Source organism: Paenibacillus sp. FSL R7-0297 (assembly GCF_038009025.1).
Lineage (GTDB): Bacteria > Bacillota > Bacilli > Paenibacillales > Paenibacillaceae > Paenibacillus_AQ.
In genome coordinates this window covers 173,014-403,699 of record NZ_JBBPAQ010000001.1, presented here as the reverse complement: position 1 = coordinate 403,699, position 230,686 = coordinate 173,014, and the positions used below count along the sequence as shown (strand labels likewise).

Below are 230,686 nucleotides of genomic sequence, written 5' to 3'. Positions count from 1 at the left end.
GGGCCGTGGCAACAATGGAGCCGCCCCAGGCCAAGGCGACGGAAGCCGGGAGCCGGCTGCCGGACAGGATGGCGGAATGCAGGGACAAGGTGGCGGAAGAGGGTTTGAAGGAGGCGGTCCCGGGTTTGACGGCGGTGCCGGCGGTCAAGGCGGCCCAGGCGGCCCAGGCGGAATGAATGGCGGAGGCGGGATGTTCAACACAGGTACAGCCGGCCCGCTTCGGTTGTTCCAATCCGAATTATCCGGTCAAGCCAGCTGGCTGCTGCCGTTCGTGTTGTTTGGCTGCATCGGAATTTTTGCCAGCCTTCGCCGCAAGAACTTCACCCGGAAGCATAAGGAGGCCTTGTTCTGGCTCGCCTGGCTGGTGCCGGTGATGGGATTCTTCAGTATCGCAGGATTCTTCCACCAATACTATCTGATCATGATGGCTCCGCCGGTTGCGGCGCTGGCAGGTGCAGGCTGGTCGCAGCTCTGGAGCTATTACAAGGAACGTGCGACCTGGCTGTCCTGGCTGCTTCCCGCAGCGGTACTTGCTACCACGGTACTTGAGGTGTATATCATACATCCTTATGACGATACCATCGGCAGCGGCTGGTCTACCGGTGTTCTGGCAGCGGGCGTTGCAGTATCGGTACTGCTGGTGATCCTGCGGATGCTGAAAGGCACCATAGTTAAGCAGTCTCTGGTGCATGCCGCGGCTGTAACAGGACTTCTCGTGCTGCTGATTGGCCCGCTCTACTGGGCGTTTACACCGATCATATACGGCAATAACAGCATGACTCCGGCAGCCGGCCCGGACAGCAGCGGCTTTGGCGGTATGGGCGGCAGGAATAGTGCTACAGGAATTAATGAGAATCTGCTGGCTTATCTCAAGGAACATAACACCGGTGAGAAATACCTGTTCGCAGCGATGGATTATGGAACAGCTGGTGCTTATATTATCGACGAAGGCGAGTCAGTGGTTATCCTTAACGGATTCAACGCCTCGGATGTACCGTATACAACAGATTCACTGAAGGCATTGGTGGAGAGCGGTCAAGTGAAGTACTTCCTGGTATCCAGCGGCGGTATGGGCGGAGGACGCGGAGGCGGCAGCTCTGAAATTACTTCCTGGATCACTGATAACGGGACTGAGGTTCCTTCCGCAGACTGGCAGGGAACACAGACTGGCGGCAATGGCGGAACATTATACGAAGTAACCCTTAATTAAGATACTACATCATTTGAGGAGGAGCTACCCATGAGCACCAAAGTACGCTATTCCATAATTATACCGATGTTCAATGAAGAGGAAGTGATTCAGGAGACGTACCGGCGGATCAAGAAAGTGATGGGAGCTACTGGTGAGTCCTATGAGCTGCTCTTCGTCAATGACGGAAGTACAGACAACTGTGCGCAGATGATCGAGGAGTACAGCTATTGGGATGAAAGTGTCAAGCTGATTGACTTGTCCCGTAATTTCGGCCACCAGATCGCCATCACTGCAGGTATGGATTACTCCCTGGGCGATGCCGTTGTCATTATTGATGCGGATCTACAGGACCCGCCCGAACTGATCCTCGATATGATTGCCGAATGGAAAAAAGGCTATGAGGTCGTATACGCCAAACGCATCAAACGAAACGGGGAATCGCTGTTCAAAAAGTGGACAGCAGCCCTCTTTTACCGGGTGCTCCGTTATTCAACAGATATCTCTATCCCGGTAGATACCGGCGATTTCCGCCTCATTGACCGCAAGGTCTGCGATGAGCTGAAGCGTCTGCCGGAGAAAAACCGTTTTGTCCGCGGACTGGTAAGCTGGGTGGGCTTTCGCCAGAAGGCGCTCGAATACGAGCGGGATGAACGTTTGGCCGGAGAAACCAAATATCCGCTGAAGCGCATGATTAAGCTGTCGCTAGACGGTATTACATCCTTCTCGTATAAACCGCTGAAGCTGGCGGGCTATCTCGGAGCCCTGCTGTCCGCATCCGGCTTTTTGTACCTTATGTATGTGCTCTACCTGGCGCTCTTTACGGACGCGGCCGTTAAAGGGTGGGCGTCGATGATCGGCATTACACTAACCTTTAACGGCTTTGTGCTAATTATGCTGGGCGTGCTGGGCGAGTATGTCGGCCGGATCTATGATGAATCCAAGGGACGTCCGCTTTACATTGTACAGGAGTTCTACGGCGGCAGACCGCAGCAAAATACGCAGAAGCACAGAGTAGCCCATCTTGACAAATAATTGAAGGCTGCTCGGGCCGATCACGGCAAGCGAGCCGTGATCGGCCCGAGCAGCTTTTTGCTGCGGCTGAACTCTGGAGCATTCTCGTTAACCCCCAAGCCTCTAAGGCTCAACGCCCCGTTATGGCACCCGGCTCAAGAATCCGACCCGCCCCTCATCCATGGATGAAAGGCGGGTCGTTTAGGCATTGTTTAATGGGATTCTTATTAGTCTGCGTGAATTAAGCCTTTAGCAAGTCATGATCAACATACCGCGCGCCGTTCAGCTCACTGATAATATTAACCGCAACCTTGGCCCCGTCTCCGGCAGTAATAATTGCGTGCACACTTACACCGGCAACTGTTCCTGCTGCCCAGATGCCGTCAATGTTCGTTTTGCCTTCTGCAGTAGCTGCAATAACCGTCTTGATTCTTGGCTCCGTGCCATCCTTGGTTTCCACTCCGGCCTTGGCAGCCAGATCAGTCAGAACCCCTGTAGCCAGAATAACATGCTTGGCCTCATAGGTAGCGCCGCTCTCGGTCTCGATTACGAAGCCTTCTCCGCTTGCGCTCAGTCCGGTTGCCTGCTCGGCTACGAGTTCAGCTCCGAATTTCACGGCCTGATTATGTCCGGTCTCCACAAGGTCGGGTCCGCCGATTTCGTTGATTCCGTAAAAGTTCTCATACCAGCCTCTGCGGGTCATGCCTTTGTCATTGTCGATCAACAGTGTTTTTTTGCCCGCCTTGGCGGCGAACAATGCGGCACTTGCCCCGGCAGGACCGGCGCCGATAATAGCGATTTCGTACATGATGTAACCTCCTAAAAGTTTTGTTAGTAGCTTAGCTTCAGTGAAATCCTTCCGACAAAACTCACTTCGGAAGCTTAAGCTTAAGTTTGCTAGCCTAGCCTCTATGAATGATCTTGATGAAGCATTATATGAGGGCGGCCCTTTCTTCTGCTAACTATTATATCGTTAATTACAGGTCATTAGCTAATCCGGCAGGCAGGGGAGAGAGACTTGGAAGATTGTGAATTCACCAGGAGTGCTGGTTACAGTAATCTCTCCTTGATGCGCCTCCACGATAGACTTGGTAATGGATAATCCGAGCCCCGAGCCGCCGTATTTTCTGGTGCGGGAAGAATCACTGCGGTAGAACCGGTCGAAGACATGCGGGAGATGTCCGGCAGCGATACCGGAGCCGTTGTCCTTCACAGTCAGAACAGCCACTGTTCCTCTGGCATGCAGCGAGACTTGTATCGCTCCGGATTCCGCATCCGTATGCTGCACGGCGTTATGGAATAGATTAAGAATAACCTGCTTTATTTTGTCAGCATCAACAGGGCCGCTCACGCCATAGGAAATATCGAAGTTCACCTCGCGCTTACCGGCCAGTACCCGCAGCTGCGGCTGCATCTCGTCAATCATCTCACCGAGCAGCAGATTCTTGACCCGCAGCTGCGGAGCACCATCCATACGGGCAAGCAGCAGCAGATCCTCCACCAGTTTGTTGATGCGTTTGGCCTCTCCATGCATGCTGTTGAGTGCGCTATAGAGCTGATCCCGGTTATCGGCCGCTCCCCGGAGCAGTACCTCCAGGAACCCGTATATTGAGGTCAGCGGAGTTCTTAGCTCGTGGGAGGCATCTGCCGCGAACCGGCGCATCTGTTCTTTGGCCTCACGTTCATTGTGAAAAGAAATTTCCAGGCGCTCCAGCATTCCGTTGAAGGACTGGGAGAGCTTGTCGACCTCAAGCTGACCCTGCTCTACAGGGAAGCGCACATCGAGATTGCCGGCGTCGATGCTTTGGGCGGATTCCCCCATATTGGACAAGGGAATCAGCGTTTTGCGCAGTGCGGGCAGGTACAGGAACAGTCCGGCCAGCAGTGCGACTACCGATAACGCGCCAAAAATAAGCAGCTGCTGCATAATTACATCTCTCAGCGGCCCGGTTTCCACGCTCATTTGCAGCAGCATTTTAGTAGTACCCGGTCTGCCGAGGTTCATGAAGACAGCCAGATGCTCGTTGCCGTCTGCTGCCGTAATCAGCCTGTATTTCCCGGTAGCCTTATCGGATGCCTGCTTCAGCAGGCTGTTATATTCCCCGTTGCTCATTCTTGGTGCTGCTGAAGCAGACAGGGTTTCTTCCTGCAGATCCTTGAAGGTGCCGTCTGAGCTGTATATGGCTATCGTAGTATGGGCATCAAGCAGCAGCGGGCGGCGGTCTGCGTAGAACCGCTTGTTGCCAGGGCCCATGTTGGCGTTATTCCCGGCGCTGTCAGCCCCGCCAGGATTCCCGCTTTGGAGAGGGTTACCCGGGCTTATTGTTCCGCTTACAGCTCCGCCAGGAAAATTGCCCCCCGCACTGTCGTTTAGATCTGCTGCATTTCCCGCAGGATTATTAAGATTAATGTAATAGAATTCGCGCGGCACGGAGCGCATCTGGGTTTCCATAGCTTCCGCGCGGTTGCTGTAAATGAAATTCCGCATCAGAGCATACTGGAGTACCCCGATCAGAATCAGCAATACGGACAGGATTAACAGCGAGGTGGCCAGCAGCTGTTTGCGGAGGGATCGCGGTGCCTGCAGTTTGCTGAAGAAGCCCCGGGTCCGGGCAATCATACAAGGTCCACCCGGTATCCCGCGCCGCGCAAGGTGCGGATAATCCGGTGATCCTTGTCACCAAGCTTCTCCCGGAGGGAACGGATGTAGACCTCAACGATGTTTTCCTCACCGCCGAAATCATATCCCCACACCTTGTCCAGAATCATGGGTTTACTCAGCACCAGCCCGTGGTTAATAACCAGATATTGCAGCAGCTCATATTCTGTGGGCGAGAGCTCCAGCACCTCCTCCTTGTGGCGGATTTCCTTGCGCCGGCCGTCAATCCGGAAGGGGCCGCAGCGCACCTCGCCGAGCAGTCCCGGGAACTGGTTGCGCAGGCGGGCCTGAATCCTGGCCAGCAGCTCGTCGAAGCTGAAGGGCTTGACCATATAATCATCCGCACCGATAGACAGGCCTTTAACCCGGTCATCCACTTCATCCTTGGCGGTAAGCATGATCACAGCCACCTCCGTTTCCTCTGAACGGAGATAGCGGACGACCTCGAAGCCGTCCATGCTGGGCATCATGACATCGAGAATCACGACATGCGGCTTGAACTCTGCGGCTGCAGCGATTGCACCTGCACCATCCGGCGCAGTCTGTACTTCAAATCCTTCGTTCATTAATCCCAGTTCAAGAAACTGGAGGATATGAGGCTCATCATCCACCAGGAGCAATCGGACGCCTTGCGCTGCTTTCATTAGCATTTCCTCCATATTCAGTGATTATAGTGTCCATAGTATGACGCTATCCGTTGAACGTTTGCTGAAAATAGGTCATTGGAGCCAAAGATTGGATTCAGAATTGTCGTTCATGGTTAATCATAATGGTTAAACTAATTATACGGAAATATTAATGTTATTAATAAGGATTATAGTTAGAAATTAAAAGTTTTTGAAGCGGACAATAAAGGGTTTTGACGGCGGGTAGAGAACACTTTACAATAAGGATACAATCCCGGTTTTGAGCGTTTTTTTCTGCTAAACCGGTAGCTTGTCCCGATTCTCTGTTTCCTCCCCCGTTTTAAATCTTATTCATTCCTGTCACACGCATTTCTTATGGTTTGCTTCTTTCCGCTTCAATTCTTTTTGGGTTTCAAGGTGGGATCTACACTACACCGCACCAATCATTCAACCTATTTATTACATGCTTCATTACCCATAAGTCAAGGAGGCTCTTCCATGAAGAAAAAAGAGATGGTAGCCATGCTATTGGCGGGAGGCCAAGGAAAAAGATTGAAGGGATTAACCAAATCGATTGCCAAACCGGCTGTTTATTTCGGAGGAACCTACCGCATTATCGACTTTCCTTTAAGTAATTGCTCGAATTCAGGTATCGACACAGTGGGTGTACTGACACAGTATGAACCGCTGGTGCTGCATTCGTATATTGGAGTCGGCAGTGACTGGGATTTGAACCGCAAGGACGGCGGGGTGTTTGTATTGCCGCCGCATGAACGGGAGAATGGAAGCAGCTGGTACCGGGGCACGGCTGATGCGATTTACCGCAATCTTAAGTTTGTTGATCAATTTGATCCGGAGCATGTACTGATTCTGTCCGGTGACCATATTTACAAGATGGATTATCATGCTATGCTGCAGTACCACAAATCTAAGAACGCCGACTGCACCATCTCGGTCATTGACGTGCCCTTGGAGGAAGCGAGCCGCTTCGGCATACTGAATACGGAAGACGATCTCAAGATTTACGAGTTTGATGAGAAGCCTGCCAAACCTAAGAGCACACTTGCTTCTATGGGTGTATATATTTTTAAATGGGATGTTCTTCGCAAGCATCTGCTTGAGGACGGGGAGAACGCCGGCTCGTCCCATGACTTCGGGAAGGACATCATTCCGCTGATGCTGAATGACGGAGAGTCCCTGTATGCTTATCCTTTCGAAGGCTACTGGAGAGATGTCGGTACTGTAGACAGCCTGTGGGAAGCGAATATGGATCTCCTTAGTGACACTCCTCCGCTGAACCTGAATGATACCAGCTGGAGAATCTTCACCCGTAATCCGAATCAGCCGGCACAATATGTTGCACCGGGAGCCAAGGTGTCCAGCTGCATTATTAACGAAGGCTGCATTGTATACGGCGAGGTTAAGCATTCGGTACTGTTCTATGGGGTAGAAGTGGGCGAAGGCAGCGTGATTACGGATTCTGTAATTATGCCTAAGGTGAAGATCGGCAAGAATGTAAGAATCCACAAAGCCATCATCAGTGAGAGCACAGTCATTGAGGATTATATGGAAATCGGCGTCAACCGGGAGAATGAGGACGAAATTCTGCTGATTGACAAACGCAGCAAAAAAAACAAATCCGTAGCAGCCAAAACCATATAACCACAGAGGGCGGGGGATACCGATGAAAGAGCTTATGGGCGTAATCAATCTGGACCATGAACTGGATAATTTAAATGAACTGACCTATTTCCGCTGCGGGGCAGCGGTCCCGTTCGCCAGCCGCTACCGACTGATCGATTTCGTCTTGTCCAACATGATGCGTGCGGAGCTGGAGAGCGTGGGACTGTTTGTCCGCCGCAAGTACCGCTCGCTGATGGACCATCTCGGCGACGGGAAATCTTGGGACATGAACCGTAAGCACGGCGGCTTGTTCATTCTGCCTCCGGACTGGAATGATCCCACGGACACGTCCCTTGGCGACCTGCAGCATTATCATAACAATCTGGATTTCTTCAAACGGGCTTCTGCGAAGTATATTGTGTTCTCCGGCAGCCAGCATATTAACACAGTTGATCTGCAGGAGGTATACCAATTCCATCTGGAGCAAGGCGCTGATGTGACTATGGTCTATAAACAGATTGATGAGCTCCAGCCGGAGCATGATCCCTGCCTGCGGGTTGAGGTAAATGAAGACCATACAGTAACGAATATTCACCATGAGAAGCATCATCCCAATGTATATCTGGATATTTTTATTATGGAGAAGAAGCTGTTCCTGGAGCAGGTGGAGCATTGCATCGCCCATGGCGAGAGCTATTTCTTCCGCGATGCCATTCAGAAGAACCGCCACAAGTTCAAGATTGCCGCATATGAATACACGGGTTATCATTCCGTTATCAATTCGCTGGAGAGCTACTACAAGAACAGCCTGGAGCTGCTGAAGCAGGAGAACTATTTCGGCCTGTTCAAAGAGAGTCCGGTCCAGACCAAGATTAAATATGAAGCCCCTACCCGTTATCTGGATAGCGCTTCAGTCAGCAATTCACTTATAGCTAACGGCTGTATTATTGCCGGAACTGTAGAGAACAGCGTGATCTTCCGCGGTGTGCAGGTCCGCAAGGGAGCCAAAATCATCAATTCAGTAATCATGCAGAAATGTGTAATTGAAGAAAATGCCGTAATTGAGAATGTCATTATGGACAAAGACGTGCATCTGAGCAAGGAACGGATACTTGTCGGAGACAGCAGACGTCCGTTTGTCATTGCCAAGAGCAGCAAGATATAATATCTGGATCAGGGGAACTGTGCAGTGTGGCAGTTCTTCTGATCCAGTGTTGTAATAGGCAATATTTTCCCACAAATACAAGCATCTGTTAGGAGGAACCTGCTGTTGTTCAACGATAAAGAGACTTTCAAACAAGTGTTCCGCGAGAAACTCATCGGGAAATTAGGCAAACCGCTGGAGGAAGCTTCAAACGCCGATATTTACAATATCCTCGGGAATATGATCCGCGAGAATGCCGGCAAGAACTGGGCGGACACCAATCAGAAGTTCAAGATCGATCAGGATAAGCAGGTCTATTATTTCTCCATGGAGTTTCTGATCGGCAGGCTTCTGGGCAATAACCTGCTGAATATGGGTGTGCTGGAGGTTGTCCGTGAAGGTCTCTCGGAGCTGGGCTTCTGCCTGCAGGATATCGAGGAGGTTGAAGCGGATGCAGGGCTGGGCAATGGCGGTCTGGGCCGTCTGGCCGCATGTTTCCTCGATTCGCTCGCCTCACTGCAATATGCAGGGCATGGCTGCGGCATCCGCTATAAATACGGCCTGTTCGAGCAGAAGATTGTAGACGGATATCAGGTAGAGCTGCCGGACTACTGGCTGCAGAATGATAATGTGTGGGAAGTCCGCCGTGAAGACAAACAGGTGGAAGTGCATTTCTGGGGACATGTGGATACCCGCTGGGAGAACGATGAGCTGTTCTTTGAGCATAAGGACTATGAAGCCGTGAGAGCCGTTCCGTATGACATTCCTGTTATCGGGGCAGACCGCAGGCATGTGAATACACTGCGCAACTGGAGTGCAGAGTCGATCACGCAGCCTTCGAGAGTATTCGGTGCGCTAGGGGGGACAGATTATCACAAGTTCCTGGAGTACAAGCGCTCCGTAGAATCAATCTCTGAATTCCTGTATCCGGACGATTCACAATACGAAGGCAAGCTTCTCCGCCTGAAACAGCAATATTTCCTGTGTAGTGCAGGACTACAGAGTATTCTCCGTACCTTCGCCAAGACAGGTGCTCCGATCGACAGCCTGCCTGATAAGGTAGCCTTGCACATTAATGACACGCACCCAACACTGGTTATCCCCGAGCTGATGCGTATCCTGATGGACGTACACGGTCTTGGCTGGGATCAGGCCTGGAGCATGACCACACGCATGGTATCTTATACGAACCATACCATTCTGAGCGAGGCGTTGGAGAAATGGCCGCTTGGCATGGTTAAGGAGCTGCTTCCGCGCATCTTCCTTATCATTGATGAGATCAATGCCCGTTTCTGCGGCGAACTGATGAGCAAATATCCAGGCGATCAGGACCGGATCAATCAGATGGCGATCATTCATGATGATCAGGTCCGGATGGCGCATCTCGCCATTGTGGCCAGCCACAGCGTAAACGGCGTAGCGGCATTGCATACGGAAATTCTGCAAAAGCGTGAGATGCGCCTGTTCAATGAGATGTATCCGCACCGCTTCAATAATAAGACCAACGGCATCACACACCGCCGGTGGCTGCAGCATGCCAATCCTGAGTTGGCCGGACTGATCAGCGAATCGATCGGCACCCGCTGGATTCATCAGCCGCAGGAGATGATCGGACTCATCAAATACAGTGAGGATACCTCCTTCCAGGAGCAGGTGGCTGCAATCAAACGCCGTAACAAACTGCATCTGGCTGACTACATCTACGGGAAGCACGGTGTCCGGGTGGACCCCGACTCTATCTTCGATGTGCAGGTGAAGCGGCTGCATGCGTATAAGCGCCAGCTGTTGAATGTATTGCACATTATGCATTTGTATAATCAGATCAAAGACAACCCTTCGCTGAACATCGTACCGCGTACGTTCATCTTTGGTGCCAAGGCGGCTCCGAGTTATCATCTGGCTAAGCGGATCATTAAGCTGATAAATACGGTGGCTGATGTAGTGAATAAGGACCCGGACATTAACGGGAAGATCCGCATCTTCTTCCTGGAGAATTATTCGGTATCACTGGCGGAGAAGATTATTCCGGCAGCTGATGTGAGTGAGCAGATCTCTACAGCGAGCAAGGAAGCCTCCGGTACCGGGAACATGAAATTTATGATGAACGGTGCGCTGACCGTCGGGACAATGGACGGAGCCAACGTAGAGATGCATGAAATGGTGGGAGATAATAACATGTTCCTGTTCGGTCTCCGGGCAGAGCAGGTCATGGACTACTACCAGTACGGCGGTTACCACGCCCGCGATATCTATAATGGCGACGGCCGGGTGAAGGAAGTATTGGATCAGCTGATTGTGCCTGGACCGTTCTGCGCTCATGCCCAGGAATTCGATACGCTCTACCAGTCGCTGCTTGATAATAATGATGAGTTCTTCGTCCTCAAGGATTTCGCCAGTTATGTGGAGACCCATGTCAAGATTGACCTGGCCTACCGCAACCAGAAGGAATGGCTTAAGAAGTCAATTATCAACATCGGCCATTCCGGCAAATTCTCCAGTGATAATACGATCGCCCGCTATGCCTCCGAGATCTGGCATATCCATCCGGTCCAGGTATAACGCTGCAGCTACAGGTTGAATCTCCGCGAGTAGGAGCTTCAGCCTGTACTAATTCTCCACATGGAAGAAGCCGCTCCATCAGCAGGACATTCCTGCAGTGGAGCGGCTTCTTCATGCTCAGGCTTAAGGAGCGGAAGAGAATTACAGCACCTCGGATACCATGGCTGCGAACCGTTCAAGGAAACGGCGTTCCTCATCGTCGAAGCGGTGTTTGAGCGGGCTGTCGATATCCAGTACGCCGTACAGGGTATCCTCCTTAACCAGCGGAACTACGATTTCGCTGTTCGAGGCAGCATCACAGGCGATATGCCCCGGAAAGGCATGGACATCGCCTACGACAAGGGTACGGCGTTCCGCAGCCGCTGTTCCGCATACGCCACGGCCAAGTGGAATACGGATGCATGCCGGAAGTCCCTGGAACGGGCCCAGAACCAGCTCTTTGCCGTCAAATAAATAGAAACCGGTCCAATTCGTGTCCGGTAGAGAGAGCTTTAACAGAGCCGAAGCATTGGATAAGTTGGCGATAGCATTGGGCTCGCCCTCCATAAGTGCCCCGAGCTGGCTTAGAACGGCTTCAAACCGTTCGCTGCGGGTGCCATCATAAGGCATGGCTTGAAACATGAAGCATCACCTTCCTGTACCTTGAGTCAGTATGAATCCATAACTGTTAACTAACAAGATAGTACAGCGGAGCGCAATACGTCAAGCAATAACGGATTTATCCGGTTAGTGGAAAATCAGGAAGATGTATGAATTATCTCCGGTCGGATGTTTCCGGCAACCCCGGGCAGGGTAATGCTTTTATAAATATACCGAAGGCTTATAGCCGGAAGGAGTGGAATATGCGCGCCGACGTACAGAACTTGTTTATTGGAATCCATATGCTATATTTCGCACATGAGAGGAATCTGACACTGACGGAGATGCAGCCGGAGCTGGAGGATCTGGGGTACCGGGTAGCGGAACGCGAAGTGAAACAGGAACTGGAACGGCTGACCCAGGAGAACTTTCTCACGGCTCATGGTGAGGCATACAGCATTACCGGAACGGGGATAGAGGAATTCAAAGCGATTCAGGCCAAGCTGGGAGTGCTATGTACCGAAGTGCTCAAGCCGGTTAAGGCTGCGGGTACATCGGGTTAATTCTACATCAAGTAACCATTCATGTTCAGGAAACGTACAGCGTCTGATCGCGCGGGAGCAAGCCGCGTGGAGCAGGCGCTATTTGTGTGGAATTCGGATTCATGTTAGATTTCGCTTAAGGGAATGCTTACACCCTGATGTATACTTATTAGGATGAAAGGGGGCGGGAAGATGTATACATGTGGCGGAGTCATTCCGGAATTAACCGGCCGGAGAGTGCGGCTCCGGGCTATGGCTGCCGGAGATGCAGGAGCGCTGTTTAAGATCTGGTGCCATCCCCAGGTTGCGCCCTGGCTGGACGCCCCTTTCTTGTCCTCTGCAGAAGAAGCGGGAGCACTGATTGCTCTGCTGGCACAGATGGCCCTGGAAGAAGAAAGCATACGATGGAGTATTCTGGGGCCGGATGGGGAGGTTATCGGAAGCTGCGGCTATAATCACTGGCAGCTTGAGGGTGCTTACCGGGGGGAGATCGGTTTCGAGCTGTCACCTGCCGCCATGGGTCAGGGGTATATGCGGGAAGCGCTGGAGCTTATGCTGGACTTCGGCTTCGGCAGCATGGGGCTGAACCGGATTGAAGCCTTATGCCATCCTGACAACATCCGGGCTGAGAAGCTGATTACAAGGCTCGGCTTCCGGCAGGAGGGGCTGCTTCGGCAGTACCGGCATACGGCTTCCGGCTATCAGGATGTAAGGATGTATTCCTTACTGCAAGGAGAGAAAGTGCGGGCCCTGAGAACATAGAGAGAGGATTTGGATTCATTGAAGTCACCTGGTGAAACTGAACGCAAGTTAATTTTAATTGGAGTACTGCTGGCCACTTTTCTGGCTGCAATCGAAGGGACGGTCACGGGACCGGCGGGACCGGCCATTGTCGGCGATTTTCAGGGAATGCAGTGGCTCAGCTGGATATTCACCGCTTATCTGCTGGCGATGGCCGTTACGACACCTATTTTTGGCAAGTTAAGTGATCTGATTGGCCGCAAGCCTGTGTTCATTGGCGGGGCTGTGGTCTTTCTGGCAGGCTCGCTGTTATGCGGGATTTCACAGAGTATGCAGCAGCTGATTATTTTCCGGGGGATACAGGGGATCGGGGCGGGTGCGCTCATTCCTATGACTTTTACGATTATCGGGGATATCTACAGCATTAAGGAACGGGCGAAGACTCAGGGGCTGCTCAGCTCGGTATGGGGGATTTCCTCCCTCGTAGGACCGCTGCTTGGCGGCTACGTGGTTGATTATTTGAGCTGGCGCTGGGTGTTTGTCTTTAATCTGCCTTTTGGGCTGCTATCTATTATATTCATCTCGCGGTATCTCAAGGAAGAGAAGGTCCGGCGCAAGACGAGAATTGATGTGGCTGGAGTGCTGCTGTTCGCGGCAGGAATGGGAGCACTGCTCTTTGGTCTTACGGCGGGAGGGCAGAGTCTGGCTTGGAACTCTCCGCTGCTGCTGGCTATCTTAGCGGGGGCTGCTGTGCTGCTGGCCGTGTTCCTGTTCGTGGAGCGCCGTGCTCCCGAGCCAATGCTGCCGCTGGAGCTCTTCTCTATCCGCAATATCGCTGTCTCTACAGGAGCTAACCTGCTGGTCAGCACCTTAATTATTGGGCTGTCTACGTACGTACCGCTGTGGGTGCAGGGCGTCTTCGGCAAAAGCGCGGCCCTCTCGGGCCTGCTTCTCGCCCCGATGTCGGTGGGCTGGATGCTCGGCTCTATCGCTGGCGGAAGAATGATTCTGCGCGCGGGTACCCGCCGTACAGGGATGCTAGGGCTGTCGCTGATTGTTGTTGCAGCGGTAGGGCTGACTCTGATGAACGGGGATTCGTCCCAGCTGCTGCTATTGATTCTGATGCTGTTCTGCGGCGTAGGTTTTGGTTATGCTTCTACAGTCTTTACGATTATCGCGCAATCCTCTGTACAGCATGAGCAGCGCGGTGCGTCAACGGCCCTGAATACCTTCACCCGTTCACTCGGACAGACGGTGGGGGTGGCGATCTTCGGGTCGTGGCTGAACTACAATATCGACAGGAAGCTGGCGGAACAGTCTGGGGCTGCTGCTACAGGGGCTGATATCAACCAACTGCTTAACCCGCATAGCGGGAGTACCCTGTCTGCTGAGGCCTGGGGCAGTCTGCACGGCGCGCTGGAGAGCGGCCTGCACTCGCTCTTCATTGTGATGGCGGTCTTTGCTGTGGCCTCCCTGGTTATTTCTGCAGGGCTTAATAAAGGGCTGCCAACCATTCAAGAGGGAAGTACCGTGTCCAAGCCGTAATCTTCAATCCTGCTTGTTCATAACAAAGCGGCAGCGCCATCCATCCGGATTACGCTGCCGCTTTGTTATCTTTATATCATGCAGGTTAGTGAATAGATTCACAACCATATCTGCCTTAACTGCGCTTATTTGCGTGGAAGCGGGGAGAGCTTCTCAGCCTGCAGGCCCATCTTCTTCAGAAGAATAATCATTTGTTCCTTTTCTTCATCGCTCAGTCCGCTGAAAGCCAGATGCAGGCGTTCCGAATACTTCGGGTACATCTCGTTCATCAGGCGTTCGCCTTCTACAGTCAACTCGGCAAAAATCACACGTCGGTCACTCGGGCAGGGCTTGCGCTGCAGGTAGCCGCGTTCTTCCAGCTTGTCGATTACGTAAGTAACGTTGCCGCTCTGCAGCAGAAGCTTGGCGCCGATCTGCTGGATAGGCTGTGCCCCCTTATAATAGAGGACCTCCATAACGGCGAAGGCTGTAGGATTGAAACCTTCAATCTTGCTGCCGGTAACGGCGTGTTCGTTAATGCTCTTGAAAGACTTGGCAAAAACCCTGTACAAATGCAGTGTCAATTGAGTATCGCGTTCATAAGATTGTATCATGCTTCTCCACCTCTATTGTTAATCGTACGGGCTTCCCCGCACGGTTTGGAATACTGCTTTTCTTGATCTAGCTCTACATTACTTCAAACAAAGAATGAAGAACATGTCATTTGTCACAATAAGCACACTTTTAATTATTAAAAATCAAACAATTTTTTGAAGGTGCATAGCTGCTGCGGATTTGACACGATTTTCACATGGTGATCGTACCAAAGCTGTAGCACAGGGTTGGAAATAGCGGTATCCGGCGCGGATTTGAGGTCTGTCCCCGGTAATTCGTATAATGGGGATAGAGACCAGGCCGCTGACAGATAGCGGTGGTGAAATTTTTTGCAGCATAGACCCGTCTATGGTGTTATGATCGCATTACTATGAACGATTGCCTAGGAGATGGAGAGTCATATGAACCAGATTACGAATTATTACGAAGAGCGTGAAGACGATGAGGATGTCGTACTTGATGTTGTGATTGAGGAAGCCGGTTATGAAGCAGGAGATATACGGATATCAGGGATTTCCTTTCAGGTGCGTAAGGGCGAGCTGCTTGGATTAATCGGACCGAACGGCGCCGGCAAAAGCACCACGATCAAGACTCTGCTCGGTCTGCTGAAGCATGCCAAGGCCAAGGTGAAGCTGGGCGGCGAGAACAAATCCTACGCCTATGTACCGGAGCAGCCGGTATTCTATGAGGATCTTACGCTGTGGGAGCATCTTGATCTTGCGGCTGCAGCCTATGGTTTAAGCTATGAAACCTTTGAAACTACAGCGGAGCGGCTGCTGATCCAGTTCGGCATGGAAGGCGTACGCAATGATCTGCCTGCCGGCTTCTCCAAAGGCATGAAGCAGAAGATGATGCTGATGCTGGGCTTTCTGGTCCAGCCCGATGTCTATATCGTGGACGAGCCGTTCATCGGGCTTGATCCCCGGGCAACCAAGGATTTCCTGCGCCTGCTTGAGGCGGAGCGCGAACGTGGAGCCGGTGTGCTGATGTCTACGCATGTTCTGGATACAGCGGAGAAAATCTGTGACAGCTTCATACTGATCTCCGGCGGCAGAATTGCTGCCGAGGGCACATTGGAAGGTATACGCGGAGATGCAGGGCTGCCGGAGGGGTCGTTGTTTGATTGCTTCGACGAATTAACATGAGCAGGAATTCATTTGCGTTTCCTACAGCTGCGGCTCTTTTCCGGCGCCGGCTGGCTTCCCACTTCCGTGAGCAGTCTACTATTATCCGTACAGCTGTGGACTGGACCGTCCTGCTGTATATTATTATCCCGGGAGGCTTGCTAGGCGGACGCTTCTACTATGGTTACTGGAACGGGGAGCAGCCAGCATGGATCAGCTCTGTCCCCTATTTGCTCGTACCTGCGCTGCTGGCCATTCTGCTGGCTACTGGAGGAATCGTATTGCTGCTGCAGGAAGGTGACTCGCTGTTTCTTAGACAGCGGCAGAACTGGATCAGCACCATTATCCTGCGGGGAATGGTCTACAGCCTTGCGGTAACCACGCTGAAGATGGGGGCGGCTGTTGCCGTTCTGCTGCCGTTTCTAATCAAAGGGTTCGGAGTCAGTGCGGCAGGGGCCTACGGGCTGCTCGCGCTGACGGTAACCTGCAGCTGGTCCGTTAAGCTGCTGGGCCATATCGTTAAGGTACAGCGGCAGGGCTTCCGCCGCTGGCTGTGGCTGATTCCGGCTGTCACGGTGCCCTGCGGAGTCTATCTGCGTCTGGCAATCCTCTGGAAGGATAGCCCCGTCCTGCTGTTCATTGCTGCTGGCGGATTCGCCGTGATGGCAGCCATAGTGTTCAGGGCCCGTCTGCGGCTGCGCGGCACCTTCATGAACGATGTGCGCGAAGACTACAAGCAGCGGATGAAGATAGCGGCCATTCTGCTGCGCGGTGTACTGGATAAGCCGCGGCCTACAAGGTATAAACCGTGGATCTTCCGCAAATCGCAGCCGCTGCTGGCCTCCAAGGAACCAGAGAGCCGCTTCTCGGCGGCAGCGGTCAAAGCGATGCTGCGCAATCCGGCCCATTTCAAGCTGTATTTGTCGTTTACCGGCGTGGCGCTTGTGGCCATCTTTATTGTGCCGGTGGTTCTGAAGTGGCTGCTGTTTGCCATCCTGACTACACTGATGGCGTATTGGCTGTCTTCCTTCTGGCTGCTGTTCTCCGGCGATGACTACATCGGTATTCTGCCGTTCACCAAAGCACAGAAGGCGGATGCCGGTTCCAAGGCTATGCCGATTCTATTAATGCCGTTTGCAGTCCTCAGTGCAGCCGTTGTCTGCATCCCCGTGTATGGCTGGTGGGGGCTCCTGCTCTTTATACCGGTAGGCGCTGCGGCAGCCATCTGGATCGCCCGTATATTCAGTGTCATGCGGTTTGCCAGATAACATACAATAAGCCTTCCTCCGTAACCTGGAGGAAGGCTTATTTATTTACAGGAATGAGCCCGGGAACCGCAGCGGCTGCTTATCCGCGCGGCTGCGCGGCCGCATGTTTGCCGGCTGTGTATCCGGTCGAGAAGGCTGCAGTAATGTTATAGCCCCCGGTATATCCGTGAATATCCAGAATCTCGCCGCAGAAATACAGCCCCTGCGTTAGTTTTGATTCCATTGTTCTCGGATCAATCTCCTTCAGATTCACCCCTCCGCCAGTCACAAAAGCTTCCGCCAGGGAACGCGTTCCGTAGACCAGTACCGGCATCCGCTTCAGCAAGGCAGCCAGTGCCTGAAGACCGGTCCGCGGCAGGTGATGCCCTGTAACCTCACCGTCCAGTCCGCTTTTGGCCAGCAGCAGCGGAATCAGGCGCTCAGGCAGCAGGCCCTTCAGTGAATTGCGGATGGCCTTCTTGGGCTCCAGCTCCAGCTTATTCAGCAGCAGGTTCTCTGCCTCTTGCAGAGTCAGGTCGGGGAAGAGGTCGATAGACAACTCTACGGTATCTATACCTGATTTCTTCTGAACCTGGCGCAGGAACTGGCTGCAGCGCAAGGCGATCGGGCCGGACAGCCCGAAATGAGTGAAGATCATATCTCCGCGGTGGGAGATCACCTTCTTGCCCTTGGGATTCCAGACCGTAAGACTCACGTCACGCAGGGATAAGCCCTGCAGCTCACCGGATTTAATCCATTCCTCCCTTGAAAGGATTGGGACCTCCGTCGGGAATAGCTCCGTGATCGTATGTCCTGCAGCAGCGGCCCACGGATAGCCGTCACCCGTAGAGCCCGTCTGCGGCACGGATTTGCCGCCGGTAGCGATAATAACGGCCCCGGCACTGAAGGCTTTTCCTGATTCCAGACGTACGCCCGTGACCGCACCGTCCTCATAGATAACCTCGCGCACCGGACTGTCTGTCATAATCTGCACCCCAAGACTGCGCACTTTGCCAACCAGCGCGGAGACAACACTTGCAGCCTTGTCCGATACAGGGAACATCCGCCCGTTGTCCTCTTCCTTCAGGGCGATACCGAGGGCTTCGAAGAACTCAATAATATCCCGGTTGTTGAAATGATCGAACGAGCTGTATAAAAATCGGCCGTTGCCCGGAATATGGGCGATCAGCTCTTCAGTTTCCTTAATGTTAGTAACATTGCAGCGCCCGCCGCCTGAGATGCCCAGCTTCCGCCCCAGCTTGGCACCTTTATCAACCAATAATACAGCCGCCCCGTGTCCGGCTGCGGCTACGCTGGCCATTAACCCGGACGGTCCGCCTCCAATGACGATTACATCATAATTACTCATAACTCTGCTCCTTTACATGTTGCAACACTCTTCTAACGGCATCATACCATTCCAGCCGGAGTGTAGCCAGGCCCGGAGAAATCTGATGTGTTTGTCGTTGTCAGGAGTGCGCGGTTGTGCTTTAATCTAAGGGGATAGGGTATATTGTCCAAATTGGGGAGTGATTGCAATTACTCATGCGGTTAAGGATATTTTATTGCAAATATCGGCTGCGTGCACCTTCCTGTTTCTGTTTCAGTGGCGTTTAGATCAGGGCCATTTCACACGCAGAAACCGCAGATTTCCGGATGACCAGACTTTTCTGATAATATGCTGTGCACTCGGGGTTACATTGTGTATGGCCTTGTCGACTACAATGTTCGGAGTAGTGTATCTGAATCTGGCTATCCTTCCGGCGTATATAGGGATCTTGTACGGGACTTTTCGTTCAGGAGCTTACCTGGCAATGTATTTCATATTTTGCACTGCACTATTCTCGGTTCCTTCAGGATTTGAACATCTCATATTAAATACGGGAGGCCTGCTCTATCCACTGTTGTTTGGGATGGCCAAGCCCTTTAAGCATGCCACCCTAATCCATAAAGTCGGCATGCTGTGGGGCGCCTTATTTCCCAGTATGCTGTTCATTGTAATTGCACCTAGGATGCAAGGGCATATTATTCTTAACACACCCCCCACTGAAGCGATTCTGTTAGGGGTGTATTTATTAACGGCTGTTATTTTGGGCGGACTGTTTATTGTATATATTGAAACGGCCTGGGATAGGCTGCAGGTCAAGGAACGGATGAAAGGAATCTCCGAGAAATTCCAGTGGGAATCGGAGAAGCTGCAGCAGATTACCAATGTGGTGCCGCTGAATATTATGTCGTTTGATGACAACGGATATGTGACAGAGCTGAATGAATATATGCTCAGCCTGATACAGCGCCATTACCCCCATTTAACCAGAGAGATTATATTATCCCAGCCGGCAGACCAGGTCTTCGGTAAAAGCATGGATCGGGAAATCTATGAACGCTTACGGGGAATTCTGCTGAACAAGCAGCGCTCCAATGCCAAGATCAATTATGATTCCATGACCTATCATATATTTACTGCGCCACTAAAGCATGAGTCCGGTGTTCCGGGCGGCATTGTCATGATTATACAGGATCTTACGGAAGAGGAGAAAATCCGCAGCGAGCTTGATAATGTTGAACGTCTGACACTGGTCGGGCAGATGGCTGCCGGGATTACCCACGAGATCCGCAACCCCATGGCGGTAGTGCGCGGATTTCTGCAGCTGATGCGGGAGAAGAGTCCGGAGGACCTGCACTCCTACTATCATATTGTTATGGAAGAGCTGGACCGGGCCAACAGTATCATCAATGACTTTCTGTCACTGGCCCAGAGCCGGGTATCGGAAAAGGAGATGGTCCAGCTGGAGCTGATTTTGGAAGAGCTTACCCCCTTAATCTGGGCAGATGCCAATCTTCGCGGCCAGAGTGTTGAGCTGAAGCTTAGCCCGTCACTGCCGCCCCTGCGGCTGAATGTCAGGGAGATCAAGCAGCTGATTCTTAATTTGGCCCGCAACGCCATGGAGGCGATGGACGCCAAGGGTGTGCTGACGCTGGAAACCTGTGAGCAGGAAGATACCGCGCAGCTGATCATCACGGATACGGGAAGCGGTATTCCGCAGAGCCAGCTGAAGCAATTATTCACCCCGTTCTACACAACCAAAAGTCAGGGTACAGGACTTGGGCTCCCGCTGTGCTTAAGTATCGCCGAACGGCATAACGGAACCATTCATGTGGAATCCGAAGTGGGAAAAGGAACCTCGGTCATCGTTACGATCCCCTTTGAGCCCGAGAAGGAACCCGCTGAGATTGAAGTCTATTCTTAGGGATTCAAGGCTCGAACTATGCCATATAGCGCTGCCGGATAACGGCTTGGAGGCAGGCTGCTTCTCTTGCTTTCACTGAGTATGTATGTATAATAAAGTTAGCAAGTAGTACAGTAACGCGGCGATGTTATCCGGGTTCTGACAACTATTCAAAGGGTAAAGGAGAGTGCAGAGAAATGTCCATGTCTTTTAATCAATATATGAAGGATTCCATTCAGCCTATGCGCGATGATCTGACGAGTATCGGATTTCAGGAGCTGCTGACTCCGGATGAAGTTGAAGCAACTCTTCCAGCCATTAAGGGAACTTCACTTGTGGTCGTTAACTCCGTTTGCGGTTGTGCCGCCGGCCAATGCCGTCCAGGTGTAGCTCAGGCGCTGCAGAACGAAATTCTCCCCGACCACCTGTTCACGGTATTTGCCGGCCAGGAGAAGGAAGCTACAGCCAAGGCGCGTGAGTATTTTGCTCCGTACCCGCCATCTTCACCATCCATTGCATTGATGAAGGACGGCGAGCTTGTTCATTTCATCGAACGTCACGGCGTTGAAGACCGTTCGGCTGCTGAAATTGCTGCTGAGCTGAAGGAAGTTTTCAATCGTCTGTGCCAGTAAGCTCATTTTCTGTTAGGGATATTCCCGCATCAGCCGGAGGCTAGGCTCATGCGGGATTTTTTCTGAACATATAGGCACCTGAGTCCCTTCGGACAGATCAAGATATGAGAAAAGGGGTGTGTGAAGTGGGAATCCAGGAAGAGATTATTAAGGCCTTGAGAGTTAAGCCGGTGATTGATACCGGAGCGGAAGTGCGCAAACGTGTGGATTTCCTGAAAGCATATACGCTGCAGGCGGGTGCCAGGGGGCTGCTGATTGCAATCAGCGGAGGAGTGGACAGTGCAGTGGCTGCGGGTCTATGCAAACAGGCTACGGACGAGCTGACGGCAGAGGAAGGCAAAGAGTATATTACACTCGGTGTATTCCAGCCTTACGGCGAGCAGGAGGATATTGAGCACAGTTACGCGGTGGCCAAGGCGTTTGAGCTGACGCATACGGTAGAGACTAATATTGAAGAAGCTGTAAACGAGATCGCGCTGGAGGTAGAGCATAGCCTGAAGGCGCTGGGACAGCACCGCCACATCACCCATCAGGGTAAAGGAAATGTGAAGGCGAGAACACGGATGGTTATGCAGTATGCACTAGCCTTCGAGAACAATCTGCTGGTAGTAGGAACAGACCATGCCTCTGAAGCCATCACCGGCTTCTATACCAAATGGGGCGATGGTGCGGTTGATATTACACCGCTGTCTTCACTGAATAAACGGCAGGTGCGGCAGTTGGCTGCGGCGATTGGAGTACCGGCCGATATCGTGACCAAAGCACCGACAGCCGGCCTCTGGCCGGGCCAGACGGATGAAACCGAGCTGGGGATCACCTATGATGACAACAGTGACTATCTGGAGGGCAAAGCGGTATCTCCCGAGGTCGCCGGGAAGCTTGAAGCCTACTACCGCAGAACGGGGCATAAACGGGATGCAATCCCTGGAATATAAGAAGTCAGAAGTATAAAAGAACCGCCGGAGAAGCTGCATTCATTTCGCAGAATTCCCGGCGGTTCTGGCTTTCATAAGTAATAGCTGGAGAGGCGCTGCCTAACTTGTAAGCTTAGCCGGCAAGGATCTGGTTAATAAACTCCAGGGAGGCGGATATTGCCTCCTCCAGCTGCGGGGTAGCTCCTTCGAACGGGTGCACGGTTCCGAAGGTGTGATTGCCGCCGGGAATCTGCACCCAGCGGATATCCGGGCGGAGCTCCGTTAATTGCTCTGATCCCCGGCGCAGCCGTTCACTGTCCTGGCTTCCCTGAATAAGAACCGCCGGGAAGCTGGCCGTTGTCATCCGTTCCAGCAGGTTGTAGCGCACGGCATGCTGTTCCAGGTCTTCCAGCAATACGGCATCCAGCGGCATTTGCTGGCCGGTCCGGCCATTAAGCACATGGGTCCGGCCGCTGCGCCTCATCTCAATCTTCTGTTCCTCCGTGAACAAGTCGAGGTCGGTAATGCCGTTCCAGGAGATCACTCCGGTGATCTCTCCCGGATGGTCCAGCGCATACAGCAGGCTGTCTCCGCCGCCACGGCTGTGGCCCAGCAGGAATAACGGCAGGCTGCCGAATTTGTGGTGCTGGCTGAGATAAGAGAGCAGGATCTCCATATCCTTGATCTCACGGGTATAGGTATTGCGGGCGAACTTCTCAAGCTCCGTGAAATTCTGCAGATCTTCGCCGATTCCGGCATGTGAGAAGTTGAAGGTTATGACCTCATGCTCCTGGCTGAGGGCTGCCGCAGCATAAGGAAACATCCCCCAATCCTTAAACCCCTTGTAACCGTGGGCGATAACAATCAGGCTCTTAGCCTTATCCCGGGCGGGGAAATGCGAGCAGCGGAGTACAGCATCTTCTCCTGCGGGCAATTGGAAATTACGGGTCATCGGGTAAATCCCCTCTCTATATAATCTGAAACGGATTTGAAGGTTGTATTATTTATAATGTTTATGAATAATGTTTATGAAGATCATACCATTATTAAAGCAGGTAAGGATAGGGCGGTTTTTTACAGTAATTGCATATTGCCCTGTCCAGCTAAGGAGTGGATATAGTGATTTATGGAATCGGAAATGATGTGCTGGAAATCCGCCGGATTACGGCTCTGCTGGCAAGCGGACAAGCAAACGGATTTCTGCAGCGCATTCTTACAGCGCGTGAGCTTGAGCTGGCCGCAGGGCGGAAGGGTAAGGCAGCGGAATTCGCTGCGGGGCGTTTTGCCGCCAAGGAGGCAGTAGTGAAGGCACTGGGCTGCGGAATCGGCGCGAAGGTGGGATTTCAGGATATAGAAATTCTGCCGGACAGCCAGGGCAAACCGGTCGTTTCACTGTCGGAGGCGGCCTGGGACCGGCTGATTCTGCCGGGCGGCCGCCCTATCATCCATCTGGCCATTACACACAGCGGGGATCTGGCTTCAGCTTTTGCCGTAGTGGAGCAGGTAAACTAAGCTGCTGCGGAGTGCCGAATCCTGCCCTGCCGCTTCGCAGAGCGGTATTTATACGGGGAAACCATACGCAATAAGGGGACGAGCCTGCTTATCGCGGAATATAGATACATTCAATATAGAAGCAAGGAGATTAATGATGACTACAAATGAGCAGCAGGAAGCCAAGTCCTATTTCAGCCGTAATTTGCTGGAGTGGTACCATGGGCAGAAGCGGGATCTGCCGTGGCGGCGCCACCGCAATCCTTATTACATCTGGATTTCGGAGATTATGCTTCAGCAGACAAGAGTCGATACGGTCATTCCTTATTTCAACCGGTTCATCGAGCGTTTCCCCACGGTGGAGTCACTGGCCGATGCGCCGGAGGAGGATGTCCTGAAGTGCTGGGAGGGGCTTGGTTACTATTCACGCGCCCGGAATCTGCAGCATGCCGCGAAGCAGGTGAAGGAAGAGTATGGCGGGCAGGTTCCCAATGACCGCGATGCCGTATTCGGGCTTAAGGGAGTAGGGCCTTATACGGCTGGAGCTATTCTCAGCATTGCCTTCAACCGGCCGGAGCCCGCTGTGGACGGCAATGTTATGCGGGTGCTGTCCCGATACTTCCTGCTTGAGGATGATATCGCCAAAGGCCCCACCCGCGTCAAAATGGAGCGCCTGGCGGCAGAGCTGATTCCCGAAGGGGAAGCCTCGCACTTCAATCAGGCGCTGATGGAGCTTGGCGCGCTGATCTGCACGCCGAAATCACCGCGCTGTCTGCCGTGCCCGGTGATGGAGCACTGCTCAGCGCGCCTCGCGGGCTGCGAGACCTCGCTGCCCGTTAAGACCAAGGCCAAGCCGCCGCGCCCGGAAGAGCGGCTGGCAGCCCTGATAGAGGGCCGCGGCGAGCACGCGGGCCGGGTCCTCATCCGGCAGCGGCCATCCAGCGGGCTCCTGGCCCGCATGTGGGAGCTGCCGCACTGGCCGGCGCCGCCTGCGGAGGGCGGCGCTTCCGCTGCGCTGCTGCCGGAGACGGCAGCGCAGGACCGGCTGCGCCGGTCCCTGCTTCAGGCCGGGATCTTCGCCCGGCCTGAGGGGCACTGGATGGCTGCGGAGCATACATTCAGCCATATTGTCTGGACCCTGCAGGTGTACCGCTGCAGGGAAGAAGCGGCCCTGCCGCTGGCTGCGGAAGGGCGGGCCCCGTACGGCGCAGCCAGCACAGCTGAGTCCACGGGTGCAGCCGCTTCTGGCGCTGCCGAAGCTGCGGCCGGCGTTTACAGTACCGGCACGGTGCCGCCCGAACCGTCCTCCTCTGCAGGATTGTTCGCGGAAGAGCCCGTCCCGGCGGAGCGGTTCGCGGACGGAAGCGGCCATCCCGAGGACGCAGGTGCAGTACGCTGGATCAGCCGCAGCGATATGGCGAATTACGCCTTTCCCAATGTGTTCCTCAAGCTGCTCAACGCTTATTTCGATGAGCAGGTGGGGAAGTCCGGTAACTGAGGCCCTCATCTGCTGAACCGTACCACAAGTAACGGTAATTGAATTTCCCAGAAGCCCCTTCCGTAGTAACAGGAAGGGGCTTCTAACCTTTTTCACTCTGTTGTTTGCTTATCAGATCCCTCTTGCCATTCGTGCAGAATGAGGATGCCTTCCTGCACGGTCCTTATTCCGTTCTTCGTTCCAAAATAGGTGCCAAACTGGCCCCTACAACCTCTAAAACCTCTTTTACCATTGTTTCCGCCTTGCGACCTTGGGGGTTCCGGCTCCACTGCAAGGCCGACCCGAATATGCCCCAGCTTATGACTAGAGATGTAGCCTCCAGTTTCTCTTGCGAAACCCCGGTAACGGCATCCTCCCTTAACCATTTGAGCAGGAGCTGATGAACTTCCTTTTGCATTGCGATCTCAAACATCGGTTCAAACTGCTTGTCTCCTGGAGTTATATGCTGTCTAAATCCGGTAAGAAATTCGAATACGATTTGGATGAGGGTTGGCAGACAGTCGAAAGTAAATTTTGATTCGTGGGGTAATCTTTTCTTCAAGATGATTTGGGATTTGTCCAGCATCCAGTTCTCGAGAAAAGCAAACTTATCTTCGAAATGGGCATAAAAGGTAGCGCGGTTAACTGTCGCTCTGGTCGTAATATCGTGCACAGAAATAGAGTAGATATTCCTCTTTTGATCGAGTAGTTCCGTGAAGGCCTGCATTAATAATTGACGCGTTCGTTTTACTCGAGGATCGTTAAGGTTCACAATCATACTCTACCTCCCTTATTCATGAACTTAAAACCAACAAAATTACATGAAATATTGCTAAGGCAACGAAAAGGCCTTTTTGCTGGTAGTCCAAAATGCACAGTTTTCTTATACTTTTTTTATAAAGTGTATTTTACACGCCCTTATATGTGTAGACAACACTGCATTATTATCATCAGTTTGATGGACCCATTCGTGTGAGTAAAGAAAGGATGAGTGTTGTCATGATCATTGTTACAGGAGCCAACGGAAAATTGGGCAGGGCGGTGGTAGAGCAGCTGCTTAAGCGTGCTCCGGCCGAGCAGATTGCTGTGAGTGTCCGGGATCTGAATAAGGCACAGGATCTTAAGGATCGTGGAGTTCGCGTCCGTCAGGGTGATTTCGACGATGCCGATAGTCTTCTCCACGCCTTCGAAGGAGCATCACAGGTTCTCATCGTATCGTCCGGCATCATGGGAGAGGGAGGGATTCGTCAACATCAAACAGCGATTGAAACGGCAAAGAAGGCTGGTGCCGGTCGGGTGCTGTACACAAGTCACATAGGTTCTTCCCCGAACTCGTACTTTCCCCCTATGCTCAACCATGCTGCAACAGAAGAATTACTGAAAGCTTCAGGTATGGCCTACACGTCGCTACGTAACGGCTTTTACGCAACATTAGCGGGGATGTTGATCGGAAGAGCAATCCAGACAGGGGAATTGATTACTCCTGAGGACGGTCCGGTTGCCTGGACATCTCACCCCGATTTGGCCGAAGCTGCGGCGGCTATCCTAATGGAGCAGAAATTCGACGGCCTAACTCCTAATCTTACGGCCTGCGAGGCGATGGATATGGATGGACTCGCGACTATTGCCTCGGAGATTACCGGCCGCCCACTACGCCGAATTGTTGTGTCGGATGAAGAATATCAGGACCATTTAAAATCCCAAGGTCAACCTGAGGATAGGGCTAACATGCTCATGGGGATGTTTCTTGCGAGCCGGAATGGAGAATTCGCGCAAGCGAGTACCACACTGTCTAACCTGATCGGACGACCCCCGATGAATATTAGAGAGCTCTTGAAAGAGTCAATTTCTCATCAACACGGTTGATTTGCTGATGTGGAAATCTATAATTAGGGTCAGAGGACGGTCTGGAAACCTTGCAAGATACTTCCTGCTTCATCCCCCAAAACACAAAAAACCGGGAGCCACCCACAAGGGTGCTCCCGGTTTTTCTTTATACCATGATGCTGCGGCATCAAAGCCGCAATTCGTTATTTTGCGCTTTCGTAACGTTTGCCGACTTCTTCCCAGTTCACTACGTTCCAGAACGCCTTGATGTAGTCAGGACGTTTGTTCTGGTAGTTCAGGTAGTAAGCATGCTCCCATACATCGAGGCCGAGGATTGGAGTTGCGCCTTCGCTGACCGGGTTGTCCTGGTTAGGAGTGCTGGTTACAGCAAGCTTGCCGTCTTTCACGACGAGCCAGGCCCAGCCGCTGCCGAAGCGTGTAGTAGCTGCAGTAGCGAAGTCTTCCTTGAACTTATCGAATCCGCCCAGTTCGCTGTCGATTGCAGCAGCCAGAGCGCCAGTGGGTGCGCCTCCGCCGTTCGGTCCGATAACTTCCCAGAACAAGGTGTGGTTGGCATGTCCGCCGCCGTTGTTGCGAACAGCAGTGCGGATAGCTTCAGGTACAGCGTTCAGGTCAGTCAGCAGCTCATCAATGCTCTTGTCTTGCAGTTCAGGTGCTTTTTCCAGTGCGGCGTTCAGGTTCGTCACATAAGTGTTATGGTGCCTGTCGTGATGAATCTCCATCGTCAAAGCGTCGATGTGTGGTTCAAGAGCGTTGTTTGGATAAGGAAGTGCCGGTAATTGAAATGCCATGGAAAAATCCCTCCTGAGTATATTAGAATTTGTATAGATAAAGAATTTTGGCGGTCTTGACGTCAAAACCCCTTATTTCCGATGTGGCTTATAGGTTATATATCCGTTGAGATACTTATTATTAAACCGTATCTGGAACAATAATGCAACATTAAACAAACATTATTGTTTATAAAGTGTTTTTTCATCTATAGTTCACTACAAATGTTATGAGTGTGTTAAAGTTATAAAACTTCTTAAGAGAGTGCGATAATTTCCTTAATCATGAAAAAATGAACTTTTATTCAATGAAAACGCTTCATATCAAGCGCTTTCAAAAGAAAATTGATGATATCGGGAGAAAAGTGTGTTTTAATAGATTTAAAAGCAGGTATTCCTCGGTTTTTGATGCTTTTTTCCTCTTTACACTGTTATGGAAACTCCTTCTTTTTGTAAAATTCTAAGCCATAGAAAAGGGAGACTTTTAAGTATGCACGTTCGTTCCTTTCAATTAAGCGACGTTACTCCAGTGACTGAATTGCTGCAGACCGCATTATCGGAAGAATGTTTCGAGAGCACGATCGAGCCCTTCTCCAGGCAGCTTTCATGGGATTCAGATCTCATTGTAGTTGCAGAGGATGAAGGAGAAATCATCGGCGCACTGATTGGTACGATTGAGAAGAACCACGGCTGTTATTTCCGCATTGCCGTACATCCTGAATACCGCCGCAGAGGAGTCGGCAAGAGTCTCGTATCGGCGATGGAACACAGATTCCAGGCACGCAAGGTCAGCGGTATTTATGTAGCCGTTGATGAGCATAATTCCTTCGCACTGCCGCTGTATGAGGCCATGGGTTATGGTGAGGACCAGATCTTCAAATCTGTACGCAAGCTGAGCATTGTCGGGTAATTATTTTTTGAAACGGTGCTGTAAGCGGAAACAATTGGTAGAGTAGAGAACTATTGCAGCCTGTACTTTAGAATAAGGTCACACCTGCATAGTCTGTTTCATTATACTAAAGCATATCTTCCCAGTGTCCATTGCATTGCAAATGGGCGGAAGATATGCTTTTCTATTGTTATGGACTTATAAACCCAATCGAAGCAAGTAGGTGGCCTATGAACCGGGAGCTTGAAGAAGAATTCATGCGGAGCCGCAAACAACGATACAGATCCGTCACCCATAACAAATCCAAGCGGGAATCGAGAAGAATTTGGCTTAAGGATATGCGGGAGTGGATCATCACTGCGGGGATTGTATTCGCGATCATGTCACTGCTTAATATATTTGTGTTCAATGTGTCTACTGTGATTGGCCAATCCATGCAGCCAACCCTCTATGAAGGGGAGAAGCTGATTATTAATAAGATTGCACTGAGCTTCGGGAATCCGGGCCGGGGCGATATTGTTGTTCTGCATGACCCCAGTACAGGTCCGGACCGTAAGGAGTACCTGGTTAAGCGGATTATTGGTATCCCCGGGGATATCGTGGAAGTTCAGGACCAGCAGCTTTACGTTAATGGTAAAGTAGTGGATGAGCCTTATATCGATACGGCCATTCAAGACCCGGATTTCAGTCAGCTGACTGTCCAGGAAGGTACCTACTTTGTGATGGGGGATAACCGCCATGCCGGGGCCAGCAAGGACAGCCGTTATTTCGGCGCCGTTGCACAGGAGAGTATCGTGGGGAAGGCATCCCTGATCTGGTGGCCTGTAGCTAAGATGAGAATCCTGTAAGGGATTTGTATAGACCTAATAATAAAGGAGAGGCGGAAATGAATTCTAACTTCCAGTCACCTTATGCTCCGCCGCCTTCCAAGTGGGAGGATCTCAAGGCTGCAATCAAGGCTGCTGCGCCGGCGCTCGGTATTGACGATATCGGGTTCACCACCGCAGAGCCGTTTTTATATTTAAAAAATATACTTCAGGAACATAGGGACAACGGGTACGACTCTGGCTTTGAGGAGCCGGATCTGGATAAGCGGACGGTTCCGGCGCTGCAGTCGGGAGAGCAGCCGCTCTCTATTATTGCAATTGCTGTAGCCTATCCCTCCAAAATGGAGGAACCGCCCAAGTCCGAACCCGGAGCACGCAGAGGTATACTGGCCAGGGCATCGTGGGGGCAGGACTATCATCATGTACTGCGTGAAGCGCTGGCGAAGCTGGAGAACTTCATCCGCGAGCGTGTTCCGGATGCCGTATTGGAGAGTATGGTGGATACGGGCGCTCTTGTTGACCGGGCGGTTGCAGAGCGGGCGGGCATCGGGTTCAGCGGCAAAAACTGCGCGATTATCTCCCCCAAATGGGGATCGTGGATCTATCTCGGGGAAATGGTGACGAATATACCGCTGCCTCCGGATCAGCCGGTGCAGGAAGGCTGCGGGGACTGTACGAAATGCATCGACGCCTGTCCTACCGGCGCACTGGTCGGTCCGGGACAACTCAACGCCCAGGCTTGCATATCCTACCTGACACAGACCAAAGGGTTCCTCAGTGAGGACTATATGACCAAGATCGGGAACCGGCTGTACGGCTGCGATACCTGCCAGATTGTCTGTCCCCATAACCGCGGCAAGAACTGGAATCACCGCCCGCAGCTGCTGCCTGATCCGGAGATCGTGAAGCCGCTGCTGATGCCGATCCTGGATCTGAGCAATCGTGAGTTCAAGGAGAAATTCGGCAGCAGCTCAGCTGCATGGCGGGGCAAAAAGCCTATCCAACGCAATGCGGTAATCGCGCTTGGCAATTTCAAGGAAGCTTCTGCCGTACCGAAGCTGACCGAGATTCTGCTGCAGGAGCCGCGGCCGGAGATGCGCGGGACTGCCGCCTGGGCCCTAAGCCGCATCGGCGGCAGTGAAGCCCTCACAGCCGTGGAACAGGCACTGCAGATGGAAGAGGACGTTACGGTGCGCGGAATGCTAAGCCGGGCACAGGACAAGCTGCTGGGGCAGAAGGAGGCGGAAGGAGAATGAATCACCGTCTAGAGAGCAGCGAAGGGGCGGAAGCTTCGCTCTATTATAAGGAGATCGATTCAATCATTGGCCCTTTGACGCTATGCGCTACAGCTTCCGGACTATGCATGATCAAGTTCGGCACCTATGATGCGAACTCGGACACTATCGCAGGCTGGGTGAAGGCGCAGCTGGGACCCGCTGCACGGATTTATGCGGATGCCAGGAGCTTATCCGAGGCGGAGCGGCAGCTTGCAGCGTATTTCGCCGGGGAGCTGCAGAGCTTCAGTCTGCCGCTGGATACGCGCGGAACGGATTTTCAGCGCCAGGTATGGGAAGCTCTCCTCAGCGTGCCTTACGGGGAGTCCGCCTCTTATAAGGATATTGCGGTCAGGATTGGCAATCCGCAGGCAGTACGCGCTGTTGGCGGGGCCAATAACCGCAACCCGGTTCCGGTCATTGTACCCTGCCACCGGATTATAGGTGCCGGAGGCTCGCTCGTCGGCTACGCCGGAGGCCTGGGAATCAAAAGCCGGCTGCTGCAGCTGGAAGCGGAGCAGGCGGGGCCCGGCTTAAGCGGTACCTATCTCTTCTGATCACGGGATTTGCCAATTGCTGTCCAGTTGTTGAAATGCTATGATAGATTCGCGTGCCTTAAGGGCATTGCCAGACAATAGAGTACAAAGGTGGATTACAGATGAATATTGCATTGCCTATTATTACGCTTGTTGTAGGTCTGATCGGCGGATTCTTTATCGGTGTGTATTATCTGCGCAGACAAATGACAACGATGCAGAATGATCCCGAAATGCTGCAGAAGGTTGCTAAGCAAATGGGATATAACCTGAACGGAAAGCAAATGCAGCGTGCCCAGCAGATGATGAAGAACGGCAATCAGCCGGGGCGTGCGCCTGCGGCAGCCAAAGGACAGGCCCGCAAGAAGAAATAATCAGGATAGAGAAATAGATAAGAGTCAGCTGGTGGTGCGGAAGGGGGAGATTTCATGGGGAGCATCAAGGAGTACATGAACGGGAAGGTTTCTGTAAACCGTGAGCAAATCGAGTATCATGTTGAGAAAATATTAGAACTGATTGGTGAAGATACCAGCCGCGAAGGCTTGCTGGAAACACCGGCTAGAGTCACGCGGATGTATGAAGAGATATTTGGCGGCTATTCGATTGATCCGCGCGAAGCGCTAGGCGTTACTTTTGACGAGTCTCATGAAGAGCTTGTCATTGTGAAGGATATCGTCTATTACAGCCAGTGCGAGCATCACATGGCTCCTTTCTTCGGCAAAGTGCATATTGGCTATGTCCCCAGCGGGCGGATTGCCGGACTGAGCAAGCTGGCCCGGCTCGTGGAAGCGGTCAGCCGCCGCCTGCAGGTGCAGGAGCGCATTACTGCCCAGATCGCCGACATCATGACCGAGGTGCTGAATCCGCACGGTGTTATGGTGGTTGTCGAAGGAGAGCATCTGTGTATGTGTGCCCGGGGTGTGAAGAAGCCCGGGAGCAAGACAGTAACCATGGCAACCCGGGGCACTTTCCGAGAGGATGCTGCTGCCCGGGCTGAGTTTCTTGCTCTGATCAAAGAATAGTACGCGGGACTAATATTCCCTGACTTGTGCAAGGCAAAGCCCGGCGGCCACTTTCGAGTGGCCGCCGGGCTTTTTTGGGGAAAGACCTCAAAAAGGCTGCCATACCAGCTTACGGGCGGCGCTGTACCGCTCGGCTACGTAAGGCCAATTCACGACTTTCCACCAGTCCTGGATATAATCCGCGCGCTTGTTCTGATGCTTGAGATAATAGGCATGCTCCCATACATCCAGCGCCAGTAGCGGAACAACATCCCATTGGGACAGATTCTGATGCTTCTCAGCAGTCAGAATCTCCAGCCTGCGGCTGCGCGGGCTCCAGACCAGGATAGCCCATCCGCCGCCCTCCACTTTATTGGCCGCTTCAGTGAACTGGGCCTTGAAGGCATCGTAGCTTCCGAAGCTGCGTATAATGGCATCCAGCAGTGCTCCGGATGGCCGGCCTCCGCCCTGCGGGGACATGACGTTCCAGAAGATCGTGTGCAGATAATGGCCCGCCCCATTAAAGGCAAGCTCCCGCTCCCAGTGTTTAACGAGATCATAATCGTTGTTCTTCCGGGCTTCCGCCAATTTAATCTCTGCTTTATTGAGTCCGTCTACATAGCTCTGGTGGTGCTTGTCGTGATGAATAATCATCGTCTTCTCGTCAATGTACGGCTCCAGCGCATTATAAGCATAAGGGAGCGGGGGCAGTGTGTGCCCGCCGATCGGGACCGGCCCTAATTCCCGGGCTTCCCACAGAGGAGCCGTTTCCTGGGGAGGATCTTCACTTAGGGACACCGCAGGCACAGCAGCCGGTTCATCCTGCTCTAGAGGGCTCTGCCGCATCATCCCGGCGCCGGCGCCATATCCCGGGGCGGTGAGCGCCGTAAGCACGGCAAGGAAATACTCCGATTCGCAGATAAAATGTTTCACTACAACACCGGCCAGAGGGGAGACACTCATGGCCTGGCTAGCCTCGACCATAGCCTTCAGCTGGCGGATGAACTCACTGGATTGGCTGCAGGCTGTATGAAGCAGCAGCTCTGTTTCGGCGGTAAGGCTTCCCGGACCGCCGTAGGCCGGAGCCTGTGGGCTACGGAGCAGGTGACACGCCGCCTGCTCCGTAGCCAGGAAGACAACTGTCCATTCCTGGAGCAGCTTGACATAAGGCTCCTCCAGGTTTGGAGTAAGCTGGATAAGAACCTCGGCATGTTCCTTCTCTTGTTTTTTCCAGAAAGCGATTTCCCCTAGAATGTGCACTGGCAGCGGCGCACCGGATACATATTGCATAGCATGCAGTCCTCCCCGTCCTGAATTTTCAACGCTTCATTATATGACCGGGAGAGTGCGCTTATGTAACGGTATTCGTTGCGGCCTAAGGCACAATGGTGAGCAAACCCCAAAAAAGCATGCACAGCATGTATAAGGAAATACAGCTGCGCATGCTTATTCAATCCAATATAGGTATAGAACGTTTCTGTTTCTACTTGTGGTTACTTGCTGGCCTGACTTCCGTTGTCCCCGCTGATGCGGGCCAGCTGGACATTTCCGAGAAATGCTGAGACACGGCGCAGGTACTCGCGCGGATGCTCACGGAACAGCAGCTCATGATGACTGTCCTCCACAATCCATGAGTCGGAGTAAGGGTTGGTCTGGTTCGCGGCCAGTTCTTCGGCAATCGGATAAGGGGCCTTCTCGTCCATAGTACCGTGCATGAAGAGTACCGGGAACGGATAGTCCTCGGATTTCACCTTGGAATAGGGAATCTGATTCAGCCCTGTACCGTTCAATACCGGGAACAACAGCTCCATAATCTCCAGTGAAGGCTGGCGGGGAAGATCTATATTCTGCTTGATATTGTGATAGAGTGTATCCGGCTCCAGCAGGAAGGTGCTGTCCAGAATCATTGCATCCACGTCTTTGGTTACGAGACCCGCCTGCAGCGCGGTACCAGCGCCCATGGAGAAGCCCCAGACTACAATTTCGTTTGCCCCCTTGTCCTTGGCATATTCAATCGCCCCAAGGAGCTGCTGGGATTCTTTTTTGCCGCCGGTAGCGATATCCTTATTGATCTTGGAAGCAAAGCCGTAATCAAACATGACCACATTAAATTTCAGGCTGTGCGCATAATGGGCCAGGTCGTACATGGGAACCCAGCTTTCCTCGCGGTTAGCACCGTAGCCATGGCTGAAGACAATGGTCTTCTTGGCTCCCTCTGAAGGAATATACCAGCCCTGCATGATACGGCTGCCGTCCTTTGCCGGAAAGGTGATCTCCTCATACGCCAGCCCTTTGGCAAGATAAGGGTTAGAGTAGAGGGGGGCTACAGTAGGATTCGAGAGCACCCAAGCTATATAGCCGTGCAGGGCGATGAAGCAGAATAATAAGAAGAAGAACACAGATAACAGCAGAGCTACGACAATATGCTTAACGCGTATCATCCGCAGTGAAATAATAGGTATGGAATTAGGCTTATCCTCGTTAGGCATACGGGAGACCGGCGAGCCGGGGTGACTTGTTACAAGATCCATAAGGTCCCCTCCTAAAAGTTTTGTGGAACATCCGCTTCCTATGAGACTACTTTGCAGTGTAACTGCTTGGGAAGCATAAGCTTAAGTTTGAATAGCATAAATACTTCATATATTTAATCGTATGGTTATGCCCTTACAAAGTCAATGAATTGAGCGGTTTTGTAATGTAACTGTAAACTGCGGCCCATTCTTTACCGTACAGTGAATATGCTGGACTTTTTTCGGACTTTTGCACTAAGATAGAATGGATCTGAAGAATAATGTAACCGGGTTTCAAGAGGTGAAACACGTGAGGGGGAGATCAGGGTGGAAGACCGGAAACTGACTGTACGCGCCGTAGAACGTGCGCTGGATATATTGCTGTGCTTCACTCAGGATAATGATTATGACCTCAGTCTGACGGAGATTTCCGCCAAGATTGGCCTGCATAAAAGTACGGTACACCGCTTGCTGACTACGCTTGAAGAGAAGGGCTTCCTGCAGCGTGATGAGGGCACGGAGAAATACCGGCTGGGGATTCGCATCTGGGAGCTGTCAACGCATTTGCCGACGCTGAATGAACCAGCGGTACTGCTGCTGCCGGCGATGGAACGGCTGCGTGACCGTCTGGGAGAGACGGTCAGCCTCTATTTGCGCGACAATCTGGAGCGCGTGCGTATCCAGGCTGTGCAGAGCCGGCAGGCAATCCGCCGGGTGGCACAGATCGGCGCAAGGCTGCCCCTCTCTGTAGGCGCATCGAGCAAGGTGCTGGCCGCTTACGCGCCTCCGGAAGTGCAGGTCCGGCTGCTGGCCGACCCGGCCTGGCCTGAAGCTGTAGACCGGAGCCTATATCTGGAGCAGCTCAAGGAAATCACCCGCAGCGGGTATGCCACCAGCTTCGAGGAACGCGAGCCGGGTGCGGCTGCAGTGGCGGTGCCTATTACCGGGCGTGCCGGGGGAGTGGTTGCAGCACTCTCCCTGTCCGGTCCGGTCAGCCGGCTTTCGCGGGAGACGCTGGAGGATTATGCAGTGATACTGGGTGAGGCTGCAGCTGAAATGGGTCTGATGATGGGCTGAAACGGCGCTTCCCGTTAAATGCCGGGCAAGGGGGTAATTATAGTAAATAGAGGCTAACCAGGCCTGCCAGTTCCATTGTGTATCTAGTTAAAATGAACTATTATTAAAAAATATTAGTTACAATTATTAAAAGTTATGAAATGTAATCCAGAGCATGAGGTGATGGGATGAAAGCTGTAATACCCGATTCACTGATGGGAGAAATTCAAGAGCTCCAGGATACGTTCGGTTCTGTCACGAGTCAGGCTATTGTGCTTACGGATCAGGCAGGGAATGTAATAACCCGTCCAACGCTTTACGGAATATTCTATCAGAAAATGTTCAGTTCTTTGCAGGAGACGCAGCGCCCTTTCGAGCCGGCTTTGCTCAGACTGGGTCCCTTATCGCATCCTGCTGTATTGGAAGAATGGGTTCCCGGGCTAAAGTATGTGGTCAGTCCGCTGGTTCCCGAGTATGGACAGACTTATTATTTGTGGTCGGGCCTATACATGGAAGAAGGGACCCGGGAGCTTGTACTGCAGGCGTTTGAGGCCAAAATGAGGATTCACCCCCACTATGAGGAGTTACGGACTGAACTGCTTGCCATGCCTGAGCTTAGCCGGGAGCATATCGGTAAGATCAGGGGCAAACTGGCCGTTCTTGGAAACATAATGTCTAAATTACTGGCGGGCTGTGTGCTCAAACCCCTGGCGCAGAGAAGCGGCATGGTGGTTTCACAGCTGCTCTCCAATCTGGAAACAGACTTTCTGAAGATTGAGGATGTTTTGCAGCAAATGGCAGGAAGGCTCTCGGATGCCGATTTATATGCTTTTGCCAAAGAGGAAGAGGCAGGCAGGTATAAGGTGAAATATTCCGCCGGCAAAGAAGCGAATCTGTTGATGAATGCCGAGTTCCAGCAGGGGGACGGGTTTCTGGGACAAGCTGTTCTCGGCAGGGAGCCCCGGCACTGGCAGGGCGTTGCCAAAGATCCGAGATCGTTATTCTTCACCCAGCGCGGAATTACGCAGCCGGAGTATTTGTCATGTTATCCGGTTCAGATTCACAGCGGCAAAAAAGCGCTGCTGCTGGCTGTGGGCTTTGGTGAAATCCGCCAGTTGCAGGACCACGCCCAGCAGGACCAGATGGTTGCTTCTCTGCTTGGGCTATCCTCACGCGGGGAGAAGCTCAGGCAGCGCGAAACCCTGCGTAATGATGCTACACTGAGACTTAAAGAGGCCGCGTGCCTGCTGCCGCAGACCACATCATCACAGGAGCTGGGTATTCAACTGCTCGAGATCATTATGGGGATGCCGTTCTATCCTTCATCTGTACTCGTCTACTTTGAGGAGGCAGCAGGAAGCAGCCATCATGCCAAGGGCTGGAGCCCGGAGGCTGCTGCCCAGTATGTCCAGGAGATTGGGGACCGGTATTCGCCGCAAGCCTTTCTCTCCTCCGCTATTATTAACGAGGATGCCGAGGAGCAGGTGCTGCTGGAATGTCCGCTGATTGCCGAGAAGGTATTCAAAGGAATTCTGGCGGTAGGCTTCAGACGCCGCAGTGAAGCAGAGGAATGGCTGACATTCGCGAGCTGTCTAGCCAGTCTGGCCAGCACGGCAATCCGGCTCATCGAGAAGGATAGCAGGCTTGTGAAGCAGGCGGGGGTATTCCTCCAGCATACCCGGGATTATCTGGGGAGCACCAATCCTGAGCTGGAGAGTATGTCGCTGGATGCCTCTTCAATGGCGCATGAGCTTGCCCGCTACACCGGTCTGCCGGAACGGGAAGCGGAACGGATGAGAAACGCCTGTCTGCTGGCTCCGTTCAAACTTGAATTTCTGCAGGGATACGGCTTCTATCAGGAAGAGATAGCTCTGCTGAAGCAGGTGGATCAATTGGCATCCTTCTATTTCAAGATGGATAAGCCGTCGGTTTCTTTGCCCGCACAGCTGCTGGCACTTGTGCTTCATCATACCGCCAAACATGCGGATAGGGATAAGCTTGCGGAACCGGAGCTGGAATGGCTGGAGCCCTCCCGCTACAGTCTGGATGAGTACATTGTCGGGGAGATTGACAGTGAGCCGCAATCAGCCCTTCAATCGTTTCTGCGCAGCCGCTCGGATGCTCAACCAATGAGGAGAAAGGTATCGGCGGTCAAGCTGCTGAACAACGCTGCACTGAAGACACCTAAGGAAGAATGGGGAATCTCGCCGCGTGAAGAGGAAGTGCTTGAATTGATTATTCTGGGCAAGACGAATAAGGAAATTGCCAGTGCCTTATTTATCAGCGAGCATACCGTTAAGAATCATCTAAGCCGTATTTTCACCAAAATGAATGTAACGGACCGTTCACAGATCATTGCTCTGGTCTATAAAAGAATACTCGACTCTGAGCGCATCGAGATCTGATCATTAGCCGGTTTAACTGCTTTGCTCCATATGGATATCCATCCCCTTTCGGCTGAAAGGGGATTTTTGCATTCATATGCTGCAGGAAGGCAGGTGGACTATTTAAAATTTAATAAAATGAAGTTGTCAGAGAGAAAACGCTGTGCTATATTATAATTGATAATGATTATCAATATCACATACATAGGGGGATCATTTTGCGACATTCTAATAAAAGTCTGGTACTCATCATCCTCACCTTAGCCCTGGCTCTGCTGCTGGCAGCTTGTGGCCAGTCCGCTAATAACTCTGCAAACCACTCCGCTGCTTCTCCTGAGACGTCTTCTACGGCGACTCCTGCTGCAACAGCCCGCACTGCAGATTCAACCGCTGATGTAGAAATGGTCACTTTCCAAGACAGTGCAGGAGAAGTTCAAGTACCCAAGAATCCGCAGCGAATCGTTGATACTACCGCGTTCTACACAGGATATCTCCTGGCGCTTGGCGTAAAGCCGGTAGGGGTTATGGAAGGGGCCAAGGCTAGTCCGTATCTTGCAGAAATGCTTGAGGGTGCAGAACCACTTGGTGATGATGTCACCCCGGAGAATATCCTGTCCTTGGACCCTGACCTGATAATTGTGTACACCGGCACGGAAGGCATCGATAAGCTGAAGGAGATTGCACCTGTAGTGCAGATTCAGTATGGCGCAAAGAATTTTAAGGATCAGATGTTGGACTACGGCAAGCTTGTGAATAAGAATGATGAAGCGAAGGCCTGGATCACACAGTGGGAGGCCCGGATTGCTGATTTGAAGCCGCAGGTGCAGGCCGCTGTGGGCAACAAAACCGTATCTATCCTGAACCCGTATGCCAAGGGTCTGTATGTATTTGGACATAATTATGGACGGGGCGGCGAAATTCTATACGGGGAATTTGGTTTGAAGGCACCTGCAGAAGCGCAGAAAGAGGCGATTGACAGCGGGACAGGCTGGGCCTCCATCTCTCTGGAGAAGCTTCCGGACTTCGCCGGTGATATTATCTTCACTTGTCCATGGTCAGGGGATACAACAGATCCTAAGATTGTATATGATAATCCGATCTGGGCAGGCTTGCCAGCAGTTAAAGCAGGAAACGTCTTCCAGCTCAATCCTGATGCAGATACTTACAATGACCCGATCTCACTGGAGAAGCAGTTGGATTTCATCACAACAAGCCTACTGTCCGTGAAATAATCCATTATTGAAATAAGGAAGCTATCTGCAAATCTGCATATAAAAAGCTGCGCCGGTGTCAGATCAATATCTGATACCAGCGCAGCTTTTGTAATATTTAAGCTTGTGTGTATAAGGTTATTCTACCGGCAGAGCCGTTTCCGAAGCTGTGGCATCAGCCAGCATCTGGCGGAGCACCGTCTGCAGGATACCGCCGTTACGGTAGTAGTCGATGTCAACAGTGCTGTCGAGCCGGGCAATGACCGGGAAGTCGAACTGGGTTCCGTCTTCGCGTGTGGCGGTGACGGTCAGCTCCTGACCGGGTAGTACATAGTTGTCGAGACCGGTAATGTCGAAGGTCTCACGTCCGGTCAGGCCCATGCTGCTCCAGCCATGGCCTTCCTGGAACTGCAGCGGCAGTACGCCCATGCCGACGAGATTGCTGCGGTGAATCCGCTCGAAGCTCTCGGCGATGACGGCCTTGACTCCCAGCAGCAACGTGCCCTTGGCGGCCCAGTCACGCGAGCTGCCGGTGCCGTATTCCTTGCCGGCAATGACGATCAGGTTCTGGCCGGCGGACTGGTACAGCATGGATGCGTCATAGATTGACATCACTTCGTCGCTCGGCAGGAAGGTGGTTACCCCGCCTTCGGTTCCCGGAGCAACGGCGTTGCGGATCCGGATGTTGGCGAAGGTACCGCGCATCATCACTTCATGGTTCCCGCGGCGCGAGCCGTAGGAGTTGAAGTCCGCACGTTCTACGCCATGATTACGCAGATATTCTCCGGCCGGACCGGAGGTGGAGATATTCCCGGCTGGTGAGATATGGTCGGTAGTGACGGAATCAGCCAGCAGCGCCAGAACACGCGAGCTGCGGATATCCTTGATGTCGCCGATACCGTCTGCCAGATGCTCGAAGAATGGCGGATTCTGAATATAAGTGGAATTATCGTCCCATTCATACAATTCGCCTTCCGGTACCGGAATGGAATTCCAGCGCTCATTGGCCGTGAAGACATTCTCATATTTGCTGCGGAACATTTCCGGACTGAGCGAGAGTGCTACAGCTTCACGGATCTCGGCAGTAGTAGGCCAGATATCGGCCAGGAAGACAGGCTCGCCCTGCGGATCGTAACCCAGCGGCTCGGTCTTCAGGTCAATATTAACGGTACCAGCGAGCGCATAGGCTACCACAAGCGGCGGTGAAGCCAAATAGTTGGCTTTGACCTGGGCATGTACGCGGCCCTCGAAATTACGGTTGCCGGATATAACAGCGGCAACGGTCATATCATGTTCTGTAATGGCCTGGCTGACTTCATCCGGCAGCGGACCGGAGTTGCCGATACAGGTGGCGCATCCGTATCCGGCCAGATAGAAGCCCAGCGCTTCCAGCGGCTTCAGCAAATTGGCCTTTTGCAGATATTCCGTAACGACCAGCGATCCGGGCGTCAGGCTGCTTTTGACATAACCTGGTTTGGTCAATCCGCGTTCGACAGCCTTCTTGGCGAGCAGTCCTGCTCCAAGCATAACGCTTGGGTTGGAGGTATTCGTACAGCTGGTAATGGCGGCAATGACAACGGCTCCTGTGCTGAGCTTGCTGGTGCTGCCGTTCTTGTGCTGTATTTCCACGACTTCGGCAATCTTCTCATCACTGAGGCCATAGCCGCCCTTGTCAACAGGTGTGCGGATGATGCCTTCAAAGGTTTCTTTCATATGGGTTAGCTCGACCCGGTCCTGCGGACGTTTCGGTCCGGCCAGGCTGGGCACTACAGAGGCAAGATCCAGTTCGATGATATCGCTGAACTGAGGGTCCGGCGTACTTGCGGTGCGGAACATCCCCTGCGCTTTGTAGTAATCGCCTACCAGCTCAACCAGCTCATCCGGGCGTCCGGTGCTGCGCAGATAGGCCAGCGTCTCGTCGTCTACCGGGAAGAAGCCGATGGTTGCTCCATATTCAGGTGCCATATTGGCTACGGTCGCGCGGTCCGCCAGACTGATATTAGCCAGACCAGGACCGTAGAATTCGACAAATTTGCCGACTACGCCTTTCTTGCGCAGCATTTGGGTAACGGTCAGGGCCAGGTCGGTAGCGGTGGCGCCTTCCATCAGACTGCCGGTCAGCTTGAAGCCCACGACATCCGGTGTCACGAAATAGAGCGGCTGGCCGAGCATGCCTGCTTCCGCTTCAATCCCGCCTACACCCCAGCCGACCACGCCAAGACCGTTGATCATTGTGGTGTGGGAGTCCGTTCCAACTAGGGAATCCGGGTATACGACCGTTTCGCCGTCAATAGTTTTGGTAGTGGCTACAGAAGCCAGATACTCCAGGTTAACCTGATGCACAATCCCGGTTGCCGGGGGAACTGCGCGGAAGTTGTTAAAGGCAGTCTGCGCCCAGCGCAGGAAGCGGTAACGTTCCTCGTTGCGCTCGAATTCAACGTTCATATTATATTCCAGTGCGTCGGCAGTTCCGAAGGCATCGACCATAACCGAGTGGTCAATAACCAGGTCAACCGGCACAAGCGGATTAATCTTCTTAGGGTCGCCGCCGGCTTTCTTGACGGTGTCGCGCATTGCGGCAAGATCAACGACTACCGGTACGCCGGTGAAGTCCTGCAATACAATCCGGGCCGGGATGAAAGGGATTTCTTTATTTCGGTCAATGCCGCCGGACCAGCCGGCCAGCTGCTTCACATGCTCTTCTGTAATTGCCCGTCCGTCATACTGGCGGACAGCAGCTTCAAGTAATACCTTAATGGAGAATGGCAGGGATGAAATGTCGCCCACGCCTTGTTCTTCCAGCGAGTTCAAATGATAGTAGCGATAAGTTTTGCCGCCTGATTCCAGGTTCTTAGCCAGTGAGAAATGGTCCTTGCTTGGCATATATGCGCCTCCTCGTTTCATCTGGTGAAACTACATTTCATATTCCTATATTTTAAGTATAACGGTTGCAAAGAGGGGAGTAAAGTTTTTTTTCCTTCTTCATGGAAGGTTTGTAGAGGGTGAAACTGCGCTAAATTAAGCGAAAAAGCCGTTCATTCAGAAAATTTATATGCTTCATGCTGCAAAGCCGTTTCCGCCTATTTCCAGCCATGCCTGGAGCGGATGGTTTCCCGGATTCAATTGTAGTTAAATCGTTCCCGTCCTGTATAGCGGCAGGCAATCCTTCATATATATAGGACTACATAGGACAGCAGCCAACACGGCAAAGGGAAACGGCTATGCCGCCCTTAAAAAGGACGGCACAGTTTCAGCGTGAAATAGAAGGATTATTTATAGTGCCGGAGCCTATAAATTCTTATATTTGAACGAAAGGGCGGAGAATGAATGGAGCAGCAGTGGAAGAAAAGTCTCTATGTCTATGTGGATCAGCTGAACAAGGGGCGGGTTGCACCTGGAATTGAACCGCGCCAAACCACAATCAAGGATCCGCGGTTCCTGGACGAACAGCGTACACGCTTCCGCCGTATTGCGCAGTGGTACAGCATGCGGGGAATCACTCCGCTGCGCGGGGAAACAGGCGTCAGGACACTGCGTACCGTGCGGCAGAATCCCGCCGAGGTGGTCGCCGATGTGGCGTTGCACAGCGCATTCTATTATGAGAAGGGCGGAATGACGCACCGCGAGGATGTGATTGAGTCCGAGCGGCTGACCTTTGTGCGGAAAGATGGAGACTGGGAGATAATCAACGCGGAGCGAAGTGTTCCCGAGCGGAATGCTGTGCGCAAAGTGGTGGAGACTGAGCCTGCCTTGCGGCTGTCGCAGTGGGGGGAGGTGCTGCCTGCACCGCGGCCATCCCAGCCGCTGCTGAACCGCAGGGTCCTGCGCGGAGTAAGCAGCGCAAGAGAGGTGCGTTACCGCCGCGAAGAGGCGGCGGCGTATGCCGACCGCTGGTGGAAGGACGGCAATCCGGAGTTCGAGATTTTCGAGGTGGACTGCACGAATTATGTCTCCCAATGTCTCTTTGCAGGGGGAGCATCTATCAACTATACTGGTAAAAGAGAAACGGGCTGGTGGTACAAGGGCTACAATGGGGCACAGGAATGGTGGAGCTTCAGCTGGGCGGTTTCAGACAGCCTGCAGCGTTATTTGAGCGGCAGCCGGAGCAGTGGTCTGCGCGCTGAAGTTGTCGAGCAGCCGGAGCAGCTGATGTTAGGCGATGTGATCCAATACGACTGGGACGGCAACGGACATTACCAGCACAGCACGATTGTTACCGCCTTTGATGCGGGAGGCATGCCGCTGGTGAACGCCCGGACGGTCAGCAGCCGCCACCGCTTCTGGGATTACAAGGATTCCTACGCCTGGACGGACCGCACGGCCTACCGTTTTTTTCATATTAATGACTACTTATAATTCAGAAAGAGGTTAGGGCATGGGGAACGTTAAATTGACCGTAGGACTGGTGTACGGCGGCAAATCCGGAGAGCATGAGGTATCGCTCCAGACGGCTTATGCGGTTATGAACGCTTTTGACTACGATAAATATGAAATTATTCCGTTCTACATTTCCAAACAGGGAGTGTGGAAGGTAGGAGCAGCCCTGGAGGCTCCATTCAGCGGAATTGAAGAGCTTAAGCTGTCCGGAGCTTCCGGTGATATGGGGATGGCCCTGAATGCGTTGTTCAGCGGACTAAGCGGCGGAGATTCCATTGTGGATGTGATGTTCCCGCTGCTGCATGGCACGAACGGGGAAGACGGCACCATCCAGGGGCTGTTCGAAATGGCGAATATTCCGTACATTGGCGCAGGCGTGCTGGCTTCATCGGCGGGTATGGATAAGGTTGTCATGAAGAAGCTGTTCGGCGAGGCAGGGCTTGATCAATGTGAATATTGTTATTTCAATGCTGCGAACTGGAACAGCAAAAGCCATGAGCTGATCGTTGGTGTAGAGGATAAGCTGGGGTATCCGGTATTCGTGAAACCGGCCAACCTTGGCTCCAGTGTAGGCATCTCCAAAGCAGCCGACAAAGAAAGTCTGATCAAGGCTGTTGATTACGCGTTCCGTTATGATACCAAGGTCATCATCGAGGAATTCATCGATGCCCGTGAGGTAGAAGTTGCCGTACTTGGCAATGAAGAGCCAGAAGCCTCAGTTCCGGGTGAAATCGTCTCTTCCGGCGAATATTATGATTATGCCGCCAAATACACAGACGGTAAATCGCAGATGCTGATCCCGGCACCTGTCGATCCCGAGGTGGCAGACCGCCTGCGCGAATCGGCATTGCTGGCTTTCAAGGCCATTGAGGGCAGCGGGATTACCCGGGCCGATTTCTTCCTGCGGAAGTCTGACGGCAAAATTCTCATTAATGAAGTGAATACAATGCCCGGCTTCACCCCGTTCAGCATGTATCCTCTGCTGTGGCGTGAGACCGGCGTATCCTATCAGGCGCTGCTGGACCGGATGATCGGGCTCGCGCTGGAGCGGTACCAGTTCAGACAAGGGCTTAAGTACGATAACGAATAACATAGGTGATCGGCGGGAGCATTCCGGCCGGGAAGGAGAGAGAAGCATGGGGTTTCTATCAGAATTCAATTCAGTGTGCAAATTCAAGAATGAACAGGAGCTATATGAGCTGCTGGAGTACGGACGAACCAAAATGGTGAAGCAGGGCTTCCGTGTATACCCGACCGGTCAGAAGGTCATCGCCTACAACCCGGAGAATGTTGCTGTAGCGATCGTCAAGATATCGGCTTCCATAGCTGAAATTAACTTCCAGGGCAATGAGGTTACAGCTGTGGAGATGGATCTGGTACGCAAGCTGAATGAGGAAGAGTCGCGTGTACAGACGGCACTTGCCTACGAAATGTTCTTTGGAGAAGAAGGATGATTGTCCGCTTCGGCTATGTCGCCATGTCTACCGTCATCCCGGACTGCTCACCCTCTAAGACAATGACTATGGCAAGCTTTAACAAGCTGGGCGACCGGGAAGCCGGACTGCGTAAGCTGGAATCAATCGCACGGATTAATCTGCATAATACACTCCGCCTGCTGAAGCATAATGCAGGCTCGGATATTAGGGTCTACCGCCTGACCTCCAAGCTGATTCCGCTGGCTACCCATCCTGATCTGGCGGATTGGCATCCGCTGTCAGCACTGGCGGAGGAGTTCGCTGAGGTGGGCACTTATGTGAAGAAGCACGGCATGCGGGTCAGCTTTCATCCGGACCATTTCACGGTCCTTAGTACTCCGCGTCCAGAGGTCCTCGCAAGCTCGATCCGCGACCTGCAGCATCATACCGATATGCTTGAGGCCATGGGGTTACCGGCAACCGCCAAGAGCAATATTCACATAGGCGGTGCTTATGGGGACAAGCCTCTGTCTGCGGCGCGTTTCTGTGAGCAATGCTCCGCGCTGCCGCTTGCACTCCGGGAACGGATGACGCTGGAGAATGACGACAAGACGTTCAATGCGGTGGAGACACTGGAAGTTAGCCGCAGCCTGGGGCTGCCGATGGTGCTCGATATCCATCATCAATGGGTCAACAACGAAGGCGAGCTCCCCTGGGAGCTGTGGCCGGAGATCCAGAAGACATGGACAAGCAGTCTTGCCCTGAAGGATGTCCTGCCCGGGGAAGTACTGCCTCCGAAGATTCATGTCTCCAGCCCGCGCAGCCCGTCCGATCCGCGGAGCCATGCCGACGGCGTGGAGCCGGCTCCGATATTTGCTTTTCTGAAGCGAATCGCCGAAGGTACTCCGGCAGTGGATGTCATGATCGAAGCGAAGCTCAAGGACGGAGCCTTGTTTGGTCTGATGGAGGCCATGAAGGAGCTTGCACAGGGCGGGAACGGAATTACGGTACTAAACGGAGCCAGCGTGAATATACAAGCATAACAGCCAACAAACAAGGGGATTAGGCCTTATTACGGTGCCAATATTGACTTGATAAGTGGGCTGAAATAGGGTACGTTGAATGAAAGTTGAGCAGCAATTTGACGTCCTGCGCGTAACAGCGTTCCATGGGAGAACGATCATGCTCAAAGAAAGCGGAGTGAAGAGATGAGTCCTGTAAGTCCTGATAACCGAAATGAACGGGAACCCTATGTAGTTACAAGCAAGGGACATACGGCGGCGGCAATTAATGCTGCAGCCAAAGCGGGGGAATGGATCAAGAGCAGACAAGGCCAGGTGAAGGAGCTGGGCAGCAAGACATCCGCCCAGGATCTGGTTACGGAGGTCGATAAAGGTGTGGAGCAAATGATCCGCCGGCTGATCCTGACCCATTATCCCGACCATGCCATCCTTGGGGAGGAAGGCGTTCAGCCGGGAGCGGACGCGCTGACTGCTGCCCTGGATGAAGCGCGGGAGCATGAGTATTTGTGGATCGTTGATCCCATTGACGGCACTACCAATTTCGTACACGGATTTCCTTTCTATTGTGTATCTATTGCCCTCGTCGTCAAGGGAGAGCTGACAGTGGGAGTCATTTATGACCCGATCCGTGACGAAATGTTCGTAGCCGAGAAGGGCAAAGGTGCGTATATGCACGGGATTCCTACCGCCGTGTCAGCGGAGGCGGAGCCTGGAAGCAGCCTGATTGCCATGGGCTTCCCGCCGGACCGGGTATTCGCCCAGCCTGCCAATATGGCTGGACTGCAGCAAATTCTGCCTCAGGTGCGCGGCGTTCGCGCCGGCGGTTCGGCAGCGCTGCACCTGGCATATGTTGCGGCAGGCCGGGTGGACGGCTACTGGGAAGTGGGCCTGAGTCCGTGGGACTGTGCGGCAGGTGTGCTGCTGGTACTGGAATCCGGCGGGAAAGTCACTGATACCCAGGGCAATCCCTACGATATCAGTACACGCCATGTAGTGGCGAGCAATGGACGGATACATGATTATCTGGTGAACTCCCTGCAAGCAGCTGACGCCACGGGATTCAGGAAGCAGTAAGGAGGCGGCATTGCCATGAGTGACAATGATGATCTGGAGCGCAGACTGAGTGAGCTTCTGCAGGATGGCGAGATGGAGCAAGACGACAGGCAGGCCAAGGAAATACGCCAGATTTCGCCCAAGTATGAGATCCGGATACAGACTACGCTCGATCCTATAGTCGAAGAAACGCGCCGATACCGCAAAATCGCTTACGAATTGGACAGCCGGTATGATAAATATGTGCAGCGTTCTGATCAAATCAGCGACCCGTCTAGCGCGGGCGGCCATAAGAATTCTACAGAATCCGGCAGCGGAGAGCAGTAAGCCGCAGCGGACCTCAGGAGCGGTTTTCCGATTTATCGGGAAACCGCTCTTTTGCGTAGCGTGGCTGGGTGTTAGAATGGAATTATACTAATGTAGGGGGAATACGATGCTGAAGACATGGAGAAGATTCATATCAGCCGGAACTAGCGGGCTGCTGCTGTTCGCCGTATTGATTAATGTGCATGCAGGCCCTGCCGGTGCCGCTGCAGCAGCCGTTACGCAGGGCTCGGAGCAGGATGTCTTTCGCATCGTGGCACTTGGAGATTCTATTACTGCCGGGTATGAGCCGGGTATGACCGATCCCAATGTGAAGCCGTACGGATACGCCGAGAGATTACTGGAGCAAGGCTGGTATCACGGCAGAAGCACGCTAAGCAATTACGGTATATTAGGCCTGAAGACATCAGGATTGCTTCAGTATACCGCTGCCATCAAAGAGGGTACGGCAACTACTCCTGAGAGTATTCAGCCGGGGTTGCCTGATCCGCGGATTGCCCAGTTTGCCGCTATGACGCCGCAGATTAGAACGGAGCTTGCTGCAGCGGATTTGATTACGATTACTATAGGCGGCAATGATGTCAGCAGTCTGTTTCTGAATGTTAAGACGCTTACGGAGGCTGACTTCACCGCCCAGCTTGCGGAGCGCCTCGCGGCGTACAGCAGCAATGTGAAATCGGCGCTGGATAACATCCGGGCCGTGAATCCCCTGGCAACGATTCTGCTGGCCGATCAATATCAGCCTGCTCCAAGAATTGCCCTGGGCGCTTCATATGACAAGCTGATGAGTGCAGCTGCACAGTTCACAGTAGCGGCTGAGAATATCGCAGCTACCTTGAACCAGGCAGGAGCGCCCGTAAAGGTAGCCCATGTTGCCGCAAAGTTTGCGGGTGTAGAGGGATCGCTCACCCACATTATCGGGGCTGGAGCGGCGGACTTCCATCCGACGCAGCTGGGCTATGAACGGATTGCCACAGTGTTCGCAGAGCTGCAGTGGGGAGGATACCTTACTCCGGCAGCTGCAGTGATGATTTCAGCCGCCGCACCGATGTCAATTGTAGTGAAGGGAACCACACTTAATACGCCCAATAAGCCCATTCTGAAGAATGGACAGAATTTCCTGGCGCTGAAGGACATTCTGAATGCGGTAGGCGCAACCGGTAAATGGGATAACAAAACCTCCAGCGCGACGATTATTTACGGCGGAAGAACCGTGGTGATTACGATTGGCTCGAAGACGATTAAGGTGAACGGAACGGATGTGGCGATTGATACCCCGGCTTTCCTGCAAAAGGTCGGCAAAGAGGATAAAACGTACCTGCCGCTCGCCGCACTCGCTACCGGACTTGGCTTCGATGTGAATTACAGCAGCAAGCTGCGGACAGCTTTCATTAATCCTTAATCCAGCATAATATATCAATATTGCATAATAAAATCAGGCCCGTAAGGCAAAGGTGGATGAACGCAGTTGTCTATTACAAAATATAATGCCGAATATATAATCACGATGGATGATATCGTGCGTGAAGGGGATCCCGTACTCCGTGCGGTAGCAGAACCCGTACAGCTGCCGCTGCAGGAGGAAGACCGCGAAGCGCTGAAGTGTATGATGCAGTTTCTGAAGAACAGCCAGGATGCCGAGATGTCTGCCAAGCATAAGCTCCGTTCAGGGGTAGGCTTATCCGCCAATCAGGTGGGGCTGAAGAAGCGGATGTTCGTGATGTGCCTGAAGGACGATAACGGCAAAAATGTAGAGTATACCTGGGTGAATCCCAAGATCATCAGCCATTCTCTGGCGATGGTATATTTACCGGAGAGCGAAGGCTGCCTGTCCGTGGACCGGCCTGTACACGGCTTTGTGCCACGGTATGAGACCGTGAAGGTTCGGGGGTTTGATCTGAACGGTCAGGTGATTACCCAGAAATTCAAGGGTTATCAGGCGATCGTGATTCAGCATGAGATGGATCATCTGGACGGGATCATGTTCTATGACCGGATTAATCAGCAGAATCCGTTTAAGCTTCCGCAGGATGTGGAAATCCGCAGCCTGTATGAACAGAAGAGCAAGGGGTAATGATGGATATTCAAGGATTGCCGCTAACCCTTCTATATACAGGATTGGCACTAGTCATTGCGCTGGTTTTTGTCTACAGGATTAGAAAAGGTACATTCCACAAGCACATCATGGCGGAAGCGGCCATCGTTGTAAGTTATGTGGTTGTCGCTATTGCGGGAGGCAGTATGCCGCTCGCTGTAAGGCTGGTGACCCCGCTCGCGGTTGCTGCGCTGTTCATGTATGGACAGCGCAAGAGCGGCGGGAGCTGATCATTTCAACCCTGAAATCGGGAGTGAAGCGGTTTGGAGTGGAACAGAATGGCCATAAGAGGGTTGCAGCATGTATACAACGATGAAGCGAAGAAGATTGATGAGCAGATTCTAAGATTAGTACAACAGAGGAAGTCGGTCGCGGAAGGGAAACAGCTGTTTCCGGATCCGGAGATGATACAGCAATGGTCCGATGAACTGGGGCTGGAGCTTTCGGAAATATCGCTTGTACTGGGCAGCTTGAATGAATCTGTGCCCAGACGCCACTTTTGGGAAGAGCCGGGTGAATTGCGCGGAGTGCTTCCGATCATGAAGACAACACGGGATGGGGATTTCGAATATGCGCTCACTCATTCCATGCAATATGAGAACCTGAGTATTCTTTCGGTCGAGATCAAGTGTCTGAAGGAAACTGCAGAACGCATCAGCATTGAAGCTCTGCTTACGCTTGTGATTCGGGGCAAAACAGAATACGAGGTGAACATTCATGGCGGCCGGGGCGGCGGTGCACAGGTTCAGCTGCATTTCATGGTCTCGCCTCCGCTTCCGGAGAAGCTGGATGACATCGAATTCTCTCTGGTGCCTGCCTTCGGAGGACTTGCCCGCCCACGCTACAAGGAAGTCACACTGGATAAGCAGATCGATTTCACTTGAATGGACCGGACATGATATAGGCAAAAACACCCCGCTGCGTAATGAAGGCAGTGGGGTGTTTGGCATTACTGCGGCTTATGCAAGCGTGGTGTATACTTCCGTTAGGCTGCGCACAAGCCGCGGTTTTGAATTCTTGCCGCCCGTACGGATTATTGCTCCGCCGCCATAGCCGAGAACGAGGCCTCTGCTGCCTCCAGCGTAATATCGATGTCGGCGTCCGTATGGGCAGTGGTCAGGAACCACGCTTCATATTTGGAAGGCGCCAGATTAATGCCGCGGTTCAGCATATGGCGGAAGAAGCTGGCGAACATTTCACCGTCGGTATCCTGCGCTTCATCATAATTGGTAATCGGATGGCTACAGAAATGCGTAGAGAATGCACCGCGTATCCGGTTGATGGTCAATGGAATACCGTGCCGTCCGGCAGATTCCTGCAGCCCTTCGGTCAGGCGGATAGCGAGCCGTTCCATCTCATTATAGACACCCTCGGCACTCAGCACCTCAAGGCAGGCAATCCCAGCCGAGATCGAGGCTGGGTTACCAGCCATCGTTCCGGCCTGATATGCCGGACCCAGCGGAGCGACCTGCTCCATGACATGCTTACGTCCGCCGTAAGCGCCGATAGGCAGCCCGCCGCCGATGATTTTGCCCAGTGCGGTCAGATCGGGAATGATATCCTCATGGCCCTCAAGACCTGCATAAGTCTGGGTGGAGCCGTAATGGAAACGGAAAGCGGTGATGACCTCATCGTAAATGACAAGCGAGCCGTTCTCATGCGTCAGCTTGCACAGGCCTTCGAGGAAACCAGGATGCGGCATGACCATGCCGAAGTTACCGACAATCGGCTCGACCATAACGGCAGCCACATCTTCACCCCACTGCTCAAGCGCCTCGCGTAGCCCGTCCAGATCATTGAAGGGTACAGTGATGACTTCCTGGGCGATGCTGGCCGGAACGCCTGCACTGTCAGGGATGCCAAGCGTAGAAGGTCCTGATCCAGCTGCTACAAGCACAAGATCAGAGTGGCCGTGGTAGCAGCCTGCGAACTTGATAATCTTGCTGCGCTTCGTGTAGGCGCGGGCTACTCGGATCGTTGTCATGACGGCTTCTGTACCGGAGTTGACGAAGCGTACCTTGTCCATGGAGGGGATAGCTTCCTTCAGCATTTTGGCCAGCCTGATTTCAAGCTGGGTCGGCGTGCCATAGAGCAGTCCGTTCTGTGCAGCCTCTGTAATGGCAGCGGTGATATGCGGGTGGGCATGTCCGGTAATGATCGGGCCATAGGCGGCCAGATAATCAATATATTCATTGCCGTCCTCGTCCCAGAAGCGGGCGCCTCTTGCGCGTTTCATGAATACGGGGGCACCACCGCCTACGGCCTTGAAGGAACGGGAGGGGCTGTTGACGCCTCCAACGATATGCTGCAGAGCTTCCTGGTATAAATGTTCTGATGTGCTGCGGTTCATGGAATAACATCCTTTCGTATGTCGGAGGCGCAAGGGAACGGGCGAACAGGCGGTGTATCCCGCTGTCCGCCCGCCCCTGTGTGCCAAGCATGGTTATATTGTATTCTAGTTAGATCCAGGTGTAGCGGAAGGGCTGCTGCCCGGGGAAGCCTCTGCTTCAGGAGTCGGAGTAGGATCCGGCGCAGTGACTGTATCCTGCACGAACTGCTGCAGATCTTCATCACTGGTGAAGCCGATGACCTGGGAGCCATCCTTGGTGGTTTTCTCTCGGATCAGCTCCATCGGCGGGATTTGCGCACTGCCTCCCATGGAGCTGTCATAGCCAACGCTACCCAGCTTCCACATATCACTTAACGTAAGGTTGGTATCAATATAAGGCGTAACCTCTGACAGAATCGTGGGCAGCTTAATAATAGAAGTGGTACTGATCACCTTGTCCGCCACGGCCTTGAGGAATCCGCGCTGGCGTTCCGTCCGGGTGAAATCGGAAGTGGCGTCATGGCGGAAGCGCACGTACTGCAGCGCCATATTGCCATCCAGGTGCTGGAAGCCTTTTTTGAGATCGATATCGAACTCCGGCCCGTCCGCTTTGGAAGTATAGTGCATGTCTTTCTCAACCTCATAGTCGACACCGCCAACGGCATCTACAAGCTTCATGAAGCCCTGGAAATCGGTATACACATAATATTGAATCGGGATGCCGAGCAGGTCGCTTACCGTCTGCATCGCCGTATTGGGTCCATAGGTAATTGCAGCATTGATCCGCTGTGTCCCGTGGTCAGGGATAGGGATATAAGTATCGCGAAGAATAGAGAACACATAGAATTTTTTCTTGACCGGGTCTAGTGAGGCAACCAGCATGGTATCCGAACGTGGAACCTCGCCTTTCTTCACCCCGCGCGCATCGACACCCATAAGCAGGATGTTCACAGGCTCTGTACCTTCCCATTCAGGGGGCTGAACAGTTTCCGCCGAGGCTGTTGGCACATTGACAAACGGAGAATCTTCACCTGTCTTGTGCAGGTTGTCCAGCTGGTTGTAGATCGCGGTGAAATAATAAACCAGACCTCCGATAATTAGAAGGAGTATGATTGCCAGAGTCCAGAGCAACGTCTTCTTTTTTGATTTGCCGGCTTTTGCGTGCCGGTTCTTTCTTGGCGGCATTTCGTTCTTCCTTTCCGGTTCACATTCTCTACATTATAATTTCTTTTGGGAATACACGCAATTTCCGAATCATCAGCCATATCCATAAGGAGTGAACATTAAATGAATATCAAGCTTGGACAAGCGGTCCCGGACTTCAAGCTCCCCGCTTCCACAGGGCAGGAAATTAGCTTAAGCCAGTATCGCGGCAGGAAAGTCCTGCTCTACTTCTATCCCAAGAATATGACACCCGCCTGCACGCAGGAAGCCTGCGACTTCCGTGATGCCCATGACAGGGTTACAGCCCATGGAGCGGTCCTGCTGGGAATCAGCTCCGATAATCTCGCCTCACACGGCAAATTTATCGCGAAGAACGGTTTGCCATTTCCGCTGCTCTCCGATGAGGAGCATAAGGTCAGCGAATTATTCGGAGTATGGCAGCTGAAGAAGCTCTACGGCAAAGAATTTATGGGCATTGTGCGCTCCACCTTCCTGATTGACGAAGAAGGAATTCTGCGTGCGGAATGGAGAAAAGTCCGGGTCAAGGGCCATGTGGAGGCAGCATTAGAACAAATCGTGAAATAATTAAGTATGCTGGGAGTTAATTGTATTTGTCTGTTACTTTTTTAACAGCTTTGGTCAGCCTCTCTCATGATATAGTTGCCTCATATTACTTCAAATTTGGAGCAAGGCATGGGGGATGGCATGAAAATACTGCGTATTGGGCTTGACGTCGGATCAACTACGGCCAAATTGGTTGTTATGCAGCGGGATACAATTATTTATCAAGATTATGTGCGTCATTTCAGCGATATAAAAAAAGCAGCGCTATCGCTCCTGTCCGATGTACAGGACCGGTTCCCGGATAGCGAAGCGGCACTCACTGTAAGCGGCTCCTCCGGTTTATCACTATCTAAACTGGGGGAGATTCCTTTTGTCCAGGAGGTCATTGCCTGTACCAAGGCGATCAGCGAACGGATTCCGCAGTGCGATACAGCGATTGAGCTTGGCGGTGAAGATGCCAAGATTATCTATCTAAGCGGCGGCATAGAGCAGCGGATGAATACCGCCTGCGCAGGCGGTACCGGAGCCTTTATCGATCAGATGGCCTCGCTGCTGCAGACAGATCCCGGCGGGCTCAATGAGCTTGCAGTGAAGCATGAGCGGATCTATCCAATCGCTTCACGCTGCGGGGTATTTGCCAAGAGTGATGTGCAGCCGCTGCTTAATGAAGGAGCACGCCGCGAGGATGTGGCAGCCTCCATCTTCCAGAGCATTGTGAACCAGACGATCAGCGGACTTGCCTGCGGCCGGCCGATCCGCGGCCGTGTGGCTTTTCTGGGCGGACCGCTGACGTTCTTGTCTGCACTCCGCGACCGTTTTGCGGATACGCTGGGACTTAAGGAAGGCGATATACTGTTCCCGGAGCATTCACAATATTTTGTAGCGATCGGTTCGGCGCTTGCGCAGTCTGACCCCCTATTCCTGCCGCTATCCGGCTGGATCTCGCGGATTGCTTCCGTGGACTTCTCGCTGGACCGTGCGGAGGATGCTGAGCTGGCACCGCTGTTTGAGACTCCGGATGATCTGGCGCAGTTCAGACTCCGCCACGGCCAAGCGACGGCACCGCGTTCGGAGCTGTCCGCCTATCGCGGACCTGTTTATCTCGGCATTGATGCCGGCTCTACAACGACAAAGCTGGTGGTTACCGGCTCGGCGGATGAGATTCTATACACCTCGTACGGAAGCAATAAAGGCAACCCGCTGCAGTCTGTCACGGATGCGCTGAAGGCAATCTACCGGATTCTTCCGGAGAGCTGCTACATCGCCGGAGCTTATGCTACCGGTTACGGCGAGGGATTGGTCAAGGCCGCGCTGCGGACAGACGGCGGCGAAGTGGAGACGGTAGCGCATTATAAAGCGGCCTCCAAATTCATGCCGGAAGTAGACTTTATCCTCGATATCGGCGGCCAGGATATGAAATGCATCAAGATCCGCGGCGGCGCTATCGACAGCCTGATGCTTAATGAAGCCTGCTCGGCAGGCTGCGGCTCCTTCCTGGAGAGCTTCGCTTCTGCGCTGGAGCTCGGCATTGAGGAGTTCGCCCAATCGGCGCTCCAATCCGTCAAGCCGGTGAACCTCGGTTCCCGCTGCACAGTGTTCATGAATTCCAAGGTGAAGCAGGTACAGAAGGAAGGCGCGTCCCTGGCGGATCTCTCGGCCGGACTTGCCTATTCAGTTATCAAGAATGCCCTGCAAAAGGTAATCAAAATCCGCAATCCGGAGGATTTGGGCCGCAACATCATTGTTCAGGGCGGTACTTTCTACAATGAAGCTGTACTGCGGGCCTTCGAGCAGCTGACCGGGAGAACCGTGGTCAGACCTGATATTGCCGGCGTTATGGGCGCCTACGGCTGTGCGCTGATTGCCAAAGAACAGGCTCGCCCAGAAGGGATTAGCACTATTCTGGGACCCGAAGAGCTGGAGACATTCCAATACTCAGTCTCTCCCGGCCGCTGCAGCCGCTGCGCCAATAACTGCGCGCTCACAATCAGCCGCTTCCCGGACAAGAGCTTTCACGTGACCGGGAACCGCTGCGAGCGCGGGGCAGGCGGCAAGAAAGAGAAGAATACGCTGCCGAATCTGATGCAGTATAAATATGAACGATTCTTCGATTATGAGGGATTGCCTGAAGAAGCGGCGGTACGGGGCACGGTTGGAATTCCGCGGACGATGAATATGTTCGAGAATTATCCGTTCTGGCATACCTTCTTCACCTCTCTGCGCTACCGGACCGTACTGTCTCCGAAATCCAGCAAGAAGCTGTATGAGAGCGGGATGGATACCATCCCTTCGGAATCGATCTGTTATCCGGCGAAGATGGCTCACGGACATGTCCAGAGTCTGATTGGGAAAGGCGTTGATTTCATCTTCTATCCTGCGGTAGTCTTTGAGAAGAAGGAAGATGAAGCGGCCCAGAATCATTTCAATTGCCCGGTAGTTGCCTCCTATCCGGAGGTTATCCGCAACAATATGGATGGTCTGAAGGAGCAGGGGGTTCCTCTTGTCAGTCCATTTCTGACCTTTGATGATATTCCGGCGCTGACGCGGGTGCTGGTGAAGACCTTTGCCGATGTTCCCAAGGAGGAGATCGCTGCAGCTGTACAGGCGGGACTTGCTGAAGCTGATCGGGCGAAGAATGATGTGCGTACGAAGGGTGAAGAAACGCTGGTCTTCCTCACGGAGACGGGGACGAAGGGGATTCTGCTCTGCGGTCATCCCTACCATGCTGATCCGGAGATCAATCACGGCATAGCCGATATGATCACCGGCATGGGTCTTGCTGTGCTGACCGAGGATTCGGTCTGCCATCTGGACCACAGTGAAGGAGACGTAGGCGTAGTCAACCAATGGACCTACCATGCGCGGATGTACCGTGCGGCCCGGCTGGCTGCGGGAAGAAACGATCTGGAGCTTGTCCAGCTGACTTCTTTTGGCTGCGGTATTGATGCGATCACCTGCGATGCCGTTCAGGAGATTATGGAACGTCACAACAAGGTCTATACGCTGATTAAGATTGATGAGATCAGCAATCTGGGGGCAGCGCGTATACGTCTTCGTTCCTTGCAGGCAGCTATGCGTGAGCGGGAGAAGGGGGATGTGCAGCCTCAGCTGCTATACAAGACGCAGGCAAATATGCCGTTCACGAAGGAAATGAAGGAAACCTATACCATTCTGGCTCCGCAGATGTCACCGATCCATTTCGAGTTGTTTGAACGGGTGTTCCAGGATGCAGGTTATCGTCTGAAAATTCTGGAATCAACCGGACCGCAGGAGACCGAGGAAGGCCTAAGGTACGTGAACAACGATGCCTGTTATCCGGCGATTGTAACCATTGGGCAGATGCTGTCTGCGCTGAAGAGCGGGGAATACGATCCGGACCGGACTGCCGTGATCATGTCACAGACCGGCGGCGGCTGCCGGGCGACCAATTATATCTCCCTGCTGCGCAAGGCACTGAAGGATTCGAATCTGGGGCAGATTCCGGTCATTTCGCTGAATGCATCCGGAATGGAGAATCAGCCGGGCTTCCGGATCAGCCTGAAGCTGGCGAACCGCCTGATTGCTGCGGCCTGCTACGGTGATCTGATGATGCGTCTCCTGCACCGCTTCAGACCGTATGAGACCGTTCCGGGAAGCGCCGGAGCCTTATTCCGCAGAGGAATGGAGCGCTGCAAGAAAAGCCTCTCAAACTTCTCGTTCCGTGAGTACAAGCGGCTGTGCCGTGAGATCGTTGCTGAGTTCTCCCGGCTCGCGGTCAACCCGGCAGTGAAGCCGAAGGTGGGCATTGTCGGTGAAATACTGATCAAGTTCCATCCCGATGCCAATAACCACATTATCGAGATGATTGAGGCAGAAGGCGGAGAGGCTGTAATGCCGGATTTCCTGGACTTCATTTTCTATTGTGTCTATAATCCGATCTACAAAGCCGAGCAATTCGGCAAAAGCAAACGGCTGGGATATATTAATCCCATGCTGATCTCGTATCTGGAGATTTACCGCAAGCCGGTCAAAGTGGCACTGGAGCAAGCCGGACTGGCCAAAGGCCGGGAGAATATTTATGGGCTGGCCGAGAAAGCAGGCCGCCTGGTCTCTGTAGGCAACCAGATGGGCGAAGGCTGGTTCCTGACAGCGGAGATGATGGATCTGCTGGATAATGGCGTGAACAATATCGCCTGTATTCAGCCATTTGCCTGCCTGCCGAATCATATTACCGGCCGGGGCATGATTAAAGGTCTGAAGGAGCTGTATCCGGGCGCGAATATCGTTGCTATCGACTATGATGCCGGGGTCAGCGTCGTGAATCAGGCTAACCGGATCAAGCTGATGATGTCAATTGCCAGCGGGCTAGAGAGCGGTAAACAACCGTCAGCAGAGGAAGTCGCACGGCTGCAGCCTACTTTAACTGGCACTGTGGGCTGCGGGGTATAAGCTCAGTTATGGTGACAACCCTGCATATGCCAAAGAGCGGACCGGATTAACCTCCGGCCCGCTCTTTTGCGATTCATCCGCTTTCTGTGGCGAAGATCACGTAACTCGTCATAAATTCCTGCCCATTGCTAAAGAAGCAAGTGTAAGGCCTCCGCCAATCCCGCAGCGAATGACCGTAATATGAAGGGTTGTTCTCTTAAGGCGGTTTATATAGTTTACCTCTGCAGCTTCTGCTTCACGCGCATCGCTTTGTTAAGATGGACGAAATTATGCCGTGTGGCAGGCATCAGCACCAGTCCGGCAAGGGTCTTGCCGCTCCAGTAATCGAGCAGCCATTGCTCGGTTTCCAGGACGGCTTTTTCCTTCAGCACCCTGCTGAACTGCGCCGGAGTGGCTTTGCGTCCGAATTGCCCCGGCTGCACAGCGGAAAGGATGGAGCGTGTTCTGATTGCTACAGCACGCCGGTATGCCGCTAATGCCCCGATATTCACCTCGGCACTGAATGCAGCCACTTCCTGATCATTCATTCCATTACCGGAGTGGATGAACGGGGTCTGCAGGCTTTCTGCATAGTGCTCTGAATGAAGCACCTGCGCATGGTCTGCACCAAGGATGTTCATGGTGATGTCCTCGATCCGCGCGCTGTGCCATATATGCCAGACTATAGAGTTACGGCTGCCGGGTGTATGTACAGGATAGCTGCGCAAAGTTGGCTCTAACAGATTATTCCATAAAGAATCCTCGAGACTAGGCTGTTCCCCGCTGCTTATGTCTGCAGTATACAGGGCTGAATGCAGCTTCAGGAATAAAGCAACAGCTTCAGCATGCGCTTCAGGCTTTACGATGATCCCCGACAAAAGCTTATGGTCCCCGCTCCAGCTCTTACGTTGTTGCTCCAGACTCATTTGATTTCCCCGCTTTCTGTGTGGTTTATATTTTGGACCCGGGAAGTCCACAATAAACGCAAACTTTTGCCGGCGGCATCCCGGAAGGAGTGAAAGAATAATTACTTTTTCAGAAAATTTCTGCAAGTTATTGACGAATAAATAGGTAAATAGTAAAATAGTTCGTATACGAAGTATTATTTTATATTGGGTAATTGGAGGGATTGAGGTTGGAGGAAAAGGAAAAGCAGTTGGACGATATTCTGTCCTCTTTCCGCTGTATCAACCATAATTTCCAGCAGCTTTTGTGGAAGGACGCAGAAGAGCTGAAGATTACATCCACCCAGCTAATGGTATTGCGTAAGTTGTCGGCACATCCCGATATCGGTATCACTGAGCTTGCAGACCTGCTGCATCTTGGCAACAGCGCGGCAAGCGGAGTGGTGGACCGGATGGTGAAGGCTGGACTGATTACCAGAGAACGCTCGCAGAGCGACAGACGTATATTTAAGCTGGCGATGACCGATAAGGGCAAGGAGATCCGGGAGTTAAGCAAACAGTCTCTGCGCAGGTACCTGCAGCCCTTGGCTAATATACCTGCTGAGGATGCCGGAGAACTGCTGCGGTTGCATGGTGAAATCATCAAGATTCTAGAACAAGGGAGAGACAAAAAGAAGCTATGAGTACAATTACTGCTGACGCTGCATCGTCCAAGACGATCCGCAGAGGTCCGATTATCGCAGCGCTTCTGATCGGCGCCTTCGTGGCGTTATTGAATCAGACACTGATGAATGTGGCGCTGCCCAAAATGATGGAGGACCTGAAGATCGCCGCCAATACGGCACAATGGCTGACTACAGGGTTCATGCTGGTTAATGGTGTACTGGTGCCGATCAGCGCTTATCTGGTAGAGAAATTTACGACCCGCCAGCTCTTTACGACGGCGATGATGCTATTTTCCATAGGTACACTGGTTTGTGCAATAGGATCGGGCTTTGAAATGATTATGGTAGGCAGAGTTATTCAGGCGGTAGGTGCCGGGATTCTGATGCCGCTGATGAACATTGTGTTCCTGCGCATATTCCCGATTGAAGAACGCGGCAAGGCTATGGGACTTATGGCGGTTGCGATGATTTTTGCTCCGGCAGTCGGACCTACCTTATCCGGATGGGTGGTTCAGAACTACTCCTGGCGCGTGCTGTTCTACATTGTGCTTCCGCTGGCTATCTTCTCGATGCTGCTTGGCATGAAGACGATGCAGAATGTAGGCAAGCTGACTTCTCCAAAACTGGATAAGCCCGGTGTAGTCTTATCTACTCTGGGGTTTGGCGGACTGCTGTACGGCTTCAGTGATGCCGGAACAGACGGCTGGGGGAGTACAACCGTTATCCTCTGTCTGATTCTGGGTATTGTCTCCCTGGGGCTGTTCGTATGGCGTGAGCTTACAGCGGATAAGCCGCTGCTTGAATTCCGGATTTTCCGCTACAACATGTATTCACTTACTACTGTAATTAACATTATCGTGACCATGGCTATGTACGCCGGTATGATTCTGCTGCCGATCTATCTGCAGACGATCCGCGGCTTTACACCGATGGAGTCCGGACTGATGCTGCTGCCGGGTGCGATTCTGATGGGTATTATGTCTCCAATTACCGGAATTATATTTGATAAAATCGGTGCAAGATGGCTGGCAGTTATCGGTCTTGCCATCACGGCTATTACGACTTGGGAGTTCAGCCAGATCAGCAACAGCACAACGTATACACATCTGATTCTGACGTATACTGCACGGATGTTCGGGATGTCCATGCTGATGATGCCCATTGTAACTGCCGGTCTGAATCAGCTTCCGCAGCGTTTGGCTTCGCACGGTACGGCAATGTCCAACACCCTGCGGACCGTAGGCGGTGCACTGGGTATGGCGCTGTTCGTCAGCCTGATGACCAACCGTACGAAGAGCAACATTACCGATGCACTGACAAGCGGTGCGGTATCGCAGACCGATAAGGCGGCGATGCTTAAGCTTACGCAGGAAGCAACGATTAACGGGATTACTCATGCGTTCACTGTAGCTACCTGGGTGACAGTGCTTGCCCTGGTGCTGGCGTTGTTCATCAGAAAGACTTCTCCGCAGCCGGATTTCCTGAAGACGGAAGAAGAGGATGCAGTACAGCCACAGCCTAACAAGGTGAAATCGCAAAGAGCTTAAATGTATGCGCAGGCTATAATTTCATCAAAAGGACTATCCGCAAAGCCGTAAAGGTTTTGCCGGGTAGTCCTTTTGTTGTCCGTTTACAGCCTCAGCTAACCCCGGCTCCCGTGCTCCAGCGCTTCAGCTGAGGCAGGGAATCCCCCAGCATCTGTCGGGCGGCAGCTTCATCCATTCCTTCCTCCACCAAGTACCCGGCACAGAGATCGGTCATCTCCTGCAGAGTGATGTCCGGCTGCTTGAATTCACCGTTCTCATAACAGTAGATACAATACTCCTCCGTTTTGTTGCCTTCCTTGTCGCTGCCCTGCAGCTCTGTTTCGTTAACCGGCATTCCGCAGCTTTGGCAGAACAAGCTCTCCGTTTGTTTCGTTGACGCCGTTTCCATATTGCACACTCCTCAGGGTTCTGGTTCAGGCGGTGTTTGCCGCCTCTTCCTGTCCAGTATAAGCCGGCAAACCTGACAGCATAGTTTCAGGTTCATGTGCGGGTTATGGAAAAAAGATACTATTCCGTTCTTTAATCAGCAGGGTGTGTCGGCTGCGGCTGAGGGAGGCTGGAGGCGTATTTGGCAGCAACGCCTCCGGCCAGCTCGCCTATTCTCCGGCGGATATGTTCCGGCCCAAGCACCTCCAGCACGGTTCCGAAGCTTAGCAGGAAACCGAACAGCCAATCATTCTCAGGATAATGGACCGTGAGGGTGTACCCGCCGCGATCATCCTGCTGCAGTTCCTCGGAGTCGAAATACTCTTCCGCAAGATGCCTGCCTTCCGGTGCAAATTGCAGCCGGATCGGCTGGATATTCTGCGGTTCTTTCCAGCCGTCCGTCCAGGGCAGCTCCTTCAGCGGAATATCCTGGCGGGTATAGTTCCGCTTCTCCTTCACCAGCGCTTTCATCCGCAGCAGCTTGAAGAGCCGGAAATCCCGGCGTTCTGTGCAGAAACCGTATAAGTACCAGCTTTGTCCTTTGAGTACAAGGGTGTAGGGTTCAACGGTACGCGTACTTGCCCGGCCTTCGGCCGAGATATATTCGAAGGAGATGACGGTATTTTCCTCCAGCGCCTCTTTAAGAAGGCTGATCCGCTCTTCCAAAGGGCCCATCAGTCCCCAAGGAGAGAGATCTACGATCATCTGAGTGGTCTTGCTGCGGAAGGCAGCAGTCTGGGAAGGCGGGATCACACTGCTGATTTTCTCCATTAACAGCTGGTGCCCTTCACCGCCATAAGAGGAGACGCTTTGCAGTGCACCGAAGATATCGGCCAGCTCACGCTCGGACAGCACATTACGGTCCAGCCGGTAGCCTTGCATGAGGCCGATACCGCCCCCGGCCCCTTGATACGTGACAACAGGAATACCTGCGGTGTTAATGCTGTCTATATCGCGGTAGATGGTGCGTACGGAGACTTCGAACATATCGGCCAGCTCCTTGGCCTGAATCAGCGGCCGGTTCAGCAGCAGAATGACAATGGAGAGGAGACGGTCTATTTTCACAGAAATGCACCTGCTTTCATTCGGGTTAATGATCTAAGCTTAGCAAATTGTCTGAAATAAAGCATTGCTCCAAATTTCATATTATATTATCATCTAATTAGATATTTATATAATTTAATGAGGGGCTAAAGTTATGAGTACAAATGCAGGATCACTTGCCGGACGCAATAAAGGCTATCAAAGGCTGTTTGCAGCCGGGTTAATCAATGGTATCGGCGACCGTTTCAGCAGTATTGCCATGCTGGCTCTGGTTCTTCATTTGACCGGGTCGGGAATGGCCGTAGGGATATCGCTTGGCGTGCGGGTGCTGCCTTATCTGTTCATGGCACCGCTTGGAGGATTCCTGGCTGGCAGACTGCCGCGCAAAACGATCATGATGGCTGTGGATTTCCTGCGTATCCCGGTAGCCTTGTCTTTGCTCTGGGTGGACGGGAACCATAGGCTGTGGCTGGTGTATGCCGGCAGCTTTGTGATGGCAGCGGGTGAAGCCATCTATAGTCCGGTGCGCAAATCATCCATCCCGCTGCTGGCAGCGCCGGAGGATTTGCTGCGGATCAACGGCCTGGAACAGCTTTTGAACGGCTGCGTGCTGATTCTTGGCGCCTTTACGGGAGGGATTGTCTCGCTTTATTTCGGTCCGGATATGGCCTTTGTTATGAATGCTGTGTCGTTTCTGGCGGCAGGACTTTTGATAAGGGGGATTCATTATCCCAAGCAGGCCCTTGACGGAGACGCCCGCCGGGAGTCTGCACTGCATACTGAAGGCGGAAATCCTAACATAGGCTTGTCTGCCAAAGGGACACGGCGGCGGGCGTTGCGTACAGTTCTTGGAGGCAGCCTGGCACTGCAGATTGTGCTCTGTTATGAATTGCTGGTGCCGGTGATCAATGGCTGGGATAATGTGCTGATCAGCGTATATGCTGTGCAGGTATTTCATGCGGGTGACAGCGGGGTGGGGGCGTTCTACGCAGCGCTTGGCATCGGGCTCAGCCTGAGTTTCTTTGCCGGACGTTTATTCCGCAAAAGGCTTTTAGCGGTAGCACTGGGCGGTCTGCTGCTCGAGGGCATTCTGCTCATGATGATTAGCAGCAGCGGTCATTTCGCTGCAGCATTTCTGCTGTACATTCTGTTATCTTTGGCCGGAGGAACCGGCAATGCCTGTCTGGATACGCTGGTGATGAGAGAAACGCCGCCTGCGCTGCAGCCGGCTGTATTCGGCCTGCTGGCGGCAGTAAGCGGAACCCTGCTGGGTCTGTCCATGTTAGGGGCCGGCTGGCTGCTTGATGAGGTGGAGCCCAGAATGCTGGGATTCGCGGGCGGGGCGGGTTTTACTGTGATTGCGCTGCTATTGGGAGGTTATTACCTGCTGCGCAGCAAATGGAATAAGCGGTACAGGGAGTCCCAGCCTTAATGGTCTGAAAAAATCAGCGGGTTTTGGAGGTTTCTTTGACCTTGACCTTTACTTTGACCTTCGTCTCCAGCGGAGCAGCGGATTTGCGCCGGGACAGCCGGAGAAGGATGGCATTCCGGTAACGGTACATCACAATCAGCGCAGCAATGGCTCCGGCAAAGAGGGCAATCCAGAGGGCATAGGTTTCGATTACGTGGAAAATGCCCATCCACTGCGGTCCGAAGATTTTGCCGATACCGAGGAATAGCAGTACCCAGAACAAGGCGCCGCCATAGGCGTACATTGCAAATTTGCGGAAAGGCAGTGCGATAATACCGGCGAAGTAGCCGGTGAAATGGCGGACGCCCGGAACGAAGTAGCCGATTGAAATCAGCACGCTGCCGTACCGCTCGAACCAGCGCTGGGTCTTTTCCAGCTTGGCCGGAGAGAACATGAACCATTTGCCGTAACGCTGGATGAAGGGCAGCCCGGCCCTAAGCCCAATGAAATAAGTAATGGTCATGCCAACTGTGGTCCCTGCAAAAGCTACGATAACCAGCGTGAAGAAATCCAGCCTCCCGGTATAGGACAGAAACCCGGCGAAGGCCATGGTAGTCTCCCCGGGAAAAGGTAGAGCAATGAATTCCAGCAAAAGCCCAAAGAACAATACGCTATATCCATAGCTGGCGAACAATTCCTGTATCCATTTCAGCATTTCCATACATCCATCACTCTCCGAAGGCTGCGCGCCTGATTCTATTTTGGAGCTTGTCTTCATACAATCTACCAAATGGCGTGAAGGCGCCAATAGAATGCTGGAGGTAGAGAAGATGAAGGAAAGCCGGGAAAATCGTATCCGCCGGTATATGATCCGCGGGTTGCTTGTTATGGCAGTGCTTCTAAGTATGTCAGCCCTTGGGGACAAGGGGCAATCCCCGGCTTCATGGAGGACATTCTCCCTGCAGGCTGAAGCAGGCAGTGCAGCATCTTTACTCTCTAAGAATAATCCTCTGGAAGTCCCGGTGCAAGATTTGCCGCCGGCTGCAGTCAAGAATGCGGAAGCAGAGCCTCTGCTGCCTCCTGTTTCAGGGGGGGCAACTTATGCATCCGCCACCAATCAGCAGGCTTCTACCCTACAGAAAGTGTCCGCCGCTGCGGGCAAATCTAATCAGGATGCTAAGCGCAGCAAGGCAACAAGGGTCGTCTATCTTACATTCGATGACGGGCCAAGTGCAGTTACTCCCCGGGTCCTCAAGATATTGCAGGAGCAGGGAGTGAAGGCTACCTTCTTCGTGCTGGGGGAGCAAGCTGCCAGCCGCCCTGAGCTGGTCAATGCCATTTGGGAGCAGGGGCATGCCATCGGCAATCATTCCTATAACCATAATTATCATGATCTCTATAGCGGATTCACGGAGTTCTGGCGTCAGATCAAACAGACAGAGGAAACCGTCAGAGGCATTACAGGGGTTCGTCCGCAGCTGGTCCGTGCACCGGGAGGCACCTTTGGCCATTTTGACAGTACTTATTTTTATCTGCTGAAGCAGGCGGGCTATGAGGTGATGGACTGGACCGTAGACAGCGGAGACTCCAGCCGCCGGGGAGTACCTGCCGCAGAGATCCTGCAGCATTCGGTTGCTGATCTGGATTCCCGGAGTGTCATCCTGCTGCTGCATGACGGGTCGGGTCATGAGCAGAGTGCCAAGGCGCTGCCGGCTATTATTGAACGCTACAAAGCCGCCGGTTATGAATTCGGCTTACTTAATGCGCAGAGTGAGCCGGTACAGTTCAGAGTGTCGGCTAAGGCAGCGGCACTGCAGCGGGTGAAGCCGTCCAAAGCCTGGATCTCGGCGAATATTGTTCCGAATGCTGAACTGTTTGCACCCGGCAAACCGCTTGCTCTGGAGGTAGGAAGGCTGGAAACCATCCTGAAGCCTGGAGAGTACAACGTTAGAAACGGGCAATATTTCGTACCTCTCCGTACCGCCGTGGAACGGCTGGGCGGGCAAGTTGGCTGGGATGCGGCTGCCCGCAGCGGACAGGTGAAATGGAATGGACGAACAGTGACTGTGAATTCAAAGAAACAGCAGATAGAAGTCATCCAGCCGGACGGAGCAGTGGAGCTCAAGACAGCAGAGATACAGCTCATTGGTTCTTCCCTTTGGGTACCCCTGCGGGATTTGCTCGAAGCCACAGGGCATCCACCGCTTACGGCCAGTGTAAATGCAGAAGAGCGCAGAGTGAAGGCTTATTGAACCAGTGCTAAAAAGAATTCCCTGGATGTCTGGGTACCCTTTTTGATGGGAAGAATAGATAGTAATAGGCTCCCGGAAGCCGAATAGCCAGCGAAATTGCGGGCAGGCGGGGAGCTAGTCTATGACCGAAGAAAGGGTGTCATCCTTGTCCTCTTCATCATTGATAGATCAGATCAAATATGAGCATGGAAAGCGGGAGAGTTCAGGGAAATCTGCGGCTGCGTTCCTGTCCCGCCGGCGTGTCCGCAGCACTGTACAGGAGTGGGCACGGATGCTGCTTTTAACCGCAGCGACCTTGGGATTATATCTGTGGCGGGGCGGGGAATCACTCTTGCTGCTCCTGACGGCTGGCGTAATTGTAATGTCCGGCGGGCTGCTCCTGCATCTCTGCGGTCCACGGAGGGTAGCGGTTCTCCGCACAATAACACCCGCACGTCCTTCGGCCGGGGATACCGTTACCGTTAAGGTACAGATCAGCTTTGTCTCCAAGATCCCGCTTCCCTGGATAGTTGTTGCCGATTACTGGAGTGAAGGCAGCCATCAGGAGCTGCTGTTCCCCGGATTCCGGCGCTCCTTCACCTATTCGTATGAACTGAAGTCTGTTCCCAGAGGGATCCACCAGCTTTACGGCTGCGGTGTCACCTGGGGGGATCTGCCTGGTTTGTTCACAGGCGGCTGTCAGCCGGGAGGCAAGGAGAGCTTCAAGGTGCTCCCGAAGGCGCTGTATCTGGCCGGCAGCTTGCCGGATAACCGTGCAATGCCGGGAGACCGGATGCTTCCCGGACGGGGGAAGCAGGGCAGTGCAGAAGCAGCTGATATCCGTGACTATGCTCCCGGTGATCCGCTCAGCCGGATTCACTGGAAGAACAGCGCCCGTAAGGGAACGCTGCAGAGCAGAGTACCTGAACGGGAAGCCGGGCAAATGACCTGTATCGTGCTTGCCAACTGTCCGGAGGATTATGAGGTTCCTTACGGTGCCCTGGTACCGCGCGGGCAGCGGGGATCGGTTATGCCTGCTTTTGAACGGGCGGTGTCGGCGGCAATGGGCCTGATGCTCTCTGCCGAACGTTCCAGCAGTTACCTGCAGCTCTTCAGCGGCGGTTGGCCGGAAGGAATGGCCAGACATGAAGGCCTGGGTCAGATCCCCGGCAGGGTACAAGACCTGCTTACGGAAATATCCCCATCCGGCTCACAGAGTCTCACCCGGCTGCTGGAGGATGCTTCGCGGGGCTGGATTCCCGGCATGACGGTGTCTGTCATTACCGGCCGGCTTGAAGAAGATTCTGCCCGGACGCTTGCCCGTTTTTTGGTCCAGGGAATTAAGGTTGAGCTGTACTATGTCTGGGATCAGCCCTCTCCGGCCGGAGGAGCGGCGGACGATCCGGTACGGAGTTCAACCGGAACCAAGGAGGCCAGGGAAGGATTCCCTGAACCTGTAGAGAGTTATCCGGCCGATAACTATAGCCCGGGTTCCGGCGGTAAGCAGCGTACATCGGGCACTATAGCCGGAAGTCTGATGCGGCTGGGCGCGCGGATCCATTGTCTGAACGATGTCTCTCCTGCACAAGTGTACAAGGGGGCGGAGTATTATGGATATCCGGGCCAACCGACATCCCATTAGGGTTACGCCAGCAGACTTAGGCGGCCCTATAATTTCATCAGGGGGCAGCAGGTTGCCGGAAACGGAAAGTACGGAGAACAGCTTCGCCGATAAAAGGGAGAGCAGTCCCCTGTATTATCGCGGGCTGTTCTCTTTGGCTATTATGGGAATGTTCACCCTGTGGCTGCTGCCGCTCAAGCGGCTGGCGGCATCGGCGGAGACCGCCGAGCTTCTGAAGCTCCTGATGCTCTCGGCTGCCGGACTGCTGTTATGGGGATGCATTCAGCTTCCTCGCCTTCTGCAGGCCTGCGGGCAGTTCCTCCTGATCTTCCTGACCTGGTTCTACCAGTGCGCGGCACAGGAGGGAACTGCCTGGCTGCGGCTCTATACAGCAGATATCCGTGAGGATGCCCTCCTGCTCCTGTCAGGCCGGATTTCTGCCTTAAGTGAGGACAGCCGGCTGCTGATTCTGGTGCTTGGCTGGGGCCTGTTAGTATCATCTGTCCAGCAACTGGCTCTGTACAGGGGAAGTATCACCTTATTTACAGGTGTAACCCTGGTATATCTGCTGGCGCTCGATATGGTCTATGCTGTCGATACGTCCGGTGATGTACTGGTCTCAGCAGGTCTGATTCTCTGGATGCGGTCATTAAGCGGACTGCTCCGTCTGCAGGAACGGACAGGAAGCCACGCTCTTCCTTACGCCCGCTGGGGAATATGGGCGCTCTCTACAGCGGTGGCCGTGACGGTGGCAGCCTGGATAGGCGGGCAGGGAATTGGTGCCCGGCCGGTGGTCCCCATTACACTGCAGCCGGTTCTTAATAAGCTGGAGAATTGGGCGGAAACGCAAAGGCCCGGAGAATCTGCCGGACCTCAGGCTGCCAGCACCGGTTACAGTGCGGGAGACGGGGAGCTGGGAATGCCCTTGTCGCCAAGCAGAGAGGCCGTCTTTAGCGTAACCGCTGCACGTGCGTCCTACTGGCGGGGAGAAAGCGTGGCTTATTATGACGGCCGCCGCTGGATTAGAAGCGTGGCTTCCTATGAACCGCTTAATTTAACGAGCCTCCCGGTTGCGGAGCCGGAAGCGGCCGGGCCAGCGCCGCTCATTCAGCGGATTCAGTTCGCGAAGCCTTCATCCGGCGGGCTTCCTATCTTCAGCGCCGGCACGGCAGTCGATGTACAGAATATCCGGCTGGCCGATGGGAGCCAGCTTGGTTATGTGCTTGCGAACGGCGAGAAGAGCAGCTTCCGGCTACCGGAGATTTCCGGCTCTGCCAAGTTAACGGAATATACGGTGAAGTCCGTGCTTCCGGAAAGTGATCCGGCTGTGCTGCGCAAGCTGCAGGGGATTGATCCTGAGCGGGTGAGCAATCTGTATTTGCAGCTCCCCGCAGCCGTGCCGGAGCGGGTGAAGCTTCTGGCAGAGCAGCTTACCGCTGCTGCGGCTAACCGTTATGATGCCGCTGCTGCGGTTGCAGATTATTTGCAAACCGGCTACACCTACACCCTGCAGACCCGAGTGCCGCCGTCCGGTGCGGATTTCGCCGACGATTTCCTCTTCGGGACCCGGCAGGGCTACTGCGTGCATTTCGCCACGGCAATGACAATCCTGCTGCGCAGCAGCGGCATTCCGGCCCGTTACGTCCAGGGCTACGGCCCGGGGACGCTTGTGGCCGGCTCCATGCCGCAGCGCTACAATGTGACCGGAGGCGATGCCCACGCCTGGGTCGAGGTCTATTTCCCCGGCGCCGGCTGGGTTCCCTTCGACCCCACGCCTGCTGCCTCCGCCGCTGCCGCAGGCGCGGTGGAGACGAATCTGGCGGCTGCCTCCGCGCCGCCGGGAGCCCGCATGTCCGCGGCGCAGCTCGCGGACGCTCTGTCCGCCGCCCTGCCGCAGGCGGGCGGCACAGCTCCGGCGCCGCTTGCCGCTGCGGCGCTGGGGCTGGCCGCCGCCATCCGCTGGCGGCGTTGCCTGGCCCTGCTGCCGGCGGTGCGCCGCGCCGGCAGATTAAGCCGTGAGCGGCAGCTTCGCGCCGCCGCTCTGGCCTGGCACGGGCTGGCGGCGCGGTATGGGCCGCCGCTGCCCGGGGTTACCGCCAGGGAGTACGCAGACTCCCTGGCCATTGAGGACGGGCGGCTTCGCGCCGCCGTCCGGGACTTCGTACGCCAGTGGGAAATCCTGGCGTACAGCGGATGCGCGGGCGGGCTTGCCGCGCGCGCGCATCCACCGCGCCGGGGCGCAGCCGTATCGCTCCCGCAATCGCCGCGTCCTGGGGCAGCCGTCGCGGTCCCGCAGCCCCCGCGTCCTGGGGCAGCCGTCGCGGTCCCGCAGCCCCCGCGTCCTGAGGCAGCCGGCGCGGTTCTGCAATCGCCGTGCCCCGGCGCCTCGGAGGCGCACGCGCAGTCTCCGCGCTCCATTCCCACCTTGCGCTCCAGTGCTCCTGCCAAGGATGCGGAAGCCATTGACGCAGCCGCGTTCATTGCCAGATGTATGACGATTACATTCCGTCTGACCCGATAAGATAAGAGGCGTTCACTGCTAATGCAGCGGGCGCCTTTTCATCATTTACATCAATATTTAAGTTGAACTTAGATGCCGACTGAATGCCTGCACGAAATACAACAATCTCCTCATAAAAACGAGCCAAATCAAAAACTGTTGCATAAAAAGCAGCATTTCCCCCGTAATCAGGCGGCTAAGCGCGTCAATTCCTGCATTTCATACAACAATTGTTACGAATCCCCCAGCATTCATGAATCCATGTTGTAATACTTACAACATTTAGCCCTTTCTTTGCAGGTGAAAATTAAGTGAGCTCACTTTGCGGCCGGGCGGTGCCCCGGAGAGTACAGCGTGACCCTTGGAGGGCTGCAAAAGTATAGCTCTGGCGTATTAGTTGGTTTTCCGGCGAATTAGTTAGTTCATAGTCATTTTCCCGATGTACGCCCGCCGGCCAGCCCTCTGTTCTGTCCAGCATATGACGGCATTCCTGAAAGAGGAAATCACTTTTTGGCAACTATAACAGCAGACCTATCCTCACTCGGCTAAGGTGGAAGCGGATACGCATTCCAAGATCTGGATACTGCCTTTACAGGCACGCCTAAATCGCTCCAGACCCCGTCACATATGGGAGAAATCCCCGAAGACAAGACGTCTCCTTTCCTTGACGCTGAGAATTAACCATGAGTATAATGAATCCAATAATCAAGGGAGGCAAGTAATGAACAAGCCAAATGAAATTATCGTTGTTCTGGATTTCGGGGGACAGTATAACCAGCTTATCGCGCGCAGAATTCGGGACCTGGGGGTATACAGCGAGCTTCTGCCGTACAATACACCAATGGAGAAGATTAAGGCACTGTCGCCCAAAGGGATTATTTTCTCAGGCGGGCCAAGCAGTGTGTACGCTGAGGATGCACCACATGTAGATCCGGCGATTTATGAACTCGGACTTCCGATCTTCGGAATCTGTTACGGGATGCAACTGATGGCCCAGCAGCAGGGCGGCAAGGTAGAACGCGCATCCAAGCGTGAATACGGCAAAGCGGATGTGGAATTCTCGCCAGGGTCCGTGCTTGCAGCAGGTCTTGAGAGCAATCAGACCGTATGGATGAGCCACGGCGACCATGTTGTGGAGCTTCCGGAAGGCTTTAAGCTGGATGCCGGGACAGAGAGTGCTCCAATCGCAGCTATGAGCAATGATGCACGCAAATTCTTCGCCGTACAGTTCCACCCTGAGGTGCGTCACTCTGTGAACGGGAATGAGATGATTTCGAACTTCCTGTATGAGGTCTGCGGATGCGAGGGCAAATGGACGATGGAGTCGTTTATTGATGATGCCATTAAGGATATCCGCGACAAAGTCGGCGACAAAAAAGTGCTCTGCGCGCTCAGCGGCGGTGTAGATTCCTCTGTTGTGGCTATGCTGATTCACCGGGCCATCGGCGATCAGCTGACTTGTATGTTCATTGACCACGGCCTTCTGCGCAAAGGTGAAGCGGAGAGCGTTATGGAGACTTTTGTCGGCAAATTCGATATCCATGTGGTCAAAATCGACGCTCGTGACCGCTTCCTCGGCAAGCTGGCCGGTGTTTCCGATCCCGAACAGAAACGTAAGATCATCGGCAATGAATTCATTTATTGCTTCGACGAAGAATCGGCCAAGCTGGGTGATTTCGCATTCCTGGCGCAAGGCACACTGTATACAGATATCGTGGAGAGCGGTACAGCAACGGCTCAGACAATCAAGTCCCACCATAATGTAGGCGGGCTGCCTGAAGATATGAAATTCAGTCTGATCGAGCCGCTGAACACCCTGTTCAAGGATGAGGTCCGTAAACTGGGTGAAGAGCTCGGAATGCCGCATGCCATCGTTTGGCGTCAGCCTTTCCCGGGTCCGGGTCTGGCCATCCGTGTTCTGGGTGAAGTAACCGAAGAGAAGCTGACTATTGTCCGTGATTCGGACTTTATCCTGCGTGAAGAGATTGCCAAAGCCGGTCTCGACCGCGAAATCTGGCAGTATTTCACCGCATTGCCTAACATGAAGAGTGTTGGTGTGATGGGCGACGAGCGTACGTATTCCTATACCGTAGGTATTCGTGCTGTAACTTCCATCGACGGAATGACGGCCGACTGGGCGCGTATTCCGTGGGATATTCTGGAGAAAATCTCCGTGCGCATCGTCAACGAGGTCGATAACGTCAACCGCATCGTGTACGATATTACTTCGAAGCCGCCTGCAACGATCGAGTGGGAATAGTCTCAGCAGCAGCTGACTATAGAATTCCGGAGCCGGAACGCCTTCATTGGCGTTTTCGGTTTTTTTTGCTGATATAAGAGCAAGCCACCCGGCTATCCCGCTTAGCGCTCCATCATACGTGTTGTAACCTGCTTAAGTACAGTGCCGTCCGCGTTTATGCCGAGATGTTTGGCAGATCATCTCTGTACCAAGCGGAATTTGTCATGAAAATGTTCGATTTACGAACAATTGCATAAACCTTACGCTTAATGTTCGTATTTACCATTGACAACCCATGTCATATACACCTAAAATGATAAAGCGCTACAGCAAATATATATTCGTATAATTCCGGGGATTGGCCCGGAAGTCTCTACGAGGTCACCGTAATGACCTGGCTACGATTAAGAAGAGCAGCTTACCTGGAATTCCGGTTAACACCGGATATGCCGGACAAGAACCTCTTTTTTCGGGCCGGTGTCTTCCCAGATGCCGGCTTTTCTGTTGCTGTGATGGCATAACATACACCTTAGGGGGAGAACAATTTGAATCGCTTTTTCAAGTTGAAAGAGAACGGCACCACAGTACGCACAGAGATTATGGCCGGTTTGACCACGTTTATGGCAATGGCTTATATCCTATCGGTGAATCCCAGCACGTTGACTGCCTTCGGCCGGATTGATATGGGCTGGTATTCCGTATTCCTCGCTACGGCGCTGGCAGCTGGTATTTTCACAATTGCCATGGGATTATTCATTAACTTCCCGGTAGCTTTGGCACCAGGTATGGGCCTTAACGCATATTTTGCATCCGTAGTATTGTCTTCAGCCACTACTGACCATGAGTTCACTTGGCAAATGGGGTTAACCGCTGTATTTATCTCCGGTATCATCTTCATTCTGCTGACCGTTACGCGGGTCCGGCAAATATTGCTCACTGCAATTCCTGACAGCCTGAAGCATGCCATCACGGTCGGTATCGGGATGTTCATCACCATTATCGGACTGAAGAACAGCGGATTGATGACGATCGGCGTTGAAGCCGGAAGCGACATTGCTGCTAATAAATTCACGGATGTCCTTTCCTTCGAAACTGTAATTCATATGGGCAGCCTGGAGAACACGAATGTTCAGCTCGTAATTATCGGACTGCTGCTGATCTCCATCCTGATGGTGCTGCGCGTCCGCGGCGCAATCCTGTTCGGTATTCTGGGTACCACGCTGGCTGCAATCCTGATGGGCGCTGTAGATTTCAGTTCGCTGAGTAATCCGCAGACACCTTGGGTTCCTGACTTCACGCAACTCAACTTCTGGGAATTCGACTGGGAAGGCATTATGCACACCGGTATCGTTTCCGCAATTGCTACCTTCACCTTTGTAGAATTGTTTGATACCTTCGGTACACTTGTAGGTACTGCTGAACGTGCAGGAATCATGAAGGATGCTGAAGAAGGCAAAAGACGTGTTGGTAACGCCATGTTTGTAGATGCAGTAGCCGTTGCCGGTGGTGCGATGCTGGGTACTTCCACAACCACTGCTTATGTTGAGAGTGCTGCCGGTGTAGCTGAAGGCGGACGTACGGGTCTGACTGCAGTAACTACAGGCGTATGCTTCCTGCTTGCCTTGTTCCTGGCTCCGGTTGTAGCGCTTATTCCCGGCCCTGCAACAGCCGCTGCACTGATTATTGTCGGTGTCCTGATGGCCCAGTCCATCCGCGACATTGATTTCCAGGATATGGTCCTGGCGATCCCGGCCTTCCTGACCTTTGTTATTATGCCTTTTACTTACAACATCGCTAACGGTATTTCGTTCGGGATTGTCACTTATGTTATTCTGGCTTGCGTAGCGAATCTGGCCGGCAAGAAGAAATATGATATCCACTGGATGATGTGGGTACTGGCTGTTCTGATTATTCTGCGTTATGTTCTGATCGGCAGCCAAGGCTAAGAGAGAACGACATCCGTCTTTAACTTACACGGTTCCTTCATTAATATGAAGGGGCCGTTTTTTTATAAAAATGTAAGAATTTATTTGCTTCACGCTATCAATTATCCTTCTATTTCTCGCTGAAACGGTACCGTCCTTATAAAAGGACGGCAAAGCCGTTTCTACTTGTTATAGAAATGTATAGGTTTCTCTGGAGAATCCCTCATATGGAGGCTGCAGCTAGGGTTAACCTCTGCTTTACCCTTTTCTTCATCCAGTATTTAGATTATATTGTTGAAGAGGTGATAAACGTTGTCCGGCTTACTTACGAGAGCTTACAAGTCCTGCATGAACAATCCCTGGCCGTACCTATTGTTTCTGCTGGGGGCAATCGTTCGTATCATATACATAAACTCTATTCCTCCGGGACTGAACCAGGACGAAGCATCTATCGGCTATGATGCTTACGCCATTCTTCACTACGGGATGGACCGCAATGGTGTACATCTGCCCGTTCATCTTATCGCCTGGGGCAGCGGACAGAATGCGCTGTATGCCTACTTGTCCATGCCGTTTATTCTGCTGTTCGGCCTGACGCCGCTGTCTGTGCGGGCACTCAGTCTGGTCATGGGCTTGCTGGCCATGATTTTCTTCTACCTGATTATGAAACGGCTGTCCGCCTCATCCGGAGCAGGAATCGCAGCCATGTTCTTTATTGCGATTAATCCCTGGCATATTATGATGTCAAGGTGGGCGCTGGAATCGAATCTGTTTCCTACGATGATTTTGATAGCTGTGTACCTTCTGCTAAGATCCTTCGACAATCCGAGATGGTTTTATGCGTTTGCCGGCATGCTGGCCCTCTCGCTGTATGCCTATGGAACAGCTTACTTTTTTGTCCCGTTATTTGCACTTGGTACGGCAATTCTTCTATTGTATAGCAAGATGCTTAAGCTCCGGACTCTTGTGTGGAACAGCCTGCTGTTTGCAGCAATGGCCCTACCTATACTATTATTTATTGTTATTAACCGTTACGCTATGCCGGACATAGCCACTCCATTGTTCACTATTCCCAGGCTTACGATGCCGCGTGTGGAGGAGATCTCATCCGTGTTCAGCGGACAGCTGGGGAGGGCAGCTGCGGATAACTTCAGTGCATTCAGCAAGCTTATGCTTAGCGGGACTGACGGCTTGCCATGGAATTCAATTTCTCCTTATGGCTATGCGTACCCGATCGCGCTGCCCTTTGCGTTGCTGGGACTGGTTGTCCTTATACATTCATGGTGGACCAGGCGGCGGGAGAACGCAGGGTATGGAATCTTGCTGCTCTGGTTCCTGATTGCCGTGCTGATGGCGTTTATTACAAGTGTAAATATCAACCGGATCAATATTATTTTCTATCCGTTCATCATGCTGGTAAGCGCCGGATTTGTGTGGCTTGCGGGGAGAGTCAAGGGGGCTGCTGTACTGGCCGCTGCAGTGTTTACAATATTTTTTGTCCTGTTCTCCAATGATTATTTCCGTGAGTTCCCCGGCCGGATCGGGCCGGCTTTTTATGATTCTTTCGGCGAGGCGGTGCAGTATGCTTCCGAACACAGCCCGGGAGAAATCTATATTACCAATAATGTGAATATGCCATACATTTATGTGCTGTTCTATGAGCGGATCAATCCGCAGGACTTCCAGAATTCCGTCGTTTACGCCAATCCGGGAGAAGCTTTCCAGCGTGTATCCTCCTTTGGGAGATACAGATTTGACGATTTGAACATGGTGCCTGCCAATGCCGCATATATCTTTGGGAATAGCTCTCCGCTTCCTGCGGCAAGTGCAGCATATACAGTTAAGCGTTTCGCCAACTACAGTGTAATGCTTACTAATGACAAAGCGGACAGGCTTCCGGTAGCTCCGGAGAATCCCGCTGCTGAATTTAGGAATGGGGGGTTTGAAGAAGGAACTTCGGGCTGGACATTCACTGCGGGAACGGGAGTGGCTGATAATAAGCCTTACGCCGGAACTAGGCTGGCTTATCTTGATGCGGGAGCTGACAAAAGCGTGTCGCAGGTTTTTGCCGCGGCAGCCGGTGACTACAAGCTGTCCGCCATGGTTAGTGCAGGCGGCAGCGGCGGCGGGAAGATCGGAATCCGTGCAGCCGGCACTTTGCTGGCAGAAGCCGAACTGCAGGCAGGGGAAGATTATCATCAGGTTACACTTCCTGTGGTCGCGCTGGAGCAGGGGATGCAGGCAGAAGTTTACATAACCGGCGGTAACGGCTGGATTAACATTGACGAGGTGAGGGTGGAACGATGACCAAGAATACACGTGCGGCGGCAACCGTTATACTGATGCTCTTATTATTTATTCTTCCTGTAACAAACGTTTATGCTGAGGGGAATTTACTGCAGAATCCGGGTTTTGAGGATGGGGAGGACGGTGCTCCAGCCGGCTGGAGCAAAGATATGTGGATCCCGGGCGATGCCTCCGGTCTGCTGTCCGTTCAGTCCGAGGATGTTCACTCCGGCAGCAAAGCGGCAGTCATTGAGAACCTTGAACCCAATCACCTGAAGTGGGTACAGACGGTTGCCGTCTCGCCGGACAGCTACTATAAGATCTCGGGTTATGTCAAAATAGTCAGTACAGCAGGCGGGGGAATGGGTGCTAATATATTCCCAGTCGGGATTGGCGGCGGTTATCCCGCCACCCAGGATACAGCTGGCGATTGGCAGTATCTCGAGTTCATCGGCCAGACCGGCAAAGAGCAGACCGAGATCGGGATAGGTGCTGCCCTGGGCGGATATGCCAACCTGATTCAGGGCAAGGCCTATTTCGATGATCTGTCCGTAGAACAGCTGGATACAGCCCCGGAAGGCGTGAGCATTGTATCGCTGGACAGCGGTGCACCGGCGGCCGGGGCGGATGCGGGCGGCGGGAGCCAGCCGGCAGAAACACCGCATAAGGTGTCACCTGCCAAGCTGCTGCTGATATCGGCAGTGTTCAGTGTGTTCTTTGCTCTTTTATATCACAGAGCCTTCAGCAGTAAACGCCTGCTGAACCAGCAGGACGTGATCTATACACGCTGGCTGTATGTCTTGTTTGGTGTAGCGTTTATTCTGCGGATCTGGATTGGCCTGACTGCGCAGGGCTATCAGAATGATATGAATACATTCATGGCTTGGAGCCATCGTCTGACTGATCTTGGTCCGGGCAAATTCTATGAAGAAGGCTATTTCGCGGATTACCCCCCAGGCTACTTGTATGTGCTGTACCTGCTGAGTCTGCTCCGAGGATTGTTTAGCTTTGCGGGCGGATCAGGCGCAGAGACTGTGCTGTATAAGCTGCCGGCCATCATCTCCGACCTCGTGCTTGGCTGGATCATCTACAAAGGCGCGCGCACCAAGATCGGACCCGGACTTGCGATCGGGCTGATGATGCTGTTCCTGTTTAACCCGGCAGTGCTGATGGACTCTGCAGCGTGGGGACAAGCAGACTCCTTCTTCCTTATCTTCCTGCTGCTCAGCATAATGGGAGTAGTGGATAGAACCTTTGTACGCGCAGCAATCTTTTTCGCCATTGCCACACTGATCAAACCGCAGGCGCTGATTTTCACACCGGTCCTGCTCTTTGCCTTCTATCATCACCGTGCCTGGAAGCAGCTTGCTCTGGGCGCTGTCTATGGACTGGGAATATTTGCTCTGCTCGCAGCCCCATTCTTCTGGAATAACGGTGGTTTTGCCGGAGTGATTGAATTATATAAGAGCACTTTATCTTCTTATCCGTATTCTACGGTTAATGCATTCAATCTTTATGCTTTGACGGATCCGATGTGGTCAGCGCTTGATGTCACCTGGCTCGGCATACCTTACCGCATATGGGGCTTTATCTTCATACTTGTAGCAGTAGCTCTTGCTGCTTATTATTCCTTCAATACCAAGGACCGTAAGGATCTATCTAAATCGTATTTCCTCGGCATGGTGCTGATCACGGTTGTCTTTGTATTTGGTACCAAAATGCATGAACGCTACCTGTATCCTGTTCTGCTACTGTCTCTATTCACCTTCATTGAGAGCAAGGACCGGCGTTTCCTGACGCTGTTTCTCGGATTCTCACTGACTCAATATATTAATGTAGGCTATACGCTGGCCTATCTCAATACCGGCAGCAATCCGCCGACAGACGGAATTGTCCTGGTTACAGCGATTACGACCGTAGTTCTGGCATTATATCTGCTGTATGTTGGGTACGATGTATATATCCGCAAAGCAACAAAGCTCCTGCCAGAGCCTGTTACTACGCAGGCTGAATTTGAAGCAGATGTGCGGCTTGCAGAGGGGATTCAGCCCCTTGCCAAGCAAGAACGGCGTTCCCCGCTGAAGCTGCAGCGCAGAGACTGGATCTGGATGATCGCCATAACGGTGCTCTATGGAGCGCTTGCGCTTTATCATCTGGGGGACAATAAGTCGCCTGAAACCCTGTGGGAGCCTGCCGCCAGCGGCGAGAGCTTCTATGTGGATCTGGGGCAGGCCCACCAGCTGGAGCGGGTAAATATCTTCGGCGGTGTCGGCACGGGCAAGTTTCAGCTGGAGTTCAGCCAGACTCCGGATAATTGGAGCAGCCCGCTGGATGTGAGCGAGGATGTCGGCAATGTCTTCATATGGAAAAGCCAGCCGCTGAACGTATCGGCAAGATACGTCAAGCTGACAGTCACCTCTCCGGGCTTCACCCTGAATGAAGTGGCGTTCTATGGCCAGGAGGCACCGAAGACGCCTCTGCCGATTGCCGGAGTTACACCGGATGCCGCTGCTGCCGCCAAAAGAGGGGAACCAGCCCATCTGTTCGATGAGCAGTCCTTGATCCCGGAAAATTCGAATTTCATGAACAGTACGTATTTTGATGAAATCTATCATGCGCGGACGGCTTATGAACATTATCATGATATTGTCCCTTATGAGAATACGCACCCGCCGCTTGGCAAGCTGCTGATCGGTGCCGGCATGGAGCTGTTTGGCGTTAATCCGTTTGGCTGGCGTATCATCGGCACGCTGTTTGGAATTGCTATGCTACCGCTGATCTATATTATGGCGATGCGGCTGTTCCGGAAGACTACGTATGCTGCATTAGCAGCCGGACTGTTCGCCCTGGACTTCATGCATTTCACCCAGACGCGCATCTCGACGATTGATGTATACGGCGTATTCTTCATTATGCTGATGTTCTATTTCATGCAGCGGTATTATACGATGAACTTCTACCGTATGCCGCTGCGCACAACGCTGGTTCCGCTGTTCTGGTCCGGACTGTTCTTCGGAATCGGAGTGGCCTCCAAGTGGATTGTCCTGTACGGAGGGGCAGGACTTGCGGTGATGCTGGCACTGGCGCTGTTTGAGCGGTATAGGGAGTATAAGGCTGCAGGCCGTCTGCTGGCTGAAGGCAAGCTGACCGGTCAGGGGCTCAAAGCGGCCTGCCGGACAGCGGACCAGTCCTTCTGGAAGAACACCATCATCACTTTGGCCAGCTGCATCCTATTCTTTATTGCTATCCCGGTTATCATCTATAGCCTGTCCTTTGTACCGGCGCTCTCTGCTTCGGCGGAAGGCTTCACCATTAAGGGACTGATTGATGCCCAGAAAAATATGTACAACTATCACAGCCAGCTTGTAGCAACGCATCCGTTCGCCTCCTCCTGGTGGGAGTGGCCGTTCATGAAACGTCCGGTCTGGTTCTTCAGCGGCGGTGAAGGATTGCCGGAAGGCAAGGCCAGCAGCATCGTGACCATGGGGAATCCGCTCATCTGGTGGACAGGAATCTTCGCTATGCTGGCAGCCGTGTGGTTTACCGTGAAACGCCGGGACAAGAATCTGTACATGATCTGGATCGGGTTCTTCTCACAGTATGTTCCGTGGATGCTTGTGCCGCGTGAGACGTTCCTGTACCATTATTTTGCGATGGTGCCGTTTATGATTCTGTCGGTTGTCTATATCCTGAAGCTGCTTGACAGCAGATTCGGCGATGCTAAATACCTGCGGTATGCCTATGTGGCTGCAGCAGCCATCCTGTTTGTAATGTTCTATCCGGTATTATCCGGAATGCAGGTTAATAGCAGTTATATAAATACGGTACTGCGGTGGTTCCCTTCCTGGGTATTCTAGGGGGCACTATTTAATGAGGCACAGATGCTTAAAAAGTCAGTTTTATTGCGGGGGATCTCGTAGAAACTTATAGGAGGAACTAAGGTGAAAGCCAGATACAGTGTGATTGTCCCCATGTTCAATGAGGAGGAAGTCATTCAGGTAACCTATGAGCGGCTCAAAAAAGTAATGGATGGTTGCGGCGATTCCTATGAACTGGTTTTCGTCAATGACGGCAGCCGGGACCGTACGGCGGAGATCATGCGCGAGATCAGCAGCCGGGATGAGCATGTCAAGCTGATCGACTTCTCCCGTAATTTCGGCCACCAGGTGGCGATTACGGCTGGTATGGATTATGCCGAAGGCCAGGCAGTCGTGGTGATTGACGCAGACCTCCAAGATCCTCCTGAGGTTATTCTGCAGATGATTGCGAAGTGGAAAGAGGGCTACGAAGTTGTGTATGCCAAGCGGTTGAAGCGTCACGGGGAGACTTTATTCAAGAAAGTCACCGCTAAGATCTTTTACCGCCTGCTCAGCAGTATGACCAGTGTTGAAATCCCTACCGATACCGGGGACTTCCGGCTGATCGACCGTAAAGTCTGTGATGTGCTGCGCGGTCTGAAGGAGAAGAACCGGTACGTCCGGGGTCTGGTGAGCTGGGTAGGCTTCCGGCAGACCATGGTAGAATATGTGCGGGAGGAGCGCTTTGCCGGGGAAACGAAGTATCCGCTCAAGAAAATGATCCGGTTTGCGCTCGACGGCATCACCTCCTTTTCCCACAAACCGCTCAAAATCGCATCCTATATCGGATTCTTTCTGTCCTTTTCCAGCTTCATCTATCTGTTCCTGGTATTGTTCCAAAAAATCTTTACCTCCTGGACCGTACCCGGATGGGCATCTATAGTTGGCGTGAACCTGCTCTTCAATGGGATTGTGCTGATGCTGCTGGGGGTAATTGGAGAGTATATCGGACGGATCTATGATGAGTCGAAGGACAGACCGCTCTATATTGTGCGTGAGACCAAAGGCTATCCGGATGCGGAAATAGAAGACACGCGGAAGGAAAGCGATTATGCCAGATAAGAGATGGAGTGCGGGGTTCATCCAGTTCCTGAAATTCAATGCGGTAGGCCTGCTGAATACATTGGTTGACTTTGCTGTATTCACACTGCTGCATTCCCTTGGGATGATCAATACCCCTGCGCAGATTATTTCCTATAGCGCCGGTACGGCCAACAGCTTCTTCTGGAACAAAAAGGTAACCTTCCGTGACAGGGACATCGGCAATAAAGAGGGCTTCGACCGGATGCAGCTGGTCAGGTTTATCGTGCTGAACCTGTTGGTGCTGGTTATATCGGTGCTGCTGATTCATATATTGACCGATTCTCTCGGTATTCAAGTGCTGATCGCCAAAGTGCTGGTCACATTTGTTACGGTAATCATTAATTTCTTCGGAAGCCGGAAGTGGGTATTCTGAAAATATATGAATTTATATGCTTGCTGCTATAAATTACCTTCTATTTCTCGCTGAAACGGTACCGTCCTTAAAAAGGACGGTAAAGTCGTTTCTACTTGTTATATAGAAGCATTGCTTCTTAATTATTCCGGAAGGGTATCATCTATTCTATATTACGGAGGCGATTGTCATGCGGAAATTATCCTATTTGATTATACTTGCCGGGGTGCTAATTATGCTCTATCCCAAAGGAAGCGAATGGTACAATGACCGTCAGCAGCAAAAGCTGCTGGAAGAGGCTGAACAGGCCTACAGTGAAATCGTTCCGTCTGCCTCAGCTCCGGCCAGTGCTGATCTAAGTAAGCCTTACGCGGAAGTAACCCAGCTGCTGGCAGATGAGTCGGCTGCGGAAGAGCCTGAACCCTCTGCAGCGCCTGAGATTGAAGTCGGAGGCAAGGTGATGGCGATTATCAAAATCGACAAAATAGATCTGAAGCTGCCTGTACTGGAAGGCGCCACCAAGGCGAATATGAAGCATGCAGCTGCGCATATGAAGGAGACGGCTCCGCTCGGCGCTACTGGCAATGCTGCGATTGCAGCGCATAGATCAAGAACTACGGGAAGGCTGTTCAATAGATTGAATGAAGTCGGAGTGGGGGACGCTATTTCCGTTACAACCGGTAAGCAGGAATACAATTATGTAGTTTATGATGTAACTATTGTGGAACCGACCGATGTATCCGTATTGAAAGGGAATGAGGATGACAAGATTCTTACACTCATTACTTGTGATCCGCTGGTGAATCCAACGCATAGACTTATCATTCACGCAAAGTTATCCTGATGTTTGTAGAATGATGACGGAAAAATTTAAAATACTTAAAATTTTTATTTGTTTTCGCAGAAATCTAGTGATTTAGGTCTTGATAATAGAAATAGATATGGTAAGATATAACTATATAAAGCTAATACACGATAAACGGCAAACCTATCGAAAGGTAGGGACGCAAAGCTAAAGGGCCTTCCCGTAAGGATGGCAGCCAGCTACCGAATGAAGAGGCTTTTTTTGTTTGTTCTTATTGTATATCTAGCATTTTATGGTAGAAGCAAGGACAGATAAAGCTTATACGATAACGGCAAACCTATCGAAAGGTAGGGACGCAAAGCTAAAGGGCCTTCCCGTAAGGATGGCAGCCAGCTACCGAAAGGGGTTTTATCCAATGAAGAAGTTCTATCTAATGTTGGTTACACTATTCGTAGTGGTTACGTCGATGCAGACAGGTACAGCTCAAGCTGCTAATGCAGATGCAGGCTGGTTGAACATAGGTCAACTGGATCAGGGTGTTATCGGAGTATCTTATAATGTTCCTAAGGATAAGAAGATTAAGCTGATGATCACCAAAGACAATAACAGCTACACTTACAACTTGTACACCTCCAAACCAACTGAAACATTCCCGCTGCAACAAGGTAACGGTTCATACAAGGTTTCCGTACTTGAGAACACTACCGGCAACAAATACAAAGTAATTTCTTCCGAGACGGTAGATCTTAGCCTGAGCAACGCCAACGCAGTATATCTGAGCTCCGTACAGAATGTTAAATGGAGTTCTTCCGATAAAGCAGTTCTGAAAGCAGCACAACTTACACAAGGTTTGACATCAGATGAAGACAAAGTGAAGGCTATCTATAATTATATCGTTGCCAATGTGAAGTATGATTATTCCCTGGCTTCCAGTGTAACTACAGATTACATCCCTAACAACGACAGTACTCTTGTTTCCAAGAAAGGAATCTGCTACGACTACGCTTCCTTATTCGCTACTATGCTTCGCAGTGAAGGTATTCCTACCAAACTGGTTATGGGTAACACAAGCTATGTGACGTCTTACCACGCTTGGAATGAAGTGTTCCTTAATGGCAAATGGGTAACTATTGATACTACAGTTGATGCTGGACTTGCCAAGAACAGCAAAACAGCAGATCTGGTTAAAGTAGCAAGTAAATATACTGCAGCTAAGTTCTACTAAGAGCAGATGCATTTATAGTTTCATTGAGGATAACCCGCTTAATTATTAAGCGGGTTATTTTTATTTAGGAAAGGGTTGCTTTTTAGTAGAGAGATAGGGTATTATAAGTAAGCGTTGTTGGAGCGGCAAACTTAATGAGAAATGACTTAAATAAGTGAATTCAAAATAAAGCTTGCATTACTCGGATGAACGTGATATATTATAAGAGTTGCTGGTGACGCGGTAGTCGTCGTTGACAACAAGCTTGATCTTTGAAAACTGAACAACGAGTGAGTGGGAGATCGCTTCGGCGAGATCCAAAAATGATGAGTTTCACAGCGTCTTGTACGCTTTAGAAACTTCATCGTGAGAATGAAAATTCTCGTCAGATGTTTCAAAATGAGCAATCGCTCTTTCTAAATACAATTTGGAGAGTTTGATCCTGGCTCAGGACGAACGCTGGCGGCATGCCTAATACATGCAAGTCGAGCGGAGTTCATTTGAAAGCTTGCTTTCAAATGAACTTAGCGGCGGACGGGTGAGTAACACGTAGGCAACCTGCCCTCAAGACTGGGATAACTATCGGAAACGGTAGCTAATACCGGATAATTTCTTTCCTCTCCTGAAGAGAGAATGAAAGGCGGAGCAATCTGCCACTTGGGGATGGGCCTGCGGCGCATTAGCTAGTTGGTGGGGTAACGGCTCACCAAGGCGACGATGCGTAGCCGACCTGAGAGGGTGAACGGCCACACTGGGACTGAGACACGGCCCAGACTCCTACGGGAGGCAGCAGTAGGGAATCTTCCGCAATGGGCGAAAGCCTGACGGAGCAATGCCGCGTGAGTGATGAAGGTTTTCGGATCGTAAAGCTCTGTTGCCAGGGAAGAACGTCCGGTAGAGTAACTGCTACCGGAGTGACGGTACCTGAGAAGAAAGCCCCGGCTAACTACGTGCCAGCAGCCGCGGTAATACGTAGGGGGCAAGCGTTGTCCGGAATTATTGGGCGTAAAGCGCGCGCAGGCGGTCATTTAAGTCTGGTGTTTAAACCTTGGGCTCAACCTGGGGTCGCACTGGAAACTGGGTGACTTGAGTACAGAAGAGGAAAGTGGAATTCCACGTGTAGCGGTGAAATGCGTAGATATGTGGAGGAACACCAGTGGCGAAGGCGACTTTCTGGGCTGTAACTGACGCTGAGGCGCGAAAGCGTGGGGAGCAAACAGGATTAGATACCCTGGTAGTCCACGCCGTAAACGATGAGTGCTAGGTGTTAGGGGTTTCGATACCCTTGGTGCCGAAGTTAACACAGTAAGCACTCCGCCTGGGGAGTACGGTCGCAAGACTGAAACTCAAAGGAATTGACGGGGACCCGCACAAGCAGTGGAGTATGTGGTTTAATTCGAAGCAACGCGAAGAACCTTACCAGGTCTTGACATCCCGATGAAAGCATTAGAGATAGTGCCCCTCTTCGGAGCATCGGAGACAGGTGGTGCATGGTTGTCGTCAGCTCGTGTCGTGAGATGTTGGGTTAAGTCCCGCAACGAGCGCAACCCTTGACTTTAGTTGCCAGCAGGTAAGGCTGGGCACTCTAGAGTGACTGCCGGTGACAAACCGGAGGAAGGTGGGGATGACGTCAAATCATCATGCCCCTTATGACCTGGGCTACACACGTACTACAATGGCCGGTACAACGGGAAGCGAAACCGCGAGGTGGAGCCAATCCCAGCAAAGCCGGTCTCAGTTCGGATTGCAGGCTGCAACTCGCCTGCATGAAGTCGGAATTGCTAGTAATCGCGGATCAGCATGCCGCGGTGAATACGTTCCCGGGTCTTGTACACACCGCCCGTCACACCACGAGAGTTTACAACACCCGAAGTCGGTGGGGTAACCCGCAAGGGAGCCAGCCGCCGAAGGTGGGGTAGATGATTGGGGTGAAGTCGTAACAAGGTAGCCGTATCGGAAGGTGCGGCTGGATCACCTCCTTTCTATGGAGAATCGTTTCCTGCAACGGAAACATTCAAATCGGAAGCTAAAGCTTCCACAACGAACCTTAGGGTTCAAACACTCACTCGTTGGTCAGTTTTGAGAGTTTAAGCTCTCATCTTTAAACGGTCTGAATTTTCGAACATCACAGTCGTGATTGTCCCGAAATTTCAGCACCTTGATCCTTGAAAACTGGATACCGAAACGAATTTGCGTTTTAGAACATCTTTTAGCTGAAACTTGTGTAAGCAAGTTGAAATAGTTATTAGTGCAGAACGAAGGTTTTCGATTGTGCAGCGACCTTTGGCTTTGAATGTGTTGGTGAATGGAGTAATCCATGAGCAGCATTCAAAACAAGAGGAGCAAGCAAGCGAAACACCGGAGTGACGGTTAAGCTAATAAGAGCACACGGAGGATGCCTAGGCGCCAGGAGCCGACGAAGGACGTGGCGAACAACGAAACTGCCTCGGGGAGCTGTAAGCAAGCTTTGATCCGGGGGTGTCCGAATGGGGAAACCCAGCTGTGGTAATTCGCAGTTACTCGTATCTGAATACATAGGATACGCAGAGGCAGACCAGGGGAACTGAAACATCTAAGTACCCTGAGGAAGAGAAAACAATAGTGATTCCGTCAGTAGCGGCGAGCGAACGCGGAACAGCCTAAACCAAGGGGCTTGCCCCTTGGGGTTGTGGGACGTCTCACATGGAGTTACAAAGGAATATGGTAGGTGAAGAGGTCTGGAAAGGCCCGCGATAGAGGTAAAAGCCCTGTAGCCTAAACTGTGTTCTCTCCGAGACGGATCCCGAGTAGTGCGGGGCACGTGAAACCCCGTATGAATCCAGCAGGACCATCTGCTAAGGCTAAATACTACCTGGCGACCGATAGTGAAACAGTACCGTGAGGGAAAGGTGAAAAGCACCCCGGAAGGGGAGTGAAATAGAACCTGAAACCGTGTGCTTACAAAAAGTCAGAGCCCTATTACTGGGTGATGGCGTGCCTTTTGTAGAATGAACCGGCGAGTTACGTTTAACATGCAAGGTTAAGTCGAGAAGACGGAGCCGCAGCGAAAGCGAGTCTGAATAGGGCGAATGAGTATGTGGACGTAGACCCGAAACCGTGTGATCTACCCCTGTCCAGGGTGAAGGTGCGGTAACACGCACTGGAGGCCCGAACCCACGCATGTTGAAAAATGCGGGGATGAGGTGGGGGTAGCGGAGAAATTCCAATCGAACTCGGAGATAGCTGGTTCTCCCCGAAATAGCTTTAGGGCTAGCCTCGGTGAATGGAGTGGTGGAGGTAGAGCACTGATTGGGTGCGGGGCCCGCAAGGGTTACCAAGCTCAGTCAAACTCCGAATGCCATTAACTTCTTGCCGGGAGTCAGACAGTGAGTGCTAAGATCCATTGTCAAAAGGGAAACAGCCCAGACCATCAGCTAAGGTCCCCAAGTGTGTGTTAAGTGGGAAAGGATGTGGAGTTGCACAGACAACCAGGATGTTGGCTTAGAAGCAGCCACCATTGAAAGAGTGCGTAATAGCTCACTGGTCGAGTGACTCTGCGCCGAAAATGTAACGGGGCTAAACACACCACCGAAGCTATGGCTAGATACTTTGTATCTGGGGTAGGGGAGCGTTGTATGTAGGTTGAAGGTGTACCGTAAGGAGCGCTGGACAGCATACAAGTGAGAATGCCGGTATGAGTAACGAAAAGATCAGTGAGAATCTGATCCGCCGAAAGCCCAAGGTTTCCTGAGGAAGGCTCGTCCGCTCAGGGTAAGTCGGGACCTAAGGCGAGGCCGAAAGGCGTAGTCGAAGGACAACAGTTTGAAATTACTGTACCACCGTAATCCGCTATGAGCGATGGGGTGACGCAGGAGGGTAGTGACGCGGACTGATGGATATGTCCGTCTAAGCAGTGAGGCTGATGTGTAGGCAAATCCGCACATCAATAAGGCTGGGCTGTGATGGGGAGCGAAAATTGTAGTAGCGAAGGTCATGATCTCACACTGCCAAGAAAAGCCTCTAGCCAGGAGAAGGTGCCCGTACCGCAAACCGACACAGGTAGGCGAGAAGAGAATTCTAAGGCGCGCGGAAGAACTCTCGTTAAGGAACTCGGCAAAATGACCTCGTAACTTCGGGAGAAGAGGTGCCTCGGTAGGGTGAATAGCCCGAGGGGGCCGCAGTGAAAAGGCCCAAGCGACTGTTTAGCAAAAACACAGGTCTGTGCGAAGCCGCAAGGCGAAGTATACGGGCTGACGCCTGCCCGGTGCTGGAAGGTTAAGGGGAGTGGTTAGGGGCAACCCGAAGCTGTGAACCGAAGCCCCAGTAAACGGCGGCCGTAACTATAACGGTCCTAAGGTAGCGAAATTCCTTGTCAGGTAAATTCTGACCCGCACGAATGGCGTAACGACTTGGGCGCTGTCTCAACGAGAGATCCGGTGAAATTTTAATACCTGTGAAGATGCAGGTTACCCGCGACAAGACGGAAAGACCCCATGGAGCTTTACTGCAGCTTGATATTGAATTTGGGTACGATCTGTACAGGATAGGTGGGAGCCGTAGAGGCAGGAGCGCAAGCTTCTGCGGAGGCGCCGTTGGGATACCACCCTGATCGTATCTAGGTTCTAACCTAGTACCCTAAGCGGGTACGGGGACCGTGTCAGGCGGGCAGTTTGACTGGGGCGGTCGCCTCCTAAAGAGTAACGGAGGCGTTCAAAGGTTCCCTCAGAATGGTTGGAAATCATTCGCAGAGTGCAAAGGCATAAGGGAGCTTGACTGCGAGACCTACAAGTCGAGCAGGGACGAAAGTCGGACTTAGTGATCCGGTGGTACCGCATGGAAGGGCCATCGCTCAACGGATAAAAGCTACCCTGGGGATAACAGGCTTATCTCCCCCAAGAGTCCACATCGACGGGGAGGTTTGGCACCTCGATGTCGGCTCATCGCATCCTGGGGCTGAAGTAGGTCCCAAGGGTTGGGCTGTTCGCCCATTAAAGCGGTACGCGAGCTGGGTTCAGAACGTCGTGAGACAGTTCGGTCCCTATCTGTCGTGGGCGCAGGAAATTTGAGAGGAGCTGTCCTTAGTACGAGAGGACCGGGATGGACGTACCGCTGGTGCATCAGTTGTTCCGCCAGGAGCATGGCTGAGTAGCTACGTACGGACGGGATAAGCGCTGAAAGCATCTAAGCGTGAAGCCCCCCTCAAGATGAGATTTCCCAACTAGTAAGACCCCTTGAAGACGACGAGGTAGATAGGTTGGAGGTGGAAGTGCAGCAATGCATGGAGCTGACCAATACTAATCGGTCGAGGGCTTATCCAAATTTCTTAGAGCGCAGATTCGTTTCGGATTCAGTTTTCAGGCGATCAAGCCTGTACGCCATGAAATTCATTCACACATCCGTGATGAACCGAATTTCAAGCGGCAGCGTCTGTTTCACAGACGCATGTTTGGTGGCGATAGCGGAGGGGTTCCACGCGTACCCATCCCGAACACGACCGTTAAGCCCTCCAGCGCCGATGGTACTTGGACCGAAGGGTCCTGGGAGAGTAGGACGCCGCCAAGCACATGAAGCCATTGTTGAGCAATCGACAATGGCTTTTTTGTGTCCTATAGAGAATAGTATTACAATTACTTAGGGCCCTATTTCTGGTGCTGCTTGTGAATTTTGTGCATAGCTTGTGTATAATTCGGCGGTAAATAGAAAGAAATGAAAACTTATACACATGTGGATATCGTGTTAGATAATGTGGATACACAGAGGGAATTGTGGATGGATGCGTAAAGGAGCGTAAAGTTATGGACAAGCACGGCAACCTTTTGTGGACAGAGGAATTTATGGTTCATGCAAGTGACACTGATTTTCGGTCAAGGGGCAAGCTCTCCTTTCTTCTTGATATTATGCAGCGTGCTGCGGATTCGGCTGTAAGCAGTCTGGGTTTAAGTATTGATACAATGCTTAATGCAAGAATGGGCTGGATGGTTATCACACTCGATCTAGAACTTCGACATTTACCGTCGCCTAACGAGCTTCTTAATGTGCGTACCTGGAGTAAAGGAAACAAAGGAGCGCTCTGGCAGCGGGATTATCGGATTTTTGATAGTAATGCTGTAGAATTGGCAGCGGCACGCTCGATCTGGGCGCTTGTGGATATGGATAAGCGGAAGATCCTTCGACCTTCAGCCCTTCCCATTGCTGTAGAGCCTTATCTGGAGGATTCGGTAGGAAGTCTCCCGGACAAAGTAATGATTCCCGCTGATCTTTCTCTGCAGGAAGCCTATTGCTATCAAGTAAGATATAGCGGGCTCGATAACAACGGGCATCTGAACAATGCAAGGTATGTAGATTTATGCTGCGATGCGCTGACCTTGGAGGAATGGGGGGAACTGGAGCTCAGCGGTCTTCACATAACCTATGCGCAGGAAGCCCAGTATGGGGAGGAAATTAGTATTTTACGGTCCTCCCGGACTGAAGAAGGAGTATATGTACGCGGGCAAGGCGGGGACAAGGTGTTTTTTGAAGCTTGTCTTAGACTGGCGCGATAGTCCTTTAACAACTAAAGTATTATAAATAGCATTAACTAACGGTAGCTACCCGGTGTTCAAAGGACTGCCGTTTTTTCGTATATAAAGCTAATTCCCGGGATGTCACAAATCCGCACCTGGCATTCGTTATATAGAGGTAAGAGGTAAACGGAGGTGATTCTTTTGGAGCAAGGCAATCCTGGGGGCCAAGTGAATCCAAATCGAATTGAAGAAGCGATTGATAAGGTACGTGCAGGTGAAAAGCATGCTTTTACTTCAGTGATAACTGCATATGAACGGCAAATATATACGTATTGCTATTATATTTTGAGGAGCCGTGAAGAAGCAGAGGATGCTGTACAGGATATATTTGTGAAGGTGTATCAGGAGCTTGGGCGTTATGAGAAGCGTGTCTCTTTTTCAGCTTGGTTATATAAGGTAGCTTATCATCATTGCCTGGACCAGCTTCGCAGGAATAAGCGCCGCAACCGGTTAATGTCACTATATAAATTGCAGCTGGTACGGGAAGCTCCTGAGTCTCCAGATGATTCACCTGTGGACAAAATGTTCGGAGACCTAACTTCGGAGGAGCGCAGTTTGTTGATCCTGCGTGTCATCGAACAATACAGCTTCGAAGAAATTGCGCAAATTACCGGGAGGAGTTCAGCGGCGCTCCGCAAGAAGTATGAAAGGCTCCGGAGAAAACTGATCTTGCAAAAAGCGAACGAAGGAGGCTGCACTCGTGGAGAAGTGGCAGAATCAAACTGAGAAGCAAACGGTGGATTACATTCGCAGCAGCATCGGAAAGATTCAACTCCCTGTAGACACCTATAATGAGCAAATTATGAACCGTATTGAGCATATGGAGATAAAAAGAGGCAGTAAATTGTTTAAAAAGACGTTAGCAGCCGCATGTGTGGCCGTAATGATCGGGTTAGGTACAGTAACAGCAGGATTCATCTCCCCTGTATGGGCCGATACATTGAGTCAATTCCCCGTATTTAGCAGTATATTCAAGCACATGGAGGACCCTGGTTTGAAATTGGCGGCGGAGAAGGGCCTGACTACTTCACCTAACATGAGCGTTACAAAGGATGGAGTTACTTTAAGTGTTACAGAAGTATTTTATGACGGTGCCCGGTTAGCCATTGGATTTGAGAGAGCGGGAATCATGGATGAACGGGTTCTGGCGGAGATTACTGATTTTAAAACCCATGACTTTGATCAATCGACCAAAGGGCTACTGGGGCTGCCTGTAGTTACTCAGGTGTCCGGTGAGCCCATTAACTTCGGCTCCTCTTCTACAGGTGACGTACATGGACAACCGCATACCCTGTTATTAGAGCTGAATAATCTGCGGAACACTGCAGCCTTAGGAGACGAATTCAAGGTGGATATCCAGGTGCCTGTTGCTCAGATCGCAGAGCCGTTTGAGTTCCAGGTAACGGTGAAAAAAGTAACGGAGGGGGTCATTAATCTTACTCCAGGTCAGGGGGCAAGCAAAGGCTCCTTCCAGTACACAGTGAAGAGTCTGGACATTACGCCTGCTACCCTAAGATTGATCGTAACCAGTGAAGGGGAAGTGCCTGCCTCGGCGGAGCAGACAGGAGAATATGCGCCTACCGAAGTATTCTATGAGCTTGTGGATGATGTCGGCAATGTGATCAATCCCCGGCAAATGGGATATGGGATGGGTAAAGCACTTCGCCATCCTATTCTGGATAATATATACGATGTCTTCCCGCAAAAACCAAAGACGGTTACGGTTAGACCGTATACTTGTACTTTTGATAGTGAATTGAATCTCTTGCTGGATGGTAATGGTGAGAGGTTAAAAACTTATTATAAAGAACTTGAGACCACAATAGTGATTCCTTAAATCAGAGAATTAGTTATGCGTAAAATGAACTGGATTCTTGTCCGCGTCTGCTCTGCAGAGGCGGACTTGTTTGTATTCAAAGCAAAGTTAACGGAATGTAGATCTCACTTACTGAATCCGGATTATCCGGGCCAAGATAGCCTGCACCATAATATTCAAATTCATAAGTGAGGTTTAGGCGATAATCGGTTCCGGGCAGAAATACGCCATATATATATTTGTATGTAGCCGAGACTTCTGCTGAGGGACCTTTATGCAGAAACTTGAGATAACGCGCTGGTGGCAGGATGTGAACGGGAAGATCACTATCTGCTTGTCCTCTGTTTGCCCGAAGTGTAGTGCCGGATGGTAAAGGCGGTGATGCGTTCAACTCACAGCCACAGAGAAAAGAGATGCCGCTATCCTCATAATTATCCGGCCAATAGCCAAGCTGATAATACCGCTCTGGAAGCTTACGGCAGGGAATGGAAGAAATACCGCTAAATAGCTTTTCCCAAGCGGCACCTATAATAGAAGGATCGTTGTTAACTGTAATAAACGGTCCCTGAAGTCTGATTTCCCCGAGCTCAATGATTTCCGGAGATCCGGTGTTGTGGACGGTCCAGTGCGGCAGATCCATTCCCCGTATAGGATGCAGCAGCAGAGGGATATCCGGATTTGATTTTTGGCGGATACGGGTGGGGGTGGTATGGAGCAATCTTTTGAAGGCACGGGTGAAGGTCTCATAATCGTTAAAGGAATAATCCAGGGAAATATCCTGGAAGCTGCGGTCAGGCGTTCTCAGAATCTCACGGGCAGCCTCGGAAATTCGACGTCTTGCGATGTAGTCGCCGGGTGTTAGCCCGGTAACCCCCTGGAACAGCCGGATAAAATGATACAACGAATAACCGCTCACTCTGGAGAGGTTCAGGACAGACAATGGTTGCTTCAGATTGGATTCAATGTACTCAATCGCTTGCAGAATAAGCTTGCAGTTAGTCATGAGCTCTCTCCTCGTACTAGTTTTACTCTAGAGCCCACTCTCCCCAAGAGGACGCCCATTCAGGGACTCTGACATGACGGACACGGTCGGTAGCAGGAAAATAGGCTTTGATATCGAGCACAGGCGTTCCTGGATAGGCATCCAGTCCGGTAACCTCAACCATTCCCTGTCCAACATCAACGGACACAATTTCGGCCACAGAAAGGCCAATGGGATTAGGGCGTACGGGAGAACGTGTGGCAAATACACCCGTTACCGGAGCCTCATATGGAGGCTCAATCTGCGTAGTACGCCGGAAGGCATCGTCTGCAAATTCATGAATCCACCAGAGAATCTGGCAGTGGCTGAAATCAGCCAGCCCCTTCAAGGCAGGTCTGTATTGAGGTTTAATCTCGAGACGCAGGTTGTGCTGTGATCCGGATACGGATACTACACCTACTGATATAACATTATACGGTTCTGATGTGAGCATTGGCTGTGACTCCTTTCGGCTGGGGAATAATTCTAGTTTAGCTGAAATGAAATGAAATCAGCCTGATGATATTTGCGGTCTTTTATCCCGTGGTATAATAGGTTGTTGATATGGAGGGGAGAGAATTATGAAGGTACTGGTACTGGCGGAGAAGCCATCGGTTGCCCGGGAGATTGCCCGGGTGCTGGGCTGCGGAAATAAGCAAAAGAGCTATATGGAGGGGCCGAAATATGTGGTTACCTGGGCTCTGGGGCATCTGGTTGGCCTGGCTGAGCCTGAGGACTATAACAATAAATATGCTACCTGGGCATTGGAGGATTTGCCGATTCTTCCGGAGAAGGCCAAGCTGAAGGTGCTGCGGGAGACCAGCCAGCAATACAAAGCGGTACAGCAGCTGATGAAACGGCAGGATATTGAGGAGCTGATCGTTGCGACGGATGCTGCGCGTGAGGGAGAGCTGCTGGCACGCTGGATCATGAATATGGCTGGGTGGAAGAAGCCATTCAAGCGGCTATGGATTTCCTCGCAGACGGATAAGGCGATTAAGGAAGGCTTCGCCGCGCTTCGTCCAGGCAAGGACTTCGACCGGTTGTATGAGTCTGCCCGCTGCCGTGCAGAGGCGGATTGGATGATCGGGCTGAACATTACGCGCGCCTTAACCTGTAAGTTCGGTGCGCCGCTCTCGGCAGGACGTGTACAGACACCAACGCTTGGCATGATTATGGACCGGGAGAATGAAATCACGGGCTTCCGTTCCCAGGAATACGATCAGCTGACTGCCGATTTCGGCAATTTCCAGGCGGGATGGCGTGCGCAGGGCGGGGACGGCCGGATTTTTGACAGAGACAAGACGGGTATTCTGAAGGAGAAGCTGACTGGCCGCAGCGGACGGATCACTAAGGTGCACAAAAGCGAGAAAAGCGAACCCCATCCGCTGGCCTATGACCTGACGGAGCTGCAGCGGGATGCAAACCGTAAATTTGGCTTCTCGGCCAAACAAACCTCAAGCCTGCTGCAAAAGCTGTATGAACAGCATAAGCTGGTTACTTATCCGCGTACGGACAGCCGCTACCTGACTGCCGATATGACGGGTACGCTAAAGGAAAGATTGGACAGCGTAGCAGTCGGACCGTATGCGGCCCTCGCTAGACCGCTACTGCGCAAACCGCTGCCGGTTACGAAACGGATTGTTGACGACAGTAAGGTCAGTGACCATCACGCAATTATTCCAACAGAGCAGACGGTATTGCTTAATCTATTAAGTGCGGAAGAACGGAAGCTGTATGATCTGATTGTACGGCGGTTCATCAGCCTGTTCTATCCTCCGGCACGTTATGATGCAGTGGCTGTGACGGTGAGCGTGGAGGGAGAAACGTTCCAGGTTAAAGGCACTACGGTTAAGGACGCGGGCTGGCGCGAAGTCTATGGCGGGGATATGAGTTCGGATGAGGAGGATGAGAATGCGGGCGACGAGCCTGCAGCGGGCAGTGTGAAGCTGCCGGAGCTGCGGGAGGGCGACAGCGTAAAAATTGAGCGCTGCATCATCAAGCCCGGCCGGACGCAGCCGCCTAAGCGTTATAATGAAGCTTCGCTGCTGACGCAGATGGAGAAGTACGGGCTGGGAACACCGGCAACCCGTGCCGATATTATCGAGAAGCTGGTCAGTTCGGATACGATTGAGCGGCAGGGTAATCTGCTGCATCCGACGGGCAAAGGGAAACAGCTGATCGGACTGGTCTCCGGACAGCTGCGCACGCCGGAGCTGACGGCACGCTGGGAAGCGGAGCTGGAGAAAATCGCGCGCGGGCAAGGTCGTCCGGAGCCTTTTCTGCAGAGCATCCGCAGTATGGCCCAGGAGCTGGTGTCCGGGGTCAAGAATAGCGGGGCGGAATACAAGCCGCATAATGTCTCTAACAGCCATTGTCCGGAATGCGGGACAAGAATGCTGGAGAAGAAGACCAAACGCGGCAAGCTGCTGGTCTGCCCCAAAGAGGACTGCGGCTATACCCGCGCAGGGGAGAAGCAGCTGTCAAACCGCCGCTGTCCGCAGTGCCATAAGAAGATGGAGCTTAAGGAAGGCAAGGCAGGGATGTATGTGCAATGCCTCGGCTGCGGGATTACGGAGACGATGGATAAGGACCACAAGCATATTAACAAACGTGAACAGCAGAAGCTGGTCCAGCAGTACAGCAAGCCGGAAAGCGCCGGCGGCTCTAACCTTGGTGAATTGCTGAAGGCAGCGATGGAAGCCAAGCAGAAGGGGAAATAAGATAGCCTACTGTGTATAGGCAAAAGTGCATTAAATGAAGTGAGCGACTTAAATGAAGTGAGCAACAAACGATGAGCCAAGATACAAACGAAGATACAAACGAAGATAGAAGCCAAGATACAAATAAAGATACAAGCCAAGGCAAGCGTAAGACTAGTTAACGTAAGAGCAGCATGTTTATTCTAAGCTCTGTTATATAGAAGTTAGTTTTCCTTCCAGAGAGGGAAGGCTTCGAGAACAACAAGACTGCCGGAGCATCCGGTAGTTTTGTTGTGTTTATGGAAAAGCGGATACGGCTGGTGTGAAACTGCAGATTAATGCGTAATGTACTTTACGGGGGCTGTCCAAGGGGCGGCAGATATGTTTTACTTAGGAGATTGAGGCTGGAGAGGACTGTTAGGATTCCGGCAAATATAGTGGAGCGGGTGATGAAGTGGCGGCGGCTAAGCAACAAGAGGATCAAATTCAATCGGTACAAGTCTCGGGCAGCCGGGGAGGCAGCCGGTTTTTCTTTCTAGTGATTGTCTTTATGTTCTGGTTCTCTTCTTATATCTATGTGCCTATGCTGTCTCCGTATGTGGAGCATCTAGGAGCTTCATATATCATGGTTGGAGCGGTGCTGGGCGTATACGGCCTGATGCAGATCTTGTTCCGTCTGCCGATTGGCATCGGTTCGGATTATCTTAACCGGAGGCGGCCGTTTATTTATCTGGGACTGATCGCAAGCGGCTTGAGCTGTCTGCTGTTCCTGGCTGGTGCACATCCGGGCTGGGCGCTGGCTGCACGTGCCGTCTCAGGGATTGCGGCCTCCGCTTGGGTCGTGTACTCGGTGATGTTCGCGGGGTATTTTCCGAAAGAAGAGGCTGGTAAAGCCATGGGCATGCTGCAGTTCACAACGGTTATTGCCCAATTGACCAGTATGATGATCAGCGGCTATATGGTCGATCACTGGGGCTGGAACACTCCGTTTATTATCGGCGGGATTGTGGCGGCGGCTGCGCTGCTGCTTGCACTACGTCTGCCTGAACAGAAGCAGGAGAAGCGGAATGCGATTCAGATTAAAGATCTTGCCGGAGTAGTCCGGGAACCGCTGCTGGTCAAGGTCTCGCTTTTGTCCGTGCTGGCACATTGTGTACTGTTCATTACGATGTTCGGCTATACGCCGAATCAGGCGCTGGATATCGGTGCGAGCAAAGAGAGTCTTGGCTGGCTGACGCTGGCTTTCATGCTGCCGCATGCGATTGCCACATTGTACGGCTCACGTCTGTTCGGCAAATGGCTTGGGGACCGGGGAACGTTAATGCTGGGTTTTGCCGGGAGTGCGGTATTCACGCTGCTGATTCCCTCTATGCCTACTCTGGCCGCTCTCTGTGCAACGCAGGTTGGGAACGGCTTCATGCAGGGGCTTATTTTCCCGCTGCTGCTGGGTAAATCGGTGTCGGGAGTCGCTCCATTCAAGCGGGCAACGGCTATGGGCTTCTATCAGGCAGTGTATGCTATAGGCATGTCCGGGGGGCCTTTTGTAGCGGGCTGGATGAGTGCGGCGTATGGACTGACCGGAGGGTTCTGGCTTGGCGGAATTGCAGCGCTGCTTGCTGCAGTGTTGTCCTGGGTCTGGATCAGAGAGGCCGGGGAACCGGGCACAGGGAGCAGACAAGAGCGGCGGATACTTGGCAGGCAGGGTTAGGTTTATTGTAATAGAAGGGGTCCCCGCAAAGTACCTGAGTGATCACCTGCGCCAAAACCTCACTTTGTGGGGGAACTTATTGGTTTTTTGCCCGAAAGGGTAATATAATAGAGAGTAGATAGGATGCAAGGAGGAGGGGCCGGAAGGATGGTCAAGGTTGTATTGCTGTGGTTCGCACTGATCAATATTATCGGGTATGTAGTGATGTCGGAAGACAAGAACAAGGCCCGCAAAAGACGGGATCGGGTGCCGGAGAAAACACTGTTTCTGCTCGCGTTCATGGGCGGCGCGCTGGGTGTGCTGATTGCCATGTACCGCAAGCGCCACAAGACGAGGCATACTTCCTTCAGGATCGGAATTCCGCTGCTGCTGCTGCTGAATATCCTGCTGTATGGATATTTTTTGAGTTAAGTTTCTTGTAGTTTGGCTAAGGCTGTACACAATAGAAAGAGGTGGCGTATATGTTATTCTCTAAAATTTTGCTAGCCTATGACGGTTCGAAGGCTTCCAATCAGGCACTCGAGCGTGCGATTGAACTGGCTAAGGTAACTCCAGGGTCCTCCCTGTACGTCGTACACGCATTTGAATTCCCGCGGTTCTTCATCGGGGAAGCACTCGCGCCTCTGCCGGCTTCAGTGAATAAGGACTACTATGACCTCGCCGTACAGACTACCGAAGAAGTGAAAAGCCGGCTGGAAGCCGAAGGCCTGAACGCTACTGTAGAATTGCTGCAGGGATCGCCTGCCGAAGTGATTCTGAGTTATGCCAAAGAGCACACGGTGGATGTCATCGTTATCGGCAGCCGCGGGCTTGGCGGAATCCGGGAGTTCGTTCTGGGCAGCGTCAGCCACAATGTAGTGCAAAGTGCCCGCATTCCGGTGCTGGTTGTTAAATAATAGAGATACTTGCAGAGGAGCGCTTAGGCGTTCCCCTTTTTTTCTGTGGAGATGGCCGGAATAGGCAGAATAAGAAAATTAAATGTGCCCAAAAGCGAACATTTGGGAGACATGATATGACAATGTTCGTGTTTAAGTTGACACGAAGTGTAGGGCATTGTTAAACTGAACCTATGAAGAGCTCGTATAAAACCGGGGATAAGGCCCGGAAGTTTCTACCCGGTAACCGTAAATTGCCGGACTACGAGGAAATAGGATAACTGAAACGGCCAGCCGCCGCCGCGTATACCGGGGGTGTGCTCTGCGCCGGCTCTCTTAAAGGCCGGGTATCTGCAGATGCCGGGGCAGTACTCTCCTAATTCCTTAGTAGTCCGGGTCCACCCGCAGCAAAATGCGTCTGGAATCCGGGCTATTTTTTTCGGATTTATGGGAAACTAGAGGGAAATGGGACACACTTAAATCCAAGGAATATCTATAACGGGAAACGGAAGGCTGGGTGAACAATGTCTGTGCAAGTAGGTGTCATTATGGGCAGCAAATCGGACTATGAAACTATGGAGCATGCATGTGCTGTGCTTGAGGAGCTGGGTGTGCCTTATGAGAAAAAGGTCATCTCTGCGCATCGCACACCGGATCTGATGTTCCGTTATGCCGAGGAAGCGGCGGAGCGCGGCTTGAAGGTGATTATCGCCGGAGCGGGCGGTGCGGCGCATCTGCCGGGTATGGTGGCAGCCAAAACGACGTTGCCGGTCATCGGTGTGCCTGTGCAGTCCAAGGCGTTGAACGGCCTGGACTCGCTGCTGTCGATTGTGCAGATGCCGGCTGGCATCCCGGTAGCCACGGTAGCCATTGGCCGTGCCGGAGCTACCAATGCAGGGCTGCTGGCTGCGCAGATCATCGGTGCATTCGAGCCGGAGGTGGCGAGAAAGGTGCAGCTGCGGCGCGAGGCAACCCAGCGCGAAGTGCTGGAAAGCAGCGAGACGCTATGAGGCCGGAGGAATCGACGGCCGGAGGCTCGGAGAGCGTGGCGCAGCAAAGAGCAGAGCGGGATCAAGCCGGAGCTGAGAGAATGGAGCGCCGGGATGAGGCAGCCGCTGGTGCTGTTGAAGCATCAGGGGCGGGAACGTCCCGGACGCTGCTGCCCGGCGCGACGATCGGCGTGCTCGGCGGCGGGCAGCTCGGGCGTATGATGGCGCTCTCCGGCAGCGCCATGGGGTACCGCTTCGTGGCGCTGGACCCCGCGCCGGATGCGCCCTGCGGGCAGGTTACGCCGCAGATTATTGCGGCGTACAACGACCGGGACGCGGCGCGTGAGCTGGCGCAGCGCGCGGACGTGATCACGTACGAGTTCGAGAACGTCGACGCGGGCGTAGCCGCGCTGCTGACGGAGGAATCGTACGTGCCGCAGGGCAGCGCGCTGCTGTATACGACGCAGCACCGGCTGCGCGAGAAGGCGGCGATCATCGCTGCAGGCGTGCCCGTTGCCCCGTACCGCAAGGTCGGCAGCCTGGCGGAGCTTGAGGCCGCGGCTGCCGACCTGGGCCTGCCCTGTGTGCTGAAGACAGCCACAGGGGGGTATGACGGCAAGGGACAAGCCGTCATCCGCCGGCCGGAAGAGCTTGCAGCAGCGTTCCGGCAGGTAGCGCCGGGAGCGGCGGCTCCAGCACCGCAAGCAAGCGGGGCAGCGGCTTCGCCCGACTCGCCGGGAGCGGCTGAAGCGGAAGACGCTGCCGAGGCCACGGCACACGCACCCGAGCTGGTGCTGGAGAAATTTATCGCCTTCAAATGCGAAATTTCGGTCATTGCCGCCCGGAGCCCAGCGGGTGAAGTTAAGAGCTTCCCGCCCGCAGAGAACATCCACGTGGACAATATCCTGCATCTCTCGATTGTGCCCGCAAGGGTGCCGGAGGAGATTCAGCGCCGGGCCTGCGAGCTGGCCGAGCAGATTGTCTCCGGCATGGATGCCGTCGGACTGCTGGCTGTGGAGATGTTCGTGACGGAGGACGGAGAGCTGTTCGTCAACGAGCTGGCTCCGCGCCCGCATAATTCCGGGCATTATACAATGGATGCCTGCGTAACCTCACAGTTCGAGCAGCATGTGCGGGCGATCTGCAATCTGCCGCTGGGTGACACTACGCTGCTTACGCCTGTAGTTATGGTGAATGTGCTCGGCCAGCATCTGGAGGGTGCCATTCAGGCGGCCTGCACTGCGGATGAAGGAACAAACCGGCTTGGGGTATCCCCTAAGCTTCATATATATGGCAAGACTGAGAGCAAGACTGGCCGCAAAATGGGCCATATCAACCTGCTCTGTAAGGACACCGGAGACGGCCTGTCCTGGGTAGAGCAAACTAACCTTTGGAGGAACTGACAAGCTATGATCGAACGTTACAGCAGACCTGAGATGCGGGCCATTTGGACCGAGGAAAATAAATTTAACGCGTGGCTGGAAGTTGAGATTTGCGCCTGTGAGGCTTGGGCCGAGCTGGGAGTGATCCCGCATGAGGATGCCGCGAAGCTGCGCAAGGACGCCAAATTCGACATCGCGCGGATCGACGAAATTGAACAGGAAACGCGTCATGATGTAATTGCTTTTACCCGTGCAGTATCCGAGAGCCTGGGTGCAGAACGCAAATGGGTGCATTACGGACTGACCTCCACGGACGTTGTCGATACGGCGCTTGGCTACCTGCTGCGTCAGGCCAACGAAATTCTGGAGCAGGATATCATCCGGTTCATTGAGATTCTTAAAGATAAGGCAGTAGCTTACAAGGATACCCCGATGATGGGCCGTACACACGGCGTACACGCTGAGCCAACGACTTTTGGACTCAAGATGGCGCTCTGGTATGAGGAAATGAAGCGTAATCTGGAGCGTTTCCGTCATGCGGCGAATGGCGTCCAATTCGGTAAAATCTCCGGGGCTGTCGGCACCTATGCCAACATCGACCCATTCGTTGAAGAATTTGTCTGCCGCAAGCTGGGCACCAGCCCGGCACCGATCTCCACACAGACGCTGCAGCGTGACCGTCACGCGGAGTACATGGCTGCGCTGGCACTGGTCGCCACTTCTCTGGACAAGTTCGCTACTGAAATCCGCGCTTTGCAGAAGAGTGAGATCCGCGAGGTGGAGGAAGCTTTTGCCAAAGGTCAAAAGGGATCATCCGCTATGCCACATAAGCGCAACCCGATCGGCAGCGAGAACATCTCCGGCCTGTCCCGCGTGATCCGCGGGCACATGGTTACAGCATACGAGAACGTGCCGCTGTGGCATGAACGCGATATCTCGCATTCCTCGGTAGAGCGGATCATTCTGCCGGATGCGACCATGCTGCTGAACTATATGCTGAACCGCTTCGGCAACATCGTGAAGAACCTGACTGTATTCCCGGACAACATGAAGCGCAACATGAACCGCACCTTCGGTGTTCCGTTCTCCGGCCGCATCCTGACGAAGCTGATCGACAAAGGCTTCAGCCGCGAGCAGGCATACGACACTGTACAGCCGCGTGCGATGCAGGCTTGGGAAGAACAAACACAGTTCCGTGACATCGTTGAAGCTACACCGGAAATCACTGCTGTGCTTAGTCCGGAAGAGATCGAGGATGCTTTCAATCCTTCTTGGCACCTCAAGCATGTGGATACCATTTTCCACAAGCTGGAGCTAATCTAAAAAAAAGGTGAGTCAGTGGTGAACTGATGAGCTGGAGAAGATACGGGCGGAGGGATGGGGAGTTGTTGTTCTGGAGCGATAAGCGACAGAATTGAAGCTGTGAGATTAGTTAATAAGGAACGGAGAGGAATTTTGGAACTGGAAGAAGCGTCAGCGTTCGCCTTTATGGTCAGATTTCTACCACAGCCTGTGGTTCAATCAGAGAAATATGACCATAACAGCGTTCGGAAGTCCAAAATTTTTTGTAGGGGCCGATTAACTAGCCGTTCAGTTCAATTCTCCCGCGTAGCGGGGAATGACAGCGTCCCAGGCGCTTTTAGCCCAAATATAAGCAAGATCATTTGTTCAAGGGAGGAAAGGTCATGACATCAACGGCCGTATCCACAGCCGTGGAACTCGTAAATGCGCCGCTGCTCTACAAAGGTAAGGTTCGTGAACTGTACGATTTGGGGGATGAGATACTGATCGTCGTTACCGACCGGATTTCCGCATTCGATTATGTGCTGGACCCGGCGGTGCCGGACAAAGGCAATGTGCTGAACCGGCTTAGCGCCTTCTGGTTCGGCCAGACCAAAGAACTCATCGAGAATCATGTAGTCCATATCGATGTGGACCGGCTCGGGGAGGTTGCGCGGGACCGCGAAGCGCTCAAGAACCGTATCATGGTGGTCCGTAAAGCGGAGCGGATTGATATTGAATGTGTCGTGCGCGGCTGCATTACTGGCGGCGGCTGGCGGCAGTATCAGGAGACCGGCAAAGTGAATGGCATCGAGCTTCCCAAGGGACTGCGGAAGAATGCCGTGCTGGCCCAGCCGATTTTCACACCGGCAGCGAAAAATGATGTCGGCCACGACGAGGATATTCCTTTTGAACAGATGCAGGAGCAGATTGGTGCCGAGCTTGCGCTTACGCTTAAGGAGCAGAGCCTGAAGCTGTTCGCTTTTGCCAGAGAATACTGTGAAGAGCGGGGGATTATCCTCGCAGACTGCAAGTTCGAGTTCGGGCTGCTGGACGGCAAGGTCATCCTGATCGATGAGATTTTCACACCGGATGCTTCCCGTTTCTGGGCCAAGGACAAATACGCGCTGGATATCGAGATCGACAGCATGGATAAAGAGCCTGTACGGACGTACCTTTCGGCATCCTCCTGGGACAAGAATAGTACACCGGACCCGCTGCCGGCAGAAGTCGTTGAAGAGACCTCACGCCGTTACCTGGATATTTATCACCGCCTTACCGGGAAGTCGTTATAGATTGTTTTTGACGGAATGCTCTTATAGAAGTTAGCTCAATAAATTTTAGGAGGAACTACAAGCGTATGTTAAAAGCGACAGTCTACGTCACCATCAAAAAAAGCGTGCTCGATCCCCAAGGTGTAGCCGTGCAAGGGGCGCTGCATTCTGTAGGTTTCCAGGAAGTTGAAAGTCTGCGCATCGGCAAGTATATGGAGCTGACCCTCGATACCGATAACCGCGCAGAAGCGGAAGGACGCCTCAAGGAAATGTGCGAGAAGCTGCTGGCCAACACGGTGATCGAGGATTACCGCTACGAATTGGAGGACTAAAAGTCATGAAATTTGCTGTACTTGTCTTTCCAGGCTCCAATTGCGACATTGACTGCTACAAAGCAGTAGAAGACAGCCTCGGTGAACCAGTAGATTATGTGTGGCATACGGCGACGGATCTGTCGGCTTATGACTGCATTCTCGTGCCGGGCGGTTTCTCTTATGGTGACTATCTGCGCTGCGGCGCAATTTCCCGGTTCGCTCCGGTCATGGCTGAAGTGGCCAAGGCTGCGGAGCAGGGTAAATTCGTGCTCGGCATCTGCAACGGGTTCCAAATCCTGACCGAAGCGGGCCTCTTGCCAGGCGCTCTGCGCCGCAACATGTCGATGAAGTTCCGCTGTCATGACACGGTGCTTAAGGTCGTGAATAACACAACCCCGTTTACTATTGACTATGCGAAGGATGAAGAGATCGTCATTCCGATCGCGCATGGTGAAGGCAATTACTACTGCGATGAAGAGACTTTGGCTGAGCTTAAGGCTAATAACCAGATCGTGTTCACATACAGCGACAATCCGAACGGTTCAGTCGCTGATATTGCCGGAGTCAGCAATGTGGCGGGTAATGTGGTTGGTATGATGCCTCACCCGGAACGCGCAGCGAACAGCCTGCTTGGTTCGGAAGACGGCAAACGGATGTTCACATCCATTCTTACAACATGGAGGGATCGTTATGACGCAGCAAGTATCCGCTAAGGAGCCGACCGCAGAGCAAATCGCGGAGCAGAAAATCTACAGTCAGTTCGGTGTATCGGACAGCGAATATGAGCTCATTACCTCCTTCATGGGACGTAAGCCTAACTATACGGAGATCGGCGTGTTCAGTGTGATGTGGTCCGAGCACTGTGCCTATAAGAACTCGAAGCCGCTGCTGGGCCGTTTCCCGACAAGTGGACCGAAGGTACTGATGGGGCCGGGCGAAGGCGCGGGGATCGTCGATATCGGAGACAACCAGGCGGTGGTCTTCAAAATCGAAAGCCACAACCATCCATCAGCAGTTGAGCCTTATCAGGGCGCGGCGACCGGGGTGGGCGGGATTATCCGCGATATTTTCTCCATGGGCGCAAGACCGGTGGCGCTGCTGAATTCCCTGCGTTTCGGGAAGCTTGAGAGCGACCGGGTAAAGTATCTGTTCGAGCATGTTGTATCCGGGATCGCAGGCTACGGCAACTGTATCGGCATCCCTACCGTCGGCGGGGAAATTATGTTTGATGACAGCTATGACGGCAACCCGCTCGTCAACGCGATGTGTGTAGGACTGATTGATCATGATAAAATCCAGCGCGGTGTCGCCAAAGGTGTAGGCAACCCTGTGTTCTACGTGGGTCCTCCTACCGGCCGTGACGGGATTCACGGTGCGACCTTCGCCTCGGTTGAGCTCAGTGAAGAGTCCGAAGCGAAACGTACGGCGGTACAGGTCGGTGATCCATTCATGGAGAAGCTGGTTATGGAATCTTGCCTGGAGCTGATCGACAGCGGGATCGTACTCGGAATTCAGGATATGGGCGCAGCCGGTCTTACCTGCTCCAGTGCGGAAATGGCGAGCAAAGCGGGCAACGGTCTGGAGCTGTATCTGGATCAGGTGCCGCAGCGCGAAGATGGCATGACCCCTTATGAAATGATGCTCTCGGAATCCCAGGAGCGGATGCTGTTCGTGGTTGAGCCTAAGGATGAAGCTCAGGCGCAGGAAATCTTCGACCGCTGGGGCGTGATTTGCCGCAAAGTGGGTAAGGTTACTGACGATGGCCGCCTGAAGCTGTTCCATCACGGTGAAGTGGTCGGCGACATGCCGGTAACAGCTCTGGTCGATGAATGTCCGATTTATAACAAACCATCGGCAGTTCCTGCTTACTATGAGGAGAATGCTGCGGTGGATACGCTTCGCTATGATGAAGTCACCGATCTGGGCGGAGCCCTGCGCACCGTACTGGGATCACCTACAGTAGCCAGCAAAGCATGGGTATACAACCAATATGATTATATGGTGCGGACCAGCACGGCCGTTCGTCCGGGTTCCGATGCAGCGGTGGTAACGATCCACGGCACACGCAAAGCTCTGGCGATGACTACGGACTGTAACGGACGTTATGTCTATCTCGATCCTGAAGTGGGCGGGCGTATTGCTGTCAGCGAAGCCGCACGTAATATTGTCTGCTCCGGTGCCCAGCCGCTAGCGATTACGGACAACCTGAATTTCGGCAGTCCGGAGAAGCCGGAAATCTTCTGGCAGATGGAACGTGCGGTAGACGGTATGGCTGAAGCCTGCCGTGTGCTTGATACCCCTGTAATTGGCGGTAACGTCAGTCTCTACAATGAAAATGCTTCAGGAGCTATCTATCCGACACCGGTTGTCGGCATGGTGGGATTAGTTGAAGATACCGATCATATTACCACTCAGGCCTTCAAGCAGGAAGGCGATTCGATTCTGTTGCTTGGTGTTACGAAGGCAGAGCTAGGCGGCAGTGAATTTCAGTATGCTGTTCACGGCCTGACCGAAGGACGTCCGCCAGAACTCGATCTGGCAACGGAACGCAAACTGCTGGATGCCGTACTTGCTGCGATCCGCAGCGGGCTTGTCCGCTCGGCGCATGACCTGTCCGAAGGCGGCCTGGCCGGAGCACTGGCAGAGAGCTGCATCAGCGGCACCATTGGAGCGAATATTGAGCTGTCCGCCAGCGGATTGCGCCGTGATGTGGCGCTGTTCAGCGAGAGCCAATCCCGGATTATTCTGACTTCTGCACCTAGCCGTGCGGAAGAATTACAAGCAGCGGTTGCCGCCTACGGCGTACCGGTCGAAATCATTGGAACTGTTGGCGGAGACCGCCTGCGTATTGCATTGGACGGAGCGGCAGCACTGGATGAAGCCGTTACTGAACTCAAGACCATTTGGGAGGATGCTATTCCATGTCTTATGAAATAAAGACCGGGAACAAGCAGGAAGCCCCTATCCTGTGGACCGGCGACTTTTACAACGAAGGAACGGGCTCGGGAGATATTTTTGACACGTTAAAAGAAGAATGCGGCGTCTTCGGGGTCTTCGGACACCCGGAAGCCGCTTCCATGTCCTATTACGGCCTGCACGCCCTGCAACACCGGGGAGAAGAAAGCGCGGGCATCTGTGTGGCGGATGGACGCGACTTCAACTATCACCGCGGCATGGGCCTGGTGAAGGAAGTATTCGACAAAGATAAGATCGCTTCGCTGATCGGGGACATGTCTATCGGGCATGTGCGTTATTCGACCAGCGGAGACAGCCGGCTGACCAATGCGCAGCCGCTGGTCTTCAAATACCGTGACGGTGATCTCGCGATTGCCACGAACGGCAATATCGTGAATGAACCTCTAATCCGTAAGCAGCTGGAGCAGGGAGGCTCGATCTTCCAGACCACCAGCGACACCGAGGTGCTGGCGCATCTGATCGCGCGTTCGCAGAAGGATTTTGTCGAAGCCACGAAGGATGCCCTGGCCCAGCTGGTTGGTGGTTTCGCCTTCCTGCTGATGACCAACGACAAGCTGATTGTTGCTTCTGACCCGCATGGCTTGCGTCCCTTAGTGATGGGCCGGCTGGGTACGGCGTATGTCTTCGCTTCCGAATCCTGTGCACTCGAAGTCATTGGCGCCCAGCTGGTGCGTGATATTGAGCCGGGTGAGCTGCTCGTGCTGGATAAGGACGGTTTCCGCGAGGACCGCTTCGCGGAACCTAAACGCAAAGCACTGTGCGCGATGGAATATATCTATTTCGCCCGTCCGGACAGCGATCTGAACGGCTCCAACCTGCACTCCGCCCGCAAGCGGATGGGTAGCCGGATGGCGCTTGAAGCCTTTGTGGACGCAGATATCGTAACCGGCGTGCCGGATTCCAGTATCTCCGCAGCTATCGGCTACGCTGAGCAGACAGGCATCCCGTACGAGCTTGGACTGATCAAGAACAAGTATACCGGCCGGACCTTCATCCAGCCGAGCCAGGAGCTGCGTGAGCAGGGCGTGAAGATGAAGCTCAGCGCGGTGCGACGTGTCGTGGAAGGCCAGCGTGTAGTCATGATCGACGATTCCATCGTGCGCGGCACGACCTCGCGCCGGATTGTTAATCTGCTGCGCGAGGCCGGAGCGGCTGAGGTTCACGTGCGGATCACCTCGCCGCCGTTCAAGAATCCCTGCTTCTATGGCATCGATACCCCGGACCGCCGCGAGCTGATCGCCTCTTATAAGACAATCGCCGAGATGTGCGAGGAGATCAATGCGGATTCGCTTGCGTTCCTTTCACCGGATGGACTGATCCAGTCCATCGGCGGCTATAATAGTGACGATTACAAAGGCGGATTATGCCTGTCCTGCTTCGATAATGATTACCCCACGCAGGTGGATTTCGGTGGGGAAGAGAAGGACGGATGCTCGTGTTAGGTGGGACATCCCCCTAAATCCCCCTTGCGAAGGGGGACCCCGGAGGGCGCTACCCTCCGGCCACCCGGAAGTTTGGTGGAAGGAGTTTGCTCTAAACTTGCTAAGAGGGCGTGGGTGCGGGTGCCCGCTTTGTCCCTGTGTGCTGCGCACGGCCGGGACACGCTTCACGGCGCTCCGCGCCCTGGCGGCATGCTTCCCGCCGGGCCTTAGCTCCAGAACCTGCCCTGTTTGCTAACGCAAATCCGGAGGTTCTGTCGCCTTAGGGATCGCACGGCTTCGCCCCGTGCGGGAAGAGCCCCAGAACCTGCCCTGTTTGCTAACGCAAATCCGGAGGTTCTGTCGCCTTAGGGTTCGCACGGCTTCGCCCCGTGCGGGAAGTGCTCCAGAACCTGCCCTGTTTGCTGTCGCAAAATCGGAGGTTCTGTCGCTTTAGGGATCGCACGGCTTCGCCCCGTGCGCTTGGAGGCGCTGGGCTTCGCCCACAGCGCCGAAACATTGCTGCTGTGCAAGGCGCGTAATTCGGCTTGCGGCACGGGTTTGAACCCCGGTGGTTGGAGTCATGGAGAGGAATTTTGGAACTGTAGGAGCGGTAGCGTCCGCCTGAAAGCTTTCCGTAGGAAAGCTCGCTTCGGAAGCATACGCTATTTGGATTTCTACCGCGGCCAGCGGTTCAAATCAAGGAAATCCAAATATAACAGCGGCCGGAAGTCCAAATATTCTTCGTAATGACGACTATAACCACCAATCCGGCCAAACCCAGGCCGCCCCGAACCGCGCTCTAAACTAATTTAAATGAGGTGTCCAAAAGTGTCGGAAGCTTATAAAAACGCCGGAGTGGATATTGCGGCTGGCAATGAAGCGGTAGAACGCATGAAGAAGCATGTGAAGCGCACCTACCGTCCTGAAGTGATGACGGAGCTGGGCGGATTCGGCGCATTGTTTGGCCTGAATAAGGACAAATACGAAGAGCCGGTCCTCGTATCGGGAACGGACGGCGTGGGCACGAAGCTCAAAATCGCGTTCGCAGCGGACCGCCACGACACAATTGGCATCGATGCTGTAGCCATGTGTGTAAATGATATCGTAGTCCAGGGCGCAGAGCCGCTGTTCTTCCTCGACTATCTGGCCTGCGACAAGGTAGTGCCGGAGAAGATCGAGGCGATCGTTGCCGGAATCGCCGAAGGCTGCCATCAGGCAGGCTGCGCCTTGATTGGCGGAGAGACTGCGGAGATGCCGGGCATGTACTCGGCCGGTGAGTATGATATCGCCGGATTTACCGTAGGGGTTGCTGACAAAGCGAAGCTGGTAACGGGAGCAGACATTGCAGCTGGAGACACTGTAATTGGTCTGGCATCAAGCGGCATTCACAGCAACGGATTCTCGCTGGTGCGCAAGCTTTTGCTGGAGGAGGGCGGCTACGGATTGAACGATGTAGTGCCTGAACTCGGCGCTCCACTCGTGGACGTTCTGCTGGCTCCAACCAAAATCTATGTGAAGCCGCTGCTGGCCCTGCTGGAACAGCTTCCGGTTAAAGGTATGGCCCACATTACCGGAGGCGGGTTCATCGAGAATATCCCGCGTGTACTGCCTGAGAATGTAAATGTAGAGATTAACTACGGCTCTTGGCCGATTCAGCCAGTCTTTGCTTTGATGCAGAGCAAAGGCAAGGTAAGCAACCGCGATATGTTTACCACTTTCAATATGGGCATCGGCCTTGTACTGGTGGTAGCTGAAGCGGACGGAGCGCGCGCGCTCGAGCTGCTGAAGGCCAGCGGGGAAGAAGCTTATCGTATCGGCACTGTAACAGAAGGTGAATGCAAGGTTACCTTCACGGGGGTTGAAGTCTGATGGAGTGGAGCCGGATCGCTGTATTTGCTTCGGGGCAGGGCAGCAATTTCGCCGCACTGGTCCAGGCGCAGCAGGAGGGGAAGCTCGGCGGAGGCAGCATAGAGCTGCTGGTCTCAGACAAGCCGGAAGCGCCTGTGGCACAGCGGGCGGAGGAAGCGGAAATTCCCACCCTCCTGCTGCGGCCGAAGGACTTCGCGGGCCGCGAGCTGTACGAGGCAGCGATTGTTGCGGAGCTTCAGCGCCGGGACATCGGACTGATCGTGTTGGCCGGATACATGCGTCTGATCTCACCGGTGCTGCTTGAGCCTTACGCCGGACGGATCATCAACATCCATCCGTCGCTTTTGCCGGCCTTTGCAGGTAAGGATGCGATTGGCCAGGCGCTGGATTATGGCGTGAAGCTGACGGGAGTGACGGTGCATTTTGTCGACGGAGGCATGGATACCGGACCGGTTATTGCCCAGCGCAGCGTTGAGGTGAAGCCGGGAGACACAGCCGATTCACTTGCAGAACGTATCCACCAGGTAGAGTACGGGCTGTATCCCGAAGTGGTGGCAGCTTTGGCAGCCGGCAGAGTGGATCTGAACGGAAGAATAACGACAATCAGCGAACAATAGCAGAAGCCATACCAGCCGGATCTGACACACGAATAAATGTATTTCAGGCAGGTGCGGCTGATTCTGATATTTCTCGGGAAATATTGCACAAAGTCTGCAAGATGTCGGATGGGCTGACTGAGCAGTTTGAAATTGCCGGAATTACGGGTTTGCTGAGATGCCGGTTGCTGTCGATATAGCAATTGGATTCACTCCAATTAATTTGTCTGAATACCAGCGATCGTAGAACGTAATTGGATACAGTACAACTAATTCTGGCGCTCGTAGGCTCTAAGGCGCATATGGCATCATTTAGATGGACAATATCCAACTAATTTATCCGGCTGATAACAAGCCGAAATTAAATGACGTAAATCCACTTATTATATAAACACTACAAACTCAAGTATAAGCACGGGCTAACCGGCGACAATGATCCTGCGATCATAGGCCACAACCTAATCTAGCGTGAATCCAGAGGAGGACTATTCAAAGTGAGTATCAAAAGAGCGCTGGTCAGCGTATCCGACAAACAGGGCATCGTGGATTTTTGCCGCGAGTTGTCTGCACTAGGCGTAGAAATTATCTCCACAGGCGGCACCAGCACACTTCTGGCTAAAGAAGGCGTTCCGGTCATCGGTATTTCCGAAGTAACGGGCTTCCCCGAAATTATGGACGGTCGTGTCAAAACGCTGCATCCCGCTGTACATAGCGGCCTTCTTGCGGTTCGTGATAACGAGGAGCACACTCGGCAGATGAACGAGCTTGGACTCGACTACATCGACCTTGTAGTGGTGAATCTGTATCCGTTCGCGGAGACCATTGCCAAGCCGGATGTGTCGTATGAGGAAGCTATCGAGAACATCGATATCGGCGGACCTACGATGCTGCGTTCGGCGTCGAAGAACCATGCTTTTGTCAGTGTGGTAGTGGATGCGGCTGATTATGCTACAGTGCTTGAGGAGGTTCGCGCCAGCGGAGATACCACCCTTGCAACCCGCAAACGTCTTGCGGCCAAAGTCTTCCGCCACACGGCGGCTTACGATGCCCTGATTGCCGATTATCTGGCGAATGTAACCGGTGAACCGCTGCCGGAGCGCTATACGGTCACTTATGAGAAAATCCAGGATCTGCGTTACGGGGAGAACCCGCATCAGAAGGCTGCCTTCTACCGCAAGCCGCTGGCTGCGCAGGATACACTCACCGCTGCCGAGCAATTGCACGGCAAGGAGCTGTCCTACAACAACATCAACGATGCGAATGCCGCGCTCCAGATTGTCAAAGAGTTCGAAGAACCGGCTGTTGTAGCTGTTAAGCATATGAATCCTTGCGGCGTAGGCGTGGGGGCGAGTGTATATGAGGCTTATCAAAAAGCGTACAATGCTGATCCAACCTCCATCTTCGGCGGAATTGTAGCAGCGAACCGGATCATTGATGAGGATACGGCTAATATGCTGAAGGATATTTTCCTTGAGATCGTGCTGGCTCCGGGCTTCACGGATGAAGCGCTGGAAATCCTGACGAAGAAAAAGAATATCCGCCTGCTCAAGCTGGGCAACCTCAGCACGGCGGCTTCCCGCAAAACCAGCTTTGTCGTAACCTCCATTGAAGGGGGAATGGTTGTGCAGGAAAGTGACGTCCATTCCGTGAATCCGGAGGAGCTGCAGGTCGTAACCGACCGCAAACCAACGGAAGAAGAGCTGAAGCAGCTGCTCTTCAGCTGGAAGGTTGTTAAGCATGTGAAGTCGAACGCGATCGTGCTGGCGGCTGATAATATGACCGTAGGCGTAGGTGCAGGACAGATGAACCGTGTCGGCGCGGCTAAGATTGCGATCGAGCAGGCTGGAGAGAAATCCAAAGGCTCCGTGCTGGCTTCAGATGCCTTCTTCCCGATGGGAGATACCCTTGAGATGGCTGCCAAGGCTGGTATTACGGCAGTTATTCAGCCGGGCGGCTCGATTAAGGACGAGGAATCCATTAAGGTTGCTAATGAATACGGCATTGCCATGGTCTTCACCGGCGTTCGCCACTTCAAACACTAGAACGCTGGGAGGGTAACATACTTATGGATATTTTAGTGGTCGGCGGCGGCGGCCGGGAGCATGCGATCATCTGGAGCTTAATCCGCAGCCCCAAGGCCGGTAAAATCTACTGCGCACCCGGCAACGCCGGGATTGCGCAGCTTGCGGAATGTGTGCCGATCGGTGTATTTGAGTTCGATAAGCTGACCGCGTTCGCCAAGGAACGGGAGATCGGGCTGGTCGTGATCGGACCGGATGATCCGCTGGCAGCAGGGATCGTCGATGCATTCGAAGCACAGGACATTCCTGTATTCGGCCCGCGGAAGAATGCGGCGGAAATCGAGGGCAGCAAGACCTTCATGAAGGATCTGCTGCATAAGTACAGCATTCCGACAGCGGCGTATGAGAAGTTCAGCGATTACGGGACTGCACTTGCCTATCTGCGGACTCAGGAGCTGCCGATTGTAATCAAGGCGGACGGATTGGCCGCAGGCAAAGGGGTGACCGTGGCGTATTCCCGTGAGGAAGCGGAGGCGGCCCTGGAGGATATTATGGTGGCCAAGGTCTTTGGTGAAGCCGGCGCACAGGTCGTGATCGAGGAGTATCTAGCGGGGCAGGAAATGTCGATTCTGGCCTTTGTGGATGGCGAAACAGTGCGTCCGATGGCAGCTGCACAGGACCATAAGCCGGTATTCGACGGCGATAAAGGACCTAATACGGGAGGTATGGGGACATACTCCCCGCTTCCGCATATCGATGAGGCTATTATCCGCGAAGCGGTGGAGACCATCATCGAGCCGACGGCCAGAGCCATGGTGGCTGAGGGGCGCCCCTTCAGCGGCGTGCTGTTCGCAGGGCTTATGATCTCGCCGGACGGCAGACCGAAGACGATAGAATTCAATGCCCGCTTCGGTGATCCCGAGACGCAGGTTGTTCTTCCCCGGCTGCAAAGCGACTTGCTGGAGATCTTTCTGGCTGTTACAGAAGGCAGGCTGGCGGATATCCAGATTGAGTGGAGCGAGGAGGCCGCAGTCTGCGTGGTCCTGGCTTCGGAAGGTTATCCCGGTCCGTATCCGAAGGGTGTGCCGATCAGCGGACTTGAAGCGGACACGGACGGACTGGTCTTCCATGCGGGAACCGCGCGCGGTGAGGATGGCAGCTGGGTAACCAGCGGCGGCCGGGTGCTTGGAGTTGTAGGCATGGGGCCTACGATTGCCGAAGCACGTGCAGCCGCATATGCCAGCGCAGCGAAGATTACATTCCCGGGCAAACAAAACCGCAGTGACATCGCTATGAAGGCTCTGATCTGAGGATAAAGCACTGTATTTCAGCCAGATAAGAGTGCCTATGCTTTGGGGCCAATGCAAATTACCCGTATAGTCATCGAAGCTAAAGCCCCACTTTGCGGGGTTAGTTTATGCTATTAGACCCAAAAAAAGGACTGACAAGTAGTAGGAGAAGTGCTATAATACAACTCGTACGGGGGAAAATGTGCGGATATATACAGATAAAGGGTCTTTCCTTTCATGGAAAGGCCTTTTTTAAAATTTCAATTGACGTAAAAGTTGTTTCCACTTGCTGATTTTCAGGAGATATAGAAAACCCCGTGCCGGGAAATGATACTTAAGTACAATAACAGCGATGCGGTTTATGCGGATGTTTAGTTACAGATTTAAGGGGGAATTAGTTTTGAGTAAGGTCGGAAGAAATGACTTATGCCCATGCGGAAGCGGGAAAAAATATAAGAAGTGCTGCTTGGATAAAGAAACGTCAGCAGTCGAATCCATACTGCGGCTGGTAACGACGGAGGATGCGGCAGCACAAGAGGTTGTATTCAGCGAATCCGTACAGGAACAGTCAGCAGTGGAGGCCGCTGTACGTACCGAGAGTAAGCTTACACTGCCCAAGCTGAAAAAGATGGTCGCACGCGAACTGAAATGGGAGCATCCGGCCCATGAACAGCTGGCGCTGCAGCTCATTGAGAGCATGAGAAATCAATACGACCGCGAACTGATTCTGGAAGCCCTGGTGCTGTGGAATGGCTTCTCCCGGCAGACCAAACCTGCGGTGAAGAAAGCCGGCTCGTTCTGCGCGGCTATCGAATATCTGCTGTCAGAGGAATACGGCTTCATGCTGTCGCAGACGGAGCTTGCTGATAAATACGAAGTTACGGCGGCCACCATCTCCCGTAAAGTCAAAGAAATATATAATTATGTCGAAGAACACGGAATGGGCGGAGAAGCTGATGAGCTGATCGCGCTGAATGGTCCGGGCACTCCCCAGGAGAAGGCGCAAGCCCTTCTGTACAAAGCGGTGGAGGCCACTTCTGCGAAACGCCGTGTTCAGCTGGCGGAGACGGCACTGGAGATTTATCCGGACAGTCCGGATGCCTATCTTATTCTGGCCGAGGAATCGGAGAATGAGCATGAGGCGCGTAAATTCCTCAAAGCGGGAATCGCTGCAGGCAGACGTGAACTGGGCGAGCTTTATTTTACCAAGAACAAAGGGTATTTCTGGGGGCTTACGGAGACCCGCCCTTATATCCGTATCTGCCAAAGCTATGCGGAATCCTGCTGGTTCGGCGGAAAGGCAGAGGAAGCAGCGGAGATTCTGGAGCATATTCTCGAGCTTAATCCGGGTGACAATACCGGCGCCCGCTATCTTTTGGCCGCTGTCTACTTGTACAGCAACCAGTTGAAGGAAGCGGAGCGGGTGATCAAGAACTACGGGGAAGACGATGCCGCAGCGGCTTTTGCCTATGACCGGATTGTACTGGAGTTCAAGAAGAACGGAATTACCTCGCAGCTCAAAATGTTGTACCGTGTAGCGCGCGGAGTGAACAAGCATGTGCCTGATTATCTGCTGGGTGTGAAGCGGCTGCCGCATAATCTCCCGGATTTTGTCGGAATGGGCGATTCCAATGAAGCCATTGAATATGTCATTATGCATTCGCGTTTGTGGGCAAGCATGCCGGATCTGCTCAAATGGATGCTGAAACAATAGAACGTATACACGGGAATATCCAACACAGTCCTCCGGGGCTGTATTTTTTTTGTAGATAACCTGACATGGATTAACCCTCCGACCTACATTATCCGATAAAAATAGTAAAAGAAGCCTATTTTTAAATGAAAATGTTTGTTTAATGCTGTGTTTTTCTGAAAATACCTGACATGGTCACACTTATTTCACAGCTCGAAGTAAAACGTTAAAGGGATAAAGAGCTTTTTTGCAGAAATAAGTCGAAAAGACAGGGAGCATTCGAGTGAGAGTATTGCCTGAGCCTATTTACATTTGAAGGTGGGGAGTCCTATGGCACTGAGGAAGAGCAAGAAAGATAAGGCGCTGCTGACATCATTTTTAAGCAATATGGGGATTCGCGCCAAGCTGTTTTTGTCGGTGATTATCTCTGTAGTTGCTATTTTCGTTATTGTATCCGTAGTGATTTACAGCAATGCCAAGCAAATTATAGTCAATGATTTGAACAATTCGCTGACCTATGAGAAAGGAGAGATCAGCGTTAAGGTCAATGAGCTGCTGCAGCCCGCTTCGGACAGTGTAGAGCTTCTGAATGCCAACGCCTATATCCGTGACTATATTGCCAGTGTAGATGATCCGGAAACAGCGAAGACCACCAGCGGGTACAGTGAACTGATCCGCACCCTCAATCTTGTCAAGAGCAACAATAAGAACCTGTTGAATGTGTACATAGGTCTGGATGCTGCGAACAAGGTGATTACGCAGGATGAGTTCGAGCCGCCGGCGGACTTCGTGCTGAAGGAACGGGGCTGGTATGCCAACACAGCCAAGAATAAGCGTGTTACGGTTACGGACCCCTATATTGATGCCGGCTCAGGCAAAATGGTCGTGAGTGTCAGCGCACCTATTCTCGACGATACCGGTAAGCTGATTGGTGTGGCGGGTGCGGATATCTCCACGGAGCAGATTACCCAGGCGCTGAGCGCTTTTAATTACAATGGCAGCGGGTATGCGGTACTGATTGATAAGACTGGAACCTTCATCTACCATCCGGATACAGACAATATTCTGCTGAAGAAAATGTCCGATCTCGGTGAAGACTGGAAAGCAGTCGGGGATAAGATGGTACAGTGGGGCTCGAATGTGATGAAGACGGATATTGACGGAGAGACCAGTTATGTGTCGTATTCGCCGGCAGTAGAGAACCAGTGGTCCGTGGCGCTGATTGTGCCGGAGAAACATGCGGAGAGGGAGCTGCAGAAATTCCAGCTGATTTTTATCCTGTCGATTATTGCTTCAATTGTAGTGATGTCTGTGTTGTTGTATTTTGTCTCGGGCAGTATTCTGAAGCAGATTCCTATCCTGATGGCTGCCTTCCGGAAGGCGATGTCCGGCGACCTGTCGGTAAGAGCGAAGGTTACCGCCAAAGGGGAAATCGGCGTACTGGCAGAGGGCTTCAACGATATGATCTCCTCACAGCAGTCGCTGATTCAGGAAATCATGCGCAGCTCGCAGAGCATCTCTGGCGCTGTGGAGAATACGGAGAAGAATGTATTCGTACTCGACGGCAGCATCACCGATGTGTCGGGGATTACCGAAGAGCTGTCAGCGGGCATGCAGCAGACGGCGGCTTCGATGGAAGAAATGAACGCCAGCACGATTGAATTCGAGCATGCCATTAACGGTATCGCCCGCAAAGCCCAAGAGGGTGCGGAAGCGGCCAGGGAAATCAATGTGCGGGCGGATAAGCTGAAAGAGGGAGCCGCCCAGTCGCGCAGGCAGGCGGATCATATCTACGGAGAGAGTGAAGAGAAGCTGCGCATGGCGATTGAGCAGTCGAAGTCGATCTCACAGATAGACGCGCTCACGGGAGCAATTCTGGAAATTGCCGCCCAGACCAATCTGCTGTCGCTGAATGCTTCCATCGAGGCCGCTAGGGCCGGGGATGCGGGCAGAGGCTTCGCCGTTGTGGCGGAGGAGATCCGCAAGCTGGCTGATAACTCGCGGGAGACAGTGACCGAAATCCAGGGAGTGACTGAAGCGGTTGTCCAGGCGGTATCCAATCTGGTCGAGGGCGCGGAGAGCATGCTGCGCTTCATGGACCGGCAGGTGCTGAAGGATTATGATGCGATGCAGGAGACGGGTGAGCGGTACAGCGAAGATGCCAAGTATATTGATGAGCTGGTTACGGACTTCAGTGCCACCTCTGAAGAGCTGCTGGCCTCCATTCAGAGCATGCTGACCGCGATCAGCGAGACGGGCAGTGCAACGAATGAAGGCGCAGAAGGGGCCGGGGTCATCGCTGTCCAGGCCGAGCAGATCATCGGCAAGTCCGGCAGCATCGTTGCCGAGATGGAGGAGATCAAGATGAGCTCGGCGCAGCTGCTGCAGACGGTCTCGCGGTTTAAGGTCTAGTTATAGTGAAGGATGGACGGTCCTGCCGGTTTGCGGCAGGGCCGTTTTGCTTGTTGCGCTCCCTTTTCACTGTTTTTAATTGTACATTATACAACTATATAAGATGAACTTAAGAATGGAGGAGTGGAGTAGCGGGATTCCACCGCTAGTGGATGCTGTGTTGTGTGACGAGGACAAGGGTTGAAAAAATGTCCATGGAAGAGTATGTTACAAGAAGCGAAACGATAAGAAAGAGACAGTGAGGCGAGGAAAAGATGAGAGAAGGCGAAAACCGGATCGTAGGAATGGAAGATATTGTACGCGCACATCATGTGCTGCGGGAGGTTATCGTCCGTACGCCGCTGCAGCTGGATGCGGTACTGTCAGCTAAATACGGCTGTAATGTGTATTTGAAACGTGAAGATTTGCAGATTGTACGCTCCTTCAAGATCCGCGGGGCCTACAATATGATCCGCAGTCTGTCCGACGAGGACAGAGCCAAGGGGATTGTCTGTGCAAGCGCGGGGAACCACGCCCAGGGTGTGGCGTATTCCTGTAAGGCACTGGGAATCAAAGGGAAGATCTTTATGCCGAGCACTACACCTAATCAGAAGATTAAGCAGGTCCGGCGTTTTGGCGGCGAATTCGTGGAAGTGATTCTGAAGGGGGATACCTTCGACGATGCTTACGATGAAGCGCTGCAGGCTTGTATAGACTATAGCATGACGCTGATTCACCCGTTTGATGAGCCGCGCATTATCGCTGGCAATGGTACGATTGCGATGGAGATTATGGAGAGCCTGGACAAGCCGGCTGACTTTGTCTTTGTTACGATTGGCGGAGGCGGCCTGGCGGCAGGTGTAGCCACCTATGTGAAGACCGTGAGCCCGGCGACCAAGGTGATCGGTGTGGAGCCTACCGGAGCAGCTTCCATGAGCGAGGCGATGGAGTGCGGTGAGGTGATCACCCTGAAGGAAATCAATAAGTTTGTGGACGGTGCGGCAGTGAAACGTGTCGGTGGCTTGACCTTCGACATCTGCTCGAAACTCCTGGATGATGTAGTCAAAGTGCCGGAAGGCAAGGCTTGTACAACCATTCTGGAGCTGTATAACGAGAATGCGATTGTTGTGGAGCCTGCAGGCTCGCTTCCGATTGCTGCGCTGGACATGTACCGGGATCAAATCCGCGGCAAAAGCGTGGTCTGCATCGTCAGCGGCGGCAATAATGATATCGACCGGATGCAGGAGATCAAGGAGCGTTCACTGATCTATGAAGGCCTGAAGCATTATTTTATGGTTAATTTTCCGCAGCGTGCGGGTGCCCTGCGTGAATTCCTGACTGAGGTAGTCGGACCCGACGATGACATTACCCGGTTCGAATACACGAAGAAGAACGAGAAGGAGAACGGCCCGGCCCTGGTAGGCATTGAGCTGATGTCTACAGATGCATACGCCCCACTGATTGAGCGGATGAAGCAGAAGGGTGTGGATTACGTAGAGATCAACAAGGATGTCAATTTATTCAGCATGCTGATTTAATATAATCGTTATCGGCGGCAATAGCCGTTTATATGGACATGAAGAAGACCCGCTCCGGGTTCAAACCGGGCGGGTCTTCTTCATGATGATAAGAGTAGGATGCTGCGCGCATCACGTGCTGCTGATGTATTCGCTTATCAGGACTGAGGCACCTCTGTCTTCAGATACTGCTCGGCGTCATCATCCAAGAGATAACCGTTGCTCTTCATCAGCTTCATGAAGCCATCGAGCTTCTGCAGGAAAGGGCTGGTGCTGCTGTTTTTGGCCAGGATGCTGCTGTAGGCTTTCTGTGCCTCCAGATCCATTTCCAGATTATCGTAATGGAAGAGCGGCGTGTTGTTCTGACCATAGAATGTATTCACTGCGTACATGTTATAAAGTGTCTTGACTGCTGATAGGCGGTTGGATTTGGGATAGGTCTGAATGAACTGCTCCTGGGTTAGTGCACGGGAAGCGACATCCCCCCAGGCGATCACAAGCCCGTTATCCTTGGAAGGGGGCAGATCCGACTCGGTCGCCATTATTGAAATATAATCACGGATATCCTCTGTCACGTACAGTTTATATTTGCGGTAAGCTGCATAATCAATCACCGGGAAAAAGGTGCCTTCGGCCGTCTCCAGCTTATAGCCGCTCTCTCCCGCGCTTTTCAGCAGCGCACGCAGTGAAGCATTCTCCGTACTCTCGGTCAGCTTCACCATGCTGACTCCCGCCTTATAGACGGAGATGAGCTTCCGTTGTACCTCACTGCTGCTGAATTTCTTCTCCCAGGAAGGCAGGAGCGATTTGTGCAGGTTCTCGAGCTTCAATGTCAGAACAGTCGCCTGATAAGGAGTGACAGCATACAGATTGGTATTCATATAAGTAATAGCGCCCGGAAGGTTGCCTGAGGAGAACAGCGGCAGCGCAGCCCTGTAGACAGCCTCAGCATGGCTGAGGACGGCCGTACCGGTAACACCCGCCTTAGCGCTGGTAGCCGAATCAGAGGTGCCTGTGCTGCGGCCCGCGCTGCTCTCAGCACGGGCAGGAGCGGAGCTTGCTGCCTCCAGCCCCATGAGCAGAGCAATAGCGGCGGTTAGAACGACGTGCTTCTTCATACAAGTCTCCTCCTGTGTGGAATAAAAGTTGAATATATTCTCTATGATTTGAAAAATATTAATTTCAGTCCAAGACCACCGGCTGCGGCAAGAACCAGACTGACCCAAGGTGCAATCCGGATGACCGGGAACAGATTATCGAGGAACATTCCGGCAAAAACGGCCGCAATCGCAATTCCGACATAGAGTCCCAGGCCTTTGATATCAAAAGCCTTGGGCTTCGGGCTATCGTCCTCAGACAACGAGGCCATCCATTTCATAATAAGCTCAATCAGAACAATCGAGCCGATACCTACTATGATAAGGGTGAAAATACTGATCTGGCCGAAGATTTCATCCGGCCCGCCGCTCCACTGCATGATCAGTCCGGCAGCGCCCATCACTCCGAACAGAATGGTCAGGGCGGACAAAGAGATCATCAGGGAGTTCTTCAGCTTGCCGCGCGGAGAGCGCGGGGGGCTGCTGTTCATCACATCTTTGAAATAATCTCCGGGGTTCTCGCCGAAGATTTGCTTGGCATTCCTGCCTTTGGCCTGTCCCTTCAGCAGCAGTTCAGCCGCCTCCAGCAGCAGCTCCTCCGCACGGACAGAGTCTACCGAGCTGGCCCGCATGGCCAGAATCATATCTTCAAAAAAAGAGCGGTTAAATGGCGTCATCTGCTCACGCAGCAGGTTGTTTTGCTTAATCATAGCTTTGACTTTCATAGTATGGACGTATACCTCCAAGGTGGATTGATCAGGTTAGCCTTTAACCTAGAGTATACGTTTGTGCAGCAGTGGTGTGCAAGGACAACCCTTGCAGGCGGATAAGAAGATTCCGCTTCTGCGTAACTTTTCTTTCGTTTATCCCTGAATAATCCGTTTGGAAGAGAGAACACTGAAGAGGTGGTTGCTTCACCAAATATAGCTAGAGGAAGGCAGGGAGCGTTATGAAACAGGAGAACAAACAGGAACCCGGCAAATTTGTGGGCGACGGCTTCGCGCCTGCACCTGTTAATGAAGTGGGGGATTGGGGCAACTCTGACGGCTTCAGTCTTTGGGATGCTGCGGGTGTGGCGCCGGAGAACGGGCTTGATGACTGGGAAGGCCGGCGGGAGACCCACGATATGTTTCACGACAGCTATGACTGAGTGAAGCTCAAGCTTGACCCACGGCCTCTTTTGCTCCTGCGGGAGCGGAAGGGGCTCTTTTCTGGAAGGAGGACTATAGTTATTGACAAGAATTTAATGAGAATCGTATAATAAAGATATAAATCATACTAAATTAATCGGAATAATTATAATTTGAAATAAATCAGCTTTCAGGGAGGGCGCAGCAATGGAACGGAATATTATCATCCGGCATAATGGAGAGGAACTGACAGCGAGCATCCACTATCCATCCGCAGACAAGGCAGGCACCGGACGGTGCAAGAACCGGGTGCCGCTTGCAGTGATCTGCCACGGCTTCGTGGGCAGCCGGATTGGTGTAGACCGGATCTTCGTTAAGGCAGCCCGTGAGCTGGCGCAGGATGGCTATATGGTTATCCGCTTTGACTACGTAGGCTGCGGGGAGAGCAGCGGTAATTACGGGAGCGAAGATATGGAGTCGATGATCAGCCAGACCCGGGCGGTGCTGGATTACGGCATCAGCTCTGCCGATGTGGACCCGCAGCGTGTGACGCTGATCGGACATAGTCTGGGCGGTGCAGTAGCGCTGCTGACCGGTGTCCGTGACCGGCGGGTGAAGAACCTAGTGCTGTGGTCTGCGGTTGGTTATCCGTTCAATGATATCGTAAAGATTGTCGGAAGGGAAGCCTATGACCGGTCGGTGAAGAGCGGCTCAGCCGATTATTCCGGCTATTCGTTCACCCCGGTATACTTCAACTCACTGGCAGCGTTCCAGCCCTTCCAGGAGGCCGGGAAATTCAGCGGTGATGTGCTGGTCATCCACGGAACCTCCGATGATGTTATTCCCGTTGACTATGCCTTCCTCTACCAGAAGCTGTTCTGGACACGTCCTGAAGGCCGCTGCGACAAGGAGATTATTTTCCAGGGCGACCATACCTTCTCGTCAGGTCCGGCACAGGAGCAGGTGCTTAAGCGCACCCGGGATTGGATGAATCAGCAGGAGCATCTGCAGGAAGAATGGCAGAATTGGATGATATAGGATAATACCCCGTGCGTGCAATACCCAAGAATAAGCGGTAAAATAAAGGGGCAGACCATATACTGGGTTATGGAGGTTAGCACCCTATGAAATTACCGGCCTTCTTTATTGCGCATGGCTCTCCGCTGCTGGCTCTCGAGGATAACGAATACACTCGTTTCCTGGAGCGGCTGGGTTCTGATCTGGGGAAGCCCCGCGGCATTGTAGTTTTCTCGGCGCACTGGGACAGTCCCAAGCAGCTGATTACAGTGGACGCACAGCATGAAACGCAGCATGATTTCTATGGTTTTCCGGAAGAAATGTATAAGCTGGCCTACCCGGCCCCGGGCGATCCCGCGTTAAGCAGCAGGATATCTGCACTCTTCAAGGATAGTAATCTTTGTCATCAGCCTATACTCGGCCGGGGCCTTGACCATGGGGTCTGGGTTATTCTGAAGAAAATGTTCCCGCAGGCCGACATTCCGGTCGTAGCCTTGTCCGTCGATTCGATGCGTTCTCCCGAGGAGCAGTACAATATCGGACGGATGCTGGCTCCGCTGCGCGATGAAGGAATCCTCCTGATCGGAAGCGGAGGACTGGTCCACAATCTCAGGCTGCTGAAGCAGGATGATCAGCCCGAGCCTTGGGCGCTCGACTTCGATGCCTGGATCGCTGAGCGGCTCGAAGCATGGGATCTGGCTTCACTTTTTGCTTTTGAGAAGCAGGCTCCGCATGTGCGGGAGGCCGTTCCCACTTACGGTAAGGAACATTTCGTACCGCTCTTCTATGTAATGGGTACAGCCGATGAGGGCAAACGGGCGCAATTAATGATTCAGGCCTATCAATACGGTACCCTAAGCTTAAACTGCTGGATGGTCGACTAATACACAAATAAATGCAGGATACAGCCGCTCTAATGGCTGTATCCTTTTTTGTATGCAGATTTTCCGGTGTGCTCAAGACAAACTCTGCCAGCTATGATTAAATGAAAGAAAGCTTACATACAAAACTTTAGGAGGAACAACAAGTTTATGACGATAAACCGGTCTTCAGCCCGCCCTATATATGTCTTTGTCCTTGCTGCCGCCCTGCTCTCCGCCTGCGGGACAGAGAATGCAGTAACGGTTCCAGTGCCGACTACAGTAGCCGCTACTGCTGAACCCCAGCCGACCGAAGCTGCGCAGCCCACGCCGACAATAGCGCCTGCTGCCGGAATAGTATCCGGATTAACGGGGCTTCCGTCTACGGACGGAACGCTGCCCCGGCCGCTCGCAGTCATGATCAATAATGCCCCGGCCGCCCGGCCGCAATCCGGAGTCAGCGAAGCGGATATCCTGTACGAAGTACTGGCGGAGGGCGGAATTACCCGCCTGATCGGGATCTTCCAGAGTCATACCGGGGTGGTAAAGATCGGCCCGATCCGCAGCATCCGCCCCTATCTCCTGGATATTGGCGAGAGCTACGGCGGTGTGACGGTACATGCCGGCGGAAGTCCGGCGGCTTACGCCATTCTGCAGAAGGAGAAGAAGGAGGACATGGACGAGATCGGCCGTGCAGGTGCCTACTTCTGGCGGGATAAGGAACGCAAAGCCCCTCATAATCTGTACAGCAACGCCGCTAAGCTGCGGGAGGGGGCAGAGAAGCTGGGATTTGCCGAGAATGTAAAAGTTCCCGGTCTGCTTTTCACAGATCCAGATTATGTTCCTGCGGAAGGAACCCCCGCACTGGAATTCAATGTGAACTTTCTGCTGAAGAGCTATACGGTGGGTTATAAATATAACGCTGAGCAGCGCACCTACGTCCGCTGGGTGAACGGCAAACCGCATCTGGATCTGAACAACGCCAGTCCGGTGGAGGCGGCGAACGTAATCGTAATGGGCTCTGATCACAAGGTGCTCGACGATGTCGGCAGACTGCAGGTGGATGTGGAGCTGGGCGGAGAAGCGCTGCTGTTTCAGCGCGGAGTAGCGATTTCCGGCAAATGGTCCCGCAGACCTGGAGACATCATCCGGTTCGTGAAAGAAGATGGCAAGGAAGCGCTGATGTACCCCGGTGTGACGCATATTCTGATTGTGCCCAGCAGCCCATCCTTCAGCAGCCATGTCGATTATGCGCTATCGCCTAACCCGACCTGATTCCCGCCGGATAATCAGCCTTTCTTATGATTATTTTCGCAATTACAGGGAATTGTTATTATAGTGTAAAAAAGTTCGGTTTTTTACTTCTATCCATTCTGTTGATATGTTAAGATAACAAGGGTTGTCATTCATTTTCATGCTGTTTACATTTGGGTGGCTGCACGTTTTCACGGCAATTTTATGTAAAGGGGTTTAATAGCTAATGAAGTTGAGAAAAAAGGATATATTCTTTGAGACGCTGGAAAACATGGCTGACACCATTGTTCAGGCGGCCGATTACTTCGCTCAGAATATTTCGACTCTCCAGGACAATGTTGAGAATTTCGCCGGGGTGATGAAGAAATACGAATCCCAATGCGACACTTACACGCACACCGTCATCAAGGAACTGAACAAAACTTTTATTACGCCGCTGGAACGTGACGACATCATGGACCTGATCACAAGCATGGATGATGTTATTGATGGTCTGGAGGCTTCTGCCTCGCGTTTTTATATGTATAATTTGCTGGATGCGGATGAGTATATCATCCAATTCGCGGAAATTCTGCGTCAAAGTGCGTATGAAATCCAAAAAGCGGTTCATCTGCTCTCCCAGAAGAAGCTGCTGGCCATTCGTGAATACACGATCCGTCTGAACGATCTGGAGAACCAAGGCGATGAAGTTCTGCGTATCTGTACCAAGGCCCTGTTCGAAACTGTAAAAGACCCGATTGAGCTGATTAAGCGCAAAGAATTGTACGAGCGGTTGGAGACGACCACGGATAAATGTGAAGACGTAGCTAACATGCTGGAATCGATCATCATGCGCAACTCATAAGGGGCTCTAAATATGGATACATCTATATATGTACTAGGTTTTGTTATATTTCTTGCGCTGGCGTTTGACTTTATCAACGGGTTCCATGATACAGCCAACGCAATCGCTACCTCAGTCTCTACACGCGCGCTGAAGCCGCGTACAGCCATTATAATGGCTGCGTCCATGAACTTTATCGGAGCATTGATGTTTACCGGTGTGGCCAAGAAGATCGGCGGCAGCATTACCGATCCGACACTGCTGGACAACGGGATAGACATCGTTACCGCTACGCTCATTGCGGCGATTATCTGGAATCTGGTTACCTGGTGGTTCGGAATTCCGTCTTCTTCCTCACATGCGCTCATCGGGGCTTTGGCTGGTGCGGTATATATTGGAGCAGGCACGGAGCATATCAAATGGGATGGTTTCATTGAGATTGTGGAGGGACTGGTATTCTCCCCGCTGATCGCTTTTGCTATCGGTTATGTCGTGATGACGATCCTGAAATGGATCTTTGCCAAGCGGAGCCCGCATACGGTGAACAAAGGTTTCCGTTCGATGCAGATTGTTACCGCGGCACTTCAATCCTTCACGCATGGTACGAACGACGCCCAGAAGGCGATGGGGATCATCACCTTTGCCCTCGTGACCTCGGGACGGCTCGAAACGATGGAAGTTCCGCTCTGGGTTAAGATTGCAGCGGCTACATCCATGGCGCTTGGAACGTCAATCGGCGGCTGGAAGATCATTAAGACCATGGGTACCAAAATTTTCAAAATTGAGCCGATTAACGGCTTTGCTGCGGATATCTCGGCCGCATCTGTTATTTTCTCGGCTACATTGCTGCATCTGCCGGTAAGTACAACCCACGCCATTACCTCATCCATTCTGGGGGTAGGCTCGGCCAAACGCTTCTCCGCTGTGAAATGGGGAGTTGCCGGACGGATTGTCGTGACCTGGTTCATCACGATTCCGATCAGCGCAGTGCTGGCGGGATTGATCTTCAAACTCTTTTTCTAGATTTGAATAGAATAGATTAACCGAACAAGATGTCGCGGAAGCCATGGTTGGCTGAGGACATCTTTTTTTGTGTTTTCATTTATCAAGAGAGGAATGTCACAATAAGTTACAGCAAACTGATAAAAAACATTAATAGGCGTAAAAAGAAAATGAAATACGTCACATTTAGAAAAGAAAATGACATGGGTGATTAAAGTTTTTCGTAGTATGTTGTAGTTTTTGGTAGTCTTTAAAGTAAGGTGTGTTTTAAGTGTTACCATAGCTGACAAACACATAATGATATACAAAGGGGGGCCTGTCGTTGATCGACTTTCATCAGGTAGACAAACATTACGGACATTTCCATGTGCTGAAAGCCATTGACCTGCATGTTCAGGAAGGGGAAGTGGTTGTCGTAGTCGGTCCTTCCGGCTCCGGCAAGAGCACTATGCTGCGCTGCATTAACCGACTGGAGACTATTACGAGCGGCGGACTGACCGTTGACGGTATAACCGTAAATGAACGCAAGACAGATATCAACAAGCTGCGCAAAGAGATCGGAATGGTCTTCCAGCATTTCAATCTGTACCCGCATAAGCGAGTGATTGATAATATCACACTTGCACCGATTAAGGTGCTTGGACTAAGCAAAGCGGAAGCCGAGAAGACGGCGATGTATTATCTGGAAAAGGTCGGGATTGCCGATAAAGCACAGTCCTATCCTTCACAGCTGTCCGGCGGACAGCAGCAGCGTGTGGCGATTGCCCGGGGGCTGGCGATGAAGCCGAAGATTATGCTGTTCGATGAGCCGACCTCGGCGCTTGACCCGGAAATGGTCGGGGAAGTACTCGATGTTATGCGGACTTTGGCCCGCGAGGGCATGACGATGGTTGTCGTTACCCATGAGATGGGCTTCGCCCGCGAGGTTGCCGACCGGGTAATCTTCATGGATCAGGGACAGATCGTGGAAGAAGCAGAGCCGGAGCAATTCTTCGCCAGTCCGCGTGAAGACCGGACACGAACATTTCTCAGCCGTGTATTAAGTCATTAAACAAATATATAGGATTCAGGGGAGGAACAGAAATGAAAATGTCCAAAAGCTTCAAAATGTTAAGTGTATTGATGATCGCGGCTATGCTCGTGATTGCCGGCTGCGGCAACAACAATGCCAAGAACAATACCGGAGGGAATGACGCTGCTGCAGGAACGGCTACTGACTCAGAAGCGATTGCCAAGATCAAGGAACGAGGCAAGCTGCTCGTTGGTGTGAAGTACGATACCCGCCTGTTCGGTCTGAAGGACCCTGCATCCGGCAACGTGGAGGGCTTCGACATTGATATCTCCAAAGCCATCGCCAAAAAAATTCTGGGTGACGAGAACGCGATCGAGCTGAAGGAAGTGACCTCCAAGACACGTATTCCGATGCTGAATAACGGCGAAATCGATATGGTTGTAGCTACCATGACCATCACTGAAGAACGCAAGAAGGAAGTTGATTTCTCCGACGTCTATTTCCAGGCAGGCCAATCCCTGCTGGTGAAGAAGGGCAGCCCGATTACCGGACTGGATGACGTAACGAAGGATACGAAGATCCTGGGCTCCAAAGGCGCAACCTCCATTAAGAATATCAAAGAAAAAGTGCCGGGTGTAACCGTGCTTGAATTCGATAACTATCAGGATGCCTTCAGCGCCCTGAAGGCTGGGCAAGGCGATGCATTGACTACGGACGATGCGATTCTGTACGGTATGGCTTCGCAGGACCCTGGCTATGAAGTTGTAGGCGAGCCGTTCACGGATGAGCCTTACGGCATTGCAGTTCAAAAGGGCAACACCGATGTAGTTAAAGCCGTGAATGATACACTGGCTGAACTGAAAGCAAACGGTGAGTATGATGCCATTTATACGAAATGGATTGGTAAAGCTCCAGCGAAATAAGCATGTTCTAAGCTTCAGCTTACTTCACAACCTGCCTTATATTACTCGCAGAAACGGATGCCATCCCATAAGGATGGCACTGCCGTTTCTACTTGTTTATAGGAAGGATTCCTATGTAGAGCAAGAACGAACTACGAACTCATCTTTGGGCAAAGGCAGGTGAAATCAATGGAATTTTCAATATTAACGGATTATTTCGGGTTGTATATGGAAGGGTTCTACGGCACTGTGATGTCCAGTGTATTGGCCCTGATCGGCAGCTTCCTGATCGGAGCAGTGATTGCGGTCTTCCGCATTACTACTGTGAGAGCGCTGCGCTGGTTCGGAACGGCGTATGTGGAGTTCATCCGCAATATCCCGCTGCTGCTTGTAGTGTACATCTTCTATTATGGACCTTCTGCTCTGGGCTTTACGCTGGACGGCTTCAAGGCGGGAACGATCGGACTTGCGGTATACACCTCGGCCTTCATCGCCGAAGCGATCCGCGCCGGAATCATGGCTGTTCCCAAGGGACAAATGGAAGCATCACGTTCATCCGGCCTAAGCTACATACAGACGATGCTGCATATCATCCTGCCGCAGGCGATTAAGCTGGTCATCCCGCCGCTCGGCAATCAGTTCATCAACCTGATCAAGAACTCCTCGGTGCTGACGCTGGTAGCCGGCCTTGATCTGATGTATTTCGCGGACAGTATCTCAACAGAGACTTACCGTACCTTCGACACCTACATCTTCGTGGCGTTGTTCTATCTGGTACTTACCCTTCCGCTCAGCTACGGCGTACGCGTGTGGGAACGCAGACTGCAGCGCAAATATTAAGAAGCCACTCAAAGCATAAAGGAGGGATATCATGGATTTTATTGGTGCATACTCCGCCGATAATTTGAAGTTTTTGCTGGACGGACTGTATATTACGCTGATCGTTGCCTTTGTATCGATCATTCTGAGTTTTGTCATTGGCTGTATTATTGGAGTCATCCGTTATTCAGAAGTGCCGGTATTGTCTCCGGTGATGTTCTACCTGGTCGAGCTGATCCGTAATCTGCCGCTGCTGCTGATTATATTCTTCATCCGCTTCGCCTTGCCGGAGGTAGGAATTAAGCTTGGACTGATTACGGCGGCGATTGCTGCACTAACGATATTCGAGGCGGCGATGATCGCTGAGATTGTACGGGGCGGGTTGACGTCCATTGATAAAGGGCAGATTGAGGCTGCACGTTCCTCCGGTCTCAGTAATTTTCAGACTCTGTGGCATATCGTGCTCCCCCAGGGACTGCGTCGTATGGTTCCGCCACTGGTCAGCCAGTTCATTTCGCTGCTGAAGGACACCTCACTCGCGGTAGTCATTTCATTGCCGGAGCTGATGCACAATGCGAATATCGTAATCGGGCACAGCTATGGCTATGCTATACCGACGCTCGCGCTTGTGGCACTGATCTATTTCACCGTAAACTTCCTGCTGTCCATGCTCTCCAGAAGACTTGAGAACAAAACAGCATAAATCGAGCGGGTTCGGGGCAAAACCGTATAAAATAAAGTGCGGGTATGATACTATAGTTGTCAACATCTCTAGGCAGGAGCAGTGGCGATGGGACAATCTATTCTGAGAATGAGAGTTGCAGAGATTCTGCTGGTAGCGGTCGTTACCGCTGTGGCCGGTGAATTCAAAATAAATCCGTTTGATGGCGACATCTTCCGGATTGCTATGGGCAGCAGCGCTTTTCTGCTGTTTTTGCTTTTAATGAGGCAGTTGCCGTATATCAGTACAGGCATTGCTACGGGTGTGGTCGTCCTGCTGTTCCGGACCGCAATGGATGCAGTAGAAGGAAGCGGACTGACGTTTGAGCAGAGCCTGAACAGTCATTTCTCCGCGATGGTCTATTATATTGTGTTCGCCATGCTGATGCATGCCATCAAAAGCCGGCTGGATACCTTCCATCCGCTGGTGCTGGGCGCTGTTGCCGCGGTAATCGATCTCTTGTCGAATGAAATGGAGCTGCTGACCCGGCTGATTGTACTGGATTCGGCCTCCTTCCGGCTGAACGAATGGACGTATCTGATGGCGATCGCTGTCCTGCGTACGTATTTCACGACGGGGGTATACAGCAGTATCTCCGTCAGCCAGATGCGGATCAGGGCGCGTGAACAGAACGAACGGATCGAGCAGATGCTCGGCTTCGGCTCCGGCCTGTACGGGGAAGTATTCTATCTCAAGAAGTCGATCGGAACGCTGGAGAATGTGACTCTAAACAGCTTCGAGCTGTACCGCAATCTGAAGGCCGGGGAAGGACCGGAGCCGTATAGCCGCCAGGTGCTGGATATCACCCAGCAGATCCATGAGGTGAAGAAGGATTCCCAGCGGATTCTGGCCGGGCTTGTGAAGCTGGTGGAGCGCGAGGTTACCGGTGATATGCCGTTATCGGGAATTCTGCGGTTCACGGTCAAGAGCAATGCCAAATACGCCGAAATGCTGGGCAAGCAGGTCAATTTTCATATTCATATTACCTCCGATTACACAACCGACAGTTATATTCCTCTGCTGACTCTGCTTAACAACCTCACTGCCAATGCGGTGGAAGTCATCAAACGTAAAGGCAGCATCAACCTGGATGCCTATGAGAAAGACGGCATGACCATTTTTACAGTGACCGATAGCGGGGCGGGGATTCATAAACGCGACCTGGAGCTGTTGTTCGAGCCGGGTTTTACTACGAAATTCGATGAAGAGGGAATCGCCGCTACGGGGATTGGACTCTCTCATGTACGGGATATAGTGAATATGTTCGAGGGAACGATTACCGTTCAGCCGGTGTCACATGCCGGAGGGGCCATGTTCCAGATTATTGTGCCGAGCGCAAAGCTGCGGAAGGAGGAATAGAGAATGCCACTTTCTTTCTGTATTGTAGATGACGACGCGTCGGCAAGAAGAATGCTGCAGCATATTATTGAGGATAGCGGACTTGGCGAAGTGGTGGGTACGGCGGAATGCGGGCAGGAGGGGGTAGCCCTGATCCTGAGCGAGACGCCGGATATTGTGCTGATGGATCTGTTGATGCCGGACCAGGATGGTATTGAGACGATCATTTCCCTGCAGGCGCAGGGCTGCCGTTCCAAGTTCGTGATGATCTCACAGATTGAGAACGGGGATATGGTCAGCCGCGCCTATAAAAGCGGGATCGAGTTCTTCATCCGCAAGCCGATCAATAAGATTGAAGTCGAATCTGTGCTGTACAAGGTGAATGAACGTTATGCGATGGGCCGTTATCTGGATGAGATTAAGCTGACGCTAGGCAAGCTGGAGGGGCTGCAGTTCGGAATGCCGCAGATGCCGTCCGGCAAACGCTCCGTCAAGGAGATTATCCAGCCGATTCTGATGAATATGGGAATGATCTCGGAGAATGGCAGCCGGGATATTATCACGATCATGGAACTGGTGGTGGCGGGGGGGAACAGCGGGAGCCTTCCGCCGCTCAAGGAGTTGTATGAAATGGCAGCCGCTACATATAAACCGGTGCCAGCCGATGCTGCCAAGGAAGTCAAAGCGATTGAACAGCGTCTGCGCCGCGCGCTGGCTGCCGGACTGGCGAACCTTGCTTCCATCGGTCTGACGGATTACGGCAATCCGAAGTTCGAGCATTATGCGCCGCTGTATTTCGACTTTGAAGAAGTACGCCTGAAGATGAAAGAGATTGAACAGGGGAGAGACACCGGCAAGGTGAAGGTGAACATCAAGAAGTTCCTGCAGGTGCTTCATTTGGAAGTGCTGGAGGGGATGGGCCGCTAGAGCGGAATGGATACGGAAAATGAAGCAAGGAATAAACCTCCGGAACCGCTGCCCAGCGGACTGGCGGTTATTTTTTTGAGATTGATAGCAGGAACCGGGAACGATGCAGAAGTTTCATAATAGTAGGCCTCATGCGTTACAATAGTAGCAGGCCGACAGGCAACGGGCTGTTGCCATGCGGATAGCAGGATAAGGTGGAGGACTCATATATGATACGAACGCTTGCGGTAACGCATAAGGGTGAGGTGCTGACTGACCTGCCGCTTCAGAGTATAGTGCTGGATAACTATGCCTGGATTTGGGCGGATTTTGCCATGCCTACGGAAGAAGAAACATTGCTGCTGGACACTTATTTTCATTTTCACCCGCTGGCCATTGAAGACTGTATGCATGTGCTGCAGCGACCGAAGCTGGATTATTACGAGGAAGTGCAGTTCTTCGTGCTGCATGCGCTTAATGAGCGTACGTTGGAGGCGGAAGAGGTCGATCTTTTTCTCAGCAAAAAATTCCTCGTTTCCTACCATCACCAGAATAAATCGGAAATGGAGGAAGCGTGGCAGATGGTCCAAGCTGAAATTCATAGCCGTAAGGGCTGGTCGGGCGGGCCGATGGCTGCTGCTTACACCGTAATGGACAAGCTGGTCGACAGGTATTTCCCTTCGCTGTACACCCTGGAGGATGAACTGGCAGATCTGGAGAGCAAGAGCGACAGTGAATCGGTGGAAGAGCTGATGAGCCAGGTGTTCAACGTGCGCGGAAGACTGCTCAAGCTGCGCCGGACCATCGTGCCGATGCGTGATCTGATGTACCGGATCGTCAACTCGCAGCATGTGCAGAGCAACGGGGAAGAACGGATCTACTTCGGTGATATTTATGATCATCTGCTGAAGCTGACCGACATGATTGAAGTTGACCGGGAAATGACCGCCGATCTGCGTGACAGCTACATCTCGCTCAACTCCAACCGGATGAATTCCATTATGAAGACACTGACGGTGATTACTACCGTATTTATGCCGCTGACGCTGATCGCCGGAATCTACGGGATGAACTTCAGGGTGATGCCGGAGCTGGATTGGGATTATGGTTATTTCGCGGTGCTGGTGCTGATGCTGGTGCTGGGAGTTGGAATGTTCAGATGGTTCCGGCGGAGCGGCTGGTTTAAGTGAGACCGTGCAGAGAACCGGACAAGGAGCAGCGGTATAAAAGAATGGTTATGGCTGACGACGCACGGGTATTCTTGGAATACAGCGGCCTCGCAGCAGACAGACAAGGCGTGTTAAACGCCGCCGCTTAAGAACGACGGCGCTTAACAGAGGAAGGGGCCCCGGTTTTGCGGCTCTTGGAGGTATTTTTGCGGCGCTGCGTGGTTGGGCGTCTTTTTTTGCGCCGTTTGGGGGTATACAGTGCCGCATCTTCTTCCGCCGCAAGTGCTCCCGCTGCGGTTCCCTTGCCTTTGCCGAATCCGCCCATCACGAGCTTCACCATGGGAGCCATCTGTGAAAATCCCTGCATGACCTTCTGTACCTTGCCCATGGAGTTGACGATCCCGTCAATCCCGCCCATCCGGTCGACAATTCCCTTGATCTGCTCCATATTCGCCAGACTCCCGAGGTTGCCCAGCCCGCCCAGCAGACCCCCGGCCTTCGCAGTAGCAGCTTCGGCAGCGGGCACAACAAGTGCGGTATCGGCAGCTTCAGCACCGAAGGCAGGCAGTATTCCGGGTTCTCCGGGAAGCGGGGCAGGGGCGTAGGAAGTGAGTCCCGGATAGGGTGACGGATTGTACGGCTCAGCCAGTGAACGCCCTTCCCTGCGGGAATGATTATAGTAATGCTCAGGCATAATATCACATTCCTTCGTTAGTGGTTTGCTATACTGTATGTCATGGGCGAACATACGGTATAGACGAATGCCCGGGTAACCGGGATACTAGCGGAAAAGGGCGAATGCCTACAAGTACCCTCTGGAAGTGAAGAAACCGTGTCCATGCTTGATTTCGTGAGGTTTTGTAGTACTATAGTTAAGGCGGTAAATCCTATGAAGCTAGGGAAAAGGGCCGTTAGCCCCATGAGCGGTGTGCGCCCAGGGTGGACGTTTGTCCATCATTTTCGTTCTTTACAGCGTGAAACCGTTAATGCTTGAAAAATGTGCTCCAGTGCAATATAGTAGAGGCAAGATAGTCACATTAAATTTATGCTTACGAGTATCCATTTTGTATGGACCAAACTTTTAGGGGATGATAAACGATGCAGCTTAAGAAGCTAAACGATAAAAGTATCGATCAATTATTTGAGGCTATTTTAACATTGAAAAATATGGAAGAATGTTATGTGTTCTTTGATGATTTGTGCACAGTGAACGAAATTCAATCGCTCTCGCAGCGCCTTGAAGTCGCGCGGATGCTGGGCAAAGGGTCTACATACAATCAAATTGAAGCAGAAACAGGTGCCAGTACAGCAACAATCTCCCGTGTGAAGCGCTGCCTGAACTACGGCAATGACGGTTACAAGCTCACGCTGGAACGTCTGGGACGATAACTGATGCAGCCGGGTGTGCTGATGATCAGCCACGGCTCCCGCGATAAGACCTGGGTGTCGATCGTAGAGGAAGCCGTGAGTCATTTATCGCTGGGGGAAGAGATTCCCGTGGCGGTATCTTTCCTGGAGCTGGTAGAAGGGCGATTGATCCAAGACGGTATAGACGAGCTGGAACGTGCAGGGGTCACAGATATTATTGTGATCCCCTTGTTTGTTTCTTCCGGCAGTACGCATATCGATGAGATAGAGTATGCACTGGGTGCTAAGCCGGTTCCGGAACGGGAGACGGATCTGGAGCGGTTCAGGGTCACAGCGCGGATTCATTACGGCTATCCGGTTGACGACGATCCGGACATTGCCCAGATGATCTGGGATAAGCTCCGTGGGCTCTCGAAGCATCCCGAGCGGGAGACCCTGCTGCTCGTCGGACACGGCAGCATTCATGAGGGCTTCCGGCAACGCTGGGAGCAGGGGATCTCCTCACTCGCGGCGCGGGTACGGGACATAAGCGGGCTGGCTGCGGCTGATTACGGGCTGCTGAATCCGGACAGCGTAAGAAGCAAAGTGGAGTATTGGCAGGAGCAGGGCCATGATGTACTGGTGGCTCCGCTCTTTTTAAGTGAGGGGTATTTCACCAAGGCTGTTATCCCGCAGCGGCTGGAAGGGCTCAGTTATGCCTACTCCGGCCAGACCCTGCTGCCGCATCCGCTGCTGCCGCGCTGGATTGAACGGCAGGTCGAGGCGGCGCTACAGCGTCTGCGGGGCCGGGGTTAGAAAATAACAAAAAATCAAGAAATCTGGGGGCGGGCAGTGGCAGAAAGTCCAAATAGTCACCGTAGAAAAAATAGAATGCGTCCAGTATTTATTTTGGCAGCCGCCGCATACATATATCTATACTTTCTGCCGGGCTGAGGGGTCTCCAGCGCTGCGCGGGAGTATAAATATAATCCTCTGAAGCTCCCTGACATTGCTTGTGGGGTCCTGAATTGGGTATAATCAGTAAGGTTATCCATTATATAAACAGGTGGCGTTCCGGTAATGAAAACTGCGAGATTGATTTATAATCCCACTTCTGGTCGGGAAGAAATGAAAAGACGACTCGCCGATATTTTAGACCGGCTGGATGTTGGCGGCATTGAAGCCTCCTGTCATGCAACAACCGGAGAGGGCGATGCCACAGCAGCCGCAGCTGAGGCTGTAGAGCGCGGTACGTATGATCTGATCATAGCTGCCGGAGGCGACGGTACGCTCAATGAAGTAATCAACGGGATGGCTGAGAAGCCTAACCTTCCCCCGCTCGGCTTGTTACCGCTCGGGACTACCAACGATTTTGCCAGGGCTATGGGCATTCCGAAGAATTGGGAGGATTCCTGCGACCTGATTCTGCGCCAGGAGTCGCGCCTGATTGACCTCGGCAAAGCCAATGACCGTTATTTCATTAATATAGCCGGCGGCGGCCAGCTGACGGAGCTTACCTATGAGGTTCCCAGTAAGCTGAAGACCATGATGGGCCAGCTTGCCTATTACCTGAAGGGTATAGAGAAGATGGCCAGCCTTGCTCCGCAGGAGCTGTACATCCGCGCGAACGGCCAAGAGATGATCCATGACGAGTTCATGCTCTTCCTGATCGCCAATACGAACTCCGTCGGCGGCTTCGAGAAGCTGGCTCCTGGGGCCAGAATTGATGACGGCCTGCTCGATGTAATTGCCGTCAAGAAATGCAACCTGGCCGAATTCATCCGGCTGGTCCGGCTTACGATCCGCGGTGATCATCTGAATGACAAGAAGGTCATCCATTTCCGCACCGATGCAATGGAGGTTACTTCGCCCGGCCACGTCCTGCTTAACCTGGACGGCGAACTCGGCGGCACGCTGCCGGGCAATTTCAGTATTCTGCCGCATCATCTGCGGATCTTCGCGCAGAATAATTAACAAGATTAATAGTGAAGATAATGAAAGAAGTGAACCTATACACATGAGTAAACACCGCAGCGGGCGCAGCGCAAGCCGCCGGGAACAAGGACCGGCCTCTGTCGCCGGACTGCCAGTGATTAAGAATGATGAGGTCCTGCTCGATATTATCGGCATGACCCATGAAGGTGAAGGGGTAGGCCGCGTAGAGGGCTTTACCCTTTTTGTGCAGGGCGCTCTCCCCGGTGAGAAGGTCCGCGCCAGAGTGCTGAAGACCAAGAAGCAGTATGGCTATGCCAAGCTGATGGAGCTGGTACAGGCTAGCCCCGACCGTATAGGGCCGCCTTGCCCGATCTATGATCAATGCGGCGGCTGCCAGCTGCAGCATATGGATTATACCGCCCAGCTGGCGTGGAAACGGCAGCTGGTGGTGGACAACCTGGAGCGGATCGGGAAGCTGCAGGTTGCGGGTGTGCCAAACGCAGGTGCTGCAGGGTCTCCGGGTGCAGGTGCTAATGTGGCAAGTACAATGGCTGCGGATTCCCTGAACGAAGGAATCGTTGTCCTGCCTACCCTTGGCATGGACGAGCCTTGGCGTTACCGCAACAAGGCTCAGGTGCCGATTGGCGTGACCGACGGCGGTCTGGTCGGCGGATTCTACGCACGCGGCAGTCACCGGATCATCGACATGGAGACCTGTCTGATTCAGCATGAAGACAATGACAAGGTCGTTGCTGCCGTGAAGAGCCTTGGCCGTGAGCTTGGCATTACCGCCTATGACGAAGAGACCGGCCGCGGGCTGCTGCGCCACGTTGTGGTGAAGAAGGCCTTCCGCACCGGCCAGATGATGCTGGTGCTGGTTACGAATGGCCGGGATATCCCGCATCTGGATGCCTGGCTCGGCAGTATCCGTGAGCAGCTTCCTGAAGTGGCGAGCATCTGCCAGAACATTAACACCCAGAAGACTAATGTAATCTTCGGTAACGATACCCGCGTCTTATGGGGCAGCGATGTCATCTACGATTATATCGGAGATGTGCAGTTCGCTATCTCAGCGCGTTCCTTCTACCAGGTGAACCCGGTCCAGACCGAGGTACTGTACGGCAGAACCCTGGAATACGCTGCGTTAACCGGAAGCGAGACTGTAATTGATGCCTACTGCGGCATCGGAACCATCTCGCTGTTCCTGGCCCAGCATGCAGACCAGGTCTACGGGGTGGAAATTGTGCCTGAAGCTATAGAGGATGCCCGCGCGAACGCGAAGCTTAACAACATGAGCAATGTGAAGTTTGAAGTCGGCGCTTCAGAGGATGTCATCCCGGCCTGGAAAGAGCAGGGCATCACGCCGGATGTGATCGTCGTCGATCCCCCGCGCAAGGGCTGCGACCCGCGCCTGCTGGAGACAATCCTGCTGATGAAGCCGGAGCGTGTGGTGTACGTATCGTGCAACCCGTCCACCCTGGCCCGGGACTTGCGGGTGCTGGAGGATGGCGGGTACAGAACAGTGGAGGTCACTCCGGTGGATATGTTCCCGCATACGGTGCATGTGGAGTCGGTAGTGAAGTTAGAAAGAAGATAAAACAAAGTCATATCAATGAGTATGAAGCCACTGAGTGTTATATTGCACATTCAGTGGCTTTTAATTGTGGAAATATCCACGCACTATTATAGGAACAAGTGTATATTACTAATGAAGTGAATGAGCGTTCAGTGCAGTTGCTTTTTACTTTTTTTTATTGTTAACCATACGAAACTTAAGCCATAAGAAGTCAGTAGTATTGAAACAAGAAGGATGATTTCTGTGAAGTGTGATAGAGAAATGGAAAAAATTGTTGATGAGAATCCGATAATGGTCCATTGGATGACATAGACTGAATTTATATTTTTGCTTAAGCCAGTCATGAAGGCTATCACTGGACCTTTGGTTTGATTAAATAATAAATAGAGTAGTCCGATCCATCCTATTACCAAGATAATGTTAAAAATCATACCTGTGAATGTCATAAAGAAGAATGAATGTTCATCAACAAACATACCCTTTTTAGCGATAAAACAATAAGCGATATAGGTTAATGAGATGGCGAGGGCGAGTGGTGTGACCTTAAAGAAGAAGCCTTTTTTATCTTTTAAATACCGATATAAGTGAGCAAAATAAAACCCTGAGACAACAAAAATAATCCAATTCACAAATGGAAAGGTCACATTGCCATTTGTCGGTATGATTAGACCAACGATATCAGCAATGAGAAAATTGTCTGATTTGAACAAAAAAATATCTCCTAAGAGTGAACAAATGAGGGCGATGACAATAACGGCTGTGGAAGGAATATTTAATTTCTTGACAATGCCAATAAAAATAAATGCCAAAGCTGCGAATTGGAGAATATCCATATAAAAAAGTTATGAAGTGCAGTCATATTGAATGCGTCTCCAGCAATAAATGTTCGTATTGTTTCAGGGATGATCCACCTGCAGACATTCAGAACAAATCCAATAACAAAGAGATGTAATCCTCTACTAAATAAATCAGATGGGTGGTTCTTACGGGAATAGGTAATGCCCATCCCCATAGTAAACATAAAGACAGGAGCAGCAAAAGGAGAGCCTAAAATACTGACAGCGAAATCCTCAAAAGCACCATAGGTTGGTACTTCAAATACACCAAGAATATGTTGCCAAATCATAAAAATAACTGCGAGACCTTTTGCAATATCCAATTCCTTTTGACGCCCAGTGTTTACAGCTTCTTCCGAAAAGAAGCTTCTTAGATGAATAACTTTTAACATAGTATTCTCCTTATAAGTGTGAAGTATAATCTTATACTCCAAGTTGGATTAAATGGGGGTAATGGGCCTCTTTTATGCAGTTTATCTATTTATGATTGTTGGATTTCATGATCTTTATAAAATTAAAGAACCCATCATCAAACCCATCATGATCATCTGAAGGGTCTTCATGTTGGAAATGGGGATCTGGATAGTGTTCATTGTAAAATGCATTGATTTGAAAGCCGCATTTATTCACGTAAAAGTGGATGTTTCTCTTTTCAAAGTAAGGTGTACCAGTTTGCCAGACTAGAGTATTTGGATATTTTTCTTCGATTGCTTGCCACACTTCAAAACCAATGCCCTTGCTGTGATGTTCTGGTTCGATAAAGAAAAAGTCCAAATGATTATGGTTTGTTACGTCATTAATAGACACAATAACGCCGCCGATACGATGGCCGCTCTTGTAGATGTTATAAGTTTCTGCTCCTTTGCTATAAAAATTTCTCTCAATATCTTGGTCGGGTGGAATAAGCTTGTCAGAAGCATCTTCATCCATGACTATTATGGCTAGAGAAAATGCATGCTGAAGTCTCTTTTTAAACGACGTTAATCCGGATTCAATGACGGGTTCGAAGATGAGTTCATTCATTTTCATTTTTTTTTACCTTCTCCTGTTTGATATTGTTCAGTGATGTTTCAAGAGATACGACAAATTCTGAAATGACATGTGTCACAATGTCTACACATGGCTCTAAAGTGGATCTAAATGCATCACTTTCAGCGGTGAAAACATCTGAAAAGATGGTTGTAAGATAGTCATTTCCAGTTTCTGTTAACGATAATTCCTTTTCTTTATGACCGGTAGGAACAAGATCTATATATCCTAACTTTACAAATTTCCGAGTGACTGAGTTGATCGTTGTGCGAGGTACCTGCCATTCATCACAGATTTGGCGTTGTGTATGTGGTTTCCTGTCTGAAAGGGCGTATAATAGCACAAATTCATTCTCATGGACCCCTATTTGCTTAGCAATAGAGTAATATAAGCCGTCTAGTTTATTGATTGCAATCATAAAGTTTAGTATTTTTGTGCGTTCAGAATTCATAGTTGATCTCCTTAATAATAATACGATATCGGATTGACAATAATACGATATCGTATTATTGTCAAGGGTTCATTATCCATGTGCAGTGCACCTCCTGATTTCGCTTAATTACAAGACCGCATGCCTTTGCGAGAGAGGGGACGGTCTATTTTCGTTTTATATTAAAATGATTCGTGCATTACCCGTATTTAGACTTTCCCTTCCTGTTGTTAATATGAAAATTGTTACAGGGAGTAATTGGCGTTTAAGCACTGCTGGAGAAAGCGTATACAATTAACATTTGGAAGGGAAGGGCAACGTGCGGTTACTGCGCAAGACGTTTTGACGGATCGGTGTAGTCAGCGAAAGCTGGGCTGCATTCAACTGTCAGGGCTGTAGATCATCGAGGCCTTCTACCCGTCCGCTCTTGTGAATGCGCTTTCAAATTATGTCTGCCATTTATGTTCAGAAGGAGGTGTGTGTATTGACCGTCAAGCTAGACTTGACGTAACCCAAGGAGAAAATATTAACAAATGCGATATTTTCCCCGAAACAGCATCTTAACTGGGGTAACTCTATAGCCAGACTTTAGAGACTTCCTCAAGAAAAGGAGTCAGACTAAGATGAACAATAGAAAATGTGTAATCAGCATCTCCCGCCTCCTAGTCATCATCATGTTGTTCTCCGTATTCACGTATACTCCTGTCCCGGCTGCTGCGGCCGGAGAAGAATTGCCAGTTGAACTGAGCGACCTTATTGCTCAAGCCGAGGCTCTAAAAACCGGCAATCCGGAATTCCCGCTCCAAGTCAGCCAGTCTGTCTATGGTTCCGTCTATGGTTCTGATGTGAACCAGGCTTTGCCCTGGGTGCATGTCGACGAACTCCAAGCTCTTAATGATGCGCTTGAGCTCGCGCGTAATGTGAACACTCCCGCCGACGAAGCTATAGCCATTCTTAAAGCAGCCATAGTCACTTTCAATGAAAATATTAAGTCAGACGGCTCCGATCCTTATTTCCGTCTTGATCCGGGTCCGGGTAAGGTTCCTGTAAAAGTTACCGCGCCCACGAATACCTGGACGGCCAGAACTCCGCTTGACAACCGTGTCCCCGCTGACTTTGCCGGGGGCACGTTCAAGACGATCCCGTATCCTTTTGCAGATTCCCAAGGTAAAGCTGAAGTACTCCAGATTCATTACGCCCATAACGGAAAAAGCACGTTCGGCGGCATAAGTCTGGAATCCCCGTTGTCCCCGGCCGTAAATGTCACAGAGGGTTCAACGATTGAATTCGATGTCTACTATCCCAAGAGTGCGCAAGGCAAATTCATGAGATGGAGAATCAGAAATACGGGCACTAACCTCGATACCTATCTTAGGGATTACCAGTACAACAACCTGAATCCTGACTGGGTGGGCAGCTACAACGGTGAATCCTGGTTGAAGGCGCATCACAGCATTACTGCCTCAACGGGCAATTCCTCGAACTTCATTCTTGAGCTACATGGCGAGAATGCCCGTCCTGCAGAAACCGGTATGCTGCTTGTCGCCAACATTGAGATTACCGCACCTGATCCTAGTGGCGTTGCACTTCCGAATGTAGTCAACAAGGAAAACCAGAGTGCCGTAGCGCCTCTAAAGAGTCTGTACAATAAGGAGAATGGCCTGTTCATGGTCGGCGCGATCGGCACGGGACCCGTAACCGGAACCCGCGCCAATCACTATGAAATCTTCGTCGACGGCAACAATCTGAAGGCCGATGGTACGCATCCCCGTGGCCCGGAGTGGCTGAAAAGCGTTAGCGGCGAGGCCCTGAACGGCGCAACCACTACCCCTGGATTAGCGGAATATAGCTTCCCGACCAATTCTTATCAGGCGATCAGGGATTCCGGAACTCCCGGACAGTACAAGTCTCACGGCCATGTTCTGGCATGGTACAACCAGGCCCCCGGATGGATGACACAGATGATTCCCGCGAACCTTACTTCCGGGTATAATGGCGGGACCGATTTCTACGGACTGGGCAACGGCGTCACAACTACGGTCAAGGTAGACAAAGAAATGGCGAGAAGGGTGCAGTTCAACCACACCATGTATGTGATGCGGCACTTCCTGACCACAGATACGAAGTACGGCTCCAGCGAATCCCGTGGCGTCATTCCCTTTAATTCCTGGGATGTACTCAACGAAGAGGTTCACGAGAGCCGCCACAGCGAACTCATCCCCGGGGATGCGAACAGCTGGAGAACTAGCCTGAAACATACCAACTGGCTTGCTGCCATGTCGGATGATCAGATTGGCGGCGACATCACCGACCATTACATTTACCTGCTCTTCAAAAACGCGCACATCGCGGCTCCCAACGCCAAGATGGCGGCAGCTTACAAAGCCAATTACACTAATCTTCCGGAGTACATGAAGCTTGATGGACACGACAACGACGGCAGCATTGACACTTACATCGTTGACAATCCACCGAAGCTGACCTATAACGATTACGGACTTGCGACCCGCAGCAAAGCGAGAACAGTATACAATATGGTTCTCGAATTAAATACCGCATGGCGTTCCGATCCGCTGTATGACGGAAGACCCCTGATCGAAGATATCGGTATCCAGGGACACGATGCGGTGGGGAAGACCCTTGCGAGCGATAACCAATATGCGATGGCCCTCTATGCCTCTCTCGTTGACCGGGGCCTGCTATCAGGTATTACTTATTCAGAGCTTGACCTTAAGGTACCGACCGATGCCCCCGGAGGAGGCGCGACCGCTCCCGCAGTGCTCAATGTGAGACAGTCGGATGCCCTTGGTTATCAGTACGCGCTGCTGTACAAAACGTTTAACAAGTTCGCCCCGTATATCGATCACATCATCAGCTGGGGAGTATCCGGTTCCGGATGGCAGGGAAGCTATGTCCTGTTTGACGGTCAGAGCAATGCAAATGCCGGCTACTATGGCGCCATGAAACCGGACAGATTCATTCTTGGACATTCGTATCTGGATGGTTTTTTTACAGGCGAATTCGAGAAAATTCAGAACGATGTCATTGACCTTGGCGATCTTGGAGTCTATAGACCCCGCAGTGTGAATGCGGACCTCAGCAGCTTGACACTGAGCGCGGGAACACTCCAGCCTGCGTTCAACACAGCCACCACAGAGTACGATGTTTCTCTAAAGGATGCTGACAGCATTACCGTGACAGCGGCAGCGGCAGACAGCAGGTCATCCATTAAAGTGAACGATAAGGTGGTTGCCAGCGGTACAGCTTCTGAAGCTATAGCGCTGACACCTGGAACAAGAACGGATATAAAGGTTGAGGTAACAGGTGCAGACGGCAGGGTCAAGACGTACACTCTAAAAGTAGTCAATGGCAAGACGGAGACTCCGTCCACTCCGGAACCAGGAACACCATCTGCAACACCTACGCCTGCAACATCTTCAACGCCTGCACCTGAAGTACCTTCAGCCCCTGCACCTGCAGCTTCTGCAACACCTGCCCCTTCCGCACCAGTGGTACAGGGTCAGACAGTAACCATGCAGGCGACAGTGAACAAGGGTACAGCATTGGTTAAGGTATCGGATCTGGCAAAAGCAAAGGAATTCATGGAGAAAAATGTTACCCTGGACATTCCTGCCGCGCAAGGAGTGAATTCATACTCGGTAGGCTTGCCTGCTGCAGCACTGACAAGCGGAACCAAGGATGACAAACTCACCATTTCCACAGAAATCGGTCAGGTCGTCATTTCCGGTAATATGTTGACAGGCGTGGCTGAAAGCAGCGGCAAGGAAGTAGCGCTGGAGATTGGAAAAGGCGACAAGTTGGGGCTCCCGGCGGAAGTGAAGGCGGCTCTCGGTGATAGGCCGTTCATTCAGCTTAGCCTTAAGGTAGACGGAAAAGAAACGGCCTGGAGCAATCCCGGTGCACCTGTAACCGTATCCGTGCCTTACAAGCCGACTGTGGACGAATTGAAGAAACCCGAAATGATTGGGGTCTGGTACATTGACGGAAGCGGGAATGTGATGACCGTACCAAGCGGACGGTATGCTTCCAAGACCGGTAGGGTAACCTTCACAACCACTCACTTCGGCGACTTCGGTGTAGCTTACGTATCCAGGACATTCACAGATCTCGGAAAGGCCGCATGGGCCAGAAACGCGGTCGAAGTCCTTGCATCCAAGGATATTCTCAAGACTGAGGGCGGTGAATTCCATCCGTCAACCGAGATCACCAGAGCAGATTTCCTGTACTCCCTCGTCAGGGCACTTGGCTTGACTGCCAAGGGAAATGGGAATTTCAGCGATGTGCAAGAGAATGCTTACTACTATAATGAAATTGCCATAGCCAAAGCACTTGGTATTACGAACGGCCTGGACAACGGCAGATTCGGCAGCGCTCTTAAGATCACAAGACAGGACATGATGGTGTTGACCGAAAGAGCCTTGAAGCTGGAGAAGAAGTTGAATAACCCGGGTGCGGCTGAGGATCTGGAGAAATTCTCTGACAAGTCCAAAGTGGCTTCCTATGCGGTGAACAGCGTAGCTGCCATGGTGAAGGAAGGATTGATCGAAGGCAGCGGTAACAAAGTCAATCCGGCCGGCAACACCACCAAAGCAGAAGCTGCGGTATTCCTCTACAGACTGTATAATAAGTAAGAGATTCGCATAAGAATGTGGAAACCGTGACAGCTATTGCTGGCACGGTTTTTGCTATGTGCGGCGAAAATATGGATATACGGGATTAAGCACAAGCGTGTAAAAGAACGCAAGAAGACGCTCGGGAATTGCTCCCCGTAGCGTCTTTATTTTTGCGTTTTTGACTTGTTGAGGTATGGCGCAGATCGTGGAAGCGGATATAGCGTAGGTTGTCCGCTCGATTTCCATTTCCACCCTTGAGAATGGATTAATCCAAGCCTCGGTCATGCACGCGTTCCAGAATATTGCTGAGGGGATTCTGCCATTGACCTATAGGTCAGTCACTTTTTTCGTATTAACACGAATTCCTCCTTCTTTACGTTTTTCCGCATATTCAGCGGTTGCAGTAAAGAGTAAGTCCGAGGATGAATTAAGCGCAGTTTCAAAAGAGTCCTGCAACACGCCGATGATGAAACCTACACCAACGACCTGAATGGCAACATCATTCGAAATGCCGAATATGCTGCACGCTAGAGGAATCAGTAAGAGCGACCCTCCAGCAACGCCTGAGGCTCCAGCAGCAGCTACGGCAGATAGGATACTAAGAATAAGCGCTGTTCCAAAATCCACTTCAATGCCAACTGTATGAACAGCAGCGAGAGTCAAGACGGAAATCGTAACCGCTGCACCCGCCATATTAATGGTAGCACCTAAGGGAATGGACACCGAATAGGTATCCTTATCAAGCTCCAATTGTTCACATAAGCTCATGTTGACTGGAATGTTTGCAGCAGAGCTGCGAGTAAAGAATGCCGTAATCCCACTTTCCTTCAGGCAATAAAGAACAAGCGGGTAAGGATTTCGGCGGATTTTCAGATATACAATCACTGGGTTAACAACAAGCGCTATAAATAACATACAACCAATAAGCACGAGAAGTAGTTTACCGTAATCAAGCAAGGATGAAAGTCCATTGGCTGTAATAGAATCATACACAAGTCCCATGATGCCCAGAGGCGCCAGGTTGATTACCCACTTAACGATATGGGATACCGCATCAGAAAAGTTAGTGAGCATTATCTTTGTACTATCATTGGCACCTTTTAGAGCTATACCAAGAAGGAGAGCCCAAGTCAGGATACCTATATAGTTGGCATTCATTAGGGCGTTTACTGGGTTGTCGACAACCTTAAACAGCAAGCTCTTCAGTACTTCTACAATCCCGTCAGGTGGAGATAGGTCGTCCGCACCCGTTACAAGTGACAAGCTCACCGGGAAGATAAAACTTGCAATAACTGCAGTTAGACCGGCCAAAAAAGTACTTAACCCATATAGAGCAATAATCGACTTCATATTCGTCTGGTGGCCCTTTTTATGCTGCGAGATAGCAGTCATCACTAAGAGCAGGACCAATACAGGCGCGATGGCCTTTAATGAGGATACAAACAAGGAACCGAAAATGGTGAAGCCTGTTGCATCAGGAAACGCTAAAGCCAGGATACTACCAATTATGATCCCCACAAATATTCGTTTTACTAGGCTTACTTGATTCCATTTGAGCAATAAAGCGTTCATGTATTCCCTCCGGTATCAATATGGAAATATAACTAAGCCCTACAGCTTTACTATGTTGATACATAGCCGCTTTACTATGTTAAGGCAATTATATTTAGGCTAGTTTAACACGGAAATAACCTTCTATGTAAGAGTGGGAGAAACTGTGCGTAATTTTTCACTTATACAAGTGTAGGATGGACAAACTTTAAGAAGCATTTATAAGGTTCCTATTCCTTATTTGTTCAAATAAACCTACATTGGCCTCACCTCCCTGCCCGAACCTTCTTGATGTCTGGCTATTTTTGTTAGAAGAAAATGCTTTAGACCATTGTTGGCAGGATCAAGATTCATAGAGTAGTATGAGGGTTAGGTGATCTGTACTCCCGGAGGAAGGGAAGCGGGCTCTAGGATGAATAGAACAGCCCCATACGTGTGAAGATAAGAATGACGAGGTGCAGAATGAATCGAATATTACTTGTTGAAGATGATGATAATTTGGCGTTTGGGATGGAATATACCTTAACTAGTGAAGGGTATACCGTATTCGTTGCCGGGAGCTTGGAGGAAGCCCAAAAGGCATTCAGGGGAAATGCCGTCGATCTTGTTTTATTAGATGTAAATTTGCCTGATGGTTCCGGGTACGACCTCTGTAAGGAAATCCGGATATCGTCTCAGGTTCCTATCATATTTTTGACGGCTTTGGATGAGGAGACCAATGTTGTTGTAGGGCTTGATTTGGGAGCAGATGATTATATGACCAAACCAATCCGGACCAAAGAGCTTTTATCCAGAATGAAGGCGGTATTAAGACGGAATCATAAGCCTAAGGCTGAAGTGAATCGATGGATGTCGGGCGATATTGAAGTCCGGGTATATGAAGGCACGGTGTTCAAGTGCAATCAGGAGCTTTTGCTGACGGGGCTCGAATACCGGTTGCTGCTTGTGCTCATCACTCACCCAAAACAAATTTGCAGCAGAAGCACTCTTCTTCACAGTCTATGGGATATGTCAGGCGAGTTTATCGATGATAACACCCTTTCGGTCCACATCAGAAGATTAAGAGAGAAGATTGAGGATGTCCCGGCTGCACCGAAATATATCAAAACTATTCGAGGAGTCGGTTACAAATGGAATGCAGACGTCATCGGACGATAATCCATGATTGAAGTCATGCGTAATCCAGAGTGGAAATCAATTGCCGGTAAAGCTCTTGTACTTCAAGTCCTGCTGGCGGTACTCGTATTCGTTGGTATGAACTACCAAGTCGGACGTATCAACGAAACGATCGCGAATCAGAATGCTGCGCTCATTGGTCATGTGTTGAATGAAGAGCCGCAATTGGAAAATCAAATCATTCCCTTTATCACTCAGGGGGCAGAACGAAATGAAGTTATAGCAGGCAAAAGGATATTGGCGCAGTATGGATACAGCGAAGCCATGTCAGTCAAAGATAACCCCGTCCTTTCTGGCATCTCCTGGCCCATCATGACGACAGCCCTAGTGCTAATGTTTATTATTCCACTCATGTTGTTGTTGCTTGGGGAGTACCGCCGATTGTTTGGCAAGATCAGGACGGTGGCTGCCGCTGCAGAAGAAGTCGTAGAGCGTCATTTCGATAAACCGCTGCCCGAGAACGCTGAGGGTGACTTTGGTGCGTTGGGACGCAGCTTCAATACGATGGCGGGAAGGCTTCAGAACAGTCTGGAGCAACTGAAGCTGGAGAAGAGCTTTCTGCACAATTTGCTCTCTGATATTTCACATCAGCTAAAAACACCGATGGCATCCCTCATCATTTTTAATGAGAATTTGCTGAATGAGCCTAATATGAATAAAGAAATGCAAATGAAATTTCTGCAACGCAGCCAACAGCAGCTCGAGCGGATGGATTGGCTGATCATCAGTTTACTGAAGCTGGCTCGCGTCGAAGCTGGCGCAATCGTGTTTCACAAGGAAGAGACTCGATTAAGGGAACTGATCGACAATGCCGTACATACGTTGCGTTCGTTATCCGAGGGAAAGAGGCAGACAATCTGTATCCACGGCGGCGAGGATATCATTGTACTGGTGGATGCAGATTGGCTGACAGAAGCTTTTATTAATTTGATTAAAAATGCGCTGGAGCATACACCTGGGGATGGGGAAATCAAGATCGTTATGGAAGAAAACCGGTTATTTTATACAGTCAGCATTTGCGATAACGGAGAAGGGATTTCTCCGGAGGACCTGCCTCATGTGTTCAAGCGATTTTATAGCGGGAGAAGCGCATCAAAGCCGCAAAGCGTTGGCATTGGCCTGTCGTTAACCAAATCCATCGTTGAAGGACAAGGCGGGATGATAACGGTAGATAGCGAACCGGGAGTAGGGACGGAATTCAAGATTTCGTTCGTTAAAGGCAACGGATGAAGGGGAAGCTTACGAAAACGTAAGCTTCCCCTTCACTGTATCGTAAGCTTCAGTGCTTATACTAATAAACAGATAGTGGAAGCATAAGCTTTGGAGGGAAACAGATGGAAATACTAAAAACCGTTAATTTATACAAAACGTACGGAAGCGCAGAGGCGAAGGTTGAAGCTCTGAAAAATGCGAATTTCTCTGTTCAACAGGGAGAATTTGTAGCCATCGTAGGGGCAAGCGGTTCGGGAAAGAGCACGTTGATGCATATTTTAGGCGGGGTGGACCGCCCTTCTGGCGGACAAGTCATCATCGACGGTACGGATCTTTATAGTAATAATGAAACGGAACTAGCAATCTTCCGCAGACGGAAAATCGGATTTATTTTTCAATCCTACAATTTGATCCCGGTCTTGACTGCAGAGGAGAATATGATGCTGCCGATGTTATTGGACAACAAAAAAGGTGACGAAAAATATGTGCAGGAGCTAATAGGGATATTAGGGCTGACCGGGCGGAGGCATCATCTTCCATCCGAATTGTCAGGCGGCCAACAGCAAAGAACGGCGATTGGCCGCGCGTTAATCAATAAACCGTCGCTTATTTTAGCGGATGAGCCCACAGGAAATCTGGATAGTAAAAGCGGTAAGGAAATTATGGATCTTCTTACGTTCTCCGTGAAGAAATATCATCAGACATTGATCATGATCACGCATGACTTGAATATTGCCAGAACCGCAGATCGGGTCGTAACCATCGAAGACGGCTTTCTTCAAGAGCCAAATGAGGTGAAAGCACATTGAAAAGCTACAAAGGGCTGACCGGGAAGTATTTGCGGGGGCAGAGAAAAAGATCGTTGTTTACAATCTTCGGTATTATCTTGTCCGTTACCCTGTTCACAGCGATTGGTACTATAGGGATGAGCTATTGGGATAAGTTAGTCAGACAGACGATACAGGATTTCGGGGATTACCACGTCTCTATCAATGGTATTTCAGGAGATGCTGTCCCGAAGGTGAGAAATAATGCCACCGTGGATAGTGCCGGCATCGTCAGCAGGGAAGGGTACGCCATCATTCGTGAGACGAAAGAGAAGGAGCAACAGGAAGATCCTTTCGCTGCGCCATACCGGTATTTGAATGTCAAAGGGTATGATACGAATGCTATGAACATGCTTCAGGTGCAACTGGACTCAGGCAGGCTGCCGGAACATCCGAATGAAATCGTCCTTGTATCATCCAGCTTAAGTTACTTTCCTGAGAAGCCAGAACTTGGCGACACCCTTAAGCTCGACCTCGGGAGCCGGAAGGTGGCATCTACTGGTGAAGATAAAAGGATTAATGGACTAGGAGACTTCGGTTGGGACCTGGACGAAGCCTTTCAAGCTCAAGTCTCAAGACAATATACCGTGGTCGGCTTGATGAAGCCGCCAAGCACAGGGAATTGGTCTTCCCGGTACGTTTTTCCTGCCATAACCTTCAATGATTACAAGAACATCGATCACACGAAAAAGTACTTTATCTTCGTCAAGATGAAATCCATGAGTGATATCAAAGGGAAGACGGAAGTATTAATGTCCTCGTTAAAAATGAGTGATGTCGAACAAGGCTCTGCCACCCAATTGGATAGGGATAACGAGATTAAGAATGTAAGAATCGAGTACAATAATGATCTGCTTAAATTGTATGGCAAAAGCATGTATGAGGGTGTGAACAACAGCTTAATCCTGGCACTTGCCGCAGTCGTTGCGATTATTATCATTTGTACAATGGCAGTGATTTATAATACCTTTCATATTTCTGTACTGGAGCGGATTTCACAATTCGGTATGCTGCGATGTATTGGAGCTACACCAGCCCAGATCCGTAAGATTGTGATGCAAGAAGCGGCAGTGCTGAGCTTGATTGGGATACCGGTCGGAATTCTCTCGGGGACCCTGTTTATGAAGGTATTGTTCTACAATATCAGCTTGTTAGCGTTAGGGTTCTTAAACGATTTGAGAATGGTCATTTCCATGCCGGTTCTGATCGCTGCCGGGCTATTAGGCTTGCTAAGCGTATTTCTTTCTGCCATTGGACCGGCCAAACAAGCCGCCCGTGTATCGCCTCTGGAAGCGCTGAAAAGTGCGGGAAGCACGAAGGTGGATAAGATTAAGAAGGTTAACAAGTCCAGGTTTGTTACAAAATTATTTGGAATTACAGGACAATTTGCCAGCAGGAACCTGCAGCGGAACAAGAAGCGGTTCAGGATTACAGCCTTCTCCATGATCATAAGTGTGGTTTTGTTTATTGTCTTTAGTGGTCTGGTTGATTTCATGCGGCAGACGACGCAGATCTCCGGTGCCCAGTATTCATACTCGCTATCCTATGATGGTCCTTCCAAACGAATAGAGGATAAGGTGTACGGGCATATTGCCCAGCTTGAGGCTGTTCAACAAGCATACAAATTCTACAATAATCAAGTAGAAGCGATTATACCAGAGAACCAAATCAATCCGAACTATTATGAATTGACTAAGGGCCCCTATGATGTTGCTGAAGGGGAGGGGTACCGGACGAGTAATAACTTTCTTGTGTCCTATGGAGACAACGGCTTGGATGCTCTGCAATCCAAACTGACAGCCGGGAAGATCGATAAGGCTGAAATAAACCGGGAAAATGGTGTAATCGTGCAACAAAAGATAAGCATGGTTACGGAAAATGGCAAACAGCTGATTCTCGATCAAACCCGGTTTAAGGTTGGAGACCACATCAGCATCCGAGCCATGGACGGGAATCATAAAGGATATCTAACCGTGACAGTGGCAGGGATTGTCGAGCAGAGTTTGCTGTCGAACGAATATAATAGCAGTCAGGTTCTTTCATTCATTACGACGCCGGAAGTCTATTCCAGGATCATGGGAACCGGCGCTTATTCCAGAATCTTCATCATGGCTAATCCGGAGCGATCAAGCCAGCCAATAACAGACTATCTCAAATCATTAAATGAAAAGGATGCCGGATTTAATTATACGGATCGGGTGACGGAAATCGCTCAAGCCAAAAACGATGCCATGACGTTCAGTATCTTGCTGTATGGCTTTATCGGTGTCATTGTGCTCATTGGTTTCTTGAACATTATGAATACCGTTAGTACGAATCTGATCCTTCGTACGAAAGAGTTTGCAGTACTAAAGGCGATTGGCATGACGCAGAATGAAGTGAAGAAAATGATTATTTTAGAAGGTGTATTTTATGGTTTATTCGCTTCCTTAATCGGTATTCTGTTAGGGACGGTTCTGAATTATGGATTACATGTTCTGTTTGCAGGCATTTTGGATACAGCCTGGGTATACCCATGGGTCAGTATCGGCATTGCCTTCGCGGGTGCGATGATTACATCGCTCGTGGCCACGATTTGGCCGATGTACAGGTTGAATAGAGTAAATATCGTAGATGGCCTTCGGATGGAGAATTAGACTGCGTGATTCCACCCTGTGGCATCACAAATGAAAAGAAGACCCCAGGAACCGGCAAGCTCCTGAGCGTCTTCTTTATTTGTGCTTGTGCAGAATCATAGAGAATTAATAATGCTAACTAACGAACTTACCGGGCCCGTCCACCTGCATCGTCAATTGCACCAATTCCTCCAGAAGCTGCTCCTCCAGACTGATGATTTCACACATTCTTCTGTGAATCTTCACCCGCCCGGCCGGCTTATTGCCGGAACACATCACCTTGATCATGAATTGATTAATCAGATCCCACTGCTCTCCTGCATGACGGTAGCCCTCGGCGGCCCGGGAGAGTGCCGGAACAGAGGCCTCTTGGTTAAGCAGCTGCAGGAACTGGCTGAACCGGATCCGGCTGATGGGCAGGGCGTTCGCGTACAGCTTGAGGCGGGAACCGGCTTCGGCGGAGTTGTCAGCGGGAATTCCTGTATGCAGATAGGTATCGGCATAGATTCTGAGGTTAGCAGCAACCTCGCCGGGCTGAACCAGATGGGCTGGATTCGTCAGCATTTCATGAAGTGTTGTCTCCCAATCTGTGTAGGAACGCGAAGTATCACAGAGCTCAAAGGTGGCATAGAAATGGCAGGCTTGCTCAAGGATATTGAAATCTATTGCCTCAAGCTCTTTGCCATAGTAGGCATCCGTCAGATAGATGATGTTGCCGGGCCGATCCAGTCCAACCGCAAGGCAGGCATGGCTGGTATGCAGCCTGCGGAAGGCCACACACCAGGGGCAGTCATAGGAATCGAAGCCGACCAGCACTGGCATTCCCGAAGACAGTCTTCTCTCCAGAAGGTCAAGCATAAAGTCCTTCTCCATCGCCAGCCCCTTCCGTTCGATGTAATTGAACATGAGGCCATGGTATGCAGAGAGAGAGTCTGTACTGATCCGCGGCAGCGCTAGCCGCTCAATGAGCGGCTGATCCGGGGACTGCTGTTCTGCGAAGGACATCTGCCAGGCATTGCCGTACATACACTTGCTGTCCTTGCCCTGCCACTGGGCAACAGATTGGATACAGTCATCTATACAGCTGCGCAGGGTAGGATAGGGCGTACTCTTAATGGGAGCAATGTTCAGCACTGCTCATCATCTCCTTTGCCGACACAAAGTGGCTCTGCAACCGGTTTCGATAAGAGGCAGGAGTCATACCGCTATATTCACGAAATAGCCGGTAGAAATATTTCATGTCGTAAATTCCGACCTCCAGGGCAATGGACTGTATCCCAAGCTCTGTGAACATCAGCAGGAGGCAGCTATATTTCATGCGGATTTCCTGGAGCATCTGGATATAGGACCTGCCGGTCTTAATTTTGAATAATCGCTGAAACTGGCGGGAGCTCACCGCAAACTGGCGGCTCATCTCCTTCAGTGTGATTTTCTCTCTGAAATGACTGATCATATACAGGATGACGTCATGCAGCGGATCATAGTCCATCCCGGGCTGCTGAGCGAACGGAATGGCGGCTGCGGGCAGTATGAGGTCTGCCAGTTCGAACAGCAACGGGTATAGCTGCTGTGGGTCCCCAAGGGAGCCGCAGCTCTGCATCTCATGCATACGGCGGAGTACTAAGGCCAGCTCCACGCTGCTCTCTCTATACCCGAACCATTGCTTCACCTCCAGAAGCTTCAGGAGCGGGAGCATCTCTTCTTCAGAAAAGGGTTCCGGCAGCCCGCTGAGCATCCTGCCAAGCTCAGGCCTGAGCATACAATTGTAGATGAGGAGCGGCTCTGCACCGGTCAGATCCTGCGGCTGAAAGACATGGGAAACCCCGGGTGGTATAACTAACAAATCTCCTTGCATAACCTGCATTTTATCCTCATCCGCTTGGTGGATGCCTTCCCCCTGAACCACATAGGCGAGCTCTACAAAATCGTGCTGATGACGTACGGAAGTGACCGTTTCCTGAGTCAGGAGCATTTGTACCGGCGAACAGGAGTCAAATAGATATTCCCCAGTAAAGACCGGAAAAACTTCCATAACACAAACCTCCGTTTCCTGCTTCCTTAAGATAGACTTCTGGAATCCATCCTAGTATATCTGAATATTTTGGCGCATTCAACCATATATTAACAATCTTTATTTTGGTATATTCATCCTATTAATTCCTAATTTGCATATTGAAAGGGGTATACACATGCAGCAAAAGGTTATTGAGATTATCGCGGAAATCAAGGAGGAGCCGGGCCTGCTTCAGACGCTGAGCGGAGCTTCCGATCTGACACTGGACGCCGCACTGGATTCGCTGCAAATCATCAACTTTATTCTGAGAATCGAAGACGAATTCGATGTCGAAGTAGACTTTGATACCTTTGATCTTGAGCATTTGAAATCGGTGGACCGCTTCTCCGCGTATGTCGAGGGGCTTGCTGTACGATGAAGAACGCTGTACATTGCGGCAGCCTGGAGTCGGAGCGATACTGGCGGGAGGAAGATCTGGCTGCTCTGCCATCCGTTCCTGATGCGAAGGCTCTGGCTATCGTGCAGGCCATGGATGAACTGCTGTTTGTCTTCTGCGGGAGCGGAGATATTCTATTAACCCGTCATGGGATGAACAAGGCTCAATATGATTATCTGCAATCTCTCGATTATTCGTTCAAGACCAATATGAATCCGTTAACCCTGGCCGTGGAGGCATCTGGCACAGCACAGAACGTACTGAATACAATGAATGCAATGAATGTATTCGAGCTGCTGGGCAGGCTGAACCCCGGGCAGGAGCCAGACAGGTTAATACCGGAAGGAGCATGGCTTGAGCCCTTTGCCGTGCTCCCTGGAACGCATGAGGCGGTTAAGCGGTATAAGCTTCAGCCCGCTCTCCCGGATGAACAGACTGTGCGCAAAGTGAACACCAAAACCTACTCTGCTGCTATGCGGGACAGGCTGCTGCTGCCGAATATCGCTCTTGTCGTTGATAGCGTGGAAGAGCTGCTGCAATCCGGACAAGCGCTGCTGGAGAAGGGGGCTTTGCTGATCAAGGATGAGTATGGTGTATCCGGCAAAGGCAATCAGCTCGTGGACTCGGAGCGGATCTTGCGCCGGATTGCCGGGTACCTGGAATCCAGCCGGAACCAGGACAAACGAATAAAGTTTGTGCTCGAACCGCTGCTGGACCGGGAGACCGACTTCTCCTGCCAATTTCACATTGACCCGGAAGGCCGGATCTCGATATTGTCCGTTCAGCAGCTGGTCAACCATGGCTTTGCCTTCGGAGAGTCTCATTCTCCGGAGCCGGCTCTGCTCGAAAGGCTGGACCGGGAGGACTATTGGGAGATCATGCACAGCATTGGGCGTGAGCTGTATGCAGACGGTTATTTCGGTGATGTATGCGTGGACTCCATGCTGCTGCGTGACGGAAGCCTCGCCCCTCTGGTCGAGATCAATGCCCGGAAGTCGATGAGTCTGATCAAGCATAATGTAGACCGCCAGCTCAAGCAGGAGGGAATGCATACCTGCCTGTTACAGGTGCCGCTGGCAACCATGGGCGAGGTTCATTATGCAGATCTGCTGGGGCGGCTTGAGCGGGAAGGCATATTATTTTCGCGGGGAGCGGGGGAAGGAGTGATTCCTTTGGCTTCGGGCACACTTCAGCCTCCTGACCCGTCCCGGTCTGCCGGTTCCACTAAGGGCAAGCTGTATGCAGCACTCGCTTACCGGGATGAAGACAGCAAGCACAGACTCACCCGCAAGCTGGACGAATCGCTTCTGCGCTCGGGCTACACTATACTGCGATAAAGAAAGGGACCCTCCAATGAATAACACCGTGACGATTCTATGCTCTGGTTTCGGTCTGGGCTTCTATGTCCCCGGCCTGCTTCTGGAACGGAGACTTACCGCACTTGGCATCCAGGCGGAGATTGAGGTATTTGAAACACTCATGTCCGACAGCAAAAAACAGCAGACAGACAACAGCCGCAAAGCGTACCAGCAGAGCTTCGCCGTCGCCTTGACCTCGCAGAAAATACCGGGAGATATCCGGGGCAGCCTGGATGCTGCGGCCGTGGAACATTTATTACAGCAATGGAAGCAGCAAGAACGGCAGCGCTTCATTGTATTATCCGGGCACTGGGTGCATGTCATGGACCGGTACCGTGAACTGGCCGGCTTTCCTGTGGAGGCTGACCTGCTCTATATTGACGCCGATCTTTCGCCGTCATGGAAGAACCTCCGCAGGCTGAACCCCGGTTACGCGGAAGGCTACCGCGAAGTAAGCATGTATGATCCCGCAAAATGCGAAATTCTGTGCAGCATAGATGCCGGACTCGCGGAAGCACTGCCCGCTTCGGCCAGGAACGGGAGACTGGTTGTTCACGGCGGCGGCTGGGGAATTGGCACCTTCCGCGAGAAGTTTGATAGCCTGGAGTCGGCAGGGTATGAACTGGATATTGCCGCGTACAGTACTCAGGAGATTGGAGAGGCCGTTCATGGTAGACGTTATTATATGAACGATCCGGAGTGGCGGACCTGGAAGCGTGACAGCAGCGGGCAGTATACCTTCCCGCCTTTTGCCGGGGTAACTGTCAGCCAGGCAGACCACTTTCCGCCCTGCCATAACTACGAGGACGGGATGTATGGCGTCATCCGGCAGGCATCCGCAGTCATCAGCAAGCCGGGAGGCGGCGCCCTGATTGATTCCCTGGCTTCGGGCACTCCGCTGGTGCTGCTGGACCCCTTCGGACCGCATGAGAAGATTAACAGCGATCTGTGGGTAGAGCTTGGGTACGGCATCCGTTACGGGGAGTGGGCCGAGATGGGCTTTGAGCGTGAGGCGCTGCGGAAGCTGGCGGACAACCTCCAGTCAGTCAGGGGCCGTTATCCGGATTATGCGGCAAGCTATGCGGAGCAGCTATCCGCAGCAGAAGGGAGAAGCTAATGCAGCCTACCAGTAGAGTGAGCCTGGACGCCAAGTCCTTTGAGGCTCTGAAACGTACGATTAAGAATGTCGTGGTCCCGCACAGGGAACGCAAGCATGATCCCGGCTTCCGGACGGTGATGCCGGAGATTATGTCGCTGAAGCTGACCAACCGCTGTAATCTCCGCTGCAAGCATTGCTACCAGTGGAATGAATCCGGCTATCATCATGATATGGACACTGCCGAGCAGAATCTCGATATGGATGTGGAGATGATCCGGAGGCTGCTCGAGGAGACGGATGAAGCGCAGTCCCGCCTGTATTTATGGGGCGGCGAGCCGCTGTTTCACCGGAATACCAAGCAGATTCTGGAGCTCCTGCAAGAGCATCCCCGGGACACCACGATCTGTACCAATGCCTATCTGATTCCTAAGTATGAAGAGGAGCTGTGTGCAATCTCTGACAACCTGGAGCTGCTGATTCCGATCGAGGGGTTCGAGGAGGAGCATGATTTGCTGCGCGGCAAAGGCTCCTTTCAGAAGGTGATCGACAGCGTCGAACGGCTGCTCGAGCTGCGCAGGCAAGGCCGCTTCCGCGGCCGGATCTCTGTGCACAATGTAATTAATGACAATATGATCGGCCGATTGTATGAGCTGGTGGAGTTTTTTGAGCACAAGGGCGTCGACCTGGTACTGCTCTGCTTCCCGTGGTATATCTCTGCGGACACGAGCCTTGAAATGGACCGCTTCTACGATGAACACTTCCAGTGGCTGGCGGAGCTTCCGCCGGATCACCGGAGCAGCTGGCATGCCTTCAAATACCATATCAAGCCGGAGAATGTCACCAGGCTGACCGAAGACCTGAAACGGATCAACAGCAACACTTGGCAGAATACCCGAATACGTTACCAGCCGGGGCTCGACTTTGATGAAATTGAGGATTTTGTGGCCGGCAAGCCTATGCTCTCCCGCAGTACGTCGAAATGTCTGGCGCTCAGTACTAGGGTGGATATTGCTCCGAACGGGATGGTGAGTGCGTGCAAATTTTTTGGCGAGCTGGCCATTGGCAATGTGAAGGAGCAACCGCTGACGGAAATATGGAATTCAGCCCGCTATGACAGGCTGCGGCGGATTCTGGATGAAGGCTTGTCGCCGGCCTGCTCCAAATGCAATGTGCTGTACCTGAACACTTATGCTGCCCTGACACATGTATGAAGAACGGGTGTGATTCACCTGCCTATAGGCTCGGTATCCTGGGTGCCTCGAATAATGCTGTACCTGCCATGCTGGAGCCTGCGCGGGTTGTGGAGAAGGTGCGGATAGCCGCAATTGCCAACCGGACACGGGAAAAGGCAGTGACTCTGGCGGATGCTTACCAGATTCCTTATGTGGCGGGCAGTCTGGAGGAGCTGCTGGAGCTTGGTGATCTGGATGGGGTATATATTGCACTCAGCAATGACCTTCATGCAGAATGGGCAGTCCGGGCATTGGAGGCGGGGAAGCATGTATTGGTAGAGAAGCCGATATGCTTACATCCCGAAGAAGCTGAACGATTGCAGCTGGTACGGGAAAGCTCCGCCTCCCCGAAGCTCGCCGAAGGTCTGATGATAGCCTTCCACCCCTGGCAGCAGGCTTTGAAATCCATAGTCGATTCCGGGCAATTCGGTCCGCTCCACAGGATCAGTACTAGAATATCCGTACCTGCCAGGGACAGATATGCCGGGAATTACCGCAGTGTTAAGGCGAAAGGCGGCGGCGCTTTTGCCGATCTGGGCTGCTATTGGCTGCAGTTTCTGCAGACCCTTGTTGGTCTTCAGCCCAGAGAGATCCGGGCGCAGTCGGCTTTTGACGGGCCGGAGGGCTGTGATTGGACCTTTCAGGCGGCGCTGCAATATACGAACGGTCTGGAAGCCGAGTGCCTCACTTCCTTCGAGCTGCCTTTCCGGGCTTCGCATACGCTGTATTTCGAACATACGGTGCTGACGGTCCCGGATTTCTTCCGGCCTGTCAAAGGCTTCTACAAAATCAAAATACGCCATGATCTGCCGGACAACCGCAGCACCCTGTGTGAATTCGAGCCAATGAACTACTATGTCAGCCAGTTGAATGCCTTCGCGGAAATCATGAGCGGGCAAAGGGCAGAGCAGCTGGAAGCTACATGGGAACGGATACACCTGCAATCCCTAATCATGGCCGAGGCGCAGCAGCGCCGGGTCTGTCTATGAAGCAATCTTCCAATAACCCAAACGTCAAAACAGCGATTCCCCATCAACGGAGAGTCGCTGTTTGTTGTTAACGGTCCTGCAAGGAAGGGGGCTGCTCTAACCAGGAGCGCTCGTTGTTGATCACATAAATCCCCAGCGCCTGCTCGAAGGTAAGGCCATGATTATAGAAAGCCAGCACCTTCGCGGCGAAGCGCATACTCTTATCTGCTCCGGGCGACTGCAGCAGCTCTGCAGCGAGCTTACGGAAGTCCTTCGGCTTAGCTTCTGCAGCATCAACGGCATCCAGCAGTCCCTTGTGGCTTGGAAAGAGCATGCGGTTATAAGCCAGGATCATTCGCCCGCTGAAGAAGACCAGGTTGCTGGCTGTGTGAGCGAGCAGGTAGGCGTCGTTCTTACGGGCCGCTTCTTTGGCGAAATAGAAAGCGTACAGGAAGATCTGGGCGCAATAGTCCCGCAGATTGCGTTCCCGGCTCTCTTCAGGGTAGAGCGCAATTCGGGCGACCAGTTCACCCAGCTCCGGGATTCTGGAGAATAGAACGCTTGAACCGGTAAAAGCATACCTTGTCGGCTCGTTGCCCCGCCCCGCGGCAAGCTCCAGGAACCGGAGGTTGATCACCTTGATATCGGCGTATCCGCCTTCATAGGTACTGACTTCCCGGTCCACGTAGGACAGTCTATTCTTCCGGTCATACTCTGTGTAGGCTTCATCGGTGAATACCAGGTGAACATCCACATCCGAGGTCTCCTTGGCGGTTCCCTGGGCTACTGAACCACTGGTGATTACCGCCAGGCAGGAAGGATCCTTCTCCTGCTTCTCCACCAGCTTCGCCAGCGTCTGTCTATGGTGCGCATACATCTTCTTTCATCCTCCCTTAACGTGCTCCTGCACATTAAGCGTAACCATTAGACGGCTCACCAGCTATGGTCAATTCAGACATTTAGGGTTCAATTCCATAAATCAGCTGGCCTTGATGATAGATCGTGATGCGGTCATTCGCGGCGTAGCTGATGATGGCGGGCTGGAATGAGTAGTCATTGGCCTGATTGAGATTCGACCAATTCGAGTTGTGAATGCGAAACTGGATATCTCCGGTTGTGCCGGAAGCGGCGAGTGAGCCTGCACTTGCCGTAAACCCGATCTCCGCATAAGTATCCGCACCTGTCCGCGGTGTAGCCAAGGGGACGATTTGCGTCAGCAGGTTTTCTTTGCCGATGACTGCATAATCCAATTCCAGGGTCTGTGCAGCGCTTCCATCTCGATTGTACCAATAACGTATTGTAAGCTCATTCAGCGGAATAGAGGTACCGGACTCGTTCTTCAGCTGCAGGCTCGCCCGGATTGAGCCCACGGCTGTCCCCGTCTCACCGGCACGGTAGAGCAGGCTTGCTTGAGGGTCGCCCTGCCCGGGTCCTTCCCCAGGTCCACCTGGATCACCAATAGGGGTGAAGGTGACCGGTTTCATAATAAGGTCCAGCATAGCCTGCTTCGGCGCATTCCAGGAGGTCCAATCATCCAGCAGCAGCCCGCCGGTATCTCCGCTGTTCGGATTAAGACTCCAGTACGTCCAGTAGAGATTATTCTGGCCGATGTAGCTTACAAGCGCATTCTGCCATTTCCCTTCCACTGAGAGAGTATCCACGCTGCGTCCGCCGAATTCCCCTGCAAGGATGGGAGCGATTTGTTCCTTGCTGATGTATCCCCAGGTATCGTCCCACAGCTTCGGCAGATTATTGGGGAAGTCGGCAGCACTGAACCAGGTCTGTGGGGAAACGCCGGGACCATAATCATGCGGGGAATAGACCACCCGGTCCGGTACAGTAAGCGTGACAGGGTAATTACGCACGCCTGTCAGATTCCCTCCCCACCAATAGCTGCTGGAGTTGCCCTGAACGTTGGTCTCAATGCCTTCGACAATAATGAGCCAGTTCGGATTGGCGGCGAGAATCGCATTGCCTGCCCGTTGACTGGCCAGCCGCCAGTCTGTGGACAGATTACCTGTTCCCCAGCTTGCCGTACCATGCGGTTCGTTATGCAGATCGGCTCCAATGACGGTAGGGTTACCCGCGTAGCGCTGGGCCAACATCACCCAGTCACTGATCCAGCGGGTTTCGGGATAGGCCGCAGTGTACCACAGCGTCGATTGTCCACCGGAGTCCGGCCGGTGCCGGTCCAGGAAAATCCGGATGCCGCGCTGCCCGGCTTTCTCAATCAGTTTATCCATAATCTGCACCGGCGTAAGACCGGCCAGATCAGGATTCTTGGCATAATCGATACTATTGGCTGCAGAGCCTGAATCGAACATCTGGTTGCAGTAGGGCAGCCGGATCAGGTTATAGCCTTCCGTCTTGATCTGGTTGAGTACATCATCCATGGAACGGGACCACAGCCCATGCGGAGAGTAGTTCGCAGTTTCGAAGCCGAACCAGTTGAGGCCGTTGAATACGGCCGGATTCCCGGCGGAATCCACGATTGAGTTGCCTGAGGTGTGGTAATAGCCTGTTGCACCCTCAGCCTGCACTTCATGACCCGGATACGCATAAGCACTTGCCAGCATTACCAAAGCTACAAACCATACACTGAGTTTCCGTAACCCAAACGACATTCATTTTCCTCCTCTTAGTGGTTTCAGTGAGGTCAGACTGTATAGCATACGATCAAGATGTTAACGTATTCGTCTGAATAAGGATTAATTATGAATAATTGGAAACATTATGTTAATGTGAGTGCGATTGGAATATGGTGATATGGAAAAGCACAGGGCAGCTCTACGGCTGCCCTGTGCTGATTGCAGTTTGGGGAGAAGAAGCTATTCTTCCAGCCTCCAGATATGTTTGTCTGCCCGGAACGGCAGACAAGAACATGCACCGAAAATTCCGATTGCAAGGAATAGCAAAGCTGCTCCGGAGCCTTTGCCTGTTCCGACCAGTGCAACCCACAGGCTGCCTAGCGGCTGTACTGCCATAAAGGGTTCAAACACCCTGTCTACCAGAACACCCCCGCACAGATATCCCAAAGGAATGGTGAAAAACTGTAAGGTATTCCTTGCCGAATAGACACGTCCCTGCATCTCAATAGGAATTGTGGAGCGGAACAGCACATCCATATTTGCGTTCATAACAGGAATGAATATCCATCCGAGGATTGCACCCAAACACCACATAGGCGTGCTTCTGCCAAAGGCAAGGAAGAAATTCTCGGTGCTCATGGAAAAAAGCAGGCAATTACAAATGACTCGAACCCGGCTTCTGGGCGGCGGCAGGATAGCAACCGAAATACTCCCAAGCATCAGGGCTATCCCTGTAACGGTGTTGACCATCCCCAGCGCCAGCTCTCCGCCACCCGTCCGTGAGAGCATCATTGCGGGCAGGGCAGCATTGAAAATGGAGGCGGTGAAATTGATCAAGGCCAAAAAAAGGATCAAATCCAGAATTCCCCGGTTATCCCTGAGATACCGCAGGCCGCTTGAAGCTGATTGCAATAAGGTCTCGCTATCGGTGCTGCTCCGCTGTGGAACCTGCGGGATATGGACACAGCATAGCAATACCGTGAACGCTGTGGCAAAGGTAATCAGATCAAACAGGATCACAACCCGGATACTGGTGAAGGAAAGTATTGAAGTGGCAAGTATAGGCGTCAATATGGTAACCAGCGAATTGGAAAAGGACCGCATTCCGCTAACCTTCTGGTAGTGTTGCTGCGGAGCCAGCAGGCTGATGGCTACATCCGACGCCGGCTGCTGTACAGTGTTCATCACGCCAGTCAAGGTATTGATCAGATACAGATGCCAGATCTGGAGTTTACCCATTGTCATCAGTATAAGGACCGTAACGGTACAAAGTGCCGCAAAGCTGTCACTGATCAGCATCGTAGCCTTCTTGTTCCACCGGTCGCTCAGTGCACCTGCGAAGATACTCAGCAGGACATAAGGTGCGTAGGAACAGATAACCAAGAGAGCGCTGGTCAGAGCCGATCCATGCTGCTGATAAGACCAGATCACCAGGGCAAAGGCGGTCATTGCACTGCCCAGTGCCGAGAAGGACTGTGTAATCCATAAAATCAGGAAAGTACGAAGCTCCCTGAGGTTCATTTTGAATTTTGTTATCATGACTCTGCTCCTCTTTCAATGAATTCTTAACGATTCAATGAAAGTGCAAAGCCGAACGGACGAGCTGTAGTCCGCTCCGTGCAGTTTCGTCCGGTTCAGACTTTGCACGGAGCGTTGTCACTGCATATTCTCATATTCATTCTCCTTCTTGAAGCCTGAAGTTGAATTCACCCCAAAGTAAATTCTTCTTTATTTTACCATATGGAATCGGGGAAATAACTATACAATTGCCAATTTTAAGGGTAAGTATGTTTCTCACGGGGTTATGATATAATTTGGTTTAGTTTTACTACTACTAAGGATAAAGATTTGTCCTGATAAGCATAGAGAGGTTATTAACATGACGAATAATTTCTGGCGTGAATTACCACGCCCCTTTTTTATACTTGCACCTATGGAGGATGTGACGGATGTTGTGTTTCGTCATGTCGTCAGTGAAGCGGGCAGACCGGATGTGTTCTTCACGGAGTTTGCGAATTCAGAGAGCTATTGTCACCCGGAGGGGCATCATGCGGTGCGCGGGCGTCTGACGTATACAGAGGATGAACAGCCGATTGTCGCTCATATCTGGGGGGATAAGCCGGAATACTTCCGCCAGATGAGCATCGGCATGGCCGAGGAAGGCTTCAAGGGCATCGATATTAACATGGGTTGTCCTGTAGCCAATGTAGCCGAGAACGGGAAGGGAAGCGGCCTGATCTGCCGTCCCGAGCTCGCAGCGGAGATTATCCAGGCGGCCAAAGCCGGAGGACTGCCCGTCAGTGTGAAGACCAGGCTCGGGTTCACTGACCTGGGCGAATGGCGCGGCTGGTTAACCCATATCCTGCAGCAGGACATTGTCAATCTGTCGATTCATCTGCGCACCAGAGAGGAAATGAGCAAGGTGGATGCCCACTGGGAGCTCATTCCGGAGATTAAGAAGCTTCGTGATGAGATCGCACCGCATACCCTGCTGACGATTAACGGGGATATCCCCGACCGGCAGACCGGCCTGAGGCTCGCGGAAGAGTACGGTGTGGACGGGATTATGATCGGGCGCGGGATTTTTCAGAATCCGTTTGCGTTCGAGCAGGAGCCGAAGGAACATAGCAGTGAGGAATTGCTTGATCTGCTGCGGCTGCATCTGGATCTCTATGATGAATATTCGGGGCAGAAGCCACGTTCATTCAGTCCGCTGCAACGGTTCTTCAAGATTTATGTCCGCGGCTTCCGCGGGGCAAGTGAATTAAGAAATAACTTAATGAACACCAAGTCTACCAGTGAAGTGCGTGCGCTGCTGGATGAGTTTGCGAGTAAGGAACAGGATGGGACGGAGGGACTTGGGGATTAAGCTGCTACGTATCGAAGCCTTAATTCTTAAATAGTTAAATGATCGAGTCAGAGCTGTAGCAGCTCTGGCTCTTTTTGCTTTTTCACAGAATTGTCTGTTTTTATCACATAAGTGAGCCGACTTAGCGTTAAAAATATCCAAATATTTAAGGAAAATTTAAAGGAACAAGCAGCTTTATGTCGAAACCTTAGTCTTAGCTAACTATGAAAGGACGGATATCTATTAATACTATGAGATTAATAAAAAAGACATTGATGTTGCTCCTTTGTATGCTCATTCTATCAGGAGGACTCACTAATTTTCAAATGATGGGGGTTATATCCGCAACGGCTTCATCAACGGTGACTTTTAACGCGACTGAAACTAACGCAGGCGTGTGGGACGACGGCATTGCTGAGGATGGCGATGGAGGTTCGTTTAATATTCCTAACCTTACTTTACAATTTTTTAATATCAGCGATACTAACGGTACATTAATTCCAAAGACATTAGTACATGGGGATTCGTATGCGGGTGACTTTTTCGATGCACTTTCAAGCTATGATATGGACCTAACTAATAATGGCTGGAAGGGAATGGGGATATGGTCAGCAGACGGAGCAGAGTTTCAGATCAATGGTTTCCTTTATGCAAATTATGGTGAGGCGGTTCCGATTACAATTGACGTGGTTGGATACCGCGACGGAATTATAGTTGCAAACGCTTCATTTCAAACAGATGAGATGATGGATGGATTTGTATCCAAGAATGTCTCACTGAATGAAGATTTTGATAACGTAGACACAGTCTATCTGTATTCAAGTGCGCCAAGCTGGCACGGGATAAATAATATTGTGATTGACGACGCAGTTGTCCCTTTGCCAATCACCGACTTTGCAAGCACAGCGAAGACAAGCACGAGCGCAACGTTCGGCTGGACGGCAGCAAGCGGAGCGACAGGTGTTGTCATTCAGCAGTCGCCTGCGGGAGCGAATAGCTGGACCACAGCGACGACGGGAGTCATTGCAGCGAATGCTGGAACAGCAACTGTGACAGGATTAAGTCCGGCAATGAGCTACGACTTCCGGCTGGTGGTGTCCGGCGGGGCGAATGCGGGGAACTCGAACACGGCAAATGCAACGACTGACGCAGCGCCAATCACCAACTTTGCAAGCACAGCGAAGACGAGCACGAGCGCAACGTTCGGCTGGACGGCAGCAAGCGGAGCAACAGGTGTAATCATTCAGCAGTCTCCTGCGGGAGCGAATACCTGGGCCACAGCGACGACGGGAGTCATTGCAGCGAATGCTGGAACAGCAACTGTGACGGGATTAAGTCCGGCAATGAGTTACGACTTCCGGCTGGTGGTGACAGGCGGAGCGAACGCGGGGAGTTCGAACACGGTAAGTGAGACAACTGACGCCGAACCAATCACCGACTTTGCAAGCACAGCGAAGACAAGCACGAGCGCAACGTTTGGCTGGACGGCAGCAAGCGGAGCAACAGGTGTAATCATTCAGCAGTCGCCAGCCGGAGCGAATACCTGGACCACAGCGACGACGGGTGCCATTGCAGCGAATGCTGGAACAGCGACCGTGACGGGATTAAGCCCGGCAATGAGTTATGACTTCCGGCTGGTGGTGACAGGCGGGGCGAGCGCGGGGAACTCGAACACGGTAAATGCAACAACTGACGCAGCGCCAATTACAGACTTTGCAAGCACAGCGAAGACAAGCACGAGCGCAACGTTTGACTGGACGGCAGCAAGCGGAGCAACAGGTGTAATCATTCAGCAGTCTCCTGCGGGAGCGAATAGCTGGACCACAGCGACGACGGGAGCCATTGCAGCGAATGATGGAACAGCGACCGTGACGGGATTAAGCCCGGCAATGAGCTATGACTTCCGGCTGGTGGTGACAGGCGGAGCGAACGCGGGGAACTCAAACACGGCAAATGCAACAACTGACGCAGCGCCAATCACCGACTTTGCAAGCACAGCGAAGACAAGCACGAGCGCAACGTTTGGCTGGACGGCAGCAAGCGGAGCGACAGGTGTTGTCATTCAGCAGTCGCCAGCCGGAGCGAATACCTGGACCACAGCGACGACGGGTGCCATTGCAGCGAATGCTGGAACAGCGACCGTGACGGGATTAAGTCCGGTAATGAGCTACGACTTCCGGCTGGTGGTGTCCGGCGGGGCGAACGCGGGGAACTCGAACACAGCAAGTGTGACAACTGACGCCGAACCAATTACCGACTTTGCAAGCACAGCGAAGACAAGCACGAGCGCAACGTTTGACTGGACGGCAGCAAGTGGAGCGACAGGTGTAATCATTCAGCAGTCTCCTGCGGGAGCGAATAGCTGGACCACAGCGACGACGGGAGCCATTGCAGCGAATGCTGGAACAGCAACCGTGACGGGATTAAGTCCGGCAATGAGCTACGACTTCCGGCTGGTGGTGACAGGCGGAGCGAACGCGGGGAACTCGAACACGGTAAGTGTGACAACTGACGCCGAACCAATCACCGACTTTGCAAGCACAGCGAAGACAAGCACGAGCGCAACGTTTGGCTGGACGGCAGCAAGCGGAGCGACAGGTGTAATCATTCAGCAGTCGCCAGCCGGAGCGAATACCTGGACCACAGCGACGACGGGAGCCATTGCAGCGAGTGCTGGAACAGCGACCGTGACAGGACTCACCGCAGCAACGGACTATGAATTCCGACTGGTAGTCACCGGCGGAGCGAACGCGGGCAACTCGAACATAGCAAATGTGACAACTGATGCCGAACCAATCACCGACTTTGCAAGCACAGCGAAGACAAGCACGAGCGCAACGTTCGGCTGGACGGCAGCAAGCGGAGCGACAAGTGTAATCATTCAGCAGTCGCCAGCCGGAGCGAATACCTGGACAACAGCGACGACGGGAGCCATTGCAGCGAATGCTGGAACAGCGACCGTGACGGGATTAAGTCCGGCAATGAGCTATGATTTCCGGCTGGTGGTGACAGGCGGGGCGAACGCGGGCAACTCGAACACAGCAAGTGTGACAACTGACGCCGAACCAATCACCGACTTTGCAAGCACAGCGAAGACAAGCACGAGCGCAACGTTTGGCTGGACGGCAGCAAGCGGAGCAACAGGTGTAATCATTCAGCAGTCGCCAGCCGGAGCGAATACCTGGACCACAGCGACGACGGGTGCCATTGCAGCGAATGCTGGAACAGCAACCGTGACGGGATTAAGTCCGGCAATGAGTTACGACTTCCGGCTGGTGGTGACAGGCGGAGCGAACGCGGGAAGCTCGAACACGGTAACTGTAACTTCAGCTACGGTTCCAGCAGCCCCGGCGAATGTTTCAGCAGCTGCTGGAAACGGGCAGGCCGTGATTAGCTTTACAGCCCCAACCGATAATGGTGGAATGGCAATTACAGGATACGAAGTGACAGCTTCACCAGGAAACGTAGTTATGGGCGGAACTGCAAGTCCGGTTACAATGACAGGCTTAACGAATGGAATAAGTTATACATTTACGGTGAAGGCGATTAATGGAGCGGGCAGCAGTGTATCCTCTGGTGCATCTAATGCTGTTATCCCAACGGCACCTCCAGAACCTGTAACTATACCAACACCGGCACCAACACCGGCACCAACACCGGCACCAACACCACAGGCCGGAACAGGCGTTGATGTTCTCGTTAATGGTAAGGTGGAAAATGCGGGAACGGCAACAACAAGCAACCGGGATGATCAAACGGTGACAACAGTTGCCATTGACCAGAAAAAGTTGGACGACAAGCTTGCCTCTGAAGGCCAAAATGCGATTGTAACCATTCCAGTTAATGCGAAGTCCGATATAGTCGTTGGTGAACTGAATGGTCAAATGGTTAAAAATATGGAAAATAAACAGGCTGTATTAGAGATGAAAACGGATCGGGCAACGTACGTCCTGCCAGCACAGCAAATTAATATTGACTCGATCTCCAATCAATTTGGTAAGGCAGTTGCCTTGCAGGATATCACCATTCAGATTGAAATTGCTGTGCCGACAGCAGAAAGTATGAAAAAAGTAGCGGATGCGGCGGCAAATGGATCGTTTACTTTGGTAGCACCACCCATTGATTTTACAGTGAGAGCAACAAGTTCTGGTACAACCGTTGAAGTATCTAAATTTAATGTTTATGTAGAACGCACTATCGCTATTCCGGAAGGGATTGATCCTAACAAGATTACGACAGGAGTTGTAATTGAACCGGACGGAACAGTTCGTCATGTACCCACTAAGATAGTTACAAGCGACGGTAAATATTACGCCAAGGTAAACAGCTTGACGAATAGTACCTATTCGATTGTCTGGCATCCGCTTGAATTTAGTGATGTCTCGGACCACTGGGCAAAAGCTGCTGTCAACGATATGGGGTCAAGAATGGTGATTGAGGGCACAGGAAACAGCATGTTCAATCCTGAACAGGATGTTACACGTGCTGAATTTGCAGCGATCATCGTTCGTGGATTGGGGCTCAAGTTGGAGAATGGTGTGAGTGCCTTCTCGGACGTGAAGGCTGCAGATTGGTTCAACAATGCTATAAATACAGCTAAGACGTATCACTTGATCGACGGGTTTGAAGATGGAACCTTCCGTCCGAACGACAACATTACCCGTGAACAGGCGATGGTGATTATCGCCAAAGCGATGATGATCACGAATCTAAAAGCGAAGCTATCTAATCCATCCGTAGAAGCAGCACTTCTTCCTTATGCTGATACGGCGGAGGTTTCCAATTGGGCACGGAGCAGTATTGCTGACACCATACAGGCTGGCATTGTCTCGGGAAGAAGCAGCACAGAGGTTGCACCGAAAGACTACATGACTAGAGCTGAGGTGGCAGCGATTGTGGAGCGGCTTCTTCAGGAGTCGGGATTAATTTAGTATCCTTTCAAAAGCGGGGGTAATCCTTTGATGTCCTAAGAGACATAAACGGATTACCCTTTTCTTTTGGTGGGAAAAATAACGTGGAATATAAGGGGATCGATACGGGCGGAGGGGCTTGGATGAAAAAGAGTCAATAACTATGATATTATGAGTTATGTTTCTCATCTTGGTAATGCAAGTGATAGCGGATTCCCCTGAATTAAGTGAAAAGGTTTATCGTTACGAGCTTAAAGCGGGAAGAATCTATCTGTATCGCCTGCATGAAGACAATCTTGCGGAACATCTGAGTAATTGCAATGACAATCAGGATCGGATGAATAGGAAGGGACAAGCCAAGAGCCTTTCCTCTTGTTGGTTATGGAAGGTGGAATCACATGTCCTGGAGCAAATTGAAGCAACAACTGGAGGGTTTTCTCAGTCCTGCGTTAGAGGGAAGGGTAGAATACCGCGCACCGGGTTACCGTTATTTTGCGGATAAATCAGGGATCTGTTACATCTCGGTGGATAAAAAGAACGTACTCAACATGGGTGATAAAACGAACAGGATCAGGTGGTATCAGACAGAGCTGGAGATTAAGAATGATCCGCATCTCCAGATTCCTGTCAGCGAGGACGACATTGAAGCAGTCAGACAAGCTGCCAAGGGGCCAGTGCCGGAGGATCGCCTGATCGTAATGGCCAGAAGCCGAAAAAGTACAGAACACGCCAAAGAGCTAATGTCAGCGCAGACTGCTCTCACTAAATCGAATTTCATCGTGGTGGCGAATAAGTTCCTGACGACTCCTATTGAGGAGAGCCTGGAGAGTAATGATATGGTACTCAATATTCTGGCGCTGGTGGACAGACGGGTCGGGAAAAAGCGGATCGTGGGTATGGCGGAGATAATGGAGCTGAAGCATCCGGCTGTGCAGTATTTCTATGAGCTGCGGCGGGGGGCGTTGTGAGGCGTAATATGTTGCAGGCAACCATAAGAGAATGTAATGCGATAGGAACGGTATTCCATGGAATATCGGCTTGGATAGCTCCACTGACGGCGAATGTCAGTGGAGCTATTTCGTTATGGAGGCAACCCGTTAGAGTTCATCAGTTATGGAATTATTTTCACAAACGACAATACAATATACCTGTGGTTCGCCTAATGGGCGAAACCGGTAAATTAAATAAAGGAGGTTTAAGAGATTGATCAATAAAGTTCCAGCCAAAGCCTTATCCCTCTTGGTAGTCGCAGCCATATTCCTATCCCTATTCTTCACAGCCTTACCGCAGGCAGACGCGGCCGCCAGAGGAGCATGGGCTCCCAATACGGCATATGCAGTAAATGATACCGTAACCTATAGCGGAGGTACCTATACCTGTCTTCAGGCACATACTTCCCTCACAGGCTGGGAGCCGCCTAATGTGCCTGCTCTATGGAAGAGCGGGAGCACCACAACACCGACCCCGACACCAACACCCACAACACCCCCGGCAACGAATAGAGTTATCTTCTATGCGAATATTAATTATGGAGGCAACGCCGTAACCCTTGGCGTAGGCAATTATGTATTATCTCAGCTGAATGCTGCCGGAATTCCGAATGACTGGATGTCCTCGCTCAAGGTTCCGAACGGCTGGACGGTTGAAGTCTATGAGAACGATAACTTCGGAGGAACCAAGTGGACCTATACGGCAGATTCCTCCTGGGTCGGCGACAGTGTCAATGACAAGATGACTTCCGTAAAAATCTATACGGGTTCACCGAATCCTTCGGTAACGAGGCCCTCCGAGGTTCCCAGTCAAATCTGGACCTATGTCATGAATGTGGACAATACATTCGGGAAAGGCGGAGATTTCGCACTACTACTGAGCGCGGTGATCAAGAAGGAGAGCAGCTTCGGAGCAGGTCTGCCGGGCAGTCCCTCCGCCGGTGACGGATTGATGCAGGTCGAACCGAACACACGCAATGCTTATCTATCCCAATTCAGCGCCAAATTCGGCCGCACGTATAATCACAGCAGCGAACAGGATCAGGTAGCCTTAGGCGGACTGATTCTCGATGAGAAGATTGTCAGGTTCGGAAATATCTACAACGGACTCTTACACTATAACGGAGGCGACAACTGGTATCCGGGCGCTACCGATTCCTACGGGCGTCCGATTCTGGCGGATCAGTATGCGAATGCTGTGTACGGGACGTATAAGGGGTATGGAGGGCAGAATTAAGGGAAAGCAAAAAGACGCTCGGGGAGTTACCCCGCAGCGTCTTTTTTTCGAGCTAGTATTTAATAATATACCATCCGCTGAATGTAGAATAATTGAGACCATTACCATAATTGCGATCAGCGGTCTGCGGGTTGCGAACGGAGTTGCCGCTTGCATCTCTGAAATCAATGGCGGTCAGGCCGCGTTTATGTGACCAGCCTCCGTCAGCATCTTGTCTATACCAGTGATAATCATAATTGGGAGCAATGACTAATGCCACTTTGTATTCCCTATAACCTGGAACCTCGCTATAAGAAGAACTACGAAGAGATTTACTCATGTAAGGCATGTCTGCTTTTGCTGCAGTAATGATACTGTTTGTTGTTAAACTTGAAAAAATACTTCCTGCCTTTTCACCTGGTTGTAACTTGTGGCCTGAATAGGTAGAGGTATTTAACATATAAGCGTAGCAATTCGCTTTATCTGTCAATGGTGCCCAAACACTGGTGCTATAAGGATGTTCGTATCCTCCAGTTACCATGGTTTCAAGTCGTTGGACTTCTGCAGATTTATTGGAATCCTGCTTAGGTTCAGAAGAACTTTGAGTGTACTGTGTTTCATTAATTGGTATTTCACTGGCTGGTAAGGCTGTTTTACTGAATGTGGAGGTATATCCAGCAGGTCTGTAATTTACTTGCAATTGTACTTCCTCAGGTAAGCTATTAAACCATTCTAACCATTCTTTTGGATCCGGATTAAAAGAAGCTAAAGGGTCAACAGATGATTCCAGTTGATTTATTGAAACATTTTGTGAATTGATTTCGTTAGTATTTGTGCTTGCTAATACTGGGGTAGTAAGCAGAAATACCATTACAACAGCTGTGAGCAAGGAAAGTAGTTTTTTCATTCAGAAACCTCCTGATTTTTTAACACACTTGACTTGCAGTTGTTTATCACGCCTCCTTTGTTCTATTATTAGTGTGTTTTACATAAATATGGTATAATAATTTCCAATATATACCAAGAAAAGAGGGATTGTATGACATTATCCAAATACTTTAAGCTTTCAATGACATTGTTGTTCGTATTAATGTTCTGTGGAGCCTGCCAAAATAAAGAGAAAGAAGATGTAAGGGAATATATTTCATTGCATGAATTAAAGAGCTTATCTGAAAAGGGAGCCTCACTAAGCTGGGATGATTTCGACAAGTATCCGTTCGAAGATATCGGCTCAGGATTGTATATTAGAAAGTACAAAATCGAAGGGGAACGGCAGTTGCTGGTCAGGGGGAAGAGCCTTGATAACCCGCCTGAGCAAATTTCCATTATTGAATCAAATGGTACAGAACGGGAGTTCACACCAGAGATTGTGAGCGAAATGGAAGATATGAAGTGAAATTCTATAAGGAGTATAGGAGGTAGAATGAGAAAGACGCTCGGGAATTCCCGTAGCGTCTTTCTTTTTGCGCGTGTGCCAAGCCCAGGTGAAGGGTCATTCCCAATGCGGCACTCCGCCAAAGAGGAACGATTCATTGTTTACGTAGGCATAAATCTCTCTACTGGCTAATTTACCGATGTGCTCGGGCAGCCATTCCTGGGAGTCTGGCAGGCCCAGCCAGAAATTCATGGTCTCAAGCTGTGCGGCAATGAACAAGCCTTCTAACCGCTCGATATAGTTATCAGGTAACGGATGATGCATGGAGTAAGATTGAAGTAACTGTTCTCTGAATGAAGGATGGATATAGGAGAACGTCCAGCCCAGATCAAATAAGTAATAACCGAACCCGCAAGCGCCAAAATCGATGGGCCGGACTTCTTGTTCATAAAATAATAAATTATTTGGAATCAAATCAGCATGAATCATTCCCCAGTTGCTGGTTGTTCGTTCAATAGAGTTCATCAGGTTAATTACCCGCTCACCAGCATGGAGTAGAAGCTCTGTATCACCTGCATCAAGCAGTCCGGTATTAGCGCGTTCCTTAAGCATATTAAGGGATTGTAAGATCCGGGAGCCGTCAAAGGCAGGGCGTTCAAATGAACCTGGGGTTTGCCAAGTAGAGGATTGTCTATGTAACTTGCCGATCATTTCACCTACGGCCCTGGCGTCTTCTATTGTAGGAATCAAAGGTTCTGCGCACCCTTCCACCCAGACCATCTAGGATTGAAGAACTTCCCGCTTACTCCAAATTTGTTCAAATGCGTCACCTTTGGAGATATGTAACCGGAGGCTGTAACTGTTGTTCTCCAGATCAGTGACTTTGTAGATGGGTACAATAACACATCTGCTTTTGGACAAAAATGTAACTGTTGATTATATTTGTTTTTGACTGGAGGAGCTCAGCTTTAATAGCTTCACTGACAGCAGCTGTCAGTGAAGCTATTCTATAATATAGAAATTATAGGGTTCACATGAATCCTTGAAGGAGGACATACAAATGAATAGTAAGGTATATCTATATGTGTTAGACACCATGGCAGACTGGGAGATAGGGTATCTAACGGCTGAACTGAACTCGGGAAGGTGTTACAAGGAGGGACAAGCTCCATCTACAATAGTAACCGTAGCCAATGAGAAGACACTTATCACTACCATGGGCGGACTGAGAATCATGCCTGACCTCACGGTGGATGAGTGCAGCATGACAAGCGGAGATGCCTTGATTCTACCCGGCGGAGAGACGTGGACCGAAGCCATCCATAAGCCCATCCTCGGGCTTGCTGAGAGATGTATACAGGAGAACGTATTAGTGGCAGCAATCTGTGGGGCTACCATTGGACTCGCCCAGGCTGGACTATTGAATTCACGCCCGCATACAAGCAATGATCTGGAATACCTCCGAATGATCTGTCCCTCGTACACCGGCGAAGAGTTCTTCCAGAAGCAGCCTGCTGTAACGGACGGTAAGCTGATCACGGCATCCGGCATCGCCCCGCTGGAATTCTCGATGCATGTGTTGAAAGCCCTGGATGTATTGGCTCCACACAAATTAGATGCCTGGTATGGTCTGTATAAGACCCAGGAAGCGAAGTATTTCTATGAGTTGATGGGATAAGAGAAGCAGTTAATAAGGGTACCCTCTCTTCACGGAGAGGGTATTTCTGTTGGTCTGGTCAGGGATGGTAGGACACATCTTCGGAGCGTCTATAAGTAGTTGTTGGGGGATTTGTCGTGTTCCACTATAGGGTGAATTTAAGCTGCAGTTTTCATGTTACTGCGTAGAATTTTGAAATCTTCTAATATATTGGAGATTCTTAGAATCATATCTCTATTCATATCTTGTTCAGTAGGGTTATTCGGTAAGTATAAGCCCCACTGCTGAAACTTGCCCTCTAATAGAACAAATCCGGATACATGAGCTCCAAAACCATCTATTCTTGCGGATTCAAGAGTTAATCTATCGTCATGATATACATTCGTCAGTAGATTCTCAGTCCCCATGAAAAATACCGGATACGTTATGTTACTGAAAAAATCTTTATATTCCTGCTTGGCTGCTTCAGCCAGATAATCCTTTGTAATGATTAACCCGTCATAATTTTTATTAGTGTCTTCAATAATATCTTTGAGGCTTATGGGTATGTAGCTTAGATTCCTAATGTTATCAAAAGGAATAACACCAACAACTGCAATTTCTAACTGGATTGAAGGGGGATTATAAAGCTCCGCTTGAGGCTCATTTACAATTTTGATGTCACAGCTTACAAACAACACGGATAACAATATAAGAAGTAATAATATTTTGTTTTTCATTAGAGGGTATCCTTTTTTGTTTTATGATAATGCTTACTTTATATTTAAAAATATAGAAAAATAATCCTTTTTGCAAGTAGATAATTAACTCGTTGGAGCCTCGAATGATAGGGGGAAGGCAAATGAATGAAATAACCTCTCATCAATGTAATCTGAATATATGGGCTCATCTACCTGATAAAGTATGGAATAGAGTTGCTAATATATATGAGCTTATGCCTGGTTGGATAGGATACATAGATGGGATTCCACACTGGTTTGGGCAGGAAGAGGATGATGTTTATATTCAGGCATCTGTTGAGCCAAGTGGATTATCATTTTATGCTCAGATGAATCAGAGTGATTGGGATTCTTGGATTGGAGCGTTTAAATTAGAAGCAACCAAAGTATTGGGGTTTGAGGTGGGGGAGCCTGAGGATGGGTTTGAGTGAAAGGTTATGTACTCATCACCTAATTACTACGCATAGCTTACCGGCTTCACCGTAAAGGTTAATTAACATAAATGGACCGATAAGGATAATGATGTGTCTGTTCCTCAGTTTCTAGACCACTTTCTGTGCTGTTAGTATATGGGGTTAATTCTTTCATATAAAACTCACTTACTCACCCAAACTTTATAGACTATTGGTTTAACGTTAAAATCGCAATCACAATGTATATTACAACGAAAACCACGAATAGTATTTATTCTAGTTAATTCAAAGACTAAAGCATACGCTATTTTTTCATCTGTTGTTATATAACCTTCATATAAATTTCCAATTTCATTAAATGCGCCACTATAGGCCCATTCATGCGCCTCTCTCATGGTTTCGAATTGCATTGTTTCTATAAACCATCTTATTGATTTGTCATTTTGATTCAAGCTAATCACTCCCGTTAACATATTAAATTTTACATTCAAAATCTACCACTGAATTTACACTTGTAGGACCATCTACATCAAATCAAATATGAATAATATCACCGGGAGCAAACGAGGCGTTTGTAGGAGAGCCAACATAGTTGTAATTACCGATACTACCGTGAAAAAGGTAGTTATAAGGTTGAATGTGTGTATCATAGTTATAATCTGGGAGATGTAAACCTAAAATATCATACTATTACATAAAAAGGGGATTTATTATGAAGAAGATAAAAATAATACTCCTAGTGATCGTTCTGATGGCTTGCGCTTTAGGATTCGCTGGATTAAAAATATTCAAAGATAAAACAACGAGCAAAGTAGAAACGTACTTGTTAGAGAAAAAAGGGTATAACCATAATGATATATATAAAATTTATACTCAAATTGGTAAAGCTCCTCTGGTGAGTACAACTGTTATTTTTAATGATGATAGAAGTTCTAGATATTTTTATCGCAATGAAAACGGAAAGATATATCAATATAGTAGGGCTCCCGTTCAAGGTGTGGACGATGGAACAAAACTATATAAGCATAATGAAGAATAGTTATTAGTAAATTTACTTTACTGATTTTCACAAGCAAACATTAAAAGGTATCCCAAGAAGCTATTAAAACAGCTTTCCGGGATACCTTTTCCTTTTTTAGGTTGGGCTGTGCTATCATTATTGCGTACAGAGAAATTGTGGAAAATAGAATTTGACCAACTGGCGGGGGTACAAATGGACGAACTAATCGAGAGAATCATTCAATTCCGCGACGAAAGGGACTGGAAGCAATTTCACGATCCCAAGGATCTGGCGCTCTCTATCACGCTGGAGTCTAGCGAACTGTTGGAGCTTTTTCAATGGAAGAATAGTCAGCAGGCCATAGAGCAGCATTACTCCGACATGCAGGACGAAATCGCTGATATTCTCATCTACACGCTAACGCTCGCTCATGATCTGCAGATCGATGTTAAGGATGCTATCCTTCAGAAGATAGACAAAAACGCGAAGAAATACCCCATATCCAGCTCCAAGGGAAGCTCACAAAAAAGCACACAGCAGTGAATGAATAGGGGAGAGCACCATGATTATCTATGAATCGACCAAGCAGCAATTCATGAACGATGTAACCGAAGATACCATTGCGGTAAAAATTCATACCCAGTACGTGCAAAAAGTCGGCAGGGTTTCTCCGGGTGAAATCAATGCATGGAACAATTCCATGAATTATCTATATAAAGTATTAAACACACCTACTATTCCAGATGACGTAGGCATCGCGATTGAATATAAAATTCCAGCGACCTCGAGAAGAGTAGACTTCATGATTACAGGCTTGAATGAACAGGATCAATATTCTGTCGTTATCATTGAGCTTAAGCAGTGGGATGAAGTTGAAACGGTTGAGGATGCAGACGGTCTTGTTAGAACCCGCTTTAAAGGAACGAAGACTAAAACGGCGCATCCCTCTTTTCAGGCATGGTCTTATTCCAGGCTAATTAGCGAATATAACGAGACTGTGCAGAACGAAGCAGTCCAGCTCTATCCTTGTGCTTATTTACATAACTATGTTCAGACCGATAATGATCCTCTACTGCACCCTGTCTACAATCAATACATTGAGGAAGCTCCTATTTTCTCTAAGGGAGATGCTCTGAAGTTACGAGGGTTTATTTCAACCTTCATTAAAAAAACCGATAGAAGCAAATCACTGTACCTCATAGAACATGGAAAAATTAGGCCCTCTAAATCGTTGCAGGATTCACTCCTCAGTATGCTGGAGGGAAATCAAGAGTTCATCATGATTGACGATCAGAAGGTCGTATATGAGGAAGCATTAAGATTGGCGCAGCAAGCACAGTCGGGCAAGAAACAAGTCTTGATTGTCGAAGGCGGACCAGGGACAGGCAAGTCGGTTCTCGGAATTAATCTTTTGGTAGAGCTTACGGCACGGGAGTTAGTCTGCCAATATGTAACCAAGAATAGCGCGCCTCGTGCCGTATATATGAAGAAGCTACAGCAGAACATGAAGAAATCGTTTATTGATAACCTATTTAAGGGATCAGGTGTTTACTATGAAGCATTGCCTGATGAATTTGGTTGCTTGATTGTGGACGAGGCGCATCGCTTAAATGAAAAGTCGGGTCTGTTCAAGAATAAAGGGATCAATCAGACGATGGAGATCATCCGCGCTTCCCGGTTCTCTGTATTCTTCATTGATGAGTATCAGAAGATTGCTATGCATGATGTGGGCAGCAAGGAGCAGATTAGACACTATTCGGAGCAGATGGATGCGGAGATCACGGAGCTGGCCCTGGCTTCCCAATTCCGGTGCAATGGTTCGGACGGATATTTGGCATGGCTCGATGATGTGCTGGAAATCCGTGAAACGGCGAATGCAGACGGCTTCGACTTCGAGTATGACATCCGGCTCTACGATGACCCGAATGAGCTGCGGGACGAGATCTTTAGCAAGAATCAGATCAATAATAAGGCCAGAATGCTCGCTGGCTACTGCTGGGATTGGAAGACGGATGGCAAGAACAATCCTGGCGTTCATGACATTCAGTTAGATCAGTATCAATTCTTCATGAGCTGGAACCTGAACAATACAACGACCTGGGCAATCGACCCTGAATCCATTGAACAAGTGGGCTGCATCCACACCTCACAGGGACTTGAATTTGACTATGTCGGAGTGATCATTGGCGAAGATATGCGTTACGAGAATAATCGTATCATCACCGATCCGTTCAAACGTGCGAAGACAGATAAGTCTCTGTCAGGCTTCAAGACCTTGTATAAAAAAGATAAGGACGAGGCGCTCCGAATGGCCGATCAGATTATCCGCAACACCTACAGGACGTTAATGACTCGGGGAACGAAGGGATGTTATATCTATTGTGTAGATCCTCATCTGAAGGCGTACTTGCAGAGGCGGTTGGCTTTGCAGAGTTCGGTGGTGATTTCGGGATAAAGGCGATTGTATGGAGAGTTATATCATTGATTTGAAAAGATTGAGGAAAGGTTGATTGGTGTAGGGTAAACCCGTGAGCCGATTTGCAGTTCCTCTGTTTTGTTGTTATAAGAGGGATTATAAGAACTTCAGAAAAGAAGCAATAACTGGAGGGCTATGTTTAGAAATTAAGTTGATAGGGTATCCGAATTTCTATCAGCAAGGAGGACATTGAAGCGGGCAGGAGATATGCCAAAGAGCCAGTGTGGAGGATCGCCTAATCTTAATGTCTAGAAGTAGAAAAAGTAAGGAACATCCAGAGAGCTATTGGTGGCACAAGCTGCATTAAGTAAATCGAATTTTATCGTTGTTACTTATAGGTTCCTAACTACTCCTAGAGAGGAGAGCTAAGAGAGTAATGATATGTCATGAATATTCTGGCCTTGATTGACAGGCGAGACTGCAAAAAGCCGATTTTGGGCATTGCTGAGAAGATATGGTTGAAAGCATCCGGTTGTTCAATATGTTTATGAGCTGCGACGTGGGTGTTGTGAAGTGAATAATAAGCAGATTCAACTGGTTTAAACATGCATATATTTGTTGCGAAAATTACCGTAATCAAGAATAGGTCACGCTCTTAGTGAGGACCAATTCACTTTAATCCTCTCAGCTGTAAGCGGTAAAGTCCAATCACCTGGTTTCGAAATGTACTTCTTCAGATTACTTTTGTTCGAACACCGAAAATAACTGACGAAATCATTCTCTGTAAGTTATGACGGTTGGCCAGAAAGAATGATTTGAGTCTAAGCTGATTAAATCTTGAGTTAGGTAAGAGTACAATAGATAAAAAAATTTTGGTATGCAAGGCTAGTTAAGTCACCGCTGTTCAATTACTTATTGTTACGGTTATTGTCACTTTATGCCTTATTGAAATATTTATCTCATTTGGTTATTCTATAAGTTTTGTTAGTTTATTGATTATATTATATATAAATTGTATTCAAAAGATTCACTCCAGAGTTATAATATATTTTAGCGGATTACTATATATAGAACTGTAGGAATGATTTGCTTGAAGCTGACATATAGTCAATGCTAGATTATATGTACTCCATTACATTCTTTTCCGAGACTAGACTACTTCATCGTGGGGGAACAAAAATTCACAAATTATAGATCGATTTTCACATATAATATCAAAAATTTAATTAGCTTAACCATAGTTATATAAGTGAATAATAGGAGAATTAAAATGAACACTAACCAATTTTTTGAAAAACCCATACTTAACTCACCATACTCATATCCTGAAAGATATTGGGAACTTGACGATCAAGGTCAACCAACCCATCGTATTATAGAAAAACGTCGTCCGGCCCAATTTATCACACCAATCCCAAAACCAAGAAAACGTAAAGGGTTGGTTGAACAGACACAGATGATTTTTGATGAAGGTAAAGGACTTTCAAATGAAGGGCAACAGTATGATCCAACTTCAATTATTAATGCTATAAGGCATCATGTGAATCAATGGAGAAGCAAAACCAATCCTATTGATTGGCAAGTAACGCCGGAAACAGCAAGGCTACTTCAACACTGGCGAAATCACAAATTTAGTAGTACACGTCCATTTTTTTGCCAGATTGAAGCTATAGAAACGATTATATGGTTGGTGGAAGTAGCTCCTAAATCAGGGAAGATGGGTAAAGAGTTTCTTGATCATTTTGTTAATGCTAGCGAAGAAGCAAATCCCAGTTTAATCAGATTAGCTATAAAACTTGCGACTGGTGCGGGAAAGACAACTGTAATGGCAATGCTAATAGCATGGCAAACAATCAATGCCATTCGTCGACCAACTAGCAAAATATTTACACGTGGCTTCTTGATTGTAGCACCGGGGTTAACAATCCGGGATAGACTTCGTGTACTTCAACCTAATGATCCTGATAGCTATTATCAAAGCCGTGAACTTGTTCCTAATGACATGTTGGGAGCCCTGGAACGTGCAAAAATAGTAATAACTAATTACCACGCTTTTAAGCTTCGTGAAAAAGTTGATCTATCTAAAAATGGCAGAGCACTTCTTCAAGGACGTGGCGGTGAGCTTAATACTCTAGAAACCGAAGGTCAAATGCTTCAGCGTGTAATGCCTGAACTAATGAGTATTAAAAATGTATTGGTTATTAACGATGAGGCGCATCACTGTTACAGAGAGAAACTTGGTTACGATTTAGAAGAGAATTTATTGGGTGAGGAAAAAAAGGAAGCTGAAAAGAATAATGATGCTGCGCGGTTATGGATCACAGGACTAGAGACTGTTGGGAGGAAACTTGGTATAAATCGAGTTATTGACTTAACTGCCACGCCCTTTTTTCTTAGTGGTTCAGGATATGTGGAGGGAACATTGTTCCCTTGGACTGTAAGCGATTTTTCACTAATGGACGCTATTGAATGTGGCATTGTTAAACTCCCACGAGTTCCCGTAGCCGATAATATTCCAGGAGGAGAGATGCCTAAGTTTCGTAATCTTTGGGAACATATTCGCACTCGTATGCCTAAAAAGGGACGTGGTAAAAGTAATACACTTGATCCACTAAGTCTGCCAGTTGAACTATTAACTGCTTTAGAGGCCTTATATGGACATTATGACAAAACATTTGAATTATGGAAATCAAGCGGAATAAATGTACCGCCGTGCTTTATTATTATATGCAATAATACCGCCACTTCTAAATTAGTGTATGATTATATTTCTGGTTTTAAACGAGAGAATGAAGACGGTACTACAACATTTGAAAATGGAAGGCTAAAGTTATTTCGAAATTTTGATGAAGACGGTAATCCAATTGCTCGTCCACGTACTCTTTTGATTGACAGTGAACAATTAGAATCGGGTGACGCTTTAGATAAGGATTTTCGTATTATTGCAGAGGATGCCATTCAACGTTTTCGCAGAGAAACTATTGAACGAACTGGAGATTCACTTAGTGCCGAAAATCTCACAGACCAAGAACTGCTTCGTGAGGTAATGAACACAGTAGGAAGAGAAGGACATCTTGGAGAGTCAATCCGATGTATTGTTTCAGTATCAATGCTTACTGAAGGCTGGGATGCTAACACTGTTACTCATATTTTGGGGGTTAGAGCATTTGGAACACAACTACTATGCGAACAAGTTATAGGAAGGGCACTTCGTCGCCAATCCTATGATTTAAATGAAGAGGGCCTTTTTAATGTGGAGTATGCTGATGTACTTGGTATACCTTTTGATTTTACAGCAAAGCCGGTAGTTGCACCCCCGCAACCTCCACGTGAATCAGTTCATGTTAAAGCTGTTCGTCCTGAGAGAGACGAATTGGAAATAACTTTTCCTCGAGTAGAAGGTTACAGGGTAGAGCTTCCAGAAGAACGCCTTAAAGCTGTATTTAATGAAGATTCTATTCTTGTGTTGACGCCGGATATTGTAGGTCCTTCTGTTACTAAAAATGCTGGGATTATTGGTGAAGATGTGGAGCTTAGTTTGGAACATTTAGAAAACATCAGACGCCCTACCTTGCTTTTTCATATTACTAAACGCTTACTTTATACTAAATGGCGTGATCATGGTGAGGCACCTAATTTGCATCTATTTGGTCAACTCAAGCAAATTACAGAACAGTGGCTAAATACTTGTTTGATTTGTAAGGGAGGAACTTTCCCAGCACAATTATTGTACCAAGAGCTGGAAGATATGGTGTGCGATCGTATTACTGCGGGTATTACACGTTCAATGGTAGGAGAGCGTCCTATAAAAGTTGTTCTCGATGCTTACAACCCTACTGGTTCAACAAAATATGTAAGCTTTAATACGACTAAAACTAGTCGTTGGAAAACCGACCCGAGGAAAAGTCACCTAAATTGGGTCATTTTAGATAGCGATTGGGAAGCTGAATTTTGTCGAGTTGCAGAGTCTCATAATAAGGTTAAAACTTATGTGAAAAATCACAACCTTGGATTTGAAGTGCCGTATCGTTATTTATCAGAACATAGAAAGTACATTCCTGACTTTATTGTCTTAGTGGATGATGGCAGGGGTGAGGATGATCTCCTTCATCTGGTTGTAGAGATAAAAGGGTATAGACGTGAAGATGCTAAGGAAAAAAAGGCAACGATTGAAAACTATTGGTTAGAGGGAGTAAATAACCTCAATCGTTATGGACGTTGGGCATTTGCAGAATTCACAGAGATATATGAGATAGAATCTGATTTTGAGTTAAAAGTACAGGCTGAATTCAATAAAATGATTGACACAGTTATCGGGAAGAACTGATAAAGGAGAAGTATTAATTGGATAAGAATATAACAAATAAGACTATTGAAACATTTATGCATGAAGAGGTTACCCGTAAGAATATTCCTACTGCAGAATATCAATCTGTTATGGATAAAGAAGAACAGAATCCGATTCTTGTTGAATATAAGCGTCGTAACTTTGACCTTGACCCACAATTAGTTTGGCGTGGTAAGGGAGAACAAGATCGATCAGATTTAGTTGTTCAAGCTCCTCCGCTCTACATTCAGGAAAAGGTTCATCCCAAAGTTTTAATTGATGATCTTCAGCGTCATATGAAAGATGAAGATCACTCAGATGATCTTCAGTTAGATTTATTTGAAGATTTTAATGGACTACCAAATGATAATGCGAAAACTGAATTCTACCGACATGAGGCGAACTGGACGAATCGTATGATACTTGGTGATAGTCTACAGGTTATGTCTTCATTGGCTGAACGCGAAGGATTACGAGGGAAAGTACAATGCATATATTTTGACCCTCCGTACGGTATAAAATTTAATTCTAACTTCCAATGGTCTACTACTAGTAGGGATGTTAAGGATGGTAACATTCAGCATATTACTAGAGAACCTGAGCAAGTAAAGGCATTTCGAGATACTTGGAGGGATGGAATTCATTCTTATTTGACGTATCTTCGAGATAGGCTGACAGTTGCTCAAGATCTTTTGTCGAAATCCGGGTCTATTTTTGTTCAGATTGGAGATGAGAATGTCCATCGAGTTAGAATATTAATGGATGAAATTTTCGGAGAAGATAATTTCGTATCACAGATATCAATTCAAAAAACTGGAGGATTTTCACAATCAAAGATTGGCAATATCCTTGATCATATCCTTTGGTATGCGAAGAGTGCAGATTCATTAAAATATCGTCCTTTGAATCAGCTTATACCTCAACCGCCTCTGGATGACCCGAATTATGTATTAATTGAATTTGAGGATGGAACATATAGAAGAATGACACCTGATGAACGGTCAAGAAAAGTTGCATTGCCAGAAGGGGTTCGAATATTTCGCTACGGTCCCTTGCAATCTGACGGAGCAAGTAAAGGAGATAAAACAATATTCTTTGAAGGCGAAATGTTTCAACCAGGGCGAAACAATCATTGGAAGACTCGCATAGAAGGAATGGAGCGTGTGGGTAAGGCAGGGAAATTGATGAGGGTCGGGAAAACAATTTATCATCGCCTGTACTGGGATTCTTTTTCTGCTAAAACCTTGGATAATATATGGCTTGATACTCAATCGGGTGGGTTTAATGAACCTAAAGTTTATGTTGTTCAAACAACAACGAAAGTAATTCAGCGTTGTCTACTGATGACTACAGATCCTGGAGATTTGGTACTTGATCCAACTTGTGGTTCTGGGACAACGGCATACGTTGCTGAGCAGTGGGGGCGCCGTTGGATAACAATGGATACTTCTCGTGTTGCGCTTGCGCTTGCGCGTGCGAGAATAATGGGCGCTCGATATTCTTATTATCTATTGGCCGACAGTCGTGATGGTCAAATAAAAGAAGCAGAGATATCGCGCACGCTCCCATCGGATGCGCCAACTAGAAATGACATCCGTCATGGTTTCGTTTATGAAAGAGTATCACATGTTACTTTAAAAGCAATTGCGAATAATTTGGAAATTGATGTGATTTGGGAGAAGTTTGAAGAAATACTTCAACCAATTAGAGATAAGTTAAATAAGTTGCTTAATGAGAACTGGGAGGAATGGGAAATTCCTCGTGAGACAAATAGTAATTGGTCGCCTTATACAAAGCAAATACATGATCAATGGTGGGAACAAAGGATTGCGCGTCAGAAAGAAATAGACGCCTCTATAGCTGCAAAAGCTGATTTTGAGTACCTTTATGATAAGCCATTCGAAGATAAAAAAAAGGTTAGAGTAGCAGGACCTTTTACAGTAGAGAGCCTATCCCCTCATCGAGTGCTTACAATTGGTGAGAACGATGATTTAATTGAAGGTATATCGGAAACAAAAGGAAGTTATGGGGAAGAACAGAGCTTTGTTGAAGTAATACTAGAAAATCTTCGCACGGCTGGTGTACAACAAGCACACAAAGAAGACAAAATCAACTTTTCATCTGTATTGGCTTGGCCTGGAAAGTATGTTTGCGCGGAGGCACGTTTTACTGAGGGTGATGAAGAAACGGTTACCGAAAAGCGCGCTGCAATATTTATTGGCCCGGAATTTGGAACCGTCTCTAGACCAGATCTTGTCTCAGCTGCTCGTGAAGCTGGCGATGCGGATTTTGACGTTCTTATTGCTTGTGCTTTTAATTATGATGCTCATTCCTCGGAGTTGGATAAGATGGGTCGATTAAATATTCTAAAAGCTCGTATGAACGCTGACCTGCATATGTCGGATGACTTAAAGAATACTGGTAAAGGTAATATATTCGTGATTTTTGGTGAACCTGACATTGATCTTTTTGAAACAGAAGATGGAAAAATAAAAGTGAAAATTAATGGGGTAGATGTCTTTCATCCCAGCACAGGCGAGGTACGCAGTGATGGGGCAGAAGGGATAGCGTGTTGGTTTATTGACACTGATTATAATGAAGAGAGTTTCTTTGTGCGTCATGCCTATTTCTTAGGAGCCGATGATCCTTATAAGTCGCTTAAGACGACACTTAGATCTGAGATTAATGCTGAAGCATGGGAAACATTAAATAGTGATGTTTCAAGACCTTTCTTGAAACCAAAGAATGGTCGCATAGCGGTGAAGGTTATTAATCATCTCGGGGATGAAGTTATGAAAGTTTTTCGATTGTAGAGTGTTTTAAACCTAGGCAATTCTTTTAAGGGTACAACTAGATTCCAAAGTAAAGTATATAAAAGTGAATTATTGCTAACAAGATCGCCTTACATTCTTATGCATAGAATGCGTATGTAGGGCGAATTTTTACTATCGCAGCTATGCAGATAATTATTACCAATGTAACAAAGAATCATGCTGATAAAAGTTGTCCTTTAGTCATCTTAGTGAATAGTACTACATAGTAAGTAATGATTTATTGAAGTGCTTTAGTGCTTTGATTGGGGGAAACCATGAATAGAACGAAGTTATTTCAAGAAGACCTTGCACAAAAGTTAACATTAATGATTGATAGATATTTTCATTCCATTAAAGAAAACGATTCGTCGGAAAGTTTAAACAGAAAATACCGAGAAGTAAATATAGCTCCTGTTAATTACGCTTCCTTAGGTGAGTTGGAATATAAGATAAATACATTTGATGAAGAACAGGATGATGCAAAATTTCTACTGCTTGCTTCAAAACTTTGCGAAACTGAAATCATTAATATACATAGTATGATTCCTAGAGGTCATATAAAGCCAAAACCCAAGTTATTATTGGAATGCATATCTGAATCATTAAGCAAATATTATAAGAATGATAGACCAGAGCATATAGGCCCCTATACACCAAAGGATAAAATTTATAGCCCAGTCGTTGATATTGGAATATCTCCTTCAGTTCAACTGAGAAGAGGCGAAAAACATCATTCTTTGGCGGTTTACCCACTCTTAAATGGAAGGCTTATTTTTGATTGTTTTAGCAATTTATTACTTATACAACGTTTAGCAGAGCAACTTGAAAGAATTGCTAAGGTGAATTTTGAGAAGCTGCAGTTGCCCTTTTATTGGAGACTTAATAATATAAGACCGCTAAGTTTATTTGCTATTGAAATTGAAAATCAGCCTAACAATAAACACCTACTGGGAGATTTCTTAAATTGTCTCATGTTAAGTAGATATCCAATATTATTAGTGCCAGAAAATCGTTTGGATGCTTGTTTTGAAGTAGTTAAACTCACTCGATTTATATTAGATGTTAAACAAATTAATGTGTTTGATTTACTTAGTCAGGTTTGCATTTTATCTGTCGGACAGTTTCGTGACATTATTAATCCGCTTCTGATTGGTTATAACATCGAACCTTTGATTTTTCCTGAATATAGATAATTGAAAAAGCTTTAGCATTGATCTCAGCTGTGACATAACACGAGTATTGATAATTTATATAAAAGTATGACTAATAAGATACCGTATTAATTATGGATGAAGGTCGGTGATCCAAGCGATCAAGAGACCGAAAATAGAATAATATTCCAAAGATATATTCAACGTTTTAGTCTAATGCTGAAAAATTACTATTCCTACATACTAGTATTATATGTAATGCTCTTCACTCTTAACGGAGATGAAATTACCCACTTTTTATATAAGAGAGGGTATTTTTTATTAAGGGGAAGGGAATAAAGTTTTGAAAAAACTCATCAGAATATAATATCTACTCAATATAGTAATTCATCCCCCATTATTCCTTTACTCACTCTCCCCCAATAACTCCCCAACTGAAACCTCCAGCGCTTTCGCAATAGCAACCACCTCATAATCCTGCACAAGCCTATATTGACCTTCCAATCTTGATAAACTGGTTGGGCTGATGTCTAAACCAAAGGTTTGCAACCTCGCAAGGAAATCCTTCTGCTTCATTTTTTTAGCTTTTCGAATAGCTACAATTCGGGTCCCGATGATGTTCTTATCACCTGGGGGCTCTTTGCGATGTCTCATTTCCGTGTCACCTCACAATTTAACCAAATTGTATGCGAGGTAACTGTTGTTTTAATGCGGATATCGAATTAAAATGAAATAAACCGATAAACGCATTAAAATTCTGTACATCGTCTACAGATATAGCTTTCCCAGGAAGGAGAGGGTGCGATGCAACATCTTATGCATAATTATGAGGAGGAGAAGCGCAAGCTGAATGAACTCGGTAATAAATCATTGGAGCAGGGAATTCCGCTAAGCAGCAATGAAGAGGTTCAGGCTCAGAGCCGCAAGCTAGACGAACTCATTAATCGAATGTATCAAGAAAAAAGTGGACATACAGCATCATTTCGTTTGAAAATCTGTCTTGGAGGGGATTTAATGAGCTTTCCAGCATGGTTTATACAGACGATTCAAAGTCGATTGAATGAGGTTACCGCACAGATCGAGCATCAATCCGAGCCTAGACTTCCGTTTGAAGAAGAGAGCAAAGCTTTTCAAGCATTATTTGAGTCCATGGCCACTGCACATATGCCAGAGTTTGAGTACTGGGAGGACAAGCTTCAATTGAAGCAATCCGTTATTTATGAACGCTTATATTTACAAGGGCTTAAGGATGGTATGCAACTTGCAAATGCCTCTACTGCCCCTCCAGTTCTCTCGGACTAAGACATGTCCTGTGAAACATGCTGTAAAAGTACATTAGTATCAGAGCAAAGAGTGATAAATGCATGCTTTATTATTAGGCTGTCCACATGACAGTCTTTTTCTTATGCTGATTTTTGGAAGGGAATCCCTCCCATATTGTCGAATTACCATACATATTGTAAATCCAGATGATATGAGGTTGGACTATGTTTAAAGCACTAAGGACACTCTTTCAAAAATCAAACCCTAAACCGCCACAGGCTGTGACTAAGGCACAAACTCCAAAGCCCAAATCAAAGGTTGCCTCCACACGAATTGGTGAGCTAGGCGAGCATAAAATCAATATCCAACTGGATCAGCTACCTAAAGAATGTAAATCGTTAAGTGATCTGTTGCTCCCTAATCCTAAGTCTCGAACAGGCTATGCTCAGATTGATCATATTGTCATTTCCCCATATTGCTTATTTGTCATTGAGACGAAAAACTACAATGGGGAAATTAATGGTGGGCGGACGGATCAGCAATGGTCAGTGAGCAATCGTTATAAGATGTATAATCCGTTGAAGCAAAACTACGGACATATCAAGGCCATTGAGAGTCTGATAAAAGGTGTAGCGGCAGTGAAATTCATCTCCATGATCTCATTCACCATGAGATGTCGGTTCAGTATTGATCCTGAGCTGCGGAAGATTCATTCAGACGAACTGGTTGTCTATGATGTGGAACTAAGTGAGTTTATCTCTAGGAAGCTGATTAGTTTGAAGACGGGAACCCCTGAACCTCCTATTTCTGCGGCACAGGCCCAAACCATATACGATCATTTGGTTCAGGCTAATATCACTGATGCCGAGATCCGCAAGCTTCATGTACAGAGAATTAAGGGGACCAAAGCGTAGTATAAGTAAATACCTATCATTGAATTAAGGGAGTTAACATATATGATCAAACAACTACGAAGCTGGTGGAAGGATACGGAGATTCCTAACCTAATCGGCCGAAAAAAAGTGGACTACTCGATCTTTCGTGACGGTTCGCAAATTCCCGTTGAGTTTCATCCGGATTTTTTAGAAGCTAATCAAGGTCAACAGCTTAACCTAGGTGATAGACGAGAGGTTAAGTTGATCTATGCGGATAGGAACTATGAGGCTACATTAGTTAAAAGCGATCAAGCCTCTGTTAGCCGGGAAGCTCTTCAACTTCGCTATAACGGAAATCAAGCCTTGAAGGATTTGTTAATAAAAACCTTCTCTCATTCCTATTCTTATATCTTGAAAGAAAGAGAAAATCAACAATCCAATGAGGATGTGAAGAAACCTCAGGTTGTCGTCCACGATGATCAAGCGGAATACATAGACTTCTTTGCGACAGGAGTTCCTTTCGAATACCGTTTAGAGTTCATAACGTATAAGCCGAAGCCTAATGTATGGTGGGTAAATCAAGGGTCTACCATTAAGGAGGAGAAGCAAGAGGGGATTCTGTGGGCACCTCTTCTGAACACTCAAGGCCGTAAGTTATATCACTGGGAGACGATGAAGGAGGTTAATCAAGGAGATATCATCCTTCATTACTCCAATAAGGCTATTCGTTATGTTAGCCAGGTTACATCTGCGGCAGTAGAGGCACCGAAACCAGGCTCTATGGCTAATACGGGTTGGCAAGAGGAAGGAAGATTGGTTCGCACCAATTATGTAGAACTCATTCCGCCCATTGCGCTACAACAGTTCAATCAGCAAATTATGCAACTGAATATAACCCAAGGGCCGCTCCATACTGGAGGCGGAGTGAATCAAGGGTATTTGTTCCGCTTTTCAAGACAAGGGCTTCAAGTGCTTCAATCACTCACGACAGAAGTGAATTGGCCTGATTTTACTATTCTAGAGCAAGATGAGGTTGCCTCCAGTATGGAGAGCTTGCGTGAGGTGATTCCTATTCTACCGCCATCCGATTCTAGCATTTCAGCCTTCCTCCACCAAATCCAATCCCACATCCGCCGCCAAGGCTTCTTTTTCCCGGAGCATCTGATTGAGAACTTCTACCTCTCGCTGAAGGCGAAGCCTTTTGTCATCCTAGCAGGTATATCCGGCACGGGGAAGACGCGGCTGGTGAAGCTGTTTGCGGAGGCGCTGGGGGCTACGCGGGATAATGGGCAGTATACGTTGATTCCGGTGCGGCCGGATTGGAGTGATCCTGCGGATCTGCTGGGGTATAGGGATCTGTCGGGCAGGTTCCAGCCGGGTCCGATGACGCAGGTGTTCGTGGAGGCGCGGCAGCCGGAGAATCGGCATCAGCCTTATTTTATCTGTCTGGATGAGATGAATCTGGCCCGGGTGGAGCATTATTTCAGTGATCTGTTAAGTGTGCTGGAGACGCAGGAGTGGCGGGAGAGTGAGATTCAGACGCAGGAGCTGATCTCTCGTTCCTTGCTGGGGACACCTGAGGATCGAGAGACCTATGGCGGCCTGGGCATTCCGGAGAATGTGTTCCTGATCGGGACGGTGAATATGGACGAGACCACGCATCCTTTTAGCAAAAAAGTTCTCGACCGCGCAAGCACTCTGGAGTTCAATTACATCAATCTGCAGCAATATCCGCTAGGGGCTGAGCAGGAGGTGGAGGCCCTCGCTGATCTTACGGAGCTGAACCATCTCTTCCTCCGTTCCGATTATTTGCAGCTGGTGGATGCCTATGATACCCATCAAGAGCTCGTTGTACGGACGACGGAGAGACTGGTGAAGATAAATACGCTGCTGGAGGATATCCATGCTCATGTGGGCTTCCGGGTGCGGGATGCGATTTGCTTCTATATGATCTATAACGAGCGCTTTGGCCTGATGGATGAGGAAGAGGCATTTGACTGGCAGCTGCTGCAAAAGATTCTGCCGCGTATCCAGGGAAGTCATTCCTCCGTGCGCCGGGTGCTGCTTAATCTGATGAAGGTTGTGATAGGCAGCGGTGCCGGCATTGCGGTTAATGTTCAAGAACTCATGGACGATGATGCTTCTCCGCTCTATATGAAATGGGCTGCCGGGCAGAATCCGCCTGGGGTCAAGCATCCGCAAAGTGCCCGTAAATTGGCTTATATGCTTAGGAGGCTGGAGGAAGATGGATTCACCTCATACTGGCTCTCTTAATCAGGCGGTGGAATTGCTCCGTATCGAGACGGAGCTTTTTACGCTATATGTGCAGGGGCGGCCCTATCACCCTACGGTGGAGACGTTGCAGCTTCATCGCTCCCCGGATCAGGAGTGGGTGAATGCTCAGCTTGGGATTACATGCTCGCAGCGGCTTGGTGATGTACAGATTAAGGTGTTCTCGCCTGAAGCCTATGGGCTGATCGACTGGCAGCCGGGGGAGTCTTCCTTTCCTTGCTTTTATGAGACGCAGCCGTATGAACTGGTGATTCAGAATAAGAAGGCGGTCAAGCTTACTTTCTATCATGAAAATGTGCTGCTCCGGCAGGCGGTTAAGCCTCTAGGTGAGTCTATCCTTGCAGGTGTGCTGAACTTTGGGAATGAGGTTGGGCTGACGGAATGGGAGATCCGGGGCGAGGGGCAGACGCTGCTGCGGGTGGAGATGGAGATTTTCCCCTCGAAGATGGATTATAAACGGGATTACCAGAACCTTCTGCATGAGGTGAATGCGCAGATTTATAATTTGGCCTTTGATTTTCTGCGCCGGACCTACCAGCTAACTGGCCTTAAGGAGACGCAGCATCAGAGCCTGACGGAGTTCTTCGCCATCCTACAGCATGTATTCAGACAGCTCTTGGATGCCGTTGAGCGGATCAACAAGAATCCTAATGTTGCGCTGCTCCAGGAGCGGCGGTTAATGGATGCAGGCCGGGTCAAAAAAGCCGGAAGAGAGAACATCCGCGAGCTCGCGAAGCATCCTGAACGGTTAAGAGAAGATATGAATCATGGGTTCTTAACCATCGGTAACCGGAACTACACAGCATCGCACTTAATGGAGACACGGAAGCGCCTCGCCTATGATACGAGTGAGAACCGGTTCGTCCGCTGGATGCTGGAACGAGTTCATGGCAAGCTGAAGGAGCTTAAGAGCCGCTGGAAAGAGAACAGCCGGACCTCAGATCCGCTGCTCATCCGAAGAATCGACACGATGCTCACTCAGCTAGAGCGGGTGCTTAAGATAGATTTCCTGCGGGAGGCAGGAGCACTGAAGCAGATGTCCGTTACGCTGGTGCTGCAGATGGCCCCCGGATACCGTGAGGTCTATCGCTGTTATCTCATGCTGCTCAAAGGCCTGTCGATCCAAGGCGACCTGCTTCGCCTATCCATGAAGGATGTCGCGCAGCTCTATGAATACTGGTGCTTCCTCAAGCTGAATCAGCTGTTGGGGCAGAAGTATAAGCTGGTGAAGCAGGACATCATTAAGGTGAACCGGAACGGGATCTTTGTGACGCTGGATCGCTCGCAGACCGCTCAGATGGTCTATGAGAATCCGGTCAACGGGGAACAGTTCATCTTGTACTATAATACGATTCCTGGAACAGACAGGACCCCAACGCTCAGTCAACGTCCCGATAATGTGCTTACGCTGAAGAAGAAGGATGCGGGTCAGATCAAGGAGTATAAGTATGTGTTCGATGCGAAGTACCGCTTGAATCCGGCGTATGAGGGGACTTCCTATCAGCAGAAATATAGACAGCCTGGGCCGGAAGAGGACGATATTAATACGATGCACCGCTACCGGGACGCTATAGTCTATCAGGAGATAGGTTCCGGGGAGTACGAGCGAAGCATGTTCGGGGCGTATGTGTTATTTCCGTACCCTGATGAGGAACGGTACAAGACCCATCGTTTCTACAAAAGCATCGGGCTGCTGAACATTGGCGCCTTGCCGTTCCTGCCGAATTCCACAAGTCTGGTGGAGCAATTCCTAGCAGAAATTATTCAGGATAGTCCGGAAAAAGCTTACGAACGCTCGACACGTCCACGTGGGACCAAAGAATACTACGCCAATCAGCTGGCGGGCAAAAATGTGCTGGTCGGTTCAGTCCGGGGGCCGGAGCAGGTGGGGGTGGCGCTGCGGGAAGCTTTTTATCATATGCCGCTTAAGAACCTATCCGATGTAAAAATCCTCACTCAGCTCGAATACGTCGCCATGTGCCAATCTCGCAAAAAGTTCGTTGATCCCGCCAAAACAGGCATTCACTGGGTAGGGAAGGTAGCGGATTGGAAGGTGCTGCAGCGTAAGGAGATTAAGGAAGTCCCTTGTCGGCCGGGTACCGAGGAGGATCTGTATGTACGCTTCACGGTAGAGGAATGGAAAAGCTTAGCTGATCCTATAACGCTGGGGGGACAAGGAATTCTCACGGTGCTCTACACCAGTAAGTATATCCTGGACCGGTCCTTGGAGATTGCTGAGCTCCGTCTGGAAACGGAGGAAGCGCTGCGCGAATGGCGGGAAAAGCGGCGTAAGGGTAGAGTTAAGGTGAAGCTGGATCATGAGGAGTATGTGGATCTGGGTAGTGTTGTGGAGGTTAGGAATATATAGGATCAAATATATAGAGTGAAGAAAGCGAATGCATGGTTGTGTTTTACGTTGTAAAACATTGTCACCATGGTATAATGAACTCAGAAACAGCGTACAATGGCAAAGAGAGCCGTGCTGGTAACACGACTCTCTGCGCAATAGCCGCTTTTAAGGGCGTAGGCTTTTAAAGGTTATCCGTTGAAATAGGACCGCTACCTTTGACCGGGCGGCCTATTTCTTTTTGTGGAAAGATAGAATCAACACAACCAGAGTCGCGAACGAAATCATTAGCGTCAATGCTTGGTATACCTCCACTGGCGTCACCTCCCTTCCGGGAGATTAGCCGGCCGCCCATATAAGCCTTTCTATTGCTTCTGCGATTATATCATGAATGGAAAATTTTGAGTATATAAACCGAATCCCCCAAAAAAGCTCAAACGCAGGCCCCACACACCTGCCTTTGGGCTTTTTTCTATGCATCCCAAGACTCACTTCTGGAAATTTATTCTTCCGTCGTAATACTTTCGCCATGTTCGTTGCGCTGGATATCAGCGATGATAGAACCTGTAAGATGATAACGCCGAGCGCGTTCATCCTACATCCGGTTCTTATCCGGGCGGGCGTAACGAGGCGGGGATCTCAGGTGATCCCGCAGTGCCGGCATGTATGTTACGGTATCCTGTACGGTCCGTTTCGGTAAGAGTCCCTAATCGCCTTCTAAGCGACGTTGGTACAGTACTCGATTTCCATCGAGCGACAATTGAAGCACAATCTGAGTAAGGAAACCAATGGACAGAATCTCAGGCGGCTAGTCTAGCGCACTGCGGAAGGGCTTTGCAATCCGTGGATACCGATAGTAGGTAGCTGGGGAGGACTTGGCAAGGACGGAAAGGAACGAAGGCCGGCTGAAGGTTGGGTTAGCCTCGGACCTCAAGTAGTCCTCCCGGACCTCCCGGCAGGGCCGCCTGTCTCAAACGTGATTCCGCCTGAGCTGCAGCGGGATTCTGTTATCCATTGGTCAAACATGAAGGGGGCACACATATGTTGAAGCAAATCACGATTCAAGCGGACCAGCGCGGTCTGCTCTTTCATAAGGGAAGTTATGTGAAGCGGCTGCTACCGGGAACCTACCGTTACTTATCCTGGTCGCAGCATACGGTGGCAGTACTGAATATTGCGAAACCGTTTAGTGTTGAGGGCAAAGACCTGCAGCTATTTTTACAGGAGGATGAACTCCTGCGGGAGCTCGATGTCGTACGCGTACAGGATCATGAGATTGTTCTGCACTATGAGGATGGCCAATTCATGCAAGTGCTGAAGCCGGGTGTGTATGCTTATTGGAACCTCCTGAGAAAGCACACCTTCGTACATACGGATATAGGGCAGCCGGAGCTGCCTGCCGGGATCGACCGCTCGATTATCCCGAAGCTTACTCCGTACGTGCAGTGCTGCGAAATCGCGAGCTACGAGCAGGGATTCCTGTTCTATGATCATACGCTCCAGCGGGAGCTTACGCCGGGTAAGTATTATTTCTGGAAGGGACCGGTCTCGGTGCTGACGAAGACAGTCGATCTAAGACAGCAGCAGATGGATCTGGTTGGCCAGGAAATGATGACTGAAGATAAGGTCTCGCTGCGTCTGAATTTCGTATGCCAGTACACCATCGTAAGTCCGCACCGCGTTCTGGAGATGAAGGGGTTTGACGAGCAGATACACATCCAGCTTCAGCTCCTGCTCCGGGAGTATGTCGGGACGCTGAAATTGGACGATCTCCTGAAACGAAAAGAGGATGTTGCCACATTCATTCTGTCCCGTATCCAGGAGAAGGAAGAAGCGTTCGGGGTACGTTTCCTCGGGGCGGGGGTGAAGGATGTAATTCTGCCGGGGGAAATGAAGGATATCCTAAACACCGTCCTGCTCGCAGAGAAGAAGGCGCAGGCGAACCTGCTTACCCGCCGGGAAGAGACAGCATCGACGCGCAGCCTGCTGAATACAGCGAAGCTGATGGACGAGAATCAGACCCTGTTCCGGCTGAAGGAGCTGGAATTCCTCGAGAAGATATGCGACAAAATCGGTTCCATCTCTGTTACGGGCGGTGGAGACCTGCTGGAGCGGTTAAGCTCGCTTATCGGCAGTAATAAGTAGATCGCCTCCTGGCGGTCTATTTTTAGTGCAGATCGAGAGAATTAAGCTTAGTCAAAGTTCCGGAAAACAGGTAATTATATAGAAGCTATAGAACTAAGCTAGAGAGCCGATTAAGCCAAACCCAAGGAAGTGATCCCATGGACAACAAAGCAAAGAAAATCCTGATGAACACCTTCTGGACCTCAGCCGGCTGGAAGAGCAGTCCTGCTGCCTTCACCGGTGAGGATTTCGACTATGCCAAAAGCAAAGGCCTGATGTTCGATCCTGTGACCATATCTCATGACGAGATTGTCTTGCGGCTGCATGAGCTGCATGGGGCGATTACTAAGGAGCGGGTAGCTGCCGCGTTCCTGCACAGTCTGTCGACGAAGAAGGTCCATTTGCGGAGCGCCCTTTCAAGCTGGGTCCTGACTTCCGGTGTACCTGTGCATACCTATGAGCAGCGGAGTGTTGTCCGGCCCAATTACAGCAGCTGCGGGGATTGTAACTTTCACAGATTAATGTCTGATCGGGAATATATGAATGAGGATATGAATGTGCTGAATTTCGAACGGGTGAAGTGGGGCGGGATTCGTCTGAACTGGCTTTTATACTGCTGGCTGGACCTTGAATTATTAAGTAAAGAAGAAGAGTTCGAGGTTACCGCCGAGGATACTGCCATACTCTCCGGGATGCTCGAAGCGATACGGGATTGTGCGGACCATGAGAGTGCGCGGATGCTGGAGAAGCGGTGGAAGGACGTGGTTCCTTCGAGCAAGAATGAGCGGGATGTAATCATGGAGATCTGGGGCTATGCCGGATTGCTGGTACCGCGGGACACACCCCGGAAGCGCAGAGGCGGGAGTTCTGATTATAACTCTATGGCGGAGTGGCAGGGGGATGACGGTTATTCGCAGGAGGCGGTAGAGTTGTATTTCGGTGCGTTTTTGTAATGACGTCTTTAGAACTTCAATAAGGATTCGTAAGTACTCTATTACTTCATGCCGCCACCATTCGTGGCGGTTTTCTTGTTTATTCTACGTTTAGCGCTGTCGTGTAGAATAAATTGATGTAGAAAAAATGAAAATAATGGAGGAAAAGGCATTGAGATTTAAACGGATAATCGCCTTGTTACTAGTGTTTGCCATGATCATACCGACGAGCTTGATACATGCGGCTGATCTGGTGTTGAAAGAGGATGCAAATATAGTGAAGCAGACGCCTTCTGGTTTGACAGACCTGGAGGATACTATTGATGTTACGAATGAATCGTATGAGGCAGAGATCATTGTTACCTCTATGAATGGGATGTTGGCGTATAGTCCACAATCTGTTCAATTATCAATTGTGGAAGATAGTCCGGTAGGCAAGCGGATTGTGGGCAATACACTGCTCATTGATCAAGGCGCACCAGCTGGAACGATTACCATCAAAGCTGTATTGCCGGATGATTTCTATACTATTCATACTATGACTGTGAATTCAGGTGGGGGTAATCCGCAACCGGCGCAGCCAAGAATAGCCCATACGCTGCTGGATACAAGTGATCTTAATCATCTCATCATAAGTGCAACGGCACTGGATGACGGTATTCACAATGTACAGATAAGAACATTTTATAAGAATGCCTCTGGTATGATAGGGGGGGACATTGTCAATCTGACCCGGGAAGGCAATAGTTCAGTGTTTTCTGCAGACATTACCGATAAGGTCTCCAGTAAGATGAGAGATTCCAATGCCTATGAAATGACTTATTTCTTCACGATGTTAGATGAAAATGAGGGATTCCTGCAATATCCCGAGGTTATTGACATGAACTCGTTGGAGGGAGCCTTGACGGTTAAGCTGGCGGATGCCCCGGACAACGGATCGGGAGAGCCTGAGTTAGATATAACTAATTTAATTGCTAAGATTAATGAAGCGAAGGACTTATATTCCTTTTCAGTAGCTGGCAACGGCTTTGGGGAATACCCGGGAGAAGTGATGGATGCATTTAATACAGCCATCGAAGCTGCATCTCAGGCTAAAGATACAGCTACAACCCAGGCTCAAATTGATGCTGCCTATCAAGATTTGCTGGGTTCCATATCAGCATTTAAGGCTGATGCCATCAAGGGAGCGAGTCGCTCGGACCTTATGGACAAATATGACGAAGCGATTATTCTTTATTGGGATGATACAAGAGGCGAAGGGGTTGGACAATACCCGCAACATGCAAAAGAAGCTTTATTTACAGCCATTTTGTCAGTAGAGGGTGTCCTAAACAACCCAGCACCCCCTCAAGAAGAAATTGATAATGCCTACCAAAGTTTATCTTATGCGATAAAGGTATACAGCGCTGCACAAATCAAAGCAGGCGATCCTGCACGGCTTCAGGTTAAAATTGATGAAGCCTGGGACCTTTTTATTGAGAGTAAAGTGGGCGATGAACCTGGACAATATCCTGAACAAGCCTATTCGGCCTTCCTTGATGCTATTTCAGTAGCTGAAGAAGCGATCCGTTATACAACAGCGCAAAAGAAAATTGATGAGGCTTATATAGCTTTATCAAATGGGATGCAAGAATTCCTTGCTGCAAAAAATCCCGAGCCGGATAAAACAGAGCTGCTTCAGGCGAAAATTAACGAAGCGCAACGGTTATGGGACTATGCTGACGTAGGGCCATACGTAGGTCAATATCCAGCTGAGGCAAAAGACGCGTTGGGAGCTGCTATTTATACCGCTAATGAAGGGTTAAACACCTCCTCCACGGAAGCTGAGCTGGATGCCGCCTACCAAGCATTGAATGCTGCAATCACAACCTTTAAGAATGCTGAAAATAAAAGAGGAGATGCGACGGCACTCAAGGCCAAAGCTGATGAAGCTTCGAATCTTTTACAGCATAGTCAACCAGGTAATGAACCAGGACAATATCCGCCGTTAATATTCACCATGCTGGATCAAGCTATTGGAGAAGCAGAACTAATAATTATGAATTCTTCAACTCAAGCGGAAATTGATGAGGCATACAGAGTCTTGGTGGATGCAGTACAAACTTTCCTTGATGCGAAGATTACCGGTCCCGATAAAAAACCGCTTCAAGATAAAATTGCTGCAGCCGAAAGTTTTTTGAACGCCAGTGTAGAAGGTACTAAAGTTGGACAATATCCGGCAGGTTCGAAGGATACCTTGCGTGGCTTCATAGATAAGGCATTTGCTACGTTAACGAACCTATTTGTTACACAAATGGAAGTTGATGAAGCCTTAACTTCTGTGAATGATGCATTGGCGGATTTTAAGGCCTCTGTAATTAAGGCTGGAGACAATACAGCACTACAAGCCGCAATTACTGAGGTGAAAATCCTTTTGGAGGGAAGTACAGAAGGAAATGCTGTAGGAGAATATCCGCTAGAAGCCATGGACTTACTGGCATCCGCGATTACAGATGCAGAAACTTTGGCTAACGAAGAAGCGACTCAAGCAGCTATTGATACGGCTATCCTAACTCTGAACAACGCAGTTGCAGCTTTTGAAGCTGCGGTGATCAAGAAAGGAAACAGCAGCGAGCTCCAACTCAAAATTGAAGCAGCGAGAAATCTTTTGAGTTATAGCGCAGAGGGTGATCGCCCTGGAGAGTATCCGTCAGAAGCCTTCGATGCTTTGGATAAGGCTGTTGAAGCTGCTGAGATTCTGATTGATTCCCCCGGGACCCAACAACAGATTGATGATGCCTATCATGATTTGGTACAAGCAATCAAAGCTTTCGAAAATGCTAAGATTCAGGAAGGCGAGTATATCCCGCTTCTAATGGCGTTATTGGAAGCAACGACACTTTATGATAGTAGCCCGGAGGGCTACGGCGCAGGACAATATTGGCCGGAAGTCAAAGCGTTGTTCATGACAGCCATTGAGGCGGCAAATGTAGTAGCAGGCGGGCCGTCAACTCAAGAAGAAATAGAGGAAGCGCTCCAAACACTTGCGGATGCGGTTGAAGATTTTCAGAAATCTGTAGTTCGTGCCGGGGACAGCACAAACCTTCAATCGGTCATTACAGAATTGACCACCCTTCTGAGCAACAGCAAAGAAGGTGATGACGTAGGAGAATATCCGACAGGTTCAAAAGCGATTTTGCAGGCAGCGGTTACGGCAGCATCGAATGTGATCAGCGAACCGGCTACCCAGCATGAGATTGATCAGGCTTATAAGGAACTGGTAGATGCGGCAGATATTTTCATAGCTAAAATAATTCTAGCTGGGGATAACTCGAAAGCTCTCGAAAAAATTCATGAGGTAGGCAGTCTTTTGGAGGCCAGCAAAGCAGGAACCGCAGTAGGACAATATCCGGCTGAAGCAATAGCAGCATTGGAGGCAGCATTTGATGCAGCGGTTATTGTGGTCGATAAACCATCTTCTCAAGTGAAGCTTGATGCTGCTTACCAAGCCCTTGTAGACGCGGTTGATGTGTTTAAGAAGGCACAGATACAGGCTGGCGACACTGAAGAAGCTGACGCGGTAGTGACCGAAGCAGGAACGCTGCTGAAAGATAGCATTGTAGGTGAAGGCGTAGGCGAATATCCACTGTCAGCCAAAACCGCACTGGAAGCAGCGATTGCAGCAGCCAAGGAAGTGCTGGAACATCCAGCGACGCAAGCGCAGATTGATACAGCCAAAGCAACGTTGGAAGCGGCAATTACCGCATTTGAAGCTGCGGTGAATAAAGAAGGCAGCAGCGAAGAAGCTGGAGCGGTAGTAACCGAAGCGGGGACGTTACTGAAAGACAGCGTTGTAGGAGAAGGCGTAGGCGAATATCCGCAGGCAGCCAAAACGACATTGGAAGCAGCGATTGCAGCAGCCAAGGAAGTGCTGGAACATCCAGCGACGCAAGCGCAGATTGATACAGCGAAAGAAACGTTGGAAGCGGCAATTACCGCATTTGAAGCTGCGGTGAATAAAGAAGGCAGCAGCGAAGAAGCTGGCGCGGTAGTGATCGAAGCAGAAGCATTGCTGGATGATGTACCAGTAGGGGAAGGCGTAGGTCAATATCCGTCTGAAGCGGTTGACGTGTTGAAAGCAGCCATTACGGCAGCGAAAGAAGTGTTTGAACACCCAGCCACGCAAGCGCAGATTAACGAAGCCAAAGCAACGTTGGAGGCGGCAATTACCGCATTTGAAGCTGCAGTGAATAAAGAAGGCGACAGCGAAGAAGCTGGCGCGGTAGTGACCGAAGCAGAAGCATTGCTGGTCGATGTACCAGTAGGGGAAGGCGTAGGTCAATATCCGTCTGAAGCGGTTGACGTGTTGAAAGCAGCCATTACGGCAGCGAAAGAAGTGCTGGAACATCCAGCGACGCAAGCGCAGATTGATACAGCTAAAGCAACGTTGGAAGCGGCAATCACGACATTTGAAGCTGCAATGAATAAAGAAGGCAGCAGCGAAGAAGCTGATGCGGTAGTGGCCGAAGCGGGGACGTTACTGAAAGACAGCGTTGTAGGCGAAGGCGTAGGTGAATACCCGCTGGCAGCCAAAACAACACTGGAAGCTGCGATTGTAGCAGCTAAAGAAGTGTTTGATCACCCAGCAACACAAGCACAAATCGACGAAGCCAAAGCAACGTTGGAAGCGGCAATTACCGCATTTGAAGCTGCGGTAAATAAAGAAGGCAGCAGTGAAGAAGCTGGCGCTGTAGTGACCGAAGTAGAAACGTTACTGAAAGACAGCGTTGTAGGAGAAGGCGTAGGCGAATATCCGCAGGCAGCCAAAATGACATTGGAAGCTGCGATTGCAGCAGCCAAGGAAGTGCTGGAACATCCAGCGACGCAAGCGCAGATTGATACAGCTAAAGCAACGTTGGAAGCGGCAATCACGACATTTGAAGCTGCGGTAAATAAAGAAGGCAGCAGCGAAGAAGCTGGCGCGGTAGTGATCGAAGCAGAAGCATTGCTGGTTGATGTACCAGTAGGGGAAGGCGTAGGACAATATCCGTCTGAAGCGGTTGACGTGTTGAAAGCAGCCATTACGGCAGCGAAAGAAGTGCTGGAACATCCAGCGACGCAAGCGCAGATTGATACAGCCAAAGCTACGTTGGAAGCGGCAATCACGACATTTGAAGCTGCGGTAAATAAAGAAGGCAGCAGCGAAGAAGCTGACGCAGTCGTGAGCGAAGCAGGCACGCTGCTGAGAGACAGCATTGTAGGCGAAGGCGTAGGTGAATACCCGCTGGCAGCCAAAACAACACTGGAAGCAGCGATTGTAGCAGCGAAAGAAGTGTTTGATCACCCAGCAACACAAGCACAGATCGACGCAGCCAAAGCTACGTTGGAAGCGGCAATCACGACATTTGAAGCTGCAATGAATAAAGAAGGCAGCAGCGAAGAAGCTGATGCGGTAGTGGCCGAAGCGGGGACGTTACTGAAAGACAGCGTTGTAGGTGAAGGCGTAGGCGAATATCCGCAGGCAGCCAAAACAACACTGGAAGCAGCGATTGTAGCAGCGAAAGAAGTGTTTGATCACCCAGCAACACAAGCACAAATCGACGAAGCCAAAGCAACGTTGGAAGCGGCAATTACCGCATTTGAAGCTGCGGTAAATAAAGAAGGCAGCAGTGAAGAAGCTGGCGCTGTAGTGACCGAAGTAGAAACGTTACTGAAAGACAGCGTTGTAGGAGAAGGCGTAGGCGAATATCCGCAGGCAGCCAAAATGACATTGGAAGCTGCGATTGCAGCAGCCAAGGAAGTGCTGGAACATCCAGCGACGCAAGCGCAGATTGATACAGCCAAAGCAACGTTGGAAGCAGCGGTGGCAGCCTTTGAGGCGGCAGTCATTCAAGCTGGAAATGCTGGAGAGATTCAAGCCCAAATTACTGAAGCGACCACTCTTTTAAATGAAAGCACTGAGGGCAACGGCGTAGGCCAATATCCGGCGGGTTCCAAAGCAATCCTGCAAGCCGCAATTATGGCGGCGGAAAATGTCATCCGTACGGCGGCAACACAAGCAGAGATTGACAAGGCCAATGAGCAGTTAACAGCGGCTTATACTGCCTTCCGGGCAGCTGTAATCAAGACTGCACCAGTTGATTCGTATACACCGCCCGTTAATTCCTATACACCTCCGGCGGCTACGCAGCCTGGGGTGGTACAGCCGTCTATCCAAATTACAGATGGACTGAACACGGTTGAAACGGGACAAGGCACGGTAAAAACAGCTGCGTCTGAGGTTCAAGAGATCATGAAGGCTGCGAAGCCGGTTATTCTTGAATCTACGCTTGGTGTAATTTATTTTGGTAAGAATGGCTTGAACGTACCGGAGCTCAAACTAGGATTAGGTGCTTCCCTGGAGTTAGGAATACTTATGACAGAGAAGTCCAAAACCGATGAGGTGTTGGCAGGAGCCAAGCTGGATCAGGCGGGCTTGCACCCGCTCGGCGGGAAGGTACTCGACCTGATTGCCCAGCTGAATTATTCGAATGGCACCAGCACGAGAATCAAGAGCTTCGCTGAACCGGTCAAAGTCACGATTAACTTGAAGGAGCTGGGATTGACCGGGGATACAACGAATTTGACAGCGGTTCGATTCGTACCTCAGGCAGACGGCACGTATAAGACGATCAAGCTTGGCGGGGTCTATAACCCGGCAACGAATAGCTTTGAGTTCTATACGGACAGCTTCAGCTTGTACAGCATCGTTAAGGCTGATTCGGTCACCAAGATTACGTTCAAGGTTGACAGCAAAGAGTATTCCATTGGAGCACTTGCTAAGCAAAACGATGTGCCACCTGTTATCCAGGAGCAAAGAACCCTGGTGCCGATCCGGGCTGTAGCGGAAGCTTTGGGCGCTGAAGTCAAGTGGGACCACGCAACCAAAACAGCGACCATTACGCTTGACGGTAAAGTGCTGACCATGACTTTGGGAGAATTGATTGAAGGCATGGACGTACCTGCGCAGGCGATTGACGGCAGAATTATGGTGCCGCTGCGCTACGTTTCGGAAGCTTTAGGAGCTTATGTCATGTGGTTCCCGCAAGACAAACGGATCGAGATTATCCGTTAGTCTCATCCTAATCTAAAAAGCCGGTTGCCTGTTTCAGGGCAATCGGCTTTTGTCTGCTTATTTAAACTTTCTGCTTACCTGTTCAATCTATGCATCATCTCTCGGATGGGGGTGCCCGGCTGTGTTCCCAGCTCCTGCAGCAGGACTTCCTCCAGCTTGCGGTACCGCCGGATGGCCTCGCTTGTTCTTCCGAGTCCGATCAACAGCCGCAGGGTCTGCCCGGCGATATCCTCGCGCAGGGCATCGATCCGGAGAATTTCATCATATGCCTGCAATGCCTGCTCCATCTGATGCTGCTCGAGATAGTTACGGGCGGCCAACTCTTGCAGCTCTATATAATCCTGCTCCAGGCGGCGCGCCTTGGTGCTGGCCCATTCGTAGGTTTTACCCTTAAGAAAAGGTCCGGTATACAAAGCTGCTGCCTGTTTCAGTAATTCCTTATGTCCGTCCCGGTTCATTCTGATTTCTCTCAGCAAACGCTCGAATGCATACAGGTCACAGGACAGGGAATTCTCCACGATCTGTACCTCATTCCGGTCAGGCAGCAGGCATATCTTAAGCCCGCTTTCACTGATAGCTTTGCGGATATAATACAGATTGCTATTCAGGTTGTTGCTTGCCTTCCCGGACTCAAACCCGCTCCACAGGGTGTCCATAATCTCGTCACGGCTGACTGAGCGTTTGTACAGGAGATAAGCGAACAGTTCCTCCGTCTTGGGGCTCCTCAGCTTGAGTGGCTTCCTGTCCGGTCCGGGGTGCATCAGCTTAAAGCCGTCAAACATGCATACCTCCAGCACAGGCTCCACCTCTTGCCGCCGCGGCCGCCGCCTTATTTTATCCAGAGTCTGTCTCACCCGTTCGGCAGAAACCGGCTTCAGCAGATAGTCAGTCGCGCTGGCGTCGAACGCCTGAAGCGCATATTCCTCATAGCCGGTAACGAATACCACGTCCATAGCATCATATAGCTCATGGAGCTGCCGGGACAACTTCATCCCGCTTACCTCCGGCATGGAAATATCCAGAAAAGCAATATCGATAGGGTTGTCCCTGGCATATTCATAGGCCTTCAACGGATTCCGGAAGGTCTGGCAGATCTCGACCTCTCCACTCTCGGACAGAACCCAGCTGAGCTGATTAAGTGAAAGCCGTTCATCATCGACAATTATCGCCCGAAGCATCTGTTCACCTCTTTAATCATCATGAGTCATTAGTCCTAGAAAATCCAATCAGTCATTAATATTAGCAAATTACAGATAGGCTTTCAATTAGAATTCACACCGGCAAAAGTCTATTTGTGTCGGCACGGAGGGGTAAAGGTACGGTCACTACAAAACCAGATCCTTATTATACCTTTTGACTATAGCCAGATATCACTTTTAAGTGTTACGTACCTCTAAGCCCTCCGTGCTAGAATTTAGACACAAAAGAAAGAGATATGTGAGAATAGAGGAGGACTATATATGTGCAATAGATTTCAAATCGTAGGCAGCCTGCTGCGTCCGGCGGAGTTATTAGAATATAAACAGCAGATTGAACACCGTGATGATATCCAGTATCCCTTTTACCAGGACTTTCAGGGGTATGAGCAGTGTGAAGCGGAGGCCATTCAGGCTGTAGTGGATAAAGAAAGAGACAACGGGTTGTCCATTCTTACGGATGGGGAATATTCCAAGTCGATGTGGCATCTGGACTTCGTCTGGGGCTTCCAGGGGGTTGACCGCTATATCGCGGATCATGGATATTTCTTCAGAGATATAGATGGAGCCTCCAAATACGAGACTAGAAAAGATATCGGTCTGCGCATTACAGGTGAATTGGGCGGAAAGAACCATCATTTCATTCATGCCTATAAGAAGCTTCAAGCTCTTGCCGGTGACCGTGAGACCAAGCTGTGCGTCCCTTCGCCGTCCCATATTTATGGTGAGCTATCCTGGTCGGATAACATTGGCAGTACACAAGTGTACAAGGACAGACAGGGACTGAAAGAGGGCCTGGTCCAAGCGTATAAGGAGTTTGTAGAGGAATTTGCTGCGGCTGGCGGACGTATTCTGCAATTCGACGATTGCTTATGGGAGTTATTTGCCGATGATAACCCGAACTCTCCATTTACCGGCGAGAAAATCAATCATGAGGAAGTACAGGGTCTGGCGGCAGAATTCATTGACATTAACAATACAATCATTGATTACGGCCATAGCTTGGGCCTCCTCATGTGGACGCATAACTGCCGCGGCAACTATGATTCCCGTAATATGGGCGGCGGCTCGTATGCCAAGATTGCGAATCTGTTCCTCAAGCAGCTGAAGTACGACCGCTTCTTCCTGGAATGGGATGATGACCGTGCAGGCTCTCTTGAGGCGCTAGCGGTGTTCAAAGATAGACCGGAGACGGAGATTGTACTGGGATTGCTGTCTTCCAAAACGAATACGCTTGACGATGAGGCCCGTGTAGTTCAAATGCTTGATGAAGCAGCGAAAATTATTGATAAGGACAGATTGTTACTGTCCCATCAATGCGGGTTCGCGTCCTGCGATGGCGGTAATGAATTAACGGAAGATGAGCAGTGGGCGAAGATTAGACAGGGACAAGAGATTGCCCGGCAATATTGGGGTTAAGTAACAAACAACAAGATCGCCCTCCACACAGCTCTCTTGAGCGGATGGAGGGCGATCTTGTTATGAGAAACTCCTGTATCTTCACTATTCCACTAGTCTACTCCACCAGCCTGAGCAAATAACCGTAATGCTCCGTTTCCATCTGGTCCAGGGGGATGAAGCGGATGGAGGCGCTGTTGATGCAGTAGCGTTTGCCGCCGCGGTCTTCGGGGCCGTCATCGAACACATGACCCAGGTGGATATCGCCGGATTGGCTGCGGACCTCGGTGCGTTCCATGCCGAAGCTGGTGTCCGTGGTGTAGGTTACCACCTCCGGGGTAATGGGCTTCGTGAAGCTGGGCCATCCGCAACCGGAATCGTATTTATCCTTGCTGGTGAATAAGGGCTCTCCTGTCGTGATATCGACATACAGACCGGGTTCGTAGTTATCCCAATATTCGTTGCTGAAGGCATGTTCGGTATCATTATTGACTGCGACCGCATACTGTTCAGCGGTTAATTGTTCCTTCAATTGTTCATCGGAGGGGCGGGGGTATTGGGCAGGATCAATCACAACCGCTTGCTCATCCAGAATACTTAAGTCAATGTGGCAGTATCCGTTCGGGTTCTTCTCCAGATAATCCTGATGGTACTCCTCAGCCAGATAATAGTTCTTCAGAGGCAGAACTTCCGTTACGATCGGCTTATCATAGTTCGTCTGCTCCTGATCTACGGCCTGCTGAATGATGGCTGCATCCTCTGGGGACGAATAATAGATTCCTGTCCGATATTGAACGCCTCTGTCATTGCCTTGCTTATTCCGGCTGGTAGGATCAACCACTTTGAAATAAGACTCCAGCAATTGCTGCAGCGTCACTTGCTTCGGATCATATTTCACATGAACGGTCTCCGCGAACCCCCGGTCCCCGCGAATGACATCTTCATAGGCCGGATTCTCGCCTTCCCCGTTGGCATAACCCGAGGTTACATCCTGAACTCCCTGAATGCGGGACATATAGGCCTCCACCCCCCAGAAGCAGCCGCCTGCGAGGTACAGATTGTGCAGATCCTTATCGGCGATGGTGGTGGTCTTCACGGCCCGGACCGGGGCTGCTGAGGCTGACTTCATTCCCTCGAAGGTCTGGGTAATTTGCTCATTGGAAGCATGACCCGGGAGTGATTTCACTAGATTTCCGTCTGCATCAATATAATAGGAGGTAGGGAATGCCCTGACTTCAAATTTCTTGGCCCATACCCCATCCTCATCCAAAAGTACGGTTAAGTTATCATAAGACTGTCTCTTGAACCACTCTGTAAATTCCTTGGAAGACTTTTCTCCCTTGGCATCCGGTGTAACGATCGTGACCACCTGGAAATCATTCTCTTGCCCGGCCAAGGTATTGAGGTCCTCAAGTCCGGCCAGACAGATGGAACACCAGGAAGCCCAATATTTCACATACACTTTCTTACCCTGTAGATCCGACAGTTGAAGAGAGTTTCCCTTCAGATCCTGTAATGCAAAATCAGGTGCAGGCTTTCCTTTGTCCATTGCAGCGGGGGAGCCGGTATTGCCGGCGGGTGCGTCCGGTTTCGTACCACAGGCCATCAGGAGCGACAGCATTCCGCCAATCACCAGGACATATCCCATCCATTTCCACGCACGCCTCATAGCTAACCCTCCTAGCGATTTATTGAATCCAGCCGACAATCGTGTTCAGCCGGTCTGTCATCAGCAGCAGTCCCATTATAATCAGCATACAGCCGGACGCGATTTTGATTCCTCCCATGAATCTGTACAAGCGGCGAATCCGCTTCACTAGAACCTCCGAGAACACGGACATGATCAGGAAGGGGATAGCTAGACCGAGCGTATACAGGAACATGAGGAAGCCTCCATAAGCAGGAGAGCCTTCACCGGCAGCGATGCTGAGAATGCCTGCGAGTACCGGGCCGATGCAGGGAGTCCAGCCGAAGCTGAACGTCAGACCGAGCAGGAAGGCGCCTATATATCCGCCTTTGGTCACACGATTGCTGGATAGTTTTTTTTCCCGTTCCAGCCAAGATAACTTGATGAGGCCTGTCTGATAGATCCCGAACAAGATAACGATGGCTCCGCAGATGGCAATGAATCTCGGGCTGGATATGATATTGCCAAGGATGCCGGAACCGAAACCAAGTAAGATGAAGACTACAGAGAGTCCAAGAACAAACAACAACGTCCGCATCATGAAACTGGAACGAAACCGGAAGGAGCGGGTGTCAGCCACTCCCTGATTCGCGCCATCCACTATACCGCCAGACAGATAAGACACATATACCGGAAGCAACGGCAGAATACATGGTGCAAAAAACGATAACAGCCCTGCGCCGAATACGCCGAACAGAAATATAGAATCACCGGCCAAATCTGTCACCACCTTAATAAATGCTATTTACCGTGACGCTAAGGCTTATCGGCTGGTATAGATGGGGACGGTGAACCAGAAGCAGCTGCCTGCTCCCTGAACACTGTGCACCCCAATATCGCCGCCGTGAAGCTCAACAATCGATTGTGCGATGGCGAGGCCTAGACCGGCGCCTCCATTGTTCTTGCTGCGTGATTTATCAATCCGGTAGAACCGTTCAAATATACGTGCGGTCTCCTCCGCTTCAATTCCCTGACCTTCATCGGTCACTGAGATTCGCAGGTATGGACCCTCCTCAGTGGCAGCCAGAACGATCTTTCCTTCCACTGGGGAATGCTGAATGGCATTCTGCAATAAATTGGACAGGACCCGCTTAATCTGCGCAGGCATCATCAGAGCGGCAGGTAATTTATCCGGCAGCTCAATCTCCACGTTCAGCTTCTTCTCCGTGAGGTGGAACGAGAAGCTCTCCAGAGTACTAATCAGCAGCTCATCGGCATGGCAAGGCAGCGGGTTGAAGATTTCGCCGTTGGCTTCCAGACTGGATAATTCAAATAAATCATGGATCAGCCCCGCAAGCCGCTTCGTCTCCAGCCGGATGGTATTCAGATATCGTTGAAAGGTTACTTCGTCCTTAATGACATCATCCTCCAGTGCTTCAACAAACGATTGAATGGAGGCCAAGGGTGTCCGCAGATCGTGGGAGACATTCGCAATCAGTTCCCGCCGTGCGGATTCAGAATGGTGCAGATGGTCGAAGCTTTCCTTCAGCTTGAAGCTCATTACATTGAATTGCTGTGCCAGAAGCTTGAATTCTTGCGGGCCGATTAAGGGGACTTCGGTATGGAAATCCCCTTCGGCAATTCGCACAGTCTGCTGTGTAATCCGTGCAATGGATTTCTCTAACGGCCTTGTCAGCAAATGCTGCAGGATGAAGGAGAACAAGCCTACCCCGGCCGTTATACCGGACAACCAATAGAATTGATTGATGGTGAGCAGCATTTTGGAGTAGCTGACAAATAAACAGATGAGCAATACTCCAATTCCCGTGAGGCTGGACAACAATAAATACGTACGCAGTTTCATTAGATGCCATCCCCCGCAAACTTATAGCCTATTCCCCAGACCGTCTTGATATATTTCGGGTCGGAGGGAGTCTGTTCGATCTTCTCCCTTAATCTCCGGATATGCACGGTAACTGTAGTCGTATCTCCTTCATAGCTGAAATCCCAGATCTTGCTCAGAATCTGTGTCCGGGAGAACACCTGACCCGGATGGCCGGCCAGCAAATACAGCATCTCGAACTCTGTAACCGTCAAGTCAATCGCCTGTCCGCTGATCTCCACGGTACGCTTCCCGACATCGATGGTCAGTCCCTCGTACTTAATGGTGTGTTCAGCGGCGGTAACAGGCGATACTTGGACATATCTCATTCTGCGCAGGATCGCCTGCACACGCAGAACGAGTTCTCTTGGACTGAAGGGCTTGGTTAAATAATCATCCGCACCCATCGTCAGCCCCATCAGACGATCCTGTTCCTCACCCCGGGCGGTCAGCATAATGATCGGGATATCTTCTGATTGCCGGATCTCGTTGCACACTTCCCAGCCATTCTTATGCGGCATCATCAGATCGAGCACAATCAGGCTGGGAGTCTGACTGCGCCATAGCTCTAGCGCCTCTAGTCCGTCTTTGGCGGTTATCACCAGATAACCTTCCCGTTCGAGATACCTCCGGCACACATCGGTAATATTTGAATCGTCATCAGCGACCAGCACTCGTTCATTCACACTAACCCACCCCATATCCGGAAAAATACATTTGAATCCATCATATCATATGGTGATGGTAAGGCTCGGTCCGTCTTATTTCATATCCTTGGCAGGCTTCATGTAATCAGCAATCACCGTATTCACCACATAGGTACTGCCATCGTAGAGAGCAGGGGCCATATTCAGGTTAACGTTCTTTCCGTCGACCATAATCTTTTTCGATCCAATCCATACCTTGATCATCTTGCCCGCCGGCTTCATGCCGTCATCCATCATCTCGCCGTCATCCATCATCTTGCTGTCGTCCATCATCTTGTCCATGTATACCAGGGATACAGAGCGGTCCTTGCTGTTCCACTCGATGCTGTAGCCGTACATCCCGGCCGCCTGTCTTAAGTTCATAAGCTCCATGCCGTCTTTTTTCATCGTTGTGATTCCTGCCGCCGCACCGGCTATTCCAGACACCGCCAGAGAGAGCACCAATACCGCTGTCATCATTACCATTTTGCCTGATTTACTTTTACCCATGCTTATCACGCTCCATCGTTTTTTTGGATTACATGGAACAGCATAAGCAAGAGAGCTTACGATTCTCTAAGCTAAGTATTACGATTGTCTTACGAAGCGAGCAGAGATTGGATATCCGGGCTGCTATGAAACACAATGTCGCATTAATCCGGCTGCAATGTCGCAAAAGTACATGGAAACGGAGCAGGCAGATCGATTATACTCACTTTACAAATATGATAATGAAAATCATTATCATATAAAAAGGGGGAGTCAGCATGAAGGCAGCAAAGAGGCAGACAACCGGCAGCAGGATATACGCCGCTCAGAAATCAGGACTATTAATGGTATGGATGCTGGCACTGTTACTTGTGCTGACGGCATGCGGCACTGGAGGAGACACTAATGGAGGCGCAGCCGCACAGCCGTCGGCTGTAGCTTCAGCCTCAGCCGAGCCGTCTGCGCCACCGGATACAGAGGCTCAGTCATCGTCGGAGGCGCAGGCTGCAGCATTTCCGGTAACGATCTCACACCTGAAGGGCGAATATACACTGACGGAGAAGCCGAAGGTGATTGCTGCGCTTGATGTGAAATTCGTCGATCAATTGATAGCAGTGGGTGAGCGCCCGGCGGGCAGCGTTGTGGCTGGGACGAAGGATGAATTTCCGGAATATTTAAACGCCCAATTGGGGGATGTGAAGGTCCTTGGCACACGGGATGAGCCCAATCTTGAGGCAATTGTGGCGCTGAATCCGGATCTTATATTGATGACCGACTTTCAGGAGGAGGTATATGACAGCGTCAGCCAAATTGCGCCTACAGTGGTGCTCGATTTCTACGAGGATTGGCGGGATACGCTGGCTGTCATCGGTACGATAACAGGTAAGCAGGCGGAGGAAGAGTTGGTGCGGCAGGCTTACGGGGACAAAATCACCGGACTGCGGGAGCAGCTGGCGGCGAAGCTGGGCGATGAAACCATAGCGCTGATTCGTCCGAGACCGGAGGGTATCCGTGTACATGGTCCCGAACACCGGACCGGAAGTATTCTTTATGAGGATTTGGGGTTAAATGTCCCGGCGTTCGTTCAGGAGATTAAAGATGACACCTCCGTTGAAATTTCGATGGAGACAGTTGCAGATGTCGGAGCTGATCATTATTTCCTGCTGTCGGATGATTTGTTCGCCAAAGAGGCAGAGGCTCTGGCGGGCAGTCCGGTCTGGAAATCGCTTGATGCCGTCAAGAATAACCGTGCCTATGACGTGAATTCAACGCTCTGGATCGCTTACTATGGCCCTATTGCACTCAATATTATTGTAGATCAGGCCTCGGAAGCACTGCTGGGAACGCATTGAAATGGATAACTATCTGTCGTCGGCCTCATGGAGGGACATGGCGGAGGAATACCGCCTGCGGATGGGCGGTCCGCCTAAAGACAGCGTCCGCACCCTTGCTCTGGGCCAGCTGCAGGAAGAAGCGGCATGCCGCGAGTATGTAAGCTGGCTTAAGGATTATATTGGCGCGCCGGACATGCAGGTTGCGGCTTCCATGCTGGCTAAGCGGATCGGCTATCTGTGGATCGCGCCGTTGCTGACTGCGATGACCTTTCATAACCGGGAGGTCTCCTTCCCGCTGGACAATAGCTTCCTCTATCATCCGGCTTCCCCTGAGTTTAAAGGGGATACGCAGTTTCCTTTCCTGGCGGTGAACGGGGTTCGATCAGCATCACCACCGGAAGACAGGGAAGCGTGGCGGGAGGCGGTTATAGAGGAGAATTTTGCGGTTCGGCTTGCCCCGCTGCTGCAGACGCTTGCCGCCATAGGACCCGTCCCGATGGCGGTGCTTTGGGAGAATATTATGGTGCGCATTGCCCCGCTATATTCTCCTGGAGCTGAGGAATCCGGGCAAGACAGGCAGCGGCTGCAAGCCGATTTTGCTTTTCTGACCCGGACGGCCCCCGGGAAGTTGTTTGGTACAAGACGCAATCCGTTTACCCCGTTCATAGAGAACAAGGACGAGATTCCGGCGGCGAAGAACAAACGCATCACCTGCTGCTTCTATTCCCGGATGTCAGGGGAGTATTGCAGGAAATGCCCGAAAATTGACAATGAGAATGAATCTCAATTAAAATGACAACAAGCACGTCCGTTTAGCAGAGGATGCTATTGTCAGGAGATGAGAGAAATGCCGCTGCAGGAGCAGGCAAGTTTATGGAGTGATACGGCAATCAAGACGCTTGACGTACGCAGCGGTACTTTGCCGCCCGGCGGTGTTCTGAGCGAAACGAAATTGTCAGCCAATCTGTTGTTACTGGCAGGCGGCGGGGAAGGGAGGCTTGTGATGAATGGCGAGGTTCGCCATATCCAGGCCTCTTTTGTCTGCCACGCTGTTAAGGGGTCGGCATTTACGATGACTGCCGGACCGGAGAACATTAATTATACCGTTATTATCTACAAGGCTGTTCCAATGGCGGGAGCGGCCCGTGTACTGTTCCCGCAGCAGAGCCACCCGCTGCGCACTTCGTTTGTTCATCATCCCGCGCATCCGGCAGAACTGCATCAGACAGCAGACAAGCTCGCAGCCAAATGGAGCCGGGGAGAAGGGCTGGAACGGTTCCATGCCAATGCGCTACTGCAAGGAATGCTGTACGAGCTTATTATGGAGCATGAACGCGGTCAGGGCGGCGGGGAGCCGGACATGGTGGAGGTTGTTGCTGCCTATATAGCGGGGCATTATCGTCAGGTGCTGGAGCTTAAAGAGCTGGCTGCGCTTGCCGGATGCGGTGCAAGACAGCTGCAGCGGAAGTTCAAGCAGGAGAAGCTGCTCGGCCCGATGGAATATGTGATCCGGCTGCGGATGGAGAGCGCAGAGCGGATGCTGCGTCATACGGATGCTCCTATCGGCGAAATCGCTGAAAGAACAGGCTACCGCGACATGTATTACTTCAGCAGGGCGTTCAAGAAATATTATGGAGTCCCCCCGCAGGTCTACAGGCGGACTGCTGCTTCGGTGCCCGGTGCGGGCACTGCTTATTCCGGGCTGCAGGACCCGGTGATTGGTCATATGCGGGGCACATATTGTGTCACTGCTTCTCCGCAGCGTATCGCTGTACTCGATGTCCAATATGCTGATCATTTGCTTGCCCTTGAGCTGTCACCCGCAGGAAGTGTAGGATTGGGCGGTGCAGTGTTGAAATTCCCCCAATATATCAGGGAAAGGCTTAAGGCAACGGAAATGCTCGGAACCTACGAGTATCCGGACCTGCAGGCTGTGGAACGGCTGCAGCCGGATTTGATTATCTGTACTGAGGTGCACGATCAGCATTATGAACGCTTAAGCCGGATTGCTCCCACTATCATGTTTCGGCGCAATGAGAGCTGGCAGACGATTCTGAGCCTGCTTGGTGAACTGACGGGCAAGCGGGCCGAGGCGGAACGTATTATTGCCGATTACCTTCGCCGCACGGCATTGCTCTCAGAAGAGCTTGCCCCGGTGCTGGCAGGCAAAAGCGTGGCTCTGATCCGCCCGCGGGAGTCACTGGTCCGGGTACATACGGCTTCGCACCGCACGGGCGCCGTGCTGTACCGGGACCTGGGTCTGCCTGCTCCGCTATTTGTCGCAGATACCTCCGACACGGCGTATCATATTTCCGTCGATAGGCTACCGGCTGTGCATGCCAGCCACTACTTTTGGCTAAGCAACGAGATGCTGCAGGATGACATAGCTGTGACCGAGCAGAACGTCCGGGGATTGCTGGATGCAGATGAACGGCAGCATATATACCCGGTGGATGCCGCTACATGGATCGGCTGCTATGGACCGACAGGCATCAATTGCATTGTGGACCAGGTAGCCCGCGCCTTGCTGGCCTGAGCGGTGCCAATAGTTCTTAATTGAGCGGCGTTTTTAATTATACCGATTGGCGGTTTGTCTTATTTATAGGCTGACCCGGACGGGGGACTTGGTGCAATACCTTTAATCATCAATTCCGTCCATTGGGCGGTATAAGGAATGATCTTGTCGTAGATATGAGGGCTGGAGATCCCTTCAACTAAGGCCTGGAAATAAATCAAAAGAAATTCATCTGAATATTTCAGATCAACCTTGCCTTCCTTACGTCCGCGGTGGAATAAATCCAGCATGATATTAAAGCTCTCCTTAGCGTATTGCTGCATCAGCAAAGATAAGCCATCATCCCCCTTCTTGGTGAAGTAATCCATCAGGTCTAAATAAAACTTTTTGTTGATTTTGTCCAGATAATGGATTTTGTTTTGACTCATGGCAATGAGGGTCTCTTCGAAGGGTTTATTTTCGGCCATGATTCCCCGGGCGACTTCCCCCATTTTATTCAAAAAATACTTAAAAACCTCATGGATCAGATTTTCTTTACTCCCGAAATATTTAAAAATCGTTGTTTTTCCAACGTTGGAATTTTCAGCAATCTCATCCATTGTTACTTTTTCTATACCGGCATCTGTATTCATTAAGTTAAAGGTTGCTTCTAATACTTGATTTTTCTTCTCCTGTGTCCTCTTTTCGAAACCATTCATTTATCATTCCTGCCTTCTATCTGAAGTAAGTAAAAAATGTTTTGAGGTGATTCAGTTCATATTTTTCTTTCCTATATATTATATATCCATAGTTATGGGTTATCAAGCATTCAATAGTTCTAAACTAACGATTTTTAAATTGACTAGGTCTATAAAAAGAGATATAACTGAATATGTAAATGAACTTTGGTTTAAAACAAAGGGTAAATTAGAAAATTATGAACTTTAATGCTGTTAATAGTTCATATTAATCTGAAACTTTGCTTTAGACTGGAAAGCACGTTACTAAAACTGTTTAAAAGGAGTTTTAGTGCTATGGATAAAATTGTGAATGTGCAAGGCCTGCAAAAAAAGTTCGGGAAATTTAAGGCGCTGCATGATGTGACGTTCACAGTAAATGCCGGGGAGGTTGTAGGCTTTATTGGGCCGAATGGCGCAGGTAAGTCAACAACGATTCGGACTTTGCTGGGAATTATCAATCGTGATGCCGGGGATGTGAAGATCTTTGGCAAGGATGTATGGAAGGATAGCCTGGAGATTCATAAGCGGATATCCTATGTTCCAGGGGATGTGGCTCTGTGGGGCACCTTAACAGGCGGCGAAATTATTGATCTGTTTATTAAGCTACATGGTGGAGGAGACAAGGAGAAGCGTGATTATTTGATTCAACGTTTTGAACTCGATCCTAAGAAGAAGGCTAAAGGCTATTCAAAAGGGAACCGGCAAAAGGTTGGCTTGATTGCGGCTTTATCCGTTGACTCCGATTTGTATATTTTCGATGAACCGACTTCTGGTCTTGACCCGTTGATGGAAGCGGTCTTCCAAGATGAGGTTGAGAAAATTAAGCATACAGGGAAAGCAATCTTATTATCCTCTCATATTTTGAGTGAAGTGGAACGTTTAGCAGATAAGGTAGTTATCATTCGTCAAGGAAAGGTTGTTGAAACCGGGACATTGGATGAATTGCGTCACCTGACCCGTTCTACAGTGACTCTCGTAACCGAGGGGGATGTAGTTGAGATGGCATCAGTTAACGGTGTCCATGACTTTAAGCATACAGGCAATCAGGCGACATTCTCTGCGGATAATGAATATATCAATGACATATTGACTAGAGCGGCAACATTGGGTGTGAAGAGGTTTGAAGCTGTACCGCCAACGCTGGAAGACTTATTCATGCGGCATTATGAAGTCTAAGAGTTGGAACGGAGGAACATGCGATGAAAGAAAAATTTGCACGCTGGAATGTACTATTCATGCTATATCTGAAACGTGATTGGAAAAAAATAATGATCTGGATTATAGGCCTGGGTTTATTTTCAGCAGGTTATGTTCCGGCGTTTGAAGAAATCGGCAAGGGGCAAGGTTTGCAGGGGATGTATGAGACCTTGCAGAATCCCGCCATGATCTCAATGGTTGGGCCGACACCGGTTGATACCGCAGCGGGTTATACCTTGGGTGCAATGTATGCGCACGAAATGTTGTTATTCTGCGGTTTGTTTGCGATGATTATAGCTGCCTTGCATGTTGTGAGCCATACCCGTAAAGAAGAAGAGTACGGACTTACTGAACTGGTGCGCTCCTTTCAAGTAGGCCGTCAAGCTAACTCGTTTGCTGTGATTGCCGAAGTAGTGCTTATCAATATTGTATTGGCACTCCTTATTGGCGGGGTTATGACTAGCTTTGGTGCAGATACGATTTCGGCCGGGGGATCCTTCTTGTTTGGGGCATCCATCGGGATCGCTGGTATTTTGGGAGCTGTGATTGCATTAGTTATGGCACAAATTATGCCCACCTCCTCCGGAGCAACGGGTTCTTCGCTGGGAATTGTAGGTCTACTCTACATTATTCGTGCGGGTACGGATGTATCGAATGTTGAATTCTCAATGATCAATCCTATGGGTTGGACCTATCTGACTTATCCATTTACAGACAACAATTGGGTTCCCCTAATTCTGGCCGTAGCCTTCAGTGTCATTGTATTGATTCTTGCTTTTGCCCTTGAGGGCGGCCGGGATATGGGGGCTGGATATTTACCGGAAAGAGAAGGGCGTGAGGCAGCAAAAAAGTCATTGTTGTCCGTACCCGGCTTGTTTATGAAGCTTAACAAAGGCATTATCATTAGCTGGCTGATTGCCTTTGTAATTATGGGTGCCGCCTATGGTTCGATTTATGGAGATATGCAGACCTTCCTTAGTAGCAATGAAATGATGAGTCAAATGTTTACGATAGCAGGAGTTTCAATCGAAGCATCGTTTACTGGAACAATTATGATGGTAATGATTGGAATGGTTTCTATTTTACCCATTGCCATCGTTAATAAACTGTTTGCGGAAGAATCACGACTGCATTTGAGCCAGATATATTCAACCAAAGTGACCCGGGCTCAGCTCTATTGGACGAGTGTCATTATGGCAATTATTGCTGGATTAGTGGGCGTTCTGCTGGCTTCAGCCGGTCTTGGGGGCACAGCGATTTCTGCAATGGGTGACAGCTCATCCATGAATATAGTGGACTTCTTGGCTGCAGGCTATAACTTCCTGCCGTCTGTGTTGTTCTTTACCGGACTAGCAGCTTTGACTTTAGGCTGGGCACCAAAACTGGGCAAAGCTATTTATGCCTATCTTGGTTATTCTTTCGCCTTGAACTACTTTGGCGGGATTCTGGATTTACCGGAATGGTTCTCTAGTACAGCCGTTCAAAGTTGGATTCCGCGGATGCCGGTAGATAAGTTTGATGGAGTAGTCTTTATTACGATGACAGTGATTAGCATGGCCTTAATGGGATTGGGCTATATGGGATACCGCAAACGGGATATGGTTGAAGGGGCTTAACCGCTTACCGCTACAGGAATTCAAAGCTAAAAGACACGAATGGACTCGTGTCTTTTTTTTTGCGTGGTACATCTTTAGTCAATCGGTCATGGTTCCGCAATGGAAATCATCATTCGCATATACGAACATTTGTGCTACAATACCTTTTGTGAATATATGGAAGGGGCTGCGTGGGTCTATGACAAAAAGGCGATGGGTCATGAAATTTATGCGGATGCACAAATGGGTTTTTCTATGCGGGTTCCTGATCACAACATTGATGACGATGGTCAACCTGATTTATCCGTTCCTGGGCGGTAAGATGATCAATATCGCTTTTTATGATAAAGACATGAGTGCCTTCTTGAATCTATGTCTGATCTATGCCGGTATACTCGTGTTCAATCAGTTTGTCGTTGCGACGCTAAACAATCTTATTTCGTCACAGCTGATGACGGGGTTTGTCTTCGATATCCGGCGGGCTCTGTTCAACAAGATATTACATAAAAAAGGCAAAGACCTCTCCGGGATGTACAGCGGGGATCTAATCAGCCGGATGAACCACGATGCTACGGATATTATGAATCTCGTCTTCTGGAGCGGACTGTGGGGATACTCCAACTTGCTGCATATCCTATTCGCTGTCTGTTTTATGTTTTACTACAATGTACTGCTGGGTGCGTTTACAGTCGTTCTGGTTCCCACCGTGTTTCTCGCCTCGAAAGTTTTCAAGACCAGAGCGCAACAGGTCAACAAGAAGCTTCGGGCGGAGCAGGGGAAGCTATCCTCGTATGTATTCGAAATTGTGAAGAATCTGCAGGACGTCAAAATCCTTAGCGCAGGTAAAAAGGTAACAAACACTTATCTAAGCAAAACGGCTGCCATTAATAAAATGAATGTGGAAAACGGAAGAATCGAAGTGACCACAGAAAGGGTGAATGCATTCATCACGCTTGCCGCACAATTGCTCATATTTATGATCTGCGCCTATTTCATTGTGAAAGGCCAAATGCAGCTTGGCGTCTTTGTAGCCGCCATCAGCTATTTCAATATGGCCGTGAATTACTTCAGCTCCATTAACGGCAAAATTACCGATGTCTGGGGGCAAATCGTCTCCCTGCAGCGAGTCGTGGATATTCTGAATGAGGAGGAAGAGGATTACCAGGAAAACCAGCCTCCGCAGCGTATAAAAGAGGGCATGATTGAATTTAATAATGTCACCTTTGGATACAGCGAAGACAGACAGGTTCTGAACGGGTTCAATCTCTGCGTCGATGCAGGCAGTACGATCGGTATTGTCGGTAGGAGCGGCGCGGGTAAAACAACGATGGGCAACCTGCTCTACAATCTATATCACGTGGACAGGGGCGAGCTTCTGATCGACGGTGTGAATGTTAATGACTATAACCTGCATAGCTTGCGGAGCCAGGTGGGGATTGTCCATCAGGAGACGATTCTGTATGATCAGACCCTGCGTTACAATCTTTCATTTACAAACAGCAAGGACAATGATGAAGCCTTAATGGAAGCGATTAAAAAAGCTGCTCTGTATGATGTGGTCATGACCTTCCCGGATGGGCTGGACACTCTGCTGGGGACGGGCGGGCAGGAATTATCCGGCGGGCAGAAGCAGCGTCTGGCAATCGCCAGGATATTAGTCAAGAATCCGAGGATTCTGATCTTCGACGAAGCTACATCCTTCCTCGACAGCCGGAACGAAGCGCTGATCCGGAAAGTAATGCGTGAGCTTTCGCAGGACCGGACGCTGATCATCATCGCCCACCGGTTCTCCACCATCCAGAGCTGTGATAGAATCGCGGTGTTAGCAGACGGTGTTGTCAAAGGCTACGATACTCACGACGTACTGATTACGAGCAATCCAACATACATAGACTTATTCAGTGAACAGTATGCAGGAGGGGAAGCAGTATGAAACGATGGGACACCTATAAGGCCTTAACCCGGGATATAGACGGTATCCGAAAACCGCTCCTTGCGCTGGGGATGTTCAAGATATGGAGCTTAGTATTCGGGCTGATCCCCCTGTTCTTGTACTCGTTATTGGTTAACCGCGTTTTGGTAGATAAGCAGTTGAATGAGCTTTGGCTAATCATCGGCGGGTATCTGGTGGTTTTCCTGCTTACTACAACCGGGATTGCCGTCAGTAAGCAGTTTTCCAACCAGTTAATCCTGAAATATGATCTGAGAATCAAGAATAAGCTGCTCAAAAAGCTCATCAGCCTCGATAACGCTGACTATAGCCAATATAGTATTGGCGATGTTAGAAGCCGGATTGAGAACGATTCAACAATTGCCGGAAAATTTTTCGAGACGCATGTCTTAGATTTTATCTACGCTGTTGTTTACGCTTTTGCACTGGCAGTGATTTTACTGTGTTATGACTGGCGGATCGCACTCATTAGTTTTATTTTTGTTCCGGTCTCTTTGGTAACGGTTAATTTTCTGGGAGGGAAAGCGAAGCATACCGGAGAGGAGCTCTGGAAGCTGCAGATTCAATATGAATCCTTTTTACACTCCAATTTTCAAAACTGGAAGGATATCAAAACCAATAATCTTGAAGACACCCAATTGGCTGAGCTAAACGGACATTACAAGAAGATCAGGCATGTGTGGTTTCTTAACCAGCTCTATATGCACCTGGGGATTACCTATTCGTTCTTCACCAAAAACTTCATTACCCAGCTGTTCATCTATTTTATCGGCGGATTATTTGTCATTAAAGGCTACTCGGAGGTTGGTGTGCTGCTTGTGTTTATCAGCTTTTACGGGCAGTTCTTCGGATACATCGAGAACATTAGTAATTCCATGATGAACTTCAAGAATGACTCGGTGAGTATCGGTAAAGTGATCGGGATTCTAAATATAGAAGCAGCTAAGAAGCCTTATAAGAAGATTGAAGGAACAGATATCAATGTTGACCAGCTGAAATTCACCTATGAGGGGAACGATTCATTTGCGCTTGAGAGTATATCATTCTCTGTGGGTAAGGGGGAGCATCTGGCGATCGTTGGTCAAAGCGGCAGCGGCAAATCCACCATCGCCAAGCTGCTGACAGGGCAGCTGGAACCGCAAGAGGGAACGGTAAGCATTGGCGGCACAGATATCTCTTCGGTGAACAGTGAGAGTGTGTCCGATAAAGTGAGTATTGTTGTGCAGGAACCCGTCCTGTTCAATATGTCGATCAGAGACAACCTGTTGCTGGCCAAGGCCGGGGCAACCGACACGGAATTGATAGAGTGCTGCCGCAGGGCGAGTATATATGATTTCATTGTCACCTTGCCGGATCAATTGGATACGATCATTGGAGAAAAGGGTGTGAAGCTCTCCGGAGGCCAGAGGCAGCGGTTATCGATTGCGCGTGCTTTGTTACAGGACAGGGACATCATTATTTTTGACGAAAGCACAAGTGCGCTGGACAGCGAGAACGAGAGTGACATCATTGCAGAACTCAAGTCCCTTTCCTCAGGGAAAACCATGATCTCCATTGCTCACCGTCTATCTTCCATTCTGGACTGCGACAAAGTAATGGTTCTGCAAGCCGGCAGGGTCGCAGCCTTCGATACCCATGAGAACCTGTTTAACCGGAACGAAGCTTATGATTTGCTGTTTCAGAATCAGTATAGGGCAGGTTGATCTAAGGAGACCCAGACGCCTTCAGCGCCCGGGTTTTTGCATTTTATCTGTAACCTTCAGCATCCGCCGGTTTACCGGCATCTACGACCTCGACCATATAACGCCAGCAATCCGGCTGCGAGCCGTCGAGGTCTGTGTACCCGTAGACTTGCGCCAGCTCCCCACTTGAAAGGGACCGTCCGTTCCATCTGGATAATTCGGGGTCTTGAGCAAGAGCAGCGACGGCCCGGCCTACATAACGTGGGGATTCCGAGATGATGAAGTGAGGCTCATTGGCAGCAGCATCCCGCCAGTTATCTTCTTGTACCCCATAGTGTTCGAGCATCATTTCTGAACGGAGCCAGCCTGGCGTGAGCGCTACCGCTGTACAGCCATAAGGCTTAAGCTCCTGGGCAAGAGCCCAGGCCATGCGGGTCACGGAGGTTTTGGCCTGATCATAGAACATCGATACCCGGTAATTTGTGGCATTATATTCAGCGATTCCATCCGTCATCTCAACAATCAGACCATTCTTATTCTTAATCAGAAGAGGGAGCGCGAAATGGCTTGTAATGAGGTGGGTGTCAATAGCGAGCCGTAACATCCGCAGACCCTTCTCTAGGGAATGCTCCCACAACGGGACATTCCATTCGATGATCTTCTCCGCGCCCCAGATATCATTCACGAGAATGTCGAGCCTCCCTTGCTCCTCTTCAATGCGATTCACCAATGTCTCTACCTGGACAGGATCCAGATGATCGACTTGAACCGGGATTCCATGACCGCCAGCCCTGGTGACGAGCTCAGCCGTTTCTTCTATGGTTTCAGGACGGTCATATTCGGAGCGTTGGGCTAGCGTTGATCTTCCTGTCACATATACCGTTGCGCCAGCTGCCCCTAGCTCGGTAGCAATCCCCCGGCCAGCTCCCCTGGTAGCTCCGGCTACTAAAGCAATTTTCCCTTGTAAACTCCTCATTCCGTGATTACCTCCTTTGTTGAATACAGCTTCATTATAGAGTATAGGAATGACATCTATTGTCATATATAGTTTAGTTTTCGTTGCTGCTGACAATGATATTACCGGCAATAACCTGTTTCAATAAAGAGGCTGTCCCCAACTAACATGGCCTGACGGCCACCCTCGTGAATGAAAATGTCTTGGCTTGTGAAGCTGTGTCTTCCATAATGGAAGGGAAGGTCACAGGCCGAGGCTTTTTTGAATTATTAGCTAGAATATATATGCATTTCATAATAAATGAATACACAACCAGATGAAATCGAAGGAGGAAGGGTATTGTATAAGGTGCTGATTGTGGATGACGAAATTTTTGTGCGAAAAGGCTTGATTACGATCATGAATGAATGTTCGCTGGAATTTGAAATCTGCGGTGAAGCTGAGAATGGAGAGCAAGCGCTTGCTCTTATTGAAGAACTAACCCCGGAGCTGGTCATTGTGGATATACGCATGCCTGTGCTTGATGGTCTGGAGCTGATCCGGAAGGTGCAAACGGAAAAGGAGCATCAGCCGCTGTTCATTATATTAAGCGGATATCCTGATTTCTCGTATGCTCAGCAAGCTTTAAGCTACAATGTTTCAGAGTATATCCTCAAGCCGGTTGATGAGCAGGAGCTTGCTGCTGCTTTGAAAAAGATAGCCCATACCCTGAATCAGAAGCAGCTTTTATCAATAACGAGAGAGAAGCCGCTTGTCGAAACTGTCATCGAGAGCTTACTGCAGACGGAACCTGATGATGAGGTTATGGGGAGGATTGCCTATGCCCTGGAGCTTCCGCTCGCCTCTTCCTATACGTATGTCATCGCAGAAATGCAGGACAAGCTTCCTCATGGCGAAAAGGACTATATGCCCGCATTGAAGGCATCGCTGCAGCGTTATTTTCATAAAGAGCTACAGACCTTGCTCATTCATGTACGTGCGAATAATCAATATGGGATCATTGTACCTGAACTCTGGATGTATGAGCGGAATGTGCCTGACCAGAGGAACTATGTCAACATGCTGGATGCGCTGGAGAGAGAGCTTGAAACGACCCTTGCTTTGTTTATAGGCCATAAAGCAAGTCAGCTGAAGCAGATCGATGTGTCCGCCTCCAGTGCCGAGAAATGCCTGAATTACCGTTTTGTCGCTGGCTTCCAAGGCATCTTTATGGCAGGTGAGCTGCTAGAGCAGCCCTTATATTATTTTGATATTGAAGAAGGACTGCACAGCAAGCTCATTTATGAGGTCGAAGCCAACAGCAAACAAGGCTATAGCTCCGTTGTTAATACTATTTTCAACGTGTTTCAGGAACGTTATTTTGCTCCCGGGGCGGTTTCGAACACCATCAGGCGAAGCATGATTTCCATTATTAACATTATCCGGCAGCTCGAAGGGGACGAGAACGATCTCTATTGGACGGACGAACTGCTCAACTGGCAGGTGAAATACCGCAATCTGAATCAGCTGAAGCAGGTTTTCCTGCATTTTGTGGGGGAGGCCGCTGAATATATTACCGAGAAACGCAGCGGTAAGAGCGAAGGCAATATTGAAAAAATCAAAAAATATATTGATGGGCATTACAGAGAAAACATCTATTTGAAAGGGATTGCTGCCGATTTCGATATGAATCCGATCTACCTCGGACAGCTGTTCCGTAAAACTTACGGTACGTATTTCAACGAATATCTGTTATCGCTGCGTATCGAAGAGGCCAAGCGGCTGCTGCGGCAAACGAAGAAACGCATGTACGAAATCGCTGAGCAGGTCGGCTTCCAGAACGCTGATTACTTTGCCACCCAGTTTGAAAAGCTGGAGAATATGACGCCAACCGATTATCGCAATAGGATGATCGGGCAGTAAATAAGGAGGCTCTCTTCTGTGTTCAACATTCGCCTGCATCATATGAAGCTTCGAAGCAAGCTGATCGTAATCTACATTGTATGCGTGTTCATCCCAATTATATTGACCAATGTGATGTTCTACCAGGTAACCACCGTGAATATCAAGAATCAGAAGACAGCGGACGCTGAACAGGCAATGACCCTTTTACAAGCTGAACTTAGGACGGTTATTGAGGATGCGGCAGGCATATCCTACCTCTATTCTATAGACAGGCAGCTCCTCCAGCATTTAAACACCACCTATGTGTCTAATGACCGTTATGTGGAGTCGCTGAATGCTATATCGAATCTGTTCAATCGTACCGACACGGAGAATAAAATAATCAGCTCCTCCGTTATTATGACCGACAATCCCACCGTGCTTGCCTCGGGAAATATCATAAGACTTGAAGCTGAAATGCGGAATAAGGACTGGTATAACCAGATCAATAACACACATCCGCATCTCTTTGTAACACCGGAGAGCATCAGCGTGATTCAAAGACTCACCGAAAGCCGGTTCGATACCTATGAGCATGTGCTTAAAATCGATCTGAATATGAATCATATTAAACAAATTCTGGATTTGTCCAGCTTTAGCGGCGACTTCTACATTCTGGACCCCTCTGGTCAAGCGCGCTTCGGACGTCTCTCGAGCGGACAGCCGAGCGAGCTGATCACACAAGGACGGACCATAGCCCTGGGTGAGATCCCCAGACCGGATAAGGCAATCGTAATCGGCAAGACCTATCAGAATAATCGTTATTTGGGTGGATGGTCGGTATACGGGGTTTTGGATGAAGAGATCATTTTGTCTGATGTCAGACAATCAGGGCAATTTATCCTTTGGTTTGCGGGGATAAACTTCATTGTGCCTACTCTCGTCATCCTAATCATCTCCCGTTCGATCCATACACGCATAAAGAGCATTCTGAAGCACATGAAGTCGGTAAAGGGCAATAATTTCGAGTTGATTCCGTATCACCGGGAACGGGATGAGGTCGGTGAGCTTGCCGTGGAGTTTAACCGGATGAGCATACGGATCGAGAACCTGATCAATGATGTATATGTAGCGGAAATACAGAAGAAAGAACTGGAGCTGCGTCAGCGTCAGGCACAGCTGCATGCGCTTCACAGTCAGATTAACCCACACTTTTTGTTCAATGCACTGGAGACGATCCGAATGCGGAGCCTGATGAAGGGCGAGACCCAAACGGCCCGGACGATTCAGAATATGGCTAAGATCTTCCGCAAATCGATCCAGTGGAAGAGCAGCTTCGTGACCATCCGTGAGGAGCTTGAGCTAATCGAGAGCTTCCTGGAGATTCAGAAATACCGTTTTGACAGCAAGCTCGACTATCACATCGAGGTGGATCAATCCTTGCTGGACATTGAAATACCGAAGATGGCTTTTCTTCCATTTGTGGAGAACGCAAGTATTCATGGCATTGAAAATATAGCAGGCATCGGATATATCAACATTCAGATCGCACAGGAGAACGGTCAACTCGTCTTCGTTATCGTGGATAATGGCAAGGGGATGGATCAGGAGAAGATTATTGAGCTTCATCATTATTTTGAGGCGGAGTCAGCCATGGGTGATTCGATCGGCATGAAAAATGTCATTACACGACTGAGAATTTACTATGGTGAATCGTTCAATTTCACCATCGACAGCGAGTCTGGAGGAGGAACACGTGTCCTGCTGCGGCTACCTTTCGACAAAATATAAGTTTTGTTTTCTTTATTATTCAAAGACCGATCTAAGGTTTGCCATATAACGAAATTAAGCGCTTTCTTTTATAATGAAAATGTTTACAAGACAAATCACCATAAAGGGGGATTATGCAATGCGTACAAAGAAATGGTTGCAAACCGGCCTGGCCGTTGTCATGGCTTCGGCTCTCCTTATTGTCGGCTGCTCGAACGGCAATACAGGAACCAAGAACAATGAGAATGAGTCCGGTGGAAAGAACAGCGAGGTCAGCGAGGTCAGCACGGAGCCGGTCACTTTTGATTACTTCGCCTTTGGGACCAACCGGGATACAATGGCCAGTGATACTACAATCGGCAAGATTCTTCAGGAGCAAACGGGTGTCGATTGGAAGATGGAATTTGTGGTTGGGGATGCAAGCACTAAGTCCGGTGTAATGATTGCCGGAGGCGATTATCCTGATGTCATCTCTCCGGTCGGCGAGCTGGCCAAGTTCCTGGATGCAGGGGCACTTATTCCGCTTAATGATCTGATTGAGAAATACGGCCCTAACATCAAACGTGTCTACGGCGACTACATGAACAAAATTACGAATGAGGATGGCAACATCTATATCCTTCCCTTCACTGCTAATGTAAACGGATACTTGTCACCGCCGGACCCGACCAGCACCTTCTGGATGCAAAGACGCGTCCTTAAGGAATTCGGTTATCCTGAAGTGAAAACGCTTGACCAGTACTTTGATCTGATCGAGAAATATCAGGCGAAGTATCCTGCCGTTGACGGAAAAGACACCATCGGCTTCGTAACGTTCGCCGGTACAGCTGGTGAATTCTTCACCATTACGAATCAGCCGATGCATCTGGCCGGTTACCCGAATGAGGGCGGTGTCATGGTCGATATGGAGAGCCATGAAGCCAAGCTGTATCAGGGGACTGAGGATGAGAAACGCTGGCTGGCCAAATTGAACGAGATGAATGGCAAGGGCCTGGTTGACCCTGAAACGTTCACCGCGAACAAAGACCAGTATCTGGCTAAGCTTACCTCCGGCCGTGTACTCGGATTTGCCAGCTATTCATGGCAGATTCCAGATGCCACTACCAACCTGAGGACTGCCGGTAATGACGATCTTCGTTATGTAGCACTCCCTATCGTATATGACGAGAGCATTACAGACGCTTATGTCGATCCACCGTCCTTCGTTAATAACCGTGGCCTCGGCATCTCTGTCAGCGCAAAAGATCCCGAACGCATCATTAAATATTGGGACAACCTGCTGACCGATGAGAATCAGAAGCTGGTTCAATGGGGTGAGGAAGGCGTTACCTACTCCAAGAATGCAGACGGCCGTATGGTGATGTCCGAAGAGCAGCTTACGAACCGCAACGACAATGATTTCAAGCACAAGTACGGCTTTGCATACTTCGATTACGAATGGCCGCGTTATGGTGATAACTCTCTGTATGAGGACGGCAACGCCCATGTTCCGTTCAACCAGCCGGAAGTAGCAGCCATCAACTATACTGAAGGCGACCAGACTCTGCTAAAAGCCTATAACCATAAGACCTTCTCTGAATTCTATGCCGAGCCAGTGGAACGTCCATGGTACCCTGCCTGGAGTATTGAGAAAGAGCCGGGTTCCCCTGAGCAGCTCTTCAGCCAGAGATCCGGAGATTTGCAGCAGAAGTACTACCCTCGTATGGTGCTTGCCGCACCGGGAGGATTTGAAGCCGTCTGGAATGAATACTTGGCAGAGTACAATAAATTGGATATTAAAGGCTACGAGGAATTTATGACGAACAAGGTGAAGAATCGCATCGACGGCAAATGGTAAGCTGACCGCTTCTCCATAGCATGATGAACCGGGAAAAGTGAAGCCAGCCTTCACTTTTCCCTTCTACCCTTGTTACGAAAGAGAGAATATGGAGCTAGGAAAGGGGACGGTACAGGTGGGGAAAACCGCTGTGCAGTTGTCAAAATCAAATACAGGCACTTCGCGCTTCACAACTTTTTTTAAAGAGTTATCTAAACAGAAAATGCTCATGCTGATGTCACTGCCCTTTCTAATCTGGGTGTTTGTATTTAAGTACCTCCCGCTTTGGGGATGGACCATTGCTTTTCAGAAATTCAAACCAGCCAAAGATTTCTTCGACCAGAAGTGGGTCGGTTGGGACAATTTCAAGTTTTTATTTCAGGAGCAACAGTTTTATCGGGTGCTGCGCAATACACTCGTTATGAGCTCCATTAACCTGGTACTCGGTTTTGTAACGTCCATTGTGCTGGCTCTGCTGTTGAATGAGCTGCGTAATATTTTCTTCAAGCGCACGGTACAGACGATCAGTTACTTGCCTTACTTCATCTCTTGGGTCGTTGCATCCAATATCGTG

178 protein-coding genes, 3 rRNA genes, 1 pseudogene and 4 riboswitches (2 of these 186 running past the window's edge) are annotated in these 230,686 nt (G+C 50.6%); of the genes and pseudogenes, 135 read left to right on the top strand and 47 right to left on the bottom strand.

The genetic code is table 11. From position 1 onward, the window contains the following. Positions 1 to 1,210, top strand: partial view of an ArnT family glycosyltransferase gene (locus MKZ24_RS01650; protein ID WP_340781111.1) — the 3' portion only. 941 nt of this gene lie to the left of the window's left edge; 1,210 of the gene's 2,151 nt are visible here — the last part of the coding sequence; its start codon lies beyond the left edge, outside the window; the stop codon is at positions 1,208 to 1,210. A 30-nt stretch (positions 1,211 to 1,240) separates the two neighbouring features. After that, entirely contained in the window at positions 1,241 to 2,224 is a 984-nt protein-coding gene (locus MKZ24_RS01645; RefSeq protein WP_340781110.1) for a glycosyltransferase family 2 protein, read from the top strand. A gap of 220 nt (positions 2,225 to 2,444) precedes the next feature. On the opposite strand, the gene MKZ24_RS01640 is transcribed toward MKZ24_RS01645, so the two are convergent. The 3 genes from MKZ24_RS01640 to MKZ24_RS01630 all read right to left on the bottom strand — a co-directional run bounded on the left by MKZ24_RS01640 (position 2,445) and on the right by MKZ24_RS01630 (position 5,506). Continuing rightward, on the bottom strand, positions 2,445 to 3,011 hold the full coding sequence (locus MKZ24_RS01640) for an FAD-dependent oxidoreductase (protein ID WP_340781109.1): 567 nt from the start codon (positions 3,009 to 3,011) through the stop codon (positions 2,445 to 2,447). 183 nt (positions 3,012 to 3,194) lie between these two features. Further along, a complete protein-coding gene (locus MKZ24_RS01635; RefSeq protein ID WP_340781108.1) occupies positions 3,195 to 4,823 on the bottom strand; it encodes a sensor histidine kinase in 1,629 nt (542 codons plus the stop codon). Next, positions 4,820 to 5,506, bottom strand: coding sequence for a response regulator transcription factor (locus MKZ24_RS01630; protein WP_340781106.1), 687 nt, complete (start codon positions 5,504 to 5,506; stop codon positions 4,820 to 4,822). The genes MKZ24_RS01635 and MKZ24_RS01630 overlap by 4 nt, the downstream gene beginning before the upstream one ends. A gap of 480 nt (positions 5,507 to 5,986) precedes the next feature. Here MKZ24_RS01630 and MKZ24_RS01625 point away from each other — a divergent pair, with 480 nt between their 5' ends. From MKZ24_RS01625 to MKZ24_RS01615, 3 genes are all read left to right on the top strand, one after another. Further along, complete coding sequence (locus MKZ24_RS01625) at positions 5,987 to 7,150, top strand: glucose-1-phosphate adenylyltransferase (RefSeq protein WP_042232313.1); 1,164 nt, start codon at positions 5,987 to 5,989, stop codon at positions 7,148 to 7,150. A gap of 22 nt (positions 7,151 to 7,172) precedes the next feature. Next, positions 7,173 to 8,276 carry a glucose-1-phosphate adenylyltransferase subunit GlgD gene (glgD, locus tag MKZ24_RS01620; RefSeq protein WP_042232315.1) on the top strand — a complete coding sequence of 368 codons (1,104 nt, stop codon included), beginning with the start codon at positions 7,173 to 7,175 and terminating at the stop codon, positions 8,274 to 8,276. A gap of 105 nt (positions 8,277 to 8,381) precedes the next feature. Continuing rightward, positions 8,382 to 10,814, top strand: a complete 2,433-nt coding sequence (locus tag MKZ24_RS01615; protein WP_340781105.1) for a glycogen/starch/alpha-glucan phosphorylase — start codon at positions 8,382 to 8,384, stop codon at positions 10,812 to 10,814. A 141-nt stretch (positions 10,815 to 10,955) separates the two neighbouring features. Here the strand turns inward: MKZ24_RS01615 and MKZ24_RS01610 are convergent, their stop codons facing one another. Then, entirely contained in the window at positions 10,956 to 11,435 is a 480-nt protein-coding gene (locus MKZ24_RS01610) for a GAF domain-containing protein (RefSeq protein WP_042232319.1), read from the bottom strand. A gap of 221 nt (positions 11,436 to 11,656) precedes the next feature. On the opposite strand from MKZ24_RS01610, the gene MKZ24_RS01605 reads away from it, so the two are divergent. The 3 genes from MKZ24_RS01605 (at position 11,657) to MKZ24_RS01595 (ending at position 14,221) form a co-directional block, all read left to right on the top strand. Beyond that, positions 11,657 to 11,956: a hypothetical protein gene (locus MKZ24_RS01605; RefSeq protein ID WP_039309934.1), complete on the top strand. Its 300-nt coding sequence runs from the start codon at positions 11,657 to 11,659 to the stop codon at positions 11,954 to 11,956. Between the two features lie 171 nt (positions 11,957 to 12,127). Next, entirely contained in the window at positions 12,128 to 12,697 is a 570-nt protein-coding gene (locus MKZ24_RS01600) for a GNAT family N-acetyltransferase (RefSeq protein ID WP_340781104.1), read from the top strand. 18 nt (positions 12,698 to 12,715) lie between these two features. Further along, a complete protein-coding gene (locus tag MKZ24_RS01595) occupies positions 12,716 to 14,221 on the top strand; it encodes an MDR family MFS transporter (protein WP_042232323.1) in 1,506 nt (501 codons plus the stop codon). A gap of 125 nt (positions 14,222 to 14,346) precedes the next feature. Here the strand turns inward: MKZ24_RS01595 and MKZ24_RS01590 are convergent, their stop codons facing one another. Beyond that, positions 14,347 to 14,814, bottom strand: coding sequence for a MarR family winged helix-turn-helix transcriptional regulator (locus MKZ24_RS01590; RefSeq protein WP_039309924.1), 468 nt, complete (start codon positions 14,812 to 14,814; stop codon positions 14,347 to 14,349). Positions 14,815 to 15,216: 402 nt separating this feature from the next. On the opposite strand from MKZ24_RS01590, the gene MKZ24_RS01585 reads away from it, so the two are divergent. Both MKZ24_RS01585 and MKZ24_RS01580 read left to right on the top strand, forming a co-directional pair. Then, positions 15,217 to 15,960, top strand: a complete 744-nt coding sequence (locus MKZ24_RS01585) for an ABC transporter ATP-binding protein (protein ID WP_042232325.1) — start codon at positions 15,217 to 15,219, stop codon at positions 15,958 to 15,960. Next, positions 15,939 to 17,207, top strand: coding sequence for an ABC transporter permease (locus MKZ24_RS01580; protein ID WP_197073029.1), 1,269 nt, complete (start codon positions 15,939 to 15,941; stop codon positions 17,205 to 17,207). The genes MKZ24_RS01585 and MKZ24_RS01580 overlap by 22 nt, the downstream gene beginning before the upstream one ends. Positions 17,208 to 17,286: 79 nt before the next feature. Here the strand turns inward: MKZ24_RS01580 and MKZ24_RS01575 are convergent, their stop codons facing one another. Next, entirely contained in the window at positions 17,287 to 18,555 is a 1,269-nt protein-coding gene (locus MKZ24_RS01575; RefSeq protein WP_042232331.1) for a BaiN/RdsA family NAD(P)/FAD-dependent oxidoreductase, read from the bottom strand. Between the two features lie 445 nt (positions 18,556 to 19,000). On the opposite strand from MKZ24_RS01575, the gene MKZ24_RS01570 reads away from it, so the two are divergent. The 3 genes from MKZ24_RS01570 (at position 19,001) to nadE (ending at position 21,983) form a co-directional block, all read left to right on the top strand. Further along, entirely contained in the window at positions 19,001 to 20,437 is a 1,437-nt protein-coding gene (locus MKZ24_RS01570; RefSeq protein ID WP_052415943.1) for a two-component system sensor histidine kinase NtrB, read from the top strand. A gap of 176 nt (positions 20,438 to 20,613) precedes the next feature. Further along, a complete protein-coding gene (locus MKZ24_RS01565) occupies positions 20,614 to 21,048 on the top strand; it encodes a BrxA/BrxB family bacilliredoxin (RefSeq protein WP_042232334.1) in 435 nt (144 codons plus the stop codon). A 125-nt stretch (positions 21,049 to 21,173) separates the two neighbouring features. Then, positions 21,174 to 21,983: an ammonia-dependent NAD(+) synthetase gene (nadE, locus tag MKZ24_RS01560; RefSeq protein WP_340781100.1), complete on the top strand. Its 810-nt coding sequence runs from the start codon at positions 21,174 to 21,176 to the stop codon at positions 21,981 to 21,983. A 112-nt stretch (positions 21,984 to 22,095) separates the two neighbouring features. On the opposite strand, the gene MKZ24_RS01555 is transcribed toward nadE, so the two are convergent. Continuing rightward, positions 22,096 to 22,914 carry an alpha/beta hydrolase family protein gene (locus MKZ24_RS01555; RefSeq protein WP_042232338.1) on the bottom strand — a complete coding sequence of 273 codons (819 nt, stop codon included), beginning with the start codon at positions 22,912 to 22,914 and terminating at the stop codon, positions 22,096 to 22,098. A gap of 167 nt (positions 22,915 to 23,081) precedes the next feature. Between MKZ24_RS01555 and acpS the strand changes: the two genes are divergently transcribed. Next, positions 23,082 to 23,474, top strand: a complete 393-nt coding sequence (acpS, locus tag MKZ24_RS01550; RefSeq protein ID WP_340781098.1) for a holo-ACP synthase — start codon at positions 23,082 to 23,084, stop codon at positions 23,472 to 23,474. 136 nt (positions 23,475 to 23,610) lie between these two features. Continuing rightward, the gene (gene mutY / locus MKZ24_RS01545) at positions 23,611 to 24,951 is read left to right on the top strand and encodes an A/G-specific adenine glycosylase (protein WP_340790027.1); all 1,341 of its coding nucleotides are present in this window, start codon (positions 23,611 to 23,613) and stop codon (positions 24,949 to 24,951) included. 163 nt (positions 24,952 to 25,114) lie between these two features. On the opposite strand, the gene MKZ24_RS01540 is transcribed toward mutY, so the two are convergent. After that, complete coding sequence (locus MKZ24_RS01540; RefSeq protein ID WP_340781096.1) at positions 25,115 to 25,708, bottom strand: TetR/AcrR family transcriptional regulator; 594 nt, start codon at positions 25,706 to 25,708, stop codon at positions 25,115 to 25,117. Between the two features lie 221 nt (positions 25,709 to 25,929). Here MKZ24_RS01540 and MKZ24_RS01535 point away from each other — a divergent pair, with 221 nt between their 5' ends. Continuing rightward, positions 25,930 to 26,796: an SDR family oxidoreductase gene (locus tag MKZ24_RS01535; RefSeq protein ID WP_042232348.1), complete on the top strand. Its 867-nt coding sequence runs from the start codon at positions 25,930 to 25,932 to the stop codon at positions 26,794 to 26,796. 164 nt (positions 26,797 to 26,960) lie between these two features. On the opposite strand, the gene MKZ24_RS01530 is transcribed toward MKZ24_RS01535, so the two are convergent. Further along, positions 26,961 to 27,569, bottom strand: coding sequence for a superoxide dismutase (locus tag MKZ24_RS01530; RefSeq protein ID WP_039308673.1), 609 nt, complete (start codon positions 27,567 to 27,569; stop codon positions 26,961 to 26,963). A gap of 469 nt (positions 27,570 to 28,038) precedes the next feature. Here MKZ24_RS01530 and MKZ24_RS01525 point away from each other — a divergent pair, with 469 nt between their 5' ends. The 5 genes and pseudogenes from MKZ24_RS01525 to folE all read left to right on the top strand — a co-directional run bounded on the left by MKZ24_RS01525 (position 28,039) and on the right by folE (position 32,096). Then, complete coding sequence (locus MKZ24_RS01525) at positions 28,039 to 28,458, top strand: GNAT family N-acetyltransferase (protein ID WP_039308670.1); 420 nt, start codon at positions 28,039 to 28,041, stop codon at positions 28,456 to 28,458. A 209-nt stretch (positions 28,459 to 28,667) separates the two neighbouring features. After that, positions 28,668 to 29,285 carry a signal peptidase I gene (gene lepB, locus MKZ24_RS01520; RefSeq protein WP_081956359.1) on the top strand — a complete coding sequence of 206 codons (618 nt, stop codon included), beginning with the start codon at positions 28,668 to 28,670 and terminating at the stop codon, positions 29,283 to 29,285. Between the two features lie 38 nt (positions 29,286 to 29,323). After that, positions 29,324 to 31,095: pseudogene (queG, locus tag MKZ24_RS01515) on the top strand (tRNA epoxyqueuosine(34) reductase QueG). Positions 31,096 to 31,196: 101 nt separating this feature from the next. Next, positions 31,197 to 31,448: a YneF family protein gene (locus MKZ24_RS01510; RefSeq protein WP_042133331.1), complete on the top strand. Its 252-nt coding sequence runs from the start codon at positions 31,197 to 31,199 to the stop codon at positions 31,446 to 31,448. A 54-nt stretch (positions 31,449 to 31,502) separates the two neighbouring features. Next, a complete protein-coding gene (gene folE / locus MKZ24_RS01505) occupies positions 31,503 to 32,096 on the top strand; it encodes a GTP cyclohydrolase I FolE (protein ID WP_039308661.1) in 594 nt (197 codons plus the stop codon). Between the two features lie 87 nt (positions 32,097 to 32,183). Here folE and MKZ24_RS01500 read toward each other — a convergent pair whose 3' ends face one another. Both MKZ24_RS01500 and MKZ24_RS01495 read right to left on the bottom strand, forming a co-directional pair. Next, positions 32,184 to 33,365 carry a Fe-Mn family superoxide dismutase gene (locus MKZ24_RS01500; protein WP_340781092.1) on the bottom strand — a complete coding sequence of 394 codons (1,182 nt, stop codon included), beginning with the start codon at positions 33,363 to 33,365 and terminating at the stop codon, positions 32,184 to 32,186. 203 nt (positions 33,366 to 33,568) lie between these two features. Continuing rightward, positions 33,569 to 34,564, bottom strand: a complete 996-nt coding sequence (locus tag MKZ24_RS01495) for an alpha/beta hydrolase (protein WP_042241442.1) — start codon at positions 34,562 to 34,564, stop codon at positions 33,569 to 33,571. A gap of 348 nt (positions 34,565 to 34,912) precedes the next feature. Between MKZ24_RS01495 and MKZ24_RS01490 the strand changes: the two genes are divergently transcribed. From MKZ24_RS01490 to MKZ24_RS01480, 3 genes are all read left to right on the top strand, one after another. Continuing rightward, positions 34,913 to 35,662, top strand: a complete 750-nt coding sequence (locus tag MKZ24_RS01490) for an IclR family transcriptional regulator (protein WP_042232357.1) — start codon at positions 34,913 to 34,915, stop codon at positions 35,660 to 35,662. 167 nt (positions 35,663 to 35,829) lie between these two features. After that, on the top strand, positions 35,830 to 38,046 hold the full coding sequence (locus MKZ24_RS01485) for a helix-turn-helix transcriptional regulator (RefSeq protein WP_052415944.1): 2,217 nt from the start codon (positions 35,830 to 35,832) through the stop codon (positions 38,044 to 38,046). Positions 38,047 to 38,243: 197 nt separating this feature from the next. Next, a complete protein-coding gene (locus tag MKZ24_RS01480; protein WP_340781087.1) occupies positions 38,244 to 39,257 on the top strand; it encodes an ABC transporter substrate-binding protein in 1,014 nt (337 codons plus the stop codon). Positions 39,258 to 39,374: 117 nt separating this feature from the next. On the opposite strand, the gene acnA is transcribed toward MKZ24_RS01480, so the two are convergent. Next, positions 39,375 to 42,119 (bottom strand): aconitate hydratase AcnA, encoded by a 2,745-nt coding sequence (gene acnA, locus MKZ24_RS01475; RefSeq protein WP_340781086.1) that lies wholly within the window; start codon positions 42,117 to 42,119, stop codon positions 39,375 to 39,377. A 444-nt stretch (positions 42,120 to 42,563) separates the two neighbouring features. Between acnA and MKZ24_RS01470 the strand changes: the two genes are divergently transcribed. From MKZ24_RS01470 to MKZ24_RS01425, 10 genes are all read left to right on the top strand, one after another. Continuing rightward, entirely contained in the window at positions 42,564 to 43,592 is a 1,029-nt protein-coding gene (locus tag MKZ24_RS01470; RefSeq protein ID WP_340781084.1) for an amidase domain-containing protein, read from the top strand. Between the two features lie 19 nt (positions 43,593 to 43,611). Continuing rightward, positions 43,612 to 44,703, top strand: a complete 1,092-nt coding sequence (locus MKZ24_RS01465) for a D-alanine--D-alanine ligase (protein WP_042232367.1) — start codon at positions 43,612 to 43,614, stop codon at positions 44,701 to 44,703. 46 nt (positions 44,704 to 44,749) lie between these two features. Continuing rightward, positions 44,750 to 45,067, top strand: a complete 318-nt coding sequence (locus MKZ24_RS01460) for a hypothetical protein (protein ID WP_042232370.1) — start codon at positions 44,750 to 44,752, stop codon at positions 45,065 to 45,067. Further along, positions 45,064 to 46,071 (top strand): UV DNA damage repair endonuclease UvsE, encoded by a 1,008-nt coding sequence (gene uvsE, locus MKZ24_RS01455; RefSeq protein WP_340781083.1) that lies wholly within the window; start codon positions 45,064 to 45,066, stop codon positions 46,069 to 46,071. The genes MKZ24_RS01460 and uvsE overlap by 4 nt, the downstream gene beginning before the upstream one ends. Before the next feature lie 165 nt (positions 46,072 to 46,236). After that, positions 46,237 to 47,124 (top strand): inositol monophosphatase family protein, encoded by an 888-nt coding sequence (locus MKZ24_RS01450; protein WP_340781082.1) that lies wholly within the window; start codon positions 46,237 to 46,239, stop codon positions 47,122 to 47,124. Between the two features lie 15 nt (positions 47,125 to 47,139). Then, positions 47,140 to 47,430 (top strand): hypothetical protein, encoded by a 291-nt coding sequence (locus MKZ24_RS01445; RefSeq protein WP_042232376.1) that lies wholly within the window; start codon positions 47,140 to 47,142, stop codon positions 47,428 to 47,430. Between the two features lie 106 nt (positions 47,431 to 47,536). Beyond that, positions 47,537 to 48,829, top strand: coding sequence for a stalk domain-containing protein (locus tag MKZ24_RS01440; protein WP_042232377.1), 1,293 nt, complete (start codon positions 47,537 to 47,539; stop codon positions 48,827 to 48,829). 72 nt (positions 48,830 to 48,901) lie between these two features. After that, positions 48,902 to 49,501, top strand: a complete 600-nt coding sequence (def, locus tag MKZ24_RS01435) for a peptide deformylase (protein ID WP_042241448.1) — start codon at positions 48,902 to 48,904, stop codon at positions 49,499 to 49,501. Then, positions 49,501 to 49,752, top strand: a complete 252-nt coding sequence (locus tag MKZ24_RS01430; RefSeq protein ID WP_340781080.1) for a hypothetical protein — start codon at positions 49,501 to 49,503, stop codon at positions 49,750 to 49,752. Before def ends, MKZ24_RS01430 begins: the two co-directional genes overlap by 1 nt. A 33-nt stretch (positions 49,753 to 49,785) precedes the next feature. Beyond that, positions 49,786 to 50,406, top strand: a complete 621-nt coding sequence (locus tag MKZ24_RS01425; RefSeq protein WP_340781079.1) for a hypothetical protein — start codon at positions 49,786 to 49,788, stop codon at positions 50,404 to 50,406. 149 nt (positions 50,407 to 50,555) lie between these two features. Here the strand turns inward: MKZ24_RS01425 and MKZ24_RS01420 are convergent, their stop codons facing one another. Next, on the bottom strand, positions 50,556 to 51,872 hold the full coding sequence (locus tag MKZ24_RS01420) for a glutamate-1-semialdehyde 2,1-aminomutase (protein ID WP_340781078.1): 1,317 nt from the start codon (positions 51,870 to 51,872) through the stop codon (positions 50,556 to 50,558). Positions 51,873 to 51,977: 105 nt separating this feature from the next. After that, entirely contained in the window at positions 51,978 to 53,036 is a 1,059-nt protein-coding gene (locus tag MKZ24_RS01415) for an LCP family protein (RefSeq protein ID WP_042232387.1), read from the bottom strand. Between the two features lie 102 nt (positions 53,037 to 53,138). Here MKZ24_RS01415 and bcp point away from each other — a divergent pair, with 102 nt between their 5' ends. Together bcp and MKZ24_RS01405 are read left to right on the top strand one after the other, a co-directional pair. Then, complete coding sequence (gene bcp / locus MKZ24_RS01410; protein ID WP_042232388.1) at positions 53,139 to 53,600, top strand: thioredoxin-dependent thiol peroxidase; 462 nt, start codon at positions 53,139 to 53,141, stop codon at positions 53,598 to 53,600. A 120-nt stretch (positions 53,601 to 53,720) separates the two neighbouring features. Further along, positions 53,721 to 58,007 carry a 2-hydroxyacyl-CoA dehydratase gene (locus tag MKZ24_RS01405; RefSeq protein ID WP_052416818.1) on the top strand — a complete coding sequence of 1,429 codons (4,287 nt, stop codon included), beginning with the start codon at positions 53,721 to 53,723 and terminating at the stop codon, positions 58,005 to 58,007. A 215-nt stretch (positions 58,008 to 58,222) separates the two neighbouring features. On the opposite strand, the gene MKZ24_RS01400 is transcribed toward MKZ24_RS01405, so the two are convergent. Further along, positions 58,223 to 58,912 (bottom strand): hypothetical protein, encoded by a 690-nt coding sequence (locus MKZ24_RS01400; protein WP_042232390.1) that lies wholly within the window; start codon positions 58,910 to 58,912, stop codon positions 58,223 to 58,225. Between the two features lie 209 nt (positions 58,913 to 59,121). Between MKZ24_RS01400 and MKZ24_RS01395 the strand changes: the two genes are divergently transcribed. Both MKZ24_RS01395 and MKZ24_RS01390 read left to right on the top strand, forming a co-directional pair. After that, positions 59,122 to 59,574: a MarR family winged helix-turn-helix transcriptional regulator gene (locus tag MKZ24_RS01395; RefSeq protein ID WP_039310060.1), complete on the top strand. Its 453-nt coding sequence runs from the start codon at positions 59,122 to 59,124 to the stop codon at positions 59,572 to 59,574. Continuing rightward, complete coding sequence (locus tag MKZ24_RS01390; protein WP_042232391.1) at positions 59,571 to 61,103, top strand: DHA2 family efflux MFS transporter permease subunit; 1,533 nt, start codon at positions 59,571 to 59,573, stop codon at positions 61,101 to 61,103. Before MKZ24_RS01395 ends, MKZ24_RS01390 begins: the two co-directional genes overlap by 4 nt. A gap of 91 nt (positions 61,104 to 61,194) precedes the next feature. Here the strand turns inward: MKZ24_RS01390 and MKZ24_RS01385 are convergent, their stop codons facing one another. Further along, on the bottom strand, positions 61,195 to 61,491 hold the full coding sequence (locus tag MKZ24_RS01385) for a zinc ribbon domain-containing protein (protein WP_042232393.1): 297 nt from the start codon (positions 61,489 to 61,491) through the stop codon (positions 61,195 to 61,197). Between the two features lie 131 nt (positions 61,492 to 61,622). Then, the gene (locus MKZ24_RS01380) at positions 61,623 to 62,594 is read right to left on the bottom strand and encodes a helix-turn-helix transcriptional regulator (RefSeq protein WP_042232394.1); all 972 of its coding nucleotides are present in this window, start codon (positions 62,592 to 62,594) and stop codon (positions 61,623 to 61,625) included. A 133-nt stretch (positions 62,595 to 62,727) separates the two neighbouring features. Here MKZ24_RS01380 and MKZ24_RS01375 point away from each other — a divergent pair, with 133 nt between their 5' ends. Further along, entirely contained in the window at positions 62,728 to 64,005 is a 1,278-nt protein-coding gene (locus tag MKZ24_RS01375; protein WP_042232395.1) for an MFS transporter, read from the top strand. Positions 64,006 to 64,018: 13 nt separating this feature from the next. Here the strand turns inward: MKZ24_RS01375 and MKZ24_RS01370 are convergent, their stop codons facing one another. Next, entirely contained in the window at positions 64,019 to 64,705 is a 687-nt protein-coding gene (locus MKZ24_RS01370; protein WP_042232396.1) for a DedA family protein, read from the bottom strand. Between the two features lie 109 nt (positions 64,706 to 64,814). Here MKZ24_RS01370 and MKZ24_RS01365 point away from each other — a divergent pair, with 109 nt between their 5' ends. The 17 genes from MKZ24_RS01365 (at position 64,815) to MKZ24_RS01285 (ending at position 92,466) form a co-directional block, all read left to right on the top strand. Next, the gene (locus MKZ24_RS01365; RefSeq protein WP_042241453.1) at positions 64,815 to 66,236 is read left to right on the top strand and encodes a polysaccharide deacetylase; all 1,422 of its coding nucleotides are present in this window, start codon (positions 64,815 to 64,817) and stop codon (positions 66,234 to 66,236) included. Positions 66,237 to 66,357: 121 nt separating this feature from the next. Further along, positions 66,358 to 67,857: a DUF58 domain-containing protein gene (locus MKZ24_RS01360; protein ID WP_042232397.1), complete on the top strand. Its 1,500-nt coding sequence runs from the start codon at positions 66,358 to 66,360 to the stop codon at positions 67,855 to 67,857. Positions 67,858 to 67,909: 52 nt separating this feature from the next. After that, positions 67,910 to 70,357 (top strand): transglutaminase domain-containing protein, encoded by a 2,448-nt coding sequence (locus MKZ24_RS01355; protein WP_042232398.1) that lies wholly within the window; start codon positions 67,910 to 67,912, stop codon positions 70,355 to 70,357. A 700-nt stretch (positions 70,358 to 71,057) separates the two neighbouring features. Further along, on the top strand, positions 71,058 to 72,596 hold the full coding sequence (guaA, locus tag MKZ24_RS01350) for a glutamine-hydrolyzing GMP synthase (protein ID WP_042232399.1): 1,539 nt from the start codon (positions 71,058 to 71,060) through the stop codon (positions 72,594 to 72,596). A gap of 300 nt (positions 72,597 to 72,896) precedes the next feature. After that, a riboswitch (purine riboswitch) is annotated at positions 72,897 to 72,996 on the top strand. Between the two features lie 124 nt (positions 72,997 to 73,120). Next, positions 73,121 to 74,521 carry an NCS2 family permease gene (locus MKZ24_RS01345; protein WP_042232401.1) on the top strand — a complete coding sequence of 467 codons (1,401 nt, stop codon included), beginning with the start codon at positions 73,121 to 73,123 and terminating at the stop codon, positions 74,519 to 74,521. Between the two features lie 327 nt (positions 74,522 to 74,848). Beyond that, entirely contained in the window at positions 74,849 to 76,807 is a 1,959-nt protein-coding gene (locus tag MKZ24_RS01340) for a hypothetical protein (RefSeq protein ID WP_340781075.1), read from the top strand. Continuing rightward, a complete protein-coding gene (locus MKZ24_RS01335) occupies positions 76,804 to 80,643 on the top strand; it encodes a phospholipid carrier-dependent glycosyltransferase (protein WP_052415948.1) in 3,840 nt (1,279 codons plus the stop codon). Before MKZ24_RS01340 ends, MKZ24_RS01335 begins: the two co-directional genes overlap by 4 nt. An 84-nt stretch (positions 80,644 to 80,727) precedes the next feature. Continuing rightward, on the top strand, positions 80,728 to 81,705 hold the full coding sequence (locus MKZ24_RS01330; RefSeq protein ID WP_081956361.1) for a glycosyltransferase family 2 protein: 978 nt from the start codon (positions 80,728 to 80,730) through the stop codon (positions 81,703 to 81,705). Then, positions 81,695 to 82,099 (top strand): GtrA family protein, encoded by a 405-nt coding sequence (locus MKZ24_RS01325; RefSeq protein ID WP_042232404.1) that lies wholly within the window; start codon positions 81,695 to 81,697, stop codon positions 82,097 to 82,099. The genes MKZ24_RS01330 and MKZ24_RS01325 overlap by 11 nt, the downstream gene beginning before the upstream one ends. Before the next feature lie 169 nt (positions 82,100 to 82,268). Further along, positions 82,269 to 82,922, top strand: coding sequence for a class D sortase (locus tag MKZ24_RS01320; RefSeq protein ID WP_042232406.1), 654 nt, complete (start codon positions 82,269 to 82,271; stop codon positions 82,920 to 82,922). A gap of 127 nt (positions 82,923 to 83,049) precedes the next feature. Further along, a riboswitch (cyclic di-GMP riboswitch) is annotated at positions 83,050 to 83,130 on the top strand. A gap of 73 nt (positions 83,131 to 83,203) precedes the next feature. Continuing rightward, a riboswitch (cyclic di-GMP riboswitch) is annotated at positions 83,204 to 83,284 on the top strand. 32 nt (positions 83,285 to 83,316) lie between these two features. After that, entirely contained in the window at positions 83,317 to 84,108 is a 792-nt protein-coding gene (locus MKZ24_RS01315; RefSeq protein WP_231637763.1) for a transglutaminase-like domain-containing protein, read from the top strand. A 403-nt stretch (positions 84,109 to 84,511) separates the two neighbouring features. Continuing rightward, positions 84,512 to 86,069: ribosomal RNA gene (locus MKZ24_RS01310) — 16S ribosomal RNA — on the top strand. 386 nt (positions 86,070 to 86,455) lie between these two features. Beyond that, a 23S ribosomal RNA gene (locus tag MKZ24_RS01305) occupies positions 86,456 to 89,384 on the top strand. 127 nt (positions 89,385 to 89,511) lie between these two features. Further along, positions 89,512 to 89,628, top strand: a 5S ribosomal RNA gene (gene rrf / locus MKZ24_RS01300). Together the 16S, 23S and 5S rRNA genes form the textbook arrangement of a ribosomal RNA operon. Positions 89,629 to 89,861: 233 nt before the next feature. Next, complete coding sequence (locus MKZ24_RS01295; RefSeq protein WP_042232410.1) at positions 89,862 to 90,608, top strand: acyl-[acyl-carrier-protein] thioesterase; 747 nt, start codon at positions 89,862 to 89,864, stop codon at positions 90,606 to 90,608. A gap of 162 nt (positions 90,609 to 90,770) precedes the next feature. Further along, on the top strand, positions 90,771 to 91,355 hold the full coding sequence (locus tag MKZ24_RS01290; protein ID WP_042232412.1) for a sigma-70 family RNA polymerase sigma factor: 585 nt from the start codon (positions 90,771 to 90,773) through the stop codon (positions 91,353 to 91,355). Then, a complete protein-coding gene (locus MKZ24_RS01285) occupies positions 91,330 to 92,466 on the top strand; it encodes a DUF4179 domain-containing protein (RefSeq protein ID WP_042232414.1) in 1,137 nt (378 codons plus the stop codon). Before MKZ24_RS01290 ends, MKZ24_RS01285 begins: the two co-directional genes overlap by 26 nt. 76 nt (positions 92,467 to 92,542) lie before the next feature. Here MKZ24_RS01285 and MKZ24_RS01280 read toward each other — a convergent pair whose 3' ends face one another. After that, positions 92,543 to 93,448, bottom strand: a complete 906-nt coding sequence (locus tag MKZ24_RS01280) for an AraC family transcriptional regulator (protein ID WP_042232417.1) — start codon at positions 93,446 to 93,448, stop codon at positions 92,543 to 92,545. Between the two features lie 22 nt (positions 93,449 to 93,470). Further along, the gene (gene tsaA, locus MKZ24_RS01275) at positions 93,471 to 93,920 is read right to left on the bottom strand and encodes a tRNA (N6-threonylcarbamoyladenosine(37)-N6)-methyltransferase TrmO (protein WP_042232419.1); all 450 of its coding nucleotides are present in this window, start codon (positions 93,918 to 93,920) and stop codon (positions 93,471 to 93,473) included. Positions 93,921 to 94,047: 127 nt separating this feature from the next. Here tsaA and MKZ24_RS01270 point away from each other — a divergent pair, with 127 nt between their 5' ends. The 19 genes from MKZ24_RS01270 to ilvA all read left to right on the top strand — a co-directional run bounded on the left by MKZ24_RS01270 (position 94,048) and on the right by ilvA (position 119,785). Continuing rightward, the gene (locus MKZ24_RS01270) at positions 94,048 to 96,189 is read left to right on the top strand and encodes a DNA topoisomerase III (protein WP_042232421.1); all 2,142 of its coding nucleotides are present in this window, start codon (positions 94,048 to 94,050) and stop codon (positions 96,187 to 96,189) included. Positions 96,190 to 96,622: 433 nt separating this feature from the next. Beyond that, positions 96,623 to 97,876, top strand: a complete 1,254-nt coding sequence (locus MKZ24_RS01265) for an MFS transporter (protein WP_340781074.1) — start codon at positions 96,623 to 96,625, stop codon at positions 97,874 to 97,876. Between the two features lie 147 nt (positions 97,877 to 98,023). Next, positions 98,024 to 98,287: a DUF1294 domain-containing protein gene (locus MKZ24_RS01260; protein WP_039310312.1), complete on the top strand. Its 264-nt coding sequence runs from the start codon at positions 98,024 to 98,026 to the stop codon at positions 98,285 to 98,287. 50 nt (positions 98,288 to 98,337) lie between these two features. Then, a complete protein-coding gene (locus MKZ24_RS01255; protein ID WP_042232422.1) occupies positions 98,338 to 98,772 on the top strand; it encodes a universal stress protein in 435 nt (144 codons plus the stop codon). 162 nt (positions 98,773 to 98,934) lie between these two features. Beyond that, a riboswitch (purine riboswitch) is annotated at positions 98,935 to 99,036 on the top strand. 239 nt (positions 99,037 to 99,275) lie between these two features. Then, the gene (gene purE, locus MKZ24_RS01250; RefSeq protein WP_042232424.1) at positions 99,276 to 99,761 is read left to right on the top strand and encodes a 5-(carboxyamino)imidazole ribonucleotide mutase; all 486 of its coding nucleotides are present in this window, start codon (positions 99,276 to 99,278) and stop codon (positions 99,759 to 99,761) included. An 80-nt stretch (positions 99,762 to 99,841) separates the two neighbouring features. Continuing rightward, complete coding sequence (locus MKZ24_RS01245; protein ID WP_042241461.1) at positions 99,842 to 101,143, top strand: 5-(carboxyamino)imidazole ribonucleotide synthase; 1,302 nt, start codon at positions 99,842 to 99,844, stop codon at positions 101,141 to 101,143. 6 nt (positions 101,144 to 101,149) lie between these two features. After that, positions 101,150 to 102,445 (top strand): adenylosuccinate lyase, encoded by a 1,296-nt coding sequence (purB, locus tag MKZ24_RS01240; RefSeq protein ID WP_042232426.1) that lies wholly within the window; start codon positions 101,150 to 101,152, stop codon positions 102,443 to 102,445. 362 nt (positions 102,446 to 102,807) lie between these two features. Next, complete coding sequence (locus MKZ24_RS01235; protein WP_340781073.1) at positions 102,808 to 103,698, top strand: phosphoribosylaminoimidazolesuccinocarboxamide synthase; 891 nt, start codon at positions 102,808 to 102,810, stop codon at positions 103,696 to 103,698. A gap of 65 nt (positions 103,699 to 103,763) precedes the next feature. Further along, positions 103,764 to 104,009, top strand: coding sequence for a phosphoribosylformylglycinamidine synthase subunit PurS (purS, locus tag MKZ24_RS01230; protein WP_019913657.1), 246 nt, complete (start codon positions 103,764 to 103,766; stop codon positions 104,007 to 104,009). A 5-nt stretch (positions 104,010 to 104,014) separates the two neighbouring features. Next, complete coding sequence (gene purQ / locus MKZ24_RS01225; RefSeq protein WP_042232430.1) at positions 104,015 to 104,704, top strand: phosphoribosylformylglycinamidine synthase subunit PurQ; 690 nt, start codon at positions 104,015 to 104,017, stop codon at positions 104,702 to 104,704. After that, positions 104,682 to 106,928: a phosphoribosylformylglycinamidine synthase subunit PurL gene (gene purL, locus MKZ24_RS01220; protein WP_042232432.1), complete on the top strand. Its 2,247-nt coding sequence runs from the start codon at positions 104,682 to 104,684 to the stop codon at positions 106,926 to 106,928. Before purQ ends, purL begins: the two co-directional genes overlap by 23 nt. Beyond that, positions 106,913 to 108,409: an amidophosphoribosyltransferase gene (purF, locus tag MKZ24_RS01215; protein ID WP_042241463.1), complete on the top strand. Its 1,497-nt coding sequence runs from the start codon at positions 106,913 to 106,915 to the stop codon at positions 108,407 to 108,409. Before purL ends, purF begins: the two co-directional genes overlap by 16 nt. A gap of 807 nt (positions 108,410 to 109,216) precedes the next feature. Then, a complete protein-coding gene (gene purM, locus MKZ24_RS01210) occupies positions 109,217 to 110,257 on the top strand; it encodes a phosphoribosylformylglycinamidine cyclo-ligase (RefSeq protein WP_340781071.1) in 1,041 nt (346 codons plus the stop codon). Beyond that, positions 110,257 to 110,874, top strand: coding sequence for a phosphoribosylglycinamide formyltransferase (gene purN / locus MKZ24_RS01205; protein WP_340781070.1), 618 nt, complete (start codon positions 110,257 to 110,259; stop codon positions 110,872 to 110,874). Before purM ends, purN begins: the two co-directional genes overlap by 1 nt. 473 nt (positions 110,875 to 111,347) lie before the next feature. Next, positions 111,348 to 112,895, top strand: coding sequence for a bifunctional phosphoribosylaminoimidazolecarboxamide formyltransferase/IMP cyclohydrolase (gene purH, locus MKZ24_RS01200; RefSeq protein WP_042232438.1), 1,548 nt, complete (start codon positions 111,348 to 111,350; stop codon positions 112,893 to 112,895). A 23-nt stretch (positions 112,896 to 112,918) separates the two neighbouring features. Next, positions 112,919 to 114,184 carry a phosphoribosylamine--glycine ligase gene (gene purD, locus MKZ24_RS01195; protein ID WP_340781069.1) on the top strand — a complete coding sequence of 422 codons (1,266 nt, stop codon included), beginning with the start codon at positions 112,919 to 112,921 and terminating at the stop codon, positions 114,182 to 114,184. Positions 114,185 to 114,515: 331 nt separating this feature from the next. Then, on the top strand, positions 114,516 to 115,877 hold the full coding sequence (locus MKZ24_RS01190; protein ID WP_340781068.1) for an SEC-C metal-binding domain-containing protein: 1,362 nt from the start codon (positions 114,516 to 114,518) through the stop codon (positions 115,875 to 115,877). Between the two features lie 309 nt (positions 115,878 to 116,186). Then, positions 116,187 to 118,268 carry a methyl-accepting chemotaxis protein gene (locus MKZ24_RS01185; RefSeq protein ID WP_340781067.1) on the top strand — a complete coding sequence of 694 codons (2,082 nt, stop codon included), beginning with the start codon at positions 116,187 to 116,189 and terminating at the stop codon, positions 118,266 to 118,268. A 254-nt stretch (positions 118,269 to 118,522) separates the two neighbouring features. Next, complete coding sequence (gene ilvA / locus MKZ24_RS01180; protein ID WP_039298277.1) at positions 118,523 to 119,785, top strand: threonine ammonia-lyase IlvA; 1,263 nt, start codon at positions 118,523 to 118,525, stop codon at positions 119,783 to 119,785. A gap of 137 nt (positions 119,786 to 119,922) precedes the next feature. On the opposite strand, the gene MKZ24_RS01175 is transcribed toward ilvA, so the two are convergent. Together MKZ24_RS01175 and MKZ24_RS01170 are read right to left on the bottom strand one after the other, a co-directional pair. Beyond that, on the bottom strand, positions 119,923 to 120,882 hold the full coding sequence (locus MKZ24_RS01175) for a hypothetical protein (protein ID WP_340781066.1): 960 nt from the start codon (positions 120,880 to 120,882) through the stop codon (positions 119,923 to 119,925). A gap of 41 nt (positions 120,883 to 120,923) precedes the next feature. Beyond that, a complete protein-coding gene (locus tag MKZ24_RS01170) occupies positions 120,924 to 121,586 on the bottom strand; it encodes a DUF1129 family protein (RefSeq protein WP_042232446.1) in 663 nt (220 codons plus the stop codon). Between the two features lie 224 nt (positions 121,587 to 121,810). On the opposite strand from MKZ24_RS01170, the gene MKZ24_RS01165 reads away from it, so the two are divergent. The 14 genes from MKZ24_RS01165 to MKZ24_RS01100 all read left to right on the top strand — a co-directional run bounded on the left by MKZ24_RS01165 (position 121,811) and on the right by MKZ24_RS01100 (position 133,963). Next, positions 121,811 to 122,011, top strand: coding sequence for a hypothetical protein (locus MKZ24_RS01165; RefSeq protein WP_042232448.1), 201 nt, complete (start codon positions 121,811 to 121,813; stop codon positions 122,009 to 122,011). A 187-nt stretch (positions 122,012 to 122,198) separates the two neighbouring features. Further along, positions 122,199 to 123,029 (top strand): alpha/beta hydrolase family protein, encoded by an 831-nt coding sequence (locus MKZ24_RS01160; RefSeq protein ID WP_042232450.1) that lies wholly within the window; start codon positions 122,199 to 122,201, stop codon positions 123,027 to 123,029. A gap of 86 nt (positions 123,030 to 123,115) precedes the next feature. After that, the gene (locus MKZ24_RS01155) at positions 123,116 to 123,892 is read left to right on the top strand and encodes a DODA-type extradiol aromatic ring-opening family dioxygenase (protein WP_042232452.1); all 777 of its coding nucleotides are present in this window, start codon (positions 123,116 to 123,118) and stop codon (positions 123,890 to 123,892) included. Between the two features lie 147 nt (positions 123,893 to 124,039). Then, positions 124,040 to 125,143 (top strand): DUF3048 domain-containing protein, encoded by a 1,104-nt coding sequence (locus MKZ24_RS01150; protein WP_340781063.1) that lies wholly within the window; start codon positions 124,040 to 124,042, stop codon positions 125,141 to 125,143. Positions 125,144 to 125,348: 205 nt separating this feature from the next. Beyond that, a complete protein-coding gene (locus tag MKZ24_RS01145; protein WP_340781062.1) occupies positions 125,349 to 125,966 on the top strand; it encodes a DUF47 domain-containing protein in 618 nt (205 codons plus the stop codon). 12 nt (positions 125,967 to 125,978) lie between these two features. Continuing rightward, the gene (locus tag MKZ24_RS01140) at positions 125,979 to 126,968 is read left to right on the top strand and encodes an inorganic phosphate transporter (RefSeq protein WP_340781061.1); all 990 of its coding nucleotides are present in this window, start codon (positions 125,979 to 125,981) and stop codon (positions 126,966 to 126,968) included. 301 nt (positions 126,969 to 127,269) lie between these two features. Next, a complete protein-coding gene (locus MKZ24_RS01135) occupies positions 127,270 to 127,998 on the top strand; it encodes an amino acid ABC transporter ATP-binding protein (RefSeq protein ID WP_340781060.1) in 729 nt (242 codons plus the stop codon). Positions 127,999 to 128,030: 32 nt separating this feature from the next. Next, entirely contained in the window at positions 128,031 to 128,882 is an 852-nt protein-coding gene (locus MKZ24_RS01130; protein ID WP_340781059.1) for a glutamate ABC transporter substrate-binding protein, read from the top strand. 168 nt (positions 128,883 to 129,050) lie between these two features. After that, positions 129,051 to 129,701 carry an amino acid ABC transporter permease gene (locus MKZ24_RS01125; protein WP_042232459.1) on the top strand — a complete coding sequence of 217 codons (651 nt, stop codon included), beginning with the start codon at positions 129,051 to 129,053 and terminating at the stop codon, positions 129,699 to 129,701. A 31-nt stretch (positions 129,702 to 129,732) separates the two neighbouring features. Then, positions 129,733 to 130,383 carry an amino acid ABC transporter permease gene (locus tag MKZ24_RS01120; RefSeq protein ID WP_042133429.1) on the top strand — a complete coding sequence of 217 codons (651 nt, stop codon included), beginning with the start codon at positions 129,733 to 129,735 and terminating at the stop codon, positions 130,381 to 130,383. A gap of 87 nt (positions 130,384 to 130,470) precedes the next feature. After that, on the top strand, positions 130,471 to 131,760 hold the full coding sequence (locus MKZ24_RS01115; RefSeq protein ID WP_042232461.1) for an ATP-binding protein: 1,290 nt from the start codon (positions 130,471 to 130,473) through the stop codon (positions 131,758 to 131,760). A gap of 3 nt (positions 131,761 to 131,763) precedes the next feature. Beyond that, the gene (locus MKZ24_RS01110; protein WP_042232463.1) at positions 131,764 to 132,666 is read left to right on the top strand and encodes a response regulator; all 903 of its coding nucleotides are present in this window, start codon (positions 131,764 to 131,766) and stop codon (positions 132,664 to 132,666) included. 209 nt (positions 132,667 to 132,875) lie between these two features. Continuing rightward, positions 132,876 to 133,835, top strand: a complete 960-nt coding sequence (gene corA, locus MKZ24_RS01105) for a magnesium/cobalt transporter CorA (RefSeq protein WP_042232465.1) — start codon at positions 132,876 to 132,878, stop codon at positions 133,833 to 133,835. Next, positions 133,832 to 133,963 carry a hypothetical protein gene (locus MKZ24_RS01100; protein ID WP_340781058.1) on the top strand — a complete coding sequence of 44 codons (132 nt, stop codon included), beginning with the start codon at positions 133,832 to 133,834 and terminating at the stop codon, positions 133,961 to 133,963. Before corA ends, MKZ24_RS01100 begins: the two co-directional genes overlap by 4 nt. On the opposite strand, the gene MKZ24_RS01095 is transcribed toward MKZ24_RS01100, so the two are convergent. Further along, the gene (locus tag MKZ24_RS01095; protein WP_340781057.1) at positions 133,960 to 134,508 is read right to left on the bottom strand and encodes a tyrosine protein kinase; all 549 of its coding nucleotides are present in this window, start codon (positions 134,506 to 134,508) and stop codon (positions 133,960 to 133,962) included. The genes MKZ24_RS01100 and MKZ24_RS01095 overlap by 4 nt on opposite strands. A 404-nt stretch (positions 134,509 to 134,912) precedes the next feature. Here MKZ24_RS01095 and MKZ24_RS01090 point away from each other — a divergent pair, with 404 nt between their 5' ends. From MKZ24_RS01090 to rlmD, 4 genes are all read left to right on the top strand, one after another. Next, positions 134,913 to 135,203 (top strand): YerC/YecD family TrpR-related protein, encoded by a 291-nt coding sequence (locus tag MKZ24_RS01090; protein WP_019913624.1) that lies wholly within the window; start codon positions 134,913 to 134,915, stop codon positions 135,201 to 135,203. 3 nt (positions 135,204 to 135,206) lie between these two features. After that, positions 135,207 to 135,977 (top strand): sirohydrochlorin chelatase, encoded by a 771-nt coding sequence (locus tag MKZ24_RS01085; RefSeq protein WP_197073030.1) that lies wholly within the window; start codon positions 135,207 to 135,209, stop codon positions 135,975 to 135,977. Positions 135,978 to 136,241: 264 nt separating this feature from the next. Then, complete coding sequence (locus tag MKZ24_RS01080) at positions 136,242 to 137,135, top strand: diacylglycerol kinase (protein WP_042232470.1); 894 nt, start codon at positions 136,242 to 136,244, stop codon at positions 137,133 to 137,135. Positions 137,136 to 137,178: 43 nt separating this feature from the next. Then, on the top strand, positions 137,179 to 138,693 hold the full coding sequence (rlmD, locus tag MKZ24_RS01075) for a 23S rRNA (uracil(1939)-C(5))-methyltransferase RlmD (RefSeq protein ID WP_042232473.1): 1,515 nt from the start codon (positions 137,179 to 137,181) through the stop codon (positions 138,691 to 138,693). A 128-nt stretch (positions 138,694 to 138,821) separates the two neighbouring features. Here the strand turns inward: rlmD and MKZ24_RS01070 are convergent, their stop codons facing one another. From MKZ24_RS01070 to MKZ24_RS01055, 4 genes are all read right to left on the bottom strand, one after another. Beyond that, positions 138,822 to 139,382: a hypothetical protein gene (locus MKZ24_RS01070; RefSeq protein ID WP_340781053.1), complete on the bottom strand. Its 561-nt coding sequence runs from the start codon at positions 139,380 to 139,382 to the stop codon at positions 138,822 to 138,824. Between the two features lie 62 nt (positions 139,383 to 139,444). Continuing rightward, a complete protein-coding gene (locus MKZ24_RS01065; protein ID WP_340781051.1) occupies positions 139,445 to 139,900 on the bottom strand; it encodes a heparan-alpha-glucosaminide N-acetyltransferase domain-containing protein in 456 nt (151 codons plus the stop codon). An 85-nt stretch (positions 139,901 to 139,985) separates the two neighbouring features. Beyond that, entirely contained in the window at positions 139,986 to 140,537 is a 552-nt protein-coding gene (locus MKZ24_RS01060; RefSeq protein ID WP_197073031.1) for a GNAT family N-acetyltransferase, read from the bottom strand. Continuing rightward, on the bottom strand, positions 140,524 to 140,988 hold the full coding sequence (locus MKZ24_RS01055; protein ID WP_340781049.1) for a MarR family winged helix-turn-helix transcriptional regulator: 465 nt from the start codon (positions 140,986 to 140,988) through the stop codon (positions 140,524 to 140,526). Before MKZ24_RS01055 ends, MKZ24_RS01060 begins: the two co-directional genes overlap by 14 nt. A 602-nt stretch (positions 140,989 to 141,590) precedes the next feature. Between MKZ24_RS01055 and MKZ24_RS01050 the strand changes: the two genes are divergently transcribed. After that, complete coding sequence (locus MKZ24_RS01050) at positions 141,591 to 145,619, top strand: S-layer homology domain-containing protein (RefSeq protein WP_340781048.1); 4,029 nt, start codon at positions 141,591 to 141,593, stop codon at positions 145,617 to 145,619. A 309-nt stretch (positions 145,620 to 145,928) separates the two neighbouring features. On the opposite strand, the gene sstT is transcribed toward MKZ24_RS01050, so the two are convergent. Continuing rightward, on the bottom strand, positions 145,929 to 147,173 hold the full coding sequence (sstT, locus tag MKZ24_RS01045; RefSeq protein WP_340781046.1) for a serine/threonine transporter SstT: 1,245 nt from the start codon (positions 147,171 to 147,173) through the stop codon (positions 145,929 to 145,931). Positions 147,174 to 147,614: 441 nt separating this feature from the next. Here sstT and MKZ24_RS01040 point away from each other — a divergent pair, with 441 nt between their 5' ends. The 4 genes from MKZ24_RS01040 (at position 147,615) to MKZ24_RS01025 (ending at position 153,003) form a co-directional block, all read left to right on the top strand. Next, positions 147,615 to 148,310 carry a response regulator transcription factor gene (locus MKZ24_RS01040; RefSeq protein ID WP_340781044.1) on the top strand — a complete coding sequence of 232 codons (696 nt, stop codon included), beginning with the start codon at positions 147,615 to 147,617 and terminating at the stop codon, positions 148,308 to 148,310. A gap of 3 nt (positions 148,311 to 148,313) precedes the next feature. Continuing rightward, entirely contained in the window at positions 148,314 to 149,558 is a 1,245-nt protein-coding gene (locus tag MKZ24_RS01035; RefSeq protein WP_340781042.1) for a HAMP domain-containing sensor histidine kinase, read from the top strand. A gap of 104 nt (positions 149,559 to 149,662) precedes the next feature. Next, entirely contained in the window at positions 149,663 to 150,349 is a 687-nt protein-coding gene (locus tag MKZ24_RS01030; RefSeq protein ID WP_340781041.1) for an ABC transporter ATP-binding protein, read from the top strand. Continuing rightward, positions 150,346 to 153,003 (top strand): ABC transporter permease, encoded by a 2,658-nt coding sequence (locus tag MKZ24_RS01025; RefSeq protein WP_340781039.1) that lies wholly within the window; start codon positions 150,346 to 150,348, stop codon positions 153,001 to 153,003. The genes MKZ24_RS01030 and MKZ24_RS01025 overlap by 4 nt, the downstream gene beginning before the upstream one ends. Positions 153,004 to 153,117: 114 nt before the next feature. Here the strand turns inward: MKZ24_RS01025 and MKZ24_RS01020 are convergent, their stop codons facing one another. Together MKZ24_RS01020 and MKZ24_RS01015 are read right to left on the bottom strand one after the other, a co-directional pair. Continuing rightward, positions 153,118 to 154,116, bottom strand: coding sequence for a hypothetical protein (locus MKZ24_RS01020; RefSeq protein ID WP_340781037.1), 999 nt, complete (start codon positions 154,114 to 154,116; stop codon positions 153,118 to 153,120). Beyond that, on the bottom strand, positions 154,094 to 155,014 hold the full coding sequence (locus tag MKZ24_RS01015) for an AraC family transcriptional regulator (RefSeq protein WP_042232481.1): 921 nt from the start codon (positions 155,012 to 155,014) through the stop codon (positions 154,094 to 154,096). The genes MKZ24_RS01020 and MKZ24_RS01015 overlap by 23 nt, the downstream gene beginning before the upstream one ends. 157 nt (positions 155,015 to 155,171) lie before the next feature. On the opposite strand from MKZ24_RS01015, the gene MKZ24_RS01010 reads away from it, so the two are divergent. Genes MKZ24_RS01010 through MKZ24_RS00990 form a run of 5 tightly spaced genes read left to right on the top strand, consistent with a single transcriptional unit; the run spans position 155,172 to position 160,110 of the window. Continuing rightward, entirely contained in the window at positions 155,172 to 155,414 is a 243-nt protein-coding gene (locus MKZ24_RS01010; protein ID WP_042232482.1) for an acyl carrier protein, read from the top strand. Next, complete coding sequence (locus MKZ24_RS01005; RefSeq protein ID WP_340781035.1) at positions 155,411 to 156,769, top strand: hypothetical protein; 1,359 nt, start codon at positions 155,411 to 155,413, stop codon at positions 156,767 to 156,769. Before MKZ24_RS01010 ends, MKZ24_RS01005 begins: the two co-directional genes overlap by 4 nt. 16 nt (positions 156,770 to 156,785) lie before the next feature. Beyond that, on the top strand, positions 156,786 to 157,907 hold the full coding sequence (locus MKZ24_RS01000) for a hypothetical protein (protein WP_042232486.1): 1,122 nt from the start codon (positions 156,786 to 156,788) through the stop codon (positions 157,905 to 157,907). Beyond that, the gene (locus MKZ24_RS00995) at positions 157,907 to 159,100 is read left to right on the top strand and encodes a radical SAM/SPASM domain-containing protein (protein ID WP_042232487.1); all 1,194 of its coding nucleotides are present in this window, start codon (positions 157,907 to 157,909) and stop codon (positions 159,098 to 159,100) included. The genes MKZ24_RS01000 and MKZ24_RS00995 overlap by 1 nt, the downstream gene beginning before the upstream one ends. Then, the gene (locus MKZ24_RS00990; protein ID WP_340781034.1) at positions 159,097 to 160,110 is read left to right on the top strand and encodes a Gfo/Idh/MocA family protein; all 1,014 of its coding nucleotides are present in this window, start codon (positions 159,097 to 159,099) and stop codon (positions 160,108 to 160,110) included. The genes MKZ24_RS00995 and MKZ24_RS00990 overlap by 4 nt, the downstream gene beginning before the upstream one ends. A gap of 67 nt (positions 160,111 to 160,177) precedes the next feature. On the opposite strand, the gene MKZ24_RS00985 is transcribed toward MKZ24_RS00990, so the two are convergent. From MKZ24_RS00985 to MKZ24_RS00975, 3 genes are all read right to left on the bottom strand, one after another. Next, the gene (locus MKZ24_RS00985) at positions 160,178 to 160,966 is read right to left on the bottom strand and encodes a nucleotidyltransferase domain-containing protein (protein ID WP_042232491.1); all 789 of its coding nucleotides are present in this window, start codon (positions 160,964 to 160,966) and stop codon (positions 160,178 to 160,180) included. An 82-nt stretch (positions 160,967 to 161,048) separates the two neighbouring features. After that, entirely contained in the window at positions 161,049 to 162,713 is a 1,665-nt protein-coding gene (locus tag MKZ24_RS00980) for a cellulase family glycosylhydrolase (RefSeq protein ID WP_081956362.1), read from the bottom strand. Positions 162,714 to 162,917: 204 nt separating this feature from the next. Further along, a complete protein-coding gene (locus MKZ24_RS00975) occupies positions 162,918 to 164,216 on the bottom strand; it encodes an MFS transporter (protein WP_340781033.1) in 1,299 nt (432 codons plus the stop codon). A 340-nt stretch (positions 164,217 to 164,556) separates the two neighbouring features. Here MKZ24_RS00975 and MKZ24_RS00970 point away from each other — a divergent pair, with 340 nt between their 5' ends. The 4 genes from MKZ24_RS00970 (at position 164,557) to MKZ24_RS00955 (ending at position 172,661) form a co-directional block, all read left to right on the top strand. Next, on the top strand, positions 164,557 to 165,546 hold the full coding sequence (locus tag MKZ24_RS00970; protein ID WP_042232496.1) for a tRNA dihydrouridine synthase: 990 nt from the start codon (positions 164,557 to 164,559) through the stop codon (positions 165,544 to 165,546). A 305-nt stretch (positions 165,547 to 165,851) separates the two neighbouring features. Then, complete coding sequence (locus MKZ24_RS00965) at positions 165,852 to 170,456, top strand: fibronectin type III domain-containing protein (RefSeq protein WP_340781032.1); 4,605 nt, start codon at positions 165,852 to 165,854, stop codon at positions 170,454 to 170,456. 377 nt (positions 170,457 to 170,833) lie between these two features. Next, positions 170,834 to 171,403, top strand: a complete 570-nt coding sequence (locus MKZ24_RS00960; RefSeq protein WP_042232498.1) for an SF0329 family protein — start codon at positions 170,834 to 170,836, stop codon at positions 171,401 to 171,403. Positions 171,404 to 171,638: 235 nt separating this feature from the next. Then, a complete protein-coding gene (locus tag MKZ24_RS00955) occupies positions 171,639 to 172,661 on the top strand; it encodes a carbohydrate-binding protein (RefSeq protein WP_340781030.1) in 1,023 nt (340 codons plus the stop codon). A gap of 52 nt (positions 172,662 to 172,713) precedes the next feature. Here MKZ24_RS00955 and MKZ24_RS00950 read toward each other — a convergent pair whose 3' ends face one another. Continuing rightward, positions 172,714 to 173,547 carry a hypothetical protein gene (locus tag MKZ24_RS00950; RefSeq protein WP_052415963.1) on the bottom strand — a complete coding sequence of 278 codons (834 nt, stop codon included), beginning with the start codon at positions 173,545 to 173,547 and terminating at the stop codon, positions 172,714 to 172,716. Between the two features lie 132 nt (positions 173,548 to 173,679). Here MKZ24_RS00950 and MKZ24_RS00945 point away from each other — a divergent pair, with 132 nt between their 5' ends. Beyond that, positions 173,680 to 174,036 carry a hypothetical protein gene (locus MKZ24_RS00945; protein WP_340781028.1) on the top strand — a complete coding sequence of 119 codons (357 nt, stop codon included), beginning with the start codon at positions 173,680 to 173,682 and terminating at the stop codon, positions 174,034 to 174,036. A gap of 96 nt (positions 174,037 to 174,132) precedes the next feature. On the opposite strand, the gene MKZ24_RS00940 is transcribed toward MKZ24_RS00945, so the two are convergent. Next, positions 174,133 to 174,765: a phosphotransferase enzyme family protein gene (locus tag MKZ24_RS00940; protein WP_340781027.1), complete on the bottom strand. Its 633-nt coding sequence runs from the start codon at positions 174,763 to 174,765 to the stop codon at positions 174,133 to 174,135. Between the two features lie 310 nt (positions 174,766 to 175,075). On the opposite strand from MKZ24_RS00940, the gene MKZ24_RS00935 reads away from it, so the two are divergent. Next, a complete protein-coding gene (locus MKZ24_RS00935; protein WP_340781026.1) occupies positions 175,076 to 175,693 on the top strand; it encodes a type 1 glutamine amidotransferase family protein in 618 nt (205 codons plus the stop codon). Positions 175,694 to 175,830: 137 nt separating this feature from the next. Here the strand turns inward: MKZ24_RS00935 and MKZ24_RS00930 are convergent, their stop codons facing one another. Then, complete coding sequence (locus MKZ24_RS00930; RefSeq protein WP_340781025.1) at positions 175,831 to 176,391, bottom strand: hypothetical protein; 561 nt, start codon at positions 176,389 to 176,391, stop codon at positions 175,831 to 175,833. A 122-nt stretch (positions 176,392 to 176,513) separates the two neighbouring features. Here MKZ24_RS00930 and MKZ24_RS00925 point away from each other — a divergent pair, with 122 nt between their 5' ends. After that, entirely contained in the window at positions 176,514 to 176,822 is a 309-nt protein-coding gene (locus tag MKZ24_RS00925; RefSeq protein ID WP_340781022.1) for a hypothetical protein, read from the top strand. Positions 176,823 to 176,986: 164 nt separating this feature from the next. Here MKZ24_RS00925 and MKZ24_RS00920 read toward each other — a convergent pair whose 3' ends face one another. After that, positions 176,987 to 177,256, bottom strand: a complete 270-nt coding sequence (locus MKZ24_RS00920) for a hypothetical protein (RefSeq protein WP_340781021.1) — start codon at positions 177,254 to 177,256, stop codon at positions 176,987 to 176,989. Between the two features lie 260 nt (positions 177,257 to 177,516). Here MKZ24_RS00920 and MKZ24_RS00915 point away from each other — a divergent pair, with 260 nt between their 5' ends. The 6 genes from MKZ24_RS00915 (at position 177,517) to MKZ24_RS00890 (ending at position 188,553) form a co-directional block, all read left to right on the top strand. Then, positions 177,517 to 177,843 carry a DUF3139 domain-containing protein gene (locus MKZ24_RS00915; RefSeq protein WP_340781020.1) on the top strand — a complete coding sequence of 109 codons (327 nt, stop codon included), beginning with the start codon at positions 177,517 to 177,519 and terminating at the stop codon, positions 177,841 to 177,843. A gap of 174 nt (positions 177,844 to 178,017) precedes the next feature. Continuing rightward, positions 178,018 to 178,347: a nucleotide pyrophosphohydrolase gene (locus MKZ24_RS00910; protein ID WP_340781019.1), complete on the top strand. Its 330-nt coding sequence runs from the start codon at positions 178,018 to 178,020 to the stop codon at positions 178,345 to 178,347. A 19-nt stretch (positions 178,348 to 178,366) separates the two neighbouring features. Beyond that, positions 178,367 to 180,259, top strand: a complete 1,893-nt coding sequence (locus MKZ24_RS00905) for a DUF2075 domain-containing protein (protein WP_340781018.1) — start codon at positions 178,367 to 178,369, stop codon at positions 180,257 to 180,259. 1,231 nt (positions 180,260 to 181,490) lie between these two features. Further along, positions 181,491 to 184,547 carry a BPTD_3080 family restriction endonuclease gene (locus MKZ24_RS00900; RefSeq protein ID WP_340781017.1) on the top strand — a complete coding sequence of 1,019 codons (3,057 nt, stop codon included), beginning with the start codon at positions 181,491 to 181,493 and terminating at the stop codon, positions 184,545 to 184,547. A 17-nt stretch (positions 184,548 to 184,564) separates the two neighbouring features. Beyond that, entirely contained in the window at positions 184,565 to 187,360 is a 2,796-nt protein-coding gene (locus MKZ24_RS00895) for a site-specific DNA-methyltransferase (protein WP_340781016.1), read from the top strand. Between the two features lie 275 nt (positions 187,361 to 187,635). Next, the gene (locus tag MKZ24_RS00890; protein ID WP_340781015.1) at positions 187,636 to 188,553 is read left to right on the top strand and encodes a hypothetical protein; all 918 of its coding nucleotides are present in this window, start codon (positions 187,636 to 187,638) and stop codon (positions 188,551 to 188,553) included. A gap of 363 nt (positions 188,554 to 188,916) precedes the next feature. Here MKZ24_RS00890 and MKZ24_RS00885 read toward each other — a convergent pair whose 3' ends face one another. After that, the gene (locus tag MKZ24_RS00885; RefSeq protein WP_340781014.1) at positions 188,917 to 189,165 is read right to left on the bottom strand and encodes a helix-turn-helix domain-containing protein; all 249 of its coding nucleotides are present in this window, start codon (positions 189,163 to 189,165) and stop codon (positions 188,917 to 188,919) included. A gap of 150 nt (positions 189,166 to 189,315) precedes the next feature. Between MKZ24_RS00885 and MKZ24_RS00880 the strand changes: the two genes are divergently transcribed. From MKZ24_RS00880 to MKZ24_RS00865, 4 genes are all read left to right on the top strand, one after another. Next, positions 189,316 to 189,813: an aspartyl-phosphate phosphatase Spo0E family protein gene (locus tag MKZ24_RS00880; RefSeq protein ID WP_340781013.1), complete on the top strand. Its 498-nt coding sequence runs from the start codon at positions 189,316 to 189,318 to the stop codon at positions 189,811 to 189,813. A gap of 185 nt (positions 189,814 to 189,998) precedes the next feature. Next, a complete protein-coding gene (locus MKZ24_RS00875) occupies positions 189,999 to 190,688 on the top strand; it encodes a nuclease-related domain-containing protein (RefSeq protein WP_340781011.1) in 690 nt (229 codons plus the stop codon). 408 nt (positions 190,689 to 191,096) lie between these two features. After that, positions 191,097 to 192,923: an McrB family protein gene (locus MKZ24_RS00870; RefSeq protein WP_340781010.1), complete on the top strand. Its 1,827-nt coding sequence runs from the start codon at positions 191,097 to 191,099 to the stop codon at positions 192,921 to 192,923. Next, entirely contained in the window at positions 192,895 to 195,309 is a 2,415-nt protein-coding gene (locus MKZ24_RS00865) for a restriction endonuclease-like protein (RefSeq protein WP_340781009.1), read from the top strand. Before MKZ24_RS00870 ends, MKZ24_RS00865 begins: the two co-directional genes overlap by 29 nt. 210 nt (positions 195,310 to 195,519) lie before the next feature. Here MKZ24_RS00865 and MKZ24_RS33035 read toward each other — a convergent pair whose 3' ends face one another. Next, positions 195,520 to 195,603 carry a putative holin-like toxin gene (locus MKZ24_RS33035; protein ID WP_367272796.1) on the bottom strand — a complete coding sequence of 28 codons (84 nt, stop codon included), beginning with the start codon at positions 195,601 to 195,603 and terminating at the stop codon, positions 195,520 to 195,522. Positions 195,604 to 196,329: 726 nt separating this feature from the next. On the opposite strand from MKZ24_RS33035, the gene MKZ24_RS00860 reads away from it, so the two are divergent. From MKZ24_RS00860 to MKZ24_RS00850, 3 genes are all read left to right on the top strand, one after another. Continuing rightward, positions 196,330 to 197,433, top strand: coding sequence for a slipin family protein (locus tag MKZ24_RS00860; protein WP_340781008.1), 1,104 nt, complete (start codon positions 196,330 to 196,332; stop codon positions 197,431 to 197,433). A gap of 137 nt (positions 197,434 to 197,570) precedes the next feature. Then, positions 197,571 to 198,365 (top strand): hypothetical protein, encoded by a 795-nt coding sequence (locus MKZ24_RS00855; protein ID WP_340781007.1) that lies wholly within the window; start codon positions 197,571 to 197,573, stop codon positions 198,363 to 198,365. 151 nt (positions 198,366 to 198,516) lie between these two features. After that, positions 198,517 to 205,437, top strand: coding sequence for a stalk domain-containing protein (locus tag MKZ24_RS00850; RefSeq protein WP_340781005.1), 6,921 nt, complete (start codon positions 198,517 to 198,519; stop codon positions 205,435 to 205,437). Positions 205,438 to 205,511: 74 nt separating this feature from the next. On the opposite strand, the gene MKZ24_RS00845 is transcribed toward MKZ24_RS00850, so the two are convergent. Further along, positions 205,512 to 206,615: a response regulator gene (locus MKZ24_RS00845; RefSeq protein WP_042232535.1), complete on the bottom strand. Its 1,104-nt coding sequence runs from the start codon at positions 206,613 to 206,615 to the stop codon at positions 205,512 to 205,514. Between the two features lie 282 nt (positions 206,616 to 206,897). On the opposite strand from MKZ24_RS00845, the gene MKZ24_RS00840 reads away from it, so the two are divergent. After that, a complete protein-coding gene (locus tag MKZ24_RS00840; protein ID WP_042232536.1) occupies positions 206,898 to 208,052 on the top strand; it encodes a cobalamin-independent methionine synthase II family protein in 1,155 nt (384 codons plus the stop codon). 97 nt (positions 208,053 to 208,149) lie between these two features. Here MKZ24_RS00840 and msrAB read toward each other — a convergent pair whose 3' ends face one another. The 5 genes from msrAB to MKZ24_RS00815 form a co-directional block, all read right to left on the bottom strand. Continuing rightward, positions 208,150 to 209,700: a bifunctional peptide-methionine (S)-S-oxide reductase MsrA/peptide-methionine (R)-S-oxide reductase MsrB gene (gene msrAB / locus MKZ24_RS00835; protein ID WP_197073032.1), complete on the bottom strand. Its 1,551-nt coding sequence runs from the start codon at positions 209,698 to 209,700 to the stop codon at positions 208,150 to 208,152. A gap of 19 nt (positions 209,701 to 209,719) precedes the next feature. Continuing rightward, on the bottom strand, positions 209,720 to 210,436 hold the full coding sequence (locus tag MKZ24_RS00830) for a cytochrome c biogenesis CcdA family protein (RefSeq protein WP_042232538.1): 717 nt from the start codon (positions 210,434 to 210,436) through the stop codon (positions 209,720 to 209,722). 45 nt (positions 210,437 to 210,481) lie between these two features. Next, the gene (locus MKZ24_RS00825) at positions 210,482 to 211,522 is read right to left on the bottom strand and encodes a sensor histidine kinase (protein WP_340781002.1); all 1,041 of its coding nucleotides are present in this window, start codon (positions 211,520 to 211,522) and stop codon (positions 210,482 to 210,484) included. Beyond that, positions 211,522 to 212,226 (bottom strand): response regulator transcription factor, encoded by a 705-nt coding sequence (locus tag MKZ24_RS00820; RefSeq protein WP_340781001.1) that lies wholly within the window; start codon positions 212,224 to 212,226, stop codon positions 211,522 to 211,524. The genes MKZ24_RS00825 and MKZ24_RS00820 overlap by 1 nt, the downstream gene beginning before the upstream one ends. 75 nt (positions 212,227 to 212,301) lie before the next feature. Further along, a complete protein-coding gene (locus tag MKZ24_RS00815; protein WP_340781000.1) occupies positions 212,302 to 212,736 on the bottom strand; it encodes a stalk domain-containing protein in 435 nt (144 codons plus the stop codon). 257 nt (positions 212,737 to 212,993) lie between these two features. Here MKZ24_RS00815 and MKZ24_RS00810 point away from each other — a divergent pair, with 257 nt between their 5' ends. Genes MKZ24_RS00810 through MKZ24_RS00800 form a run of 3 tightly spaced genes read left to right on the top strand, consistent with a single transcriptional unit; the run spans position 212,994 to position 216,585 of the window. Further along, positions 212,994 to 214,067: an ABC transporter substrate-binding protein gene (locus tag MKZ24_RS00810; protein WP_340780999.1), complete on the top strand. Its 1,074-nt coding sequence runs from the start codon at positions 212,994 to 212,996 to the stop codon at positions 214,065 to 214,067. Position 214,068: 1 nt separating this feature from the next. Next, positions 214,069 to 214,845, top strand: a complete 777-nt coding sequence (locus MKZ24_RS00805; RefSeq protein ID WP_340780998.1) for a ferric iron reductase — start codon at positions 214,069 to 214,071, stop codon at positions 214,843 to 214,845. A gap of 51 nt (positions 214,846 to 214,896) precedes the next feature. Beyond that, complete coding sequence (locus MKZ24_RS00800; RefSeq protein ID WP_340780997.1) at positions 214,897 to 216,585, top strand: helix-turn-helix domain-containing protein; 1,689 nt, start codon at positions 214,897 to 214,899, stop codon at positions 216,583 to 216,585. 59 nt (positions 216,586 to 216,644) lie between these two features. Here the strand turns inward: MKZ24_RS00800 and MKZ24_RS00795 are convergent, their stop codons facing one another. After that, a complete protein-coding gene (locus MKZ24_RS00795; protein ID WP_042232551.1) occupies positions 216,645 to 217,262 on the bottom strand; it encodes a TetR/AcrR family transcriptional regulator in 618 nt (205 codons plus the stop codon). 315 nt (positions 217,263 to 217,577) lie between these two features. Here MKZ24_RS00795 and MKZ24_RS00790 point away from each other — a divergent pair, with 315 nt between their 5' ends. The 4 genes from MKZ24_RS00790 (at position 217,578) to MKZ24_RS00775 (ending at position 223,729) form a co-directional block, all read left to right on the top strand. Continuing rightward, positions 217,578 to 218,459, top strand: coding sequence for an ABC transporter ATP-binding protein (locus tag MKZ24_RS00790; protein ID WP_340780994.1), 882 nt, complete (start codon positions 217,578 to 217,580; stop codon positions 218,457 to 218,459). Between the two features lie 23 nt (positions 218,460 to 218,482). Continuing rightward, on the top strand, positions 218,483 to 220,096 hold the full coding sequence (locus tag MKZ24_RS00785; protein WP_340780993.1) for an ABC transporter permease: 1,614 nt from the start codon (positions 218,483 to 218,485) through the stop codon (positions 220,094 to 220,096). A 199-nt stretch (positions 220,097 to 220,295) separates the two neighbouring features. Next, the gene (locus MKZ24_RS00780; RefSeq protein WP_340780992.1) at positions 220,296 to 222,008 is read left to right on the top strand and encodes an ABC transporter ATP-binding protein; all 1,713 of its coding nucleotides are present in this window, start codon (positions 220,296 to 220,298) and stop codon (positions 222,006 to 222,008) included. After that, positions 222,005 to 223,729, top strand: coding sequence for an ABC transporter ATP-binding protein (locus tag MKZ24_RS00775; protein WP_042232557.1), 1,725 nt, complete (start codon positions 222,005 to 222,007; stop codon positions 223,727 to 223,729). Before MKZ24_RS00780 ends, MKZ24_RS00775 begins: the two co-directional genes overlap by 4 nt. Before the next feature lie 43 nt (positions 223,730 to 223,772). On the opposite strand, the gene MKZ24_RS00770 is transcribed toward MKZ24_RS00775, so the two are convergent. Further along, positions 223,773 to 224,684, bottom strand: a complete 912-nt coding sequence (locus MKZ24_RS00770; RefSeq protein ID WP_042232558.1) for an SDR family oxidoreductase — start codon at positions 224,682 to 224,684, stop codon at positions 223,773 to 223,775. 327 nt (positions 224,685 to 225,011) lie between these two features. On the opposite strand from MKZ24_RS00770, the gene MKZ24_RS00765 reads away from it, so the two are divergent. The 4 genes from MKZ24_RS00765 to MKZ24_RS00750 all read left to right on the top strand — a co-directional run. Then, complete coding sequence (locus MKZ24_RS00765; RefSeq protein WP_231637875.1) at positions 225,012 to 226,565, top strand: response regulator transcription factor; 1,554 nt, start codon at positions 225,012 to 225,014, stop codon at positions 226,563 to 226,565. Positions 226,566 to 226,583: 18 nt separating this feature from the next. Next, positions 226,584 to 228,317, top strand: a complete 1,734-nt coding sequence (locus MKZ24_RS00760; RefSeq protein ID WP_340780990.1) for a sensor histidine kinase — start codon at positions 226,584 to 226,586, stop codon at positions 228,315 to 228,317. Positions 228,318 to 228,435: 118 nt separating this feature from the next. Further along, a complete protein-coding gene (locus MKZ24_RS00755; RefSeq protein WP_042232560.1) occupies positions 228,436 to 230,133 on the top strand; it encodes an ABC transporter substrate-binding protein in 1,698 nt (565 codons plus the stop codon). A gap of 115 nt (positions 230,134 to 230,248) precedes the next feature. Next, a protein-coding gene (locus MKZ24_RS00750) for an ABC transporter permease (RefSeq protein ID WP_442950499.1) crosses the window boundary here: on the top strand, positions 230,249 to 230,686 show its 5' portion. It continues 522 nt past the right edge of the window; the window shows 438 of its 960 coding nt (coding positions 1–438); it begins with the start codon at positions 230,249 to 230,251; its stop codon lies beyond the right edge, outside the window.

What these genes read in the sequence shown, in the direction of transcription:
- MKZ24_RS01645 (WP_340781110.1), top strand. Translation starts at nt 1,241, where the DNA reads ATGAGCACCAAAGTACGCTATTCCATAATTATACCGATGTTCAATGAA.
- MKZ24_RS01640 (WP_340781109.1), bottom strand. Translation starts at nt 3,011, where the DNA reads ATGTACGAAATCGCTATTATCGGCGCCGGTCCTGCCGGGGCAAGTGCC.
- MKZ24_RS01635 (WP_340781108.1), bottom strand. Translation starts at nt 4,823, where the DNA reads ATGATTGCCCGGACCCGGGGCTTCTTCAGCAAACTGCAGGCACCGCGA.
- MKZ24_RS01630 (WP_340781106.1), bottom strand. Translation starts at nt 5,506, where the DNA reads ATGAAAGCAGCGCAAGGCGTCCGATTGCTCCTGGTGGATGATGAGCCT.
- MKZ24_RS01625 (WP_042232313.1), top strand. Translation starts at nt 5,987, where the DNA reads ATGAAGAAAAAAGAGATGGTAGCCATGCTATTGGCGGGAGGCCAAGGA.
- glgD (WP_042232315.1), top strand. Translation starts at nt 7,173, where the DNA reads ATGAAAGAGCTTATGGGCGTAATCAATCTGGACCATGAACTGGATAAT.
- MKZ24_RS01610 (WP_042232319.1), bottom strand. Translation starts at nt 11,435, where the DNA reads ATGTTTCAAGCCATGCCTTATGATGGCACCCGCAGCGAACGGTTTGAA.
- MKZ24_RS01605 (WP_039309934.1), top strand. Translation starts at nt 11,657, where the DNA reads ATGCGCGCCGACGTACAGAACTTGTTTATTGGAATCCATATGCTATAT.
- MKZ24_RS01600 (WP_340781104.1), top strand. Translation starts at nt 12,128, where the DNA reads ATGTATACATGTGGCGGAGTCATTCCGGAATTAACCGGCCGGAGAGTG.
- MKZ24_RS01590 (WP_039309924.1), bottom strand. Translation starts at nt 14,814, where the DNA reads ATGATACAATCTTATGAACGCGATACTCAATTGACACTGCATTTGTAC.
- MKZ24_RS01585 (WP_042232325.1), top strand. Translation starts at nt 15,217, where the DNA reads ATGAACCAGATTACGAATTATTACGAAGAGCGTGAAGACGATGAGGAT.
- MKZ24_RS01575 (WP_042232331.1), bottom strand. Translation starts at nt 18,555, where the DNA reads ATGAGTAATTATGATGTAATCGTCATTGGAGGCGGACCGTCCGGGTTA.
- MKZ24_RS01570 (WP_052415943.1), top strand. Translation starts at nt 19,001, where the DNA reads ATGTATTTCATATTTTGCACTGCACTATTCTCGGTTCCTTCAGGATTT.
- MKZ24_RS01565 (WP_042232334.1), top strand. Translation starts at nt 20,614, where the DNA reads ATGTCCATGTCTTTTAATCAATATATGAAGGATTCCATTCAGCCTATG.
- MKZ24_RS01555 (WP_042232338.1), bottom strand. Translation starts at nt 22,914, where the DNA reads ATGACCCGTAATTTCCAATTGCCCGCAGGAGAAGATGCTGTACTCCGC.
- mutY (WP_340790027.1), top strand. Translation starts at nt 23,611, where the DNA reads ATGACTACAAATGAGCAGCAGGAAGCCAAGTCCTATTTCAGCCGTAAT.
- MKZ24_RS01540 (WP_340781096.1), bottom strand. Translation starts at nt 25,708, where the DNA reads ATGATTGTGAACCTTAACGATCCTCGAGTAAAACGAACGCGTCAATTA.
- MKZ24_RS01535 (WP_042232348.1), top strand. Translation starts at nt 25,930, where the DNA reads ATGATCATTGTTACAGGAGCCAACGGAAAATTGGGCAGGGCGGTGGTA.
- MKZ24_RS01530 (WP_039308673.1), bottom strand. Translation starts at nt 27,569, where the DNA reads ATGGCATTTCAATTACCGGCACTTCCTTATCCAAACAACGCTCTTGAA.
- MKZ24_RS01525 (WP_039308670.1), top strand. Translation starts at nt 28,039, where the DNA reads ATGCACGTTCGTTCCTTTCAATTAAGCGACGTTACTCCAGTGACTGAA.
- lepB (WP_081956359.1), top strand. Translation starts at nt 28,668, where the DNA reads ATGAACCGGGAGCTTGAAGAAGAATTCATGCGGAGCCGCAAACAACGA.
- MKZ24_RS01510 (WP_042133331.1), top strand. Translation starts at nt 31,197, where the DNA reads ATGAATATTGCATTGCCTATTATTACGCTTGTTGTAGGTCTGATCGGC.
- folE (WP_039308661.1), top strand. Translation starts at nt 31,503, where the DNA reads ATGGGGAGCATCAAGGAGTACATGAACGGGAAGGTTTCTGTAAACCGT.
- MKZ24_RS01500 (WP_340781092.1), bottom strand. Translation starts at nt 33,365, where the DNA reads ATGCAATATGTATCCGGTGCGCCGCTGCCAGTGCACATTCTAGGGGAA.
- MKZ24_RS01495 (WP_042241442.1), bottom strand. Translation starts at nt 34,564, where the DNA reads ATGCCTAACGAGGATAAGCCTAATTCCATACCTATTATTTCACTGCGG.
- MKZ24_RS01485 (WP_052415944.1), top strand. Translation starts at nt 35,830, where the DNA reads ATGAAAGCTGTAATACCCGATTCACTGATGGGAGAAATTCAAGAGCTC.
- acnA (WP_340781086.1), bottom strand. Translation starts at nt 42,119, where the DNA reads ATGCCAAGCAAGGACCATTTCTCACTGGCTAAGAACCTGGAATCAGGC.
- MKZ24_RS01470 (WP_340781084.1), top strand. Translation starts at nt 42,564, where the DNA reads ATGGAGCAGCAGTGGAAGAAAAGTCTCTATGTCTATGTGGATCAGCTG.
- MKZ24_RS01465 (WP_042232367.1), top strand. Translation starts at nt 43,612, where the DNA reads ATGGGGAACGTTAAATTGACCGTAGGACTGGTGTACGGCGGCAAATCC.
- MKZ24_RS01460 (WP_042232370.1), top strand. Translation starts at nt 44,750, where the DNA reads ATGGGGTTTCTATCAGAATTCAATTCAGTGTGCAAATTCAAGAATGAA.
- uvsE (WP_340781083.1), top strand. Translation starts at nt 45,064, where the DNA reads ATGATTGTCCGCTTCGGCTATGTCGCCATGTCTACCGTCATCCCGGAC.
- MKZ24_RS01450 (WP_340781082.1), top strand. Translation starts at nt 46,237, where the DNA reads ATGAGTCCTGTAAGTCCTGATAACCGAAATGAACGGGAACCCTATGTA.
- MKZ24_RS01445 (WP_042232376.1), top strand. Translation starts at nt 47,140, where the DNA reads ATGAGTGACAATGATGATCTGGAGCGCAGACTGAGTGAGCTTCTGCAG.
- MKZ24_RS01440 (WP_042232377.1), top strand. Translation starts at nt 47,537, where the DNA reads ATGCTGAAGACATGGAGAAGATTCATATCAGCCGGAACTAGCGGGCTG.
- MKZ24_RS01430 (WP_340781080.1), top strand. Translation starts at nt 49,501, where the DNA reads ATGATGGATATTCAAGGATTGCCGCTAACCCTTCTATATACAGGATTG.
- MKZ24_RS01420 (WP_340781078.1), bottom strand. Translation starts at nt 51,872, where the DNA reads ATGAACCGCAGCACATCAGAACATTTATACCAGGAAGCTCTGCAGCAT.
- MKZ24_RS01415 (WP_042232387.1), bottom strand. Translation starts at nt 53,036, where the DNA reads ATGCCGCCAAGAAAGAACCGGCACGCAAAAGCCGGCAAATCAAAAAAG.
- bcp (WP_042232388.1), top strand. Translation starts at nt 53,139, where the DNA reads ATGAATATCAAGCTTGGACAAGCGGTCCCGGACTTCAAGCTCCCCGCT.
- MKZ24_RS01405 (WP_052416818.1), top strand. Translation starts at nt 53,721, where the DNA reads ATGAAAATACTGCGTATTGGGCTTGACGTCGGATCAACTACGGCCAAA.
- MKZ24_RS01400 (WP_042232390.1), bottom strand. Translation starts at nt 58,912, where the DNA reads ATGAGTCTGGAGCAACAACGTAAGAGCTGGAGCGGGGACCATAAGCTT.
- MKZ24_RS01390 (WP_042232391.1), top strand. Translation starts at nt 59,571, where the DNA reads ATGAGTACAATTACTGCTGACGCTGCATCGTCCAAGACGATCCGCAGA.
- MKZ24_RS01385 (WP_042232393.1), bottom strand. Translation starts at nt 61,491, where the DNA reads ATGGAAACGGCGTCAACGAAACAAACGGAGAGCTTGTTCTGCCAAAGC.
- MKZ24_RS01375 (WP_042232395.1), top strand. Translation starts at nt 62,728, where the DNA reads ATGAGTACAAATGCAGGATCACTTGCCGGACGCAATAAAGGCTATCAA.
- MKZ24_RS01370 (WP_042232396.1), bottom strand. Translation starts at nt 64,705, where the DNA reads ATGGAAATGCTGAAATGGATACAGGAATTGTTCGCCAGCTATGGATAT.
- MKZ24_RS01365 (WP_042241453.1), top strand. Translation starts at nt 64,815, where the DNA reads ATGAAGGAAAGCCGGGAAAATCGTATCCGCCGGTATATGATCCGCGGG.
- MKZ24_RS01360 (WP_042232397.1), top strand. Translation starts at nt 66,358, where the DNA reads ATGACCGAAGAAAGGGTGTCATCCTTGTCCTCTTCATCATTGATAGAT.
- guaA (WP_042232399.1), top strand. Translation starts at nt 71,058, where the DNA reads ATGAACAAGCCAAATGAAATTATCGTTGTTCTGGATTTCGGGGGACAG.
- MKZ24_RS01340 (WP_340781075.1), top strand. Translation starts at nt 74,849, where the DNA reads ATGAACAATCCCTGGCCGTACCTATTGTTTCTGCTGGGGGCAATCGTT.
- MKZ24_RS01335 (WP_052415948.1), top strand. Translation starts at nt 76,804, where the DNA reads ATGACCAAGAATACACGTGCGGCGGCAACCGTTATACTGATGCTCTTA.
- MKZ24_RS01325 (WP_042232404.1), top strand. Translation starts at nt 81,695, where the DNA reads ATGCCAGATAAGAGATGGAGTGCGGGGTTCATCCAGTTCCTGAAATTC.
- MKZ24_RS01320 (WP_042232406.1), top strand. Translation starts at nt 82,269, where the DNA reads ATGCGGAAATTATCCTATTTGATTATACTTGCCGGGGTGCTAATTATG.
- MKZ24_RS01315 (WP_231637763.1), top strand. Translation starts at nt 83,317, where the DNA reads ATGTTGGTTACACTATTCGTAGTGGTTACGTCGATGCAGACAGGTACA.
- MKZ24_RS01295 (WP_042232410.1), top strand. Translation starts at nt 89,862, where the DNA reads ATGGACAAGCACGGCAACCTTTTGTGGACAGAGGAATTTATGGTTCAT.
- MKZ24_RS01280 (WP_042232417.1), bottom strand. Translation starts at nt 93,448, where the DNA reads ATGACTAACTGCAAGCTTATTCTGCAAGCGATTGAGTACATTGAATCC.
- tsaA (WP_042232419.1), bottom strand. Translation starts at nt 93,920, where the DNA reads ATGCTCACATCAGAACCGTATAATGTTATATCAGTAGGTGTAGTATCC.
- MKZ24_RS01270 (WP_042232421.1), top strand. Translation starts at nt 94,048, where the DNA reads ATGAAGGTACTGGTACTGGCGGAGAAGCCATCGGTTGCCCGGGAGATT.
- MKZ24_RS01260 (WP_039310312.1), top strand. Translation starts at nt 98,024, where the DNA reads ATGGTCAAGGTTGTATTGCTGTGGTTCGCACTGATCAATATTATCGGG.
- MKZ24_RS01255 (WP_042232422.1), top strand. Translation starts at nt 98,338, where the DNA reads ATGTTATTCTCTAAAATTTTGCTAGCCTATGACGGTTCGAAGGCTTCC.
- purE (WP_042232424.1), top strand. Translation starts at nt 99,276, where the DNA reads ATGTCTGTGCAAGTAGGTGTCATTATGGGCAGCAAATCGGACTATGAA.
- MKZ24_RS01245 (WP_042241461.1), top strand. Translation starts at nt 99,842, where the DNA reads ATGGAGCGCCGGGATGAGGCAGCCGCTGGTGCTGTTGAAGCATCAGGG.
- purB (WP_042232426.1), top strand. Translation starts at nt 101,150, where the DNA reads ATGATCGAACGTTACAGCAGACCTGAGATGCGGGCCATTTGGACCGAG.
- MKZ24_RS01235 (WP_340781073.1), top strand. Translation starts at nt 102,808, where the DNA reads ATGACATCAACGGCCGTATCCACAGCCGTGGAACTCGTAAATGCGCCG.
- purS (WP_019913657.1), top strand. Translation starts at nt 103,764, where the DNA reads ATGTTAAAAGCGACAGTCTACGTCACCATCAAAAAAAGCGTGCTCGAT.
- purQ (WP_042232430.1), top strand. Translation starts at nt 104,015, where the DNA reads ATGAAATTTGCTGTACTTGTCTTTCCAGGCTCCAATTGCGACATTGAC.
- purL (WP_042232432.1), top strand. Translation starts at nt 104,682, where the DNA reads ATGACGCAGCAAGTATCCGCTAAGGAGCCGACCGCAGAGCAAATCGCG.
- purF (WP_042241463.1), top strand. Translation starts at nt 106,913, where the DNA reads ATGTCTTATGAAATAAAGACCGGGAACAAGCAGGAAGCCCCTATCCTG.
- purN (WP_340781070.1), top strand. Translation starts at nt 110,257, where the DNA reads ATGGAGTGGAGCCGGATCGCTGTATTTGCTTCGGGGCAGGGCAGCAAT.
- purD (WP_340781069.1), top strand. Translation starts at nt 112,919, where the DNA reads ATGGATATTTTAGTGGTCGGCGGCGGCGGCCGGGAGCATGCGATCATC.
- MKZ24_RS01190 (WP_340781068.1), top strand. Translation starts at nt 114,516, where the DNA reads ATGCGGTTTATGCGGATGTTTAGTTACAGATTTAAGGGGGAATTAGTT.
- MKZ24_RS01185 (WP_340781067.1), top strand. Translation starts at nt 116,187, where the DNA reads ATGGCACTGAGGAAGAGCAAGAAAGATAAGGCGCTGCTGACATCATTT.
- ilvA (WP_039298277.1), top strand. Translation starts at nt 118,523, where the DNA reads ATGAGAGAAGGCGAAAACCGGATCGTAGGAATGGAAGATATTGTACGC.
- MKZ24_RS01175 (WP_340781066.1), bottom strand. Translation starts at nt 120,882, where the DNA reads ATGAAGAAGCACGTCGTTCTAACCGCCGCTATTGCTCTGCTCATGGGG.
- MKZ24_RS01170 (WP_042232446.1), bottom strand. Translation starts at nt 121,586, where the DNA reads ATGAAAGTCAAAGCTATGATTAAGCAAAACAACCTGCTGCGTGAGCAG.
- MKZ24_RS01165 (WP_042232448.1), top strand. Translation starts at nt 121,811, where the DNA reads ATGAAACAGGAGAACAAACAGGAACCCGGCAAATTTGTGGGCGACGGC.
- MKZ24_RS01160 (WP_042232450.1), top strand. Translation starts at nt 122,199, where the DNA reads ATGGAACGGAATATTATCATCCGGCATAATGGAGAGGAACTGACAGCG.
- MKZ24_RS01155 (WP_042232452.1), top strand. Translation starts at nt 123,116, where the DNA reads ATGAAATTACCGGCCTTCTTTATTGCGCATGGCTCTCCGCTGCTGGCT.
- MKZ24_RS01150 (WP_340781063.1), top strand. Translation starts at nt 124,040, where the DNA reads ATGACGATAAACCGGTCTTCAGCCCGCCCTATATATGTCTTTGTCCTT.
- MKZ24_RS01145 (WP_340781062.1), top strand. Translation starts at nt 125,349, where the DNA reads ATGAAGTTGAGAAAAAAGGATATATTCTTTGAGACGCTGGAAAACATG.
- MKZ24_RS01140 (WP_340781061.1), top strand. Translation starts at nt 125,979, where the DNA reads ATGGATACATCTATATATGTACTAGGTTTTGTTATATTTCTTGCGCTG.
- MKZ24_RS01130 (WP_340781059.1), top strand. Translation starts at nt 128,031, where the DNA reads ATGAAAATGTCCAAAAGCTTCAAAATGTTAAGTGTATTGATGATCGCG.
- MKZ24_RS01125 (WP_042232459.1), top strand. Translation starts at nt 129,051, where the DNA reads ATGGAATTTTCAATATTAACGGATTATTTCGGGTTGTATATGGAAGGG.
- MKZ24_RS01120 (WP_042133429.1), top strand. Translation starts at nt 129,733, where the DNA reads ATGGATTTTATTGGTGCATACTCCGCCGATAATTTGAAGTTTTTGCTG.
- MKZ24_RS01115 (WP_042232461.1), top strand. Translation starts at nt 130,471, where the DNA reads ATGGGACAATCTATTCTGAGAATGAGAGTTGCAGAGATTCTGCTGGTA.
- MKZ24_RS01110 (WP_042232463.1), top strand. Translation starts at nt 131,764, where the DNA reads ATGCCACTTTCTTTCTGTATTGTAGATGACGACGCGTCGGCAAGAAGA.
- corA (WP_042232465.1), top strand. Translation starts at nt 132,876, where the DNA reads ATGATACGAACGCTTGCGGTAACGCATAAGGGTGAGGTGCTGACTGAC.
- MKZ24_RS01095 (WP_340781057.1), bottom strand. Translation starts at nt 134,508, where the DNA reads ATGCCTGAGCATTACTATAATCATTCCCGCAGGGAAGGGCGTTCACTG.
- MKZ24_RS01090 (WP_019913624.1), top strand. Translation starts at nt 134,913, where the DNA reads ATGCAGCTTAAGAAGCTAAACGATAAAAGTATCGATCAATTATTTGAG.
- MKZ24_RS01085 (WP_197073030.1), top strand. Translation starts at nt 135,207, where the DNA reads ATGCAGCCGGGTGTGCTGATGATCAGCCACGGCTCCCGCGATAAGACC.
- MKZ24_RS01080 (WP_042232470.1), top strand. Translation starts at nt 136,242, where the DNA reads ATGAAAACTGCGAGATTGATTTATAATCCCACTTCTGGTCGGGAAGAA.
- rlmD (WP_042232473.1), top strand. Translation starts at nt 137,179, where the DNA reads ATGAGTAAACACCGCAGCGGGCGCAGCGCAAGCCGCCGGGAACAAGGA.
- MKZ24_RS01065 (WP_340781051.1), bottom strand. Translation starts at nt 139,900, where the DNA reads ATGTTAAAAGTTATTCATCTAAGAAGCTTCTTTTCGGAAGAAGCTGTA.
- MKZ24_RS01060 (WP_197073031.1), bottom strand. Translation starts at nt 140,537, where the DNA reads ATGAAAATGAATGAACTCATCTTCGAACCCGTCATTGAATCCGGATTA.
- MKZ24_RS01055 (WP_340781049.1), bottom strand. Translation starts at nt 140,988, where the DNA reads ATGAATTCTGAACGCACAAAAATACTAAACTTTATGATTGCAATCAAT.
- MKZ24_RS01050 (WP_340781048.1), top strand. Translation starts at nt 141,591, where the DNA reads ATGAACAATAGAAAATGTGTAATCAGCATCTCCCGCCTCCTAGTCATC.
- sstT (WP_340781046.1), bottom strand. Translation starts at nt 147,173, where the DNA reads ATGAACGCTTTATTGCTCAAATGGAATCAAGTAAGCCTAGTAAAACGA.
- MKZ24_RS01040 (WP_340781044.1), top strand. Translation starts at nt 147,615, where the DNA reads ATGAATCGAATATTACTTGTTGAAGATGATGATAATTTGGCGTTTGGG.
- MKZ24_RS01035 (WP_340781042.1), top strand. Translation starts at nt 148,314, where the DNA reads ATGATTGAAGTCATGCGTAATCCAGAGTGGAAATCAATTGCCGGTAAA.
- MKZ24_RS01030 (WP_340781041.1), top strand. Translation starts at nt 149,663, where the DNA reads ATGGAAATACTAAAAACCGTTAATTTATACAAAACGTACGGAAGCGCA.
- MKZ24_RS01015 (WP_042232481.1), bottom strand. Translation starts at nt 155,014, where the DNA reads ATGGAAGTTTTTCCGGTCTTTACTGGGGAATATCTATTTGACTCCTGT.
- MKZ24_RS01010 (WP_042232482.1), top strand. Translation starts at nt 155,172, where the DNA reads ATGCAGCAAAAGGTTATTGAGATTATCGCGGAAATCAAGGAGGAGCCG.
- MKZ24_RS01005 (WP_340781035.1), top strand. Translation starts at nt 155,411, where the DNA reads ATGAAGAACGCTGTACATTGCGGCAGCCTGGAGTCGGAGCGATACTGG.
- MKZ24_RS01000 (WP_042232486.1), top strand. Translation starts at nt 156,786, where the DNA reads ATGAATAACACCGTGACGATTCTATGCTCTGGTTTCGGTCTGGGCTTC.
- MKZ24_RS00995 (WP_042232487.1), top strand. Translation starts at nt 157,907, where the DNA reads ATGCAGCCTACCAGTAGAGTGAGCCTGGACGCCAAGTCCTTTGAGGCT.
- MKZ24_RS00990 (WP_340781034.1), top strand. Translation starts at nt 159,097, where the DNA reads ATGAAGAACGGGTGTGATTCACCTGCCTATAGGCTCGGTATCCTGGGT.
- MKZ24_RS00985 (WP_042232491.1), bottom strand. Translation starts at nt 160,966, where the DNA reads ATGTATGCGCACCATAGACAGACGCTGGCGAAGCTGGTGGAGAAGCAG.
- MKZ24_RS00980 (WP_081956362.1), bottom strand. Translation starts at nt 162,713, where the DNA reads ATGTCGTTTGGGTTACGGAAACTCAGTGTATGGTTTGTAGCTTTGGTA.
- MKZ24_RS00975 (WP_340781033.1), bottom strand. Translation starts at nt 164,216, where the DNA reads ATGATAACAAAATTCAAAATGAACCTCAGGGAGCTTCGTACTTTCCTG.
- MKZ24_RS00970 (WP_042232496.1), top strand. Translation starts at nt 164,557, where the DNA reads ATGACGAATAATTTCTGGCGTGAATTACCACGCCCCTTTTTTATACTT.
- MKZ24_RS00965 (WP_340781032.1), top strand. Translation starts at nt 165,852, where the DNA reads ATGATGGGGGTTATATCCGCAACGGCTTCATCAACGGTGACTTTTAAC.
- MKZ24_RS00960 (WP_042232498.1), top strand. Translation starts at nt 170,834, where the DNA reads ATGTCCTGGAGCAAATTGAAGCAACAACTGGAGGGTTTTCTCAGTCCT.
- MKZ24_RS00950 (WP_052415963.1), bottom strand. Translation starts at nt 173,547, where the DNA reads ATGAAAAAACTACTTTCCTTGCTCACAGCTGTTGTAATGGTATTTCTG.
- MKZ24_RS00945 (WP_340781028.1), top strand. Translation starts at nt 173,680, where the DNA reads ATGACATTATCCAAATACTTTAAGCTTTCAATGACATTGTTGTTCGTA.
- MKZ24_RS00935 (WP_340781026.1), top strand. Translation starts at nt 175,076, where the DNA reads ATGAATAGTAAGGTATATCTATATGTGTTAGACACCATGGCAGACTGG.
- MKZ24_RS00930 (WP_340781025.1), bottom strand. Translation starts at nt 176,391, where the DNA reads ATGAAAAACAAAATATTATTACTTCTTATATTGTTATCCGTGTTGTTT.
- MKZ24_RS00925 (WP_340781022.1), top strand. Translation starts at nt 176,514, where the DNA reads ATGAATGAAATAACCTCTCATCAATGTAATCTGAATATATGGGCTCAT.
- MKZ24_RS00915 (WP_340781020.1), top strand. Translation starts at nt 177,517, where the DNA reads ATGAAGAAGATAAAAATAATACTCCTAGTGATCGTTCTGATGGCTTGC.
- MKZ24_RS00910 (WP_340781019.1), top strand. Translation starts at nt 178,018, where the DNA reads ATGGACGAACTAATCGAGAGAATCATTCAATTCCGCGACGAAAGGGAC.
- MKZ24_RS00905 (WP_340781018.1), top strand. Translation starts at nt 178,367, where the DNA reads ATGATTATCTATGAATCGACCAAGCAGCAATTCATGAACGATGTAACC.
- MKZ24_RS00900 (WP_340781017.1), top strand. Translation starts at nt 181,491, where the DNA reads ATGAACACTAACCAATTTTTTGAAAAACCCATACTTAACTCACCATAC.
- MKZ24_RS00890 (WP_340781015.1), top strand. Translation starts at nt 187,636, where the DNA reads ATGAATAGAACGAAGTTATTTCAAGAAGACCTTGCACAAAAGTTAACA.
- MKZ24_RS00885 (WP_340781014.1), bottom strand. Translation starts at nt 189,165, where the DNA reads ATGAGACATCGCAAAGAGCCCCCAGGTGATAAGAACATCATCGGGACC.
- MKZ24_RS00880 (WP_340781013.1), top strand. Translation starts at nt 189,316, where the DNA reads ATGCAACATCTTATGCATAATTATGAGGAGGAGAAGCGCAAGCTGAAT.
- MKZ24_RS00875 (WP_340781011.1), top strand. Translation starts at nt 189,999, where the DNA reads ATGTTTAAAGCACTAAGGACACTCTTTCAAAAATCAAACCCTAAACCG.
- MKZ24_RS00865 (WP_340781009.1), top strand. Translation starts at nt 192,895, where the DNA reads ATGGATTCACCTCATACTGGCTCTCTTAATCAGGCGGTGGAATTGCTC.
- MKZ24_RS00860 (WP_340781008.1), top strand. Translation starts at nt 196,330, where the DNA reads ATGTTGAAGCAAATCACGATTCAAGCGGACCAGCGCGGTCTGCTCTTT.
- MKZ24_RS00855 (WP_340781007.1), top strand. Translation starts at nt 197,571, where the DNA reads ATGGACAACAAAGCAAAGAAAATCCTGATGAACACCTTCTGGACCTCA.
- MKZ24_RS00845 (WP_042232535.1), bottom strand. Translation starts at nt 206,615, where the DNA reads ATGCTTCGGGCGATAATTGTCGATGATGAACGGCTTTCACTTAATCAG.
- MKZ24_RS00840 (WP_042232536.1), top strand. Translation starts at nt 206,898, where the DNA reads ATGTGCAATAGATTTCAAATCGTAGGCAGCCTGCTGCGTCCGGCGGAG.
- msrAB (WP_197073032.1), bottom strand. Translation starts at nt 209,700, where the DNA reads ATGAGGCGTGCGTGGAAATGGATGGGATATGTCCTGGTGATTGGCGGA.
- MKZ24_RS00825 (WP_340781002.1), bottom strand. Translation starts at nt 211,522, where the DNA reads ATGAAACTGCGTACGTATTTATTGTTGTCCAGCCTCACGGGAATTGGA.
- MKZ24_RS00815 (WP_340781000.1), bottom strand. Translation starts at nt 212,736, where the DNA reads ATGGGTAAAAGTAAATCAGGCAAAATGGTAATGATGACAGCGGTATTG.
- MKZ24_RS00810 (WP_340780999.1), top strand. Translation starts at nt 212,994, where the DNA reads ATGAAGGCAGCAAAGAGGCAGACAACCGGCAGCAGGATATACGCCGCT.
- MKZ24_RS00805 (WP_340780998.1), top strand. Translation starts at nt 214,069, where the DNA reads ATGGATAACTATCTGTCGTCGGCCTCATGGAGGGACATGGCGGAGGAA.
- MKZ24_RS00800 (WP_340780997.1), top strand. Translation starts at nt 214,897, where the DNA reads ATGCCGCTGCAGGAGCAGGCAAGTTTATGGAGTGATACGGCAATCAAG.
- MKZ24_RS00795 (WP_042232551.1), bottom strand. Translation starts at nt 217,262, where the DNA reads ATGAATGGTTTCGAAAAGAGGACACAGGAGAAGAAAAATCAAGTATTA.
- MKZ24_RS00790 (WP_340780994.1), top strand. Translation starts at nt 217,578, where the DNA reads ATGGATAAAATTGTGAATGTGCAAGGCCTGCAAAAAAAGTTCGGGAAA.
- MKZ24_RS00785 (WP_340780993.1), top strand. Translation starts at nt 218,483, where the DNA reads ATGAAAGAAAAATTTGCACGCTGGAATGTACTATTCATGCTATATCTG.
- MKZ24_RS00780 (WP_340780992.1), top strand. Translation starts at nt 220,296, where the DNA reads ATGAAATTTATGCGGATGCACAAATGGGTTTTTCTATGCGGGTTCCTG.
- MKZ24_RS00775 (WP_042232557.1), top strand. Translation starts at nt 222,005, where the DNA reads ATGAAACGATGGGACACCTATAAGGCCTTAACCCGGGATATAGACGGT.
- MKZ24_RS00770 (WP_042232558.1), bottom strand. Translation starts at nt 224,684, where the DNA reads ATGAGGAGTTTACAAGGGAAAATTGCTTTAGTAGCCGGAGCTACCAGG.
- MKZ24_RS00755 (WP_042232560.1), top strand. Translation starts at nt 228,436, where the DNA reads ATGCGTACAAAGAAATGGTTGCAAACCGGCCTGGCCGTTGTCATGGCT.